Source organism: Streptomyces hundungensis (assembly GCF_003627815.1).
Classification (GTDB): Bacteria; Actinomycetota; Actinomycetes; order Streptomycetales; family Streptomycetaceae; genus Streptomyces; species Streptomyces hundungensis_A.
The window spans coordinates 2,924,353-3,151,331 of sequence record NZ_CP032698.1 but is presented as its reverse complement, the minus strand read 5'-3'; the positions used below and the strand labels follow the sequence as shown (position 1 = coordinate 3,151,331).

Genomic DNA, 226,979 nt, shown 5'->3' with positions numbered 1-226,979 from the left:
CGCGAGCCCAAGCAGGTCGTCCTTTACAAGCTCAACCAGAAGGCGGTGTGGAGCGACGGCCGCGAGATCGGCGCCCCCGACTTCGTCGCCCAGTGGCGCGCGCTCAGCGGCAAGGACGCGGCCTACTGGACCGCCCGCAACGCCGGGTACGAGCGGATCGAAAAGATCGAGAAGGGCGCCAACGACCTGGAGGTCAAGGTCACCTTCGCCAAGCGGTACGCCGACTGGCGCTCCCTGTTCAGCCCGCTCTACCCCAAGGACGTCACCGCCGCCCCCGACGCCTTCAACGACGGCGCCCGTACGCGCCTGAAGGCGACCGCGGGACCCTTCCGGGTCAAGGAGACCGACCGCGCCAAGGGCACCATCACCCTGGAGCGCAACCCCCGCTGGTGGGGCCGGCCCGCCAAGCTCGACACCCTCGTCCTGCAAGCCGTACCGCGCGACAAGCGGGCCGAGGCGCTCGCCGGGGGCAGCGTCGACATCGCCGAGATCGACCGCGCCGACGCCGACCGCATCAAGCTCGCCGAACGCGACCGGGGCCAGGCCGTCACCCACGGCCCCGCCGCCGCCATCACGCCCGCATCCGCGCTGCGCTCCTGGGCGATCGCCCACGGCGCCGAGGACGACAAGGCCGAGGCCGAGCGGGAGGCCCGCAGGGCGAGCCGGGCCGCCGTCGAGAAGTACGCCGCGGAACAGGCCGGGCTGCGCGGCTTCGCCATCCGCAAGACCCTGGAGCCCGCCTACACCCAGCTCGCCCTCAACGGCGCCTCCGGGCCGCTCTCGGACGAGCGGGTCCGGCGCGCGGTGGCCCGCGCCCTCGACCGCCAAGAGATCGCCGAGACCGTCCTCAAGCCGCTCGACCTGCCCGCCCAGCCGCCCGGCAGCCATCTGGCGCTGGCCGGCCAGGACGCATACGCCGACAGCAGCGACGCCCTGGGCAGCCACGACGAGAAGGAGGCCCGCGCGCTGCTCGCCGACGCCGGCTGGACGTCCGGCGGGGCCCGGCAGAAGCCCCGGCAGGAGGCCGCCAAGGCGGGCAGCAGAGCCGACTCCGAGCACGACGTCGAGGACGGCAAGCGTCAGGCGTCCGGCAACCACCCCAACGACGAGGGCACCTACATCGTCGGCGACGACAAGCCCGCGGGACCGGGCTCCGGCTCCGGCGCCGGGACCGGGACGCATGTGCTCGCCCCGGCCCGCACCGCCGCCCTCCAGCGGGCCGCGCTCCTCGACCAGGCCCGGGTCTTCGAGGCCGACCCCGCCGACCAGGCCAAGAAGACCGACCGGAACACCAAGACCGAGGCCCGCCTCAAGGGCGGCGCCCCCGGCGCGTACGCCCCCAAGGGCACCGCGGCCCCCGCGCCGCAGGGCGGGCCGCTCGGCAAGGACGGCAAGCCGCTCACCCTGCGCTTCGTCCTGCCCTCGGGCCCCGGCTCCGAGTCGCTGCGCAACGTGGGCGACAGGATCGTCGCCATGCTGAAGGACGTCGGCATCAACACCGAGATCGTCAAGGTCGCCGACGACAGCTACTTCAAGGACCACATCGCCTCGGGCGACTTCGACCTGGCCCTGTACTCCTGGCCCGGCACCGCCTACCCGGCCACCGACGACCGGCCGATCTTCGCCAAGCCGGAGCCCGCGTCCGACGGCTCGCTGCTGGTCGAGCAGAACTACAGCCGGGTCGGCACCGACCACATCGACCAGCTCTTCGAGCAGGCGGTCGGCGAGCTCGACGAGGACGAGGCCCGCGAACTCGTGCAGAAGGCGGACGCCAGGATCTGGGCGGCGGCCGGCTCGATTCCGCTCTACCAGCGTCCGCAGCTGGTCGCGGTGAAACCGAATGTGGCCAATGCCGGAGCCTTCGGCTTCGCCGCCCCGAACTTCCAGGACATCGGGTTCAAGAAGCCGGAAACGGCGCACAACGGATCGGCGAACAACGCGAAGTAGAACGGTAAACCAGCAGGTCAGAGGGGGCCGCCCGGATCGGCCCCAAGCTCAGAACCTGCTCAATTCCCTTGCCCGCCGGCCCCGCCGGCGGGCAAGGTCGTACCTGCCCCTGACCCAGGCTCAATCACTGTGTAGACCCCTGCTCCGGATCGACGGAATCGGCCCGGGAGGCCATCGGCGCGGCGGCCCCGTACCATGGGAGGCAGCCGTGGCCTGTCCGCCCGGCGGGCGGACGAGCACTCGACCGCGTCAGATGCCTGATCCCACGATCGAGAGAAGCGCCAGTCAGTATGCCCACGCGCCACGACATCCGTAACGTCGCCATCGTCGCCCACGTCGACCACGGCAAGACCACCCTGGTCGACGCCATGCTCAAGCAGGCCGGTGCCTTCGCCGCGCACGCCGCCGAGTCGCTCGACGACCGCATGATGGACAGCAACGACCTGGAGCGTGAGAAGGGCATCACGATCCTCGCCAAGAACACGGCCGTCAAGTACCACCCCAAGGATGGCGGCGACGTCATCACCATCAACATCATCGACACCCCGGGCCACGCCGACTTCGGTGGCGAGGTAGAGCGCGGTCTGTCGATGGTGGACGCGGTCGTGCTGCTCGTGGACGCCTCCGAGGGCCCCCTGCCGCAGACCCGCTTCGTGCTGCGCAAGGCCCTTCAGCAGCGCCTGCCCGTCATCCTGTGCATCAACAAGACGGACCGCCCCGACTCCCGGATCGACGAGGTCGTCAACGAGACGTACGACCTCTTCCTCGACCTGGACGCGGACGAGGACCAGATCGAGTTCCCGATCGTCTACGCCTGCGCCCGTGACGGCGTCGCGTCGCTGACCAAGCCGGAGAATGGCACCGTGCCGGCCGACAGCGACAGCCTGGAGCCGTTCTTCACGACGATCCTGTCGTCCGTGCCGGCCCCCGAGTACGACGAGAGCGCCCCCCTCCAGGCGCACGTCACCAACCTCGACGCCGACAACTTCCTCGGCCGCATCGCGCTGCTCCGCGTCGAGCAGGGCGAGCTGCGCAAGGGCCAGACCGTCACGTGGATCAAGCGTGACGGCACGATGTCCAACGTGCGCATCACCGAGCTGCTGATGACCGAGGCGCTCACCCGCAAGCCGGCCGAGGTGGCCGGCCCCGGTGACATCTGCGCGGTCGCCGGTATCCCCGACATCATGATCGGCGAGACCCTGGCCGACCCGGAGAACCCGATCGCGCTGCCGCTGATCACGGTCGACCAGCCCGCCATCTCCATGACCATCGGCACCAACACCTCGCCGCTGGTCGGCCGCGGCGGTGGTACCGGCAAGGGCGCCGACGCCAAGTCCCATGTCAAGGACCGCAAGGTGACGGCCCGTCAGGTCAAGGACCGCCTCGACCGCGAGCTCATCGGTAACGTCTCGCTGCGCGTGCTCGACACCGAGCGCCCGGACGCCTGGGAGGTCCAGGGCCGTGGTGAGCTCGCGCTGGCGATCCTCGTCGAGCAGATGCGCCGCGAGGGCTTCGAGCTGACCATCGGCAAGCCGCAGGTCGTCACCAAGCTCGTCGACGGCAAGGTCCACGAGCCGGTCGAGCGCCTCACGGTGGACGTCCCCGAGGAGCACATGGGCGCGGTCACGCAGCTCATGGGCGTCCGCAAGGGCCGCATGGACAACATGTCCAACCACGGCTCCGGCTGGGTCCGCATGGAGTTCGTCGTTCCCTCCCGCGGCCTCATCGGCTTCCGTACGGAGTTCCTGACGAACACCCGCGGTACCGGTATCGCCCACTCGATCCACGAGGGCCACGAGCCGTGGTTCGGCACCCTGACGACCCGTAACAACGGTTCGCTCGTGGCCGACCGGGCCGGTTCGGTCACCCCCTTCGCCATGATCAACCTCCAGGAGCGCGGTGTGCTGTTCACCGAGCCCGGCACCGAGGTCTACGAGGGCATGATCGTCGGTGAGAACTCGCGTGCCGACGACATGGACGTGAACATCACCAAGGAGAAGAAGCTCACCAACATGCGTGCCGCTTCCGCCGACAACACCGAGAACGTGGTGCCGGCGCGCAAGCTCTCCCTGGAGCAGTCCCTGGAGTTCTGCCGCGACGACGAGTGCGTCGAGGTGACCCCGGAGGCCGTGCGCATCCGCAAGGTCGTCCTGGACGCCAAGGAGCGCGGCCGCACCGCGTCGCGCGCCAAGCGCAACTGACGTACCCCGTACGCCCCGAAGGCCCGGCCCCGCTCATGTGCGGAGCCGGGCCTTCGGCGTGGGCGGCGGGGGTTTGAACTTCGGCGTACACACGCCTGGGCGATCAAGTACAAAGGACTGTCAAAGAGGCCCCTGGATCATGTCCGCGGGGCCCTACGGTCAAGTTGTTTTAAGGTGCACCCTGTTCGGATATCGACCGTCGCTCTCCGGAAGATGTGTTAACGGTCCGTTTCGGGTGTGTCTGTCTGTGCTCATTTTGTCCGGATTTCGGGCCGTTGACCGTTACTGATGTTGTCAAAACGAGACCCTTTAAGTGTGGTTTACAGCCCGGCCGTACTTAATAGTTGGCTCCATTGAGCTCGGGTCAATGGGTCACGCACTGTGGGGAGTGCCGACTCACGAGCACACTCGGGGTACTTGACGTCAAAGCGCTGTCAGGGGTGTCAGCGCGCGTAGAAGTGCCCCCTCTTGTAGTGACAAGTGGACTCATGAGGAGGAAACCCATGCGTGGTGCTACGAGCGCCAAGTGGGTCGCGGGAGCGGCAATCATCGCCCTGGGCGCCACCGCTTGCGGCGGTGGCGACGGCAAGGGATCCGATGCGAAGGCCGCGGTGGACGCCAACGGCGTCTACAGCTACCAGAGCAGCGAACCGCAGCACCCGCTGCAACCGGCCAACGCCATGGAGGTCGGTGGCGGCCGTATCGTCAAGAACCTGTTCCGCGGGCTGACGGACTACGACCCGGCGACGGGCAAGCTGCGGAACCAGATGGCCGAGAAGATCGAGACCACTGACTCCCAGCACTACAAGATCACCATCAAGTCCGGCTGGACCTTCCACGACGGCACTCCGGTGACCGCCGCGTCCTTCGTGGACTCGTGGAACTGGTCGGCCAACACCAAGAACAACCAGGTCAACTCCAACTGGTTCTCGGACATCGCCGGTTACACCGACGTCCACCCCGAGAAGGGCAAGGGCGACCCGACGACCGACAAGATGTCCGGTCTGAAGGCGATCGACGACAAGACGATCCAGATCGACCTGACGGCGCCGGTCTCGTACTTCCCGTACAAGCTCGGTTACACGGCCTTCTCGCCGCTGCCGAAGGCGTTCTTCACCGACCCGAAGAAGTTCGGCGAGGCGCCGGTCGGCAACGGCCCCTACCAGTTCGTCAGCTGGGAGCACAACAAGGCCGTCACGCTGAAGGCGTACGCCGGCTACAAGGGCGAGGACAAGCCGAAGAACGGCGGCATCGTCTTCAAGAACTACACCCAGGCCGAGGCTGCCTACAAGGAGCTCACCTCGGACACCCTGGACGTGCTCGACCAGGTCGACCCGACCGACCTCCCGAAGTACAAGGCGGACCTCGGCAACCGCGCCGTGGACCAGCCGCAGGGTGGCATCACCTCCATCGCCTTCGCCATGTACGACGCGGCCTGGAAGGCCCCGGAGAAGGCCAAGGTCCGCCAGGGTCTGTCGATGGCGATCGACCGCGACACCATCACCAAGACGGTGCTCCAGGGCTCGCGTCAGCCCGCCGACGGCTGGGTCGCCCCGGGTGTCGCCGGCTACAAGCAGGGCACCTGCGGTGAGGCCTGCACGTTCAACCCGGCCAAGGCCAAGGAGCTCATCGCCGCGGGCGGTGGCGTCCCGAACAACAAGGTCACCATCCTCTACAACGCCGACGGCGGTCACAAGGAGTGGGTGGACGCGGTCTGCAACTCCATCCGCCAGGCCACCGGCATCGAGTGCAGCGGCGACCCGAAGCCCGACTTCAAGACCGCCCGTGACCTGATCGACGGTCACAAGGTCCCCAGCATGATGCGGTCGGCGTGGCAGCAGGACTACCCGCTGAACGCCAACTTCCTGCGCGACATCTACGGCACGGGCGCCTCGGCGAACGACTCGCTGTACTCCAGCCCGGAGTTCGACAAGTTCTCGAAGGACGCCGACAAGGCGACCAACGTCGAGCAGACCACCGCGCTGTACCAGCAGGCCGAGGCCGTTCTGGCCAAGGACATGCCGTCCATCCCGCTCTGGTACTACAAGACCAACGCGGGCTGGTCGAACAACGTCCAGAGCGTCAAGTACGACTCCTTCGGCGACCCTGTCTTCACGCAGGTCGAGGTCAAGAAGAAGTAACCAGGTCGGCATCCGGCCCACCCCCAAGCTCCGCAATCGCGGAGCAGGCACAGTGAAGACGCGGCCGGACGCTCCCCCCTACTCTCTGGGGGAGCGGTCCGGCCGCCGTCGCGCCGACCCATCTATGGAGGCACCATGGGGCGTTATGTCGCGAGGCGACTGCTCCAGATGATCCCGGTATTCCTCGGGACGACCCTGCTCATCTTCCTGATGGTGTACGCCCTGCCGGGCGACCCCGTCAGAGCCATGTGGGGCGACAAGGCGGCAGACCCCGCCCAGCTCGCCGCCATCAAGCACCAACTGGGCCTGGACCAGCCGCTGTGGAAGCAGTACTGGGACTACATCTCCAACCTGGCCCACTTCGACTTCGGCATGACCATGTCGGGCCGCAAGGTCACCGATGTGATGAGCGAGGCCCTGCCGGTCACCGTCCGGCTCTCGCTCATGGCGTTCGGCATCGAGGTCGTCCTTGGCATCCTGCTCGGCGTGCTCTCCGGTCTGCGTCGCAACAAGCTCATGGACAAGCTCGTCCTGGTCATCACCCTGCTGGTGATCTCCGTGCCGATCTTCGTCCTGGCCTACGTCTTCCAGGCGGTCTTCGCGGACGGCCTCGGATGGGTCAAGCCGACCGTCCAGGACTCCATGGACCTGGGCCAGTTGATGCTGCCGGCCATCGTCCTCGGCTCGCTGTCGCTCGCGTATGTGGCCCGGCTCTCGCGCACCTCGATCGTCGAGAACCTGCGCGCGGACTACATCCGTACCGCGGTCGCCAAGGGTCTGCCCCGGCGCCGGATCATCGTCCGCCACCTGCTGCGCAACTCGCTCATCCCGGTGGTGACCTTCCTCGGAACCGACCTCGGCACCCTGATGGGCGGCGCGATCGTCACCGAGGGCATCTTCAACGTGCAGGGTGTCGGAAACGCGCTCTACCGCGCCATCAACGGCAAGGAGGGTGCGACGGTGGTCGGTTTCGTGACCGTCCTGGTCGTCGTCTATCTCCTCTCCAGCCTGATCGTCGACCTGCTCTACGCGGTCCTGGACCCGAGGATCCGGTATGCCTGACACCATCGAGAAGACCTCGGTCCCCGGAGCGGCGGCCGTGAACGCCCCGGCCGACCAGGTCGACAAGCCGCGCAGCCTCTGGTCGGACGCGTGGGGCGACCTGCGCCGCCGCCCGGTCTTCGTGCTCTCGGCCCTGCTCATCCTGCTGCTGATCGCCATCTCCATCGCGCCGAGCCTGTTCACCTCAGTGGACCCGCGCGCCGGCGACCTGCGCAACCACTACCTGACCACGCCGAACTGGGGCCACCTCTTCCAGCCGGACTGGTTCGGCTACGACGGCCAGGGCCGCAGCATCTACGCCCGTACGCTCTACGGCGCCCGGGCCTCGATCACCGTCGGCATCTGCGTGACCGGCGCGGTCACCCTGCTCGGCGGAATCACCGGCATGGTCGCCGGTTACTTCGGCGGCTGGGTCGACACGGTGGTCTCCCGCATCACCGACATCTTCTTCGGCATCCCGCTGCTGCTCGGCTCGCTGGTGATCCTCAACGCGTTCACCAACCGCACCGTGTGGACCGTGGTGTTCGCCCTCGGGGTGCTCGGCTGGACCCAGATGACCCGTGTCATGCGCGGCGCCGTGATCACGGCCAAGGCCGCCGACTACGTCACCGCGGCGCGTGCGCTCGGTGCCGGCACCTTCCGGATCATGCTCCGGCACATCCTGCCGAACGCCGTCGCCCCCGTGATCGTGGTCGCCACGATCGCGCTCGGCGGCTACATCGGCGCCGAGGCGACGCTGAGCTACCTCGGTATCGGACTTCAGGACCCGACCATCAGCTGGGGCATCGACATCTCCTCGGCCAAGAACGTGATCCGTACGGCCCCGCACGCGCTGTTCTTCCCGGCGGCGATGCTGAGCCTCACCGTGCTCGCGTTCATCATGCTCGGCGACGCGGTCCGCGACGCCCTCGACCCCAAGCTGCGCTGAGGAGGGCGTACGTGACCACTATCGACAAGACCCTCGACGTCCCGGCACAGCGTCCCTCCGGGGACGGCCCCGGTGCGCTGCTCGAAGTCCGTGACCTGCACGTGGAGTTCCACACCCGTGAGGGTGTGGCCAAGGCGGTCAACGGTGTCAACTACTCGGTGAACGCGGGCGAGACCCTCGCCGTGCTCGGCGAGTCCGGCTCCGGCAAGTCCGTGACCGCCCAGGCGATCATGGGCATCCTCGACATGCCGCCGGGGAGGATCCCGCAGGGCCAGATCCTCTTCCACGGCCAGGACATGCTCACCATGTCCAACGAGGAGCGCCGCAAGATCCGTGGCCAGAAGATCGCGATGATCTTCCAGGACGCGCTCTCCGCCCTCAACCCGGTGCTCAACGTCGGCTACCAGCTCGGCGAGATGTTCCGGGTGCACCAGGGCCTGTCCCGCAAGGACGCCAAGCTCAAGGCCATCGAGCTGATGGACAGGGTCAAGATCCCGGCCGCCAAGGCCCGGGTCAACGACTACCCCCACCAGTTCTCCGGCGGCATGCGCCAGCGCATCATGATCGCGATGGCCCTCGCCCTGGAGCCGGACCTGATCATCGCGGACGAGCCGACCACCGCGCTCGACGTGACCGTCCAGGCCCAGGTCATGGACCTGCTCGCGGAGTTGCAGCGCGAGTACAACATGGGCCTGATCCTGATCACCCACGACCTCGGCGTGGTCGCCGACGTCGCGGACAAGATCGCGGTCATGTACGCGGGCCGCATCGTCGAGCAGGCCCCCGTGCACGAGATCTACAAGCGCCCCGCGCACCCGTACACCAAGGGCCTCCTGGAGTCGATCCCGCGCCTGGACCAGAAGGGCCAGGAGCTGTACGCGATCAAGGGGCTCCCGCCCAACCTCCTGAAGATTCCGTCGGGTTGCGCCTTCAACCCGCGCTGCCCGATGGCGCAGGACATCTGCCGCGAGGAGGTCCCGGCGCTGCTGTCGGTGACCGAGCGGGACGGCACCGATCTGGTCGGCCGCGGCAGCGCCTGCCACTTCTGGAAGGAGACGATCCATGGCTGAGCTCGACAAGAAGGACGAGGCCGTGGACGCCACCCCCAACGTCACCGACGTCATCAAGACGGATGCCTCCACGACCACCGAGGTCGAGGCCATCCTCGACGCTCCGGTCGACCGGGGTGAGCCGATCCTCCAGGTCCGCAACCTGGTCAAGCACTTCCCGCTGACCAGCGGCATCCTGTTCCGCAAGCAGGTCGGTGCGGTCAAGGCCGTCGACGGCGTCTCCTTCGACCTGTACCAGGGCGAGACGCTGGGCATCGTCGGCGAGTCCGGCTGTGGCAAGTCCACCGTCGCCCGGCTCCTGATGACGCTGGAGCGGGCGACCGCCGGCGAGGTCTTCTACAAGGGCCAGGACATCACCAAGCTGTCCGGGCGCGCGCTGAAGGCGGTCCGCCGCAACATCCAGATGGTGTTCCAGGACCCGTACACCTCGCTGAATCCGCGCATGACGGTCGGCGACATCATCGGGGAGCCCTTCGACATCCACCCCGAGGTGGCCCCGAAGGGCGACCGGCGCCGCAAGGTCCAGGAGCTCCTGGACGTCGTGGGCCTCAACCCGGAGTACATCAACCGCTATCCGCACCAGTTCTCCGGCGGTCAGCGCCAGCGCATCGGCATCGCCCGCGGCCTGGCCCTGAACCCCGAGATCATCATCTGCGACGAGCCGGTCTCCGCCCTGGACGTCTCCGTCCAGGCCCAGGTCATCAACCTGATGGAGAAGCTCCAGGACGAGTTCAACCTGTCGTACGTCTTCATCGCGCACGACCTGTCGATCGTCCGGCACATCTCCGACCGGGTCGGCGTGATGTACCTCGGCAAGATGGCCGAGATCGGCACCGACCAGCAGATCTACGAGCACCCGACGCACCCCTACACCCAGGCGCTGCTCTCCGCCGTCCCGGTCCCCGACCCGGACGCGCGCGAGCACCGCGAGCGGATCATCCTCACCGGTGACGTCCCCTCGCCCGCCAACCCGCCGTCGGGCTGCCGCTTCCGCACCCGGTGCTGGAAGGCGCAGGAGCGCTGCTCCACCGAGGTCCCGCTGCTCGCGATCCCGGAGCGCTACCAGGGCGTGGACAGCCCCGTCGCACACGAATCGGCGTGCCACTTCGCCGAGGAGAAGGACGTGGTCGGCGCCGCCTGACGCCGACACCCCACGGGTGGGCCCGCGGTTCCTCCACGGAACCGCGGGCCCACCCGTTTGCGCGCACGTACGGCGCTGGTAAAGGTGCGGCCCGTCCGCTCCTGGGGTGATATTTGGGCCTAAGTGAGACTTGGGACTCGAATGGGACTCTGGGAGGACTCCATGCGCGGAGCCACGCACGCCAAGTGGGCCGCAGGTGCGGTGGTCGTCGCCCTCGCGGCGACGGCCTGCGGTGGAGGGGGGAGCGGCGGCGGTGGCGCGGACGGCATCGTGAGCTCCTCGTGGGGCGACCCGCAGAACCCGCTGGAGCCCGCCAACACCAACGAGGTCCAGGGCGGCAAGGTCCTCGACATGCTGATGCGCGGCCTCAAGCGGTACGACCCCAAGACCGGCGAGGCCAAGAACATGCTCGCCGAGAAGATCGACACCTCGGACTCGCAGAACTTCACGGTCACCCTGAAGGACGGCTGGACGTTCTCCAACGGCGAGAAGGTCACCGCCAAGTCCTTCGTGGACGCCTGGAACTACGGCGCCAACCTGAAGAACAACCAGAAGAACGCCTCGATGTTCTCCTACATCGAGGGCTACGACCAGATCCACCCCAAGAACGGGACGCCGAGCGGCGAGACGATGTCCGGCCTCAAGGTCGTCGACGACAAGACCTTCACGGTCAAGCTCAACCAGAAGTTCTCCACCTGGCCCGACACCCTCGGCTACCCCGCCTTCGCACCGCTGCCGCGGGCGTTCTTCGACAACCACGCGGCCTGGGTGTCCAAGCCCATCGGCAACGGCCCGTACCTGGTGGACTCGTACACCAAGGGCTCCAAGCTGGCGATGCGCAAGTGGGCCAAGTACATGGGCGAGGACAAGGCGCAGAACGGCGGGATCGACCTCAAGGTCTACACCGACAACAACACCGCCTACACCGATCTGACGGCCGGCAACCTCGACCTCGTCGACGACGTGCCCGCCTCCCAGCTCAAGAACGTGAAGGCCGACCTCGGCGACCGGTACATCAACACCCCGGCCGGCATCATCCAGACGCTCGCCTTCCCGTACTACGACGCCGCCTGGAACACCCCGGACGCGGCCAAGGTCCGCAAAGGCATCTCGCGGGCGATCAACCGCAAGCAGATCACCGAGACCATCTTCCAGAAGACCCGCACCCCCGCCACCGACTGGACCTCCCCGGTGCTCGGCGAGGCCGGCGGCTACAAGGCCGGGCTGTGCGGGGACGCCTGCGACTACAACCCGGCCGAGGCGAAGAAGCTCATCACCGAGGGCGGCGGCATCCCCGGCGGGCAGCTGAAGATCTCGTACAACGGTGACACCGGCTCGCACAAGGAGTGGGTGGACGCCGTCTGCAACAGCATCAACAACGCGCTCGGCAACGACAAGGCGTGCGTCGGCGGCCCGGTCGGCACCTTCGCCGACTTCCGCAGCCAGATCACCCAGTCCAAGATGAGCGGCCCCTTCCGGGCCGGCTGGCAGATGGACTACCCGCTGATCCAGAACTTCCTCCAGCCGCTCTACTACACCGGCGCCTCCTCCAACGACGGCAAGTGGAGCAACCCCGAGTTCGACAAGCTGGTCGACCGGGCCAACGCCGACACCGACAAGGCCAAGGCGGTCGCCGACTTCCAGGAGGCCGAGGGCGTCGTCCGCGATCAGATGGCGGCCATCCCGCTCTGGTACCAGAACGGCAGCGCCGGCTACTCGGACCGCATCTCCAACGTCTCGCTGAACCCGTTCAGCGTCCCGGTGTACGAGCAGATCAAGGTCGGCTGACGCCGTCGGGGCACGGCCCGGCACGCCCCCGCCGACGGGGGCCGGGCCGTTCCCCTCGCGAGTTCCTTACGACCCCCGGAGGGCCTCATGGGACGGTATGTGATCCGGCGTCTGCTCCAGATGATCCCGGTCTTCTTCGGGGCCACGCTGCTGATCTTCCTGATGGTCAATGTGATGGGGGACCCCATCGCCGGCCTCTGTGGCGACAAGGCCTGCGACCCCGCCACCGCCGCGCAGCTCGAGAAGGAGTTCGGCCTCGACAAGCCGGTGTGGCAGCAATACCTGACGTACATGGGGAACGTGTTCACCGGCGACTTCGGCACCGCGTTCAACGGGCAGAAGGTCACTGAGCTGATGTCGACCGCCTTCCCCGTCACCATCCGGCTGACCATCGTGGCGGTCCTCTTCGAGATCGTCATCGGCATCAGCCTCGGTGTGGTCACCGGGCTGCGGCGGGGCCGCCCGGTCGACACCGTCGTCCTGATGCTGACCCTCATCGTCATCGCCATCCCGGTCTTCGTGACGGGTCTGCTGCTCCAACTGCTGGTCGGCGTCGAATGGGGGGTCATCAAACCCACCGTCTCGCCCGAGGCCCCGTTCAACGAACTCCTCATCCCGGGGCTGGTGTTGGCGTCGGTCTCGCTGGCGTACGTCACCCGGCTCACCCGTACCTCGATCGCCGAGAACTCCCGCGCCGACTATGTCCGCACCGCCGTCGCCAAGGGTCTGCCCAGACGCCGGGTGATCGTCAAGCATCTGCTGCGCAACTCGCTGATCCCCGTCGTCACCTTCATCGGCACCGATGTCGGCGCCCTGATGGGCGGCGCGATCGTCACCGAGCGCATCTTCAACATCCACGGCGTCGGCTACCAGCTCTACCAGGGGATCCTGCGCCAGAGCACCCAGACCGTGGTCGGCTTCGTGACCGTGCTCGTCCTGGTCTTCCTGCTCGCCAACCTCATCGTCGACCTTCTGTACGCCGTACTCGACCCGAGGATCCGCTATGCCTGAGCCTTACGACGACGGAGCGATCGCCGGTACGGGGGCCGGCGGGGCGATGGACCTCGCGGCGAGCGAGGCGACGACCCTGGAGCGCACGCCGGGCGGCCCGCAGGGCACCGGCCCCTCCGAGAAGGCCCGCTCGCTCTGGTCGGACGCCTGGCGCGACCTGCGGCGCAACCCGGTCTTCATCATCTCGGCCCTGGTCATCCTCTTCCTGGTCGTCATCTCACTGTGGCCCTCGCTGATCGCGAGCGGCAACCCGCTCCAGTGCGAGCTGTCCAAGGCGCAGGAGGGCTCCCAGCCGGGCCACCCCTTCGGATACAACGGGCAGGGCTGCGACGTCTACACGCGGACCGTCTACGGCGCCCGTACCTCGGTCACCGTCGGCGTGTGCACCACCGTCGGCGTCGCCCTGTTCGGCTCGTTCGTCGGCGGGCTCGCCGGGTTCTTCGGCGGCGGCTGGGACGCGCTGCTCTCCCGCGTCACCGACATCTTCTTCGGCATCCCCGTCGTCCTCGGCGGCCTCGTCTTCCTCTCCGTGGTCACCTCCTCCACCGTCTGGCCCGTCATCGGCTTCATGATCCTGCTGGGCTGGCCGCAGATCGCCCGCATCGCCCGCGGCTCCGTCATCACCGCCAAGCAGAACGACTACGTCCAGGCGGCCCGCGCGCTCGGCGCCTCCAACTCCCGGATGCTGCTGCGCCACATCGCGCCCAACGCGGTCGCCCCGGTGATCGTCGTGGCGACCATCGCGCTCGGCACGTACATCGCCCTGGAGGCGACGCTGTCCTACCTCGGTGTCGGGCTCAAGCCGCCCACGGTCTCCTGGGGCATCGACATCTCGTCCGCCTCGCAGTACATCCGCAACGCCCCGCACATGCTGCTCTGGCCGGCCGGCGCGCTGGCGATCACCGTGCTCGCGTTCATCATGCTCGGCGACGCGGTGCGCGACGCCCTCGACCCCAAGCTGCGTTGAGGAGACCCGCCATGCTGCTCGAAGTACGTGATCTCCAGGTGGAGTTCAGGACGCGGGACGGGGTCGCCAAGGCGGTCAACGGGGTCGACTACGCGGTGGACGCGGGCGAGACGCTGGCCGTGCTCGGCGAGTCCGGCTCCGGCAAGTCCGTCACCGCGCAGGCCGTGATGGGCATCCTCGACATGCCGCCCGGACGGATCGGCGGCGGCGAGATCCTCTTCCGGGGCCAGGACCTCCTGAAGCTCAAGGAGGACGAGCGGCGCAAGATCCGCGGCTCCGAGATGGCGATGATCTTCCAGGACGCGCTCTCCTCCCTGAACCCGGTGCTCAGCGTGGGCGACCAGCTCTCGGAGATGTTCACCGTCCACCGCGGCATGTCCCGCAAGGACGCGCGGGCCAGGGCCGTCGAGCTGATGGACCGGGTGCGCATCCCGGCCGCCAAGGAACGCGTGGGCCAGTACCCCCACCAGTTCTCCGGCGGCATGCGCCAGCGCATCATGATCGCGATGGCGATGGCCCTGGAGCCGTCCCTGATCATCGCGGACGAGCCGACCACCGCGCTCGACGTGACCGTGCAGGCCCAAGTCATGGATTTGCTGGCGGAGTTGAGGCGCGAACTCGACATGGGTCTGATCCTGATCACCCATGACCTCGGTGTGGTCGCCGACGTCGCGGACAAGATCGCGGTGATGTACGCCGGGCGTATCGTCGAGCGGGCCCCGGTCCACGAGATCTACCGGCGGCCCGCGCACCCGTACACCAAGGGCCTGCTCGCCTCGATCCCGCGCCTGGACCAGAAGGGCCGGGAGCTGTACGCGATCAAGGGCCTGCCGCCCAACCTGATGCACATCCCGCCGGGCTGCGCCTTCAACCCGCGCTGCCCGATGGCCCAGGACATCTGCCGCACCGAGGTGCCGCCGCTGTTCGACGTGGCCCCCGACCGGCAGAGCGCGTGCTTCTTCTGGAAGGAGACCCTCGATGGCTGAGGCCATTTTGGAGGTCCGGGACCTGGTCAAGCACTATCCGCTGACGCAGGGCGTCCTCCTCAAGAAGCAGGTCGGCGCGGTACGGGCCGTCGACGGGGTCTCCTTCGACCTCGCGGCCGGCGAGACGCTGGGCATCGTGGGGGAGTCCGGCTGCGGCAAGTCCACGGTCGCCAGGATGCTGGTCAACCTGGAACGCCCCACCGCCGGGCGGATCTCGTACAAGGGCGAGGACATCACCCGGATGTCGGGCCGGGCCCTCAAGGCCGTGCGCCGCAACATCCAGATGGTGTTCCAGGACCCGTACACCTCGCTGAACCCGCGCATGACGGTCGGTGACATCATCGGGGAGCCCTACGAGATCCACCCCGAGGTGGCCCCGAAGGGCGACCGGCGCCGCAAGGTGCAGGACCTCCTCGATGTCGTCGGGCTCAACCCCGAGTACATCAACCGCTATCCGCACCAGTTCTCCGGCGGTCAGCGCCAGCGCATCGGCATCGCGCGGGGGCTCGCGCTGCGGCCCGAGATCATCGTGGCGGACGAACCGGTCTCCGCGCTCGACGTGTCCGTGCAGGCCCAGGTGGTGAACCTGCTCGACCGGTTGCAGAGCGAGTTCGCCCTCTCGTACGTCTTCATCGCGCACGACCTGTCCATCGTGCGGCACATCTCCGACCGGGTCGGCGTGATGTACCTGGGCCGGGTCGTCGAGATCGGCCGGGACGAGGAGATCTATGAGCACCCCACCCATCCCTACACCCAGGCGCTGCTGTCCGCGGTGCCGCTGCCGGACCCCTCGGCGCGCGAGCGCCGCGAGCGCATCATCCTGACCGGGGACGTGCCCTCGCCCGCCAACCCGCCCTCGGGGTGCCGGTTTCGCACCCGGTGCTGGAAGGCGCGGGAGCGGTGTGCGCAGGAGGTGCCGCTGCTGGCCGTACCGGCGGAGTTCCGCCACGCGGAGGGGCCGGCGCGGCATCCCTCGGCGTGCCACTTCGCGGAGGAGCGCCGCGTGGTCCCCCCGGCGGCCTGATCTCCCACCCGGCCGCCCGCGCCCCCATCGAGCTCGGCTCCGCCATCGCCCCCGGTGGCGTTCGCCTTCGCCCGCAGACCGTGCTGGGCCGCCCGCGCAGTTCCCCGCGCCCCTAAACGGCTCGGCTTCGCCGTCGCCCTCCTCCCCCCAGCCCTGCCAGGGGCGCGGGGAACTGCGCGAGCAACCACGTGCGGGCCGCACCAGGGCGGGAGGTCAGGGTGGTGAGGCCCGCGGCCGCGGCGTGCGCGGGGTGTGCGGGCGCGGGCCTCGTTCCGAGCGGAGGCGGTACGAACTCGGGTCAACGGGCGGTGTCCGTAGCCTCCTCGATCGCGGCGAGCGCGGGGTCGAGGACCACGTCCTCGTCCCGCGCCGCGACCGTCGGTTCCTCGGGGAAGTGGCAGGCCGTCAGATGCCCCTCCCGGTTCCCCTCGATCCGCACCAACGCCGGCGTCTCCACCGCGCACTTGTCCCGCGCCTTCCAGCACCGGGTGCGGAAGCGGCAGCCGGACGGCGGGTTCACGGGCGAGGGCACGTCCCCGGCGAGCCGGATGCGCTCGCGCCGCTCGCCCTCCTCGTCCACCACCGCCTCCGGCACCGCGGAGAGCAGCGCGTGGGTGTACGGGTGGCGCGGCCGCTGGTAGATCGAGTCGCGGTCGCCGACCTCGACGATCCGGCCCAGGTACATGACGGCGACCCGCTGCGAGAAGTGCCGCACGATCGCCAGGTCGTGGGCGATGAAGAGGAAGGCGATGTCCAGCTCCCGCTGGAGCTGCTGGAGCAGGTTGACGACCTGCGCCTGGATCGACACGTCCAGCGCCGAGACCGGCTCGTCGGCCACGATCAGCTTGGGCTCCATGCCCAACGCCCGCGCCACGCCGATGCGTTGGCGCTGTCCGCCGGAGAACTCGTGCGGGAAGCGGTTGTAGTGCTCCGGGTTGAGGCCCACGATCTCCAGGAGCTCGCGGACCCGCCGCTCCACGCCGCCGGCCGGCTTGATGCCGTTGACCACCATCGGGTTGGCGACGATGTCGCCCACGGTCTGGCGCGGGTTGAGCGAGGCGTACGGGTCCTGGAAGATCATCTGGATCTCGGACCTGATCGGGGCGAGGGCCCGGCGCGAGGCGTGGGTGATGTCCTGGCCGGCGTAGACGACCTTGCCGCCGGTCGGTTCGAGCAGCCGGGTGACCAGACGGCCGGTGGTCGACTTGCCGCAGCCGGACTCGCCGACCAGCCCGAGCGTCTCGCCCCGCCCGATGCGGAAGTCGATGCCGTCCACGGCGCGTACGTCGCCGACGTGCCGCTTGAAGAGGAAGCCCATGCTGATGGGGAAGTACTTGACGAGGCCGGTCACTTCGAGCAGGGCTTCCGTACCGCCGGGTCCGGACTGGGGCGTGGAGTCCGGCTGCTTGACGAGACTGGTGGCGTTCTCACTCATGACGATGTCCCGCATCCTTGTCAGCGCAGCCGGGGGCGGATCTGCTCGGTGAAGACGGATTCCTTCTGAGTCTCTGTCAAGTGGCAGGCAGAGCCGCGCTGTTGGGCGTCCGGCAGCTCAGGTCGTACAGTGTGGCAGGCCCCGCCCGGCACCCGGTCGCTGAAGCCGCACCGGGGGTGGAAGGGGCAGCCCGGTGGCGGTGCGAGCAGACTGGGCGGGGCGCCGGGGATGGGCACCAGGGGGATCTCCACCGAGGAGTCCAGACGCGGCACCGAGCTGAGCAGACCCCAGCTGTAGGGGTGCTGGGGATGGTGCATGACCTCCTTGACGGTGCCGCGCTCCACGCACCGGCCCGCGTACATCACCATCACCTGGTCGGCGGTCTTGGCGATCACCCCGAGGTCGTGGGTGATGATGATGATCGCCGCGCCGGTCTCCTGTTGAAGGCTCTTGAGGAGGTCCAGGATCTGCGCCTGCACCGTCACGTCGAGCGCGGTGGTGGGCTCGTCGGCGATCACCAGGTCCGGGTCGCAGACCAGTGCCATCGCGATCATCGCGCGCTGGCGCATGCCGCCGGAGAACTGGTGCGGGTAGTCGTCGACGCGCAGTTCGGGCTGGGGGATGCCGACCTTGCGCAGCATGTCGACGGCGCGCGCCCGCGCTTCGCGGCGGGATGCGCCGGTGTGCTTCATGAAGGGCTCGGCGATCTGGCGGCCCACCGTGTAGAACGGCGAGAGCGCGGCCAGCGAGTCCTGGAAGATCATCGCCATCTTCTTGCCGCGCAGCCGGTTGAGCTGCCGTTCGCTCGCGCCGGTCAGCTCCTGCCCGTCGAGCACTATCTCGCCCCGGATGGTGGTGTTGCGCGGGTTGTGCAGCCCGAGCACCGCGAGGTTGGTCACCGACTTGCCGGACCCCGACTCGCCGACGATGCCGAGGGTGGAGCCGCGTTCCAGGTCGAAGGAGAGGCCGTCGACGGCCTTGACGGTGCCGTCCTCGGTGGCGAAGTGGACGTAGAGGTCGGTGACCGACAGGAAGGAGGACGCAGGCGCGGCCGACGGCTCGGCGGCGCTCTGGCTCAGGGTGGACACGGATGGTTCTCCTGGAGGTCTGCGGGCGTCAGGCGAGCCTGATCCGGGGGTCGATGAAGGCATAGGCCAGGTCCACGACGATGTTGCAGACGACGATGAGGGTGGCGCCGATGAGCATGACGGCCATCTCCAGCGGCAGGTCGCTGCGGAGCACCGCCTGCACCGAGAGCAGGCCGAGGCCGTGCAGGCCGAAGGTGACCTCGGTGATGATCGCGCCGCCGAGCACCGCGCTCAGGTCCACGCCGAAGATGGTGATGATGGTGGCCATCGCGCCCCGCAGCGCGTACCGCAGGAAGACGTAGCGGGACGACATGCCCTTGGCGCGGGCCGCCCTGATGTGGTCCTCGGAGAGCTGCTCGACCATCAACGACCGTGTCTGGCGGCTGTAGTTGGACCAGAAGATCACCGACAGGACCAGACAGGGCAGGATCATCCCGGAGACCGAACCCACCGCGTCATGGGCCCAGTCCACGTCATGACCCCGGTCGAGCCAGCCCAGTTGGGTGGAGAAGAAGAGGATCGCGAGCGGTCCGATGAAGTAGATCTGCACCGACTGCCCAAGCAGCGAGGTGGCGCTCGCCACCCGGTCGAAGACGGTGCCCTGACGCCAGGCCGAGATGAGTCCGAGCGAGACGCCCACGGTGAGGAAGACCGCCGCGCCGCCGACCGCGAGGGTCAGCGTCGTCGGATAGCTGTCGGCAATCGTTCCCCACACCGGTTGTTGATTGGCGAAGGAATAGCCGAAACACGGCGCGGGACACTCGCCGATCGGCAGATGGCGGCCGGCGAATATGCCGACCATGTAATCCCAGTACTGCGTCCAGATCGGCAGGTCGAGTCCGAGGTTCTTACGGATGAGGGCGACATTCTGCGGATCGCATTGTTTTCCGCAGGAAAGCAGCGCCGGGTCGGAGGGCAGGGCGAAGAAGAGAAAATAGGTGATCATGCTGATCAGCAGCAGGATGACCATGGCACCGAGCACGCGGCGCACGAGGAACCGGAACATGGGATGGCTCTTCCGTCGCTATGCGGTCCCCCCGGCCCGCTCGGGGCCGGGGAGACCGAGCCGTACGTGCTACTGCTTCACGAAGACCGAGTTCGGGTTGATCGTTCCGTACACCTGGTTGTAGGTGACGCCACCGAGTCCGGAGCCGTGCAGGTTGAAGTACTTGTCGAAGATGAACGGGAGCTGCGAGGTGTCCGTCTGCAACACGTACTCGGAGAGCTGCTCCCACGCGGCCGCCTGCTGCGGCAGGTCCGTGATCTGGTTGATGCGGTCGATCTCGGAGTTGACCTTCGGGTCGTTCAGGAACGCGTAGTTGTTAGTGCCGTCCGCCAGGTTGCGCCCGTCCATGGTGGGCGGCACGACGGTGGAGCCGTTGGGCCAGTCGGCGCCCCAGCCGGTGCGGTACATGTCGTACGGGGTGTCCACCTTGCCCACCACCGTGTAGTACGACGTCGGGTCGATGGCCTTGCGCTCGACCTTGAAGCCGGCCTTCTCCAGCGCCTTCTGGATGGTCAGCGTGACGGTGTCCCAGCGCGGGGTGTTGGCGTACGCCAGCGAGATCTTGTAGGGGGTGCTCACCCCGGCGTCCTTGAGGAGCTGGAGCGACTTCTCCGGGTCACCCATGGGCTTGGCGAGCTTGCCGAACGGGTCGAACTTCTTCCAGCCGGCCACGGTCGGGCTCAGCAGCGTGGTGCCGAGATCGCCCTGCGCGGCGCCGCCGAAGGCCTGCTGGACCTGGGTCATCGGGAAGGCGTAGACCAGCGCCTGGCGGACCTTGGGGTCCTTGATCCGCTTGGTGTTGAGGTTGTACACCTCGACATAGGGCTGGTACTCGTTGACCGTGCGGCCCTTGTACTGCGGGTCCGAGGTCAGCGTCTGCATCTTGGAGGGGTCCGCCGAACCCGACATGTTGATGGCGAACTTGTCGGTGCCGGTGTCGGCGGCGAGCCGGTTGGTCAGACCCGGCTCCTGGATGCCGAGCTGGAACTCCCACTTGTCGGGGTAGGCGTTGCGGATCGGGTCGGTCTTCGGGTCCCAGTTGGGGTTGCGCTCGAAGGACAGCGACTTGCCGGGCTGATAGCTCGCGATCTTGTACGGGCCGCTGGAGAACGGGTGGTTGTTGTACTTCTGCTTGTCGTCCTTGGCCTTGGGCACCGGCGAGATGTTGGGCATCGCCATCGCGTACGGGGTGTCCGCGTGCGGGGCGAGGAAGTGGAAGACGATCGTCTTGTCGTCGGGGGTGGAGATCTGCGCGTCCGGGATCTCCTTGCCGTCGTAGGGGCCCGCGTACTTCTTGCGGTAGTCGGTCCCGTACAGCCACTTCTGGACGTACTGCGGTCCTTGCGTCTGGTAGTCCGCGAAGAGCCGCTCGATGCCGTACTTGACGTCCTTGGTGGTGATCGGCGTGCCGTCCTCGAACTTGACCCCGTCCTTGAGGGTGTACGTCCAGGTCTTGGAGCCGTCGGAGGGGGTGCCCGCGTCGGTGGCGAGGTCACCGACGACGATCGTCTTGCCGGACTTCGGGTCGATCTTGTAGCCGGTCAGCGAGCGGTTGTAGAGCAGCTGCACCGAGAGCTGGTCGCTCACGTACTGCTGGCCCGGGTCGAGATAGTCGAAGCCTGCCTGGTCGAGGCTGTAGGCGGTGCCGCCGGCCTTGGCGCCGTCGACCGCGACGGCGGGCCCGGTGGAGTCGGCCTTGGTGCCCACGCCGAAGTTCTGGACCGCGGCCTTCTTGCCCGAGTCCGGGCCGTTGCCGCCGTCACTCGATCCGCCGCTGCTGCATGCGGCGGTCAGCGCCAGTGCCCCGACCGCGAGGACCGCGGAAACCTGGCGCGCCTTGTTTATTCTCATGTGTTCCTGCCTGTCAGGATGATCGGGCTTCAGCGCACGGTCTTGGGGTCGAGAGCGTCCCGGACCGAATCCCCGAGCAGGTTGAACGCGACGACGAAGACGACCATCGCGATGCCGGGGAAGAACATGAAGGTGAGATCGGAGTCGTAGTACGTGGCTCCGGACTGGAAGAGCAGGCCCCAGTCCGGAGTGGGGCTGTGGACCCCGACGCCCAGGTAGGAGAGGCCCGCCTCGGCGGTGACGTTGACCGGGAGCAGCAGGGTCGACTGCACGAGGACGGTCGACCAGATGTTGGGCAGCAGCTCCTTGCGGATGATCCGCCAGCCCGAGGCGCCGCTGAGCCGGGCGGCCTCGATGAACTCGCGCTCGCGCAGCGAGAGCACCTGGGCCCTGATGAGCCGGCCGATCGTCATCCAGCCGAGGATCAGCTGCACCAGGATCAGCGCCACCACCCGGACGTACGCCGGCTCCTCCTCGGTGGGCGAGACGAACAGCGCCACGATCACCGGGGTGAAGGCGATGAAGAACAACTGCTGGGGGAAGGAGAGCATCAGGTCCGAGAACCGGCCGACGAAGTAGTCGGCCCTGCCCCCCAGGTACCCCTGCACCAGGCCCACCAGGACCCCGATGACCACCGCGATCACGGTGACCGTCAACGCGATGAGCAGGGAGGTCCTGATGCCGTAGATCAACAGCGTGAACACGTCGCGGCCGAGCTTGGGTTCGAGGCCGAACCAGAAGTCGCCGTCGATTCCGCCGTTGGCCTTGAGCGGAATGCCGTAGCTGTTCAGCAGTCCGCGGTCCTGCCCGTAGAGCTGGTAAGGATCTTTGCCGTACAGCTTGGAGATGAGCGGGGCGGTCAGGGCGACGAAGATGAATCCGAGGACCGTAAAGGCACACAGGATTCCGACCTTGTCGCGTCTGAACCGGATCCACGCGAGACGTCCCGGGGAACGTCCGACGAGTTCACCCGTCTTTACTTCGAGACCGTCGGCCGGTTCGGGGGTGTCACCCCCTCCGGGAAGTGGATCGGTGGGCTCCATGGCAGCTCTTGTGGAACTCGTCATTTCGCATTGCCCTCCGCGCAGGAAGGATTCCGCAGCGCCGTCGTGTCTTTTGTTGACCGGAACATTCACGGGTGCGGCGGTTCTGCGTCAAGGGGTGTGCGCGGGCCGAGGGGAACTCGGCTTTATCTTGGCCCAACATTTCATTCTTCGGTGCGGCAGCGTGCTTGACGAGGCGTCAGAGGTCGGCCGGGGCGCTCGGAGGCTGCCCCGGCCGACTGGCGTATCAGGGAAGGGAGTTACGGCCGGGTGAGGCCCAACGAGCGTCGCAGGAAGTCGACTTGGAGCAGCAGCAGGTTCTCGGCCACCTGTTCCTGGGGCGTCATGTGTGTCACGCCCGTCAGCGGCAGCACCTCATGGGGGTGGCCCGCTGCCAGGAGGGCGGAGGACAGCCGCAGGGTGTGGGCGACCACCACGTTGTCGTCCGCCATGCCGTGGATGACCATCAGGGGGCGGTCCGGCCCGGTGGCGTCCCCGCGCACCAACTGGCCTGCGTCCACAAGGGAGTTGGAGGCGTAGACCTGGGCGTTCTCGGCGGGGGTCCCGAGATAGCGCTCCGTGTAGTGCGTGTCGTACAGCTCCCAGTCCGTCACCGGCGCCCCCGCGATCCCGGCGTGGAAGACATCGGGCCGCCGCAGCACCGCGAGCGCGGAGAGATAGCCGCCGAAGGACCAGCCCCGCATCGCCACCCGGTCGAGGTCAAGGGGATGGGTGCCCGCCAGGCCGTGCAGCGCCTCGATCTGGTCGTCCAGGGCGAGCGTGAAGTCGTTCCTGATCGCCTTCTCCCAGCCGGGGGAGCGGCCCGGGGTGCCGCGTCCGTCGGCGACGACCACCGCGAAACCCTGGTCGGCGAACCACTGGGAGGTCAGATGCGCGTTGTGTGCGGCCACCACCCGCTGTCCGTGGGGGCCGCCGTACGGATCCATCAGTACCGGCAGTGGACCGTCCGCCTCCCGGTAGTGGGACGGGAGCAGCACGGCGCACGGGATGCGCTGTGCGCCCCCTTCGGTCAGCCGGAGCCGCACCGAGAGGCCCGGCGTGGCGGCATATGACGCGATCTTGGCCAGTTCCTTGCCGTCGCGCACCACCCGGACCTCGGCGCCGGGCCGGTCGGGCCGGGCGGAGCTGAGCACGGTCACCGCCCCACAGCGCACGGCCGAGTGGACTCCCGCGCCGTCCGAGACGCGTTCCGTACCCAGCTCATTGACGCGGTACACATGGATCTCGCCAATCTCGGAAGCACCCGCCCCGCCGGAGGGTGCCTTCGCCCCCGAGGACGCGGAGATCAGCACATCGTCGCCGCCGATGTCGAGCACCGCTCTGACGTGCAGCCGGGGCCCGGTCAGGGTCCGGTCGCCGACGGCGAGCACCCGTGCCCCGCCCTCGTCGGCGATCCGCACCAGACGCCCGTCCGGGGCCCACGCCGGGACGCCCGGCAGGAGTTCGAGCCAGTCGGCGTCCTCGTCGACGTGCACGGTACGGGTGGTGCCCGACGCGGGGTCCACCACGAGGTGCAGTTGGGTGCGCTGGTCCCGGGACTGGACGAGCAGCAGCGGCGACCCGTCGGGGGACCAGTGCACCCGGGCCAGATAGGGGTGGCGGACCCGGTCCCAGACGACCTCGGTGCGGGCGCCGTCCAGGGCGTACAGAAAGAGCCGCACCTCGGCGTTGGGCGTGCCGGCCGCCGGATAGGCGACCCTGGCCGGCTCCTGCGCGGGGTTGGCCGGGTCCGCGATCCACCAGCGCCGCACCGGCGTCTCGTCCGCCCGCGCCACCAGGAGGCGGTCGGAGTCGGGGCTCCACCAGTGGCCGCGCGAGCGGGACATCTCCTCCGCGGCGATGAACTCCGCGAGGCCGTACGTCACTTCGGCCGACTCCGGCTCGGCGAGCGCCCGGTCGTCGTCGCCCTCGGCCCCCACCACCCGCAGCGCGCCCCGCGTCACATAGGCCACATGGCGCCCGTCGGGAGAGGGGCGGGGGTCCAACACCGGCCCCGGAACGGGCAGTTCACGCGCGGTCCCGGCGCGCAGCTCCGCGGTGAACAGCCGTCCCGACAGGGCGAAGGCGGCCACTTCCACGGCCGCGTCGGTGGCGTAGCCGACGATTCCGGCCGAACCCTCCCGGCTCCGCTCGCGCCGCGCCCGCTCCTGCTGCGAGAGCCGCTCCTCGCCGCCGCCGAGCAGGGCGCCGGGGTCCGCCGCGATCCGCTCCGTACCCCGCGCACCAGGTCGAGTACCCAGAGCTGGTTGCTGCGTTCGGTGCCCGAGGGCGAGCGCAGGAAGACGATCCGTTCGCCGTCCGGCGACACGGTGAACGCGCGGGGCGCACCGAGGGTGAAGCGCTGGGTGCGTGCCGAGTGCCGGGGAAACGAGAGCTGTTCGGGGTCCTCTGGGTGCCTGGAGGCGGTGGTCGTCATGAGGGGAACCTAGTCGCCCACCCCGCGGCCCGCTCGGGCGCGAGTCACGTGCGCCCCTTGTGCGCCCGTGCCCCGATCAATGCGGTCCCACGGATAGTTATGATCCGTAGCGCTCGGTGGGTATGAACCCGCTGGCTGTACGCACGCTGCTGGGTCCGTCCGACCACCGGAACAGATGGAGGTGAACCGCCGTGGCACTCTCGATTTCGGCGGTGGTGCTGCTGGCGATCGTCGTCTTCCTGCTGGTCCGGAAATCCGGGCTGAAGGGCGGACATGCGGCGATCTGCATCCTGCTCGGCTTCTACCTGGCGAGCTCGTCCATCGCCCCCACCATCAGCCAAGTGACCAGCAATGTGGCGGGAATGATCGGCGGCATCAAGTTCTAGGGCCTGTCCGGCGGATCTTGTCTGGGACGCGGGGGGCTGCCACGCCCATCTGCGGCGTTGTCGTCGGTTGCCGACGCTCCGCGTCGCCGCCCTCCTCCGCCTTGCAGTTGGACGCACCAGCCCCCCGCTCACCAGCACCACAAGGCCAAGGCACCCCGACGGCGACCAGATCCGCCGGACAGGCCCTAGCGGGCGGGCGCGGTCAGGCCCCGCCCCGGCGGGGCGCCCGGTGGCGGCGGCGCGGGCCGGTCCGGGCCGCCTCGTAGGCTGGCCCCATGTCGGAACTCCCCGCCCGCCGTCTGCTCCTGGTGCACGCGCACCCGGACGACGAGTCGATCAACAACGGCGCCACCATGGCCAAGTACGCGGCCGAGGGCGCGCACGTGGCCCTGGTCACCTGCACCCTCGGCGAGGAGGGCGAGGTCATCCCGCCCGGCCTCGCCCATCTCGCGCCCGACCGGGAGGGCGGCCTCGGCGCCCACCGGATCGGTGAACTGGCCGCCGCGATGAGCGAACTGGGCGTCACCGACCACCGCTTCCTCGGCGGCCCGGGGCGCTTTCGCGACTCCGGGATGATGGGCGTCGAGCAGAACCGCCGCGAAGGCGCCTTCTGGAACACGGACGTGGACGAAGCGGCCGGGTACCTCGTAGAGGTGATCCGCTCGCTGCGCCCCCAGGTCCTGATCACCTACGACCCCGACGGCGGCTACGGCCACCCCGACCACATCCAGGCGCACCGGGTCGCGATGCGCGCCGCCGAACTGGCCGCCGAGCCGGGCTACCGCGCCGACCTGGGCGCACCGCACGCCGTGGCGAAGATCTACTGGAACCGGGTGCCCCGCCCCGTCGTCGAGCGCGCCTTCGACGCGCTGCGCGCCACGGAGACGGACTTCCCCGGCATCGCCGCCATCGACGACGTACCGGGCGTCGTGGACGAGTCGGACATCACGGCCGAGATCGACGGCGCCGCCCACGCCGCAGCCAAGAGCGCCGCGATGCGCGCGCACGCGACCCAGATCACCGTCCAGGGGCCCTACTTCGCGCTCTCCAACGGGCTGGGCCAGCCGATCTTCACCACCGAGTACTACCAACGGGCGGGCGGCCGCGCGCCCGTTGCGGCCGGGCGGCGCGAGCACGACCTGTTTGAGGGCGTGGGCGAGTGAGTACACGTACGGCCATGGAGGACGCAAGGACGGGCGGGGGAGCCGCCCGTATCGCGCTGTACGCGCTGCTCGTCGTCCTCGGCGCGCTCGTCGCCGTCGCGGGGGCGCTCGTGCAGACCGCCTGGTTCCCCGGCGGTCTCGTGCTGGCCCTGGCAGGCGCCGTCGGTCTGTTCTACGGCGGCACGCAACTGGTGGGCGGCCGGGGCGGAGTGGGCGCGCCCGCGGCCGGCTGGCTGGTCGCCGTCGTCCTGTTGACCGCCCCGCGCCCCGAGGGCGACTTCGTGTTCGGCGCCGGAGCGGGCTCGTACGTCTTCCTCATCGGCGGCATGCTCGCCGCTGTGATCTGCGCCACGATCGGCGGATTCGCCCGTCCCGGCGCTCCGGTCGCCCGACGTGGCGAGTGACGTGCGCGGGCGCCGCGACGCAGTAGGGGAGGACGGGGCGCGCCTCCTCCGGGCCGCCCCGTACGCGAAGACGGCGGCCAGTATGGTGGTGCGCGCCGCCGAGCCGCCCGTACAGAGGCACCACAAGAACGAGACCGGGTGGCGGAGCCAAACGGGAGAGAACCAGCCTTGAGTCGTGAAACTGACAGTTCGTCCTCCGGTCCCCAGGGCCGAGGTGCAGCCGGGTACCCGTCGGGTACCCCGCCGTACGGAACCCCGTCGTCCGCGGGGCAGGACACTCCTGAGGTCGCCGCCGCACCGGACGAGCCGAAGACGGAGACCACGCTGACGACGCGGATCCGGATCAACATCCCGGGCTCGCGCCCCATCCCGCCGGTCGTGATGCGTACGCCGATGAGCGAGGCCGCCAAGACGGCGGAGGCGGACGACACGGGCGAGCGCACCGGTTCGGTGCCCCGGCCCGAGGCTCCGGAGGCGGAGCCCGAGGAGGAGGCCGCCGACGGCCGGCCCACCAGCGACTGGTTCGCCCCGCGCAAGTCCCCGGCGGCGCCGACCTCTTCGACCCCGCCGTCCGGCACCCCCCGGCCCGATCTGCCGTACTTCTCGGACGGTCCGGGCGCCGGTCCTTCCGGTGCCGACGGGCCGGGCCGCGCGGAAGGTTCCGGCGACCGGGACGGGGCGCGCCCCGCGCCGCCGTCCGGCCCGACCACGGGACCCGTCACCGGAAACGCCGCGCTGCCCGTGCGGCCGGTCGGCAACCGGCCGGGCCCGGGTCCGGGCCCCCGGCCCGACGAGGGCTCGCTGTTCGGCGCGGCCCCCGACCAACACCCGCGCCAGGGGCCCGACCTGGGGCGCGGAGCGGACGAAGGCCCGCGCCAGGGCGCCGACATGGGCCACGGCCGCAACCCGCTCCAGACTCCCGGCACCGTCCACCCCTTCGCACCCGGTGGCCAGGGTCCCGGCCCCGCGCTCTTCGACGACACCGCGATCCTCACCCCGCAGCCCCCGGCGCCGAGCCCGCTCACGAACCCCGTGGGCAACCCGCTCGCGAACCCCGCGGTCAACCCGGCGGCGCCCGGCGGCCATGTCTCCGGCGACACGCTCACCAGCGGCATCCCCGTCGTCCCCCCGGAGCACCGCGGCGCGTCCTTCCCGCCCGGCGGCCCGACGCTCACGCCGCCCCCGGGGCCGGGGGGAGACGAGGCCGAGCCCGCGCCGGCCCCGCACCGCACCACGCCGGCCGCGGCGCCCGCCAAGAAGAAGGGCCGCTCCAAGGTGGCGCTGCTCGGCGGTGGTCTCGTCGCGCTGGTCGGCATCGCGTACGGCGCCGGTCTCGTCCTGAACCACTCCGAGGTCCCCAAGGGCACCACCGTCCTCGGTGTCGACATCGGCGGCGGCACCAAGGAGGCGGCCGTCTCCAAGCTCGACCAGACGCTCGGCAAGCGCGCCAACCAGCCGCTGCGGCTCACGGTCGACGGCAAGCAGGAGGAGCTGAAGCCCGAGATCGCGGGTCTCTCCCTGGACAGCCAGGCCACCGTGCGGGCCGCCGCGGGCAGCGACTACAACCCGGTGTCCGTCATCGGCTCGCTGTTCGGCGGCAAGCGCGTCGCCGAGCCGGTGATCCCGGTCGACGAGGAGAAGCTCGGGGTGGCGCTGACCGACCTCGCGGGCGCCTCGGGCTCGGCCACCGAGGGCACCATCAAGTTCGTGCCGGGCAAGGCGGTGGCCGTGCCGGGCAAGGCGGGCAAGTCGCTCGACGTGAACCGTTCGATGATCGCGGTGAAGGACGCCTACCGGACGCTGGTGCAGACCGGCAAGGCGAACGCCGTGGCGCTGCCGGTGGCGGTCCGCCAGCCCACCATCAGCGAGGCCGAGATCGACCGGGCGATGAACGACTTCGCCAAGCCCGCGATGTCCGCGAACGTCACGATCAAGGCGGGCGGCAAGCCGATCGCCTTCGGCCCGCTGAAGTCGCTGCCCAAGATCCTCTCGATGAAGGCGGACGGCGGGAAGCTGGTCGAGGTCTACGACAAGAAGGCGATCACCGAGCTGATCGGCAACACCTTCAAGGGCGTGATGATCACCAAGGCCGGCGAGAAGCACGAGGTGTCGGCCGACGACGTCGCCCTCGCGATGCAGACCGCGCTGCGGGCCAAGGGCGCCCAGCGGACCGTCACCATCGAGCTGAACCAGGGCTGAGTCCGCCCGGTTCGGGTCCTTGCCGCCCCCGCGTCCCCGTGACGCGGGGGCGGTGTCATGCCCCCACCCATGACATCCGTCATGTCGCAGTCACGACGGCTGCCACTGCCGCGCGCGGGGTGCCACGGGCGAGTCTTGACCCATGACGCAGACAGCCCCTCCCGCCGAACGGACCGCACCGTCCGTGGTGAGCTTCGAGAACGTGAACAAGAGCTACGGCAGCGTCCGTGCCGTGGCCGATCTGTCGCTGCGGCTGCACCCCGGCGAGACGGTGGCGCTGCTCGGTCCCAACGGCGCCGGCAAGTCCTCCACGCTCGACCTGCTGCTCGGGTTGCGCAAGCCCGACTCCGGCACGGTCAGCCTCTTCGGCATGACCCCCGCGCAGGCCATCGACGCCGGCAAGGTCGGCGCGATGCTCCAGAGCGGCGGCCTGATGGAGGACGTGACCGTACGCGAACTGGTCGGCCTTGGCTGCTCGCTGCATCCCCGCCCGCACCCGGTGAACGAGGTCATGGACCGCGCGGGGGTCACCCAGATCGCCGACCGCAAGGTCAACAAGCTCTCCGGCGGCCAGGAGCAGCGGGTCCGCTTCGCGCTCGCCACGGCCGGCGCCAACGACCTGATCGTCCTCGACGAGCCGACCACCGGGATGGACGTCACCGCCCGCCAGGCGTTCTGGGCGACCATGCGCGAGCAGGCGGCGCAGGGCCGTACGGTCCTGTTCGCCACGCACTACCTCGAAGAGGCCGACGCGATCGCCGACCGGGTGCTCGTCCTGCACAAGGGCCGCCTCCTCGCGGACGGCACGGCCGCCGAGATCAAGGCCAAGGCGGGCGCCCGCCGGGTCAGCTTCGACCTCGAAGGCACCATCGACGAGCCCGCCCTGCGCGAGCTGCCCTTCCTCTCCACCATCGACATCTCGGGCCGCACCGTCCGCATCCAGTCGCACGACGCCGACGCCACGATGCACGCGGTGTACGGACTCGGCCTCTACCCGCGCAACCTCGAAGTCGCCGGGCTCGGCCTGGAGCAGGCCTTCGTCGCCATCACCTCGGCCGAGGAGGCCAACGCGTGAACACCCTGATCAAGCTCGAAATCACCCGCACCCTGCGGAACAAGAAGTTCATGTTCTTCTCGGTGATCTACCCCTCGGCGCTGTACCTGCTCTTCGCGGCGTCGCAGAACGGCACCGACAAGGTGAAGGGCACCGACCTCACCTTCCCCGCCCTGTACATGGTCTCGATGGCCTCCTTCGGCGCGATCACCGCCGTCCTCATGGGCAACAGCGAGAAGATCGCCAAGGAGCGCGAGAAGGGCTGGACGCGCCAACTGCGCCTGACCGCCCTGCCGGGCCGTGGCTACGTCCTGGCGAAGATCGCCAGCGCCGCCGTGGTGACGCTGCCCTGCATCGTGGTGGTGTTCGTCGTCGCCGCGCTCACCAAGGGCGTCCGCTTCGAGGCCTGGCAGTGGGGCGCGCTGACCGCCGCGATCTGGGGCGGCTCCCTGTGCTTCGCCGCGCTGGGCGTCGCGATCGGCTACGTGGCCAGCGGTGACGCGGTCCGCCCGATCACGATGATCATCTACTTCGGGATGTCGATCCTGGGCGGCCTGTGGATGCCCAGCACCGTCTTCCCGCAGTGGCTCCAGAACATCGCGGAGTGGCTGCCCACCCACGCGTACGCTGCCCTCGGACAGGCCATCGAGCTGGGCGACGCCCCGCACGGCAAGGACCTCGCCATCCTCGCCTTCTACTTCCTGCTCTTCGCGGGCGGCGCGGCATGGCTGTACCGGAAGGACACGTTGAAGGCGTGAGTTCCCTGAACGAGGGCGACAGCCGGGCGCCGGCGGTGCGGATCGGGCTGAGCCCCGAGACGCGCCGCCAGATGTGGCAGAAGCTGATGTGGGTCGGCGTCTGGCTCGCCTTCATGGGCGCCCCGATCGGCGATCTGCTCGACGGCGACCACGCCATGGTGGCCACCGTGCTCGGCTGGCTCGGCCTCGCCGGCTTCGTGAGCGTCTATCTCGGCCTGGTGATGCGGCACACCGCCCGCGCGCCGGGCCGCGTGACGCTCTGCGGCCTCCTGGGCTTCCTCGCGGCCCTGGCCCTCGCCCTCTCGCTGTGCCTCGGCTCCCCGTGGCTGGTGCTCTTCGTCTACGTGTCCGTCTCCTGCGGGGCGACGCTGCCGCTGGCCCTCGCGACCTGGGCGATCCTCGTGACGACCGCCACGATGACCCTGATCGGGGCCCATGTCACCCACGTCGGCGACATCGTGCCCGGCCTCGCCATCCCGGCGCTCCTCGGCGGCTTCGCCATGACGGGCGTACGCCATCTGATCCGCACCTCGGTGGAGCTGCGCGAGGCCAGGGCGACCGTGGCCCAACTGGCCGCGAACGAGGAGCGGTTGAGGATGGCGCGCGATCTGCACGACCTGCTCGGCCACTCGCTCTCCCTCATCACGCTCAAGAGCGAACTGGCCGGGCGGATGCTGCCGGCCCACCCCGAACAGGCGGCGCGGCAGGTCGCCGACATCGAGCAGGTGAGCCGGCAGGCCCTCGTGGACGTACGGGCCGCCGTGTCCGGCTACCGCAGGGCGACCCTGCCCGCCGAACTCGCGGGCGCCCGCACCATGTTGAGCGCGGCGGGCATCGAGGCGAAGGTGCCGAACGAGGCACCCGTCGCGCTGCCCGCGGCGGAGGAGGAGGCGCTCGCCTGGGTGGTGCGCGAGGCGGCCACCAATGTCGTACGCCACAGCGGCGCCCGGCACTGCACGGTCGCCCTCATCGAACTCCAGACCCTGGACGGGCTCTTCCTCGAACTGCGCGTCCAGGACGACGGCCCCGGCCGGCCCGGCTCTTCGGCGCCGGTCGCGGGCAACGGCCTGACGGGGATCGCCGAGCGCCTGGAGAAGGTGTCCGGCGTCCTGGAGACCGAAGCCGGACGCAAGGGGTTCACGCTGACCGCCCGGATCCGGCTGATTCCGGACCCGCCCGAGATCCCTCTAGTATCCGGATCATGATCCGACTTCTCCTGGCCGAAGACCAGTCCATGGTGCGCGAGGCCCTGGCCGCGCTGCTCGGCCTGGAGCCCGACATGGAGGTGGTGGCGCAGGTGGCCCGCGGCGACGAGGTCCTGCCGGCCGCCCGCGCCCACCCCGTCGACGTCGCCCTGCTCGACATCGAGATGCCGGGCCTCACCGGTATAGAGGCGGCAGCCCTGCTGCACCGCGAGCTGCCCGCGGTGAAGATCGTCGTCCTCACCACCTTCGGGCGGCCCGGCTATCTGCGCAGCGCCATGGAGTCGGGCGCGGACGCGTTCCTGGTGAAGGACGCCCCGGCGGCCCAACTGGCCACGGCGGTGCGCAAGGTGCTCGCCGGGGAGCGGGTCATCGACCCCACGCTCGCGGCGGCCGCCCTCGCCGAGGGAGCCAACCCCCTGACCGACCGCGAACGTGACGTGCTGCGCGCGGCCGAGGACGGCGCGACCAACGCGGAGCTGGCCGCGGCCCTCTGCCTCTCGCAGGGCACGGTCCGCAACTACCTCTCCATGGCCATCCAGAAGCTGGCGGCCCGCAACAGGGCGGAGGCGGTCCGCATCGCCCGCGAGAAGGGCTGGCTGTAGGCGCGGCGCCTCAGCAGCTCACCAGGAGCAGGGTGAAGGCCGAACAGACGTGGACCGCCGCGTTGTTGCCCGGCTCCGGGTCGACGGGCGTCAGGTCGACCAGGGCGGCCGTGACGGGAAGGTTGCCGCTCATCGTCAGAAGTCCGGCGTGCAGCGTCAGCTTCCGGGTGGCGGTGGCCCCGGACGGGATCGCGCCGAGCGCGCACACGGCGGTCCGGTTCGCCTTGTCGATCGTGCAGCCGGACGCGGAGGGCGCCGTGAACCCGGCCGGGTAGCTGAACCACACCCGCGCGGAACTCACGTCCGAGGGGCCGGTGTTGGTGACGGCGGCGGTGAACGTGACCGCGTTGATGGCGAGCCCCTTGGGTGAGGCGTCGAGCACCACGGAGAGATCGGCGCCCGGCGTCTCGGCCGCGGCGGCCGCCCCCGCCGGCCCGAGGGCGAGCAGGGGGAGCAGTAGGACGGGGGCGAGTCGGGGGGCTAAGGATCTGAGGCGTGACAAGGCGACTCCCGGCAACGTCGAAGTGGCATGGCTGCGCCCCGCCGAGGGTCGGAAGGAAACCCCCTGTCGAGGACACGCCAACAGATTGTGACCGTTCCCCCCGCCCCCGTCAGCCGTTTCCCCCTTTGTCCAGTTCCCGCCACCCACCGGCCCGGGCGTTCGGCAACCCCCTGAGGGGCGCGGGGAACTGCGCGCCCAGCCACAACGGACCCGCACCCGAACCAAAAGCTGATGCAGCCGCACCCGAACCAAAACCTGACGCAGCCGCACCCGAACCGAAAGCTAATTCAGCCGCGCCCGAGCCGCCCCCGCCCGCCGGCGGATCGAGGCGGCCCCGGCCGGATCCACCGGCTCCACCACCGACGCGTAGTCGTCCAGCTCCGCCGCCCCCGCGAGGAACTCCCCACGCTGGACGAGGAGTTCGGCCCGCTCCAGGCGCAGCCGGGCCGGATGGGCGGGCAGGAGCAGACAGAGGTCCACGGCCCACAGGGCCACGTCGCTGCGCTCCGGCCTCGCCGCGGCCCAGGCACGGATGTTGTTCAGGATGCGTACGACCGTGTCCAGCGGCGCGGCCGGGGCCAGCATCGACTCCTCCAGGGGCGCACCCGTGGCGCCCACCACCAGGAGCTCCGCGTCCGCCCCGGTCAGCAGTCGGCCCCCGTCGAACGGATCGGCCAGGACCCGCTCCTCAGGGGGGCCGTCAGGGGCGCCGAAGCCGACGACGAAGTGGCCGGGCAGCGCCACGCCGTACACCGGCGCCCCGGCCCGCCGCGCCACCTCGATCCACACCACCGAGAGCAGGATGGGCAGCCCGCGTCGGCGCCGCAGCACCTCGGGCAGCAGGGACGACTCCAGGCGCTGGTAGTCCAAGGGGCCGCCCCGGAACCCGCAGGAGTCCCCGAGGAGCTCGGCCAGCGCCACGGCCCAGGGGCGCGGGCCCGCGAGTCCGTAGGGAAGCAGCCCGGCGAGCCGGTCCAGTTCGATGTGCGCGGCGTCGATGCCACGACGGCCGAGCGCGGGGTCGGCGACCGCACCGAGCAGGAGGCAGAGCGTCACCACGTCGGGTCGCTCCGAGCGGGCCTCCTCGGCGAACTCCCGCCGCCAGTCGGTGACGTCCGGATCCATGTCGGCCTCGTGCTCGGTCAGTGGGAGCGGAAGTGGTGGTAGCCGTGGTGGGTCGCGAAACCCAGGCCGTCGTAGAGCGTGCGGGCGCCTTCGTTGTCGGACTCCACCTGGAGCCAGGCCGCCGAGGCGCCCTCATCCAGGGCCCGGCGGGCCAGGGCCCCCATCACGGCCGTCGCCAGACCCCGTCGGCGGTGCGCCGGGTCCACCTCGACCGCCATGAAGCCCGCCCAGCGCCCGTCCACCACGCACCGCCCGATCGCCGCGGGCGCGGCCCCCTCGCCGGGGACGGACGCGAACCACACCGAGGGGCCCGAGCGCAGCACCTTCAGGACGTGCTCGCCGGGCGTGCCGAAGCGCTGGTAGCGGCTGAGCCAGGCCTCGTCCACGTCGCGCTCCAGGCGCACCCGGGACACGTCCGCGGCCACGTCGGCGATGGGCGCGAGCGCCGCGATCCTCACCTCCGCGCTCACCTCCCGCTCCCAGCCCGCCTGTTCGAGCTCCGCGCAGAGCGACTCCTGGGTGCCCTCGGCGCCGGTGGCGGTCTGGACGTAGGCGGGAAGGTCCCGGGTCGCGTACCAGTCGCGTACGTGGACGAGGGCGTCGGCGAGGGGCAGGCCCGGGTCGCCCAGCGGGAGGGCCGAGTTGGCCCGGCGGGTGAAGCCGGAGGCCGCCCGCAGCGTCCACTCGCCGAGCCGTTCGCTCTCCACCGGCTGCCAGGCGCGGGCCGTGACGAGCGCGAGCTCGGCGAAGGAGGCGGCCGGACCGCGCCGACGGGCGGGAGCGGCCGGGACGACCTTGCCCGCCACCAGGCTCGACTCCTCGACGCGTACCGTCTCGCCGCCCTTTCGTGTGATCGACAACACACCGTTGTCCCACGATGTGAGCACGCCGACCGTGTCGGTGAACAAGGAGCCTGGAGTTCCGCTGGAGCTCAGACGCCGGACTGATACGCGTTTGCCCGTATCGGCGGCCGTGATTCGGACCTCAAGCCGTCCGCCGGTGGTGAATTCCACAGGTCTCTCCGCCCCTCCTGTTCGGATCGTGCCCCGAACCGGAGATACTAGGTGCGGGCATCGACGACGCCGCGCTCCCGCGCGCCACGTGGACGGAGCCGCAGATCGGCCCGCCGCGCCCTATCGAGGAGGAACGACAGCGTGACCTACGTCATCGCGCAGCCTTGTGTAGACGTCAAGGACAAGGCGTGTATCGAAGAGTGCCCGGTCGACTGCATCTACGAGGGCTCCCGGTCCTTGTACATCCACCCGGATGAATGCGTCGACTGTGGCGCCTGCGAGCCGGTGTGCCCGGTCGAGGCGATCTTCTACGAGGACGACACCCCGGACGAGTGGAAGGACTACTACAAGGCGAACGTGGAGTTCTTCGACGAGCTCGGCTCGCCCGGTGGCGCCTCCAAGCTCGGCCTCATCGAGCGGGACCACCCCTTCATCGCAGCGCTGCCGCCGCAGAACGGCTGACAGCGTCTCCCCGGTCCCCGTACGGCACGTCTGCCGTACGGGGCCGCGGTGTTTCCCGGCGCGGCCGCCCGCGGCACCGTACGTACGAGAAAGTGAGCACCTTTCGTGAGCGCAGTCTCCTCACGTCTTCCCGTCTTTCCGTGGGACAAGCTGGAGCCGTACAAGGCGACGGCCGCGGCCCACCCGGACGGCATCGTGGACCTCTCCGTCGGCACGCCCGTCGACCCGGTCCCGGCGCTGGTGCGGGAGGCCCTGGCCGGGGCCGCGAACTCGCCGGGCTATCCCACGGTATGGGGCACGCCCGCGCTGCGGGACGCGATCAAGGGCTGGCTGGAGAAGCGCCTGGGGGCCCGCTCCGTCGAGCACACCCACATCCTGCCGGTGGTCGGCTCCAAGGAGCTGGTGGCCTGGCTGCCGACCCAGCTGGGTCTGGGCGCCGGCGACCAGGTGGCCTACCCGCGGCTCGCGTACCCGACCTACGAGGTCGGCGCGCGGCTGTGCGGCGCGGAGCCGGTCGTCTACGACGACCCCACCGAGCTCGACCCCACCCGTCTGAAGCTCCTCTGGCTCAACTCGCCGTCCAACCCCACGGGTCGGGTCCTGCCCAAGGACGAGCTCGTCCGCATCGTGGCGTGGGCGCGCGAGCACGGCGTGCTGGTCTTCTCCGACGAGTGCTACCTGGAGCTGGGCTGGGAGGCCGAGCCCGTCTCGGTGCTCCACCCGGACGTGTGCGGCGGCAGCTTCGAGGGCGTCGTGGCCGTCCACTCGCTGTCCAAGCGCTCCAACCTGGCGGGCTACCGGGCCGCGTTCGTCGCCGGTGACGCCGAGGTGCTCGGCGAGCTGCTCCAGATCCGCAAGCACGGCGGCATGATGACCGCCGCGCCCGTCCAGGCCGCCACCATCGCGGCGCTCGGCGACGACGTGCATGTGCACGAGCAGCGCGAGCGGTACGCGGCGCGACGGGCCGCGCTGCGCGAGGCCCTGGAGCGGCACGGCTTCCGCATCGAGCACAGCGAGGCGAGCCTGTACCTGTGGGCGACCCGCGACGAGGGCTGCTGGCAGACGGTGGCCCATCTCGCCGAGCTCGGCATCCTGGTGGCGCCGGGCGACTTCTACGGCGAGGCGGGCGAGCGGTTCGTGCGGGTCGCGTTCACGGCGACCGACGAGCGCGTCGAGGCGGCCGTGAAGCGCCTCGCGCCGTAACGCGGCGCGCTGACGCGCAAGGGGCCCGGGGAGTGGGTACTCCCCGGGCCCCTTCGCGTCACCTGCGACCGGGTCAGCCCAGCGGCAGGCTCTTCAGGGGGAGCTGGTCGGTGCTCGGCAGGCCCTGGGTGGGCAGGCCGCCGGTGGGCAGGCCGCTCTGGGTGGCGGTCTTGGCGGTCGAGCCGAGGATGTCGCCCGCGCTGCTCGCCGCGTCACCGGCCGCCTTCTGCGCGGCCGGGGTCGCCACCTTGCCCGTCTGTCCGACCGTCTTGCCCGCCGCCGGTACGGCCTTCTTGACGGTGTCGGCGCCGGTGGTGCCGGCCATGCCGGTGGCCTTCTGGGTCGCTCCGTCGACGGCGTTGCTGACCGAGCTGGGGTCCATCTGGGTCAGGCCGCTGAGGTTCGGGGCGGCCTGGGGAAGTTCCACGGCGCTTGCGGAGCCGGCCGCACCGACCACGGGCGCTGCACCTGCCGCGATGAGCAGCGCGGCGCGGGCGATCCGACGGGTCAGGGGGAGGGACATGATGCTCCTTCAGACGGGTTGGAAATGTGTCGCTGTCCGGCGTTCGGACGCAGTGACAACCGCCGTGAGGGGAGGAGAGGTTGCGGTGAGCCCCGGTAAAGAGTTCGTAATGCGTCGCATAATCCACTATGGATAAAAACGGGCAAATGATTCGCCGGACGTCAGCCTGATGCAACGTCAGATCCCGGTCCCGGCAAGGGAATTGACGATTCGTCGGGTGGGCACCCGGACGGGGGTGCGAAACCTGGAACCGGGTGGGCGGCCGTACTTCGGTCGAGTGCTCGCCCGAACGGACGGCCGGTTGTGGCGGCGGGCGATCTAGGACGCCACGGTGATCCGGACCTCCGGGGAACCGGCGCCCGAACCCCCCGCGGCGCCCCCCGGCCCCGGCGAGGCGGCCCCCGACGCGGCCCCGGACCCGGCCGTCCAGCCGTCCGCCGAGTCCTCCGCGCTCCAGACCCGGCCCGCGTACGCGACCCGCGCGATGTGCAGGGTCTCGGCGTGGGCCACCGCCCAGTTCGCCAGGGCCCAGCCGCGCTGCTCCCGGCCGGCGCCGGGGGTGGCCGTGCCCTCGGTGGCCCGTACCGGCACCACCACATCGGAGCCGGCCGGGCGCTCGGCCGGTACCACGCCCCGGCCGAAGGCCCGCGTCAGGTCCTCGCGCACCCGCGCGGGGTCACCGGGCTGCGCGTTCTTGGCCACCGTGCAGGTCAGCGACGCGGACTCACGGCCGGTCAGCGCGCTCATCAGCACCGTGGCGTCCGGCTCGTGCTTCGCGTACGCCTCCGGGAAACCGCTGCGCTGGACCCGCTGGGCGGCCACCGTCAGCGGAAGGGTCGAGTAGTCGGGCACCTCGGCCAGGTGCTGGTAGAACTTCCCCGCCGAGTACACCGGATCCATGATCTGCTCGGCGCTGCCCCAGCCCATCGAGGGCCGCTGCTGGAACAGGCCCAGCGAGTCCCGGTCGCCGTGGTCCAGGTTGCGCAGGCCCGACTCCTGGAGGGCGGTGGCCAGCGCGATCGTCACGGCCCGCTCCGGCATCTTGTGCGCGAGGCCGACGGCCGTGATCGTCGCCGCGTTCTCGGCCTGCTCGGGGCTCATGCCGAACGTCGCGCCGTCGCCGCCGCCCGACCCCGCCACACAGCGCGGAGCGCCGGGTCCGCCGCTCACGTACTGCACCACCAGATAACCGGCGAGCGCGAACAGCACGGCCAGGGCCGCCCCTACACGCAGGAGGCGGCCGCGTCGGGAGGGGCGCGGGAGAGTGGTGGGCTCGGACACGGTGCCCACCGTACTGGAGCGCGAAGGGACCCCCGGTGGTGGAGTTAGGGTCAAACGCATGGCCCCAAGCACTCTGGATCTCACCGCGGACGCGCCCACGCTGACCGCCCGGCTCGTCGACTTCGCCTCCGTGAGCGGCGACGAGAAGCCGCTGGCGGACGCCATCGAGCGCGAGCTGCGCAAGCTGGCGCACCTCACCGTCGACCGCCACGGCAACAACATCGTGGCGCGCACCCATCTCGACCGGGCCGAACGGATCATCCTGGCCGGGCACATCGACACCGTGCCGATCGCCGACAACGTGCCTTCCCGCCTCGACGAGGACGGCGTGCTGTGGGGCTGCGGGACGAGCGACATGAAGTCGGGCGTGGCGGTGCAGCTGCGCATCGCACAGACGGTGACCGAGCCCAACCGGAACCTGACCTTCGTGTTCTACGACAACGAGGAGGTCGCGGCCGACCTCAACGGCCTCGGCAAGATCGCCGAGGCCCACCCGGAGTGGCTGGCGGGCGACTTCGCGGTGCTCCTCGAACCCTCCGACACCGAGGTCGAGGGCGGCTGCCAGGGAACCCTGCGGGTCCTGCTGAGGACCAGCGGCGAGCGGGCCCACTCCGCCCGCAGCTGGATGGGGTCCAACGCCGTCCACACGGCCGCCCCCATCCTCGCCAAGCTGGCCGCCTACGAGCCGCGCCGCCCGGTGATCGACGGCCTGGAGTACCACGAGGGCCTCAACGCGGTACGCATCGAAGGGGGCGTCGCGGGCAATGTGATCCCGGACGTCTGCACGGTCGTCGTCAACTACCGCTACGCGCCCGACCTCACCGGCGAGCAGGCCCTCGACCACGTCCGCGAGGTCTTCGCGGATTGTGACATCGCCGAGTTCGTCGTCGACGACCACTCGGGGGCCGCGCTGCCCGGCCTCTCGCACCCGGCCGCGGCCGCCTTCATGGCCGCCGTCGGCGGCACCGCACGGCCCAAGTTCGGCTGGACCGACGTCTCGCGCTTCGGCGACCTCGGCATCCCGGCCGTCAACTACGGGCCCGGCGACGCGCTTCTGGCCCACAAGCGCGACGAGCACGTCCAGGTCGAGCGGATCACCCGGTGCGAGCGGCGGCTGCGGGCCTGGCTCACCGGCTGAGACCCCGCGACGGCCCGCCCGCCCGGGCCGTCCCCGCGCTCAAGGCGCCGGTAGCGGTGTGGCCCGCCCAAATTCCGCCATTCGTCACGTTCACCGACCTACCCTGGCTGAGCACGCGCAACATCGTCAGCGGAGGGAGCACGGCATGGCCAACCCCGAGGGAAACCCGTTTCCGGCGGAGCAGCGGCTGGAACAGCGGCTCGGACCGGTGCTGCGCCGCCGCGACCAGGTCCAGGCCGGCACCACCGACCAGCGTCTGCTCGACACCGAGGGCGACTCGCAGTGGGTGCACACCGACCCCTGGCGGGTCATGCGCATCCAGTCGGAGTTCGTCGAGGGCTTCGGCGCGCTCGCCGAACTGCCCAGCGCCATCAGCGTGTTCGGCTCGGCCCGCACCCCGGCCGGCACGCCCGAGTACGAGGCCGGCGTCCGGATCGGCCGGGCCCTGGTCGACGCGGGCTTCGCTGTGATCACCGGTGGCGGTCCCGGCGCGATGGAGGCCGCGAACAGGGGTGCCCGTGAGGGCAACGGCGTCTCCGTGGGCCTCGGCATCGAGCTCCCCTTCGAGCAGGGGCTCAACCCGCACGTCGACATCGGGATCAACTTCCGTTACTTCTTCGTGCGCAAGACCATGTTCGTCAAGTACGCCCAGGGCTTCGTGGTGCTGCCGGGCGGACTCGGCACCCTGGACGAGCTGTTCGAGGCGCTCACCCTGGTGCAGACCGGCAAGGTCACCCGCTTCCCGATCGTGCTGTTCGGCACCGAGTACTGGGGCGGTCTCGTGAACTGGCTGCGCGACACGGTGATCGCCCAGGGCAAGGCCTCCGAGAAGGACCTTCTGCTCTTCCACGTCACCGACGACGTGGACGAGGCGATCGCGCTGGTCACCAAGGAGGCCGGGCGGTAGGCGCCCAGGGCCTGTCCGTGGGGGCCGGGTCCTAGGCGAGCCCCCGGCGGGCCACCGCCGGGGCGCGGTGGCCCGCGATGGACGCCACCATGTCGAGGACCTGGCGGGTCTCCGCAACCTCGTGGACGCGGTAGACCCGGGCGCCCAGCCACGCGGACACCGCCGTCGTCGCCAGCGTCCCGATCACCCGTTCCTTCACCGGCCGGTCCAGCGTCTCGCCCACGAAGTCCTTGTTGGAGAGCGAGACCAGGACCGGCCACCCCGTGTCGCTCATCTCCGCCAGGCGCCGCGTCGCCTCCAGGCTGTGCCGGGTGTTCTTCCCGAAGTCGTGGCCCGGGTCGATCATGATCCCGTCCGGCCGCACGCCCAGCGCCACGGCCCGCTCCGCGAGGCCCACGGTGACCCGCAGGATGTCCGCCATGACGTCGTCGTACGCGATCCGGTGCGGCCGGGTGCGCGGCTCCACACCGCCCGCGTGGGTGCACACCAGGCCGGCCCCGTAACGCGCCGCGACCTCGGCCAGCTTCGGATCGACGCCGCCCCAGGCGTCGTTGAGGACGTCCGCGCCGGCCTCGCAGACCGCCGCGCCCACGTCATGGCGCCAGGTGTCCACGCTGATGACGACGTCCGGGAAGCGCCTGCGCACCTCGGCCACGAACCCGACCGTGCGCCGGGCCTCCTCCTCGGCGGTGACCTCCTCGCCGGGGCCCGCCTTCACCCCGCCGATGTCGATGATGGCCGCGCCCTCGGCCACCGCCTGCTCGACGCGGGCCAGCGCGGGCTCATCGTGGAAGGTCGCGCCTTGGTCGTAGAAGGAGTCGGGGGTCCGGTTGACGATGGCCATGATCACCGGTTCGTACGCGGTGAATTCGCGTCGGCCAAGCCGCAGCGTGCCGCGGTCCGTTCCGCTGTGCATACCCCTGTTGTCCTTTGCTGTGGTCCGGCCGTTGTCCGCCTGCGACCCTAACTGTCAGTGCCGCATGGCACGATCGGACCCGACAGATTCCGGCGTCGGAAGAGGCTCGCACGTGTTCTGGTTCTTGCTGATCGCGATGGTCGTCGTGGTCACCGCCGTGACCCTGGCCGTGGTGGGCGGCGGCGGTGACGACGCCGCGGTGCTGCCGGACGCCGGGCCGGAGCACCTCGTGGACCCGCTGCCCGAGCACCGCCCGGTCGCCAGGGCCGACGTGGAGGCCCTGCGCATCCCGGTGGTGCTGCGCGGCTACCGCATGGCGGACGTCGACGACGTGCTGAGCAGGCTGGGCGCCGAGCTCGCCGAGCGGGACGCGCGGATCGCCGAGCTCCAGAGCGCCGCGAGCCCGGCCGGAGGCGGCCGCCCGGCACCCTCGCCGGCCACCATCGAGACCGAGTCGCCGTCCGAGTCGCCGACCGAGCCGTCGTCCGACGAGGAGCCCCGGCGATGAGCGGGACGATCCCCGGCCCCGACGGCCGGCCGCGCTGCCCCTGGGGCCTGTCCACCGAGGACTACGTGGCGTACCACGACACCGAGTGGGGCCGCCCGGTGCACGGCGACGACGCGCTGTACGAACGGCTCTGCCTTGAGGCCTTCCAGTCGGGTCTCTCCTGGATCACGATCCTGCGCCGCCGCGATGGCTTCCGGCGGGCCTTCGCCGACTTCGAGATCGCGGCGGTCGCGGAGTTCACCGACGCCGACAAGGAGCGCCTGCTCGGCGACACGGGCATCATCCGCAACCGCCTCAAGATCGAGGCGACGGTCGCCAACGCCCAGGCCCTGGCCGGCTGGGCCCCCGGCGAGCTCGACGCCCTCATCTGGTCGTACGCGCCGGACGCGGCCACCCGCCCGGCCCCGCGCACCCTCGCCGACGTCCCGGCCGTCACGGACGAGTCGACGGCCCTGTCCAAGGCCCTGAAGAAGCGCGGACTGCGCTTCATCGGCCCGACCACGGCGTACGCCCTGATGCAGGCCTGCGGTCTGGTCGACGACCACCTGGCGGACTGTGTGGCACGGGGCGGCGCCTGAGCACCGCCCCCACCCCGGCGCCCCGAAGGCCGCCCGCTCAGCGGCCGACGTACTTCGGCTTCTCCTTGGCGAGGAACGCGGCCACCGCGATGGCGTGGTCCTCGGAGGCGCCGGCCTTCGCCTGGAGCTCGTCCTCCTTCTCCAGCGCCTGCATCAGCGTGTGCCCCGCGCCATAGGTCAGGGACGTCTTCAGGGCGCCGTACGCCACGGTCGGGCCGTCGGCCAGCGTCCGGGCCACCGCGAGGGCCGCCGCGGCCAGCTCGTCGGCCGGTACGACCTTGTTGACCAGGCCGATCTCGTACGCCTCCGACGCCGAGACGGAGCGCGGGAACAGCAGCAGATCCGCCGCGCGGGACTGGCCGATCAGCCGCGGCAGGGTCCAGGAGACGCCCGAGTCCGCCGTCAGGGCCACCCCGGCGAACGAGGTGTTGAACGCCGCCGTGTCCGCGACCACCCGGTAGTCCGCCGCCAGCGCGAACCCGAGACCGGCGCCCGCCGCCACCCCGTTGACGCCCGCCACCACGGGCTTGGGCATCTCGGTGAGCGCGGTGAGGATCGGGTTGTAGTGCTCGCGCACCGTGCTCATGGTCTGCCCGGTGCCCGCCTCGCGGTCCGCCGTCAGCGACGCGACGTGTTCCTTCAGGTCCTGCCCGACGCAGAACGCCCGCCCGGTCGCGGTCAGCAGCACCGCCCGTACGGCGGGGTCCGCGGCGGCGGCCCGCACGGCCTCGCGGAGCGCGACCTTCGCCTCCGTGTTCATGGCGTTCATGGCCTCGGGCCGGTTGATCGTGATCGTCGCGAGCCCGTCGCTCACCTCGTACAGCACGGTGTCGGCCATGTGGAATCCCCTCCGTCGCGGATGCTGCTCGGTCCTCGTATCCGCTCAGCATGGCGGAGATCACGACCGGTGGGCATGTGACCTGCGTCAAACAATCGGGACGCCGGAGCCGACCGGCGGCGGCGAAGTATCGCAGGCGGATCGCCGAATTGAGTGGTTTTGATAGAGCGCGTTGCCCAAGCGATGCGGACCGATGTTGGTCATCGGGTCCTGCCATGCGGGATAATGACCTGGAAGCAATGTGTTCGATGCCGTGACGCGTGCCCAATCCCGGGGGCCGTCGGCTGACGATGAGCTGGTTTCAGGAAGGGGAACGAGCATGGCGGCCATGAAGCCGCGGACGGGCGACGGCCCGCTCGAGGTGACCAAGGAGGGGCGGGGCATTGTCATGCGCGTTCCGCTCGAAGGCGGCGGTCGGCTTGTCGTCGAGCTGACTCCGGACGAGGCCGATGCCCTCGGCGATGCCCTCAAGAAGGTCGTCGGCTGAGTTAGCGGGTACGACCCAGACTCTTCACCGCCCCGTTCCGGCACGCACGACAGTGCGTGCCGGAACGGGGCGGTGTTGTGTTTCCGGGGGCGCGGGTCGTGGTCGCGCGCGTGCGGCGGTTCAGCCGCGGCGCACCGCGCAGAGCAGTCCGTCGCCGACCGGCAGCAGCGAGGCGACCAGCTCCGTGCTCTCGCGCACCGCGCGCAGCAGTTCGCGCAGCCGCAGCACCTCGGCCGGCTGGGCCGCCGAGTCGACGGTGCGGCCGTCCGCGAAGACGCCCTCGAAGCAGACGATTCCGCCGGGGCGCAACAGGCGCAACGATTCAGCGAGCACATCGAGCGACTCCAGCCGGTCGCCGTCGCAGAACACCAGGTCGTATCCGCCGTCCGCGAGCCGGGGCAGTACGTCCAGGGCCCGGCCGGGGATGAAGCGCGCCCGGTTGGCCGCGAAGCCGGCCGCGCGGAACGCCTGCTTGGCGAAGGCCTGGCGGTCCGGCTCGGGGTCGACGGTGGTCAGCACGCCATCGGGGCGCAGCCCTTGCAGCAGGTAGATGCCGGAGACGCCGGTGCCGGTGCCGATCTCCGCGACCGCCTTGGCGTCCGCCGTGGCGGCGAGCAACCGCAGCGCGGCGCCGGTCCCCGGGGACACCGAACGCAGGCTTGCCTCCCGGGCCCGGTCACGGGCCCAGCGCAGCGCGTCGTCCTCGGCGACAAAGGCGTCGGCGAACGCCCAGCTCGTCTGCCGGTTGGCGGTAATGGCCCTCTCCTGTCCCCTTGGTTGGCGCAACGGTGACTGTATCCGCTGGAGTCGGGAACCCGCAGATGGGACCGCGCGTTATGAAGGAGAGGGGAACGCGGGGGACGTATGGACGAGTTCGGGCACTCCGGCGGCAAGCCGGTCCCAAATGCACGTAAAGATTCTTATCCGGAGCTAACGGGCGAGGTGGCTATGGTAGGGGCTCCACTGGACACCACCAGAGCCGACAGGGGAGGTGCGGCTGCGCCTGTGGATCGGGGAGGGGTGCTGCGGCGCCTTCTCAGGTCGGCAGGTGAGCCGAAATCCGTGACCGACATCGCTGACCGTTCCCGCGCTACCAGCTCCGCTACCACCGCGACCTTCGCCGACGCGGATTCCCAGGCGTGGACTCCCCCTACGTGGGAGGAGATCGTCAGCACGCACAGCGGTCGGGTCTATCGCCTCGCCTACCGTCTGACGGGCAATCAGCACGATGCGGAGGACCTCACCCAGGAGGTCTTCGTCCGCGTCTTCCGCTCCCTGTCGACGTATACGCCGGGCACCTTCGAGGGCTGGCTGCACCGCATCACCACCAACCTCTTCCTGGACATGGTCCGCCGCCGTCAGCGCATCCGCTTCGACGCGCTCGGCGACGACGCCGCGGAGCGGCTGCCCAGCCGTGAGCCCAACCCCCAACAGGCCTTCAACGACGCCCACTTCGACGCCGACGTCCAGCAGGCGCTCGACACGCTGGCGCCCGAGTTCCGTGCGGCCGTCGTCCTCTGCGACATCGAGGGCCTCTCCTACGAGGAGATCGCGGCCACCCTCGGAGTGAAGCTCGGCACCGTCCGCAGCCGGATCCACCGCGGCCGCTCCCAGCTGCGCAAGGCCCTCCAGCACCGTTCGCCCGAAGCCCGCGCCGAGCAGCAGCGCGCGCTGGCCGGGGTGGCGCCGGGGGCTCTCGGGGTGGCCGGAGAGGGGATGGCGTGAGTGGCACGAGTCCCACCCCGGCGGAGCAGCACCTCGGGGACCGGCTCGCGGCTCTGGTCGACGGCGAGCTGAACCACGACGCCCGCGAACGCGTCCTGTCCCACCTGGCGACCTGCGCCAAGTGCAAGGCGGAGGCGGACGCCCAGCGCAGCGTGAAGAACGTCTTCGCCCGGGCGGCGCCCCCGCCGCCCTCGGAAGGCTTCCTCGCCCGGCTCCAGGGCCTGCCCGGCGGACCCACCGGCCTCGAGGGCGACGACGGCTCGGGACCGCTCGGTGGAGGGCGCCGAGCCGAGGGGTACTTCGGAGGGTTCGGGGTGCTCAGCCATGCCCCGGGCGGCCCCGGCGGACCGCACGTATCCCGCTCGGACGGCTTCGGCTACGCCCCGGTCGGCTCCCATGCGCCCGTCGTGCCCGACGGCCCGGGCGGCGGCTTTCGCATACATGAGGTGGGCAGGCCGGAGCAGGACCGCCCGGGCTCGGCATGGCGCGGCCGAAGATTCGCGTTCGCCGCGGCGAGTGCCGTGTCCCTCGCTGCCATCGCGCTCGGCGGCACCCTTCCGCTGGGTTCAACATCCGGGGCCCGGGCCGCGGGTGGGGGCACCAATGTCGTGCCGCTGCGGTCCAACACCCCATCGCCGAGCGGCAGTTCGGCCGAGGACCGTCGGCGCGGGGGCGTCGCGGCCGGGTTCCTCTCGACGATGGCCGCCCAGCCCACGGCGCCGACCGTGCCGGGCATACGCACCCTGAACGGCATGCCCGCGCAGAACGGCCCCGTCCGGCCGCTGGGCGGCGCGTTCCCCGCGGCCCGCCTGGACGGCTCGTCACTGCCGCCGCTGATACGGCCGGCCGTGGCCACACTGCCGCTGACCACGACGGACCTGATGACCGGCCCGCTCGGCGTCACGCCCTCCGCGCCCCCGGCGGCGCCGCAACACCTGGCGGCTCCGATCGCCCCCGGCCTCCCGCTGGTCGCCCGGCGCTGACCGCGCCCTGCCGTCGCCCCGGGCGACCTGGTTGAATCCGGGGAGGGGTGCTCGTCGGAGCACGCAGGAGAGCCAGTTGCGGGGAGAGCATGAACGAGCAGACGCCCACCGGGCCGAAGCCGAAGTGGTGGAGCCGTCCGCAGACGGCCCGCCCCCACCCCGCCGAACCCGCGCCCGAGACCTACGACTTGGCCCCGCCGACGGCTCCGGAACGCGAGACGGGCGAGCACCCGGTGGACCCCGCGAAGCCCGCGCCCGCCGACCTCGCCGTGGAACTCGGGCCGGCGCCCAACCCCACTCAGCCGCCCGTAGAACTCGCGTCCGCGCCCGACCCTGCGCCCGCGTCCACCGACCCCGCCGTGGAACTCGGGCCCACGCCCACCCCCGCCGACCCCGCCGTGGAACTCGGGCCGGCGCCCAACCCCATTCAGCCGCCCGTGGAGCCCGGGCCCGCGCCCGATCCCGACCCGTCGCAGGACCTCCCCGGCGAGCCCCTCAGGGAGTCCGCTCCCCTCAAGCCCCGGCACGCGCCCGATCCCTATGGCACGCCGCCCTACGGTGGGCCCGGGCCGTGGGCGCCCGCGCCGCCCGTGCAGCGGCCGGTACCGACGCCGCCCGCCGGTACCGCGCTCCCGCAGCAGGCCCCGTACGCCGCACCCGGCGTCCCCCGGGCCCCGTACGCCGAACCGCAGAACGCCGCACCCCTGGCCCCCCACACCGCGCCCGTGGCGCCGCCCGCGCCCGTCACGCAGTGGTTGCGGTACGACCCCTGGACCGCACCGGGCACGCCGGGCGCACCGGGCGCGCTCGCGGCGGGGGAGCCGTTCACTCGGGAGGGGCGGGCCGGGGACAGGAAGGGGCGGCGGGGGACGCTGCTCGTGGGGGGTGTGCTGCTCGCCCTGGTCGCCGGAGGCATCGGTGGGGGCGTGGGCGCGTATGTGGAGCGCACCGGCGGCATCACCTCCGTCAAGCTGCCGCAGTCCGGCAAGGAGGCGCAGGGCAGGGCGCCCGACAGCGTCGCCGGGATCGCCGCGAGCGCGCTGCCGAGCGTGGTCACCATCCATGTCACCGGCTCCGGAGAGTCCGGCACCGGTACCGGCTTCGTGCTCGACAACGCGGGGCACCTCCTGACCAACAACCACGTCGTCAAGTCCGCCGGGAACGCGGGCAAGATCTCGGTGACCTTCAGCGGCGGGGAGAGCGTGCCCGCCGAGGTGGTCGGCCGCGATGCCGGGTACGACCTCGCGGTCGTCAAGGTCACCGGCGTATCGGGCATGAAGCCGCTGCCGCTCGGCAACTCCGACAACGTCCTCGTCGGCGATCCGGTGGTGGCCATCGGCGCCCCCTTCGACCTCTCCAACACGGTGACGTCCGGCATCATCAGCGCCAAGGAGCGTCCGATCACGGCGGGCGGCGAGAGCGGTGACGGCACCGATGTCAGCTATGTCGACGCGCTCCAGACCGACGCCCCGATAAACCCGGGCAACTCCGGCGGCCCGCTCGTCGACTCCAAGGCGCGCGTCATCGGCATCAACAGCGCGATCAGGTCGGCGGGCAACGGCGGTTCGGAGAGCGGCGGTGGTCAGGCCGGCTCGATCGGGCTCGGTTTCGCCATACCGATCAACCAGGCCAAGCGGGTCGCGGAGGAGCTGATCAACACCGGGAAGGCCACCCACCCGGTGATCGGCGTCACGCTCGACATGAAGTTCACCGGCGACGGCGCCCGCGTCGCGGAGCAGGCCACCGACGGCAAGGGGTCCGTCGTCGCCGACGGCCCCGGCGCCAAGGCGGGCATCCATCCGCAGGACGTGATCACCAAGGTGGACGGCCAGCGGGTGCACGGCGGCGAGGAGTTGATAGTCAAGATCCGCGCGCACCGCCCCGGCGACCGGCTCAGGCTGACCCTCCAGCGGGACGGCAAGGAGCAGGAGCTCACGCTGACGCTCGGCTCCTCGTCCTGACGGGGGCGCGCCTGGCCTGCGCGGGCCAGGCGCGCCGCGGGCCCGTACCGACGTCCAAAGGTCACCCCGCGGGTACCGCGGCGACAGATTCGCCGGGTACCGTGGAACGGTCCATGACCGGACGCGGGGCCGGGCACACCGAGTGCCGGGCGCCGTGATCGCGAGCAGTGAGAACACGAGGAGCAGCGGGTGTTCAACGACATCGGGCCCATGGAACTGGGCACACTCGTGGTCCTCGCCGTGCTCATCTTCGGTCCGGACAAGCTGCCCAAGCTGATCCAGGACGTGTCGAACATCATCCGCAAGGTGCGCAGCTTCTCCGAGAGCGCCAAGCAGGACATCCGGGCCGAGCTGGGCCCCGAGTTCAAGGACTTCGAGTTCGAGGACCTGAACCCCAAGACGTTCGTCCGCAAGCAGTTGATGGACAACGACGACCTGGGCCTCAAGGAGATCCGCAACAGCTTCGACCTGCGCAAGGACATGGAAGAGGTCGCGGACGCCGTGCACGGCCGCGAAACCGCCCCCGCGACCACCGCGGCCAACGGCTCCGGCACCGGTTCGGGCACCCCCGACCTGCTGAAGAAGCGCGAGAAGCTGGACCCGGGCGAGCGCCCGCCCTTCGACGCCGACGCCACCTGATCGCGCCCCTTTCGCGCCCCGACCGCGACCCGGTACACGCCAATCCCACATGGGCTTTTCCGGCGAGCCGTGCCGAGGTGGCTATCCTCCATCTGTCCGGCAGCCAGGACGCCCGAGGGGGGCGGGCCGCTCCGGACGCTACTGATCTAGGAGGCGGCCGGGCAGATGGAGACGACAAGCCGGGTAACGGGGCAGTCCCCCCAAGGGGCGCCCGAGGGTGCCAAGGCCACAGCGGAGGGAGTGCCGGCGGCCCGGCGAACCGTCGACGGCTTTCTGCGCGCGCCCTTCCCCTGGTACGGCCTCGACGAGGCGTTCACCGGGCCGCGCTGGCTGATGCAGGTGGCGCTCGCCGCCGACGGCACGGTCCAGCACGGTTCGATCGGGCACGGCGACGAGCCGTCGATACGGCCCGAGGCGGCCGGCGCCACGGCCGACCGGGAGCGGTTCGCGGTGGTCGTGAGCATCCCCGCGAATCCGGTGCGCCGCAGCGGCGACGGCACGGGCGTCCTGGAGGCCACCTCGGTCTCCTCGGCGGCCTGGCTGGCCGGTTCGGGGCTGCTGTCCTTCACCTGGCCCGCGCAGATGGACCACGTCCTGCGCGGTGACTGGCTGGACCAGCAGACCGAGACGGCCTGGGAGCTCGCCGACGACCTCGACGGCTCCGACTGGTCCACGCTCTCGCTGCCCGTCGACGGCGTGCCCACCGACTTCCACTACCGCGAGTCCGCATTCGGCTGGGTCCTTGCGGGCTCGGCGCAGAGCGGGGTGCACCTGGGCGCGTACGGGCGTGGCCTGAGCGCTTACGGGCTCGGCTTCTCGGTGGTCAAGGACATCGCCTCGTACGAGTGAGCGCGGTGCGTGCGACCGGGCCCCCCACCAAGGGCCCGCACGGCACGCGTAAGGGGCGCCCGCAATGGCGAGGCGCCCCTTACCGCTTGGTGCGTACAGCCGCGCTGCGCGGACTAGAACTTGTTGCGCGGCGTGATCCCGAGGGACATGCCCGACAGGCCGCGGGCGCGGCCGCCCAGCTTGCCCGCGATGGCGCGCAGGGCGGCGCCGGCGGGGGAGTCCGGGTGGGACAGGACGACGGGGCGGCCGTCGTCGCCGCCCTCGCGCAGGCGGACGTCGATCGGGATGGAGCCGAGCACCGGCACCGTGGCGCCGGTCGTCTTGGTGAGGCCGTCGGCGACCTTCTGGCCGCCGCCGGTGCCGAACACGTCGACCATCTCATCGCAGTGCGGGCAGGGCAGCCCCGCCATGTTCTCGACGACGCCGACGATCTTCTGGTGGGTCTGCACGGCGATGGAGCCGGCCCGCTCGGCTACCTCGGCGGCGGCCTGCTGCGGGGTGGTCACGACGAGGATCTCCGCGTTCGGGACCAGCTGGGCCACCGAGATCGCGATGTCGCCGGTGCCCGGCGGCAGGTCGAGGAGCAGCACGTCCAGGTCGCCCCAGTAGACGTCCGCGAGGAACTGCTGGAGGGCGCGGTGCAGCATCGGGCCGCGCCACACCACGGGCGCGTTGCCCGGCGTGAACATGCCGATGGAGATGACCTTCACGCCGTTCGCGGACGGCGGCATGATCATGTTCTCGACCTGGGTGGGCTTGCCGTCGGCGCCCAGCATGCGGGGCACGGAGTGGCCGTAGATGTCGGCGTCCACGACGCCCACCTTCAGGCCGTCCGCCGCCATCGCGGCCGCCAGGTTGACCGTCACCGAGGACTTGCCGACGCCGCCCTTGCCGGAGGCGACCGCGTACACCCGGGTCAGCGAGCCGGGCTGGGCGAAGGGCACCTCGCGCTCGGCGGTGCCGCCGCGCAGCGCGGACGCCAGGTCCTTGCGCTGCTCGTCGCTCATCACGTCGAGCGTCACGTCGACGCGGCTGACGCCTTCGACGCGCTCGACCGCCTCCGTCACGTTCTTCGTGATCGTCTCGCGCATCGGGCAGCCGGACACGGTCAGGTACACCGTGACAGCGACCGCCCCGTCCGTACCGATCTCTACCGATTTGACCATGCCGAGCTCAGTGATCGGTCGGTGGATCTCGGGGTCGTTCACCGTCGCCAGTGCCTCAAGCACCGCGTCTTCCGTAGCCATACGGTCGATGGTACGGCGCTTACCGCACGGTACGGAAAGCCCCGTCAGCGGTCGCCTTCGTCACGTCCGTGAGCGCGCTCCGGCGGGAATACGTTCCTGCGCTCCTCCATCTCCTTGACCAGGTCCTGGAGTTCGGAGCGGATCCAGTCCCGGGTGGCCACCTCGCCGAGGCCCATCCGCAGCGCCGCGATCTCCCGCGTGAGGTATTCCGTGTCGGCGATGGACCGCTCGTTCTGCTTGCGGTCCTGCTCGTGGGTGACCCGGTCGCGGTCGTCCTGCCTGTTCTGCGCGAGCAGGATCAGCGGCGCCGCGTACGAGGCCTGGAGGGAGAGGGCGAGCGTGAGGAAGATGAACGGATAGTTGTCGAAGCGCAGACTGCTCGGCGCGAAGATGTTCCAGGCGACCCACAGGATGATGATCAGGGTCATCCAGACGATGAACCGTCCGGTGCCGAGGAAGCGCGCGATCCGCTCGCTGAACCGCCCGAACGCCTCGGGGTCCCACTCCGGCAGCAGCCGCACCCGCCCCGAGCGCGGCTGGTCGAGCCGGCTGCGGCCGCGCGGCACGGCGCTCGACCCGCCCGCCCGCGTGCGCTCCTCGGCCCGGTCAGTGCCGCCCATCGGGCACCCCCTCGGGACCGTGGAACTCCGTCTCGCGCCAGTCCTCCGGCAGCAGGTGGTCCAGTACGTCGTCGACGGTCACCGCGCCGAGCAGCGACCCGCTCTCGTCCACCACGGGCGCGGCCACCATGTTGTACGCGGCGAGGAAGCTGGTCACCGACGGCAGCGAGGCGTTGGGCGGAAGCGGCTTCAGATCGCTGTCCACCACCGAACTGACCAGGGTGAACGGCGGCTCGCGCAGCAGCCGCTGGAAGTGCACCATGCCGAGGTACTTGCCGGTCGGCGTCTCGTCCGGCGGTCGGCACACATAGACCTGCGCGGCGAGCGCCGGGGAGAGGTCCTGCTGGCGGACGCGGGCCAGGGCGTCGGCGACCGTGGCATCGGGGCGCAGCACGATCGGCTCGGTCGTCATCAGACCGCCCGCCGTGCGCTCCTCGTAGGACAGCAGCCGGCGCACATCGGCCGCGTCGTCGGGCTGCATCAGGGTCAGGAGGCGCTCCTTGTCCTCCTCCGGCAGCTCGGAGAGCAGGTCGGCCGCGTCGTCCGGGTCCATCGCCTCCAGGACGTCCGCGGCGCGCTCGTCCTTCAACTTGCCGAGGATCTCCACCTGGTCGTCGTCGGGCAGCTCCTCCAGGACGTCCGCGAGGCGGTCGTCGTCGAGGGCGGCGGCCACCTCGGCGCGGCGCTTGGGGGAGAGGTGGTGCATGACGTTGGCGAGGTCGGCCGGGCGCAACTGCTCGAAGGTGGCGACCAGGTTCTCGGCGCCCTGCCCGTGCTCCTCCAGGGAGAAGCCGGTGACGGCCGACCACTCCACGGTCAGCGTCTCGCCCTTGCGCCGCAGCGCGCCCGCCTTGCCCCGGCGTACGAAGACCTTGTCGATCTCCCAGTCGCGGCGGGCCGGAAGCTGCTGGATCGCCACGTCCAGGACGGTCACCTCCTCGCCGCTCTCCGCCAGGGTGACCCGGCGGTCCAGCAGCTCACCGAGGACCAGGCGTTCGGTCGGGCGCTGCTCGAAGCGGCGGAGGTTGACCACCCCGGTGGTGATGACCTGGCCCGACTCCACACCGGTGACCCGGGTCATGGGCAGGAAGATGAGCCGGCGGCTCGCCACTTCGACGACGATGCCGAGCAGCCGGGGAGGCCTGCGGCCGACCCGGAGCATGGCCACCAGGTCGCGCACCCGGCCGACCTGGTCCCCGTTGGGGTCGAAGACGGCGACGCCGGAGAGATGCGAGACGAAGACCCGGGGGGCGCCTGCCGCCATTCGAGCGCCTCCTTAACTGTTCAGGGTTGCTCCGCACCACCGCGATCGCTGCGGGACAAGGGCTTCAGGCTAGCCGGTGGCGGCGCGGTACGCCCTTGCGGGTCGTCCGTCCGGCGCTCCGCGAGGCGGCGCGGGCGGTGCGGGTAGGGTGCGGTCTGCCGACCCCCTACATCCATGTGAGAGGCAGTGCGCAGGTGACCTCATCCCCCTGGTTCGTACGGGTACGGGTCCGCGCCCGCAGGGCGGCGCTGCCCGTCGCGCTCTGCGCGGGGCTCGCCGCGACGCTCACGGCGTGCGGCTCGGACCCGGACGAGGGAACCAACGGCGTCGGCAAGCTGTCCGCGCCCGAGATCGAGAGCAAGGCGCGGGCGGCGGCGGACGGCGCGGACGCGGTGCACCTCTCGGGGACGCTGGTCAGCAAGGGCGGCTCGTTCAAGATCGACATGCGGCTCAAGAGCAGCGGCGGGACCGGCACGGTCACCTCGCAGAAGAACACCTTCGGGCTGCTGCGGGTGGGGGACGACCTGTTCCTCAAGGCCGGCGCGGGATTCTGGTCGCACAGCGGGTCCGGCGATGCGGCCGCGGCGGCGGGCAAGCTCGACGACAAGTACGTCAAGGTGCCCTCGGGCGACCCCGCCTACCAGCAACTGCGCGGCTTCACCGAGAAGGCGGTGCTCCTGAAGGGGATGCTGGGCCTCCAGGGCGCGCTTTCCAAGGGGGACCACGCGGAGGTCGGCGCGTTCCGTACGGTACGGATCGAGGCGGGCAAGGACGGCGAGGGCGGCACCCTCGACGTCTCCCTCCAGGGCACGCCCTACCCGCTGCGTTTCGAGCGGGCCGGCGGGGCCGGTGTCCTCGAACTCGCCGACTGGGACAAGGACTTCCCGCTCGCCGCGCCCGCCAAGGGCGAGACCGTCGACTACGGCCGGCAGCTCCCGACGACCTAGCCCGCCCTTCGCTCAGCGGCGCTTGCGCTTGAGGAGCAGCCGCGGCAACGCGGCCGGTACCGGCTGCCGGGTGGTGGCGGTCGTGGGCAGGGGCGCGGCCGCCAAGGACGTCTCGGGGGAGGGCTCCAGGGGGCCGCGCGGCGTCAGACGCAGCAGGCGGCACTCGGCCGCCCAGCGCGCCGGCATCGCCTCGCCGTCGTGGGCGTTCAGGCGCTTGCCCTTCAGCTCGGCGACCGCCGTGTCCCAGGCCTCGGAACCGGCCGGGACCTCGGACACCGACGCCGTCCAGGTCACCAGGCGACCGCCCTTGTCCTTGGAGCGGACGGTCACGGTCGCCGTGCCGCCGTCCGACAGGCCCTCCAGCGGCTGCTCGCCCGGGCCGCCGCCGACGACGTAAGCCGCGCCGTCGAGCCACCCGTGCCACAGCGCCCGCTCGGCCACCCCGGCGCCGCGCACCCAGATGAGACCGGACTTCTTCGTGGCCTCCTCGACGAGGGCCTGATCGAGCAACGTCTGCGTCATGACCACCACCCTAGAGGCCCCCGCCGACGGTCAGTTCCGTTATCCGGCGATGCCCCTTACGCTGCGGCCGTGACCACTGCCACCACCCCCGCTCAGAACGTCGCCGCCGTCCCGCGCGTCGACATCGTCCTGCTCGGTGTCGCCCTCGCCAGCGTCTCGCTGTCCGCGCCGCTGATCGCCGCGACCGCGGCGCCCGCGCTCGCCATCGCCTTCTGGCGCAACGCCCTCGCGGTGGGCGTGCTGACCCCGGTGGCCTGGTTCAAGCACCGCGCCCGGCTGCGCGCGCTGACCCGGCGCGAGGTGGGCCTGACCGTCGGCGCGGGCGCCCTGCTCGCGCTGCACTTCGGGCTGTGGCTGCCGAGCCTGAGCATGACGAGCGTCGCCTCCTCGACCGCGCTGTGCACCACCACCCCGATCTGGACGACCCTCGCGCTGCGGCTGCGCGGCCACCGCCCCCCGGCCCTGGTGTGGAGCGGCACCCTGGCCGCGTGCGTCGGCGTCGTACTGCTCACCGGCGTCGACCTCACCCTGTCGCCGCGCGCCCTTGCCGGCGACGCGCTCGCCCTCGGCGGCGGCATCGCGGCCGCCGGTTACGTCCTGCTCGGCGCCGAGGTCCGCAAGAGCGTGGCCACGGTGCCCTACACCTACCTCTGCTACGGCACGGCCGCCGCCGGACTCCTCGCGGCCACCCTCGTCAGCGGGGCCGACCTCACCTCGTACGACGCGGGGACCTGGGCGAAGCTCGGGCTGCTCACGCTCGCCGCCCAGCTTCTGGGGCACTCGCTGCTCAACCGGGTGGTGGCGAGCCTCGGCCCGTCGGTCACCTCCACCGCGATCCTGCTGGAGACCCCCGGCGCCGCCCTGATCGCCGCGCTCTGGCTCGGACAGGAGCCTCCGGTGCTCGCCTACCCGGCCCTCGCGGTGATCCTGGCCGGGCTCGCCCTGGTCGTACGGGCGGGCCGCGGCGCCTGAGCGGGGCGCGCCCCGGGCCGCCGCCCCCTCAACTGGCGTGTCAGAGCCAGCCGTTGCGCTTGAGCGTGCGGTGGATGGCGAAGCACGCCACGGCCACCAGGCCCATCGAGATCGGGTAGCCGTACTTCCAGTGCAGCTCCGGCATGTGGTCGAAGTTCATGCCGTACACCCCGCACACCATCGTCGGTACGGCGATGATCGCCGCCCAGGACGTGATCTTGCGCATGTCCTCGTTCTGGGCGACGGACGCCTGCGCGAGGTTGGCCTGGAGGATGGAGTTGAGCAGTTCGTCGAAGCCGACGACCTGCTCCTGGACGCGGGCGAGGTGGTCGGCCACATCACGGAAGTACTTCTGGATGTCCGGGTCGACCAGACGCATCGGCCGCTCGCTCAGGAGCTGCATGGGACGCAGCAGCGGCGAGACGGCCCGCTTGAACTCCAGTACCTCGCGCTTGAGTTGGTAGATCCGGCCGGCGTCCACCCCGCGCGGGCTGCCCTTGGCCGGGGCCGAGAACACCTCGATCTCGACCTCGTCGATGTCGTCCTGCACCGCGTCCACCACGGCCAGATAGCCGTCGACGACCTGGTCGGCGATGGCGTGCAGGACGGCCGAGGGGCCCTTGGACAGGAGTTCCGGGTCGTCCTGGAGGCGCTTGCGCAGGGCGCGCAGCGAGCCCTGGCCGCCGTGCCGGACCGTGATCACGAAGTCCGGCCCGGTGAAGCACATCACCTCGCCGGTCTCCACGACCTCGCTGGTCGCGGTGAGCTCGGCGTGCTCCACGTAGTGGATCGTCTTGAAGACGGTGAACAGGGTGTCGTCGTAACGTTCCAGCTTCGGCCGCTGGTGGGCGTGGACCGCGTCCTCCACGGCCAGCGGGTGCAGCCCGAACTCGGCCGCGATACCGGCGAATTCGGCCTCCGTCGGCTCGTGCAGACCGATCCACACGAAGCCGCCGCCCTCGCGCACCCGGCGCATCGCCTCACGCGGTGTCAGACAGGACGTCTCCTCGACGGACTGGACGCGCCGCCCGTCCCGGTAGACCGCGCAGTCCACGACGGCGCTGCTCGCCGAGGGGTCGCGGGTGGTGTCGTAGCCGTTGTACGGGGTGCTGGTCTTGCGCAGCGCGGGGCGGACCACGGCGCGCAGGTCACGAATCATCGACATGGCAGAACTCCTTCACGGAGGGGCCGTCGGGGCGTGACGCTCTGGAACTGCCCGGAATGGGGACGTCCTGCGACGAGGGGGGCCAAGGGGTCGACTCGACCCCGCGAGGCATTCATCGCACACGTTCGCAAAAGCGGGCGGCACCACAGGGGCACGCGGTGACGGCGTTCGCTACTGAAACGGACAACGCGAGGCGAGATGCTCTTCCGTTGGGCGAAACGCCATGAGGTTCAGGTGTTTCCGGGCGCGGGGGCCGGGTATGCAGGCTCTCGAATCGGGGAGAGCTCAGATCACCGGGAACAACGCGGCCGTGCGGAAGAGCGGTTGGTACTGCCAGGCCGACTTCGATCCATCGCAGCCCCACCTCCTCCAGCCGGTCCCCCGTGGGGAACTTTTTGCTGTCCCGAACAGCGGCCAAGACTATCAGCCCACTGTCGCGTCAAGCCCCTTCTTTGCCGCTTGCATACGCCTTCTATGCTCGCCTCATGGTTGATGTTCTTGCTCTGGTCGAGGCCCGTTTGCGCACCGCGCTGGGCGAACCGGACGCGCGCGCGGCGGTCACCTTCCTCGGTACGGACCGCATCGAGGTGCTGCGGTTCACCGACGGCGACATCGTCCGGTACGCCACGCTCGGCATGTCAGCCCAGCCGATGGCCGACCCCACCGCCGCGCTCGCCGACCCGGTGAAGGGGCCGCGGGCCGAGCTGGTCCTCTCGGTACGCGCCGGGCTCGCCGACACCGACAAGGTGCTGCGCCCGCTCGCCGTGCTGGCCGCGTCCCCGCAGGTCGAGGGCGTGGTGGTGGCGCCGGGGGCCTCGCTCGACCTCGGCGAACCGCTCTGGCCGGGGGCCGCGTTCGGCTCGGTGCTGGTCGCCGAGCCGGGCGGCCTGATCGAGGACCTGGAGCTCGACGCTCCTATGGACCCGGTGCGCTTCTTGCCGCTGCTTCCCATGACGGCGAATGAGGCGGCGTGGAAGCGGGTTCGGGGGGCGGCGGAGTTGGAGGGGCGGTGGTTGGCGCGGGGCACGGACCTCCGCGACCCGCTCCGCCCCTCCGTCCCCCTGGACTGAGGGGCCCCGGGGCCCCGCCCCCAGCCCCCGGGGGTTTGCCCACCCACCCGCCCGTAGGCGCGGGGTTGGACGGCCCGGCCCTTCCTGGGGCTCCGCCCCAGCCCCCGGGCACCTCGCCCACCCACCCGCCCGTGCGGCGGGTTGGTTGGTTCCGGGCCCCTGGGGCTCCGCCCCAGACCCCGTTCGCGCCTTAAGGGCGCTCGTCCTCAATCGCCGGACGGGCTGAGGTGGCCGATGCGGGCCAGCACCAAGTAGCTAGGGGCGCGGGGAACTGCGCGAGAAGCGACCACGGTCCGCACGTGAAAGACGGGCTCGGGCGGGTCAGCTATCCGGCGCCGGCCCCGCACCGACGCCGCTAAGGGGCGCGGGGAACTGCGCGAGAAGCGACCACGACCCGCACGTGAAAGACGGGCTCGGTGCGGGTCAGCTATCCGGCGCCGACCCGCACCGACGCCGCCAAGGGGCGCGGGGAACTGCGCGAGAAGCGACCACGACCCGCACGTGAAAGACGGGCTCGGTGCGGGTCAGCTATCCGGCGCCGACCCGCACCGACGCCGCCAAGGGGCGCGGGGAACTGCGCGACCAGCCACGCACGGTCCGCAGACGAGAGCGGGGTTGAGGGGCGCGGGGAACTGCGCGATCAGCCACGCACGGTCCGCAGACGAGAGCGGGTTGAGGGGCGCGGGGAACTGCGCGATCAGCCACGCACGGTCCGCAGACGAGAGCGGGTTGAGGGGCGCGGGGAACTGCGCGAGACGCCCCGCACGGCCCGCGAAGGCCGCCCCCCAGCCCCCGCCCCAACTCAATTCGCAAAAACAGAAACCCCGTCCTCCACCGCATGCCCCGGCCGAAGCCCCGCCACCTCCCGCGTGAGCACCCCCCGCCGCACCCAGACGATCCCCGCACCCACGACCGCCGCCCCGGCCGCCACCACGAACGGGATGTGGAGGTCGCTCCACTCCTCGATCTTCGGCGCGAAGTACGGCGCCGCGGCCGCCGCGAACCAGCGGACGAAGTTGTAGCCCGCGCTCGCCACCGGCCGGGGCGCGTCCGAGACGCCGAGCGCCAGTTCCGTGTACACCGTGTTGTTGAGGCCGATGAAGGCGCCGGAGGCGACCGTCGCGGCGACCGCCGTGGTGTGGTTGCCGTAGCCGAGCACGATCAGGTCCGCGGCGAGCAGCACCAGCGATCCGCCGAGCACCTTCAGGGAGCCGAACCGTTCCTGGAGCCGCGGCGCGACGAGCACCGAGAACACCGCGAGCAGCACACCCCAGGCGAAGAAGACGCCGCCCGACTTGTACGGCGACATGTTCAGGACGAACGGGGTGAAGGCGAGCACCGTGAAGAACGCGTAGTTGTAGAAGAAGGCGGACGCCGCGGCCGAGGCCAGCCCGCCGTGGCCCAACGCCTTGAGCGGATCGAGCAGTGACGTCTTGCGCGCGGGCTTCGGCTGCTCCTTCAGGAACACCGTGATCGCGAGGAAGCCGATCGCCATGAGGGCGGCCGTGCCGAAGAACGGGTAGCGCCACTTCATGTCGCCGAGGACCGCGCCGAGCAGCGGCCCGCACGCCATGCCGAGCCCGAGCGCGGACTCGTACAGCAGGATCGCCGCCGCGCTGCCGCCCGCCGCGGCGCCCACGATGACGGCGAGCGCGGTGGAGACGAACAGCGCGTTGCCGAGCCCCCAGCCGGCCCGGAAGCCGACGAGTTCGCCGACCGAGTTCGAGGTGCCCGCGAGGGCCGCGAAGACGACCACCAGGGCGAGCCCCGCCAGCAGCGTCTTCTTGCCGCCGATCCGGCTCGACACGAATCCGGTGACCAGCATGGCGACCGCGGTGATCAGGAAGTACGAGGTGAAGAGCAGGGACACCTGGCTGGGCGTGGCGTCCAGGCCCTTGGCGATGGAGGGCAGGATCGGGTCGACCAGGCCGATGCCCATGAAGGCGACGACCGAGGCGCCCGCGGTCGCCCAGACCGCCTTGGGCTGACGCAGGAGGCCGCCGGTCCCGGCGCCGTCGTCGAGAGGGTCCGTTCCTTGCCGCATGGCTGCTCCCGTTTCACGTTCGGGGGGTGGACATCGGGTGTCGACACAAGATCGTTGCGCAGTGCACACAATAACTTAGCCAGGCTAATGAATGCAAGATGAAACTACTTTGTGGGAGGCCGGATCCGACAGGCGGACGGCACTCCGGACGGGTGATCGTCCTTGACGGGGCGCTGGCCGGAGAGGACCGTGGGGCCTTATGAGGGGCGAACCCAGTTGCCCGAAGTGCGGAGGCCGGGTCAGGGCGCCCGGTCTCTTTGCCGACACCTGGCAGTGCGACGCGCACGGGCCGGTGTATCCGCTGCAACCCGTGGTGCCGCCCAGTGTCGAGGCCCTGGAGGTCGTCGTGCGCCGGGCGCAGGTCCCGGTGTGGATGCCCTGGCCGCTGCCGGTCGGCTGGCTCTTCACGGGCGTCGCCTACGCGGGAGACGACCGCAGCGGCGGTCGCGCGACCGCCGTCGCCTGCTCGGGCCCCGGCCCGCTGGGCGGTCTCGGTGAGCTCATCCTGGTCGCCGAGGAGTTGGGCGTCGGGCTCGGCGCGCGGTACGCGGGCATCGAGGGGCCCGACCCCGGCCCGTTCATGAGCGTCGACAAACCTCCGCACACCAAGGTCCTCGCGGCCGGCCGGCCCACCCCGTTGTGGCACGTCACCCGCACCCCGGACGACCGCGCGGTCTTCGCGGGCGAGGCGCGCGGCCTGTGGCTGTGGGCGATCGTGTGGCCCGAGCAGTCCGGGCTGCTCATGTACGACGAACTCGTCCTGACCGATCTGCGCGACGCGGGCGCCGAGGTCGAACTGCTGCCGTGCGGGGCCCTCACCCCGCGCATCCTGTCCTGACCACACAGGCGACCGCCTCGGCAGCGAGCCGGTAACGCCCCCCCGGGTCCCCTCCATGGCAGGTCCATGGCAGGCAGGGCCGACAGGCAGACGGGCAGGCGGGTACCGGCACACCCCTCGCGGGGCCTGGCCCGCACGTGGGCGGACGGCGGTGTGCGGACGGGCGGTTATCCTTGACTGTCCCCTTGATCCGCCCCTTATGCCCTGGAGTACGCGTCGTGCGCATCGATCTGCACACCCACTCCACGGCTTCGGACGGCACGGACACCCCCGCCGAACTGGTCCGCAACGCGGCCGCCGCCGGGCTCGACGTCATCGCGCTGACCGACCACGACACCACCCGCGGTTACGCGGAGGCCATCGCCGCGCTCCCGGGACTCGACCGCGACCTCACCCTGGTGACCGGCGCCGAACTCTCCTGCCGCCTCGACGGCGTGGGCCTGCACATGCTGGCCTACCTCTTCGACCCCGAGGAGCCCGAGCTCGCCCGCGAGCGCGAACTCGTGCGGGACGACCGGGTGCCGCGCGCCCAGGGCATGGTCACCAAGCTCCAGGAACTCGGCGTGCCCGTCACCTGGGAACAGGTCGCGCGCATCGCGGGCGACGGTTCCATCGGCCGCCCGCACGTCGCCGAGGCGCTCGTCGAACTCGGCGTCGTGGACAGCGTGTCCGACGCCTTCGTGCCGGAGTGGCTCGCCGACGGCGGCCGTGCCTACGTCGGCAAGCACGAGCTCGACCCGTTCGAGGCGATCCGGCTCGTCAAGGCCGCGGGCGGCGTCACCGTCTTCGCCCACCCGCTCGCCGTCAAGCGCGGCCAGGTCGTGCCGGAGTCGGCGATAGCCGAACTGGCCGCCGCCGGACTCGACGGCATCGAGGTCGACCACACCGACCACGACGCCCCCACCCGGGACCGGCTGCGCGCCCTCGCCCGCGACCTCGGGCTCCTTGCCACCGGCTCCAGCGACTACCACGGCAGCCGCAAGACCGTACGGCTCGGGGAGTGGACCACCGACCCCGAGATCTACGGCGAGATCACCCGCCGCGCCACGGGGGCCTTCCCCGTGCCGGGCGCGGGCGGAACCACCTGCCCGTAGCCCGGTAGGGAGAGCCCGCCTCTCCGGACTCCCGGGACCCCGTCCCCGTATCCCCGCTCCTCGCACCCCGCCCGGACCACCTTCCGCGCGCGGCCCGGGGGACGGGCCCGGCCGGCCCGCGCCACAGCGTCCCGGCCTCCCCTCATGTACGCCCCTCACTTGCAAGGCTCACCGTGTTCGACGCTGCCGTCTTCGGCTCTCTCTTCCTCACTCTGTTCGTCATCATGGATCCCCCCGGGATCACGCCGATCTTCCTCGCGCTGACGGCCGGCCGGGCCGCGAAGGTCCAGCGCAGGATGGCCTGGCAGGCCGCCGCCGTCGCGCTCGGAGTGATCACGCTCTTCGGCCTCGTGGGCCACCAGATCCTGACGTATCTGCACATCGACGTTCCCGCGCTGATGATCGCGGGCGGTCTGCTGCTGCTCCTGATCGCGCTCGACCTGCTCACCGGGAAGACCGACGAACCCCAGCAGACCAAGGACGTCAACGTCGCGCTCGTGCCGCTCGGCATGCCGCTGCTCGCCGGGCCGGGCGCCATCGTCCAGGTGATCCTGGCGGTCCAGAACCACGACTCGGTCGCCGGGCAGGTCTCGGTCTGGGCGGCGATCATCGCGATCCATGTCGTGCTGTACGTGACCATGCGGTACTCGCTGCTGATCATCCGCGTCATCAAGGACGGCGGCGTCGTCCTGGTGACCCGGCTCGCCGGCATGATGCTCTCCGCCCTCGCGGTGCAGCAGATCATCAACGGCATCACCCAGGTCATCCACGCCTACTGAGGTCCCCCACACGTTCTGCGCCAAGCCAAAGCGCCCCCGTACGCATCGGTACGGGGGCGCTCTCTACGTACGGCGCCCGCGGCCTTCAGCGGCTCGCGGGGCACTGCCTCAACGCGTTACGAGGCTGCGGATTCGGTCGGGCGGATGTAGATGCGCTGACCCATGGCGGCGGCCTGCTGCACAATCCGGTTGACGGAGGCGGCGTCCACGACGGTGCTGTCAACGGCGATACCGTCGACGTCGTCCAGGCGCATGATTTCGAAGCGCATTGGCTTCTCCCTTCGTCTGATCCTCCTGCTAGGAGAACTACTGGTGCGGGGGGCTGCTAACAGCCTGCTCCCACGAAACGTCAGGGCGGTTGCCCGCCCGTTACATGTGGATTGCGTGACTCATGTGCAACGCGTTCCGTAGGGTTCAACGGGTTGCCTCCAGCAAACATTCCCTACGCTAAGGAAATTTTTCGATTTGCTAAGCACCCGGGGGGAAGCGGTCACCACGTGTGCCCGGTTGTGCCCCTTGTGTCACGCGGCCGACAATGGAAAGCGTATGGACGACTCCCAGGAACCTCAACCGGCACGGGCGCCCCACGACCCCGTCGCGCAGCTGGACCGCAAGCTGGACGCCACCAACGAGCTGCTCCAGCGCATGCTCGCCGAGGTCGCGAAGACGCCCTCCACGCACGCGATCTTCGTCGACGCGGGTTATGTCTACGCGGCCGCCGGCCTCCTCGTCACCGGCACCGAGGACCGCCGCTCCTTCGACCTCGACGCGGAAGGCCTAATCGACGCGTTCATCGACAAGGCGCGGACGATCTTCGCGGACAGCCGGCTGCTGCGCGTCTACTGGTACGACGGCGCGCGCCGCCGCATCCACACCCCCGAGCAGCAGTCGATCGCCGAGCTTCCCGACGTCAAGGTGCGGCTGGGCAACCTCAACGCCAACAACCAGCAGAAGGGTGTCGACTCCCTGATCCGCTCCGACCTGGAGTCCCTGGCCCGCCACCGCGCGATCAGTGACGCGGCGCTGATCGGCGGCGACGAGGACCTCGTCTCGGCGGTCGAAGCGGCGCAGGGGTACGGGGCGCGCGTCCACCTCTGGGGCATCGAGGCGGCGGAGGGGCGCAACCAGGCGGAGCCGCTGCTGTGGGAGGTCGACAGCCAGCGCACCTTCGACCTCGACTTCTGCAAGCCGTACGTCACGCGGCGGCCGGTCACGCTCTACGAGGACGGGCCCGCGCCGAGCCGGGAGGACGTGCGGTTCGTGGGGGCGCGGATCGCCGCGACGTGGCTCTCCGAGCGGGGGCGGGCCGCGCTGGCCGACCTGCTGCCCGGCCACCCCTACCTGCCCGGTCCGGTCGACCAGGACCTCCTCATCGAGGCGGAACGTCTGCTTCAGCGGTCTCTGCGGGGGCATGCGGATTTGCGGCGGGCGCTGCGGGACGGGTTCTGGCAGCACCTCCAATCCCAGTACTGACCGACCCGGCCCGGCCGGCCCTGGCTCGCGCAGTTCCCCGCGCCCCTTGGGGGGTGCGTGCCGGTTGTTCGGGTGCGGGCCGTCGGTGCTTGCTCGCGCAGTTCCCCGCGCCCCTTGGGGTGGTGGCGGTGTGTGGTTGTCCGCGGGCTGCCGACGGCTGGTCGCGCCGTTCCCCGCGCCCCTGGGGTGGTGCCTGTCGGTTGGTCGGGTGCGGGCTGTCGGGGCTTGCTCGCGCAGTTCCTCGCGCCCCTTGGGGGGTTCTGGTGGGGGGGGCTGGCTTGCGTGTAGGCGGGGGCGCATTCGGTGCTGGGTTGTGCAGCCCGCTGGGGGCGCGGGGAACTGCGCGACCAGCCACGCACGGTCCGCAGGCGAGAACGGGTTGTGGGGGCGCGGGGAACTGCGCAAAAAGCGACCACGGCCCGCAGACCTTAGGGCTATTAGGCGTTAGGGGTGGGGCGGGGTGGGGGTGGTGGACCAGAAGGCGGAGAGGGCGGACGCCAGCTCCGCCGGGTGCGACACGTTGGGGGAGTGCTCCGCACCGGCAATCACCGTATGCCGCGCCCCAACACTCCGCGCCATATGCGCCAACTCCCCAACCGTCCACACCATTTCCCCCTCCCCGTACGCCACGTGCAACGGCAACGGCAACCGCGCGAGCCCCTCCGTGCGATCCGGCTCGACCCTCAACTGCCGCCCCGTGGCGATGAGTTGAGCAGGCTGCGTACTGAACCAGCGCCGCTGGAGGAACTCCACGATCTCGGGCGGGTCGGACACGTACGCCGGGTCCCTGCCGTCCAGCCACACCGTCGCGGCCCACACCCACGACGGCGGAAGGACCGGCAGCGCCGCCCGGAGCAGCCGGATCTTGGTGCGCTGGTCGGGGCCGACCCGGCCGGGCCCGGACGAGAGCAGGGTCAGCGAGCGGAACGCCGACGGGTCGAGCCGCGCGGCGGAGCGGGCGACGAAGCCGCCGAAGGAGTGCCCCACGAGGTGCACCGGCCCGTCGCCGAGGGCCGCGACCTGGGCGAGTACGTCACCGCCGAGCTGACGCGGGGTGTACGCGGACGTCCGGCGCGGCCCCGGGCTCTCGAACTGCCCGCGCCCGTCGACCGCCACGGCCCGGTACCCGGCGTCCGCGAGCGGATCCAGGAGCGCGAGGAAGTCCTCCTTGCTCCCGGTGTACCCCGGCACGAGCAGCACCGTGCCGAGCGCCCGCCCCTCGGGCCGCGAGTCGAGCACGGCGAACTCCTGGCGCGCGGTGCGGAGTCGGTACGCACGGGTACGGGCCGGGAGGTCGAGGGAGCGGGGCTTACTCATGAGTAGAGCGTAGCCGCCCCACCCGGCCGCCCCCCGGCCCGGGAACGCGAACGGCCCGGCACCCCCGCGGGGGGACCGGGCCGTTTCGGGTGGTGCGGGTTACGCCTCGGGCGCGACCGCCGCCTTCTTCGCGCGGGTGCGGCGCGGCTTCGCCGGAGCCTCGGCCTCGACGGCCTCGGGGGCGACCGCGGCCTTCTTGGCCCGCGTGCGACGCGGCTTGGCCGGCGCCTCGGCCTCGGCGGCGGCCTCGACGACCGTCTCGGGCGCGGCCTCGGCGACCTTCTTGGCCCGGGTCCGACGCGGCGCGGCCGGAGCCTCGGTCGCCTCGGGGGCGGCCTCGGCGGCCTTCTTGGCGCGGGTGCGGCGGGGCTTGGCGGGTGCCTCGGTCTCGACGGTGGCGGGTGCCTCGACCGTCTCGACCACGGCTTCCGCGGCCTTCTTGGCTCGCGTGCGACGCGGCTTCGCCGGCGCCTCGGCCTCGGCGGCGGCCTCGACGACCGTCTCGGGGGCGGCCTCGGCGACCTTCTTGGCGCGGGTGCGGCGGGGCTTCGCGGGGGCCTCGGTCTCGACGGCGGCGGGTGCCTCGACCGTCTCGACCACGGCTTCCGCGGCCTTCTTCGCCCGCGTACGGCGCGGCTTCTCCGGAGCGGCCGTGACCGGGGCGGCCGTGACCGCGGCGGCCGGAGCCGACGCGACCTCGGTCATCGCCGCGGTGGTCTTGGCCTTCGCGGCCCTCGCCAGTTCGAGCGCCGCCGACTCCGGCGTCATGAAGCCGACCTCGGAGGACGTGTCGACCACCTTGCGCACCCGGCGCCGACGCGGCTCGGCCTTGGCCGGCTCGGGTACGGCGACCGTGGCGGCCGGAGCGGGACGACGGCGCGGCTCGGCCTTGACGGGTTCGGGCGTGACGGCCGGGGCGGCCGACGCGGTACGACGGCGCGGCTCGGCCTTGGTGACCGGCTCGGCCACCGGGGCGGCCGACGCGGCCTCGATCACCGGCGCGGCGGCGGCCTGCGGGGCGTTCGACGGCGCACCCACGCGGGTACGGCGGCGACGACGCGGCGTGCGCGCCTCGGTCACCTGCTCGGTGGCCTCGGTGACGGGCGCCTCAGCGACAGGGGCCGGGGCCGGAGCGGCGGCCGGGGTCTCGACGCCGTCCTGCGAGCCACCACGGGTGCGGCGACGCTGACGCGGCGTACGCGTACGGGGCGGACGCTCCTCGGTGACGACCGGCGCGGCGGCGGCGGACTTGCGCCCGCGCCCACCGGTCTCGCCGAGGTCCTCGACCTCTTCGGCGGCGAGGCCGGCCCGGGTGCGCTCACCCCGGGGCAGCACGCCCTTCGTGCCCTTCGGGATGCGCAGCTCCTCGAAGAGGTGCGGGGACGTGGAGTACGTCTCCGGCGGGTCCGGGAACTTCAGGTCGAGCGCCTTGTTGATCAGCTGCCAGCGCGGGATGTCGTCCCAGTCGACCAGCGTGATCGCGATGCCCTTCTTGCCCGCGCGGCCGGTGCGGCCGATGCGGTGGAGGTAGGTCTTCTCCTCCTCGGGCGACTGGTAGTTGATGACGTGCGTGACGCCGTCGACGTCGATGCCGCGGGCGGCGACGTCGGTGCAGACCAGCACGTCGACCTTGCCGTTGCGGAAGGCGCGCAGCGCCTGCTCGCGGGCGCCCTGGCCCAGGTCGCCGTGGACGGCGCCGGAGGCGAAGCCGCGCTTGGCGAGCTGCTCGGCGATGTCGGCGGCGGTCCGCTTCGTACGGCAGAAGATCATCGCGAGACCGCGGCCCTCGGCCTGGAGGATGCGCGCGACCATCTCCGGCTTGTCCATGGAGTGGGCGCGGTAGACGAACTGCTCGGTGTTGGCGACGGTCGTGCCCTCGCCGTCCGGCGACGTGGCGCGGATGTGCGTGGGCTGCGACATGTAGCGGCGGGCGAGGCCGATGACGGCGCCCGGCATGGTCGCGGAGAACAGCATCGTCTGGCGCTTCGGCGGAAGCAGCTGGATGATCTTCTCGACGTCCGGCAGGAAGCCGAGGTCGAGCATCTCGTCGGCCTCGTCGAGGACGAGCACCTTGACGTGGGAGAGGTCGACCTTCTTCTGGCCGGCGAGGTCGAGCAGACGCCCCGGGGTGCCGACGATCACGTCGACGCCCTTCTTGAGGGCCTCGACCTGGGGCTCGTAGGCACGGCCGCCGTAGATGGCGAGCACGCGCACATTGCGCACCTTGCCGGCGGTGAGGAGGTCGTTGGTGACCTGCTGGCACAGCTCGCGCGTCGGCACGACGACGAGGGCCTGCGGGGTGTTGGTGAGCTGGTCGGAGGTGGCCCGGCCCGCCTCGACATCGGCGGGGACGATGACCCGCTCCAGGATCGGCAGACCGAAGCCGAGCGTCTTGCCGGTGCCGGTCTTGGCCTGCCCGATGATGTCGCTGCCGGAGAGCGCGACGGGAAGCGTCATCTCCTGGATGGGGAACGGGGACACGATGCCGACGGCTTCAAGGGCTTCGGCGGTCTCGGAAAGGATCCCGAGCTCTCGGAACGTAGTCAGGGTGCTGCCTCTTCTGTGAGACGCGGTACGGAGGCGAACGCGGCGGGTCGTACCGTGCCCTTGTCGTCCTGGCGGGATCAGATTTCGATCGGGTTGCCGGGGGCGCGGGACCACTGCCGTCGCTCAAGCGCTCGTGCCGCTGAGGGATCCCTCTTGGGTGGCACGTACTGAACGTGTCCCCGTGGAGGGCTGTCGGGTCGGAGCCGACCGGAGCAACCGACCGGGCATCCTCATTCGTGCAGCCCGTCAACATACTCGGCGGGCGCATTACCACTGTACCCCGGATTCGCGCATGTGTGTCGGGAGAATTCGCGGGACCGGTGATTCGGGTGTGAGGAAGCAGGCCCTTACGGCTCACCCCGGGCGGGCTATTGTGCGGCTTATGGAGACGTCTGACAACGCCACTGCCGCCGAAGGAACCACCCCGGAGCCCGAGCGCACCGGCATCGCCGCCCAGGACTGGGCGACGGCCTCCGCGGTGCCCCAGTACCGTGCCGCCGTCGTGGACCTGCTCGGCGCCCTCGCCTACGGAGAGCTCGCCGCCTTCGAGCGGCTCGCCGACGACGCGAAGCTCGCGCCGACCCTGGCGGACAAGGCGGAGCTGGCGAAGATGGCTTCCGCCGAGTTCCACCACTTCGAGCGGCTGCGGGACCGCCTCGCCCAGGTCGACGCGGAACCGACCGCCGCGATGGAGCCGTTCGCCAAGGCGCTCGACGACTTCCACCAGCAGACCGCTCCCTCGGACTGGCTGGAGGGCCTGGTCAAGGCGTACGTCGGTGACTCGATCGCCAGCGACTTCTACCGCGAGGTCGCCAACCACCTCGACACCGACACCCGCTCGCTCGTCCTCGCGGTGCTCGACGACACCGGGCACGGCAACTTCGCCGTGGAGAAGGTGCGGGCGGCGATCGAGGCGGACCCGAGGGTGGGCGGCCGGCTCGCCCTCTGGGCCCGGCGCCTGATGGGCGAGGCGCTGTCGCAGGCCCAGCGGGTGGTCGCCGAGCGCGACGCGCTCTCGACGATGCTGGTCGGCGGCGTCGACGGGGTGGCCGCGGGCTTCGACCTCGCGGCGGTCGGCGAGATGTTCACGCGGATCACCAAGGCGCACACCAAGCGCATGGCGGCGCTGGGCCTGGCCGCCTAGGGCCTGTCCGGCGGATCTTGTCTGGGACGCGGGGGGCCGGCACGCCCATCTGCGGCGTTGTCGTCGGTTGCCGACGCTCCGCGTCGCCGCCCTCCTCCGCCTTGCAGCTGGACGCACCAGCCCCCCGCTCACCAGCACCACAAGGCCACGGCACGCCGACGGCGACCAGATCCGCCGGACAGGCCCTAGCCGTCCGACGCCCCGTCAGCGCGCGGGCCGCGCACGGCGGGTGAGGACGGCTCAGCGGGGTGAGGACGGCTCGGCGGGCGGCGTTCGCGTACGGGAGCGCCGCCTACGCCGCCCATCGGCGCAGGCGGCGCGTCGGCCGCAGCAGCAGCGAGAGCGTGACGGAGGCGACGAACGCGGCGCCGAGCACCGTGGTCACCCCGTGGCCGGGGCCGATCGCCGAGTGGGTCAAGAAGGCGCCGAACAGCCCGGCGAGCGGGCCGACTCCGAGCACGGTGCGGCGGTCGGGGAGCCGGTGGGCCAGCCGGGCGGCGGCGGCCCACGCGAGGGCGAATCCCAGCAGTACGGAGCCAATGGCTTCCAGCAGCATGTGCGTCCCTCCCAGGGGTGTGGCCAGGGCGGATCCGGTCACAGCCGTCCTACCCGACCCTCGCGGAACGCAACCCTCCCCTCACCCGGGACGAAGCAACACGGCGGGGGTGGAACGGGGGCATGCCGCCCGGGTGTTCGGGGCGGACACGATCATGCGGAAGGGGTGCCACCGGCGTGAACCGGTGGCACCCCTTCCGTACTGTGCCGTGTACTACAGCGCGCCGAAGCCCACGCGGCGGACCGCCGGCTCGCCGATTTCCACGTATGCGATCTTGTCGGCCGGCACCAGGACCTTGCGGCCCTTGTCGTCCGTGAGACTGAGCAGCTGCGCCTTGCCGGCGAGGGCGTCGGCTACCGCGCTCTCGACCTCTTCGGCGGACTGCCCGCTCTCCAGAACGATCTCCCGGGGCGCGTGCTGCACGCCGATCTTGACCTCCACGGCTAAGTCCCTCCGACCTCGTGCGGTGCGCGGTCAGCCGCGCCGTACGCTGCACACACTAGCCCGGCCACCGGACCCGAAATGGCCGGTGGCTGAACGCCAGGAGCGAACAGAATCCGGGAATGACCGGCGAAAAGCCGCTCAGTGGCCCTCGGTGGCGTGCAGCGGGAAGCCCGCGATGCCGCGCCAGGCCAGCGAGGTCAGCAGCTGGACGGCCTTGTCGCGGGGGATGGTCGACTCGCTGGAGAGCCAGTAGCGGGCCACCACCTGGGAGACCCCGCCCAGGCCCACGGCGAGCAGCATCGACTCGTCCTTGGACAGGCCGGTGTCCTCGGCGATGACGTCCGAGATGGCCTCGGCGCACTGGAGGCTGACCCGGTCCACGCGCTCGCGCACGGCCGGCTCGTTGGTCAGGTCCGACTCGAAGACCAGCCGGAAGGCGCCGCCCTCGTCCTCGACGTACGCGAAGTAGGCGTCCATCGTTGCGGCGACGCGGAGCTTGTTGTCCGAGGTCGAGGCGAGCGCGGTGCGGACCGCGTGCAGCAGTGACTCGCAGTGCTGGTCCAGGAGGGCCAGATACAGGTCGAGCTTGCCGGGGAAGTGCTGGTAGAGCACCGGCTTGGAGACGCCCGCCCGCTCCGCGATGTCGTCCATGGCGGCCGCGTGGTAACCCTGCGCGACGAAAACCTCCTGGGCCGCGCCCAGAAGCTGATTGCGGCGGGCCCGGCGCGGCAGGCGCGTGCCCCGCGGGCGCGCTGCCTCGGTCTGCTCGATGGCTGTCACGCCGCCTCCCAAAGTTGTTCCGGTGCGCGAGTACGCGCGCCGCCATCGTACTTTTGGGTAACCCGGCTGTGCGCGGTGCGAACGCAGAATTTCACGGACCGGACGCGCTGGGTAGCCGGAGATACCCGGGGTAAACCGAACAAATCACCGGTAGTCGTCCTCGTCGAGGGAGACCACCCGCGTCTGCTCGACGGCGTCGGCCTCGTTGGCGGTCCCGGGGTCGACATGGCTCAGCGGCTCGTCGCGATCCTGTCGTACGTCGGTGTGCTGCTCGGCGGCGTCCGCCTCGTTGGTCTCGTCGGGCACGCGCGGGGTGCCCTCCTCCGCTTCCTGGAAGGTTTCCGGATCGCTGGGATCGACGGACATCTCTGCACCCTTTTCGTCGGCTTCGAGTGATTCGGGGGCTTCCTTACGAGCCTAGAAGTTCCCCGGGCCGACCGCTATATGGCCTGTGACGGCGAACACATGAACCACGGTGTGATCGTCTCGTAACATTGCCCGCATGTCTTCGACCGAGCTGCCGGAAACCCCCGCCGCCGCCGCGCTGGCGCCGCGGGTGAGCCCGGTCGGCGCCGCCGAGGGCGAGGAGCTGCGCCGGGTGAGCCTGCCCGGCCTCACGCTCGCCGTCCGGTCCCGGCCCGGCACCCGGGCCGGCCTCGACCCCGCCCTGTACGTCCACGGGTTCGGCGGTTCCTCGCGGAACTGGTCGGCCCTGATGGCGCTGCTCGCCGACCGGGTGGACGGCGAGGCGCTCGATCTGCCCGGCTTCGGGGACTCCCCGCCGCCGGACGACGGCGCCTACACGGTCACCGCCCAGGCCCGCGCCGTGATCCGCCTGCTCGACTCGACGGGCCGCGGCCCGGTCCACCTCATCGCCAACTCGCTGGGCGGCGCCGTCTGCACCCGCGTCGCGGCCGTCCGCCCCGACCTGGTGCGCACCCTGACCCTCGTCTCGCCCGCGCTGCCCGAGATCCGCGTCCAGCGCGGCGCCTGGCCGACCGCGCTGATCGCGGTGCCCGGCGTCGCCTCCCTGTTCGCGAAAATGACTCGGGACTGGACCGCCGAGGACCGCACCCGCAGCGCGCTGGCGCTCAGCTACGGCGACCCCGCCCGGATCACCCCCGAGGGGCTCGAGTCCGCGGTGCGCGAGTTGGAGCGGCGCCTGCAACTGCCGTACTTCTGGGACGCGATGGTGCGCTCGGCGCGTGGCATCGTGGACGCGTACACCCTGGGCGGCCAGCACGGGCTGTGGCGGCAGGCGGAGCGGGTGCTCGCGCCGACGCTGCTCGTGTACGGGACCCGCGACCGGCTCGTCTCGTACCGGATGGCCCGCCGGGCGGCGGCCGCCTACCGCGACTCGCGGCTCCTGACGCTGCCGGACGCCGGTCACGTGGCGATGATGGAGTACCCCGACACGGTCGCCCGCGCCGTGCGGGAGCTGATCGACGACACCAGCGGCGGCCGACACCGCGGCGACGACCGAGAAAACAGGAGCTGATCCGGGGCGTGGGACGACACAGCCGACCCAAGGCAACCGGCGCCGAGGGGCCGATACCCCAGGCGCGGGCGCCCCGGGCACCCGAGGCCGGGCAGGCCGCCACCCCCGGCGGCGGCCGGCGCAGACGACCGGCCCAGGGCGACGGCCCCGAGACCCACCACGGCGCCGGCACCCCCGCCTTCGGCACCCCCCAGGTGCGCGGCGGCCACCCCCAGCACCGCGAGGACGGCCCCGGCGCCGGATACGTGGGCCGTCACGGCGCCGGGTACGGCACGCCGCGTCCGGCCCAGCAGTCCCCGAACGGCACGGCGCCCCGGATCCCGGGCCCGCGACGCTCCTCCATCGAGGCCTTCGACGGGCCGGGGCCCGCCCGCACCGACACGCCGCGCACCGTCGCCGTACCGGCACCGGCCCGACCGGAGCCGGCGGCGCCCGCGCCCGAGACGAAGCCCAAGGCCTCCAAGGGGCGGACCTTCACCGGGATCGCGGCCGCCGCGGTGACCACCGTGCTGGCGGTCGTCGTCGCCGGGCAGGTCACCTCCGACGGCGACAAGCACGACGTGGCCGGCCGGACGGCGGGCGACAAGCACCGGGACGACGACGGTTCGGCCTCCCGGGGCAGCGGCCGCTCCACCCCCCAGGCCGCCCCCGCGGTCCTCACGTACGACCAGAAGATGGCCCAGCAGTTCCCGCTGGACGCCGGGCTCACCGCCTCGGGCACCTTCGAGACCGTGCCCGGGGCCGCGGGCGCGCCCGGCAAGGGGACCAAGTACCGCTACCGGGTGGACGTCGAGAAGGGGCTCGCCCTGGACGGCGGTCTGTTCGCCGACGCCGTGCAGAAGACCCTCAACGACGACCGCAGCTGGGCCCATGCCGGAAAGATGACCTTCGAGCGGATCTCGTCGGGCAAGCCGGACTTCGTGATCACGCTCGCCAGCCCCGGGACCACGGGAGCCTGGTGCGCCAAGTCGGGGCTCGACACCACCGAGGACAACGTCTCCTGCGACTCGGCGGCCACCGACCGCGTGATGATCAACGCCTACCGCTGGGCCCAGGGCTCGGTGACCTTCGGCCCCAAGGCGATGCTCGCCTACCGGCAGATGCTCATCAACCACGAGGTCGGCCACCGGCTCGGCCACGACCACGAGTCCTGCCGCACGCCGGGCGCGCCCGCGCCGGTGATGCAGCAGCAGACCAAGTCGCTGGACCTGAAGGGCATCAAGTGTCTGCCCAACCCCTGGGTGTATCCCGGGAGTTGACGCCACACCGGTGCGACATGTCCAACATGTGGGACGGCTGTCTCATTCTCGATTGACAGTGAACAGCGAGTCGTCCATATTTCTCGGCATGTCGCACCGTCACGCCGCCTCCGAACGCGCCGCCATCGAGCTGGCGCTCATCGGCGTGACCTCGCACAGCGTGGCCGACATTCTCTGTAGCTGACGCCTCCCCGAGCGCGTTCGGCTTCTTCTTTTCCCTTTTCTGCGCCGGGGCATGTCCGTGCTTTCGCACGGCTTCCGAATGCGGGCGCAGCCACTCCTGTCTTTACCTCGTGGTGCTGCGGGCGCCCGCGTTTCCCGTCCTGCCCAGTAGTCACCGAGAGGTCTTCTTCCGATGCGTCACACGTCCATTTCGTCTGGGAATGTCGCAAGAGCGGCCGCGATAGCCGTGGTTCTCGCCATGGGCGCCGTCGCCTGCGGCCCCGAGGGCGGCGACGCCGAGAACGCCGGGGCCGGCGCGTCCGGTACGCCCCATGAGGGCGGCACGCTCAGCGTCCTCAACAACGAGGCACAGACCACCTTCGACCCGGCGCGGCTCTACACCTCCGGCGGCGGAAACGTCCCCTCGCTCGTCTTCCGCACCCTCACCACCCGCAAGCGCGCGAACGGCGCCGAGGGCACCAAGGTGGTCCCCGACCTCGCGACCGACACCGGCCGGCCCAACGCGGACGCGACCGTGTGGACGTACACGCTCAAGGACGGGCTGAAGTACGAGGACGGCAGCCCCATCACCACCGCCGACATCAAGTACGGCATCGAGCGCTCGTTCGCGGCCGAACTCTCCGGCGGCGCACCGTACTTGAGGGACTGGCTGGTCGGCGGAGCCCAGTACCAGGGCCCCTACAAGGACGGCGGCAAGCAGCTCGCCTCCATCGAGACCCCCGACGCGAAGACCATCGTGTTCCACCTGAACAAGCCCGAGGGCGAGTTCCCCTTCCTCGCGACCCAGACGCAGTTCGCGCCGGTCCCCAAGGCCAGGGACAACGGCACGAAGTACGCGGAGCACCCCGTCTCGTCCGGCCCGTACAAGGTCGTCAAGAACGAGAACGACGGCGAGCACCTGGTCCTGGAGCGCAACCCCAACTGGTCCGAGGCGACCGACCCCGAGCGCAAGGCCTACCCCGACAGCATCGACGTGCGCTCCGGGCTCGACCAGGCCGTCATCAACCAGCGGCTCTCCGCATCCCAGGGTCCGGACGCGGCCGCCGTCACCACCGACACCAACCTGGGACCCGCCGAACTCGCCAAGGTCGGCAGCGACAAGCGGCTCGCCGCACGGGTCGGCACCGGGCACTTCGGCTACACCAACTACATCGCGTTCAACCCGAACGTGAAGCCGTTCGACGACCCCAAGGTCCGCCAGGCCATCGCCTACGCCGTCGACCGGACCTCGGTCGTCAACGCCGTCGGCGGCTCCTCGCTCGCCGAGCCCGCCACCACCTTCCTGCCCAACCAGAAGGCATTCGGGTACACCCCGTACGACCTCTTCCCGGCGGGCGAGTCCGGCAACGCCGCCAAGGCCAAGGAGCTCCTGAAGGAGGCGGGCCACGCCGACGGGCTCACCGTCACGCTCACCCACTCCAACGCCAAGGGCGGCCCCAAGGGGCCCGAGGTCGCCACCGCCCTCCAGGACGCCCTGAAGAAGGCGGGCATCACCGTCAAGCTCCAGGGCCTCGAAGGCAACGACTACAACGACACCGTCGCCAGTGCGAAGAAGGAGCCCGGGTTCTTCCTGCGCGGCTGGGGCGCCGACTGGCCCTCCGGCGGCCCGTTCCTCGCGCCGATCTTCGACGGCCGGCAGATCGTGCGGGACGGCGCCAACTTCAACACCGGCTTCCTGAACGACGCCTCCGTCAACAGCGAGATCGACGAGATCAACAAGCTGACCGATCTGACCGCGGCGGCGCCGCGCTGGGGCGCGCTCGACAAGAGGATCGGCGAGCAGGCCGTGGTGGTGCCGCTGTTCCACCCCGTCTACAAGCGGCTGGTCGGCAAGGACGTCAAGAACGTCGTCATCAGTGACTGGACCGGCGTGCTCGACATCTCCCAGGTGGCGGTCAAGTAGCCATGTCCGAAGCCCTGTTGACCCCCGGGGCGGGCGTCGTCGCGCCCGCCCCGGGCGGCGGCCTCTTCTGGCGGCGCCTACGCGCCCAGCGCGCGGTCACCGCCGCCGCGGCCGTCTTCGCCCTGCTCGTCCTGGTCGCGCTCGCTGCCCCGCTGCTCGCCGCGCTCGAAGGCCAGGACCCCGACGCCTACCACCCCGCGCTCGTCGACTCGGCCCGCGGCGGCGTGCCGCTCGGCTCGTTCGGCGGGATCAGCGGGGAGCACTGGCTCGGCGTCGAACCGGGGACCGGCCGCGACCTGTTCGCCCGGATCGTCTACGGCGCCCGCGTCTCGCTGGGCGTCGCCTTCGTCGCCACCCTGATCCAGGTCGCGCTCGGCGTCGCCCTCGGCCTCTTCGCCGCGCTCGGCGGACGCTGGGCCGACCAGCTCGTCAGCCGCGTCACCGACGTCGCGGCCGCCCTTCCGATGCTGGTCATCACCCTCGGCCTGCTCGCCGTGGCGCCCACCTCGATCCCGCGGCCGGTCCTGATCACCCTGATCATCGCCGGGCTCGGCTGGTTCGGCACCTCGAAGATCGTGCGGGCGGGCGCCCTCGCGCTCAAGACGGTGGACCACGTCTCGGCGGCGCGGCTCAGCGGCTGGGGCACCTGGGCGATCGCCCGCCGCGAACTGCTGCCCGCGCTCGCCGCACCCGTCATCACCTACGCCGTGCTCCTGGTCCCCACCAATGTGGTGGCCGAGGCGGCTCTGTCCTTCCTCGGCGTCGGCATCAAGCCGCCCACGCCGTCCTGGGGCCAGATGCTCACGGACGCCAACACCTGGTACCAGGCGGCCCCGACCTACCTTCTGCTACCGGCGGGCCTGCTCTTCGTCACGGTCCTCTCGCTGACGATGATCGGCGAGGGAGTGCGCACGGCTCTCGACCCGAGGGCGGCCTCCAGGCTGGGCATCGGCACCGGCAAGTCCCTTGAGGAGAAGGCGCGTTGAACGGCCTGACAGGTTATCTGCTGCGACGGATCGCCGGAGCCGCCCTCGTGCTCCTCGCCCTCTCCGTCATCGTGTACGCCGTCTTCTACGTGGCCCCCGGCAATGTCGCCCAGATCGTCTGCGGCGAACGATGCTCCCCGCAGCAGGTGGCCCTGGTCCACGACAGGCTGGGCCTCGGCGACCCGCTGTACCTCCAGTACGCGCACTTCCTCCAGGGCCTCTTCGCCGGCCGCGACTTCTCCTCCGGCACGGGAGTGGTGCACTGCTCCGCGCCCTGCCTCGGCCAGTCCTACCGCACCGACGAGCAGGTCACCGACCTCATCCTCGGCAAGCTCCCGGTCACCGGATCGCTGGTCGTCGGCGCGTTCGCGCTGTGGCTCCTCATCGGCGTCGGCACGGGTGTGCTCTCCGCGTGGAAGCGCGGCGGGATGATCGAGCGGGCGCTGACCTGGCTGACCCTGGCCGGCACCTCCACCCCGGTCTTCGTCATCGGGCTGCTGCTGATCATCGTCCTGTGCTCCACCCTCCAGTGGCTGCCGTTCCCGCAGTACGTACCGTTCACGGACGACCCGCAGCAGTGGTTCTGGGGGCTGCTCCTGCCCTGGTTCTCGCTGGCCCTGATCGAATCGGCCAAGTACGCGCGGTTGACCCGCAGTTCGATGCTGGAGACGCTCGCCGAGGACCATGTGCGCACGTTCCGGGCGTACGGGCTGACCGAGCGGGCCATCGTCGGGCGGCACGCCCTGCGCGGCGCGGTCGCCCCGGTGATCGCGCTCAGCGCGCTCGACGCGGGCACCATGTTCGGCGGCGCGGTGCTGACCGAGACGCTCTTCGGCATCCCGGGCATCGGCCGGCAGCTCGTCCAGTCGGTGCGCACGGTCGACCTGCCGGTGGTGGTCGGCGTGGTCCTGACCACCGGATTCTTCGTGGTGCTTGCCAATGCGGTCGCGGACGTCCTGTACGCGATGGCGGATCGACGGGTGGTGCTGTCATGACCGAGCCCCTGGTCGAGGTCACCGACCTCGGCATCTCCTTCGGCACGGTACGGGCCGTCGACGGCCTCTCCTTCACGCTCCGGCCCGGCGCGGCGCTGGGCGTCGTCGGCGAGTCCGGCTCCGGCAAGAGCGCGTCCGCGTACGCGTTGCTGGGCCTGCACCGGGGGACCGGGGCGCGGGTCACCGGCTCCGTCCGGGTCGCGGGAGTGGATGTCGCATCCGCCTCCGACGCCGAACTCCGCTCCCTCCGTGGCGGGTTGGCGGCGATGGTCTTCCAGGACCCGCTCTCCTCGCTCGACCCGTACTACGGCATCGGCGACCAGATCGCCGAGGTGTACCGCGTGCACAACGGAGGCTCGCGCCGGGCCGCCCGGGCCCGCGCGGTCTCGGTCCTCGACCGGGTCGGCATCCCGGACGCGGCCCGCAAGTCCCGCTCCCGCCCACACGAGTTCAGCGGGGGGATGCGGCAGCGGGCCCTCATCGCGATGGCGCTGGCCTGTGAGCCGCGCCTACTGATCGCGGACGAGCCCACGACGGCGCTCGACGTGACCGTCCAGGCCCAGATCCTGGACCTGCTCCACGATCTGCGCCACTCGACGGGCCTCGGGCTGCTCCTCGTCACCCATGACGTGGGGGTCGCGGCGGAGAGCGTGGACGAGGTGCTGGTGATGCGGGAGGGGAGGGTGGTGGAGCGGGGGCCCGTGGGCGCGGTCCTGGGCGCCCCCACGAACCCGTACACCCGCGCCCTGCTGGCCTCGGTCCCACGCATCCCCTCCACCCCGGCACCGCCGGACCCCGCCGGGGCTCCGCCCGAGGCCCCAATGCCAGCACGGCCTAAGGGCGTTGACCCCGCTGGGCCGGATGCTGCCAGGGGCGCGGGGAACTGCGCGAGCGGCCCCGCACGGTCCGCAGTCGATCCTGGGGCTTCGCCCCAGACCCCGTTCGCGCCTGAAGGGCGCTCGTCCTCAATCGCCGGACGGGCTGAGGGTGTTGGTCCCGCCGGGTCGGATGCCGATGGGGCTGCGCCACAGACCCCCATCGCCGGGCGGGCTGAGGGCGTCGGCCCGGCCGGGCCGGATGCTGTCAGGGGCGCGGGGAACTGCGCGAGCGACCCCGCGCGGTCCGCGGACGAAACCGCGACCGGCCCAGGGCGCGCGCACCCCGCCCAGGCGGGAGACCTCGTGCTCCAAGCGCGCGGGCTGCGAAAGGTGTTCGGGCGGGGGCGAAAAACCTTCACCGCCGTCGACGCCGTGGACCTCACCGTGCGCCGAGGCGAAACCCTGGGCATCGTCGGCGAGAGCGGAAGCGGGAAGACCACCTTGGGCCGCATGCTGGTGGGCCTGTTGGAGCCCAGCGCCGGGCACGTCACCCGTACCGGCTCCGTGCAGATGGTGTTCCAGGACCCCGTCTCCTCCCTCAACCCCCGCCGCTCGATCGGCGAATCCGTGGCGGACCCGCTGCGGGCCGCGGGCCGGCGGGACGAGGCGAAAATCAGGGCCCGCGTCGGGGAACTGCTCGCCCAGGTCGGGCTCGACCCGGACCGGTACGACAGCTACCCGCACGAGTTCAGCGGGGGCCAGCGCCAGCGCGTGGGGATCGCCCGCGCGCTGGCCGCCGAGCCCGCACTCATCGTGTGCGATGAACCCGTATCGGCCCTGGACGTCACCACCCAGGCCCAAGTCACCGCGCTGCTGGCCCGGTTGCAGCGGGAGCTAGGTCTCGCGCTGGTCTTCGTCGCGCACGACCTCGCCGTGGTACGGCAGGTCAGCGACCGGGTCGCCGTCATGCGGCAGGGCCGGATCGTGGAGGAGGGCGAGGTGCGCGTGGTGTACGGGGCGCCGCGGGACCCGTACACGCGACAGCTCCTCGCGGCCGTGCCCGTGCTGGACCCCGCGCTGGCCGCGGCCCGCCGCGCGGCCCGCCGGGAGCTGCGCGGGGACGATTCCCCCGAGACCCGTCACGATCGCGAAGAAGTGGCCGTGGCGTAGCCCTGCGTCACCGGGCCGTCCCGTAGCGCGACCGAACGCCCTCGGGTCGCGAAAGTTACGTGCATTCACCCCTTCCGGTGGCGCGACGGACAACCGTCCGTCGCGCCACCGGCATATCCGCATACGTTCTTCCCGCTGCGAGTCGCCGTTGCCAACGGTGGCCGCCCACAAGGGAGATCGGGGGTGCGCACATGCGGATCGGACTGCTGACGGATGGCGGTTATCCGTACACGACCGGCGAGTCCAGGCTGTGGTGCGACCGGCTCGTGCGCGGGCTCGCGCGGCACGAGTTCGACATATTCGCGCTGAGCCGCAGCCGTGAGCAGGAGGAGCGCGGCCTCGTCGCGCTGCCCCCGCAGGTGCGCCGGGTGCGCACCGCCCCGCTCTGGGCCGCGCCCGAGAGCCGCCACGGCGCGAACAAGCGCGCCGAGCGCGGCTACGGGCGCCGTGAACGCCGGGAGTTCGCCGCCCGGTTCGAGCGCCTGGCCTCCGCGATCTGCACCGGAGGCGCCGCAAGCGCCGAGAGCCCCGAGGCGTCCGACGGCTTCGCGGACGGGCTGTACGGGCTCGCCGCCCTCGCCCGTGAGTACGGCGGGCTCGGCGCCGAGCTGCGGTCCGAGACGGCCGTGCGCATTCTGGAGACGGCCTGTCGCACGCCCGGCGCGAACCGCGCCGTCCAGGCCGCCCGCGTCCCCGACCACCTCGCCTTCGCGGGCCTGCTCGAACGCGCCCTGCGCCCCCTCTCCCTCGACTGGTACGGCGATGACGCGCTCGGCGCGGTCGACCTGAGCCACGCCGCCTCCGGCGGTCGCGCCGCCCTGCCCGGGCTCCTGGCCAAACGCTTCTGCGGGGTCCCCCTCCTGGTCACCGAGTACGGCGTCCAGCTGCGCACCCAGTACCTGGCCAACGCCCAACTCGCGGCGCCTGTAAGGGCGTTGGAGGCCGGCTTCCAGCTCCGCCTCGCCGCCGAGGTCTACGCGCGGGCCGAGCTCATCACGCCCGGCAACACCCACGCCCGGCGCTGGCAGGAGCGCTGCGGAGCCGACCGCGCCAAGCTGCGCACCGTCTACCCCGGGATGGCCGCCGACTGCTTCCACGCGGTGGGTGAGGGGGCGTACGGCGGGGACCCCCACACCCTCGTCTGGGTCGGCCGGGTCGAGCCCGCCAAGGACCTCATCGCCCTGCTGCACGCCTTCGCCGAGGTCCGCAGGGCCGAACCCGAGGCACGCCTGCGGCTGATCTCCGCCCCCGTGCGGGGCGCCGAGGCCCACGGCTATCTCGCGCACTGCCGGGCCCTTGCCGCCCAGCTCTTCCCCGACGAGGCGGCCGACGCCCACGCCGTCGGCGACAACCCCGTGTCGTTCGAGGAGATCGGCGGCCCCGAGGCCCCCGAACTCGCCGACGCCTACGCCGCCGGAAGCGTCGTCGTGCTGTCCAGCGTCGTGGAGGGCTTCCCCCTCAGCCTCGTCGAGGCCATGTTCTGCGGCCGGGCCACCGTCTCCACCGACACCGGCGCCGTGGTCGAAGTCATCGGCGGTACGGGCCTGGTGGTGCCGCCGCGCAACCCGCGCGCCCTCGCCGACGCCTGCCTCGCGCTGCTGCGCGACCCCGAACGCCGCTCGCGCCTGGGCGCCGCCGCCCGCGCCCGCGCGCTCGAACTGTTCACCGTCGAGCAGAACGTCACGGCATTTCGCGGCATTTACCTGGAGCTCATGTCGCACAACCCGGTCCACCGCGAGAACGCGGACGACGCCGCCGCGCCTCAGCCCTTCGCGCGCCCCGCCGAGTCCCATGTGCCCGGCCGCTGGGCCGCCCCCACCGCCGCCCGGGTGGGTTCCGGCGCCGCGCCGAGCCGGGTGCCGGGACCGCTCGCGGTCCTGATGCGGGACCACCTGGACATCGCCGAGGAAGGGGCGGGCGCATGACCGACCTCCCCTCCGCCCCCGCCCGGGACGGCCGCGCGCAGGGCACCCCCACCCCGAGCGGTACGGGCCGCACCGCCGTCCGGCGGGGACCCGCCGACCCCGTCAAAGCCCTCATGCACCGCCACCGCGAACTCTGCGAGCGCGCCGTCGACCCGCTGGAGATCGCGGCCGGTCTCGAAGCGCACGGCGTCACCGACCGGACCGCCGCGCGCTTTCGCCACCGCGACGTCTTCTCGCTCGCCGAGGAGCTCTATGCCCGAGTGCCTCGGGATACCCAACATCCCCTGATTCCAAGGGAGTTGACCGCTCCATCCGTCGGCTGGGCGTTGAGGGCGCTGCTGCCCGGGACCGTCTGCGCCGTCGCCGTGGAAGGCGTACGGCTCACCGACGGCGGGGCCCGCCCCGTGGTGGGCACGCTCGGCGCGATCGCCTTCACGGTGACCCTCACCCTGGTTCTGCGGCGCGGACCCCTGCGCGCCGGCCCGGGCACCCGGCCCGTCGCCGTCCTCGGCGCCGTCTGGCTCATGGCGTACGCGGCAGGCGGTGACGGGCTGCTCGACGAGGCCCTGCGCGGCGGCCCCGACGGAGCCTGGCCCCTCGATCCGGCCACCGTCACCGGACTCGCCCTCGCGGTCGCCCCGGCGCTGTGGTGCGCCCACCTCTTCTCCGCCCGGGCGCGCAGGAAGCTCGACTCCAGCCGGGGACTCGCCGAGTTCACGGGCCGCTCCCGGCCCCTGCTCCTGGCGACCGTGGCCCTGTACATCGGCGGCCTCGCCCTCTGCCTGACGGCAACTCAACTGGCGTACGGAACAAGGGGGTTCGCCGGGGCGCTGGCGCTCGGCGTGCTGCTCTGGCTCGCCCGGCTGCTCGCCGCGCACGGGTTCTCCGCCGCCGCCACCAAGGTGCTCACCGCCGCCGCCGGTACGGAACTGCTCGCCCTCGCCACGGTGTTCGCCGGGCGGCTGCCGGGGTGCGCCCCCCTCGCCCGCCCGGTCGACGCCCTCGTCAGGACCTGGGGCCCCGGGGCACTGCCCGCCCTCGTGTGCGGCGCCGCCGCCCTCGCCCTGCTCGCCCGAGCCGTCGCCGTCCTGGCCCGCGCCTCGGCCCACGTTGACCAGTAGGCGCCCGACGATCGACGCGCCCACCCCACCGAAGCGCCGACACCGTCCACCCACCTCGTGGAGCGGGCGGGACGGCCATTGAAGGAGAACGACACATGACCGCCCTGCCACCGGCCTGCCGCCGCCCGCACGGAAGGACCGCGCGATGAGGGTGCTGCTGCTCGGAGCCAACGGATACCTCGGCCGGTTCGTCGCCGACCGCCTGCTCGCCGACCCCGCCGTGCAGCTCACCGCCCTCGGGCGCGGCGACGACGCCGACGTACGGTTCGACCTCGCCACCGGCAGCCCCGGAGCCCTGACCCGCTTCCTGGACGCCGTGCACCCCGGAGTCGTCGTCAACTGCGCCGGAGCCACCCGGGGCGGCGCCCGCGAGCTGGCCCGGCACAACACCGTGGCCGTCGCGACCGTCTGCGAGGCGCTGCGGCGCAGCGGCTGCGGCGCCCGGCTCGTGCAGATCGGCTGCGCGTCGGAGTACGGGCCCTCGCAGCCCGGCTCCTCCACCGCGGAGGACGCGGTGCCGCGTCCCGGCGGACCGTACGGCGTCTCCAAACTCGCCGCGACCGAGCTCGTCCTCGGCTCCGGGCTCGACGCGATCGTGCTGCGCGTGTTCTCGCCCGTCGGCCCCGGCACCCCCGCGGGCTCGCCGCTCGGACGGCTCGCGGAGGCGATGCGCCGCGCCATGCAGTCCGGCGACGGCGAACTCAAGCTGGGCGGGCTCGGTGTGCAGCGGGACTTCGTCGACGTACGCGACGTGGCGCGAGCCGTACACGCCGCCTCGCTCTCGGCCGCCCAGGGCGTGGTCAACATCGGCACCGGACGCTCGGTGAAACTCCGGGACGCCGCCGCCGTGCTCGCCAGGGTCGCGGGCTACGCGGGCGCCCTCCACGAGCTCGACGGGCCGCCCGTCCTGCGCCCCGGCCTCATCGGCTCCCCGCGCTCGGGCGAGGCCGCCATGGAGCACCTCGCCACGCCGTCCCCCTACCCCGACGGCTGCGGAAGCTGGCAGCAGGCCGATGTGCGGACCGCGCGCGACCGGCTCGGCTGGCGCCCCCGGATCAATCTGGAGGAGTCGCTCGCCGACATCTGGATGGAGGCGGCATGCCGCATCTGACCCACCCCCGCACAGGACAGCGCGCGACACCCGGCGCCGACCGGCTGGGCCTGGGGGTGCCCGGCTATGCGCACCCCCTGGTGGCCCCCGTCGAATGGGCCGAACTCACCCGCCCCGGAACGCCGTTGCACTGGGCCGTCCTCAATGTGTCCGGCGGCACCCCGGGCGGCCCCGGCGGCCGGCCCGACCCCCACTGCCTCGAAGCGGTCGGCAGGCTCCGCAACGCGGGGATCCGGGTGCTCGGCCATCTCGACACGGCGTACGGCACGCGCGCCTTCGGCGAGCGGATCTCCGAGGCGCAGCGCTACCTCGACTGGTACCGCGTCGACGGCTTCCTCCTGGACCGCTGTCCCACGGAGCGAGACGCACTTCCCGACATGCGGCGCACCGCCGACACCCTGCGGGCGCTGCGGGACGGCGCGCACCTCGTGTTCGGGCACGGTACGCACCCCCACCCCGGCTATGCCGAGACGGCCGACCAGCTCATCACGTACGCCGGGCCCTGGCGCGACTACCGCTGGTCGCAGGTGGCCGAATGGACCGCCGACCACCCGGCCGAGCGCTTCTGCCATCTGGTGCACGGGGTGCCGAGGACACATCTGGAGGAGGCGCTGCGGATCGCCCGCTGGCAGGGCGCGGGCACGATCTTCTTCACGGACCGGGCGGACCGGGCCCCTCAACGAAAAGGAACAATCGACCCATTCGAGACACTGCCCGGTTACTGGGACGAAATCGTCTCGCGGATCGGACCGGGTATCTCGGAATGAGAAGGGCCGTGGCAGTGTTACGGGGAGGAACAACCGTACTGACTTACCGACCGACTGGTAATTGAGGTTCTCGTGTCGCTGCCACCCCTGGTCGAGCCAGCAGCTGAGCTCACCGTAGACGAGGTCCGCAGGTATTCGCGCCACCTGATCATCCCCGACGTCGGGATGGACGGGCAGAAGCGGCTGAAGAATGCCAAGGTGCTCGCCGTGGGCGCCGGCGGCCTCGGCTCGCCTGCCCTGATGTATCTGGCCGCCGCCGGTGTCGGCACGCTCGGCATCGTGGAGTTCGACGAGGTCGACGAGTCGAACCTCCAGCGCCAGATCATCCACAGCCAGGCCGACATCGGCCGCTCCAAGGCGGAGTCCGCGCGTGACTCCGTCCTCGGCATCAACCCGTACGTGAACGTGGTCCTGCACGAAGAGCGGCTCGAAGCCGAGAACGTGATGGACATCTTCAGCCAGTACGACCTGATCGTCGACGGCACGGACAACTTCGCGACCCGCTACCTGGTCAACGACGCCTGTGTGCTGCTCAACAAGCCGTACGTCTGGGGCTCGATCTACCGCTTCGACGGCCAGGCCTCGGTCTTCTGGTCCGAGCACGGCCCCTGCTACCGCTGCCTCTACCCGGAGCCCCCGCCGCCGGGCATGGTCCCCAGCTGCGCCGAGGGCGGCGTGCTCGGCGTGCTGTGCGCGTCGATCGGTTCCATCCAGGTCAACGAGGCCATCAAGCTCCTCGCGGGCATCGGCGAGCCGCTGGTCGGCCGGCTGATGATCTACGACGCCCTGGAGATGCAGTACCGCCAGGTCAAGGTCCGCAAGGACCCCGACTGCGCGGTCTGCGGCGAGAACCCGACCGTCACCGAGCTCATCGACTACGAGGCCTTCTGCGGCGTCGTCTCCGAGGAGGCCCAGGAAGCGGCCATGGGCTCGACGATCACTCCCCGGCAGCTCAAGGAGTGGATCGACGGGGACGAGAAGATCGAGATCATCGACGTCCGCGAGCCGAACGAGTTCGAGATCGTCTCCATCCCGGGCGCCCGGCTGATCCCGAAGAACGAGTTCCTGATGGGCACGGCCCTGGAGTCGATGCCCCAGGACAAGCGGATCGTCCTGAACTGCAAGACCGGCGTCCGCTCGGCCGAGGTCCTCGCGGTCCTCAAGTCGGCGGGGTTCGCGGACGCGGTGCATGTGGGCGGCGGCGTGATCGGCTGGGTCAACCAGATCGAACCGGAGAAGCCGATTTACTGAGGCGCGGTTGTCGACTGCGGGCCGTCGGTGGCCGGTCGCGCAGTTCCCCGCGCCCCCAAAGGCCGAAGGGGCCGACCTGTACGAGCAGTGCGGGTCGGCCCGCATACCTGAGGGGCGCGGGGAACTGCGCGACCAGCCCACGACGGCCCGCAGTCGAACGCACCACGACGTGCCCCGAAACCGCACCGGCTCACTGGCACACCGTCCCCGCCGAGGGAACCTTTCCTTCCAGCAGGTACGCGTTCACCGCGCCCTGCACACACTTGTCGCCGCTGTTGTACGCCCCGTGCCCCTGCCCCTTGTACGTGAGCTCCACGCCGACCCCGGGCCCGAGCTTGTCCACCATGTTCTTGGCGCCCTGGTACGGGGTCGCCGGGTCGCCCGTGTTGCCGACGACCACGATCGGGGCCGAGCCCGGCGCGCTCACGTCGGGCGTGGTCCACGCTCCGGCGACCGGCCACGCGGAGCACCCCATCAGGCCCCAGGCCATGAAGTCGCCGAAGACGGGCGAGGCCCGACGGAACTCGGGCAGCTTGGCCTTGGTCTGCTCCAGCGAGTAACGCTGTTTGAAATCGGCGCAGTTGATCGCCGCGTTGGCGGCCTGGATGTTGCTGTACGTGCCGTCCTTGCCGCGCCCGTTCATGGCGTCCGAGAGGGCGAGCAGCAGCGCGCCGTTGCCGCCCTCGGCCTCGTCGACGCCCTGCTCCAGGAGCGGCCAGTACTCCTTGGAGTACAGGGCCTGGGCGATGCCGTTGGTGGCCTGGGTCGCGGTGAGCCGCCGCCCGCTGTTGCCCGCCGGGATCGGCTTGTCGCCGAGCTGGGCGATCAGCTTCACGACGACGTCCTCGACCTCCTTGACGTTCGCGCCGCGCAGCAGACACTTGTCGCCCCGGTCCACGCAGTCCTTGGCGAAGTTGTCGAGGGCGAGCTGGAACCCCTTGGCCTGGCCGATCGCGCCCTGTTCGACATCGCTGGTGGGGTCGACGACGGCGTCGAAGACGGCCCGCCCGACGTTGTGCGGGAACAAGTGGGCGTAGACGCCGCCGAGTTCGGTGCCGTACGAGATCCCCATGTAGTTCAGCTTCCGGTCCCCGAGCACCTGGCGCAGCAGATCCATGTCGCGGGCCGCGCTGGTGGTGCCCACATGGGGAAGCACCGCGCCGGAGTTGTCCTGGCAGGCGGTGGCGAACGACTTGAGGCCGTCCAGATACGTCTTCTCCTCGGCGGCGTCGTCAGGGGTGGCGTCCTGGGAGAAGTAGGTGTCGAGCTGGGAGTCGTTCTCGCAGCGCACGGGCGCGCTGGCGCCGACGCCGCGCGGGTCGAAGCTGACCAGGTCGTAGCGGGCGCGCAGGGCCGCGTAGTCGCTCGCCGCCGCGGGCAGGGTGGTGACGCCGGAGCCGCCGGGGCCACCGAAGTTGAAGACGAGCGAGCCGATGCGGTGGTCCTTGTCGGTGGCCTCGGCGCGGATGAGGGCGAGGTCGAGGGTGCCGGCCTTGGGGGCGGCGTAGTCGAGCGGCACCTTCAAGGTGGCGCACTTCCACTCGCCGCCGCCGGGCGGCGCGGAGGGCGTCGAGCCCGTGCCCTGGGCCGCGGTGGGTGCCGGGCACGCCTTCCAGTTCAGCTTCTGGGTGGCGAGCTCGGCCGCGTTCGCGGTGCCGGAGGTGAGGCCGTCGTCGTCCTTCGCCCCGCCGGAACATCCGACGGCGGCGAGCAGTACGGCGGCGGCGCTGAACGCGGCGGCCCGGTTCCGCTTGCGCGGGGCACGGTGGTGTTCCATCCCCCCATCCTGCGGCGGAGGGCCGGGGGGCGCGCGAGCGGGGCGGCCCATCAGGGTGGTGGGCGCGGCTCAGCCCGGAACGGCCGCCCGCGCTCCCTCCAGCACCCGCCGGGCCGCGGCCGACCCCGTCGCCACACAGGCCGCGATGCCGACGCCCTCGTACGCCGCGCCGCACACCTCCAGGCCGGCAAGGGCCGCGACGCCCTCGGCGATCCGGGCCAGGCGTGCGGCGTGGCCCACCGTGTACTGGGGCAGGCCCCGGTCCCAGCGGGTGACCCGGGCCGCGAGCGGTTCGCCTATCGGGCCGACCGCGTGGTGCAGGTCGTGCAGGGCGGCCCGCAGGAGGTGGCGGTCGGGGCGGTCCAGGAGGTGCTCCTCGCCGGCCCGGCCCACCGAGGCGCGCAGCAGGAAGAGGTGCGGGGCCGCGGCGGCCTGCCAGCCCCACTTGGTGGAGAGGAAGGTGGCCGCCTTGACCGTGCGGCCGTCGACGGGCGGCACCAGGAAGCCGTTGCCGTCGGGCAGCGCGCCGAGCCCGGCCCGGTCGCGGGGGAACGCCATCGTCAGGACGGCCGTGCTCGCGTACGGGATGGCGGCGAGCTCGCGGTGGACGGCGGGCGCGTGCGGGCGCAGCAGGGCCGCCGCCGCGAACGCGGGCACCGCGAGGATCACCGCGTCGGCGGTGAGCAGCAGCGGCCCGTCCGCGGTCGCCGCGTGAACGCGCCAGGCACCGGAGGCGGTGGGTTCCAGGGCCCGTGCGGTCGTGCCCGTCAGGACGCGGGCGCCGCTCGCCCGGGCGACGGCGAGCGGCAGCCGTCCGGTGCCGCCCTCGATGCCGCGCACGAAGGACCCCCGGGGACGCGGCCGGCCGCGCAACGAGGCGAGGAGTGGCTCGCCGCGCTCGGCGATGCCCGCCACGCCCGGCATCGCCGAGCGCAGGGACAGCTCGTCGGTGCGGCCCGCGTACACGCCGCCGAGCAGCGGCTCCACCAGGCGGTCCACCGCCTCCCGGCCGATCCGTTCGCTGAGGTAGGCGGCGATGGCGACGTCCTCGGTGAGGGGGGTCGGCGGCCGGTCCGGCTCGGCGCACAGACGGGCCAGGCCCGCGTCGGAGAGCAGGCCCGTCCCGGCGAGCGCCGCCGGGTCGGACGGGATGCCGAGCACATGACCGGCGGGCATCGGGCGCAGCGCGTCCCGCGTCCACACGGTGACCGGGGCGGGCGCCGGGTCGGTCAGGGTCCGGCCGAGGCCCACCGCCTCGGCCAGCTCGACCGCCTCGGGCCGCAGCGCCATCACGGACTCGGCGCCTTCGTCCACGGCGACCCCGGCGAGCGTGCCGGTGCGGAGCTTGCCGCCGACCTTCGCGTCGCTCTCCAGGACCGTGACCTCGGCGCGGTCGCGCAACTCCCAGGCGGCGGCGAGGCCGCTGACGCCTCCGCCGATGACGATGACCGATCGTGTCGATGTCATGGAACCAGCTCTCGGAGGTCGTCCTGATGGGGGAAACTGCCGGGCTCGTACGCACACCACGGGTCGGCGGCGAGCACATCCCCGGTCACCCCGTACGCCCGTGAACGGGAGCCCCCGCACACGGAGTTGAACTCGCAGCGCCCGCACGCACCGCGCAGCAGGGCCGGGTCGCGCAGGGTGGTGAAGAGGGCCGAGCCGCGGTAGATCTCGGCCAGCGGATGGTGCTTCACATTGCCGGCCGTGACGGGCAGGAAGCCGCTGGGGTGGACCTCGCCGGTGTGCGAGACGAAGACGAAGCCCCGGCCCGAGGACACGTCCATCGGAGGCCTGCGCACGGCACGCCCCTCGCCCTCGAAGAAGCCCAACTCATGTGCCCTGTCGGCGAGTTGACGATAAAGTGGTCCCAGCTGGGGGGTCTGGCAGTGCCGGGTCAGGATCGCCCGCTGGAGCGCGACCCGCCGGAAGTGGTGGCCCTCCGTCGTCTTGGTGGCGATGACCGAACCGCAGTCGTACAAGAAGTGCAGCACGTCCTCGATCTCGTGCGGGGTCGGCGCGTCGAGGTCGGCGCCGCGGCCGGTGGGCACCAGCACGAAGCCGGACCAGAGCATCGCGCCCTCGCGCTTGACCAGGGCCGCGATGTCGGCGAGGTCCGGCAGTGCCGCGCGGGTGACGGTGGTGTTGATCTGCACCTTGAGACCGAGCGCGCGGGCCGTGCGCCAGCCGTCCAGGGTCCAGTCGAAGACCCCGTCGACACCCCGGAAGGCGTCGTGCCGCTCGGCCGTCGACCCGTCGAGCGAGAGGGAGAGGGCCACCGCGCCCGCGTCCCGCACCGCCGTCAGGTTGGCGCGGGTCAGGGTCGGCGTGCCGGACGGCGACACCGCGACCCGCAGCCCGAGTGAACTGCCGTACGCCACAAGGTCGTTGAGGTCGGGCCGCTGGAACGGGTCGCCGCCGGTGATCACGAAGAGCGGGCTCGGCCTCCCGAACGCGGCGATCTGGTCCATCAGATGCCGGGCGTCCATCCCGTCGAGTTCGCCCGCGTCGCGCTCCGGCTGTGCCTCGGCGCGGCAGTGCAGGCAGGCGAGCGGGCAGGCGCGGGTGGCCTCCCAGATGACGATGAAGGGCCGCTCCGCCAGGGCGTGCCGGGGCCTGCGGACGAGAGTGGGCCCGCCCTTGTGCCCGCTCATCGCACCCTCTCCCAGCCGCGCCGGTCCTCGCGGACGCCGGCCAGCTTCGGATCGCGGCGCCGGTAGACGACGTACGGGCGGAACAGGTACCGCACCGGGGCGCTGAACATGTGCACCAGGCGCGAGTACGGGATCAGGGCGAACAGGATGAAGCCGAACAGGATGTGCAGCTGGAAGGCGAGCGGAGCCGCGCCCATCAGGTGGTGGTCCGGCCGGAAGGTGAACAGGGAGCGGAACCAGATCGAGATGCCCTCGCGGTAGTTGTAATCCCCGGTCGCACCGGTCGAGTTGAGGATCGTCGCGGCGAGGCCGAGCGTCATCGCGCCGAGCAGGAACGCATACATCAGGCGGTCGCCGCGCAGGGTCGCCCGGCGCACCGCCGGGACCGTGAACCGGCGCCAGACCAGCAGCCCGACACCGGCCGCCGCCGCAAGGCCGGCGACGGCGCCCGTCGACACGGCGACCAGATGGTAGGTGTGGTCACCGACCCCGACCGCGTCCGTCCAGCTCCGTGGGATCAGCAGACCGACCACATGGCCGAGCACCACGAAGGCCATCCCGAAGTGGAAGAGCGGCGAGCCGATGCGCAGCAGCTTCGACTCGTGGACCTGGCTGGAGTGGGTGGTCCAGCCGAACCGGTCGAAGCGGGCCCGCCAGCAGACGCCCGCGATCAGCAGGGCGATCGACACATAGGGCAGCACGCCCCACAGCAGCAGCTCCATCAGGAGTCCTTCCTCTCGCGGAAGCCGGGCCAGGGGAGTTCGACGCCGGGCCCGAACGGTTCGACGCCCGGTCCGCGCGGTTCGAGGCCCACGGACTCCTGCGGCGGCCCGGCCTTGGCCAGCGCCTTCGCCTCGGCCTTCGTGGTGGGCGAGGCCCCCGGCAGGGTGGCGCACACCGCTTCGAGGACATCGGCGTAGGGCGTGCCGGCCTCGATCAGGGCGAGCCGCAGCAGTTCGAGGCCGGCCCGGTGCTCCTGGAGCAGCTCGGTGCCGGGCTCCTCGTGGCGCCCGGCGAACTCCAGGACGGCCGGAAGGAAGTCGGGAAGCTCCTCGTGGCTGAACTCCAGGCCGTGGTCGCGGTAGATCCGCTTGAGCCGCACGAGCGAGAGGCCCCGGCGCCGGGTGTCGCCGTCGGCCCACCACGTCAGATACAGGCAGCGCCGGTTGCGGGTGTCGAACGTGGCCGTGTAGTGCGCGGCCAGGTCCAGCGGTTCGGTGGCGGCCACCGTGTCCACGAAGTCCCTGAGCCGCGCGGCGCCCGGGGCCGCGTGCTCGCTCAAGGCCGTGCGCAGCAGCGGGAGTTGGGCGTATAGAAGCTCGTCGGGGTAGCGCAGACAGCGGGCCGCGACCAGCCGCGGGACGGCTGAGTTCTGGGGGCTCTCGGCGTTCGCGGCATTCTCGGGGTTCTCGGCGTTCTCGGCGTTCACGCGCTTCTCCGGGTGGGGGAGAGGTTCAGCAGGACACGGCCCGGCGCCGCTTCGCCGACCGGGCAGGCGTCGTCGAGCGGATGGGCCTCCGCCAGGGCGTCGGCGTCGGCGCGGGCCGCGCTCGGCACGACGTAGCGGTCCTCGTACTTGGCGATGGCGAGCAGCCGGAACAGGTCCTCCAACTCGGGGCCGGTCAGCCCCACGGCGGCGGCGATCGACTCGTCCCGCTCCTCGCCGAGGTTGACGCGCCGCATGTAAGCGCGCATCGCGGCCATCCGGTGCAGGACCGCCTCCACCGGGACGGTGTCGCCCGCGGTCAGGAGCTCGGCCAGATACTCCACCGGGATCCGCAGGGCGTCGATCGCGCCGAACAGGTTCCCGGCGTCCTCGCCGTCGTGCCCGCTCGCGGCGACCGCCTCGACGACCGGCGAGAGCGGCGGCACGTACCAGACCATGGGCATGGTGCGGTATTCGGGATGGAGCGGAAGGGCGACCTGGTAGGTGGCGATGAGGTCGTACACGGGGGAGCGGCGGGCCGCCTCGATCCATTCGTGGGTGATGCCCGACGCCTTCGCCGCGGCGACCACCGCCGGGTCATGCGGGTCGAGGAAGCACCCCAACTGGCTTGGATACAGGTCGTGTTCGTCCTCGACGGAGGCCGCCTCGGTCACCTTGTCGGCGTCGTACAGCATGACGCCGAGATAACGCATCCGCCCCACGCACGTCTCCGAGCAGACGGTGGGCAGGCCCACCTCGATGCGCGGGAAGCAGAAGGTGCACTTCTCGGCCTTGCCGGTGGAGTGGTTGAAGTAGACCTTCTTGTACGGGCAGCCCGTCACACACATCCGCCAGCCGCGGCAGTCGTCCTGGTCGACCAGGACGATGCCGTCCTCCTCGCGCTTGTACATCGCCCCCGACGGGCACGACGAGACGCACGCGGGGTTCAGACAGTGCTCGCACACCCGGGGCAGATAGAACATGAAGCTCTGCTCGAACTCGAAGCGGATCCGCTCGCCGACCTCGTCGCGGATCTTCTCCACGATGGGGTCGCGCGGGGCGTTGCGCGGCGCGCCGCCCAGGTTGTCGTCCCAGTTCGGGCCCCACTCGATGGTGTCGAGGGGCTCGCCGGTCAGGCTGGACACGGGCCGCGCGACCGGCAGGTCGTCGCCCGCCGGGGCATCGATCAGATTCTTGTACTCGTACGTCCACGGCTGGTAGTAGTCGTCGATCCCGGGCAGTTCGGGGTTGGCGAAGATGTTTCCGAGCCGCTTGAGCCGGCTGCCCGCGCGCAGCCGCAGGGTGCCGGAGCGGGTGCGCTCCCAGCCGCCCCGCCACTTCTCCTGGTCCTCCCAGCGGCGCGGATAGCCCTGGCCGGGGAGGGTCTCGACGTTGTTGAACCAGACGTACTCGGTGCCCTGCCGGTTGGTCCACGCCTGCTTGCAGGTGACCGAGCAGGTGTGGCAGCCGATGCACTTGTCGAGGTTCATGACCATGGCGATCTGGGCCATCACGCGCATCAGTACTGGACCTCCTGGTCGCGGCGGCGGATGACGGTGACCTCGTCGCGCTGGTTGCCGGTCGGGCCGAGATAGTTGAACGCCCACGTCAACTGGGCGTATCCGCCCACGAGATGGGTGGGCTTGAGCATGATCCGGGTGAGCGAGTTGTGGATCCCGCCGCGCCTGCCGGTCTTCTCCGTCTTCGGCACGCCGACCGTGCGCTCCTGCGCGTGGTTCATGTAGACGGTCCCCGCGGGCATCTTGTGCGAGACGATGGCGCGGGCGGTGACCACGCCGTTGCGGTTGACCGCCTCGATCCAGTCGTTGTCCGCCACCCCGATCGCGTCGGCGTCCCGCGGCGACATCCAGATGGTCTGGCCGCCCCGGCCGAGCGTCATCATGTACAGGTTGTCCTGGTACTGGCTGTGGATCGCCCACTTGTTGTGCGGGGTGAGATAGCGGACCGCGACCTGCTTGCCGTCCGTGGCGCCGAGCTCCGGCTCCCCGTACAGGCGGTGCATGTCCAGCGGCGGCTTGTAGACGGGCAGCGCCTCGCCGACCTCGTGGATCCAGTCGTGGTCGAGGAAGAAGTGCTGGCGTCCGGTGAGGGTGTGCCAGGGCTTGAGGTGTTCGGTGTTGACGGTGAACGCGGTGTAGCGCCGCCCGCCCGACTCGCTGCCCGACCACTCCGGCGAGGTGATCACCGGCACCGGCCGGGCCTGGGTGTCCGCGAAGGTGATCCGCTTGCCCTCCGCCTCGGCGGCGAGGTGCGCCATGGGCTGCCCGGTCCGCCGCTCCAGGGTCTCGAAACCCTGCGTCGCCAGCCGCCCGTTGGAGGTGCCGGAGAGCGAGAGGATCGCCTCGCAGGCGTGCTGGGCGGTGTCCAGACGCGGCCGCCCCGCGGCGACTCCCGCGCGCACGCGACCGTTCTTCTCACCCAGATACGCGACCTCCTCGGCCACGTCGTAGGTGACCGCCTTGGTGGTGACGCCCAACTCGTCCACCAGGGGCCCGAGCGCCGCGAACTTCTCGCCGACCGCGCCGTAGTCCCGCTCGACGACCGTCAGGTTGTACATCGTCCGGCCCGGCACCGGCTCGCACTCGCCCTTGGACCAGTCGAGCGCGATCCCGCCGGGCTGGGCCATCTCGCCGCCCGGGGTGTCGTGCTGGAGCGCGGTGGCGACCACGTCCCTGCGCACCCCGAGGTGTTCGCCGGCCAGCTCGCCGAAGCGTTCGGCCAGCGCCCGGAAGGCGTCGTAGTCGGAGCGGGCCTGCCACGGCGGGTCCACGGCCGGGGTGAAGGCGTGCAGGAACGGATGCATGTCGGTGGAGGACAGATCGTGCTTCTCGTACCAGGTGGCGGCGGGCAGCACGACATCGCTGAGCAGCGTCGTCGACGTCATCCGGAAGTCCATCGAGAGCAGCAGATCGAGCTTGCCCTCGACGTCCTCGGGGCGCCAGGCCACATCGCGCGGGGCGCACCGGGGCCCGTCGTCGGGCAGGTTGGAGTGGGTGCCGAGCAGATGCTTGAGGAAGTACTCGTTGCCCTTGGAGGACGAGCCGAGCAGATTGGCGCGCCAGACGTTCAGGACGCGCGGCCAGTTGCGGGGTGCGTCCGGGTCCTCGCCCGCGAAGCCGAGCCGCCCCGCCTTCAGCTCGTCCACCACGTACCGGACGGGATCCTCGGCCTCGCCGAGCTCCAGCGGATTGCGGTCGAAGGTCGGATAGGACGGCATCCAGCCCATACGGGCCGAGGCGGCCAGGCAGTCGGCGCCCGTCATGCCCTCGAAGCGGCCGTCGCCGAGCGGGGAGGCCAGCGCCTCGGTGGGCAGCGTGTCATAACGCCACTGGTCGGTGTGGAGATAGAACCAGCCCGCGCCGATCATGTGCCGGGGCGGCCGGGTCCAGTCGGAGGCGCTCGCCAGGGTGGCCCAGCCGGTGACCGGGCGGCACTTCTCCTGCCCGACGTAGTGCCCCCAGCCGCCGCCGTTGCGGCCCTGGCAGCCGGTCAGGGTGAGCAGCGCGAGGAAGGCCCGGTAGATCGTCTCGGAGTGGAACCAGTGGTTGGTGCCGGCGCCCATGAGGATCATGCAGCGCCCCCCGGACTTCTCCGCCGTCTCGGCGAACTCCCGTGCCACGCGGGCGACTTGGGCGGCCGGTACGGAGGTGATGCTCTCCTGCCAGCCGGGTGTTCCCGGGCTCGCCGCGTCCTCGTACGACGTGGGCCAGTCGCCCGGCAGCCCCGCGCGGCCCACGCCGTACTGGGCCAGCATCAGGTCGTACACGGTGGTGACGGGCCGGCCGCCGATCCGGCGCACGGGGACGCCACGGCGCATGACGCCCGGGGCGTCCTCGGAGGTTCCCTCGAAGCGCGGCAGCACGACCTCGGCGCTCTCGCCCGAGCCGAGCAGGGTGAGGCGCGGCACGACCTCCCCGAGGTCCAGGTTCCACTCGGGCGTACTGCCCCAGCGGTGGCCCAACGTGCCGTTCGGGACGGTCGGTTCACCGGTGACGTCGTCGATGAGGACGGTCTTCCACCGCGCGTTCTCGGTGTCCTCGCCGAGATCGGCCGCCGTGACGAACTTGTGCGGGACGAGCCCCTCGTCGGTTTCCTTCAGGGAGACCAGGAACGGCAGATCCGTATAGGTGCGGACGTAATCCGTGAAGAACGGCGTCTGCCGCTCCACGAAGAATTCCTTGAGGATGACATGGCCCATGGCGAGGGCGAGCGCGCCGTCCGTTCCCGGATGCGGATGCATCCACTCGTCCGCGAACTTGGTGTTGTCCGCGAAATCCGGGGAAACGGTGACCACCTTCTGGCCGCGATAACGGGCCTCGGTCATCCAGTGCGCGTCGGGCGTACGCGTCACCGGGACGTTGGAGCCCCACATCATCAAATAGGCCGCGTCCCACCAGTCGCCCGACTCCGGCACATCGGTCTGGTCCCCGAAGACCTGCGGGGATGCCACGGGCAGATCCGCGTACCAGTCGTAGAAGGACAGCATCGGCGCGCCGATGAGGGAGTGGAAGCGGGCGCCGGCCGCGTGCGAGGCCATCGACATCGCGGGAATGGGCGAGAAGCCCGCGACCCGGTCCGGGCCGTGCTCCTTGATGGTGTGCACATGGGCGGCCGCGACGATCTCGACGGCCTCCTCCCAACTCGCCCGCACCAGACCGCCCTTGCCGCGCGCCTTCTGGTACGCCCGGCGCCGCTCCGGGTCGCCCTGGATGTCGGCCCAGGCCAGCACCGGATCGTTCAGGCGCGCCTTGGCCTCGCGGTACATCGTCAGGAGCTCGCCGCGTACGTGCGGGTACCGGACCCGGGTCGGCGAGTAGCTGTACCAGGAGAAGGAGGCGCCGCGCGGGCAGCCGCGCGGCTCGTACTCGGGGCGGTCGGGGCCGACGGAGGGGTAGTCGGTCGCCTGGGTCTCCCAGGTGATGATCCCGTCCTTGACGTACACCTTCCACCGGCACGAGCCGGTGCAGTTCACGCCGTGCGTCGAGTACACGACCTTGTCGTGGCTCCAGCGGTCCCGGTAGAACGCCTCCGCGCCCCGGCCGCCCGTACGGTGCACGGTGCGCAGATCGTCGGAGACCTCGGCGCGGGTGAAGAAGCTGCCCGCCCGCACCAGGGCGTCGGCGGTGCGGGTGCCGCTTTCGCGCGGTGCCTTCGGTTGCGGCCTCGTCCTCTTGTGCACGGGAAACTCCTCGGGCCCGGAAAAAGAATGTGAGCGGGCCTTTCCGGACGGACTGTCGGGAAATGCGGACGCCTCCGGACGGCCTTCAACGACCCTACGCCCGCCGTCTCTTGAAACCCCGGGGCTTTGGTCCCGTCGGGCGGTGACCTAATCCCGCAACTGCCCCCGGGCGGGGCTGCGAAAATGAAAAGGGCGCCGGGTTTACGGGGCGTCTCGTACTTTCGGTCATTCTTCGCGGAATGAGGAAATGGGGCGGGTGTGAGCGGGAGCCGGAGTGTGGGGCGGCGCCGGAGTGCGGGCCGGCGCCGGAGTCGCCGGGTGAGCCGCTGGGTGCCGAACCAGCACGGGGCGTGGGCGATGCTGGCCGTTCCCTTCCTCGCCGGAACCCTCCTCGGCCGGCCGCGCTGGGCGCACGTTCCGCTCCTGGCGGCCTGGCTGCTCGGCTACCTCGCCGTGTACCACGCCCAGCAGTGGCTGCGGCTGACCCGGATCGGCCGCAACCCGAGGGCGCCGCGCCGCCATGTCCGGCCCGCGGTGTGCTGCGGCGCCGGCGCGGCGGCCTTCGGGCTCCCGCTCGCCGTCGGGCGCCCCTGGCTGCTGTGGGCGGCGGCGTGCGCGGTGCCGTTCATCGCGGTCAACTTCCTTTACGCGTACGCCAATCGGGAGCGGGCGCTGGCGAACGGCCTGGCGGCGGTGGTCCCGGCCTGTGCGATGGCGCTGGTGACGTTGCGGGTGGGGGTGGGGGTGGGCGGGTCGTGGGGTGCGGGTGTCGCGCCTGCGGTGGCCTGTCTGCTGTATTTCGCGGGGACGGTTCCGTATGTGAAGACGATGATTCGGGAGCGGGGTTCGCGTGCGTACTACCGGGGTTCGGTCGCCTACCACTGCGCGGCGCTGCCCCTGGCGGCCGCCCTGTCCCCCTGGCTGGCCGTCCCCTTCGCGCTCTTCCTCGCGCGGGCGGTGGTGCTGCCGGGGCGGGGGGTGAGGGTGGGGGTTGTGGGGGTGGGGGAGGTGGCTTGCGGGGTGGGCTTGTTGGGGGTGCTGGTTGCTGTGCTGTGACCCCGCGCCCCCTGTAACTTTGTTTTCGCCCGCAGGCCGTGCGTGGCTGGTCGCGCAGTTCCCCGCGCCCCTAAACCCGCCTTCGGGTGCAGGCCGTGCGTGGCCGCTCGCGCAGTTCCCCGCGCCCCTGAACCCCGTTCTCGTCCGCGGGCCGTGCGGGGCTGGTCGCGCAGTTCCCCGCGCCCCTTCAGGGCGCTGGGGTGGCGGGTTTGCCGTGTGCTTCAGGGAGTTGCGTCACTGCTCAGCGTGGCCGAGGTACGCCCCGCCAGGGGCGCGGGGAACTGCGCGGGAAGCGGGCACGGTCCGCGGACCAAAGCGGGTTTAGGGGCGCGGGGAACTGCGCGGGAAGCGGGCACGGTCCGCGGACCAAAGCGGGTTTAGGGGCGCGGGGAACTGCGCGGGAAGCGGGCACGGTCCGCAGATCCAAGGGGGTTTGGGGGCGCGGGAAGCGGGCACGGTCCGCAGATCCAAGGGGGTTTGGGGGCGCGGGGAACTGCGCGAGACGCGGGCACGGTCCGCAGGTGGAAGGGGGTTGGGGGCCGGGGCTACAACTGGCCCTTGCGGGTTAGGTAGTTGAAGCACAGCCAGCCCGGCAGTACGGGGAGCCAGAACGTCAGCAGGCGGTACAGGAGAACCGCCGAGGTCGCCGTCTCCGCCGTCATGCCGGCGATCGTCAACGCCGTGGACAGCGCCAGCTCAACCGCCCCCACACCCCCCGGCGTCGGCGCCGCGGAGCCGAGCGCGTTGGCGGTCAGGAAGACCACCGCCACGCTCGCGTAGCTCAGCGTGTGGTCACTGCCCGTACCGAACGCCCGGATCGACGCGTCGAGGCACATCACGAACACACCCGTCAGGAGCAGCATCCCCCCGATCCCGGTGATCAGCTTCTGCGGCCGCTGGAGCACGTCCAGCATGCGCGGCACCACACCCGCGAACAGCGACCGCACCCGGCTGACCACGAACTTCCGCAGGAAGGGGACCGCGGTGACGACCAGGATCAGCACGGCCGCCGTGAGCAGCCCCGCGATCACCGTGCGGGACGGCGACAGTTCCGAGGTCTGCTCGGTGCCGGTCACATAGCCGAAGATCAGCAGCAGCGAGATGTGCGAGGCGAGCCCGAAGAGCTGGGAGGCGCCCACGCTCGCCACCGCGAGCCCCGGCCGTACCCCCGCGCGCTGGAGGAAACGGGTGTTGAGGGCGACGCCACCGACCGCCGCCGGCGCCACCAGCTTCACGAAGGAGCCCGCGACCTGCGCGACCACCGCCCGCCAGAACGGCACCCGCTCGGGCACGAAGCCGAGCAGGCTGGCCGCGGCCGCCGGGTAGGACAGCGCGGAGAACAGCACGGCCGTCGCGACCCAGCCCCACTGCGCGTTGGCGACCAGATCGCCGAACTTGATGTTGGTGAGCTGCACCAGCAGGAAGTACGCGGCGAAGGCCCCCGCGACAAAGCTGATCAGCGTCTTGACCTTGATGCGTTCGAGGCGTACCGGCTCCACCGGGGCCTGCGGCCGGATCAGGAGCACCTGGTGACGGATCTGGGTGAGCAGATCGTCCTCGTGCGCCTCGTCCAGGGCCTCGTCGATGGCCAGCTTCTCGGCCTTCTTCTCGGCCTTGACCGCCTTGCGGCCGTCCGGCGCGGCCACGGCTTCGGGATGCGCCGCCGCCTCCTTCGCCGCGGCGGCCTCCGCCGCCTTCGCCTCCCGCGTCGCGTCGGAGGCCTCCAGGACCGCCTCGCGCTCGCGCTGCGCCTGCTCGCGCCCGAGCTTGCGCAGCGTCGCGCGGGTGGAGCGGCTCAGCGCGATGGGCTGGAGCAGCGGAAGGCTGTCGGCGACCGCGTCCGGGCCGAGCACGTCGAGCGCGGAGGCCACCGCACGCTCGGCGCCGACGCGCAGGCCGAGGGTGGTGAGCAGTTGGGCCACGTCCATGCGGAGCACGATGTCGCCGGCCGCGATCTCGCCACCGCGCAGATCGGTCACGATCACCCTGCCGGAACGATCCACCAGGATCGCGTCGCCGGCCAGCCTGCGATGCGCGATCCGGCGCGACTGGAGGGCCTCCACCTGTCGCCAGGTCTCGCGCATCAGCGCGTCGGTGATCTCCTCGTCGTCCAGCGAGTCCAGGGAGCGGCCGCCGGTGTGCTCGTAGACCAGCATCACCGCGTCGGGGCCGAGTTCGGAGGTGGCGATCAGCTTGGGCGCGTTCGCCCCGGCCGCGATCGCCGCGTACGCGAGGAGCGCCTCCTGCTCCAGTGCCTGTCGCAGCGACTGAATCGAGCGGCGGGTGGTGATGGAGCGCAGCGTCAGACGCCGCCACACCCGGTAGAAGAAGCCCTGCGCCTGCTGCTCGCGGTCGACCACCGTGACGTCCAGGGGCGGCCCGTCCTCCAGGGTGACCAGATAGCGCCGGCCCCGCTCGCCCTGCTCCATCGAGTCCGGTACGTCCTCGGCGCGCAGCGCGGTCACCGGGTTGAAGCCGACGTGGCGCAGGCCCGCGAGCAGGGTCTGCCCGGTGGGCCGCACATTGGGCGAGCCGACGGCGTAGAGCGTGCCGTACGCGACGGTCCAGCCGATCAGGATCGTCACGACGATCGAGAACGGGGTGGTCTGCCTGCCGACCAGCACCGCGAAGGAGTTGAGCAGCAGAACGGCCCACAGCGCGACCCGCCAGCGGGGTCTGCGGGCCATTCCGACGGCCGTCATATAGGCGATGACGGGGGCGAGATAGCCGTGCACGGGGTCGGTGAGGCCCCCCGAGGAGGACGGCCGGGTCAGCGCCTCGGTGATCGAGCCGGGCGCGGACTTGGCGACCCACAGGTCGGTGGCGAGGGCGACGCCGTGCGCGAGCACCGCGGCGAGCACGCCGTCGGCGATCCGCAGCCCGTCCCGTTTGATCAGCCGCTCGATGGCGAAGGCGACGGGCAGCACGAGGACGGCGATGCTGGAGGTGAGCCCGGCGAGCCGGATCAGGACGTCCGGGGTGCCGGTGGTGCCCTTGGTGATGTCGTCTTCCAGGCCGGACGTGGTGCCGTGGGCGAACGCGGCGACGGCCAGGACGACGGCGATGGCGAGCACGCCGGTGAGCAGCCGGAGCAGGTCCGAGGGGCGGTGCACGCGGGCGGGCAGCAGCGGTTCGTCCACGGAGACGCGTTCGATGGACCCCGGGGTGTCGTCGCACAGGGCGTCGCCGCGCGGTCCGCACTCCGTGGGGCCGGTTCCTTCGGGGGCTCGGGATCCGTCGGCGCCGGCGGGGCGGTCGTGGTGCGCGGAGGCTTCGGATCCGGTCGTGCGGCCGGGTTCCGCTCCGGGTGTCCCGCCCTCGCCCGTCGGCTCGGGGGCCTTGGACGGGTCGGCCTGCCGCCCCGTTCCAGGGGTGCTGTCCGCCGCCGCCTCGGGTGGCTGCACGCCCCGCTCCTTCGCTGACTGGTCCGACTTGTCTCTGTCTCGTATCACCGCTCACCGCCCGCATGATGGTGGCATGTCCAGAGATCCCAGGGGGGCAGCAGGGTGCATTGCCAGGGCGTGCGCTGTGTGAGTTGCGCCCCTTTGTCGCTCCGCGACCGCGCTGCGTCCGGAAATGACCCGACCCGGGGCGACTGTCGGTGGCGTGCGGCAGGATGGAGCGGATGAGCCAGCAGCAGAGGGACCGGGCGGACCGGGCGGGCGAGGCGCCGCCCGAGCTTCCCGAGTACGCGGAACGGGTCCTCGACGTCGCCGACCGGATCCCGCCCGGACGGGTGATGACCTACGGGGACGTGGCGGAATGGCTCGGCGAGGGCGGCCCCCGCCAGGTCGGCCGGGTCATGGCGCTGTACGGCGGGGCGGCGCCCTGGTGGCGCGTGGTGCGCTCCGACGGCGTGCTGCTCGCGGGCCATGAACTGCGCGCCCTGGAGCGCTACCGGGACGAGGCCACACCGCTGCGCGAGGCCGGCCGCTCCGCCGAGGGCCATCTGCCCCGGCTCGACATGCGGCGGGCGCGCTGGGACGGCTCCGAGGGCGCAGACATCGCCGACGGCTCCGGCGGCGCGGCGGGCGGGCTCGGCGGCGGGGCGGCTCATACCTGACAGCTTCCGCCATCCGGCGCCGCCGGGGGCGGCCACAGGACCGTACGGATGACCCGCTGCGGTTCGGGCACGGTTCGGCGTACCGTCGAGGGTCCGCGCCGACCGCGCGAGCCCCGTCACCACCATCACGACCAGCACACCCACCAGGACCGGCGAACCACGTGAGCTCCTCCTCCTCCACCGGGCGTACGGCGTACCAGCAGGTACGCCGGGCGTCCCCCGGCGCGTACCGGCTGGTGCGAACCCCGCCGGTCCCGGTGGACCCCCCTCTCCTTGACGCACCCCAGCGCAGGGTGGTTGACCACCGCTCGGGTCCGCTTCTCGTGCTCGCGGGGCCCGGCACCGGCAAGACCACCACCCTGGTCGAGGCGGTCGCGGCGCGGGTCGCGGCCGGCACGGACCCCGAGCGCGTCCTGGTGCTCACCTTCAGCCGCAAGGCCGCCGTGGAACTGCGCGACCGCATGGCCCTGCGCCTCGGCGCGGGCGCCAAGAGCCCGCAGGCCACCACGTTCCACTCCTACTGCTACGCCCTGGTCCGCGCGCACCAGGATGCCGAGCTGTTCCGTGAGCCGCTGCGGCTGCTGTCCGGACCCGAGCAGGACGTGGCCGTACGCGACCTCCTGGCCGGGCAGATCGACCTCCAGCGGACCGGGCTCGCCCATGTGAGCTGGCCCGACGAACTGCGCGCCTGCCTGACCACCCGGGGCTTCGCCGACGAGGTCCGCGCGGTGCTCGCCCGCAGCCGCGAACTGGGCCTCGGCCCGGCCTCCCTGGCCCGCTTCGCCGAACGCGCGGGCCGCCCGGACTGGAAGGCGGCCTCCGCCTTCCTCGCCGAATACCTCGACGTGCTCGACCTCCAGGGCGTCCTGGACTACGCCGAACTCGTCCACCGCGCGGTGCTGCTCGCCGAACACGTCGAGCTGCCCTCCTACGACGCGGTCTTCGTCGACGAGTACCAGGACACCGACCCGGCGCAGGTACGGCTCCTTCGGGCGCTCGCGGGCGGCGGGCGCACCCTGGTCGCGTTCGGCGACCCGGACCAGTCGATCTACACCTTCCGGGGCGCCGACATCAACGGCATCCTCGACTTCCCCGCCGCCTTCCCGCGTACGGACAAGAGCCCGGCCCCCGTCGAGGTCCTCACCACCTCGCGCCGCTCGGGCACCGCCCTCCTGGGCGCGACCCGGCTGCTCACCCGCCGCATGCCGCTGCCGCGGCTCCCCGTCGAGCAGGTCCGCGCCCACCGCGAGCTGCGGCCCACCCGCACCGGCGGCCGGGTGGAGGCCTACACGTATCCCACCGCCTCCACGGAACAGGACAACATCGCGGACCTGCTGCGCCGCGCCCATCTCGAAGAGGGCGTCCCCTGGCGGGAGATGGCGGTCCTGGTCCGCGCCGGCACCCGCACCATCCCCGCGCTGCGCCGCGCCCTGACCGCCGCCGGCATCCCCGTGGACACCTCGGGAGCCGACACCCCGCTGCGCGACGAACCCGCGGTGGCGCCGCTCCTGACGGCGCTGCGGGTGGTGGCGCAGGCGGCCCTCAAGGGCGCGGCCGTGCCGCCCACACCGGTCAGCCTCGTCCACCCCGGTAGGGGCCCCGCGGCGGACCCGGCGAGGGAGACCGCCGACAACGACTCCGAGCACGACACCGACACCGAGGTGCCGCCCGCCCGGCTCGACCCCGAGAGCGACCCGGAGACGTCCTCCGCCCGGCTCGACTCCGAGCACGACACCGACACCGAGGTGCCGCCCGCCCGGCTCGACCCCGAGAGCGACCCGGAGACGTCCTCCGCCCGGCTCGACTCCGAGCACGACACCGACACCGAGGTGCCGCCCGCCCGGCTCGACCCCGAGAGCGACCCGGAGACGTCCTCCGCCCGGCTCGACTCCGAGCACGACACCGACACCGAGGTGCCGCCCGCCCGGCTCGACCCCCAGAGCGACACGGAGACGTCCCCCGCCTGGCTCGACCCCGAGACGGCCCACACCCTCCTCGCCTCGCCGCTCGGTGGCATGGACACCGCCGACCTGCGGCGCCTGGGCCGGGCCCTGCGCGACGAGGAGCGGGCCGCCGGCAAGCGCGTCCCGGCCCCCTCCGACGTGCTGCTCGCCCGGGCCCTGGCCGAACCCGAACGGCTCGTCGCCCACGACCCCTCCTACGCCCGGGGCGCCCAGCGCCTCGCCACCCTGCTGCGCAAGGCCCGCGAACTCCTGGCCGGCGGCGGCACCGCGGCCGAGGCGCTCTGGGAGCTGTGGAACGGCACGCCCTGGCCGCAGCGCCTGGAGCGGGCCGCGCTGCGCGGCGGCGCGGGCGGCCGGGCCGCCGACCGCGACCTCGACGCGGTCTGTGCCCTGTTCGACGCCGCGGCCCGCGCCGAGGAGCGCACGGGCGGGCGGGGCGCGCTCAACTTCCTCGAAGAGGTCGACGCCCAGGACATAGCCGCCGACACCCTGACCCGCCGGGCCGCCCGCCCGGACGCGGTACGGCTCATGACCGCCCACCGCTCCAAGGGCCTGGAGTGGAGCCTGGTCGTGGTCGCCGGGGTCCAGGAGGGGCTCTGGCCCGACCTGCGCCGCCGCGGCTCGCTCCTGGAGGCCGACCGGATCGGGCGCGACGGCCTGGCCGAACCGCTGCCCCCGGGCGCCCTCCTGGCCGAGGAACGACGCCTCTTCTACGTCGCGGCCACCCGCGCCCGCGACCGGCTGGTCGTGACCGCCGTCAAGGCCGCGGCCGACGACGGCGACCAGCCGTCCCGCTTCCTCACCGAGCTGGGCGTCGAGCCCCGCGACACCACCGGCCGCCCGCGCCGGCCGCTCGCGGTCGCGGCGCTCGTCGCCGAACTGCGCGCCACCACCATCGACCCGGAGGCCTCCGAGACGCTGCGCGAGGCCGCCGCCGAACGCCTGGGACGGCTGGCCGCGCTCACCGACGACGAGGGCCGGCCGCTGGTCCCCGCCGCGCATCCGCACCGCTGGTGGGGCCTGTACGAGCCGACCCGCTCCGAGGTTCCGCTGCGCGACCGCGACCTGCCCCTGGCCCTGTCGGGCAGCGCCCTCGACCAGCTCGCCAACACCTGCTCCCTGCAATGGTTCCTGGGCCGCGAGGTCAAGGCGGACGCGCCCGCGACGGCCGCCCAGGGCTTCGGCAACGTGGTCCACGTCCTGGCCGACGAGGTCGCCTCCGGCCGTACGCCCGCGGACCTCGCGGTCCTGATGGAACGCCTCGACTCGGTCTGGGACGCGCTCGCCTTCGACGCGCCCTGGAAGTCGGTCCAGGAGAAGCAGAACGCGCGGGCCGCCCTGGAGCGCTTCCTCCAGTGGCACACCCTGGACCGCGGGGGCCGCACCCCGGTCGCCACGGAACACGGCTTCGACGTGACCCTGGAGGCGGGCGAGTACGAGGTCCGCATCCGGGGCTCCATGGACCGCGTCGAGCGGGACGTCGAGGGCCGCGCGTACGTGGTCGACTTCAAAACCGGCAAGCAGGCGCCCACGGCAGCCGAGGTGGCCGCCCACCCGCAGCTCGCCGTCTACCAGCTGGCCGTGCGCGAGGGCGCCCTGGACGAGGCCTTCGAGGGCCACCGCCCCGAGCCCGGCGGCGCCGAACTGGTCCACCTGCGCCAGAGCGCCCCCAAGCGCGAGGGCGGCGACACCCACCCCAAGGTCCAGTCGCAGCCCCCCCTGGAGGGAGCCTGGGTGGGCGACCTCCTGGCCACGGCGGCAGGCAAGGTCCTGGACGAACACTTCACCCCGACCCCGGGAACGCACTGCACCCACTGCACGTTCCGATCCGCGTGCACGGCCCAGCCGGAGGGCCGCCAGGTGGTGGAATAACCCCGACGACCGGGTGCGCGCGACCCCGGGGCCCCACCCACCCGCCCACCCGCTTCTACCCCCTCCCGGGGTCCGGGGCGGCCCGGATCCCCGCGCTCCCGCACCCACTTCCGGGATCGGCAGCGGCCCCCCGCCCCCCACCCCCTCCCGGGGCCCGGAGCGGCCCACACCCCCTCCCGGGGTCCGGGGCGGAGCCCCGAAGGGGGTGCGGGGGGCGAAGCCCCCGCGGCGTCCGGCGACGCCGTCCCGGGGCCCACCCGCCCTCTTCCCCCTCCCGGGGTCCGGGGCGGAGCCCCGAAGGGGGTGCAGGGGGCGAAGCCCCCGCGGGGGGCCCGGGGGCGCAGCCCCCGGCAACAAACAACCTCCCCTCCACCCCCGGAGGGTTTAGGGAAGGGGCGGGGTGGGGGCAAACCCCCACGAACCCCCCACTGTCAGCACCCCCCACTACCCTTTCCGACGTGCCCCCCCACCTCAACGACCCCGAGCAGCTCAAAGAGCTCCTCGGCATCCCCTTCACCCCGGAGCAGACGGCCTGCATCACCGCCCCGCCCGCCCCGCAGGTCATCGTCGCCGGAGCCGGCTCCGGGAAGACGACCGTCATGGCCGCCCGCGTCGTGTGGCTGGTGGGGACCGGACAGGTCGCCGCCGAGCAGGTCCTGGGGCTCACCTTCACCAACAAGGCCGCGGGAGAGCTCGCCGAGCGGGTGCGTACCGCGTTGATCCGCGCCGGCATCACCGACCCCGACGCCCCCGAGCCCGAGCAGGGCGAGCCCGGCATCTCGACGTACCACGCCTTCGCCGGCCGCCTGCTCACCGACCACGGCCTGCGCATAGGGCTCGAGCCGACCTCCCGTCTGCTCGCCGACGCCACCCGGTACCAGCTCGCCGCCCGGGTGCTGCGCGAGGCCCCGGGCCCCTACCCGACGCTGACGAAGTCGTTCGCCTCCCTGGTCAGCGATCTGCTCGCGCTCGACGCCGAGCTCGCCGAACACCTCGTGGCGCCCGAGCGGCTGGCCGCGTACGACCAGGAACTGCTGCGCGCCCTGGACGGCGTGAAGCTCAGCAACGCCGAGCTGCGCAAGGTGCCCGAGGTCGCCGCCGCCCGGCTCGAACTGCTCGACCTCACCACCCGCTACCGGGCCGCCAAGAAGAGCCGGGACCTGCTCGACTTCGGCGACCAGATCGCGCTCTCCGCGGAGCTCGCCCTCACCCACCCCGAGGTCGGCCGGATCCTGCGCGAGCAGTACCGGGTGGTGCTCCTCGACGAGTACCAGGACACCTCCGTCGCCCAGCGCCGCCTGCTCGCCGCGCTCTTCGGCGGCGGCACCGGGCACGCCGTGACCGCCGTCGGCGACCCCTGCCAGGCCATCTACGGCTGGCGCGGCGCCTCCGTCGCCAACCTCGACGACTTCCCCCGCCACTTCCCGTACGCCGACGGCACGCCCGCCACCCGTTACGCGCTCTCCGAGAACCGCCGCAGCGGCGGCCGCCTGCTCGACCTCGCCAACTCCCTTGCCGCGCCGCTGCGTTCGATGCACGAAGGGGTGGAGGCGCTGCGCCCCGCGCCCGGCGCCGAGCGCGACGGCGGCGTCCGCATCGCGCTGCTCGACACCCATCGGGAGGAGATCGAGTGGCTCGCCGACTCGATCGCCCATCTGGTGCGCACCGGAAAGGCGCCCGGCGAGATCGCCGTCCTGTGCCGCACCGCCGGTGATTTCCCGGCGATCCAGGGCGCGTTGGTGGACCGCGACGTCCCCGTCGAGGTCGTCGGCCTGTCCGGGCTGCTCCACCTGCCGGAGGTCGCCGATCTCGTGGCGGTCTGCGAAGTCCTCCAGGACCCGGGAGCCAACGCCCCGCTGGTACGGATCCTGACCGGCCCGCGCTGGCGCATCGGCCCCCGCGACCTGGCGCTGCTCGGCCGGCGCGCCCGCGATCTGGTGCGCCGCGCCCCCGCCGGTTCCGACGACCCCGACCAGCGCCTGGCGGACGCCGTCGAGGGGGTGGACCCGGCCGAGGTGATCTCGCTCGCCGACGCCTTGGACACCTTCCTCGAAGGCGCCGAGGACGACGGCCTGCCCTTCTCCGCCGAGGCCCGGATCCGCTTCGCCCGTCTCGCCGCCGAACTGCGCGACCTGCGCCGCTCCCTCGCCGACCCGCTCATGGACGTCCTGCACCGCGTCCTGAACGTCACGGGCCTCGAAGTCGAACTCTCCGCCTCCCCGCACGCGTTGGCGGCCCGCCGCCGCGAGACGCTCTCCGGCTTCCTCGACACGGCGGCCGGCTTCGCCGCGCTCGACGGCGAGGCCTCCCTGCTCGCCTTCCTCGGCTTCCTGCGCACCGCCGCCCAGTACGAGAAGGGCCTGGACAACGCGCTGCCCGGCGGTGAGAACACGGTGAAGGTCCTCACCGCGCACAAGTCCAAGGGCCTGGAGTGGGATGTCGTCGCGGTCCCCGGCCTGGTCACCGGAACATTCCCCTCCACTCAGGCCAGAGAGGCCTGGACGTCGCAGGCGAAGGTCCTGCCGCACGCGCTGCGCGGCGACGCGCCGACCCTGCCGGTCGTCCCGGAGTGGGACGCGAAGGGCCTCAAGGCGTTCAAGGAAGCGATGAAGGACCACCAGCACACCGAGGAACTGCGCCTGGGATACGTCACGTTCACGCGCCCCCGCTCCCTGCTGCTCGGCTCGGGCCACTGGTGGGGCCCGAGCCAGAAGAAGCCGCGCGGCCCCTCCGACTTCCTGCACGCCCTGTACGAGCACTGCGCGGCCGGCCACGGCGAGATCGAGGCCTGGGCGGACGCGCCGGCCGAGGACGCCGAGAACCCCGCCCTCCACGAGGCAGCGGCCGGCCACGCCTGGCCGCTGCCGCTCGACCCGGAGTCCCTGGCCCGCCGCCGCGCGGCCGCCGAGCGAGTCCTGGCCCACCTGGCGGCCACCCCGGGCCCCGCCTTCTCCACCGCGCCGGACGAGGACGCGCCCGAAGAGGCGGAGCCGTTCCCCCTGGACGGGGGGTTCCCTCCGGACGAGGAGTTCCCTCCGTATGAGGAGGGAGAGTGGGACGACGCCGTCAACTCCCCTTACGAAGAAGGCGAGTTGGCCGACCCGGCCGCCTTCGCCGACGACTGGGACCTGCTCCCGACGGAACGCCCGGCCCCCGTGCTTCCACCCGCCGCAGAGCCCGCCGCAGGGCCCGACGCGGGCGAGCCCGAGCACACCCGTAGCGAGCCCCCCGCCGACCCCGGCGGCCGCGACCACTCCCCGGCCACGGCCCGGACCGCCCGGACCGCCCGCGTCCCCGCCCCCCGCCCGACCCCCGAGGACCGCCGCACCCTGCACTCCTGGGACCGCGACCTGGAGGCGCTCACCACCGAGCTGCGCCGGGCCCGGGCCACCACCCGCGAGGTGGAGCTGCCCGCCGCGCTCACCGCCTCCGAGCTGCTGAGGCTGGCCGCCGACCCGGACGGTTTCGCCAGGGACCTGGCCCGTCCCATGCCGCGCCGCCCGCAGCCGGCCGCCCGCCGGGGCACCCGCTTCCACGCCTGGGTGGAGTCCCGCTTCGAGGAGCTCCCGCTGCCCATGCTCGGCCCCGACGAACTGCCCGGCGCCGACGACAGCGAGGCCGACATCGTGGACGAGCGCGACCTGGCGGCCCTCAAGGAAGCCTTCGAGCGCACCCCGTACGCGTCCCGCACCCCGTACCGCACCGAGGCCCCGATCCAGCTCACGCTGGCCGGCCGGGTGATCAGGGGGCGGGTCGACGCCGTCTACAAGCAGGGCGAGGGCGCCCTCGCCACGTACGAGATCGTCGACTGGAAGACCGGCCGCCAAGCCACCGCCGACCCCCTCCAGCTGGCCGTCTACCGGGTCGCCTGGGCCGAGCAGCTGGGCATTCCGCTGGAGTCGGTCGAGGCCGCGTTCGTCTACGTACGCACAGGTGAGACGGTGCGTCCGAGCCGTCTGCCGGACCGGGCCGAGCTGGAGGCCATCCTGCTCGGCCGCGGTCCGCGGAGCGGACCGGGGGACCGGCCACCACACCCGGCCGGATAGGCTCAAGGGCATGAGCGAGACCCCGGACAGCGCCGTCCAGACCGCCACCGCGGCGGTGCGCACGTACATCGAGCAGCATCGCGCCGCGTTCCTCGACGACCTCGCACAGTGGCTGCGCATCCCGTCCGTGTCGGCCCAGCCCGAGCACGACGCCGATGTGCGCCGCAGCGCCGACTGGCTGGCCGCGGCACTGCGCGAGACCGGGTTCCCGGAGGTCGAGATCCTCCAGACACCCGGGGCCCCCGCCGTCTTCGCCGAGTGGCCCTCGGGCGAGCCGGGCGCACCCACCGTCCTGGTCTACGGCCACCACGACGTCCAGCCCGCGGCCCGCGAGGACGGCTGGCACAGCGACCCGTTCGAGCCGGTGATCACCGACGGCCGGATGTACGCGCGGGGCGCCGCCGACGACAAGGGCCAGGTGTTCTTCCACACCCTCGGCGTGCGCGCCCACCTCGCCGCCACCGGCCGCACCGCTCCCGCCGTCAACCTGAAGCTCCTGATCGAGGGGGAGGAGGAGTCCGGTTCGCCGCACTTCCGCGCCCTGGTCGAGGAGCACGCCGAGCGCCTCGCGGCCGACGCCGTGATCGTGTCCGACACCGGCATGTGGTCCGAGGACACCCCGACCGTGTGCACCGGCATGCGCGGCCTCGCCGAGTGCGAGATCCAGCTGTACGGTCCCGGCCAGGACATCCACTCCGGCTCCTTCGGCGGCGCCGTCCCCAACCCGGCGACGGCCGCGGCCCGCCTGGTCGCGGCCCTGCACGACGCCGACCAGCACGTCACCGTCCCCGGCTTCTACGACGGCATCGCCGAGCTGACCGACGCCGAGCGCGAACTCTTCGCCGAGCTGCCCTTCGACGAGACCGAGTGGCTGCGCACGGCCCGCTCGGGGGCGACTTACGGCGAGGCCGGATTCTCCACCCTGGAACGGATCTGGGCCCGCCCGACCGCCGAGGTCAACGGCATCGGCGGCGGCTACCAGGGCCCCGGCGGCAAGACGATCATCCCCGCGTCGGCGATGGTGAAGCTGTCCTTCCGCCTGGTGGCGGGCCAGGACCCCCAGCACATCGAGAAGCGCGTCACCGACTGGGTCGGGGAGCAGCTCCCGGCCGGGATCCGGCACGAGATCACCTGGAGCGCGGCCACCAGGCCGTGTCTCACCCCGCTCGGCCACCCCGCCCTCCAGTCCGTCGTGCGGGCCATGAGCCAGGCCTTCGGCACCAAGGTCCGCTTCACCCGCGAGGGCGGCTCGGGCCCCGCGGCGGACCTCCAGGACGTGCTGGCCGCACCCGTCCTCTTCCTGGGGATCTCGGTGCCCTCCGACGGCTGGCACGCGCCCAACGAGAAGGTCGAGCTCGACCTCCTGTTCAAGGGCGTCGAGACCGCGGCCCTCCTGTGGAGCGACCTCGCCGCCACCGCAGTCTGAGCCGCCGGCCCGAGCCGCCGGTCGACGGAAAACGCCGAACACACCATCCACCCGGGGGAGTTGGAAGCACCTGTGAGCACCACCAGCAGTGAACCGTTCACGGACCGACCGATCGGCCTCACGTCGCCCATCGGCCTGACCGAGCCCAGCGGCATCGACCGGGCGGCCCACCACCGCCTGGACGAGGCCTGGCTGGCCGCCGCCTGGAGCCACCCGACGACCCGGGTCTTCGTGGTCTCCGGCGGCCAGGTCCTCATCGACGAGCCCACCGACGGCACGGACGGCGAGGAGGCGCGCACCGAACTCGTCATGACCCCGGCGTTCGAAGCCCCGGTCACCGAGACCCACCGCTACTTCCTGGGCACCGACGAGGACGGCGTCAGCTACTTCGCCCTCCAGAAGGACGCGCTGCCCGGCCGCATGGACCAGTCGGCGCGCCCCGCCGGGCTGCGCGAGGCCGGGCTGCTCCTGTCACCCCGCGAGGCGAGCCTGGTGACGCATGCCGTCGCCCTGGAGAACTGGCAGCGCCTGCACCGCTTCTGCTCCCGCTGCGGCGAACGCACCGTGATCGCCGCGGCCGGTCACATCCGCCGCTGCCCGGCCTGCGGCGCCGAGCACTACCCGCGCACCGACCCCGCCGTGATCATGCTGGTCACCGACGAGCACGACCGGGCCCTGCTCGGCCGCCAGGTGCACTGGCCCGAGGGCCGCTTCTCCACCCTGGCGGGGTTCGTGGAGCCCGGCGAGTCCATCGAGCAGTCGGTACGCCGCGAGGTCTTCGAGGAGGCCGGTGTGACGGTCGGCCCGGTCGAGTACGTCGCGAGCCAGCCCTGGCCCTTCCCGTCCAGCCTGATGCTCGGCTTCATGGCGAAGGCCATCTCGTCCGAGATCAACGTGGACGGCGAGGAGATCCACGAGGCCCGCTGGTTCTCCCGCGAGGACCTGGCCGCCGCCTTCGAGTCCGGCGAGGTCCTGCCCCCGTACGGCATCTCGATCGCGGCCCGCCTCATCGAGCTCTGGTACGGCAAGCCCCTGCCGAAGCCCAGCCACTGAGGGCCGGGCTCCGCGTAGGGCTTCCGGCCTCGGCCGGGCATGAGCAGGGCCCCCGTCCGACCGTGGACGGGGGCCCTGTTCGTGGTCCGGTCTCAGACGCCGATCTTCTGCTTGACCTGCGCGAGCGACGGGTTGGTGAGCGTGGAGCCGTCGTCGAAGAGCACCGTGGGCACCGTCTGGTTGCCGCCGTTGGCCTTCTCCACGAACGCCGCGGACGCCGGGTCGTGCTCGATGTTGACCTCGGTGTACGCGATGCCCTCGCGGTCCATCTGCTTCTTCAGCCGCTGGCAGTAGCCGCACCAGGTGGTGCTGTACATCGTCACAGTGCCCGGCATGTGTCTCGCGCTCCTCTGTATCGCTCGTATCGCTTCACTGGCGTGCGCGCCCCGCCGAATGCGGTTCCGCAGGCAGTGGAACGTACGGGGGGCGAGCGCCATTCCCGCACGGGCGGCGCATGTGACCAAATCGGCGGGTGCGGACGGGTGCGGACGGGTGCGGACGGGTGCGGCCGGGTGCGGCCCGCGGGACCGGGGGACGGCGGGCGCGACGGCCGTATTAGTACGACCGCGGCCGTCGCCTGTGGACAACGCGGCGCGGCCGCCCCGGGCGACCTGGCAGCATGGCGGGGTGACATCAGCAACGCACTCCACTCTCTTCCCACCGGTCCCCGACACGGCCGACGCGGTGCTCGACGGGCTCGACCCCGAGCAGCGCGAGGTCGCGACGGCGATGCGGGGCCCGGTGTGCGTGCTGGCGGGCGCCGGCACGGGCAAGACCCGCGCGATCACCCACCGGATCGCGTACGGGGTGCGTTCGGGCATCTTCCCGCCGGCCGGCGTGCTGGCCCTCACGTTCACCAACCGGGCGGCCGCCGAGATGCGCGGACGCTTGCGTGACCTGGGCGTCGGCGGCGTCCAGGCGCGCACCTTCCACTCGGCGGCGCTGCGCCAGCTCCAGTTCTTCTGGCCGGCTGCGGTCGGCGGCCAGCCGCCCCGGCTCGTCGAGCGCAAGGTCCAGCTCGTCGCCGAGGCGGCCGCCCGCAGCGGACTGCGCCTGGACCGCAACGAGCTGCGGGACGTGACCGGCGAGATCGAGTGGGCCAAGGTCACCCAGACCGTCCCCGACGACTACCCGGGCGTCGTCGCCAAGTCCCACCGCGAACCGCCCCGCGGCCCCGCCGAGATCGCCCAGATCTACCGGACGTACGAGCAGCTCAAGCAGGACCGGGTGGTGATCGACTTCGAGGACGTGCTGCTGCTCATGGTCGGCATCCTCCAGTACCGGGACGACCTCGCGCAGAAGGTCCGCAGCCAGTACCAGCACTTCGTGGTGGACGAGTACCAGGACGTCAGCCCCCTCCAACAGCGGCTGCTCGACCTGTGGCTCGGCGGCCGCGACACCCTGTGCGTGGTGGGCGACGCCAGCCAGACCATCTACTCCTTCACCGGCGCCACCCCCGACTACCTGCTCGACTTCCGCACCCGTCACGCCAACGCGACCGTGGTCAAGCTGGTCCGCGACTACCGCTCCACCCCCCAGGTCGTGCACCTCGCCAACGGACTGCTCAGCCAGGCCAAGGGCCGCGCCGCCGAGCACCGTCTGGAGCTGGTCTCCCAGCGCCCGGCGGGCCCCGAGCCCCTCTATACGGAGTACGCCGACGAGCCCGCCGAGGCCGAGGGAGTCGCGCGGCGCATCCGCGACCTCATCCGCTCCGGGGTCCCGGCCGGCGAGATCGCCGTGCTGTACCGGATCAACGCCCAGTCCGAGATCTACGAACAGGCCCTCGCCGATCTGGACGTGCCCTACCAGCTGCGCGGCGCCGAGCGCTTCTTCGAGCGCCCCGAGGTCCGCGAGGCGATGACCGCGCTCGCCGGCGCTTCCGTGGCCGGCCGCAACGACGCACTGCTCGACGAGGCGGTGGACGTGCCGACACAGGTGCGGGCCGTGCTCGGCACCAAGGGCTGGACGGCCGTGCCCCCCAAGGGCTCCGGCGCGGTGCGCGACAAGTGGGAGTCACTGGCCGCGTTCGTCCGCCTCGCCGAGGACTATGTGAAGGCCAGGCCCGACGCGACGCTCTCCGACCTGGTCGCCGAGTTGCGCGCCCGGCAGGAGGTCCAGCACGCGCCGACCGTGCAGGGCGTCACCCTCGCCTCGCTGCACGCGGCCAAGGGCCTGGAGTGGGACGCCGTGTTCCTGGTGGGCCTCACCGAGGGCATGTTGCCGATCACCTACGCCAAGACGGACGAGCAGATCGAGGAGGAGCGGCGGCTCCTGTACGTCGGCGTCACCCGGGCCCGGGCCCACCTCGGGCTCTCGTGGTCGCTCTCGCGCTCTCCCGGCGGCCGCCCCAGCCGTCGCCCCAGCCACTTCCTGGACGGCCTGCGCCCGGGCTCCGGCTCCCGCGCCCGCGCGGCGGCGGGCGGGGCGGGCGGCGTGGAGCGCGGCCCCGCTCCCCGCAAGCGCACCCGCCGGGGCCCGGTGCTGTGCCGGGTGTGCGGTGCGACGCTCACCGAGGCCGGCGAGATGAAGCTGATGCGCTGCGAGGACTGCCCGTCCGACATGGACGAGGCGCTGTACGAGCGGCTCCGGGACTGGCGCGCCCACCAGGCGCGGGAGCTGGGCATGCCCCCGTACGTCGTCTTCACGGACAAGACGCTGATGGCGATCGCGGAGGCCGTGCCGGCCAGCGGTCCGGAGCTCGCCGTGATCTCCGGCGTCGGCGCCCGCAAGCTGGACCGGTTCGGCACCGATGTGTTGGCCATCTGCGCAGGTGAGGAGCCGGAGGGAGCCGATGAAGAAGGTTCCTGAAAACTCGTCGAAAAAATAGTTTGCGCCCGCCAGGGGAATCCCCATAGGTTCTTAACCACGGAAACAAGAGCTTCTCCGAAGCCTGGTCTCCGTGCTGTACTTAGCTGTACTTATCCGCATACGCATGGGATCACGCCGCGAGGCCGAAGTCCCCGAGACGCCGAGAGGAGGCGAGACCAGTGGCCAGCTTCATTCAGATCGACACCAGCTTCATCAGCACCAAAGTGACGGACCGCTCGGTCGCCGCCACCTGCACGCTCGGCTCTTCCTTCCAGGGCACCGGTCTGTCCACCGGCGTCTTCGGTCTGCTCGGCCTCTCCGCCGTCATGCCGGCCTCCCTGGCGAGCTTCCCCGTGCGTGATGAGCGTAATGAGCGACCGATCCAGGCGCCGGGAGCAGCAGTAGCGAAGGGACGGGCCCAGGCCCACGCCCTCGCCGCGACCGGTGCGGGAGCCGAGAAGCAGACGAAGAAGTACCAGCACCACACGATGTGGGCCTTCCGTGGGCTCGAACCCTGGAGCGATCCAGCCTGATCAGGATCAGGCAGGAGCCTTCAGGGCCGCGGAACCCCACCAGGGATCCGCGGCCCTTCTGTTTGTCCCGAACCGGGACGGGCGGAGCGAAGGGGGCCTCGGTACCAGCCGACACCCGGCCGACCGGCCGGACCGACACAGCCGACAAGACGAGGAAGAAAACACCGTGCAACTCGAAGCGCACGCCCCGTCCGTACCGCCCGCCCCGACTCTCCCCCCGTCCGGTCTCACGGAGGACCCCGCCTTGACTCCCCTCACCGCGCTCACCGCGCTCGACGACGCCATCGAGAACCTCGGCGTACCCGTCCCCTGCCGTTCCTTCGACCCGGAGGTCTTCTTCGCCGAGTCCCCGGCGGACGTCGAGTACGCCAAGTCGCTCTGCCAGACCTGCCCCCTGATGGCCGCCTGCCTCGCGGGTGCCAAGGAGCGGCGCGAGCCGTGGGGCGTCTGGGGCGGGGAGCTCTTCGTCCAGGGTGTGGTCGTGGCCCGCAAGCGGCCGCGTGGTCGCCCGCGCAAGAACCCGGTCGCCGCATGAACCGCCCGGGAACCATCGACCAGCCCCGAACGAACGACCCCCAGAAGCAGGCCCCGATGACGACGTCCGCAAGTGAGCCCACCGGCTCCGCGACCCCAGACTTCACCACCACCGGCGCGAACGAGTCGCGTCAGAACAGGACCCTCGAAATGCAACTCATGCCAGAAGCCATGGCGCGTGCCCATATGCATCAGCGCCTGCGGGAAGCCGAGGTGGAGCGCCAGGCGGTACGCCTGGTCGCCGCCCGGCGCATGCAGCGGCGCGCCGAGCGCGCGTCGATGCGTGCCCGCCGTGCCCTCGCCATGGCCGTCATGCACTGACGTCCACTTAGCAACAGAACGTACGCGGCAAGAAGGGGGGCCGGTCCGAACGGACCGGCCCCCGCGGTGCGTTGTGGCCCCGAAGGGCCGAGCGCGGCGGTATCGTCGCGAGGTGGACGACCAGAATCGGCCGGTGGCCGAAACCATCGTGTGCTCCCACTGCGGAACCCCGGCCCCGGGCGAGGGCCCACCGCCGACCTGGACCTACTCGGTCGAGAACGGCACCGGACGCTACTACTGCGACGACTGCGCCCGCGCCAACATCAGAGCCATCGAAGGCCGGCTCGACGCCACCTGGTGGTAGCGCCGTCCCGCCCCTGAGCCCCCGGCCCCAGCCCCGGGCTCAGCCCTTCTCGACCGCCACCGGCTCCGACGCACCCTGCGGCTCGGCCAGGAAGCCGGGCATCCAGGCCTCCAACTCGTCCCGCATGCGCACCGTCGCCTCCAGTTGGCACAGCACCCCGATGGTGGACAGCGTCACCCGGTGTATCAGCAGATACGACGGCGGCAGATTGAGCTGCTTGCCCAACTGGTGCGCGGGGGAGCGGGGATCGGCGATCCGGGCAGCCTGCCCGCGCATCCAGCCCCGGCTGAACGTGAACGCGTCGGCCTGGGCCGGCTCGATGATCGGCAGCAGATAGTCGAGGACCGCGTCCGGGTCGAGCTCGATCGAGTCCTTGACGAAGCCCTCGCCGCGCAGCAGCTCGTAGACCGCCTCGGCCTCGCCCTCCAGCGTCATCCGCAGGGACTCGCCGATGGTCGCGGGCAGCCCGCCGGGCAGCCGGTCCACCGTGCCGAAGTCCATGACGCCCAGCCGCCACGGGCCGCCCTCCTTCTCGGGGGGCAGCAGCCGGAAGTTGCCCGGGTGGGGATCGGCGTGCAGCAGCCCGGTCCTGGCCGGCCCCGAGAACAGGAACCGGGTCAGCAACTGCCCGGCCCGGTCGCGCTGCTCGGGCGTGCCGTCCCTGATCACGTCCGAGAGCGGTATCCCCTCGATCCACTCGGTCACCAGGACCTGGTCGCACTGGTGCACCACATCGGGGACCAGCACATCGGCGTCGCCAGCGAACTCCTCGGCATGCTCCCGCTGGGCCCGCGCCTCCAACGCGTAGTCCAGCTCCTCCGAGACGCGGTCGCGCAGCTCGGCGATGAGCGGCTTGATGTCCATCCCCGGAATCAGCGGGCCGAGCAGCCGCGCGAACCGGCTCAGCTGGGTCAGATCCGACAGCAGCGCCTGGCCGGCCCCCGGATACTGCACCTTGACGGCCACCTCCCGCCCGTCGTGCCACACCGCCCGGTGCACCTGCCCGATCGATGCGGCCGCGGCCGGCTTCTCGTCGAACTCCAGGAACAGCTCCCGCCACTTTGCACCGATGCGCTCCTCCAGCACGGCGTGGACCGTACGGGTGGGCATCGGGGGCGCCGCCTCCTGGAGCTTGGTCAGGGCGGCCCGGTAGGGACCCGCGACCTCCTCCGGCAGGGCCGACTCGAAGACGGACAGCGCCTGCCCGAACTTCATCGCCCCGCCCTTGAGCTCGCCAAGGACCTTGAAGAGCTGTTCGGCGGTGCGCTGCTGGAGCTCCCGGGCGACCAGCTCCGCGGACTTCCCGCCGATCCGCTTGCCCAGGCCCCACGTCGCCCGGCCGGCGAAGCCAAGGGGCAGCGCGGCCAGCTTGGCGGTCCGGGTGACCGCCTTCCGGGGAAGATCAGACATGAGCCCCTCCAAATCCCAGACAGCAGCGCCCTCGCAGGCGTTACCGGGCCATTGTGTCGTGTGGCCCCACGGCCGCGGAGGCCCGCTCCCCCCGAGTGTTCCCGACCGCCCCGCAGAAGCAGTCCCGATGGGGCTCGATCGGGGTGGATCGCCAGTCGAGCCGGGGAAGCGAGACCTCCCAGCGGCTCCCGGTGGTCTCCGGAAGATCACCGTCGAGGAACGCCAGCGCGTGTGCCGCCGCGAGCCCCGCCACCGCCGTGGCCAGCGCCAGATCGCAGGCGGGTGTCGCGGCGCGCCTCTGGCGCCCGGAGCGCCACTGGGCCAGCAGCCGCGGCCAGCCCGGGTCGCGCTCGGTGCGGCCGAGCGAGAGACATCCCGCACACCCGGTGCCGCCGGGCAGCACCAGCGGCCCGACCACACCCGTCGCCTCCACAACTCCCGCGTACAGATGGGGAATTCCGGCCCCGACCCACTCCTCGGCATCCGCTTCGTTCGGCGCGTACACATCGAGGGCCTCGCGCGGGGCGGCCACGATCAGGCGGAGCGCGTCCGGCTCGGCGCCCCGGCCCTGGCGCGGCGGCCCGCCCGGCGCCGCGTCCCGCACCAGCCGGCCCGCCGCCGTCGACCGCCGCTCGCCGACGGCCCGCTCGGGCAGTCCACCCGGCGCCACATCGCCCGGCCGGGCCACACCCCCGTCCAGGACGTCGACCCGGCCCACCCCGGCGCCCGACAGCACGGCAGCGATGGTGGCGCCCACCCGCCCGGCTCCCCGCACCTGGACCCGTATGGCTCTGCGGGCCCCGAGCGTGCGCGCCGCGTCGCCCGGCTCCGGGTGGATGAGGGAGAGCGACGCCAGATCCGGCCGTAGTCGCTCCGCCGTGTCCGCCCGGCCGCGTAAGACATCGGCCGCCGGGCCCGAGGCCGTCGGATCGTCCACCACGCCGGCCGCCGTCAGCCGTGCCAGCAGTTCGTCCACCCGCTCCGGCGTCATGTCCAGGGCGCGCGCCCGCTCGTACAGGATCGGCAGGCCCTGTGTGCCGTCGAGCAGCTCCAGGAAGTGGCCCGTCGCCGGATCCACCGGCGACACGACCACCGCCTGCGCGGGTGTGATCCCGAACTGCACGGTCGCCCGGTCCCGCCAGGCCCTGCGCAGTGCCGGCTTCAGCATCGGATGCATGGTCGAACCCCCGTCGTCGTACCACCCGCACATCCCTGGAACCCGCCCGGTCGCGGGCCGTCGTGCGGCATGAGGTCAGAGTGCCCGGCCGCGTCGCGAGGCGTGAAAAGTTGTCCACAGGCGGGGGGTATTAGTCATTCGAATGCCGCACCCCGGCGGATGGGTCATGGCTCAACCGTCCCGGAGGCGGGACTTCCCCCACTGACAGCGGGTAACGTCGGGGCGTGCCCGCCGACCCACTGAAGAGTGCCGGAAGCCCGCCGCGCAGCCCGTCCCGGCTGCCTCCCCGCGGCGCGGCGACGAGCGCGGTCGAGGTCCGCCGCAGCGCCCGGCGCAGCAGGACGGTCTCCGCCTACCGCGAGGGCGATCGCACCATCGTGCTGATCCCGGCCCGGATGTCCGAGGCCGAGGAGCAGCGCTGGGTCACCGTCATGCTCGACAAACTGGCCGCGCAGGAGAGCAAGCGCATGCTGGGCGACGCGGAACTGACCGAGCGCGCCGAGCGGCTGTCCGAGCAGTACTTCGAGGGCCGGGCCCGTCCCGCATCGGTGCGCTGGGTCACCAACCAGAACACGCGCTGGGGTTCGTGCACCCCCGCCGAGGGCAGCATCCGCCTCTCGCACCGCTTGCAGGGGATGCCCGAATACGTCGTCGACTATGTGCTCCTGCACGAGCTGGCCCACCTCCTCGTGCCCGGCCACGGGCCGCGCTTCTGGCAGCTCCTGGACGCCTATCCGCGCACCGAGCGGGCCCGCGGCTATCTGGAGGGCGTGGTCGCCGCCGACCGCCTTCCCCACCTGCCCGCGGCCCGTGGGGAGTGAGGGTCGGCGGTTGTGTACCGAATGTGTAGCGGCTTCGTCGATTGTCCGAGGCAGCCGTTAGCCTGGCGCGACGCAATCACCTCGGGATGGGGGACGGTCGGTACGCATGGCCAGGGAATTCCAGCGCGGCCACAAGGCCAAGGTCAGTGATCTCACGGCGGGGACGGATCTGTACGTGGGCGTGCAGATCGGCGGTCCGGGGCTGACCTTCGACATCAGCTGCTTCGGGCTCGACGCCAACGAGCAGCTGTCCGACGACCGTTACTTCGTCTTCTTCAACCAGCCCAAATCCCCCGAGGAGTCCATCCAGCTCCTGGGCCCCCAGTCCGGCGACACCGAGTCGTTCCGCGTCACCCTCGACCGCGTCCCGTCCACCATCCACCGGCTCTCCTTCACCGCGACCCTCGACGGCGCCGGCCAGATGTCGCAGGTGGGCCCCGGTTACATCCGGGTCGTCGCCGGCGGCGAGGAAGTGGTGCGGTACGCGTTCACGGGCGCGGAATTCAGCACCGAACGGGCCGTCATGCTCGGCGACTTCTACCTGAAGGACGTCTGGCGCTTCGCCGCGGTGGGCCAGGGCTTCGACGGCGGCCTCGAAGCCCTCCTGAAGAACTTCGGCGGCGAGGTCCTGGAGGAGGAGCCCGAGGTCGTGCAGCAGCCCGGGCCGGGGACCGCCTCCCCGGGCTTCGCCCCGCCGCCCCAACTCGGCGCGCCCGCCCCGCAGTTCGGGGCCCCCGCGCAGGCGCCGCAGCCCGCGCCCTCGTTCGGCGCGCCCGCCCCGGCCGCCACGCAGCACTACGCGCCGCCGCCCCCGGGATCCACCCCGCCGCCGGCTCCCGCGCCCAGCCCGCAGATCCACGCGGCGCCGACCATCGCCGCGCCGATGCACCTCGTGCCCGGCCTCGTGCCGCCGCCCGCCCCGGCGCCCTACGGGCAGCCGCAGCAGCCGCCCTATGGACAGCCTCCCCAGCAGCCGCAGTACGGGCAGGGCCCCGGACACGTCCCGGGTCAGACACCGCCGCCGGGCGCGCCCGCCCCTTACGGTCAGCGGGCGCCCTACGGCCAGCCCGCCCCCTATGGTCAGCCGCAAGGAGTCCCCCAAGGGGGCGGCCTGCACGCCGCGATGCAGATGTACAAGGAGCTGCCCACAGGCCAGCGCTGGACCGCGCAGAACAAGCAGCTGGTCCGGGTCGACCTCGGAGCCGGAGGCCAGCCCGTCCTGGCCCGCCAGGGCAGCATGGTCATGTACCAGGGCAAGGTCGACTTCGGCTACAAGGGAGCCGGGTTCGCCGGCCGGATCGTCGGCAACGCGACCGGCCAGGAAATGCAATTGATGCGCTGTACCGGCCGCGGCCAGGTCTTCCTCGCGGAGAACAGCGCCTATCTGCACCCCATCGAGCTCCAGGGCGACGGCATCTGCGTCTCCGCGGAGCACGTCCTCGCCTTCGACGAGTCGCTCCAGTACGAGGTCCGCCGCATCGAGGGGCACGGCATCCCGGGCGGCGCGCTGTTCACCATGCTCTTCCAGGGCAGCGGCACCGTCGTCGTGATGACGCAGGGCACCCCGGTGGTCCTGCCGGTCACCCCGACCACGTTCGCCGACAGCGACGCGATCGTCGCCTGGTCCGCCGCGTCCCAGGTGATCGTCTCCAGCCAGGTCCGGCTGCGCCGCAACGCCTATCCCGGGCACAGCGGCGAGTCCGTCAACCTCCAGTTCCGGGGCGCTCCCGGCAACTTCATCGTCGTCCAGCCGTACGAGGTCTGAGGGAGCCCGAAGAATGAACCAGCAGCTCGCGGGCTATGCCCCCACCCCCGTCGCGGCCCGTATGGAGAACCACGGCAGCGCCATGCTCAAGGTGGCCATGGCCACCGGCCAGGACCTGTTCGCGCGGGTCGGCTCGATGGTCGCCTACGAAGGCTTCATCCAGTACGAGCCCAACCCGCCCGCCGTGCGCCAGATGGCCCGGGACTGGATCACCGGCGAGGGCACGCCCCTCATGAAGTGCACCGGCGACGGCCTGCTCTACCTCGCCGACTACGGCGCCAACGTCGTGATCGTCCACCTCGACAACGACGCGCTCTCCGTCAACGGCACCAATGTGCTGGCCTTCGACGCGAGCCTCCAGTGGGGCGTGGAACGGGTCAAGGGCCTCGCCAAGTTCGCCGGTCAGGGCCTGTTCAACGTGAAGATCTCCGGCTCCGGCTGGGTCGCCCTGACCTCGCGCGGCACGCCGGTCGTCGTCGACTGCGGCAGCGGCGAGGACGAGACGTATGTCGACCCGGACGCCCTGGTCGCCTGGTCCCCGAACCTGAAGGTGAAGGGCAAGCGCAGCTTCAAGGCGTCCTCGCTGATCGGCCGGGGCAGCGGAGAGGCGTACCAGATGGCCTTCTCGGGCCAGGGCATCGTCGTCGTACAGCCGAGTGAGGACAGCACGGACCGCCTGCGGGCCCGGGGCTGAGGGGGAGAGACACCATGCAGAGCCCGCTTTTCAGCTACACCGAGCAGCAGTCCCAGGAGCGGTACACGGCGCAGAACCCGCAGTTGCTGCGGGCCGTGCTCACCGGCCACGACGACCTGTTGGCCCGCAAGGGCTCGATGGTCGCCTACCAGGGGCTGATGGAATTCGACGGCGAGTACCAGTCGCGCGGCCAGCAGAGCGCCCGGGCCCGCACCGGCGAGGGGCTCGACCTGATGCGCGTGTCGGGCCAGGGCACGGTCTATCTGGCCAATCTGGCCCAGCACGTCCACGTGGTGGACGTCGACCGGGACGGGCTGACCGTCGACAGCGGCTATGTCCTCGCGATGGACTCCTCGCTGCATTACGAGGTCATCGCCGTGGACAGCCAGTACGGGGTGGCCGGCACCGGCAAGTACCAGCTCAACATCACCGGCACCGGCAAGGTCGTCCTGATGACCTCGGGCCAGCCGCTGATGCTCCAGGTCACGCCCGACAAGTACGTCAACGCCGACGCGGACGCGATCGTCGCCTGGTCGACCTCGCTGCGCGTCCAGATGCAGGCGCAGACGCACTCCACCGGTGTGTGGCGGCGCCGCGGCAACACCGGCGAGGGCTGGGAGCTGAGCTTCCTGGGTCAGGGCTTCGCCCTCGTCCAGCCCAGCGAGGTGCTGCCGCCGCAGAACGCGGTGATCGGCCAGGGCCTGCGCGCCCAGTACGGCATGGGCCAGCAGGGCGCTCACGCCCAGAACCAGGGCAACGCCTGGAGCTAGCCGACCGCCCGGTGGGCCGGCCTCAGGGACACGGGTAAGGGGCGCTCGCCATGGCGAACGCCCCTTACTTCTACGGCAGTTGAGGCCCGGCCCCGCCCTCGGCTACAGCCGCGCCCGGGTCTCTTCGAGCAGCCGGACCACCGATGTGTCGGCCACCTCGGCCACCTCGTCATAGGCGAACCAGCGCAGATCCAGGGACTCGTCGCTGATCGCCTCGACCGCGCCGGACGGCGCGAGCGCCGCGTACTGGACGTCCAGGTGCCAGTGGCAGGGCGCCGGGATCGGATGCCGGTCCAGACGGACGGGCCCGCCGGGCAGCAGTGTGAGACCGGACACCCCGGACTCCTCCTCGGCCTCGCGCAGCGCGGCGGCCGCCACCGTGGCGTCACCCGGCTCGCAGTGGCCGCCCATCTGGAGCCACATGTTGAGCTTCCTGTGCAGCGTGAGCAGCACCCGGCCCCGGTCGGGGTCGATGACCAGGGCGCTCGCCGTCAGATGGCCCGCCTCGCAGGCCTTCCACATGCCGTCGGGGTGCGCCGCGAGGTGGTCCAGATAGGTCCGGCGCAGCTCGGGCTGGCCCTCGTACGTCGTCAGTACGCGGACCGCGTCGTCGTGCAGGCTCACTTGTCGGAGTCGTCCTTGCCGTCGTTCTCGTCGGCGGAGCCGCTCTCGCCGTCCGCCTTCCGCTCGCCCTTGTCCTTCTTCAGGGAGGGGCCGTTCTGCTCGGCGGCCTCGCCCAGCATCTTGTCGAGCTCCGAGAAGTCCAGGTGCTCGCGGTGCACGAAGCCGTCGGGGTCGTCCAGGTCGGAGGCGGTCGGCAGCATGTCCGGGTGCTCCCACAGGTCGTCCCGGCCGTCCACACCCCGCGCGTCGGTGAGCGAGGCCCAAAGGCGCGAGGCGTCCCGCAGTCGGCGCGGCCGCAGCTCGAGACCGATCAGCGTCGCGAAGGTCTGCTCCGCCGGGCCACCGGTCGCCCGGCGCCTGCGCAGCGTCTCGCGCAGCGCGTCCGCCGAGGTGAGCCGCGGCTTGGCGGCGGCGTGGACCACCGCGTCCACCCAGCCCTCGACGAGCGCGAGAGCCGTCTCCAGGCGGGCCAGGGCGGCCTTCTGCTCCGGGGTGTCCTCCGGCTGGAACATGCCCTGCTGAAGCGCTTCCTGAAGCTGCTCCGGGTTGGAGACGTCGAGCTGCCCGACGGCGTCCTCCAGCTTCGCGGTGTCGACCTTGATCCCGCGGGCGTATCCCTCGACCGCGCCGAACAGATGCGAGCGCAGCCACGGCACATGGGCGAAGAGACGCTGGTGAGCGGCCTCGCGCAGCGCCAGATAGAGACGGACCTCGTCCTTGGGGACGCCCAGGTCCTTGCCGAAGGCCTCGATGTTCAGCGGCAGCAGCGCGGCCTTTCCGGCCGGGCCCAGCGGCAACCCGATGTCGCTGGAGCCGACCACCTCGCCCGCGAGCACGCCCACGGCCTGCCCGATCTGCTGGCCGAACATGGCGCCGCCCATGGAGCGCATCATGCCGATCAGCGGGCCCGCCATGGCCTGCATCTCCTCGGGCAGCACGCCGCCCATGGCCGCGCCGACGCGCTCGGCGACCGGGTCGACCAGCTCCTTCCAGGCGGGCTGGGTGGCCTCGACCCACTCCGCGCGGCTCCACGCCACGGCGGTCGTGGAGCCGGAGGGCAGCGACGTCGCGTCGTCCAGCCACAGGTCGGCCAGGCGCACGGCCTCCTGGACGGCGACGCGCTCGGCGGGGCCGACGCTCGCGTCCTTGGTGCCGTCCGCGGTGCCCTGGGCGACCGTCTGGCGGGCGATCTGCTTGGCCATGTCCCAGTTCACGGGACCGCCCTCATAGCTGAGCATCTGGCCGAGCTGCTGGAAGGCGGCGCCCAGATCGTTCGGGTTCATCGATCCGAACATCGCGGCGAACGGGTTGTCCCCGCCGCCCGCTCCCGGGAAGCCGAAGGGGTTGGGGCCCTGCCCGCCTGCACCCTGACCACCTCCGGCAGGGTCCTTCTTCTTGCCGTCGCCGTTGTCCGGCTCCTCCGGCGGAAGGCCAAATCCGAATGGGGTGTCACTCACGGGTTTCCTCGGCTCGTTAGGCCGTCGGCTCCTGCCGACGGCGGCTTCCCCACAACACCACCAGCGTAGACATCCGAGCCGGATAAGGGCTCGGTGCTCCGCCGCCTCGCGGCCTGCGGCAGGATGGACGCCACCTGGTACGTACGCGTCATTAACGTACGTACTGAAGACAACCGCTGGAGACGCCCGGTGAGTTCCCCAGATCCGCAGGTTCGCGCAGCGCGAAACCTCTCCACCTCAACATCGCGCGGTCCCGTCGTCGCCGTTACCGGCGCCGCGTCCGGGATCGGCGCCCTGCTGACCGCGCGGCTCGCCGCGTCCGACGAGGTCAAGCAGGTCGTCGCCCTCGACGAACGGCGGGGCGAGGTCTCCGAGGCGACCTGGCACATCCTGGACGTGCGCGACCCGGCGATCGCCGAGAAGCTGCGCGGCGTCGACGTCGTCGTGCACCTGGCGCTCGACCTCGACCTGGAGACGGACACGGCCGCCCGCACCGCCTACAACGTGCGCGGCACCCAGACCGTGCTGACCGCCGCGGCCGCCGCCGGCGTCCACCGGGTGGTCCTGTGCACCTCGGCCATGGTCTACGGGGCGCTGCCCGACAACGACATCCCGCTCTCCGAGGACGCCGAGCTGCGGGCCACCGCCGAGGCGACCGGCGTCGGCGACCTCCTGGAGATCGAGCGCCTGGGACGGCGGGCCCCGCGCGCCCACCCCGGCCTGAACGTGACCGTGGTGCGGCCCGCCGTCCTCGTCGGCGGCACCGACACCGCGCTCACCCGGTACTTCGAGTCGCCCCGCCTGCTGGTCGTCGCCGGATCCCGTCCGACCTGGCAGTTCTGCCACGTCGACGACTTGTGCAGCGCCCTGGAGTACGCGGCTCTTGAGAAGGTCGAGGGGGAGTTCGCGGTCGGCTGCGACGGCTGGCTCGAACAGGAGGAGGTCGAGGAGCTCAGCGGCATCCGCCGCATGGAGCTGCCCTCGGCGGTCGCCCTGGGCGCGGCGGCCCGGCTGCACCGGATCGGGCTGACCCCCTCGCCCGCCGGCGACCTGGCGTACACGATGCACCCGTGGGTGGTCAGCGTCGGGCGGCTGCACGACGCCGGCTGGCGGCCGCGGTGGACCAACGAGGAGGTGCTGGCCGAGCTCCTCGAAGAGGTCGCGGGCCGGCACACCGTCGCGGGCCGCAGGCTCGGCCGCAAGGACGCCACCGCCGCCGGGGCCGCCGGCGCCACCGTCGCCCTGCTCGGCGCCGCCGCCGTGGTGCGCAGGGCCCGCAAACGCCGGGGGCTGTAGGACCCTCCTACGGAGCGGCGCGGCGCCCGGTCGAAAGAGCTATTCCGGGATGTCGGTCCCGTACGGCACGATGGGAACCATGGCACGCACCTACCCCGACCACCCCGGCGAGCAGGCGGCGCACGAACCGATCCGCCTCCTCGCGATCCGTGACACCCCGCTCTCGCTCGACGAGGTCTTCGCGGCCTCGGGCGACTTCGCGGCGGGGGGCACCACGCTCTTCGTCGGCACGGTGCGCAACCACGACGCCGGCTCGGACGTCGACACGCTGGGGTACTCCTGCCATCCGAGCGCCGAGGAGCAGCTGCGCCGCGTGGCCGAGAAGGTCGTCGCCGACTATCCGGTCCGCGCGCTGGCCGCCGTCCACCGTGTGGGCGATCTGGCCGTGGGGGATATCGCGGTCGTCGTCGCGGTCTCCTGCCCGCACCGCGCGGAGGCCTTCGAGGCCTGCCGCAAGCTGATCGACGACCTGAAGCACGAGGTCCCGATCTGGAAGCACCAGAAGTTCTCCGACGGCACGGAGGAGTGGGTGGGGGCCTGCTGAGCGGGGTCGTCCCGGCGAAACCCCGGTGGGCGCCATGCGCCCCGATTTGCGTAACCGCACCCCTGGCGTGAGCGTTGAACCGGCGGATGGCTAATCTGCTGATCTGTCAGTTGCGGTCGCTCATTGGGGACGGGAGGTCGGAATGGCTGTACTCATCTGGCTGCTGATTCCGCTTTTCGCTTGCGTCGGCGCGGCGATATGGGCGAGCTGGACCGCCCGTGATCGCACCACCGGCGACGTGGCTGAACTCGCCGGATACAGCCGGTTCCGAGAAGCGATGGAGAAGACCCACTCCGAAGCCGACGTCCTGTAGGACCTCCCCCCTTCGGCACGCCAGGCCCTTTGCCGTACGCGGTCGCCAACTGCGCCCGTACGGACCGGCCCCACGGGTGGGCGTGCGCAACGGTCCCGTACTGTCGTGCCATGCCACGCCGCACCGCGACGATGCTCGCCTCCACCCTCGTCCTGATCGCGCTGCTCTGCGCCGGGGTGCTCATCAAAGTGCCGTACGCCGAGATGTCTCCCGGGCCCACCGTGAACACGCTCGGCGACTCCGGCGGCGAGCCGGTGCTCCAGATCGCCGGACACAAGACGTACCCGACGACCGGGCACCTCAACATGACGACGGTGCGGGTCACCGGGGCCGACTACCGGATGAACCTCGTCGAGGCCGTCTACGGCTGGCTGGCGCACGACAGCGTGGTCGTCCCGCACGACACGCTCTACCCGGACGGCAAGACCGACGAGCAGTCCAACCAGGAGAACGCCGAGGAGTTCAGCCAGTCGCAGGAGAGCGCCAAGGTGGCGGCCCTGAACGAGCTGAACATCCCGGTGAAGAGCTGGGTCATCGTCTCCTCGGTCGTCAAGGGCAGCCCTGCCGAGGGCAAGCTCCACGCCGGGGACGCGATCAAGGCCGTCGACGGCACCGCGGTCACCAAGCCCGCCGACGTCGCGACGCTCGTCACCAAGCACAAGCCCGGCCAGAACGTGGTCTTCACGATCGTCCCCGCCAAGGAGGCCGGCGACGCCAAGAAGACCGGCAAGGCGCCCGAGGGCGGCCAGAAGGTGACCATCACCACGGAGAAGGCGCCGGACAGCGACCGGGCCATCGTCGGCATCCAGGCCGGGACCGACCACGCCTTCCCGTTCACCGTCGACATCAAGCTCGCCGACGTCGGCGGCCCCAGCGCGGGCCTGATGTTCTCGCTCGGCATCGTCGACAAGCTGACGCCCGAGGATCTGACCGGAGGCAAGTTCATCGCCGGCACCGGCACGATCGACGACAACGGCAAGGTCGGCCCGATCGGCGGCATCGAGATGAAGCTGATCGGCGCGCGACAGGCGGGCGCCCGCTACTTCCTGACGCCCAAGGACAACTGCGCGGCGGCCGCGGCCGACATCCCCGCGGGGCTCACCCTGGTGAAGGTCGACACCATCCACGACGCCCGGCAGTCGCTGGACAAGCTCCGCGCGGGGAACACGGCCGGGCTGCCGAGCTGCTCGGCCAAGTAGCGCCCGGCGCGCCCCCGTTCACGGCCTAGGCGAAGGTCGCCGCCAGTGCCTCGGCGAGGCCCGGCACCAGGTCGGGGCCGGTCAGGACCTCGGTGGCCGAGTCCTTCTCGCGCAGCCGGATGGCGGACTCGCGGGCGCCGCCGCGCAGCACCGCGACCGTGAGGCGCACCTCCTGGCGGTCGGGGTGGGAGGCCACCCACTTGGCGAGCTCCTTGTCGCCGAGCCCTTCGGGCACGGAGGCCTCGGCGGACGGCGGCAGCATCAGGCGCTCCACCGTGAGCGCGCAGCCGGCCACCGAGTCGGGCCACTCGATGGTGCCGAGGAACTTGTCCAGCGGCTTGTTCCGCGGGATCTCCTCCTGGTCGATCGGGGTCAGCCCGGAGACCGCCGCGTCATCGGCTGCCGAGACCACGCCCGGCGCCTTGGCGCGGAGCTTCGCGGTGTCGACGAGGGCGAAGAGGCGGGCCGGCTTGTCCCAGCCGAAGCCGGACGCGTACTCGTCGATTTCGAGCACCGCTCGGGTGAGGGGGCTCGCTGCCATCGGGGGGCCTGAGGGGGAAACGTTGGACATGGACAACATCCTGCCCTCTTTCACCCCCCGATCGGGAACTGAGTAAAGCCTCAGTAAGTTGCATGAGTGGGCTCTACGATCGCGGGGCCCGCCCATACGACAGCGAACTTCGAGGTGCGCACGTTGGCTTTCCAGATGCCGGACCGCGGCTCAGGCCCGTCCGGGCCACGGATCAGAGTCGGCCGGCCGTCCCGCCGGGTCCGGACCCTGCTCATGACACTGGGCATCCTGGCCGTGCTTGCCATGGTCTTCGTCATGTTCGCGGGGTTCTGGACGGACTGGCTCTGGTACCGCTCGGTCCATTACTCGTCGGTCTTCACCACCCAGCTGTGGACCAAGATCGGACTCTTCTGCGTCTTCGGACTCCTGATGGCCCTGGCCGTCGGCCTGAACATCTGGCTGGCACACCGGCTGCGGCCGCCGCTCAGCGCGATGTCCCTGGAACAGCAGAGCCTCGACCGCTACCGGATGGGCATCGCCCCGTACAAGAAGTGGATGCTGCTCGGGGTCACCGCGCTGATCGGTCTGATCGCCGGCGCGTCCGCCTCCGGGCAGTGGCGCACCTGGCTGATGTGGGTCAACGGGGTGCCGTTCGGCCAGAAGGACCCCCAGTTCAAGCTGGACGTGTCGTTCTACGCCTTCGACCTGCCCTGGTACCGCTTCCTGCTCGGCTTCGGCTTCGCGGCGGCCGTCCTGTCGCTCATCGCCGCCGCCCTCACGCACTACCTGTACGGCGGCCTGCGCATCACCAGCCCCGGCGCGCGCGCCACGGGGGCCGCAACCGGCCACCTCTCGGTGCTGCTCGGTGTCTTCGTGCTCCTCAAGGCCGTGGCGTACTGGCTGGACCGGTACGGCCTCGCGGTCAAGTCCAGTGACTTCAAGGCGACCAACAACTGGACGGGCCTGCGTTACGTCGACGCCAACGCCTACCTCCCGGCGAAGACCATCCTGTTCTGCATCGCGGTCATCTGTGCCGTGCTGTTCTTCGCGACCCTGTGGCGCCGCACCTGGCAGCTGCCGGTCATCGGCTTCGGTCTGATGGTGCTCTCGGCGATCCTGATCGGCGGGCTCTACCCGGCGATCGTGCAGAAGTTCCAGGTCCAGCCCAACGAGCAGGCCAAGGAAGCGCCGTACATCCAGAAGAACATCGATGCCACCCGCAAGGCGTACGGCATCGACAGCGCGGATGTGACGCCCTACAAGGGCACGACGGACGCCAAGGACAACGCGAAGCTGCGCTCGGACGCCGACGCGGCGGCCAGCTACCGGCTGATCGACCCCAACGTCGTCTCGCCCGCCTTCCAGCAGCTCCAGCAGGAGCGCAAGTACTACCAGTTCCCCTCGACCCTGGACGTGGACCGCTACAACGACAAGGACGGCAAGGAGCAGGACACCGTCATCGGTCTGCGTGAGCTCGACCTCAAGGGCATCGACAAGCGCAACTGGATCAACGACCACTTCACCTACACCCATGGCTACGGCGCGATCGCGGCCAAGGGCACGAGCGTGGACGTCAACGGCGCGCCGGACTTCACCGAGTCGGGGCTGCCCACCAGCGGCCAGCTCCCCTCGGACTACCAGCAGCGCGTCTACTACGGCGAGAAGACCGACCAGTACTCGATCGTCGGCGGGCCCCAGAAGGAGCTCGACTACGAGAGCGAGGGCAAGGGCCAGGTCACCACGAACTTCGCGGGCCAGGGCGGCGTGAGCCTCTCCAACCCCTTCAGCCGGGCCGCGTACGCGGTCACCTTCAACGAGCCGCAGATCCTGTACTCAGGGGCCATCGGCAAGGGATCGAAGATCCTCTACAACCGCACCCCGAAGGAGCGCGTGGAGGCCGTCGCCCCCTGGCTGACCATTGACGGCGACGCCTATCCGGCGGTGGTCGGCAAGCGCATCCAGTGGGTGGTCGACGCGTACACGACGACCAACGGCTACCCCTACGCCTCGCGCACCACGCTCGGCGAGACCACCACGGACTCGCTGACCGACAACCAGCGCGCGGTGGTCGCCCAGCAGAACCAGGTCAACTACATCCGCAACTCGGTGAAGGCGACCGTCGACGCGTACGACGGCACGGTCACGCTGTACCAGTGGGACGACAAGGACCCGGTCCTCAAGACCTGGATGAAGGCGTTCCCCGGCACCGTGAAGGCCAAGACCGCGATTCCCGCGGAGCTCCTTGCGCACCTGCGCTACCCCCAGGACATGTTCAAGGTCCAGCGCGAGCTGCTGACCCGCTACCACGTCACCAACCCCGCGCAGTTCTACAGCGGCAGTGACGCCTGGCAGGTTCCGGACGACCCGACCAACAAGGACAACAGCGCGGTTCCGCCGTACTACCTGTCCATGAAGATGCCGGGGGCCGAGTCGGAGGGGAAGAAGTTCTCGCTCACGACGACGTTCACGCCCAACGGCCGGCCCAACCTGGGCGGGTTCATGGCGATCGACGCCGATGCCGCGAGCAAGGACTACGGCAAGATCAGACTGCTCAGGGTCACCGACAACGTGCAGGGCCCCCAGCAGGTGCAGAGCAAGCTGAACGGGCTGCCCGAAGTCGCCGAGTTCGTCAGGAACTTGAGAGGCACCGACTCTGAGATCGACTACGGGAACCTGCTGACCGTGCCGCTCGGCGGGGGCTTCCTCTACATCGAGCCGGTGTACGCCCGCGGTGGCAGCGCCAACTATCCGCTCCTGAAGAAGGTCGGCGTCTCCTACGGAGACAAGACCGTCTTCCGGGACAACCTGGCCGACGCGCTGAGCGCCGCGTTCGAATCGGGCGGGACCACACCACCGCCCACGACGAACCCGCCGACCACGCCTCCCACCACCACCCCGCCGGACTCCGGCAACGCCACGGTGGACCAGGCCATCAAGGACGCCCAGAAGGCGTACGACGACGGCCAGAAGGCGCTCGCCAAGGGCGACTGGAAGACCTACGGCGAGGCCCAGACGGCGCTGCAACAGGCCCTCCAGCGGGCGGCCGACGCGCAGGCCAAGGCGGCCAAGCCGAAGAGCTGACCCCGGTGGACCGGAGCTGACCTGGGAGGACCGGGCCGGCTCCGGTCCGGGGGCCACCCCGCGCCGTGGTAGCGTTGTGTTTACCGACGCGGGGTGGAGCAGCTCGGTAGCTCGCTGGGCTCATAACCCAGAGGTCGCAGGTTCAAATCCTGTCCCCGCTACTCAACTACGAGGGCCCGGATCCTTTAAGGATCCGGGCCCTCGTCGCGTTCGCGCCGGTCGGGGCCACCTCCGACCAGCGATGGCTGGAACCCTTCCATCCGAAAACCGCTCTTACACACGGGAGTTGAGCCCAAAAGGGTTTGGCGTGTCTCCCTGTGGGCATGTCGACAAAACGCTGAAGTGACCTCACTGGCTGCGGTATACCAGGTGTACGCGGGTTGCGGGTGGTGCGACGATGGTATTTATGGGGGACAGGGCAACTCTGTTGGAGACAGGGCGGTTTGTGCAGACACGCTCCGATGAGGACGCCGACACCGCCGACGCCGAGACCGAGGCGCGGCACCGGCACGCCGCCGACCGTGGAGACGCCGAGTCGATGAGCGTGCTCGGCGCGCTGCTGCTGCGCCGTGGCGACCTCGACGGCGCCGAGCCCTATCTGCGCGGCGCCACCGCCGAGGGCGACCGGGCCGCCGCCAACAACCTCGGCGTCCTGCTCCACCAGCGCGGTTACGCGGACGAGGCGGCCGGCTGGTGGCGCATCGCCGCCGTCGCGGGATCCGCCGCCGCGGCGCACGCCCTGGGCCGTCACTACCGTGAGCGCGGCGACGAGCCCGCCGCCGAGTACTGGCTGCGCCAGTCCGCCGAGCAGGGCCACGCGCTCGGCGCCTACGCCCTCGCCGACCTCCTGGAGCACCGCAGCGACGTCGGCGCCGAGCGCTGGCTGCGGGCCGCCGCCGAGCAGGGCCACCGCGAGGCCGCGTACCGGCTCGCCCGCCTCCTCGACGGGCGCACCGACGACGAGACGGCCGGCGACGGCCCGGGTGACATCGCTGTCGCGGAGACCCCCGAGGCCGAGGGGGCCACCGACGAGGCCGAGCCCTGGTACCGGCAGGCCGCCGCCCGGGGCCACCGCAGGGCCGCCCTGCACCTGGGGGCGATCCTGGAGAAGAGGGGCGAGCTCAAGGAAGCGGGCCGCTGGTATCTGACCTCCGCCAAGGACGGCGAGGCCAAGGCCGCCTGCGCGCTCGGCTTCCTGCTGCGCGACGCCGGCGACGAGGAGAGCGCCGCCGTGTGGTGGCTGCGGGCCGCCCAGGACGGCGACGGCAACGCCGCCAACGCGCTGGGCGCGCTGCACGCGGCACGCGGCGAACAGCAGACCGCCGAGCGCTGGTACCGGGCCGCGATGACCGCAGGGGACGTGAACGGGGCGTACAACCTGGGGCTGCTCTGTGCCGCGCAGAACCGCACCGCGCAGGCCGAGCAGTGGTATCGCAGGGCCGCCTACTCCGGGCACCGCGAGGCCGCCAACGCGCTCGCCATCCTGCTGCTCCAGGCCGGCGACCCGACGGGCGCGGAGCCATGGTTCTCCAAGGCCGCCGAGGCCGGCAGCGTGGACGCCGCCTTCAACCTGGGCATCCTGTACGCGGGCCGGGACGACGACCGCACCGCCCTGAAGTGGTACGAGCGGGCCGCGGCCGCCGGGCACACCGATGCCGCCCTCCAGGTCGGCATCGCGCTGCTGCGGGACGGTGAGGAGCAGGCCGCCGAGCGCCACCTGCGGTGCGCGGCGGGCGGCGGCAGCGCGGAGGCCGCCTTCCGTCTCGCCACCGTCCTCGACGCGCGCCAGCCCCCGCCGGGCCCGCCCGCGCTCGGCGAGCCGATGGGCGAGAAGACCGAGTGCGAGGAGTGGTACGAGCGGGCCGCGCAGCAGGGCCACCGCCGGGCCCAGGTGCGGGTCGGCATGCTGGCCGCGGCCAGGGGCGACCTGGAGGCGGCCGCGCGCTGGTACGGCGAGGCCGCCGAGGCGGGCAGCCGCAACGGCGCGTTCAACCTCGGCCTGCTGCTGGCCCGGGAGGGCCGTGAGCGCGAGGCCGCGCTGTGGTGGAGCCGGGCCGCGCACGCCGGGCACGGCCGGGCCGCGCTACGCCTGGCGCTGCTCGCGGCCCGGCACGGCGAGCTGAGCGAGGGACAGCGCTGGTGCGCCAGGGCGGTCGAGCTGGGCCCCGCCGAGGTCGCGGAGCGGGCGGCCCGGCTGCGCGAGGCGCTCCACCAGGAGCTCACGGCGTAGGCCTGGTGCCTGTGAGGGCCCCGGGGCCCTTGTGGGTGCGGATGCTTCGGCTTCCCCGCGCCCTTCGGGGTCTCCGGGGTCTTCGGCTCCTCCGGTTTCCCGGGCTCCTATGGCTACCCCGGGTCTTCGGCTTCTCCGGGGGCTCCGGGTGCTCCGGGCCCTTCGGGGAACAGATTTGCGCTGGTCCACCCCGTCCCGTAGGGTTGTGTTCACCGACGCGGGGTGGAGCAGCTCGGTAGCTCGCTGGGCTCATAACCCAGAGGTCGCAGGTTCAAATCCTGTCCCCGCTACTTGCAGGCTGAGGCCCGAATCCTTTGGGGGATTCGGGCCTCAGCCGTTTTCGTGTGGCGGCGCACCAGCATGAAGAGAAAGCCCTCCGGCCATCGGCCGGAGGGCTTACGTCGTATGGGGGCGCCGGACGGTCAGGCCGCCGCGCAGTTGGGGCAGGTGCCCCGATAGGTGACCTCGACGGCGGCGATCGTGAAGCCGAAGCGCTCGGTGTCGGGGAGGTCGGCCAGCGGGTTGCCCTGCGGGTGGACATCGCGGATCGCACCGCACTGGGCGCAGACCAGGTGCTGGTGGGGCCGGTGCGCGTTCGGGTCGTAGCGCTTGGCGCGGCGGTCCGTGGAGACTTCCAGGATCTCGCCGAGGGTCACCAGCTCGCCCAGGGTGTTGTACACCGTGGCCCGGGAGATCTCGGGCAGCCGTTCCACCGCACGGGCGTGGACCTCGTCCGCCGTGAGGTGGACGTGGTCGCCGTCGAGGACCTCGGCCACGACGCGCCGCTGTGCGGTCATGCGCCAGCCGCGGCCGCGCAGTCGTTCCAACAGGTCGCTCATGCACACCAGCCTAACAGGGGACGGGGCCAGTCCCGAATCGGTGTGGGATTGGACTACCCTTTGACTTAGACAATGTCCATTGTAGGATCGAACCCAGTTGGGCCGAGGGACAGGACTCGCAGGAATGACGCTGGAGGCGCACGTGACACAGGGACCGCTTACGACGGAGGCCGGCGCGCCGGTCGCCGACAACCAGAACAGCGCGACCGCGGGCGCCGGCGGCCCGGTTCTCATCCAGGACCAATCGCTCCTGGAGAAGCTCGCCCACTTCAACCGCGAGCGCATCCCGGAGCGCATCGTGCACGCCCGCGGCGCCGGTGCGTACGGCACCTTCACGCTCACCCGTGACGTCTCGCAGTGGACGCGTGCCGCGTTCCTCTCCGAGGTCGGCAAGGAGACCGAGACCTTCCTGCGCTTCTCCACGGTGGCCGGCAACCTCGGCTCCGCCGACGCCGTGCGCGACCCCCGCGGCTTCGCGCTGAAGTTCTACACGGAGGAGGGGAACTACGACCTGGTCGGCAACAACACGCCCGTCTTCTTCATCAAGGACGCCATCAAGTTCCCCGACTTCATCCACACCCAGAAGCGCGACCCGTACACGGGCAGCCAGGAAGCCGACAACGTCTGGGACTTCTGGGGTCTGAGCCCCGAGAGCACCCACCAGGTGACCTGGCTCTTCGGTGACCGCGGCATCCCGGCCACCCTGCGCCACATGAACGGCTACGGCTCGCACACCTACCAGTGGAACAACGAGGCCGGCGAGGTCTTCTGGGTCAAGTACCACTTCAAGACCGACCAGGGGATCAAGAACCTCACCCAGGACGAGGCCAACAAGCTCGCCGGTGAGGACCCGGACAGCCACCAGCGCGACCTGCGCGAGGCCATAGAGCGCGGTGACTTCCCGTCCTGGACCGTGCAGGTGCAGATCATGCCGGAGGCGGACGCGGCGACGTACCGCTTCAACCCGTTCGACCTCACCAAGGTGTGGCCGCACGCGGACTACCCGCCGATCGAGATCGGCAAGCTGGAGCTCAACCGCAACCCGGAGAACATCTTCGCGGAGGTCGAGCAGTCCATCTTCAGCCCCGCCCACTTCGTCCCCGGCATCGGTCCCTCCCCGGACAAGATGCTCCAGGGCCGCCTCTTCGCGTACGGCGACGCGCACCGCTACCGCGTCGGCATCAACGCCGACCACCTGCCGGTCAACCGCCCGCACGCCACCGAGGCGCGCACCAACTCCCGTGACGGCTACCTGTACGACGGCCGGCACAAGGGCGCGAAGAACTACGAGCCCAACAGCTTCGGCGGTCCCTCTCAGACCGACCGCCCGCTGTGGCAGGGCACTTCCGTCACCGGGGTCACGGGCAGCACGACGGCGCCCGTGCACGCCGAGGACAACGACTTCGTGCAGGCCGGAAACCTCTACCGGCTGTACTCGGAGGACGAGAAGAGCCGTCTGATCGACAACCTGGCGGGCTTCATCGCCAAGGTGTCCCGCGAGGACATCGCGGACCGGGCGATCAACAACTTCCGCCAGGCGGATGACGACTTCGGCAAGCGGCTCGAAGCCGCGGTCCAGGCCCTTCGCGGCTGATACGGGCCCGCCTGTCGAGCGACGGAAGGCCGGACTTCCCTTCGGGAGGTCCGGCCTTCCGTCGTTCGGTGTGCGCCCGTTCAGCCGGTCAGGGCGGCCTCGGCGCGCGCCGGGGACCAGCAGCGGATGATGTCGCGGACCGAGACGATACCGACCGGACCGTGGTCGTCGAGGACGATCAGATGCCGGAACCCGCCGTGCGTCATGGCCTCGGCGGCCTCGACCAGGGTCCAGGACGGCGCCGCGAACACGACGTCGGTGGTGGTGTGTTTGCTCGCCGTCTCGCGGTCGGGGTCGAGGCCCCGGCCGACGGCGTTGAGGATGTCGCGCTCGGTGAGGATGCCGAGGCCGCTGGTGTCGGGGTCGAGGACCACGGCCGCGCCGATCCGTCGTGCGGACATCAGCCGGGCCGCCTGGCGGAGGGTGTGGTCGGGTCCGATGGTGAGGACCATCGTGCTCATGGCGTCACGGACGAGCATGAAGAGGGCCACCTCCTGGTGGTTCCGCTTCCGGCAGGGCGTAAAAAGCCCGCTCCGGAAGGGATTCACAAGTTCACAAGTGGGGGGACTCCTAGAGTCGCATCCCGACCGCCCGTCAACAAGGGGTGGGTAGAGGCCGGTTGAGGGGCGCGCAAAACCTTGGCACACGCCCCTCGGGCGCCCCAGTGATGACATGTGCGCGGCCCGGCCGTGACGGCCCCGGGCGGCCTCGCCGACCAAGGGCCCCACGCGCCGAGCCGCCGCCAGGGGGTGCGGAGTGGCTGGGGCTGCGAGTGTCGAGGGTGCGGAGTGGCTGGGGCTGCGAGTGTCCAGGGTGCGGAGTGGCCGGGGCTGCGGAGTGTCCAGGGGTGCGCAGTGGCTAGGGCTGCGGAGTGTCTCCGAGGTAGCCGAGCAGCTCCTCGTGGAGCAGGCCGTTGGAGGCCGCCGCGTTGCCGCTGTGCGGGCCCGTCCTGCCGTCGAGTCCGGTGAAGACGCCCCCGGCCTCCTGCACCACGATCACGTTCGCCGCCATGTCCCACATGGACAGCTCCGGCTCCGCGCAGAAGTCCACCGAGCCCTCGGCGACCATCATGTACGGCCAGAAGTCGCCGTAGGCGCGGGTCCGCCAGCACTCCCGCGTCAGATCCAGGAAGTCGTCGAGCTTGCCCCGCTCCTCCCAGCCGCTCAGCGAGGAGTACGAGAACGAGGCGTCGGCCAGCTCCGAGACGCTGGAGACGTGCAGGCGGGTCGCCGAGGTGAGGCTGCGGCCGGTGAACGCGCCATGCCCCTTCGCCGCCCACCAGCGCCGGTTGAGAGCCGGCGCCGAGACCACGCCCACCACCGGCTGGAACCCGTTCTCGCCCGCCTCCATGAGCGAGATCAGCGTCGCCCACACCGGCACGCCCCGGACGTAGTTCTTGGTGCCGTCGATCGGGTCGACCACCCAGCGCCGGGGGCCCGTGCCCTCCAGGCCGTACTCCTCGCCGAGGATCGCGTCGCGCGGCCGTGCCCGATGCAGATGCCCCCGGATGACCTCCTCGGCCGCCTTGTCGGCCTCGCTCACCGGCGTCATGTCCGGCTTGGTCTCGACCTTCAGGTCGAGGGCCTTGAACCGGTCCATGGTGGCCGCGTCCGCGGCGTCCGCGAGGACGTGGGCGAGACGCAGATCATCGTGATAGTCGGGCATGGTCACCACCGTAGCGATCGCCCGCCGCACGAGCCACGGCGCCCGCACTCCGGGACGCCCCCGCGCCCGCCCCCGGCGCCCCTTGACACTCCCCGCGGCCGCGTCAACCCTGAACCAGGAGCCGCTCGCCAGGCCTCGGGGGCTCTGGAGGCGGCCATGCCCATGGCGCGGGAATCCCTACTGGACGCGGCTCTCTCGGCGCTCGCGGAACTGCCCTGGTCGGGCGTGCGGATGGTGGACGTGGCGGCCGCGGCGGGGGTCTCGCGACAGACCCTCTACAACGAGTTCGGCAGCAAGGACGGCCTCGCCCGGGCTCTCGTACGCCGGGAGGCCGATGTTTATCTGCGGGGCGTCGACCAAGCGCTCGCCGAGCACGCCGGGCCCGCCGACCGCATGGTCCACGTCGCGGAGTGGACGCTCGGCTCGGCCCGCTCCAGTGTCCTGGTGCGCGCGCTGCTCACCGGCTGCTGGAGCGAACGCCTTCCGGCGCCGTCCCCTCCGCGCGCCCCCCGGGCCCCGACGGTGCCCGCCCAGCGCCGGGCCGACGCCGGGGTGCCGGGCCCCGCCGAACTCGTGGCCACCGTCAGGGACCGGGCGCTCGCGGCCCTACAGGCGCAGGTGCCCGGCGCCGATCCGGTGCACCTCGGCCGGTACTGCGAGACGGCGGTGCGGCTCGGCCTGTCCTGTCTCGTCGCGCCCCCGGGCCGGGGCGAGGGCCAGGCCGGGTATCTGCGCGCGGTGCTCACCCGGCTCCCGATGCGGGCCCCGGAACAGCCGCCCCGCGCCTGACGCACCGTCAACTGGCGCCGGGGCGCGGGTCAGTGGGCCGAACCCGAGATCTGGAGGCCGATCACGCCGACGATGACCAGGGAGATCGACACCAGCTTGAGCGTGGAGACCACGTCGCCGAGGAAGACCATGCCGTAGATGGCGGTACCGGCGGCCCCGATGCCCGTCCACACCGCGTACGCCGGGCCCACGTCCAGCTTCCGCAGGGACAGCGTCAGCAGGCCGAACGAGCCGAGGGCGAACGTGGCGAAGGCGATCGTCGGCCACAGCCGGGTGAAACCGTGCGACAGCTTCAGACAGACGGCGAAGCCCGTCTCCAGGATTCCCGCCACCACGACCAGCAGCCACGCCATGTCCAGGGCCTCCCACAACGCCTCGTCGTCACTGACTGCATGGTCAACACTTGGTGCGATTATGCAACGCGGGGTCCGCGCACGCCCCGGGAAACGGGTCAGTCGCCCTCGCGTCGCTCCCTGGTCGCGAGGAGTCGGCGCAGCGAATAGAGCCGGGCCGGGTCGGCGTGGCCGTCCGCCACCCACTGGTCGAGCGCGCACTCGGCCTCGTCGTGGCTGCACGCGCGCGGACAGTTCTCGGTGCCCGGTACGAGATCGGGGAAGGCCAGGATCACCCGTGAAGGGTCGACGTGGTGCAGCCCGAAGGACCGTACGCCCGGGGTGTCGACGACCCAGCCGCCGTCCGCGCTGTCCAGAGGCAGCGCGAGCGCGGAGGTGGTCGTGTGACGGCCGCGCCCGGTGACCGCGTTGACATGCCCGGTGATGCGCCGTCTGGCCTCCGGGACCAGCGCGTTGACCAGGGTCGTCTTGCCGACGCCGGAGTGGCCCACGAACGCGGTGACCCGGCCGTGCAGCTGCTCCCGCACCCGGTCTGCCGCGTCGCCCTCGTACAGCTCCTCGCGCGAGGTGACGACGTACGGGACGCCCAACGCGCCGTACAGCTCCAGGAGTTGGTCGGCCGACGCCAGGTCCGACTTGGTCAGGACGAGCAGCGGCTCCAGGCCGCCGTCGTACGCCGCCACCAGACAGCGGTCGATGAGGCGGGGGCGCGGCTCGGGATCGGCGAGCGCGGTGACGATGGCGAGCTGGTCGGCGTTGGCGACCACCACGCGCTCGTAGGGGTCGTCGTCGTCGGCCGTGCGCCGCAGGACCGAGCTGCGCTTGCCGATCCGTACGATCCGCGCGAGCGTGTCCTTCTTGCCGGACAGATCGCCCACGATGTCCACCCGGTCGCCCACCACCGCGGCCTTGCGGCCCAGCTCGCGGGCCTTCATGGCGTGGATGGTGCGGTCGCCGACCAGACAGGTCAGCCGGCCGCGGTCGACCGTGAGGACCATGCCCTCGGCGGCGTCCTCGTGCTTGGGGCGGATCGTGGTGCGGGGGCGGTTGCCCTTGGGGTTGGGGCGGACGCGGATGTCGTCCTCGTCCGGGTTCTTGCCGTAGCGGCGCATGGTCCTAGGCCCCGCTCAGCTTCCGGACCCCGTCAGCATGGCGTCCCACATCTCGGGGAAGTCGGGCAGCGTCTTGGCCGTCGTCGCCACGTTCTCCACCTGGACGCCCTCGACGGCGAGGCCGATGATCGCGCCGGCCGTCGCCATCCGGTGGTCGTCGTAGGTGTGGAAGACACCGCCGTGCAGCGGGCGCGGCCGGATGTGCAGGCCGTCCTCGGTCTCCGTCACATCGCCGCCCAGCTCGTTGATCTCCTTGGTGAGGGCGGCGAGCCGGTCCGTCTCGTGCAGGCGCAGGTGTGCGACGCCGCGCAGCGTGGAGGGGGAGTCGGCGAGGGCCGCGACGGCCGCGATGCCGGGGGTCAGTTCGCCGACCTCGCTCAGGTCCACGTCGATGCCGTGGATGCGGCCGGAACCCTTGAACACCAGGCCGCGGTCGGTCAGTTGGCAGGTGCCGCCCATCTCGGTGAAGATCCGGCGCAGTTGGTCGCCGGGCTGGGTGGTGCGGGACGGCCAGTCGGGGATGACGACCGTGCCGCCCGTGATGAGGGCCGCGGCCAGGAACGGCTGGGCGTTGGAAAGGTCGGGCTCGACCGTCAGATCGCGGCCGAGCAGCGCCGAGTGCGAGACCCGCCACACGTTCGGCTCGCCGCCCGTCTCCGGCTCGTCCACCTGGGCGCCGACGCAGCGCAGCATGTCCACGGTCATCCGGATGTGCGGAAGCGAGGGCAGCTTGGCGCCCACGTGCCGCACCTCGACGCCCTGGTTGAAGCGGGGCGCGGACAGGAGCAGGGCCGAGACGAACTGGGAGCTGGAGGAGGCGTCGATCTCCACCCGGCCGCCTTCGAGGGCGCCCGCGCCGTGCACGGTCATCGGGAGCGCGCCGCGGTTGTCGTCGTCGACGCGGGCACCGAGCGCGCGCAGTCCGTCGATGACGCCGCCCAGCGGGCGCTCGTAGGAACGGGGGTCACCATCGAAGCGGATGGGGCCGTCGGCGAGGGTCGCCACCGGCGGCAGGAAGCGCATGACCGTACCGGCGTTGCCGACGTCGACGGTGGCCGGGCCGTGCAGGCCGGCCGGGATCACCCGCCAGGCCTCGCCCGTACCGTCGGGGCCCACGGTCTCCTCGATGCCGACGCCCAGGGCGCGCAGCGCCTCCGCCATCAGCAGGGTGTCGCGCGAGCGCAGGGGGCGGCGCAGCCAGCCGGGCTCGGCGGCGAGCGCCGCCAGGACGAGTCCGCGATTGGTGACCGATTTCGATCCGGGCACGGTGATCGTCGCGTCGACGGCTCCGCTCGCTAGGGGGGCGGGCCAGAGGGCGGGGTGCACGGGTGTTTCGGTCATGGTCCTCACTTTAGTGGGGCCACCGCCTAGAGGCCGAGCAGCCAGCGTCCGCCGCCGATCAGCGAGCAGACCGAAACGGCGTGGAAGAGGAAGAGCCAGAGCGCCGGTGGTACGTGGGTGAGCCGTGCCAGCTGGTCCGCGTCGGAGTCGCCGTCGTTGTGCCGCCGGCGCTTGCGCTGGAGCTCGAAGGCCGGGCGCACCCCGCCGAGCAGCAGGAACCACACGGCCGTGTACGCGAACGCGGACTGCACATCGGGGCCGGTCAGCCAGGACACCAGCAGGAACGCGGCGCCGGTGATCACCACGGTCAGCACGCCGTACGCGTTGCGGATCATCACCAGCATGGCGAGCAGCAGGGCGGTGGCCAGCCACAGCAGCAGGGTGATGTGGTGCGCGGCGAGCAGCGCGGCGCCGCCGAGGCCGAGCAGCGGGGGCGCGGTGTATCCGGCCGCCGCGGTCAGAATCATCCCGAGGCCGTACGGCTTGCCCCGGCTCACGGTGAGGCCGCTGGTGTCGGAGTGCAGCCGGATGCCGTCGAGGCGGCGCCCGGTGAGCAGCGCGACCAGGCCGTGGCCGCCCTCGTGGGCGATGGTGACGGCGTTGCGGGACAGGCGCCACAGGCCGTGCGGGACGACGGAGACGAGCGCGACCACGCCGGTGGCCACGACCAGCCAGGAGGCCGGCGGGCTCTGGGTGCCGAACAGCTCGAAGTCTTGCAGCGCGGTCATTTCTGGGACGGCTCCTCACGGGGTACGGGCGCCGTGGCAGTCTGGCACCCATGTGCGGTAGGTATGCAGCGAGTCGCAGGCCCGAGGATCTCGCGGGCGTCTTCGAGGTGGAGAAGTGGGACCCGGCGCAGGCGCTGGAGCCCGACTGGAACGTGGCCCCCACCAAAGAGGTCCTCGTCGTCCTGGAGCGCCCCCTCAAAGACGCCGACGACCCCCGTCCGGTTCGCCAGCTGCGCAAGCTGAAGTGGGGACTCGTCCCCTCGTGGGCCAAGTCGCCCGACGGCGCGGCCCGGATGATCAACGCGCGGGCGGAGACGATCCACGACAAGCCGTCCTTCAAGAAGGCGTTCTCCTCCCGGCGCTGCATCGTCCCGGCGGACGGGTACTACGAATGGGTCACCGGGGTGGGGGAGCGGGAGCTGGAAGTCGAGGGGAAGAAGAAGCGGCCGCGCAAGCAGCCGTACTTCGTCACCCCGGCGGACGGCTCGGTCTTCGCCATGGCGGGCCTGTACGAGTTCTGGCGCGACCGCACCCTGCCCGACGACCACCCCCTGGCCTGGTGGGCGACGTGTTCCGTGGTCACCACCGAGGCCGAGACCGGCCCGCTGGCCGTCGCCCCCGCCGAAGGCCCGGGCTCGCTCGCCGAGATCCACCCCCGGATGCCGCTGATGCTCACGCCGGACCGGTGGGGCGCCTGGCTCGACCCGTCCCGGACGGACACCGAGACGCTGCGAGGCCTGCTCGAACCGCCGCCGCAGGGGCGGATGCGGGCCTATCCCGTCTCGACGGCCGTGAGCAACGTCCGCAACAACGGACCGGAACTCCTGAAGGAACTGGAGGGCCCGGAGGAGGGCACCCTGTTCTGACCCTGTGCCGACCCGCCCGCTCCGGCCCGCCCCCGATGTGACCCGCCTCATGTCGTACGCGAGCCCGGCCCGGCTCGGCGGCAGGATGGGCCCGTGAGCGACAGCGAGATCGTGGAGACCGGCGCCGGAGCGGCGCGCATCACCTGGCACCCCGCCGACGAGCCCCGCCTGGTGCTGGCCGTCAGCCACGGCGCGGGCGGCGGCATCGAGGCCCGCGACCTGCGGGCCCTGGCCGGTGCGCTGCCGCCGCTCGGGGTGAGCGTGGCCCTGGTGGAGCAGCCCTGGCGGGTGGCCGGCAAGAAGCTCGCCCCCGCGCCCAGGACGCTGGACACGGGGTGGCGGGACCTGTGGCCGGCCGTGGCGAAGCGGGGCCTTCCCGTCGTCGCGGGCGGCCGCAGCGCCGGGGCGCGGGTCGCCTGCCGCACGGCGGCGGAGCTCGGCGCGGCCGCCGTCCTCGCCCTGAGCTTCCCGCTGCACCCCCCTGGCAGGCCGGAGAAGTCCCGGGCGCCGGAACTGCTCGGCGCGGGCGCGCCCACCCTCGTGGTGCAGGGCGGCAACGACCCCTTCGGCAGGCCCGCCGAGTTCCCCGGGCCGCAGGCGTTCCCCGAAGGGGCGTACGAGCTGGTGGAAGTACCGTTCGCCGACCACGGGTTCGCCGTGCCCAAACGCGCCGACCTCACCCAGCAGGAGGCGCTGGACGTCCTCACCGGCGCGGTCGGCGCGTGGCTCGGCGCGCTGGCCCTCTGAACGCGCCCGGCCCCGGGGAATGCGGGGTCACGGAGCGCTGTTATGGCCGTCGTAAGGGATACGCAGACCAGTCGTGGAGAGGGAGTCCGTCGCATGGGTTCGACCATCTGCCCGAGCCGCAAGGCCGCCTCTGACCTGGAGTGGACGGTGCTTTCCGCGGCCAGGACCGCTCCTATTCGAGCGGCGGGCGGAGTGGATCGTCGTCTATCCTCCGATTCGAGTGGGTCCGCATTCGGACTCAGCACACCGTTCGAGGAGGTGGGTCCGGTCACAGGGACCGACGACGGCCACGTGGAAGAGACCACCGCCGAGCGCAACGCGCGCTTCGAGCGGGATGCCCTCGGCTACCTCGACCAGATGTACTCGGCCGCCCTGCGCATGACGCGCAACCCGGCCGATGCGGAAGACCTGGTCCAGGAGACGTATGCCAAGGCGTACGGGTCCTTCCACCAGTTCCGCGAGGGCACCAACCTGAAGGCTTGGCTCTACCGGATCCTCACCAACACGTTCATCAACTCCTACCGGAAGAAGCAGCGGGAGCCCCAGCGCAGCGCCGCCGAGGAGATCGAGGACTGGCAGCTCGCGCGCGCCGAGTCCCACATGTCCACGGGTCTGCGTTCCGCCGAGTCGCAGGCGCTGGACCACCTGCCCGACTCGGACGTGAAGGCGGCCTTGCAGGCCATCCCCGAGGAGTTCCGCATCGCCGTGTATCTCGCGGACGTAGAGGGCTTTGCGTACAAGGAGATCGCGGACATCATGGGTACACCCATCGGTACGGTGATGTCCCGACTGCACCGGGGCCGCCGCCAACTGCGCGGAATGCTGGAGGACTACGCCCGTGACCGCGGGCTCGTCCCGGCCGGCGCCGGTGAGTCGGACGAAGCGAAAGGCTCGGGCTCATGAGCTGCGGAGAGCCGCACGAGACGGACTGCTCTGAGGTCCTGGACCATCTCTACGAGTTCCTCGACCACGAGATGCCCCCCACGGACTGCGACAAGTTCGAGGTGCACTTCGAGGAGTGCTCGCCGTGCCTGGAGAAGTACGGTCTGGAGCAGGCCGTGAAGAAGCTGGTGAAGCGCTGCTGCGGCTCGGACGACGTGCCCAGCGATCTGCGCTCCAAGGTGATGGGCCGCATCGACCTGATCCGCTCCGGCCAGGCCGTGCCCGAACAGGACGTCGTCACCGGAGAGGTGCCGACGCTCCGCCCCGAGTGACCCCCACCGTCCGCCGCTGGGACGCGGACCGGGAAAACCGGTGAACTGCCGCCCGCGGCAGAGCAGTTGAGGGCGGTCGCGACCCCAGGTCGTGGCCGCCCTCCCGCATGTTCCGGCCGGCCGCCCCACATCACCCGAAGGTGCTAATCCAGGCGGCCCGAACCGCCCTATTCCGACCATGCGCCTGACCGCCGCCGCACACGGGCCTATCCTCGCGAAGCTGTACGCGCGGGGCCGACCGGGCGCATGGGGAGGTGGGGTCGTGGCGGAGCCGCAGGGGCTGAGGGACATTCCGGCGGGTGCGCGCGTCGCCGTCCTCGGCGCCGTCACGGGCGCGGTCCTCTGCGCGCTGCCCGTCCTGCGCCAGGACGTGCCCTGGGCCGCCGTGGCGCTGCTCGCGGGCCTGTACGCGCTGTGTGAATGGCCGGCCCGCTGTCCGGTGCTGGCCGGCCGGGTGAGCGTGCCGGTCGCCTCCGGCTCCTTCTTCCCGGTGCTGCTCGCCGCCGCCTTCCTCCTGCCGCCCGCAGCCGCCGCCCTCGTCGCGGTGCCGGGCGCGCTCATCGCGTACGTCGAGGACGAGCCGCGCCGGGTGCGCCGGGCCTGGCGGGCCGCCCAACTCGCCCTCGCCGCCTGGGCGGCGGCCGGCGCCCATGTGCTGCTCGACGGGCGCGCGGCGCTGGGCGGCCGCTCCACCGCGACCGCCCCCGACTTCCCCTACGCGCTGGTTCCCGCCGGGATCGCGGCGCTCGTCTTCTGCCTGGTCCTGACCGCCCTCGACGGCCTGATCCTGGCCACCGCCGAGCGCCGACCGGCCCGCACCGCCTGGCGCGGGCTGCTGCTGCGCTCGCTCGCCCCGCACTGTGTGCACGGGCTCGCCGGGCTGATGATGGCGGTGCTGTGGCGCAGCCGGTTCGGGCCGCCCGCGGCGCTGTTCGTGCTCCTGCCGATGTACATCTCCTGCTGGGTCTTCGCCCAGTACCACCGCGAGCGCGCCGCCCACCAGGCCACCATCCGCGCCCTCGTCCAGGCCGTCGACATCAAGGACCGGTACACCCGCGGCCACAGCGAGCGCGTCGGCCGGGCCTCGGAGCTGATCGCTCGTGAACTCGGCATGGAGGAAGGGCGGTTGGAGGTCATCCGGTTCGCCGGGATCCTGCACGACGTCGGCAAGCTCGGGGTGCCCACCCGGGTGCTGAGGAAGGACGGCCCGCTCACTCCGCAGGAGCGGGCGGTGATCGAACTGCACCCCGAGTACGGGCACGAGATGGTGCGGGGCATCGGCTTCCTCGGCGAGGCCCGGGCCGCGATCCTGCACCACCACGAGCGGCTCGACGGCAGTGGCTACCCGTACGGCCTGGCCGGCGGCCAGATCCCCGAGGCCGCGCGCGTGGTGGCGGTGGCCGACGCCTTCGACGCGATGACCTCCACCCGCTCCTACCGGCGGGCCAGGCCCGTCGCCGCGGCCGTGACGGAGTTGGAGCGGTGCGCGGGCGCGCAGTTCGACCCGCGGATGGTGGCGGGGCTCGTACGGGCGCTGTCCCGGTACGGGTGGCACGTGGAGGTCACCGCGGACGAGCCGGGAGCCGCCGGGGCGCGCGGAAACGTGCCTCCACCCCGGCCGAGCGCCGCCCCCGAGGGACCCGGTCCGGCCTCCGCGGCCCGTCCGAGCGCCGCCTCCGAAGGGCCCCCGCCGACCACCCTCCCCGAGGCACCCCCGCCGGCCCCCGCCCTCCACGAGGACCGTCCTCCCGCCGGTTCCGCACCGCGTCCCGGGCCGCGCTCCTCCAACGCCCCGGGGGCCTGAGATGGCCGCCCGCCCGACCGCGCCCGCGCTCGCCGTCCACGCCCTGGCCCGGGCGGTCACCCTCTGGGCGCTCGGCGCGACCTGGCGCGACGGGCTGGTCGAGCCCGCCACCGCCGTCGCCTTCGGCGCCCTCATCGTCGTGGGCGAGCTGGCCCGCTGGGGCGCCCGGGACGGCGAGCGGGATCCGGCGCCGCTCGCCTCGGCCGGCGCGCTCGCCTACGCGCTGCTCGGCCAGAACGCCGGGCGGCCCAGCGAACACGGGGTGCTCCAGGTGATCGCCGTGGTCGTCGCCTCCGGGCTGCTCGGCTCCGTGCCGCACGTCGCCGTCGGACGCGGCCCGAGCCCGGACCAGGTGGCCCGGCGGGTGCTCACCGTCGCCTTCGCCGCCGTCTGTTTCCAGCCGCTCTACAACTCCGGGCTCCTCGACGCATGGTTCGGCCACGGACCGTACGTCGCGCTCGTCCTGCTGCTGCTGCTCGTGCTGACCGCGCTGTGCGACGCGGTGGTGGCGGCCCTGCTGCTGCGCGCCCGCACCCGCTACCCCTTCGGACCACTGCTGCGCGACGAGTTGCGCGGGCTGCTGGGCATCGGGTCCGCCGTGTGCGCCACCGGCACCGTGATCGCCCTCGCGGTCGCCGTCGCCGGGCTCTGGGCGCTGCCCGTGTTCTGTGTGCCGCTGCTCCTCACCCAGCTGGCCTTCCGGCGGTACGCGGCCGTGCGCACCACCTACCGCCAGACCATCACCTCCCTGGCCCGTGCCACCGAGATCGCCGGATACACCCAGCCGGGCCACGCCCGCCGGGTCGCCGAGCTCAGCCGGGCCGTGGGGCGCGAGCTGGGGCTCCGGGAGAGCGAGCTGACCGTGCTCGAGTACGCGGCGCTCATGCACGACATCGGGCAGCTCTCCCTGCTCGACCCGGTCCCCGCCGGGGCCACCGCCCGGCTGCCCGCGGCCGAGCAGCGCCGCATCGCCCTGCTGGGCGGCGCCGTGGTGCGCCAGACCGGGGTGCCGGCGGGGGTGGCCCTCGTCGTCGAGCGGCAGGCGGACCCGTACCGGGAGCAGCCGCTGCCCGCCCGGATCGTGCGCGTGGTCAACGCCTACGACGACCTCGCGGAGGGCGCCGAAGGGCCCGGCGGGTCGCTGAACGCACTCGAACAGCTGCGCCTGGGCACGGGGCGTGACTACCATCCCCAGGTCGTCGAATCACTGGCACGCGTGCTGGCCCGGGGCTGTCTGACCCGGGTGTCTCCTGGGTAACCCAGGAGTAATGAGCGGCCTTCCGGCTGGGCATGGTTGGATGCGAAAAGAACCCAGAAAACTGGGAGACCGTAAGACCGACCCGGTAGCCGGGGCCGGTCTGGGCAGGCGGGAATCGTGAGGATCTTCGGCAAGGGACGGCACCGGCCCTCCGCCTCGTGGCGGCAGGCCACAGACCGTGCGTTCACGCTGATCGGCGACGGCAGGTACGAGGACGCCGGCGCGCTCCTGACGCGCGCCGCGGACCTGGAGCCCTGGCTGTCGGAGTCCTGGTTCAACCTGGCGCTCCTGCACAAGTTCCGGCACGACTGGGAGCAGGCGCGGGCGGCCGGGCTGCGCGCCGTCGCGCTCCTCGACAAGGAGTCCGGCGCCCCCGACTGGTGGAACGTCGGCATCGCGGCCACCGCGCTCCAGGACTGGCCGCTGGCCCGCCGCGCCTGGCAGGCGTACGGCCTGAAGGTGCCGGGCGAGGCCACCGGCAGTGGCGAACCCGTCGGCATGGAGCTGGGCAGCGCCGCGGTACGGCTCTCGCCCGAGGGCGAGGCCGAGGTGGTGTGGGGCCGCAGGCTGGATCCGGCGCGCATGGAAGTGCTCTCCATTCCGCTGCCGTCCTCGGGACGGCGCTGGGGCGAGGTCGTGCTGCACGACGGCGTCCCGCACGGCGAGCGCACCACGGCCGCGGGCCCCTCGTTCCCGGTGTTCGACGAGATCGAGCTGTGGGCACCCTCGCCCGTGCCGACCTGGGTGGTCCTCCTGGAGGCGGCCACCGAGGCGGACCGGGACGCCCTGGAGCGGCTGGCGGCGGAGGCCGGCTTCGCCGCCGAGGACTGGTCCTCCTCCGTCCGTCTGCTGTGCCGGGCCTGCTCCGAGTCGCAGATGCCCAGCGACGAGGGCGACGGCGAGCACCTCGACCCGCACGACCACAGCGAGCCGGGCCACCCGGGCCCGCTCGGTCACCGCACCTCCGGCGACCTGTGGGTCCCGGAGCGCGAATGCGGCATCGCGGCCCCCGCGGGCCTGGTGCGCGGGCTCCTCGACGGCTGGGTGGCCGACAATCCGGACAGCCGGGAGTGGCGCGATCTGGAAGAGGTCTGCTGAGGTCCGTCGCGCATCCAGGAGATCTCCGGCCGACCGGGCCTTAGGCTGTACGGGATCGGAATCGGGTTTTCAGGAAGGCTTACGGCGGACATGGCGCAGCAGGAGACGGACCAGCAGGTCGAGAACGACGGGTTCGTCGTGGACACGGAGGACTGCGAGGCGCGTGAGCTGGCCCACCGCGAGCGCGGCACGGCCCGCCCCATCACGGTGGTCGGCAACCCGGTGCTCCACAAGGAGTGCAAGGACGTCACCTCGTTCGACGACGACCTCGCCCGGCTGATCGACGACATGTTCGCCAGCCAGAAGGCGGCCGAGGGCGTGGGCCTCGCGGCCAACCAGATCGGCGTGGACCAGAAGGTCTTCGTGTACGACTGCCCGGACGACGAGGGCGTGCGCCACGTCGGGGTCGTCTGCAACCCGGTCCTGGAGGAGCTCCCGGCCGAGCTGCGCGTCCTGGACGAGTCCAACGAGGGCTGCCTCTCCGTGCCGACCGCCTACGCCGAACTCGCACGCCCCGACTACGCGGTGGTCACCGGCCAGGACGCCGAAGGCAACCCGATCAAGGTGCGCGGCACCGGCTACTTCGCGCGCTGCCTCCAGCACGAGACGGACCACCTGTACGGGCGGCTGTACATCGACCGCCTCTCCAAGCGGGACCGCAAGGACGCGCTGAAGCAGATGGAGGAGGGTACGGCTCGCTACGAGACCGTGCCCAACGCCTGACCGGCACAGGTCATACGCAAAAGGGGCCCGGCACCGTGGTGGTGCCGGGCCCCTTCGCGTTCTTCGGCTGCGGCCCGTCGGTGGCTGGTCGCGCAGTTCCCCGCGCCCCTTTCGGGGCGCTCAGAAGTCCTCGTCGAAGCCGACCGAGCCCTCGACGGCCACCTGGTAGGCGGACGGGCGGCGCTCGAAGAAGTTCGTCAGCTCCTGGACGCCCTGGAGCTCCATGAACGAGAACGGGTTCGACGAGCCGTACACCGCCGGGAAGCCGAGCCGGGTCAGGCGCTGGTCGGCGACGCACTCCAGGTATTCGCGCATCGACTCGGTGTTCATGCCGGGCAGGCCGTCACCGCACAGATCGCGGCCGAACTGGAGCTCCGCCTCGACCGCCTCCTTGATCATGTCGGTGACCTGCTCCTGGAGCCGGTCGTCGAAGAGGTCCGGCTCCTCCTTGCGGACGGTGTCCACGACCTCGAAGGCGAAGTTCATGTGCATCGTCTCGTCGCGGAACACCCAGTTGGTGCCGGTGGCCAGGCCGTGCAGCAGGCCCCGGCTGCGGAACCAGTAGACGTAGGCGAAGGCGCCGTAGAAGAAGAGGCCCTCGATGCACGCCGCGAAGCAGATCAGGTTGAGCAGGAAACGGCGGCGGTCGGCCTTGGTCTCCAGGCGCTCGATCTTCTCCACCGAGTCCATCCACCGGAAGCAGAACTGCGCCTTCTCGCGGATCGAGGGGATCTCCTCGACCGCGTCGAACGCGGCGGCGCGGTCCTGGGGGTCGGGGAGGTAGGTGTCGAGCAGCGTCAGATAGAACTGGACGTGCACGGCCTCCTCGAAGAGCTGGCGGCTCAAGTAGAGCCGCGCTTCAGGGGAGTTGATGTGCTTGTAGAGGGTGAGCACCAGGTTGTTGGAGACGATCGAGTCGCCCGTCGCGAAGAACGCGACGAGCCGGCCGATCATGTGCTGCTCGCCCGGCGTCAGCTTCGCGAGGTCGGCGACGTCGGAGTGGAGGTCGACCTCCTCGACGGTCCAGGTGTTCTTGATCGCGTCCCGGTAGCGCTCGTAGAAGTCCGGGTAACGCATGGGACGCAGGGTCAGCTCGAAGCCCGGGTCCAGCAGGTTCTTGTGTTCGGTCGTACTCATTACTGGCAGGCCTCGCAGGACTCGGGGTTTTCCAGGGAGCAGGCGATCGCGTCGGCGTCGGGGGCCGCCTGCTGGACTGGGACGGTGGTGGCCTGGGCGGCGCGGGCGATGCGGGTCGCCGGGCGCGAGCGCAGGTAGTACGTCGTCTTGAGGCCCTGCTTCCAGGCGTACGCGTACATCGACGACAGCTTGCCGATGGTGGGCGTCTCCAGGAACAGGTTCAGCGACTGCGACTGGTCGAGGAACGCGGTGCGGGCGGCGGCCATGTCGATCAGGGCGCGCTGCGGGATCTCCCACGCCGTGCGGTACAGGGCGCGCACCTCGGCCGGGATCCAGTTGAAGCCCTGCACCGAGCCGCTGGCCTCGCGCAGCGCCTCGCGGGACTGCGCGTCCCATACGCCCAGGCGCTTGAGGTCCTCCACCAAGTAGCCGTTCACCTGGAGGAATTCACCGCTCAGGGTCTCGCGCTTGAAGAGGTTGGAGACCTGCGGCTCGATGCACTCGTACACGCCCGCGATGGAGGCGATGGTGGCGGTCGGCGCGATCGCGAGGAGCAGCGAGTTGCGCATCCCGACCTCCGCGATACGTGCCCGCAGGGCCGCCCAGCGCTCCGGCCAGTGCAGCTCGACGTCGTAGTGGTCGGGGTGCAGCACCCCGCGCGCGGTGCGGGTCTTGTCCCAGGCGGGCAGGGGACCCGACCGCTCGGCGAGGTCGGCGGAGGCCTCGTACGCGGTCAGCATGATCCGCTCGGCGAGCTTCGTGGACAGGGCCTTCGCCTCGGGGGAGTCGAAGGGCAGCCGCAGCTTGAAGAAGACGTCCTGGAGGCCCATCGCGCCCAGGCCCACCGGGCGCCACCGGGCGTTGGAGCGGCCGGCCTGCTCGGTCGGGTAGAAGTTGATGTCGACGACCCGGTCGAGGAAGGTCACCGCGGTGCGGACGGTCTCGTCGAGCCGCTCCCAGTCGATGTCGTGGGAGGCGGTGTCGACGAACGCGCCGAGGTTGACCGAGCCGAGGTTGCACACGGCCGTCTCCCCGTCGTCGGTCACCTCCAGGATCTCGGTGCACAGGTTGGAGGAGTGGACCGTGTGGCCGGGCTCCGCCGTCTGGTTGGCGGTGCGGTTGGAGGCGTCCTTGAACGTCATCCAGCCGTTGCCGGTCTGCGCCAGGGTGCGCATCATGCGGCCGTACAGGTCCCGGGCGGGCATGGTCTTGAGGGCGAGCCCCGCGGCCTCGGCCCTGCGGTAGGCGGCGTCGAACTCCTCGCCCCACAGGTCCACGAGCTCGGGCACGTCGGCCGGGGAGAACAGCGACCACGAGGCGTCGGCGTCGACCCGGCGCATGAACTCGTCGGGGATCCAGTGCGCGAGGTTCAGGTTGTGCGTACGCCGCTGGTCCTCGCCGGTGTTGTCGCGCAGCTCCAGGAACTCCTCGATGTCGGAGTGCCAGGTCTCCAGGTACACCGCGGCCGCACCCTTGCGCCGGCCGCCCTGGTTGACCGCGGCCACCGAGGCGTCCAGCGTCTTCAGGAACGGGACGATGCCGTTGGAGTGGCCGTTGGTGCCCCGGATCAGCGAACCGCGGCCGCGGATACGGGAGTACGAGAGGCCGATGCCGCCCGCGTGCTTGGAGAGCCGGGCCACCTGGTGGTAGCGGTCGTAGATCGAGTCGAGCTCGTCCAGCGGAGAGTCGAGCAGATAGCACGACGACATCTGGGGGTGGCGGGTGCCGGAGTTGAAGAGCGTGGGGGAGGACGGCAGATAGTCCAGGCGGCTCATCAGGCCGTACAGGGACGCCACTTCGTCCACGGCGGTGACCGAATCGTCCTCGGCGAGGCCGGACGCCACGCGCAGCATGAAGTGCTGGGGGGTCTCGATGACCTTGCGGGTGATCGGGTGGCGCAGCAGATAGCGGGAGTAGAGGGTGCGCAGGCCGAAGTAGCCGAAGCGGTCGTCGGCGCCGTCGGCGAGGGCCGCGTCCACCAGGGTGTCGAGGCGGGCGGCGTGGGCATCGACGAAGTCGGCCGTGCGGTCGGCGATCAGCCCCTCGCGGTGGCCGACCGCGACGGAGGCGGAGAACGACACCGCGCCCTGCGAGGCGGCCTCCTCGGCGGCGGTGAGCGTCAGGAGCCTGGCGGCGAGGCGGGAATACGCCGGGTCCTCCGAGATGAGCCCCGCTGCCGCCTCGGTGGCCAGTTCGCGCAACTCGGCGGCGTCGGAGCGGGAGTTGCGGCCCCGCAGCGCGGCCGCGGCGACCCGGCCGGGGTCGGTGTCCGCGAGGTCCGCGGTGAGCTCCGTCAGGGTCCGCAGCAGCGCGGTGCCCGGGGCATCCGCGAGCTCGTCGGTGATCGCTGAAGCGGGATCCGCTGGGGCGATGGTCACGGTGGGGGCACTCCCTCGCTCGGCACGGGGCGCTGCGGGGGAGGCGTCGGCGCGCCTCGGGGCAGCCCTCGGCGCGTCGTCCACCGGCCCAACCGCGAGGCCCGGACGTCTGGCACCCGGCTCGGTCGAACCGGGTACGCCGTCGGCAGGTGCTCGGACTCGACCCGTACGTATCCATACAGGTCATACCGTTGCGGGACAGTTCCGGATTCACACCGGATTCCCCTGCGGCGACAGCGAGCATGAGCATACATGTGGGGGGCGCCGCGGACCGCACCCCCCACATGTTGTGTCACCGGTCGTTTCGCCCCCGGCTGTCCTAGAGCTCCGCTATCGTCGGTGGCAGAGCGCTGAAGGAGGCGAGCCGCGATGACCGCGACTACAGACCGGCCCCACATGCTGACGGAGGATTTCGAGGCCGTCGCGCGCATAGCGGCGCGTGAGAGGGAGGGGACGCGGCTCGAATTCATCTACGGGGTCATCAGGAGCAAGGCCATGCCGGACGGCGATCACGGGCGCATCACCCAGTGGCTCACGCGCATCTGCCTACAGCATCGGCCGGAACTCTGGTTGCACCCCGGGCAGGGGATCAAGGCTCAGCAGAATCGGGCGGGGCGGGCGATCCCGGACGCAGCGCTCGCGCCATCCGACGCCTTCGTCGGCCAGGGCGACTGGGTGGACCCGGAACCGATCCTCATGGTGGTCGAGGTGACCTCGTGGGACTCCGACACCCACCGGCGGGACCACGTCGAGAAGCCACGCGCCTACGCGGAGACCGGCATCCCGGTGTACCTGTTGATCGACCGGGCCAAGTGCGAGGTCTCGGTCTACAGCGAGCCCGAAGGCCACCGGTACGCGTTGGTACGCACCCTTCCCTTCGGCCGGGACGTCGAACTCCCCGACCCCGTCGGCATCACGCTCCAGACCGAGCAGCTCAAGGACTGGGTGCGCTGATCGGTGCACACGAAAGGGCCGCCGCATCCTCCTGGGATGCGGCGGCCCTCTCCGTGCCGACAGCCGAACTCAGTGCGCCGCCCCCGCCGTCGCCGGCGGCAGCTCGGTGGTGACGCCCGGGTCGCCCGCGTCGGCCGTGTAGTCCTCCGGCGAGGTCTCGTCGATGCCGTCGGGGGCCTTGACGGCGCGCAGGACGACGGTGAGGACCACCGTCACCAGGATGTTCAGGACGAACGCCGTCAGGCCGATGTAGCCGATCTCGCCGATGCCGGGGATCTCCTTGGAGGAGCCGCCGAAGTGCTTCTGGGTGGGCGAGGCCACCCCGTACGCGGCGAGCGTGCCGTAGACCATGCCGACCGCCCAGCCCGCGAGCAGCGCCCAGCGGTGGAACCAGCGGGTGAACAGGCCGCCGACCAGGGCCGGGAAGGTCTGAAGGATCCAGATGCCGCCCAGGAGCTGGAAGTTGATGGCGACCGTCTTGTCCATGGTCAGGACGAAGACCAGCGCGCCGACCTTCACCACCAGCGAGACCAGCTTGGAGACCTTGGCCTCCTGGGAGGGGGTCGCGTCCCGCTTGATGAAGTCCTTGTAGATGTTGCGGGTGAAGAGGTTCGCCGCCGCGATGGACATGATGGCCGCCGGGACGAGCGCGCCGATGCCGATGGCCGCGAAGGCGACGCCCGCGAACCAGTCCGGGAACATGTCCTCGAAGAGCTGCGGAATGGCCAGCTGGCCGTTCTTGACCTTGACGCCCGCCGCGATCGCCATGAAGCCGAGCAGCGCCAGCAGGCCCAGCATCAGCGAGTACAGCGGCAGGATCGTGGTGTTGCGGCGGATCACGTTGCGGCTGCGCGAGGAGAGCGTCGCGGTGATCGAGTGCGGGTACATGAAGAGCGCCAGCGCCGAGCCGAGCGCGAGCGTGGCGTACGTCCACTGGCTCTTCTCGCCGGGCACGAGCGCCCCGGTCGGCTTGCCCCCGGGCGGCCCCGCGAACTTGTGCTGCGCGGCGCTGAAGATGGCGTCGAAGCCGCCCAGCTTGATCGGGATGTAGATGATCGCCACCGCGATGACGAGATAGATCAGACCGTCCTTCACGAACGCGATCAGCGCGGGCGCGCGCAGGCCCGAGGAGTAGGTGTACGCCGCGAGCACGGCGAACGCGATGAGCAGCGGCAGGTCCTTCACGAACCAGTTGCTGGACTCGCCGCCCACGCCCATGACGTCCAACACGGCCTGGATGCCGACCAGTTGGAGCGCGATGTAGGGCATCGTGGCGAGGATGCCGGTGATCGCGACGGCGAGGGAGAGGCCCTTCGAGCCGAACCGGCCACGGACGAAGTCCGAGGTGGTGACGTAGCCGTGCTTGTGCGAGACCGACCACAGCCGCGGCAGGAAGGTGAAGATCAGCGGGTACACGAGGATCGTGTAGGGCACGGCGAAGAAGCCGGCCGCGCCCGCCGCGTAGATCGCCGCGGGCACCGCGACGAAGGTGTACGCGGTGTAGAGGTCGCCGCCGAGCAGGAACCAGGTGACCCAGGTGCCGAACGACCGTCCGCCCAGGCCCCATTCGTCGAGGCTCGCCTCGTTCTCGGCCTTGCGCCAGCGGGCGGCCATGAAGCCGATGACCGTGACGGCCAGGAAGAAGAAGATGAAGACGCCGAGTGCGACGCCGTTCACGCCGTCCTTCACTTGGACGCACCCCCCTTGGCGGTGTCAGAGGTGGTGCGCGAGCGCTGGTCGTGCTGCCACAGCTTGTACGCGAGCATCGTCAGCGCGGTCGAGATCAGCACCCACAGCATCTGGTACCAGTAGAAGAACGGGATGCCGCCGAGCGCCGGGTCCGCCTTGGCGTACGAGCTCACCCACAGCATCGCCACGAAGGGCGCGATCAGGCAGAGCGCGATGACCACGCGCAAGGGCGTGATCACCGGTCTCTTCACTTCCGTCGATTCCGGCATTGGGTGGCTCCGTCCCCTCACGATCACCTGTGCGTTGGATCACTTGGTAATGCGCAGGAAATCTAGGGGAGAGATTCGGTCAAGGGAACCCCCGTCCGGATTCCGGACGGGCCGGAACCGGACGGCCTCCGTGCCGGAGGGTCAGAGCCAGCCCTCCTTGGCCGCGCGGACGCCCGCCTCGAACCGACTGCGGGCCCCCAGGCGGGACATGAGCTCCGAGCTCATCCGGCGCACCGTGCGCAGGGACACCCCCAGCCTTCGCGCGGCGATGTCGTCCGTGCAGCCGATGCCGAGGAGCAGCACCAACTCCCTTTCCTGGGGCGAGAGGGCGTGCTCGTTGCGGCGCGGGGCCTCCCCGAACGGGGTGCCCGACTCCCACAGATGGTCGAAGAGGACCACCAGCGCGTTGACGAGTCCCCGGCTGCGCACCTCAAGGGCGCCGGCCCGGGCGTCCTCGGGGTCCACCGGGACCAGCGCCGCGCTGCGGTCGACGATCACCATCAGCATGGGCACGATCGGCACGGTGCGGGCCTCGCCGCCCAAGTCGCAGTACCAGCGCACGTATTCGAGGGTGGGGGCGTCGTTGCGGAAGCTCTCCTGATAGATGCTGCGGATCTTCACGCCGCGCTCCAGGGCCAGCTCGTCCAGGGGCTGGCTGGCGTCCATGGTGTCGGGCAGCTGGGCGCCGCCGGGCAGCAGGGAGAGGCACTCGGCGCGGGCGCTCGCGGCCAGGTCCTCCAGGCGCTCGCGTACCGCGTCCACGCCGTGGATGCGGTCGACCACGTCGTGCCGGAAGGTGGTGCCCTCGCTGAACTTGGCCAGGATCGCCGCCACCGTCTGCTCGGCCCGCTCGACCTGGCGTCTGCGCTTGGTCAGTTCGGCCTCGGCCCGCGAGAGCAGGAACGCGAACCCGACGTCCGGGCTGAACGGGGCGATGCCGTCCGAGGCGTCGTCCATGAGCACGAGTTTGAGGTCGGCGAGATGGCTGAGCGCCGCCCGTACCTCGGTCTCCGTCCAGTGCAGATGGTCCGCCAACTCGGTTACGCCGTAATCGGGTTGGGACAGCAGGAGTCGATAGACGGTCTCTGTGGACTGCTGGATTCCGAGTGCCTCGAGCATGCGGTTCCCCCAGGTGCGCGAATGCCGTGGTGTCACTGTGCGTGGTCCGGTGGTTCGACCAGGGGGATCGTATGGCCGAGACGCAATCCAGGTCTAGACCAATAAGATGACAGTGGTGTGGCCGGAAGCGCGCTTGCGGGGGGTTGTGTGGCCGTTTCGTGAACGACCCGTCGAGACGGCCCCGACAGCACCGCGACCGCACGGAGCAGCACGGACCCCAGCAGGGCCGCGCCGCCAACTCCCGTGACCAGAAGGGCCAGTTCCACTTGGGGACCGAGCCCGATGGCCAAAAGCGGCAGGGCGACCACGGGCCCGACGCGGTACCGGGCACGGGGCATCGCGTCGTACGCCACGGCGCGGTCGAGGGCGTTCAGTGCGTCGTACGCCACCGCGTGGTCGAGCGCGTTCAGGAACGCGAAGGCGCCCGCCACCAGGGGCACCCAGCCCGTGACCGCCCCCGTCGCGCCCTCTCCGCCCAGTAGCCGGGACCCGAAGCCGTACTGCCAGACCAGTACCAGAAGCCCGGTCACCGCGATCGCCGCGACCAGCGCGGACAGCACGGCCCGCCCGGCCGGGGCGAGTGTCCCTGCGGTTCGGGGCCGGACGAGCGCGAGGAGGCCGAGCAGCGCCATGGCCGCGAGCGCCCCCGGAAGGGCCCGGTAGGCGCCCCGCACCAGGTCGAGTTCAGGCACGCCCGACCCGCCGACCCGCACCCCAGTGCCGGCCAGCGCGGATCGCACATCGGCCATGGCTCGGCGGCCGGACGGGGTCATCGGCTCGGCGGACGGGATCACGACGGCCAGCGCGGAGCCGTCGCGGCGCCAGGCGGCGTCACGCGGGGCGGCGGCCGTCAGGACGCCGGGGATCTTCGCGGCCCGCGCTGCCACGCGTTCGGCATCCATGCCCGAAGGGGCAAGCACCTCAAGGGGGTTGAGGACGCCCGACGCGATCCCGGCGGCCGTCAGCTGATCGAGTCCGTCCCGGGCCGGACCGCTGTCCACCAGGGCCTCGGCCCGGGGGTTCCCGGCCGTCAGCAGCCCGCTCGCGCCGATGAGCACCCCGAGGGCCACCAGGGCGCCGATGGCGAGCAGTCGATGAGCGGGCCGGGTGCGGTGAAGAGCCAACGTCCTTACTGGCGAGGCGAGTTGAGGCCGTGGTCGTCGATCCCTCCGGGGCAGCAGTGCCGGGCCCAGTGTCACGGCCGCCAGGGTGCTGGCCAGACAGAGCGCGGCCCCCGCGATGCCGATCGCCCGCAGGAACGGCGCGGGGAACAGGGCGAGCGCCGCGAAGGCCGCCGTCCCAGCCAGGGCGCCCGCGGTCGCCGGACCCGCGACGGCGCACCCGGCCCGGCCCGGGGCGAGCCGGGGGTCGGTGCCGCGCGCCAGCTCCGCCCACCAGGCGTCCACCAGAAGAGCCGAACGCCGCATCGAGAGGGCCAGGGACGCGACCGGGATCAGATACACCACGACGAAGCTGATCTCCATGACCCCCGCGAGTGCGAGCACCACCAGGAGAGCCACCACCGAGGACACCGCCGTGAGCAGGAGCGGCAGCAGCAGGCGCCGTGGCCCGAACGCCCGCCAGAGCAGCGCGAGCGCCCCCAACGCGCAAGCGCTCTTGAGGAGTTGGAGGCCCACGCCCGGGCGGACGGCGGCGCTGTCCTGCTGGAGCGGCAGCACACCCGTCACCGTCACCCGGGCGTCGGGCAGCGCCGCGCGCAGCCCGGTCCGCAGCCGTTCGGTGGCGTCCCGCACGGCGGTGAGGCCGGCCAGATCCGGCTTCCCGGCCAGCGGATACACCAGCGCGAACGTGGTGCGGCCGTCGTGCGACAGGAACGCCGGGTCGCCGGTGTCGGCGTACGACACGACCCGGGTGCCGGGCGCCGTGGCGGCCGCGAGGCCGGACCTCAGCCGGGCCGCCGCGCGGGGCGCGTGCCCGTCGGTGCCGTCCGGCCAGGTGACCACGGCGACCAGCGGGGCGACAGCGGCGCCGGCCCCGTACCGCTCGGCGATCGCCGCGTTGGCCCGGGCGCCGTCCTGGCCGGACGCGGTGAAGCTCTGGTCCAGGCGGCCCAGATGCGTGGCCGCCGCGACCCCGCCCGCCAGCAGCACCGCCAGCCACAGCAGACACACCAGCCCCCGGTGACCGTCGGCCAGGCGGCCGAGCCCGGTCGCGTACCGTTCAGCTCTCCGCATCGAGGCCCGCCGCGTCCAGCCGGGCCCTGACCTCGTCGTCCAGGACCAGCTCGACCGCGTCGAGCGACTCGTCGAGCTGGGCCACCGAGCTCGCCCCGATCACCGGCAGGATCGGCAGCTCGCCGCCCAGCGCCCAGGCGAGCACGACCTGTCCGGGCGCGACCCCGAGCTCCTTGGCGACCTCCCCCAGCACCGCGAGCCGCTGGGTGGAGCCGGCGTGCCGGTACTGCTCGGGGATCTCCTTGGCCGGGTTGTTGTAGGCGCCGGTGAGCTGGGTGGTGTAGGCGACGAAGGCCAGTTCGGGGTGGGTGCGCAGATAGTCGAGCAGCTCCTCGCTCGCGTGCGGGTTCACCCCGAAGTCCGCGCCCGGGCGCGGCTGGAGATAGGTGTAGCGCTGCTGCACCGCCGCGTACGCCGGGCCGCCCGCGCGCTCGGCGGCGCCGCGCGACTCCTCGACGCGCCAGGCCGCGAAGTTGCTGCACCCGGAAAGCGTGATCTTCCCGGCGTCGGCGAGCTCGGCGAACGCTCCCATCGTCTCCTCGACGGGCGTCTCACGGTCGTCGATGTGCGCGTAGTACAGGTCGATCCGGTCCGTGCCCAGGTTGCGCAGACTGGCCTCCACCTGGCGGCGCAGCACCGGCGCGGACAGGCCCTCGGCGGCCTCCGGCCACGGCGCGTCCAGCGGCTCGGGCAGCGCCCCGACCTTGGTGGCGAGCACCATCTCGTCCCGTACGCCCCGGCTGCGCAGCCACTTGCCGATGACGAGCTCGCTCTCCGCGCCGGTGGCGTTCGGCTCCCAGAAGGCGTAGGTGTTCGCCGTGTCCAGGAACGTGCCGCCCGCCTCGTAGAAGCGGTCCAGGACGGCGAAGGCGGTCGCCTCGTCGATCCGGGTGCCGAAGGGGAGCGTGCCCAGGCACAGGGTGCTCACCCGCAGGCCGTCCTTGCCGCCCAGCTCTCGGTACTGCATCAACGGTTCATCTCCTCGGAATCGGTGGTGGTAGTGGTGGTGGTGGTGATCGTGACGTCCTGCGCCAGGTGGTCGGAGAGACCACCCGGGTCGCGGAACGCGTAACTCCGCGCGCAGAGCCCGGCGCTGGTGAACACCCAGTCGATGCGCCACAGTCGCGGCTTCCACCGGGCGTTCCAACTGGACGGCAACAACGCACGGTTGGCGCCGATGGCGTCGTGCGCTGACCTCGGCATCCGGCGGATGTCACCGATGGCCGCGCTGGTGTTGAAGTCCCCGGAGACCAGGAACGGATGGGGGTTGGCGAGCAGATCGGCGACGAGCGCGTCGTACTCCCGGCGCCGCGCCTCGTGTCGGCGGCGCATGTCCCGGAAGAACGCCCGGCACAGCGGGTTCATCACCGTGAGCTGGACCGGGATGTGCACGTTGTACGTCGACAGCACGCCGGCCGGGGTGCGCACGTCGACCCGCAGCGAGCAGGCGCCGACGGGCACCGGGGGCCCGGTCGGCGGGAAGCGGGACAAGGTCACCGCGTTGTTGTCGATCACCAGTCGGTGTCCGGGGAACTCACGCCGTAGCCGCTCCTCGTCGTCGATGTCCCACACCTCGCCGCCCTCGTACCCGTTGAGGTACTCCTGGAGCAGATAGATGTCGGCGGGCAGGGTGTGCAGAAAGGCGTAGAAGTCATCGGGGTCGCGGCCCTGGTTCCAGTGCTGGGTGTTCCACGACACCACCCGGATGCCCTCGACCTCGGCGTCGCGGACCGAACTGCCGCTCAGCGCACGGTGGTTGAGGCCGTTCTGCGTCCAGCCCGCGATCAGGCACCCGGCCGCGAGGGCCGCACCGAGCGCGCTGCCCGTGGCCGCCGACGCCACGAGCAGTGCGAGCGGCACGGCGGCGAAGAGCGGCGGCGGCAGCAGCGACACCGCGAGCCAGGGCCACCAGCGGCCGTTCAGGGCGAGGTGCGCGCCGAGGAAGGCGGCCCAGACGAGCGCGCAGACGGCTACGGCGGAAGCGGGGGACACGGACGGCTCACCTTTCGTTCGCGGGCTCGGACGCGGCCGGCACACTCACCCAGAGGTCCTGCACCGCGTGGTCGGAGAGCTTCTCCGGGGCGTCGAAGCGGTACTTGTCGGCGGTGACCCCGTGCCCGGTGAACGCCCAGTCCGTGCGCCAGAACGGCTTCCAGCCGCCCTCCTCCCAGCTCGTCGGATACAGGTCGTCGCTCGCGCGCACCGCGTCGTCGAGCCGCGAGCGCATCCCGTCGAGTTCGGACATGGCCGCCGTGGTGTTGAAGTCGCCCGCCACGACAACGGGGTTGGGGTTGTGCGCCACATCGTTTTCGAGGCCCGCGTACTGGGCCTGGCGTGGCCCGAAGCTCTCGCGCACATGGCGGTAGAAGGCGCCCGAGAGCGGACCGTCGGTCATGCTGTTCCAGACCGGCATGTGCAGGTTGTAGAACGACACCGTCCGCCCCTTGATCAACAGGTCGGTGCGCAGCAACTTGGCCTCCCGGTAGCGCGTGTTCCAGTCCGCGTCCGGCGCGAGGGCGCGGGCCGGGCCGACGGCAGGGCGGGCGACGACGGGGAAGCGGGAGAGGGTGACCAGCTCGCCGTCGGCGGTGACCTCGTACCCGGGGAACTCCGCGCGCAGCCGTGCCAGATCGTCGATCGGCAGCCGGCCCTTACGGTCCGGGGTCACGTGCTGGTACTCGTGCAGCAGATACACATCGGCCTTCTTGGACTTCAGGAACGCGTAGAAGTGGTCCTGGGTGCCCAGGAGTTGGTTCCAGGAGTTGGTGTTCCAGGCGATGACGCGGACCGAGTCGGGACCCGGTCGGTGGTCCGCCGTCCACAGCGCCCGTACGTTGATCCCCGACTGGCCCGCGCCCAGGGCGAGCGCCACGGCCACCGCGGCCCCGATGCGCCACCGGTCCCGGCCCGTCGCCGGCGGGATCAGCGCCGCGAGCACCAGCGGGACGACGACGTAGGCGAACGGCGGTACGGCCCCGGCCAGTTCACCCGGCCAGTACCGGCCGTCGACCACCCACTCCACGGCCAGGCACACCAGCCAGCCGAGCGCCGCCCACCACACCAGGCGCCCCGCCCGGCGCCGGGCGCCCCGCACCGGCGGGGTGTCCGGCGCCGGGGGCCCGGGGGCTTCGGCGGGTGCGGTCCGCAGCAGATCAGACACCGGGGGCACCCACCGCCGAGCCGAGCGCCGCGCTCTGCGAGGGACGGGGCTGGGGATCGTAGAGCCGGCGGAAGCGGGAGGAGAACAGCCACTGGACGCCCGCCACCCCGATGGCCGCGAACACCGTCAGATTCACCAGGAAGTTGACGGCCACGAAGTATCCGAGGAACAGGCGCCCCCGATGCCCCCGCACCACCCGGTACATGTCGAGGTCGCCGAGGACGGACAGGACGAACAGGACGGCCGGGAGCAGGAACCACACCGGGCCCCAGAGAGCCGGCGCGGCCAGGGCCGCCACCGAGAGCGGGGCCGCGAGGCTGGCGCCCGCGCGGGGGCCGGTCACGAATCCGCCCTGGAGTGCGCGTCGGCTCAGGATCAGCGGCACCGCGAGCCGGGCCCGGCTGAACACCTTGTCCAGGACGATCCGTACCGTGTCGTCGTGGTCGTGCCGGCCCCGCACCTCCAGGGAGCTGAGCACCTTGTACCGCTCCGAGATGCGCCGCCCGTAGTCCTGGTCCTCGGTGTGGCGAAGCAGCGGGTTGAACGGGCCGACCTCCTCGAAGACCGTGCGGGGCATCGCCAGGATCGCGGTGTGCACGGTGTCGATGACCCCCTCGGACCTCAGCAGCAGGTAGTACTGCTGGAGCGAGCGGTACTCCTCGATCAGACTGTCCCGGATGAGCGGCTCCGGCTCGTAAGTGCCGCACACCGCCCCGTACTTGACACCGTCGACGCCCTCGGCGAGCAGCGCGACCGAGCGCTCCACGGCGTCGGGGTGCATCGCCACGTCGGAGTCGAGGAAGACGAGCACCTCGCCGCGCGCGAGCTGTGCCCCGAGGTTGCGCGCCACCGCGACACCGCTGTTGGTGCCGGTGCTCACCACCCGGGCGCCGAGGGCCGCCGCGGTCGCCGCGGAGTCGTCGGTGGAGCAGTCGTCGATGACGATGATCTCGGTGTGGGGGTACGTCTGGTTCTGCGCGGCTTCCACGCACAGGCCGATCGAGCGGCCGTAGTTGTAGTTGGGGATGATGACGGAGACCAAGGGCTGCTGGTCGCTGGGCACGGTGTTCACTCCTCGGATCTCTTAGAACAGCACCTTGGCGAGGGAGAGGGCTCCCTGGCGCCACGGCTCGACACTGGTGACGCCCTGCCCCCGGGCGGGGGCGGCCTGCGTGCGCCGGTGCTCGCGCCACCAGGCGTAGGTGCGCAGGATCGCGTCCTGGTTGGAGTGGCGCGGGTTGAAGCCGAGCTGCTCGCGGGCCCGGTCGGTGCTGACGTAGGAGTCGTCGAGCAGCTTGTGCAGCAGGCGTCCGTAGACCGGCGAGAGGCCGGTGCGCTGGAGGGCGCTGAGCGCGGCGAGCGCGGGCTTCGCGGGCAGCGAGCGCACCCTCCTGCCGTGCCCGGCCGCGTCCAGGACCGCCTGGAAGTCCTCGCGCAGGGTGCCGAACGCGGTGGCCCCGAGATTGAACGTGCCGTCCGCGCGCTCGGCCGGGGCCTGCATCGCGGTGACGACCGCGTCCACCAGATCGTCCACGTCGAACATCTGGATGCGGACGTCACCCTTGCCGAGGACCGGGAAGTGCCGGCCCTCCTCGGCCCATTCGAAGAGCATCGCGAACAGGCCCATGCGGCCCGGGCCCAGAAACGTCTTGGGCCGCAGGATCGGCAGACACATCTCCCTGCCCCGGAACCGCTCGGCCACCACCTCCGCCTCCGCCTTGGCGGCGCTGTAGGTGTCGACCGGCTCGCGCGGATACTCCTCGGGGGTCGGTACCACCTTGGGCAGCCCGTACACGGCGGTCGACGATATGTGCACGAAGCGCGGCACGCCGTTGGCCTCGGCCGCGCCGAGCACCGCCTCCGTACCGCCGACGATCACCGAGCGGATCTGGTCGGCCGGATAGCTGGGCAGCGCCGCCGCACAGTGCACCACCACGTCCGCGTCGGCGGTGGCCCGCTTCATGGTGACGGCGTCCCGGACGTCCGAGACGGTGTGGGTGAGGCGTTCGTGCGTGGTGCGCGGCGCCCGCAGATCCACGCAGTGCACGTCGTGGCCGTCGGCGAGCAGCCGCTCCACGAGGGTCGAACCGAGCATCCCGGCACCGCCGGTCACGACTGTCCTGGTCACCACAGCGACGACACCTTCTCCTTGACGAAACGGGTGAGGAGACGCGGCAGGCCCTGGGCGAGCGTCGCGTCGAGGGCGTCCAGGAAGTACTCGACCTCGTGGTCCTCGGTGATCAGCGAGGGGGCGGCCATCAGCGGGTTGTCGCCGTTGAGGGTGTAGTAGGCGTAGACGCCGTGGTCCCGGTAGAGGGCGTTGACCACCGAGGAGGTGATGAGCTTGGTGCGAAAGCGCGGGTCCTTGGTCATCGCGCCCGGCACCAGCTTGGTCGCCAGCTCCAGGAGCTTGGGGCCCTTGTGCAGGAACACCCCGTGCAGCGCGCCCACGCCCCGCACCTCGGACACCACGTCCGGGTGTTCCTTGGCGATCCGTTCGAGACCGGGGCCCAGAATCCGCTCGATGGCGCGGGCCCGGGCCGGGTAGTCGTCCTCCACCGCGACGTTGACGGCCTCGATGGCGGTGATCGCCTCCTCGCCGAACCCGTAGTAGGTGGTGCTGGTCGACTGGAGCAGCGCGTCGGTGAGGTTGTCGTACGCCTTGCGGAAGACCGGCTCGCGGGCGATGAACGCCGAGATGGAGGACTTGCCGCCGCCGAACGACTTGGAGGTGGTGAGGATGTCCGGGACCAGACCCTCGTACCGCATGAAGTGGAAGAGGCTGCCGGTCTTGCCCCAGCCGGTGTAGATCTCGTCGAAGAGCAGCACGATGTCCTCGCGGGTGCAGAGCTCCCGAAGGCCGCGCAGGAATTCCTCCGAGCACACGTTCATCGTGGACGCGCTGAGCGGTTCGATCAGAATGCAGTAGACGTCCGAATCGCCTTTCGCTGTACGGGAGTTGGCGACCTCGCGCTCGACGGCCGCCAGGTCCCCGTACGGGAAGACGCCGACACCGGGGATGCCGGGGAACTGGAAGGTCGACTGGTTCTGCCCGGTCAGGCTGCCCGAGCCGAGCAGCTTGCCGTGGAAGCTGATGTCGGCCCGCAGCACCTTCGAGCGCCGCCCGCCGTGGTACTTGTACGCCAGCTTCACCGCGCCCTCGACCGCCTCCGCACCGGAGTTGGGGAAGAACGACATGTTCAGATCGCCGGGGAGCAGCTCGGCCAGGTTGTGGCCGAGGGCCGCGATGTAGGGCGAGAAGTAGGTCTTGTGGACCTCCATGCGGCGCTCCTCCTGGAAGCGCCGGCGGGCGGCCAGGATGCGCGGGTGGTTGTGGCCGTGGTTGAGGACCCCGACCCCGCCGGTGAAGTCCAGGACGCGCCGGCCGTCGCGCTGGTGGATGTAGGCGCCCTCGGCGCGCTCCACGAGCTCCTGGCCGAAGCCGAAGGAGGTCATGAGCGAGACCTGGCTGCGGTTGACGTGGTCCTTGTAGAGGCCGTGGACCTGCTTGGTGGTCAGCGACTCGCAGTCGTCGACGGAGTACAGCTGTGGCATGGGATCCCTCTTCGGGGGGGGGCGGACGGTCAGGACGTGGCGGCGGTGGGCCTGCCGGAGGAGCGGGTCAGGAGCAGCGCGGCCCCGCCCACCAGGACTTCGCTCAGGGTGCAGACGACCCGGCTGGCGACGGCGGCGGCCGCCGCGGCCTGCCAGGGCAGCACCGCGGACAGCGCGAGCATCAGGATCGCCTCGCGGGCGCCCCACCCGTCGGGCAGGACGACCACCAGGCTCGCCGCGGCGGTGGCGAGCGCGAACCCGCCGACACACACGGGGAGCGCCTTGAGGGCCGGGGCGCCGAGCATCACGGCCAGCGCCCACAGATGGAGCCCGGACACCATCCAGGACGCGGCGGCCGAGGCCATCGCCCGGCGCATCCCGGTGTCGCCGGCGGTGGCGGTGGGCGGGGGCCGGCGGGCGAGCCTGGCGCCCAGCGCGGCAAGGGAGTTGATGAGCCCGGGGCGGGCGGCGCAGACCACCGTGACCGCGACCGGGAGCAGCAGCCACCAGGCGTCGCCGCCCAGCGTCCAGGGCGCCGCGATCGGGCCGATGGTGAGGCCGGTGAGGACGGCCGCCATCAGATTGAGCAGGAACACGGCGACCATCACGGGCCCCGGCACCCCCACCGCGCGGCCCATCTTCACCTGGGCGAGCACCCCCCACACCGCGCCGGGCAGATATTTGCTGAGGAACGACGTGAAGAAGATCCGGGTGGCGGCGGCGCCGGGCACCTTCGGGCCGAGATCGGCGAGCAGGGTGCGCCAGGTGACCATGGACAGGAGCACGGCGCCCGCATTGGCGGCGAGCGCGCCGAGCAGATAGGGCACGGCTCCGGGCCGCACCACCAGATCGGCCAGATCGCCGATCCGGTCGTGCAGGGCGAAGCCGATGCCGGTGGCGACGGCGAGCGGGAACAGGACGGGCGCGGCCCGGCGGGCCAGGCCCCGCGGGGCGGTGGGGGCGAGGTCGGCGGCGGTCATGACGCGGCGTGGACGAAGAGCGCGGAGCCGCCGACCAGGCAGGACCACACCAGCGCGTTGGAGACGGTCACGCGGTCCTTGAACAGGGCGCGCGACGGGTTGCCGCCACCGGAGTCGACCACGAGCAGCTGGAGGTAGCGGGCCAGGCCGAAGAGCGCGAACGGCGCGGTGAGCATCGCGACCGCCGTGCCGTGGGCGCCGAACACGGCACTGTTCTGCACCTGGAGTACGTAGGCGATCGCGGTCAACACCGCCGCGAACACCAGGAGTTGGTCGAGGAAGGCGACGGTGTAGCCGCGCAGGGCGGGCCGGTGCAGCACACCGCCCACGCTCATCTCGTGGCGCCGCTTGCCGAGGATCAGCATCAGGCACAGCGAAAACACGCAGAGCGCCAGCCAGTCGGGTACGGGCGAGGACGCGGCGAGCGCGCCCTGCACGAGTCTGAGGACGAAGCCGAGGGCGACGATGAAGACGTCGAGCAGCGGTACGTGCTTGAGGCCTCTGCTGTACGCCACGTTGAGGGCGAGGTAGGCGAGGACCGGCCACCAGGCGCCGGCCGGGGCGACGCCGAGCAGCGCGCACCCGGTGACGGCCGCCGCGAGGAGCACGACGAGCACCGCGGCGAACGCCACGGCGGCGGCCACCTTGACCCGGCCGGCGGCGATGGGACGGTTGCGTTTCTGCGGGTGGCTGCGGTCCCGGTCACGGTCGCTGATGTCGTTGACGAGGTAGACCAGCGCGGAGGCCAGGGTGAAGGCGATGACGGCGGCGACCGCGCCGCCGAGCAGCCGGCCCGCCGGGCGTTCGGCGCCGAGCAGCCCGAGCGGCACCACGACCAGGTTCTTGGACCACTGGCCGGGCCGGACGAGGGAGGTGAGGTCGCGAAGGAGGCTGGGGGGCCGGGCCTGCTGGGTGCGGGCCGGCTGCTGGGCGAGCGTGGGGCCGTAAGTGGCCATGGACAGGCTCCAGTTGCTGACGGGCGGTGGCGGGGAACACCGGGCGGGGAGGCGAGCGTGGCGGGTGGGGCCGGGGGTCACCGCCGGCCGGCGGCGGGCACCGGCGTGCGGCGGCGGACGGTGGGCCCGAACTCCGGCTCGGTGAGCCAGCGCACGACCCCGCGCGCCGCGCCGAGCACCAGCGCCAGGTGCAGCACGAAGTGGACGCAGGTGAACCACAGCAGGAAGCCGGGCCCCTTGGCGCGCAGGACGAAGGAGCTGAGCCCCGGGTCGGCGCAGGCGAAGACCAGGACGCACAGGGCGGGCACGAGCAGCAGCCACGGCGACAGGGGGCCGAGGAGCAGCGCGGGCGGGGCGAGCGCCGCGGCGAGCACGCCGAGCGGCCGGTTGGCGCTGAGTCCGCCCGCCCGCATCTGGCCCACCGCCGCGATCAGGAGCTGGGAGCGCCGGTACTGCTCGCGCAGCATCGGCAGCAGCCGGTCCACGTCGTCGTGGCGTCCGGTGACCGTCTCGGACATGCGGATGCGGTACTTCTCGACGAGCCGCCCGCTGTACTCGACGTCCTCGGAATCCCGCAGGTTCTCGTCGAAGGGGCCGATCTCCTCGAAGACGTGCTTCCAGATGGCGCCGAGCGCGAAGAACGCGGTCCGCACCTCTCCGGCGCCGCGCCGCCGCCAGAAGTGCGCGTGCAGCGCGTGATAGCGCTCGACGGGCCCGTCGTCATAGAGCGGCTCGGGGTCGAGCACCCCGTGCACACAGCCGAGGCCCGGGTCGTCCAGGAGCTGGTCGACGGCGTTGGCCAGGGCGTCCGGGGAGAGCGCGGTGTCCGAGTCGAGGAAGAAGAGGATCTCGCCCCGGGCCGCGGCGGCGCCGAGGTTGCGGGCCGCGGACACCCCCCTGTTGCGCGGACTCGCGATGAGGACGCAGGGGAATTCCCGGGCGATGTCCCGTGAACGGTCGGTGCTCGCGTCGTCGACGACGATGACGTCGAGGGGAGCGTGGGTCTGCGCGAACACCGATTCCAGACAGGCCCGCAGGGTCTTCTCGTAATTGAAATTGGGGATGATGACGGACACGCTCGGGCGGGCCCTGGGCATGGCGAATTCCGTTTCTGGAGTGCGGGGTATTACGGCGGTCTCACAGGAGTTGGAAGTCCGTGATGTGGAAGCGGGCGAACTCCGGCGACGCGGCCAGCAGCCGTCCGCAGATGTCCAGGGCGCGTGCGACGGCCTCGGTCTCGTCCGGACTCCGGAGGTAGAGGGCCAGCCGGATCGACTGGCCGAGGACCAGCGCACGGGCCGGCTCCTCATGGCCGCAGTGCGCGTCGATGCGCCGGAGCGTTTCGATCACCTGCGTCTTCGTCGGGGGTTCGGCACGGTCCCCGTCCGAGGCGGTCATCGAGATGCCGACGAGGTAGATGGGTCAGCCCCAGGAGAATCCGTCGCCGGGGTTCGGGGACGGGACGGGGACGACGACGGTGGCGGAGTCGGCGACACCGGCGACGGGACGGGCCGGCGCGCCGGTGTTTCCCGTGGTGGTCAGTACGCAGGCGAACAAGGCGGCGGCCGGAAGGAGAAGAACCGCGATCGGACGGAATCTGGAACGCATCGAGAACCACCTTTTCGTAAGGAGCGGGAATTGCTTTGGCGGGATCAACCCTGGCAAACGGCGGCCGGGGTGTCACCGGAATCCGGGTGGCCACAACCGCCCGGCAGGACGGTGCCACCGCGGCCGGCCCCGCGTAGCGGCCCGATGACCCGGCTCAGCAGGGACTCCGTCGCCGGGGGCACTTTGCTGCCAGGCACAAGGTGCCTGTGTGCCACTGGAGTTGGAGGCCAAGCGCCGGGAACGCGAAACGGCCACGCCCTGGGAGGCGTGGCCGTTTCTGTGCGGTGTACGTACGGGGGAGGTGCGGGGGAACTCAGTCGGTGGGGCGCTTGAGGCGGGCCACGAACTTGTACCGGTCGCCCCGGTACACCGAGCGCACCCACTCCACCGGCTCGCCCTGGCCGTCCAGGGAGTGCCGCGACAGCATCAGCATCGGCAGACCCACATCGGTGCCGAGCAGCCCCGCCTCGCGCGGGGTGGCGAGCGAGGTCTCGATGGTCTCCTCGGCCTCCGCCAGATGCACCCCGTACACCTCGGCGAGCGCGGTGTAGAGGGAGGTGTACTTCACCAGGGAGCGGCGCAGCGCCGGGAAGCGCTTGGCGGAGAGATGGGTGGTCTCGATGGCCATGGGCTCGCCGCTGGCCAGGCGCAGGCGCTCGATGCGCAGCACCCTGCCGCCCGCGCCGATGTCGAGCAGTCCCGCGAGGGTGTCGTCGGCGGTGACGTACCCGATGTCGAGGAGCTGCGAGGTGGGCTCCAGGCCCTGCGCCCTCATGTCCTCGGTGTAGGAGGACAGTTGCAGCGGCTGGGAGACCTTCGGCTTGGCGACGAAGGTGCCCTTGCCCTGGATGCGTTCGAGGCGGCCCTCGACGACCAGTTCCTGCAAGGCCTGGCGCACGGTGGTGCGGGAGGTGTCGAACTCGGCGGCCAGGGTCCGCTCGGGCGGCACCGGGGTGCCGGGCGGAAGGGTTTCCGTCATCTCCAGCAAGTGGCGCTTGAGGCGGTAGTACTTGGGGACGCGCGCGGTGCGGGTGCCCGCGGCCGTCTCCGTCTCGCTCCCGCTCCCGTCGGCGGTCATGGTCTGCCTTCCCGAGTGGTGCGCTGCTGCCGTCACCGGCTCCTCCGTCTGTCGCGGCTCACATGGTGGCACGGACCGGTCACGGGTCGTCGCCCTCCGTCAGGGTGTCGGTCCGGGAACGCGATCGACAAGCCCTTCTTATACACCGCCGTGCGGCGGACGTGCGGAGAAGTGCCCAAGTTGGTCTAAACCATTAAAGCCCAGGGGGTCGCGCGCGGCAGCTCGGCGGGGGGCGGGACGGGCGCGTGGGGGAGGAGTTGGGGGGTGTGTCGGACGGTGAGGTGTCGGTCCGATAACGGACGGTCTCAGCGTTCTTATCGACCCTTGACACCCCAATAGGTCTAGGCCAAGCTCCCGGTACTGGTCTAAACCATTAAAGACCAGAACCCAGCCCCACGGGCAGTACTCGTCGTATGTGGCATCGCGGTGGGCGGGGCCACGAAAAGGGCTACGGGGTCAGTCATCCCTGAGGAGAGTGGCGTGAAGCGCAAGCTCATCGCGGCGATCGGCGTCGCGGGCATCATGATCGGTGCCGCGGCATGCGGCGGCAGTGACAAGAAGGACGGCGCCGCGGGGGGCGACGCCAAGGAACTGACCGTCTGGCTGACGGTCGACGCCCAGAAGAACTGGCCCGAGCTGGTGAAGGCCGCGGACGACGCGATCGTCGCCAAGCACCCCGGCCTGAAGATCAACCACGAGTACTACGGCTGGCCGGACAAGAACGCCAAGCTCGACGCCGTCCTCGCCACCGACAAGGCACCGGACGTCGTCGAGATGGGCAACTCGGAGATGCTGCCCTACACGGTCAAGGGCGCCTTCGCCGAGGTCGACCCGTCGAAGTTCGACAACTCGGCCGGCTGGCTCGACGCGCTCAAGGCGTCCGTCACGTACAACGGCAAGATCTACGGCGTCCCTTACTACGCCGGTGGCCGCACGGCGACCTGGCGCAAGGACATCGCCGCGGATTCGGGGATCACCGCGACCCCCAAGACGTACGCCGAGCTGACCGCCGACCTGGACAAGATCCAGGCCAAGCAGGGCGACAAGTTCAGCGCCTGGTACCAGCCCACCCGTGACTGGTACGCGGCCATGTCCTTCGTCTACGACGCCGGCGGCTCCATCGCCAAGCAGGACGGCGACAAGTTCAAGGCGAACCTGTCCTCGCCGGAGTCCATCAAGGGCCTCACCGAGTTCAAGAACGTCGTCGACAAGTACATGAAGAACGACAAGACCAAGGACGAGGCGGACCGCCCGATCGTCTACGGCCAGGGCAAGTCGGCCCTCGTCTTCAGCCCGGCCTGGGAAGGCGCCAACGCCGCCCTGCCGGAGAACGACAAGGTGGGCAAGCTCGCCGAGAAGATCGAGAGCTTCGTCATGCCGGCGCCGTCCGGCAAGGCCATGCCGGTCTTCCTCGGCGGCTCGGACCTCGCGGTCCCGGTCAAGTCCAAGGCGCAGGCCCTCGCGGCCGAGTGGATCAACGCCTTCACCGGCACCCAGGGCCAGAAGGGCCTGGTCGCCAAGGGCAACCTGCCCAACAACAAGGCGGACCTCGCGCCCCTGAAGGCGGACCCGAAGACGGCCGTGCCGGCCACCGCCGCGGAGTCCAGCTGGTTCGTCCCGATGGCGCCGGGCTGGGGCCAGGTCGAGAAGGCCAAGACCCTCCAGGACATGCTCCAGGCCATCGGCACCGGTAAGAAGACGGTCGAGGCCGCCGCGAAGGACGCGGACGCCGCGATCGACAAGGTCATCAACACCAAGTGACCTTTGGGCAGGGCCCCGTCACTGTGACGCCGTGACGGGGCCCTGCCTGCCCAGTTCCAGAGAGGGATCACCAGGAGCGCGCGATGAGTGCCGCAGAGACAACCACCGCCAAGGTGCCGCCGGCGCGGCGCGACCCACTACCGGGTGCTGGATCCGGTCATCCCGGCAAGCCGGGGAAGAAGCGCGGCACGGGCGGGGGAGCGGCGGTGCCCTGGGCACTGCTCGCGCCCTGTCTGATCGTCCTCGCGCTCGTCCTCGGCTATCCGCTGGTACGGCTCGTCACCCTGTCCTTCCAGAAGTTCGGACAGCCCCAGCTGTGGGGCTTCCAGGCCGCCGAGTCGGTCGGCCTCGACAACTTCACCGACGTCCTCGGTGACGCCGAGTTCTGGCACGTCGTCGTACGCACCGTCGTCTTCGCCGCCACCGCGGTCGTGCTGACCATGGTCCTCGGCATGGTCATAGCCCTGCTGCTCCAGCGGGTCTCGGGCTGGGTCAAGACGCTCATCAACATCGCCCTGGTGGCGAGTTGGGGCATGCCGATCGTCGTCGCCATCACCATCTTCAAGTGGATGTTCGACAGCGACTACGGCGTACTGAACTGGCTGCTCAGCCAGTTGCCCGGGGTCGACGTCACCGGACACAACTGGTTCATCGACAGCACCCAGGGCCTCGCCGTCATCATGCTGCTGGTGGTCTGGGGCGCGGTGCCCTTCGTGGTCATCACCCTCAGCGCCGGCCTGACCCAGGTCCCCAAGGAGCTGGAAGAGGCCGCCCGCCTCGACGGCGCCGGATCCTGGGGCGTGTTCCGCCACGTCACCCTGCCGATCCTCAAGCCCATCATCGTGATGCTCGCGACGCTCTCGGTGATCTGGGACATGGGCGTCTTCCCGCAGGTCTTCGTGATGCGCGGCGGCCACCCCGAGCCGGAGTACCAACTCCTCACCACGTACTCGTACGACAAGGCCTTCGTCGTCAACGACTACTCCCAGGGCTCCGCGATCGCCCTGCTCACCGTGCTCCTGCTGCTCGGTGTGATCGCGGTGTACATGCGCCAGATGCTCAAGATCGGGGACGTCGAGTGAGCTCCGCGATCGCAAAGGACGGAGTGACGATGGCCGCCTCCACCGCCGCCACGCGTACCAGGCCCACCCGCAAGAAGACCAAGCTGGGCTGGAACCTGCTCGGCCTGCTGGTCTTCGTCACCGCGGGCTTCCCGGTCTACTGGATGCTGAACACCGCGTTCAAGCCCTCCACGGAGGCGATCGACCCCGATCCGCACCTCTTCCCCAGGCACTTCACGCTCGACAACTTCAAGCGGGCGCTCCAGATCGGCGACTTCTGGGGTTCGATCGGCCGGTCCCTGACCGTCTCGCTCGTCGTCGTCCTCATCGGCATCGCGGTCGGTCTGCTCGCGGCCCTGGCCATCTCCCGGTTCGCCTTCCGCGGCCGCAAGATCGTCATCATCGGCATCCTCGCGGTCCAGATGGTCCCGCTCGTCGCCATGATCATCCCGGTCTTCCTGCTCCTCAACGACCTCGGTCAGTACGACAAGCTCTCGGGCCTGATCATCACGTACCTGACCTTCATCCTCCCCTTCACGGTGTGGACGCTGCGCGGTTTCATCGTCAACGTCCCCAAGGAGCTGGAGGAGGCGGCCATGGTCGACGGGTGCACCCGCACCGGCGCCTTCCTGCGCGTGGTCTTCCCGCTGCTCGCCCCCGGCATGGTGGCCACCTCGGTCTACGGTTTCATCCAGGCGTGGAACGAGTACCTCTACGCCCTGATGCTGATGAGCCAGAACCACCAGACGGCCACCGTGTGGCTGTCCAACTTCACCACCCAGCACGGCACCGAGTACGCCCCGATGATGGCCGGATCGACCATGATGGCCGTGCCCATCGTGATTCTCTTCCTCCTCGTCCAGCGCAAGATGGCCGCGGGTCTGACGGCCGGCGCAGTGAAGGGATAACCCCGCCCCATGACGACAATGACCACGGGTTCCGACACACTGACCCGCGACGCCCTCGCCGTCCTCCAGCCCGGGTTCGTCGGCACCACCGCCCCCGACTGGCTGCTGCGCCGCATCGGCGAAGGCCTGGCCTCCGTCGGCCTGTTCGGCCGCAACATCGTCTCCGCGCCCCAAGTCGCCGCGCTGACCGCCCAGTTGAGGGCCGAGCGGGACGACCTCCTGGTGGCGATCGACGAGGAGGGCGGTGACGTCACCCGGATAGAGGTCCGTACCGGCTCGTCCTTCCCCGGCAACCTGGCACTCGGTGCGGTCGACGACCTGGACCTGACCCGCGCGGTCGCCCGCGAACTGGGCCGACGGCTCGCCGAGTGCGGGGTCAACCTCAACTGGGCGCCGTCCGCCGACGTCAACTCCAACCCGGACAACCCAATCATCGGCGTACGGGCCTTCGGGGCCGACACCGAGCTGGTGGCCCGGCACACCGCCGCCTACATCGAGGGACTCCAGGCGGCCGGGGTCGCCGCCTGCACCAAGCACTTCCCCGGCCACGGCGACACCAACGTCGACTCGCACCACGCGATGCCCCGCATCGACGTCGATCTCGACACGCTGCACCGGCGTGAGCTGGTGCCTTTCCGTGCCGCCATCGCCGCGGGCTCCAAGTCGGTCATGAGCGCGCATATCCTGCTTCCCGCGCTCGACCCCGCCCGTCCCGCCACGCTCAGCCCCCGCATCCTCACCGGACTGCTGCGCGAGGAGCTCGGCTACGACGGGCTGATCGTCTCGGACGCGGTGGAGATGCAGGCCATCGCGGGGACGGTCGGCATCGAACGAGGCTCCGTCCTCGCGATCGCGGCGGGCGCCGACGCGCTGTGCGTCGGCGGCGGCCTGGCCGACGAGGGCACCGTACTGCGGCTGCGCGACGCGCTGGTCCAAGCGGTACGGGACGGCGAGCTGGCCGAGGAACGCCTGGCCGACGCCGCCGCACGGGTCCGGGCGCTGGCGGCGTGGGCCCAGCGGGCCAGGGCCGAGGCGGCGACGGGCGCGGCGGTGCAGGAGGGGACCGCGCCCGGCGCCACCACCGGCATCGGCGCCACCACCGGCATCGGCGCCACCACTGGTGTCGGCGCCGACATCGGCCTGGTGGCCGCGCGCCGGGCCGCCCGGGTCACCGCGTCACCGTCGTGGCGCCCGCTGGAGACGGCCCCGTACGTGGCGACGTTCACGCCGGTCATGAACATCGCCGTGAGCAGCGAGACCCCCTGGAGCATCGGCGCCGAACTCGCCGAGCTGCTGCACGGGACCGAGGGCGGCACCTTCGGCACGGACAGCGGCGCGGCCGAGGTGCTGGCGGCCGCCGGGGAGCGCCGGATCGTGGCGGTCGTCCGCGACGAGCACCGCCACCCGTGGATGGCGGCGGCCCTCGACGCCCTCCTCGCGGCCCGGCCGGACACGGTCGTGGTCGAGATGGGCGTGCCGCGGGCGGCCGCGCGCGGGGCGCTGCACATCGCCACCCACGGTGCGGCCCGGGTGTGCGGGCGCGCGGCGGCGGAGGCCATCGCCGGGGTCTGACCCGGCGCGAAGAACGCGGGGCGGGGTGACGGTCGGCGGACCGTGACCCCGCCCCGTTTGCATGTGCGGGTCCGGGAAGGGACACGTGGAGAAGATGTACGAAGGGGCCGAGTTTTGATGTCCGGGAGGGCCGACTTGCGCTCGCCACTCGGAGCGCACACCTCCGCTTCCCCCTCCGGGCGGGCTTCAACTCGGCTGTGCCCGGCTCTACTTGACAGTACGTATCACCCGCGTGTCCGGTGCGTGAACCCATCCCATTTGTGCCGTGCGAGGCCTCAACTTCGGGCTTGACACCGGAAGTTGGTCTAGTCCACCTTGGAGGTACGCAAGATCGGTGGAGGTGCCCTCGGCCCGCGAGCGGCACCGTGCGCAAGGAGGTGGCAACCCCGGCCCAGTCTTCGTGGAGACCCGCACTCTCCACCTGGTGACCGGCCGGCGCGACGAGGCGCCGAGCTCACCATGACCGGTTGCCCCGCGCCTCTTTGCTCTCGCAATGCTCGACTGTGAACCGGTCGGCGCGCGGCTCCGCCAAGGGCGCCCCGCATCGCCCGGCCCCGCACCTCCCCGGCCCCGGACGGCCGCGGCGCGGACCGGACGCGGGCCCGACCCCACGCCGACCCCTGGTGCCGCAGCGCTTCGCCGCCGTCCGTGACCTCATCCGGCCGGCCGCGCGATCCGCTCCGGACGCCGCACCCCGCCCGATCCCCGCCCGTCAGGAAGCCCGCGCCACGGGCCGTTTCCCCGTGCCGACCCGGGGATCCGCACAGCCACCGACCCTTTGACCCTGGAGCGATCACATGCCGGCCCCCGACCGATATCTCTACCGAGCCGCCTCCGACGTCCCCTACTTCAGCTCCGACGGCGGCGAGACCTACCTGGCCCGCACCCCCCTGCGCGACCTGGAGAAGTCACGTCCGCTGCGCGTCCTGTCCGAGGACGACTTCGCGTTCTGGCAGACGTACGGCTATGTCGTGGTGAAGGAGGCCGTCCCGGCCGACCACGCGCGGCGGCTGCTCGACTTCGCCTGGGACTTCCAGGGCCTGGACCCCGAGCGGCCCGAGACCTGGTACTCCGAGGACCGCACCTTCGCCACCGAGCTCGAACAGCACCTGCACGTCTACGGATTCGTCGAGGCGTACCACCACCAGCTCCTGTGGGACAGCCGCCAGACGCGGCGGGTCTACGACGCCTTCGCCGACGTGTGGGACTGTGAGGAGCTCTGGGTCACCCTCGACCGGCTCAATCTGAACCCGCCCAACGTCAAGGACCGCGACCGCGCGCTGATCGAGCCCACCGACAAGGGCTTCGACATCGAGCTGCACTGGGACGTCGACACCACGCTCGGGGTGCTGCCGCAGCGCGTCCAGGGGATCATCGCGCTCAACGACACCCAGGACGACCACGGCGGGTTCCAGTGTTCGCCCGAGCTGTTCCGCCGCTTCGAGGAGTGGAAGGTCGCCCAGCCCGCCGACCGCGACCCCATCCGGCCGGGCGCCGACCGCACCGAGTTCCCCGTCGTGCGGCCCGAGCTCAAGGCCGGCGACCTGCTGATCTGGAACGGGCTCCTCGCGCACGGCGTGGCCGCCAACATCTCTGACAACGGTGTCCGCGCGGTCCAGTACCTCTCGATGATGCCCGCCCTGGAAGCGGACCAGGAGGTGCGCAAGTCCCGCGTCGAGTCCTGGCGAAGCCTGAGCACCCCGGACTGGAACAAGACGCTGGTCGGCGACGCCCGACGGCACGAGTCCCTCAGGTATCCCACCGCCACCCTGAACGAGCTCGGCGCGAAGCTGCTCGGCCTCGAATCCTGGCACGGCCAGGACACGGGCGGACAGCACACCGAGCGGCCGAGCGGAGATCCGTCATGCGCGCCATCTGCCTGACCCTGCCCACCAACCGGCCCTGCGCCGCCACCATCGCGGCGCTCGCCGAGGAGGCGGCGTACGCCGCCGACCACTTCGACGTCGAGGTGCATCTGCTGGTCCTCGACTCCTGCGACGAGCCGACCTACGCCGAACACGCCGCAGTACTACGGCAGTTGACGCCACGGCCTGACATCGTCGTGCACCATCTGGACGAGGCGCGCCAGCGCGACTTCCTCCAGCGGGTCATCGAGCGCTCCGGCGCCGCCAAGCCCGATCTGCTGCTCGACCTCATGCTGCCCACCGACGTCAGTTACGGGGCGTGCACCAACCGCGCCTTCCTGATCGCGAGCGCGCTGGGCTGCACCTCGGTGCACCGCAGGGACTCCGACAGCAGCTATCAGAGGCTGGACGGCGAGCCCGTGTACCCCATCCACCACGAGCTGTTGTCGCTGGGTAAGCGGGCCGTGGACGCCCTGCCCGACGTCACCCGCACCCGGCTCGACCCCGCCGACGTGTACAAGCCGGTCGCGATGGTGGGCGCCTCGTTCGTGGGCGAACTGTCCGTGGACATCGGCGAGATCCGCGAGCTGGACCCCGAGATCTACTACGAGGTGGTCGGCCTCTGGGCCGAAGCCGGGACCCCGGCCGAGGAGCGCCGCGAACTGGTCGACGACTCGTTCGTCGGCGCCGGGACCGATCCCTTCACCCACGACGAGTCGACGCTTGGCACTCCCGACATCTGGCGGGTCGACATGTGCAACATCGGCCTCGACCACCAGGTCTACGAACGCGTACCGCTGCCGCCCGCGACCAGCACCATCGGCAGCGACTACTTCCTGCTGCACCTGGTGCGCGACGCGACGCTGCCCGGCGTGGTGCACAACCGGCACATCGTGAACTACTACACCCCGAGCGCCGGACGGGCCCCGGCTTCACCGCCTACCAGCTGCGGTTCACCAAGTTCCTCCTGTCGATGCTCTACCTCTACCCCGTCTACACCGCGATGGAGCAGGCCCGCGGAGCGCTGCTCGACGAACAGCACCACATACGCGTCGACGAGATCGCCCGGTTCGCCGGGCGCAGCGTGGGCGCGGACCGCGCCGAGAACGTCCGCAGGCTCGACGTCCTGGACCGCTGTTACCGCCAACTGGGCGGCAGATACGCCGAGTTCGCCGACCACATCGCCCCCCTGCGTGAGCGGCTGCTCGACGAGGCCCAGGCCGACATGGAGGACTTCGCCCTGCTCATAGAGGCGTGGGGTCCGCTGGTGGCGGCCAGCAGATCCGAGAGCCCGGCCCGGGGTGTCGACGATGCGTGAGAGCGCGGCGCTCAGGGCGGCCCTGGCGGCCGCCACCGACGACCGGATCTTCTTCGACCTCACCGGCATCGAGGCCCAGTACGCCGCCCTGATGCGTGAACTGCCGGGCGTCGCGGTGCGGTTCGCCATGAAGGCGTGCCCGGTGGACGAGGTCCTCGCGTGCCTGGCCGGCCAGGGGGCGGGCTTCGACGCGGCCAGCCCCCGCGAGATCGAGCGGGCCCTGCGGACGGGCGTGCCGGCCGACCGGATCCACTACGGCAACACGATCAAGTCGGACGAGAACATCGCCGACGCCCACCGCCTGGGCATCCGGGACTTCGCGACCGACAGCGTCGAAGACGTCGCGGCGATCGCCCGATTCGCCCCCGGATCACGGGTGTTCTGCCGCCTGGCCACCAGCGGCGAAGGCGCGCTGTGGGGCCTCAGCCAGAAGTTCGGCTGCTCCGCCGACGACGCCGTCCGCGTCCTCCAAGCGGCGCGCGACGCGGGACTGACCCCGTCGGGGCTCTCCGTGCACGTCGGCTCGCAGCAGATGACGGCGGAGGCCTGGCGCGCGGCGCTCGACGACCTGACGGACCTGGTGGGGCTCCTCAACGCGCGCGGCATCCTCCTGGACACGATCAACCTCGGCGGCGGACTGCCCGCCCTCGGCTGCCTCGACAAGCGGGGCCGTCCACTGGACCCGCCGCTGGACAAGATGTTCGCGGTCCTGCGCGAGGGCATGCAGCGCCTGCGCGAGGAATCGGCGTCACCGCTGGCGTTCCTCATGGAACCCGGCCGCCATCTGGTCGCCGACCACGGCGCCATCCGGGCCCGGGTCTCCCGCCTCACCACCCGGTGTCGCCCGGACGGCGGGCCCGGCCACTGGCTGTATCTGAGCTGCGGCAAGTTCAACGGGCTCTACGAGATGGACGCGTTGCAGTACCGCCTGGAGTTCCCCGGCCACGCGGCGGGCCGCCGGGTTCCCGCCGTGATCGCGGGGCCCACCTGCGACAGCGACGACGCGTACGACCACGCGTCGGGTCACGTCCAGGTCCCCGCCGAGGCGGCCTCCGGCGATCCGGTCTGGGTGCACTCCTGCGGTGCGTACGCCGTCGGCTACACCACCCGGGGCTTCAACGGCTTCGATCCCCTGCCGTACACCTGCATAGGAGGCGCGCGGTAGATGCCCCCGCCGAAGACCGAACTCGAAATTCCGCCGGACACGGACGTCCTGATCCGCCCGCTCGCCGAACGCGACTGGGACGCGGTGGTGGCCCTCGAAGCGGGCGCCTACACCCAGGACGGCCTCTCCGAAGGCCCCGAAGCCCTCAAGTCCCGCTACCACGCGGGCACTTGCTTCGTCCTGGAACACGAAGGACGCGTCGGCGGCTACCTCCTGGCGCTGCCCTACCCGCCCTTCACCAGCCCGGACCTGACCCGGGCCGAGCAGGCCGGCCACCCCTCGCGCAACCTCCACGCCCACGACCTCGTCATCGCCGAGCACCTGCGCCGCCGGGGCCTCGGCCCCCGTCTCCTGACCCATCTCCGGTCCACCGCACGACAGTTGGGCTATGAGCGCATCTCCCTGGCGGCGGTCAGGGGCGCCCATGTGCTGTGGGCCCAACTGGGCTACCGCGCCCACCCCGAGGTCGAACTGCCCGCGAGCTACGGCACGAACGCGATGTACATGTCCATGGAAGTAGGTTGACCACGCATGTATCGCGTGCGCGATGACTATCGGCGATCCCAAGTGGCGATCGCGGCGCTGTTCTGCTGCCTCGGGTTCCAGTACGCCACCTGGGTCTCGCGGATCCCCGCCCTGAAGACCAGGCTCGACCTGTCCGAGGCGCAGCTCGGGCTGCTCCTCATGGTCTGCGGCGCGGGCGCGGCCGTCTCCTTCCCGCTGGTGGCGGTCCTGACCAGACGGCTCGGCTCGCGCCGGCTCGCCATCATCTCCGCCCTCGGGCTCGGAGCGGTCCTGCTCGCCCTCTCCGCCACGCCGAACTACCCGGTCACGCTGCTCGTCGTGGGCTGCGACGGAATCGCGGTGGGCTGCCTCAACGTCGCGATGAACGCGCAGGCGGCGGCGCTGGAGGTGAAGTACGAGCGCACCACGATGGCCAAGATGCACGCCACGTTCAGCGCGGGTTCGCTCTTCGCCGCGCTGCTGGCCTCCGGCGTGACCTCGCTGTCCACGGCCCTCCCGACCCACTTCGTCACGGCGACGGCGCTGCTCGCGGCGCTGGTGCTCGGCGCGAGCGGAGGCCTCCTGACGGACGACCCGCCTCCGGGTGCGCCGGCCGACTCCCCGGCGGAACCGGTCACCGCGAAGAAGTCCCGGGGCCTGACCCTGCCGACCAGGGGCACGATCTGGATGGGGCTCGCGATGGCGTTCGGCACGGTGACCGAGGGAGCCATGAACGACTGGTCGGCGCTCTATCTGAAGGACGTGGCTGGAGCGGCCGCGCAGCTGGCGCCGCTGGGCATCGCCGTCGTCTCGGTGATGATGGTGCTGGCCCGCCTCTTCGCCGACGGCTGGCGCACCAAGTGGGGGGACGACCGGATCGTACGGATCGGCAGCGCGCTGGCGGGCGCGGGGCTCGCGCTGGCGCTGCTGGTCGGGGGAGTGGTGCCGGCGCTGCTCGGCTTCGCGTGCGTGGGGCTCGGCATCGCGGCGGTGACGCCCTGCGTGTACGTGGCCGCGGCCCGCCAGGGCTCCGAGGCGCTGGCCCTGGTCGCGGCCATGGGCACGACGGGGTTGCTGGCCGGGCCCGCGGTGATCGGCTTCGTCGCGGAGGGCACGGGTCTGGCCTGGGGCATGGGCGCGGTGGCGGCCTCGGCCCTGCTCGTCTCGGCATGCAGCACCCGAATCCGCTTTCCGACGCTGGCGGAGGTGTAGGGGGCCGCGCGTTTTTCCTTTGCCTGCGGGCGGTGGGTGGCTGGCCGCGCAGTTCCCCGCGCGCGGCCCTGGGGGGTTGGGGGGCCCGCCCGTTTCGTTTTGCCTGCGGGCGGTGGGTGGCTGGTCGCGCAGTTCCCCGCGCCCCTGGGGGGTTGGGGGGCCCGCGTGTTCGTTGTGTCTGCGGGCCGCAGGTGGCTGGTCGCGCAGTTCCCCGCGCCCCTGGGGGGTCGGGGGTGGGGGCCCCGCACGTTTCGTTGTGTCTGCGGGCCGCAGGTGGCTGGTCGCGCAGTTCCCCGCGCCCCTGGGGGTTGGGGTGAGGGCCTCCCGCAAGGGTGATGCCCTGGGGCGCACGGCCATCCAGGGGCGCGGGGGCCTTGCGCGGCCGGTGGCCGTCGCGGGCGTTTGGCTGGGGGCGCGGGGAACTGCGCGAGAACCACGCACGGTCCGCGGTCGGCCGACGGCCGATGTTTTTCAGGACGAGTCGCACGGTCCGCAGTCGGCGGACGGCGGGCGTTTGTTTGGGGGCGCGGGGAACTGCGCGAGAACCACGCACGGTCCGCAGTCGGCGGACGGCCGGTGTTTTTCAGGGGCGCGGGGAACTGCGCGAACGAGCCCCACGGTCCGCGGCCAACGGACGGCCGAGTTTTGGGGGCGCGGGAAACCGCGCGAAGGTGGGCGCACCCTTGGGGGCGTGGCGGGGGCTCGGGCCGAGGTGGGCGGGGCCGGGCCCCCAGGGGGTTAGAGGCCCTGCCACACCGGCTTGTTGACGAACGTGTGCCGGAAGTACGGCGCCAACTTCAACTTCGACGCCGCCGCTTCGTCGACAACAACCGTCGCGTGCTGATGCAACTGAAGCGCGGACGCCGGCACCACCGCAGCCACCGGCCCCTCCACCGTCTGCGCGACCGCCTCCGCCTTGCCCTCACCCGTCGCGAGCAGCACCAGGTGACGGGCCTCCAGAATCGTGCCGATGCCCTGCGTGATCACGTGGTGCGGCACCTGGTCGATGTCGTCGTCGAAGAAGCGCGCGTTGTCGACGCGGGTCTGCTCGGTCAGCGTCTTGATCCGGGTGCGCGAGGCGAGCGAGGAGCAGGGCTCGTTGAACCCGATGTGCCCGTCCGTGCCGATCCCCAAGATCTGGAGGTCCACCCCACCCGCCGAGGCGAGCGCCAGGTCGTACGCCTCGCACGCCGCCTGGACGTCCTCGGCCGAACCGTCCGGCCCGATGAAGGAGTCCGCACCGAGCCCGAGCGGCTCGACGACCTGGCGGATGACGGTGGCGCGGTAGGACTCGGGGTGCCCGGCGGGCAGTCCCACGTACTCGTCGAGCTGGCACACACGGGCCCGCGAGACGTCCACGTCACCGGCGGCGACCTTCGCGGTCAGCGCGTCGTAGATCGGGATCGGCGTCGAGCCGGTGGCCACGCCGAGCAGCGCGTCGGGCTTGCGGCGCCACAGGGCGGCGATCGACTCGGCGATGAGCTCGCCGCCTGCCTTGGCGTCCGGGACGATGACAACTTCCACGTGGGCCTGCCGATCTGGAGACGTGAAACGGGTGTGGTATAGACCAATCTAGCAGAGCGACGGCCCTCGCGACCGGTGGTCCCACCCACTGCCATGGTCGACCGAACGGGTTGCCGGAACCTATACGGGGGCGGCCATTCGGAGGCATGCATCATGTCGCCGCCCGCCATGTCGTCGCCCACCATGGCGCTGCCCAACATGTCGGTGCCCACCATGGCCGCGCCCGACCCCACGCATGCCCGCGCTCCAGGCAAGAACCCGCGAGCGGGTCCTACGCGAGCGAGCCCCCGGTCGCGTCCAGCCACTGGCCGGTGATCCAGCGCCCGTCCTCCGAGGCGAGGAACGCCACGACGTCCGCGATGTCCGACCCCTCGCCGACCCGGCCGAACACCGAGTAGGCGGCCGCCTCCGCCCAGGCCGCGTCGTCGGTGCGCAGCCAGTCCGCGTTGATGTCCGTGTCGATGATGCCGGGTGCCACCGCGTTGACCGTGATCCCGCGGGCGCCGACGACCTTGGACAGGTAGCGCGTGAACACGTCGAGCGCGCCCTTGGTCATGGCGTAGGTGATCTGGTCCGGCATCATCGCGGCACGGGAGAGCCCGCTGGAGATGTTGACGATCCGCCCGCGGTCGCGCATCCGGGCCAGGCCGAGCTGGGCCACGAAGAACGGCGCCTTGGCGTTGACGCCGAAGTGGCGGTCGTACGCCTCCTCGGTGACCTCGCCGAACGGTACGGGCTGCCCGATCCCGGCGTTGTTCACCAGGATGTCGACCCCGTCGGCCTGCCGGTCGAAGGCCTCCCACAGGGCGGCCGCGTCCCCCGGCACCCCCAGTTCCTGGCCGATCGCGAAGGCCGAGCCACCCGCCGCCTCGATGGCCGCGACCGTCTCCTTGGCCGCCACCTCGTTGGTGCCGTAGTGCACGGCCACCCGCGCCCCGTCCCGGCCGAGGCGCTCGGCGATCGCTCGCCCTATGCCCCTGCTACCGCCCGTGACCAGCGCCGTCTTTCCTTCGAGCGAGCCCATGGCCGCGCCCCTTCCGCCTCGACAATTTCTGTAGCGGTCGCTACGGAAAGGAACGTAACACATTCTTTAGTGGGCGCTACAGAAGCGCGATAGGATCGGGCCATGGCGACGAAACAACGCGGCCGCCCCCGCTCCTTCGACCGGGGCAAGGCCCTGGAGCAGGCGACGATGGAGTTCTGGCGACACGGCTACGAGGCGACCTCCGTCGCCGATCTCACCCGCGCCATGGGGATCGGCGCGCCCAGCCTCTACGCCGCCTTCGGCGACAAGCGCGCCCTCTTCGAAGAGGTCCTGAGCGTCTACGGAGCGACCCACGGCGCCTTCATGACGCGGGCCTTCGCCGAGGAGCCGACGGCACGCCGGGCCGTCGCCCGGCTGCTGCGCGAGGCGGCGGCCGAGTTCACCGACCCCGCCCACCCCTACGGCTGCCTGGTCATCAGTGCCGCGGCCAACTGCACCACCGAGGCGATCAAGGTCGACCTGCGCGAGCGGCGCAACGCCAATCTCGCCGCGTTCGAGAGCCGGATCGCCGCGGACATCGCAGCCGGACACCTGCCCGAGGGCACCGATGCCCGTGTGCTGGCCCGCTTCAGCGGAGCCGTCTTCCAGGGCATGTCCCAGCAGGCCCGCGACGGGGCCGGCCGTGCCGAGCTCGAAGCCGTCGCCGAGGCCGCCATGCTGGCCTGGCCCGAGGAGCGGACACGAGGGCGCTGAGGGTTGCGGGAGCCCGGTCGGCAGGGAATATTGCGGGGTGCAGATGGATGGACAGGGCAGAATGGTCTAGTCCACAATGAGCAAGGAACGAGCCAAGAGGCGAGCCCAAGAGACGAGCCCAAGAAACGGGCTCAAGGAACGAGCTCAAGAGACGGGCTCAGCTAACGAGCTCAACGAAGACCGAAACACCACCGCACTTCCGCCCACCCCGCACAGGCGGGCGGAACCGAGGCCCCGGCGCTCTCTGCCCTGACTGCGCCGTGACCTCCCTTTGAAGGCCGGGGGGACCGCACACCCGCCGGCCGGCAACCGGGCTGCGGTGCCCGGACGGGCCGAGGGTCCCGTCCAGGCGCCGCGGCCCGCAGTCATATGAGTGCTCCAGCGCAGGTACGCTCACCCCGTGCCCTCCATGAACGACCTCGTACGCCAGCACACCGCTCTGAGTGAGTCCGACCTCGAGTGGCTGCACCTGCTGGTCTCGGAGTGGCAACTGCTCTCCGACCTGTCCTTCGCCGACCTCGTCCTGTGGGTTCCGACCCTGGACGGCACCCGCTATGTCTCGGTCGCGCAGATGCGGCCCAACACCGGCCCCACCTCCTACCAGGACGACATGGTCGGCCACCTGGTGCCGCGGGGCCGGCGCCCGCTCCTGGACGCCGCGCTCGACGAGGGCCGCATCGTGCGCGAGGGCGACCCGGAGTGGCGCGAAGAGGTGCCGGTCCGCGTCGAGTCGATTCCGGTGCGCCGGGAGGGCCGAGTGCTCGGCGTCATCGCCCGGAACACCAATCTGCTCACTGTCCGTACACCCTCGCGGCTGGAACTCACCTATCTCCAGTCCGCGTCCGACCTCGCCCAGATGATCGCCGCGGGATCCTTCCCGTTCCCCGGCCAGCAGGTCGACATGGACGCCTCCCCCCGGGCCGGTGACGGTCTGATCAGGCTGGACGCGGACGGCATCGTCCAGTACGCCTCGCCCAACGCGCTCTCCGCCTACCACCGCCTGGGCCTCGCCTCCGACCTCGTCGGGCAGCACCTGGGCCAGCTCACCGCCGACCTCGCGCCGGCCCGCGGCCCGGTCGACGAGGCCATCGTGAAGCTCGCCAGCGGCTATGCGCCGAGGGAGGCCGAGGTCGAGGGCAACGGCGGAGTGATCCAGTTGCGCGCCATCCCGCTGAAGCCGAAGGGCGCGCGCATCGGCTCGCTCGTGCTACTGCGCGATGTGACCGAACTGCGCCGCCGCGAGCGGGAGTTGATCACCAAGGACGCCACCATCCGGGAGATCCACCACCGGGTGAAGAACAACCTCCAGACGGTCGCCGCGCTGCTCCGCCTCCAGTCCCGCCGGATGGACTCCGACCAGGGCCGCGAGGCGCTCAACGAGGCTGTCCGGCGCGTGGGTTCGATCGCCATTGTGCACGAGACGCTGTCCCAGAACCTGGACGAGCGCGTCGAGTTCGACGAGATCGCCGACCGGGTCCTGGCCATGGTCGCCGAGATCTCGCCCGGCAAGGTCAACTGCCGCCGCACCGGCCGCTTCGGCATACTCGACGCCGAGGTGGCCACCCCGCTCTCCATGGTTCTGACCGAGGTGTTGCAGAACGCGCTGGAGCACGCCTTCGCGCCGGGCGAGCAGGGTTCGGTGGAGGTCTCGGCGCTGCGCGGCGGCACCCGCGAGGAGGCCCGGCTGCTGATCACCGTGCGGGACGACGGCCGGGGACTGCCCGAGGGCTTCGACGCCCAGCGCACCGGAAACCTGGGTCTACAGATCGTACGGACGCTGGTGGAGGGCGAGTTGGGCGGAACCTTCGACATGGTGCCGGCCGCCGGACGGGGCACGAAGGTCGTGCTCGACGTTCCGGTGGGACCCGACAAGTAGCCAACGCCTCCGCCCCGGTACGGCAGGCGAGTACCCCCGGCCCGGCGACGTACACACAGCCCGGCCGACCACCCGCACACAGCAGCGAGCCCCGAACCATGAGACAGGTTCGGGGCTCGAATGCTGTGGGTTGTTCCTGCTGCGCGCTGCGGCTCGGGGGGCGGTGACTGCGTACGCTCTGTACGCGCCGCGCGGGGCTAAGGCGGGAAGTGGGGGCTCAGGCGGTCGCGTTGCGCGCCCGGTTGCGAGCGGCACGGCGCTTCATCGCGCGGCGCTCGTCCTCGCTGAGGCCACCCCAGACGCCGGAGTCCTGGCCGGACTCGAGCGCCCACTGCAAGCACTGCTCCATGACGGGGCAGCGGCGGCAGACGGCCTTGGCTTCCTCGATCTGCAACAGCGCAGGACCGGTGTTGCCGATGGGGAAGAACAGCTCGGGGTCTTCCTCACGACAAACGGCGTTGTGACGCCAGTCCATGGCTGCTACCTCTCTCGGTGTTACATGCGGGTGCTTGTGAATGTGAACGCTTTCACGAATCCCTCAACAAGGGAAGGGCCATCTTCCAGTTGGACTGGTTGTGGTCCGAGTTTTGAGGAGGGGTTCTGGCTTTCAGTGGAGGCCGGTGTTGCGGGCCGTCCCGATCGCCATGTAGAGATTCGCAAACCTCGGCGGCGGATACAACCCCTTCCGGAAAGTTTTTTTGGATTCCTCGGTGTCGACTGGGTCACAGTCGTACTTCCATGGGGTGGATGCCAGCCTAAACGTTCGAGTGAAAGGACTTTGGGCCCTTCCACTCACACAATCACACGCAGTGCACGGCGTACGCCTGTGAACGCGACGCTAGTACGCAGGCCCAGGTGGTCGCCGTCCATCTGGAAGGGGAGGGGGGCCTTGGAATGCAAGGTGAAGTCCGTCAAGTCGTGCAGTGATACGGCGTGCTTGCCGTGCGGACCCCGCGCCGGGGTCGAAGTCAGCAGCTGGGTGGCGTAACGGGTCGCCGAGGGCGTGGTCATCTTCGTCAGGGCGAGGACGTCCAGGGCCGCCTCGAAGGAGGCCTCCGGAGACGCGTACAGCGGACGATTGCCCAGGTAGGTGTAGGGAGAGGTGTTGCAGACTATCGACAGGACAAGATCCTCGACCGGGTCCGAGCCCGGGCGCTCCAGGGTGATCTGGCCGTGTCTGCGGTGGGGCTCTCCGAAGAACTGGCGGGCCACCTGGCGCAAATAGAGCGCGTGCGTCGAACGCTTTCCGCGCTCCCTCTGCTGTTCGACCCGGCCGACGACACCCGCGTCGAATCCGAACCCCGCACAGAAAGTGAACCAGCGTTCCGGGACGCCTTCGTCGGGGGTTCCCGCGACTCCCGAGGCGAGACCGAGGCTCACCGTGCGGCTCCGCTTCTCGCGCAGCGCGTCGAGAATGACACCGGTCGACTCCACAGCGTCATTGGGCAGACCGAGCGCCCGTGCGAACACATTGGTGGAACCGCCGGGAACCACCGCGAATTCCGGGAGTTCGGGGCTCGGCCCGTTGTGCAGCAGTCCGTTCACGACCTCGTTGACCGTGCCGTCGCCGCCGAGCGCCACCACCAGGTCGATGTCGTTGCTCTCGGCCGCCCGGCGCCCGAGGTCCCGGGCATGGCCGCGGTACTCGGTGGTCACCGCCTCCAGCTTCATCTCGCTGGCGAGGGCGTGGAGCAGGACGTCACGCGTGCGCGCACTGGTGGTGGTAGCCGCCGGATTGACCACGAGAAGTGCACGCATGGTCGCCAGACTACCTACCGGGGGGTACCGGGGCGCACCCTGGCCCCGGGCCGCCCGCCCCGGGGCGGGTCCCGCCGAGCGGGCTACCCTGGCCGGGTGAGTACTGAGCAGACCCCCGAAGCCCCCGCCGCGCGCCCCGGCCGGCTGACCGCCGCGGCGGCGCTTTCCGCGCTGGAGGGCCTCGCCCTGGTCGCCGGTGGCCTCTTCATGCTCGTGATGGGTCTCACCGGCAAGCCCGACCGGCCCACCCAGGCCGAGACGGGCGGTCTGACCCTGATGGTGCTCGGCCTGATCCCGCTGATCGCCGCGCGCGGACTGCTGCGCCGCCGCAGCTGGAGCCGGGGGCCCGCCATGATCACGCAGATCATGGCGCTGCCGGTGGCCTGGATGTTCCTCAACTCCGACGGGGCGCCCTGGATCCCGGCCGGCATCGCGCTCGCGGCGGTGGCCGTCACGGGTCTGGTCCTGCTGGTGAACCGGGCCACCACCGAGGCCCTCGGGATCCGCGGGCCGATGCGCGACGCGTGAGTGCCCGGCTACTCCTCGACGAGCAGCCTCTCCCGCAGCTGGGCCAGCGTGCGGGCCAGCAGCCGCGACACATGCATCTGCGAGATGCCGACCTCCTGCGCGATCTGCGACTGGGTCATGTTGCCGAAGAACCGAAGCAGCAGGATCCGCTTCTCCCTCGGCGGCAGGTCCTCCAGGAGCGGCTTGAGGGACTCGCGGTACTCGACCCCCTCCAGCGCCTCGTCCTCCGCACCCAGCGTGTCCGCCACCGCGGGCGACTCGTCGTCGGTGTCGGGCACGTCCAGGGAGAGCGTGGAGTAGGCGTTGGCCGACTCCAGGCCCTCCAGGACCTCCTCCTCCGAAATGCCGAGCCGCTCGGCCAGTTCGTGCACCGTCGGTGAGCGCCCGTGCTGCTGGGACAGCTCCGCCGTCGCCGTGGTGAGCGCGAGCCGCAGCTCCTGGAGCCGGCGCGGCACCCGCACCGCCCAGCCCTTGTCGCGGAAGTGCCGCTTGATCTCGCCGACGACGGTGGGCGTCGCGTACGTCGAGAACTCCACACCCCGCTCGGGGTCGAAGCGGTCCACCGACTTGATCAGGCCGATCGTGGCGACCTGGGTCAGGTCGTCCAGGGGCTCACCGCGGTTGCGGAAGCGCCGGGCCAGGTGCTCGACCAGCGGCAGGTGCATCCGTACCAGCTGATTGCGCAGCTCGGCCTTCTCGGACGAGCCGTCGGACATTTTGCGCAGCTCGATGAACATCGCCCGCGCCCCGCTGCGATCGTGTGGATCGTGGTGCCTGTGCTCGCTGTGCTCGCTCATAAGGGCCGCCCGCTCTGCCTGCTCCGCCGCGTACAAAACGCCATTTGGGCCATCCACAGGGCTGTCCTCCGGGTGCGGCCGGGCCTGCTGCTCCGGGATGCCCGCGGGGCGCGCCGCTTCCGGGATGCGCTCGCCGTCCCGCACCGGACCCTCCCCGCTCACGCCGGTCCGGGTCCCGCGCCGCGCTGTTTGTACAGGCTGATGGAGACCGTGCGGTCCTCGGCCACGGTGGAGTCGACCTTGCCGGCCAGCGCGGAGAGCACCGTCCACGCGAAGGTGTCGCGCTCCGGGGCCCGCCCGTCGGTGGTGGGCGCCGCGACGGTGACCTCCAGGGAGTCGTCGACGAGGCGGAACACACAGCTCAACACGGAACCTGGGACGGCCTGCTGGAGCAGGATCGCGCAGGCCTCGTCGACCGCGATGCGCAGGTCCTCGATCTCGTCGAGGGTGAAGTCCAAACGTGCCGCGAGTCCGGCCGTGGCCGTACGCAGCACCGACAGGTAGGCACCCGCGGCCGGCAGCCGGACTTCCACGAAGTCCTGATTCCCGGGCTCGCCTGCGATCTGGGACACCCTCACCTCCAAGGTGGCACAAGCTCTGTCAAGGCCCGGGGAGGGGGGAGGTCCCGGGGCCGGGGGTACGGGGTCCGTACCTGGACTGGCGACGCTATCGCGATCCATGGTGCCCTGTCGCCGGAAGCTCTCCCGGCGGCCGTCACTCATGGTAAGCCCATGCGTACGGACAGTGGCTAGAGGTTTGCAGTGCCCAATTGCTGTGAACCGGGACCGGGTTGACGTACCCAGGCACCACGGGCTTCGAACCTCTCCGTCCGCTCCGGACGGAAGATCGGGGAGGCCGTTCTCACACCAGCACGCCGTCCACGAAACACCAACGCCAGCTCTCGCCGGGCTCGAAGGTCCGCATCACCGCGTGACCGGTCTCCTTGAAGTGGCCCGTGGCGTGCTGATGCGGCGAGGAGTCGCAGCACCCCACATGGCCACAGACCAGACACAGGCGCAGCTGGACGGGGTGCGTACCCTCTTTCAGACACTCCGGGCAGGTGTCGCTCAGCGGGGCCGGCTCGGGGCGCGGCAGTTCTGCAACGTGCGGGCACTCGCTCATGATGGCCAGGTTACGACGGAGCGCGGGGCACTGGTGAGTGGGGACGGACGGTTGTGATGGATGCATTGCCGCTGGTGGCGCTGATCGCGGCGAGCGCCGCGGTCGCGGGGGCCGCCCGCCGGACGCCGGTGCCCGCGCCGCTGCTCCTGGTGGCGGTGGGGCTGGTGGGGGCGTACGTGCCCGGCGTCCCCGCATACACCCTCGACCCGCACATCGTGCTGCCTCTGGTGCTGCCGCCGCTGCTGCACACGGCGGCCCTGGAGAGCTCGTACCTCGATCTGCGGGCCAACCTGCGGCCGGTGGCGCTGCTTTCCGTCGGTTACACCCTGTTCGCGACCGTCGTGGTCGGCTATCTCGCCTACCTGCTCGTCCCCGATCTTCCGTTGACCGCGGCCCTGGTGCTGGGGGCGGTGATCGCGCCGCCGGACGCGGTCGCGGCCACCGCCATCGCCCGGCGGCTGCGGTTGCCCAGCCGCATCACCACGATCCTCCAGGGCGAGTCCCTGGTGAACGACGCGACCGCGATCACCGCGTACAAGGTGGCGCTCGCGGCGGCGGTCGGGGCCGGGGCGACCTGGGGCGACGGCGTCAAGGAGTTCGCGCTCGCCGCGATCGGCGGGATCGGGGTGGGCCTCGTCCTGATGCTGCCCATCCACTGGCTGCGCCGCCACCTCCACGAGGCGCTGTTGCAGAACACGCTGTCGCTGCTCATCCCGTTCGTCGCCTATGCGGCGGCGGAACAGGTGGGGGCGTCGGGCGTGCTCGCGGTGGTGGTCGTGGCGCTCTACCTCGGACACCGCTCCTGGCAGGTGGACTTCGCGACCCGGCTCCAGGAGGAGGCGGTGTGGAAGGTGGTCGCCTTCCTCCTGGAATCGGCGGTGTTCGCGCTGATCGGACTGCAAATGCCGGTGGTCCTCAAGGGACTTGGGGAGTACGGGGTCGCCGAGGCGGTCTGGTACGCGGTGGGGGTGTTCGCCCTCGTGGTGGCCGCCCGCTTCGTCTGGGTCTTCCCGGCGACGTTCCTGCCGCGCGCGGTCTCCGAGCGGATCCGGCGGCGGGAGCCGGAGACCGACTGGACGGCGCCGGTCATCGTGGGGTGGGCCGGCATGCGCGGGGTGGTCTCGCTCGCCATCGCCTTCTCCATCCCGCTGACGATGGAGGACGGCCAGGGCTTCCCGGCCCGCAACCTGGTCCTGTTCCTCACCTTCACCACGGTCATCGGCACCCTTGTCGTACAGGGTCTGACGCTGCCCCCGCTGATCCGGCTGCTCAAACTGCCCGGACGGGACACCCAGGCCGAGACGCTGGCCGAGGCCCAGGCCCAGAGCGAGGCCTCCCGGGCGGCCGAGGCCCGCCTGGAGGAGCTGCTCGCCGACGAGCGCAACACCCTGCCGCCGCCGCTCGCCGCCCGGCTGCGGACGGTCCTGGAACGGCGGCGCAATGCCGTGTGGGAGCGGCTCGGGGCGGTCAACGAGACGACCGGGGAGTCCGCGGACGACACCTATCGGCGGCTGTCGCGCGAAATGATCGACGCGGAGCGCAAGGTGTTCGTGTCCCTGCGCGACGAGCGCCGCATCGACGACGAGATGATGCGGACCCTGCTGCGCAGACTGGACCTGGAGGAGGCGGCCGCGTACCGGGAGGGCGAGGAGTAGCCGTTGAGTGACCGGCGCGGGCCGGGCGCCCGGTTCACGGCCGCCCGGTGATCACCGCCGCCACCCTGGTGCCCGCCGGGAACGCCCCCTCGTCGGCCAGGGCCACCAGCGCGTACAGCAGCTTCGCCACGTACAGCCGCTCCACTCCCAGCCCGTGCCGCTCCTCGAAGTCCCGGGCGAAGGCGTCCAGTTCGGCGGGCAGGCGGGCGTAGCCGCCGAAGTGGAAGCGCTCCTCCAGCGTCCAGGCGCCCCGCACCTCGCCGAACGCCGCCCGCTGGAGGCCCCGTATCTCCTCGCCGAGGAAGCCGCCCTTCAGGACCGGCACTCCGAGCGCCCGTTGGCCCGAGCCGAGGCCGGCGGCGAGCCCGGCCAGGGTGCCTCCGGTGCCGCAGGCCACCGCGACCACGTCCGCGTGCCCGCGCAGCTCCGCGCCCAGCTCCGTACAGCCGCGCACCGCAAGGGAGTTGCTGCCGCCCTCGGGCACGACGTACGCCTCGGGATCCAGCAGGTCCAGGAGGGCCGCCAGGACCTCGGGGGCGGATGCGCGACGGTAGGTCGCGCGGTCGACGAAGTGGAGCCGCATCCCGTCCGCCGCGCATCGCGCGAGGGACGGGTTGAGGGGGCGGCCGGCCAGTTCGTCGCCCCGGACGACTCCGATGGTGGGGAAGCCCAGGAGGCGGCCGGCGGCGGCCGTCGCGCGCAGATGGTTGGAGTAGGCGCCGCCGAAGGTGAGGACGGGCCGGCCGGCGGCGGCGCGCAGGTTCGGCGCGAGTTTGCGCCACTTGTTGCCCACCAGGTCCGGGTGGATCAGATCGTCCCGCTTGAGCAGCAGCCGCACCCCGTGCCGCGCGAACCGCTCGTCCGCCACGTCCTCCAAGGGGGAGGGGAGGCGGGGGACGAGCGCTTCGGGGGTCATGGCCCCATTGTCGCGTCCGTGGTCACGGGAGGCATCGCGGGCCGCCCCGCCGTTCACTTCAGGCGCTCGTGCACCCGCTCCCGCAGCCAGTCCATCGTGAAGCCGCGCGGGTCCACCTTGCCGACCTGCCACTCCTTGTGCCCGATGACCGAGCGCTCCGTCCAGCCGTAGTGGCGGCACACGGCGGTGGCCGCCTTCACGATGGCGTCGAGCTGGGCGGCGGGCCAGGGGTCCTCGCCGTCTCCGAGGTTCTCGCACTCGAAACCGTAGAAGTGGGTGTTGCCGTCGGTGTTGTTCGTCACCGGCGGTGGCAGCCGCTTCTCGGCGATCACGGCCCGCAGGACGTCGCCGTCGCCCGCGCCCGCGTGGTTGGCGCGGCCGTTGCCGACGAGGTGCACCGCGCCGTCCTTGGTGATCACCCCGTGGCAGAGCGGTCCCGGCAGCGAGTCGTAGCCGTCGTAGCAGAGACGGACCGTGGCATCGGCGCCGTGGCTGGCCGTGTGGTGGATGACGACGCCGTTGATCGGACCCCAGCCGCCGTGGCCGGCCCGGTTGTGGGTGCGCCAGTGGCCGACCTCGACGACGGTGAGGCCCTCGGCGCGCAGGGCGGCGAGGAATTGGTCTGCGGACAGGGGAGGGGCCATGGCCGCCTCCTTCCAGAGCGGTGCGGACTATCTCGTACCGCTTGTACCGCAACTCCCGCTATAGGGCGATCTGTTCGGTTTGGTGAGCGAGCCGATCCGGACAGGGGTGGCCGACGGGGGACGGATCAGCCCTGGGCGAGCCACAGATCGGGGCCGAACACCTCGTAGTGGATGTCGGCCGCCGGTACGCCCCGGGCGAGGAGCTGGCCGCGCACCGCGCGCATGAAGGGGAGCGGGCCGCAGAGATAGGCGCGGGTGCCCGGCAGAACCGGGAGGGCGGTGAGGTCCATCAGACCGGTGCGGTCGGCGGGGTGCCCGGGGCCGGGAGCCTCGTACCAGAAGTGGGCCGCCGCGTCCGGGAGTCGGCCGGTGAGCGCCGTGTGCTCCTCGCGCAGCGCGTGCGCGGCGGGGGAGCGGTCGGCGTGCGCCACGGTCACCGGCGCGCGGTACCCGTCGGCCGCCAGCCCCTGAAGCATCGACACCATCGGCGTGCAGCCGATGCCCGCCGACACGAGCAGCAGCGGCACCTCGTCACCGGCGAGCACGAGATCGCCGTACGGGGCCGAGACGCGCAGCCGGTCGCCCTCGCGGACCCGGGCGTGCAGGTGGCCGGAAACCTCTCCGTCCGGATCGCCCTGGACGCGCTTGACGGTGAGGGAACGCAGCTCGCCCCCGGGCGCCGAGCGCAGGCTGTACTGGCGTATCTGGCGGGCGCCGTCGGGGAGTTCGACCTGGACGGAGACGTACTGGCCCGGCCTGAAGGCGGGCGCGGGGGCGCCGTCGGCGGGGCGCAGCCGGAAGGTGGCGCAGTCGGGGGTCTCCTCGACCCGGGCGGCCACGGTCCACTCGCGCCAGACGTCCCCGGCGAGCACGCCCCGCTCCTCGTACAGCCGGGTCTCGGCGGCGATCAGGCCGTTCGCCATCAGCCAGTACACCTCGGCCCACGCGTCGGCGACCTCGGGCGTGACGGCCTCGCCGAGCACCTCGCCGATCGCGGCGAACAGGTGCTGGTGGACGACCTTGTACTGGTCGGCTGTGACGCCGAGCGAGGCGTGTTTGTGGGCGATCCGGCTCAGCATCACGTGGGGGCGGTCCTCGGGGTGGTCCACCAGATGCGTGGCGAAGGCGGCGATGGAACCGGCGAGCGCCCGCGTCTGGAGGCCGGCCGCCTGGTTGCCCCGGTTGAACAGATCGCGCAGCAGCTCGGGGTGGGCCGCGAAGAGACGTCCGTAGAAGCGCTCGGTGATGGTGTCGATGGCCGCGGCGACGGCGGGCAGGGTGGCGCGTACGGTCGCGGTCGACTTTTCGGACAGCATCGACGGACTCCTTCGGTTAAATTGGCATGAGCGATGCATATTCAAGGGCGTGCGGAGGGTCGCGCCGGGCCGATGGGCGGTCGGTGCGGAGTCAGCGGCTGGTGATGCCGATCAGGAGGGGGCCGGTCGGCGAGGCCACGAGGTCGTCCACCGTGAGCTCGTCGAGGGAGTCGTAGAACGCCTCCCGCGCGCGGTGCAGCGCCCGGCGCAGCCGGCAGGCCGCGACCAGCGGGCAGGGCGACGCCCCTTCGCAGTCCACGACTTCGCCGGGCCCTTCGAGCTCACGCACCAGGCCCCCCACGGAGGCGAGTCGGCCCGCCGTGGTCAGCACGAGCCCGCCGCCCCGGCCGCGCCGCGCCTCGATGAGCGAGAGGTGCTGGAGCCGGGCGACGACCTTCGCGGTGTGCGTGTACGGGATCCGCATCGCGTCCGCCACCTCGCGCGTGGTGGGCGGGGCCTGGTCGTCGGCGTGCTCGATGACCGCGAGGCGCATCAGCACCCGCAGCGCAAGATCGGTGAATCTCGTCAACCGCATGCGAGCACCGTAGATAACTTGCATCACCGCTGCAAATTAGCGGCCGGTCCCGGCGTCGGTTGTCGGCCGCGCGGTTCGCGGCCGGCAACCGGAAGCCGTGCGGGGCCTGTTCGAGGGCTCGGCGGCATTGCCCCTCCCGCCGGTTCCCTAACCCCACTCATTCGAGTAATGGCGCGGGGACTCTCCGTGATGGAAGTGTTCTCAGGGCAGTCCGGCTTGAAGATCGTGAACGCTCAGAAGGAGTCACATGTCCGTCGAGGCAGGCCCCGAGAACCGCGCCCAACAGAGTCTCGGCACAGCTGCCGCGCGAAACTTGGCGACCACCACCAAGTCCGCGCCGCAGATGCAGGAGATCACCTCCCGCTGGCTGCTGCGGATGCTGCCGTGGGTCCAGGTGCAGGGCGGTACGTACCGGGTCAACCGACGCCTCAGCTACTCGGTGGGAGACGGGCGGATCACCTTCGTCCAGACCGGCGAGCGGGTCGCCGTCATCCCCGCCGAACTGGGTGAGTTGCCCGCGCTGCGGGACTTCGACGACGAGACGGTGCTCGGCGAGCTCGCCAACCGCTGTGAACAGCGCGACTTCGCCGCGGGCGAGGTCATCGCCACCGCGGGCGACGTCGCCGACCGGGTGTACCTGCTCGCGCACGGCCGCGTCGAGAAGGTCGGCACCGGCCCCTACGGCGACGAGACGGCCCTGGGATTCCTCGCGGACGGGGCACACTTCGGCGAGCGGGCGCTCGTCTCCGGCGAGGCCGCCTGGGAGTGCACCTACCGCGCCACCACCGGCTGCACCGTGCTCATCCTCAGCCGGGCCGACGTGCTCAACCTCGCCGAGCGCTCCGAGACGCTGCGCGACCACCTCGCGGCGGTCTCGGCCCTGCCGGAACAGCGCACCAACAACTACGGCGAAGCGGCCATCGACCTCTCCGCCGGACACGTCGGCGAAGCGGTCATCCCGCACACCTACGTCGACTACGAGGGCGCGCCCCGCGAGTACGAACTCTCGGTGGCACAGACCGTGCTGAAGGTCCACAGCCGCGTCGCCGACCTCTACAACCAGCCGATGAACCAGACCGAGCAGCAGCTCAGGCTCACGGTCGAGGCGCTGCGCGAGCGCCAGGAGCACGAGCTCATCAACAACCGGGAGTTCGGCCTCCTGACCAACTGCGACTACGGCCAGCGCCTCCAGCCGCACGACGGCGTGCCGAGCCCCGACGACATGGACGAGCTGCTCTCGCGCCGCCGCGGCAACAAGCTCTTCCTCGCCCACCCGCGGGCGATCGCCGCCTTCGGGCGCGAGTGCAACAAGCGCGGCCTGGTGCCCGAGTCGGTGGAGGTCGCCGGCAACCACGTACCGGCCTGGCGCGGAGTGCCGATCTTCCCCTGCAACAAGATCCCGGTCAGCGACGCCCGTACGACCTCGATCATCTGTATGCGTACCGGCGAGGCCGAGCAGGGCGTGATCGGGCTCCAGCAGTCGGGCATCCCGGACGAGATCGAGCCGAGCCTCTCGGTCCGCTTCATGGGCATCGACGAGCAGGCGATCATCTCCTACCTCGTCACCGCCTACTACTCGGCCGCGATCCTGGTCCCCGACGCGCTCGGTGTCCTGGAGAACGTCGAGGTCAGCCGCTGGCGGTGAGCTTCCGGTCCGGGCGCGCCACCGACGGCGCGCCCGTGCCGCCGTCAACCCCGAGGAAGGGCACACCCGTTGGCAACGCCGGAAGCCATGGAGGGCCGTGAGGCCCGGGACCTGCTCGAACGCACCCGGACCGCCGTCACCCCCGCGCTGCGCTCGACCGTGGAGTCGCTGCCGGGCTCCCTTCGGCGGGTGGCGATGTACCACTTCGGCTGGGAGCACGCGGGCGGCACCCCGGCGGGCGCCCGGGCCGACGACGCGATCCGCCCGGCCCTCGTCCTGGCCACCGCCTCCGCGCTCGGCGGACGCCCGGAAGCGGCCCTCAGGGCGGCCGCCGCCGTCGAACTCGTCCACCACTGCACGCTGCTCCACGACGGCGCCATCGCCGAGGAGGCGACGCCGCGCGACCGGCCCACCGCCTGGAGCGTCTTCGGCACCCCGGCCGCGGTCCTCGTCGGCGACGCGCTGCTCGCCCTCGGGCTGCGGCTGATCGCCGACGACGGCCACCGTGTCTCCGGCGCCGCCTCGGCCCGCCTCGCGGCCTGCGTCGTCGAACTCTGCGCGGGCCGGCAGGCCGACCGCGCCTTCGAGCACCGCGGCCCGCGGGACGTCTCGCTCGACGCATGCCTCACCACGGCGATGGCGAAGACCGGGGCGCTGCTCGGCTGCGCGTGCGCGCTCGGCGCGCTCTACGCGGGAGCGCGCGACGAGGAGGTCGCCGCGATGGACGCGTTCGGCCGCGAAGCAGGGCTCGCCTTCCAGCTCATCGACGACCTCATCGGGATCTGGGGCGACGCCGGGCACCCCGGGAAGCCCGCGGGCGCCGACCTCGCCTTACACCGGAAGTCGCTGCCCGTCATCGCCGCGCTGGGCTCGGGCACCCCGGCGGCGGCCGAACTCGCCGAGCTGTACCGGGGCCCGATGGGGGCCGACGCGGTCGCCAGGGCCGCCGACGCGGTGGACCGCGCGGGCGGCCGCGACTGGGCCCAGATCCATGCCGCCGACCGGATGGCCCGTGCCATCGACCACCTCTCGCGCGCCGTTCCCGACCTGGCGGCGGCGGGCGAACTGCTCGCCCTGGCCGAGTTCGTGACCCGCCGCAGCCCGTGATCCGCCGCAGCCCGTGACCCGCCGCGGCCCGTGGCTCCCGTCCGGCTTACGCAATGGCCCAGTGACCCAGCGCTCAATTGGCCCCAACACCGGGCCATTCCACTTGATTTGATGAGGGCATGCCCTCTCGACTCCTGCCGCCGGCCGGTCCCGCCCGCGGCCTCGCCGCCGCTCAGCTCGTCAACTCCCTCGGCGACGGCGCCTTCCTGGTCACCTCGGCGCTGTACTTCAGCCGCATAGTCGGCCTCTCGCCCACCCGCATCGGGGTCGGCCTCACCCTCGCCTGGGCCGTCGGCGCGCTCGCCGGGGTGCCGCTCGGGCAGCTCGCGGACCGGCGCGGCCCGCGCACCGTCGCGGTCCTGCTCGCCACCGCCACCGGCGCCTCCGTCGCGGCCTTCCTCTTCGTCCGGGGCTTCCTCCCCTTCGTGCTGGCCGCCTGCTGCTACGCGACCGCCCAGACCGGCCTCGCCGCCGCCCGCCAGGCGCTCCTGGGCGCCCTCGTGGACCGCAAGGACCGTACCCACGTCCTCGCGCACCTCCAGTCCACGCTGAACGCCGGGCTCGCCGTCGGCGCCGCGTTCGGCGGGGTCGCGCTGCACTACGGCACCCGCACCGCCTACCTCACGGTGTTCGCCATGGACGCGGCCGCGTTCCTGCTCTGCGCGCTCGTCCTGCTCCGGCTGCCCGCGGTGGCGCCCCTGACGACGACCCCGGGCCGGGGCCCGCGGTTCGCGGTGCTGCGCGACCGGCCCTACGCCCTGGTCACCGTCCTCAACGCGCTGCTCCTGCTCCGGATGCCGCTGATCAGCCTCGCCATCCCGCTGTGGACCGTCACCCGCACCGACGCGCCGGGCTGGCTGGTGTCCGCCCTGCTGGTGCTCAACACCGGCGCGGTGATGCTCTTCCAGGTCCGTACCGCGTCCGCCGTACGCGACCTGCCCAGCGCGGCGCGGACCGTGGCGCGCGGCGGAGTCCTGATGCTCGCCTCCTGCGCGGTGTTCGCGCTCAGCGCGGTCGGGGTGCCGGGCTGGGCCGCCGTCCTGGTGCTGCTCGTCGCGGGCGGGCTCCAGGTGGTGGGCGAGATGATGCAGTCCGCGGGGGCCTGGCAGATCGGCTTCGACCTGGCCCCGGCCGACCAACAGGGCCAGTACCAGGGCTTCTTCGGCATGGGCGTGCCGCTGGCCAGAATGCTCGGCCCGCTGCTCCTCGCCGCGCTGATCGTCGACTGGGGCGTCCCCGGCTGGCTCCTGCTGGGCGCCCTGTTCCTCGGCGCGGGCCTGGCACTCGGACCAGCGGTCCGGTGGGCCGAGCGCAGCAACTCACTTGTATCGGCGGCCTGTTGAACGTCAAAGTCCCGCTCGGGGGTGTGGCCGGATCGGGCCCGGCTCAGGTGGGCACGATGCGGTCGACGATGAGACGTACGAGTCGGGCAATCCCGGGATCGGGCGACCCGGAACCCGCCAACTCGCCCTCTGTCGAGCTCTGTTCGGCCGTCTCCTCCTCGCCGAACATCCCCGGCAGGGTGAAGGCCTCCACGAGCAGCCCGTTCACGGCGAGGTACAGCAGTCGGACGGTGTCGGCGTCGCCCGGCAGGCCGGAGTCCACATGGAACCGGATGTTGGCCTCCAGGTCCGCGCGCAGGGCGCGGGTCAGCTCCGCCCGTAGCGCGGGCCGGCGAGTGGCCTCCAGGCGCAGCTCCAGCATGGCCAGATAGCCGGTGCGCTCGGCGGTCATGCGCCGCACCACCCAGTGCGTCAGCGAGGCGACCAGTTCGCGCGAGGGGCCCGGCCGCATCGCCTCGGCCACCTCGGCCGGGTCCGGGGCCATGCGGACGTGGATGTGCCGACCGGCCTGGGTGAACAGATCGTCCCGGCTGCTGAAGTAGTTGGACGAGGTGCCCGCGGGGACGCCCGCCTCCGCGTCGACGGCGCGAAAGGTGAGGCCACGTGCCCCTTCGCGTGCGAGCACTTCGATCGCTGAGTCCACGAGGGCGGTTCGCCGTTCGGGGTTTCTGACCACGTTGGAACTCCTGGGGTGCGAAAGGGGGGTTGCGTAACCACTACACCTGAAGCACTATAGCTGTCGTGGTCAACGCTGAAGGCCACGTCGGCTCCCCAACCAAAGAGGTCGGTTTGCGCAAGCTCTCGTATTTCATCGGTATGTCCCTCGACGGGTACATCGCAGGCCCCGATGGCGAGATCCAGTTCCTGTTGGACCAGGTCTCCCCGGCGTACCTCGAGTATCTGAAGACCGAATGGCCGGAAACGCTCGCGACCCCCGGCCGGCAGTACTTCGGCTGCGACGACGCGGAGAACACCCGCTACGACACCGTCCTAATGGGCCGGGCCACCTACGCCCTGGGGCTCAAGGACGGCGTGGTCGACCCGTACGCCCACCTCTCGACGTACGTTTTCTCCCGCAGCCTCACCCAACCCCCGCACGCGAGCGTCCAGTTGGTTACGGGCGACCCCGTGGCCAAGGTGCGCGAGCTGAAGCGCCGGGACGGCCTCGGCATCTGGCTCTGCGGCGGGGGCGACCTCGCCGGTCAGCTGGCCGAGGAGATCGACGAGCTGGTCATCAAGACCTATCCGGTGCTGGCGGGCGCCGGAATCCGGATGGTGTCGGGTGAATTCGCCGCCCGCCAGTTCGAGTTGATCGAGTCAAGATCGTTCGACAACGGGGCGGTCGTGGCGAAGTACGCAAGGAAGCGGTAACACCCATTTCGGTCACCCCCTGTGACGAACGGCAGGGTACGCCGCTAATCTCCGCCCATGACACCACAGTCATGGGCGGGTTGGTACCGGGACCGCCTAGGATCAGAAGCGCTGACGATCACCACTGACGGGACGCAACTGCGGACCCGGATCAGGGGGGTCGACTTCGCCGGAGCGAGCTTCGACTCGCTCGGCCCGGTGCCGGGGATACCGGCGGAGAGCGGCGCGTTCGCGCTCGACGGCGGGAACCTCCGTGACTTCGTACTCGAATGGGACATGCCCGTGCCCATCGCCTCCGACGACGGGGCGGTCCAGCAGGCCACCCTCAGCTGTCTGCTCTCCCTGAAGCCGCCGGAGCCCGACCTCGGGGTCGCCCTGCACTTCGGGGGAGCGGTGTACGCCAGCGGACGGGCCGAGCTCGACTTCGGCTCGGTACTCGACGACATCCGGCGCCAACTGCCCTCCGGCGCAAGCCTCCAGCCGTCCCTCCTGGACGCGATCTGACCCTCGCCCGCCCCCACCCGTCCTCCCGCGGCCGCCGCGCACGGAAAGTCCCCACGGACTGCCGTGCACGGCGGCCGCTCGCGTCAACGGCCCACGCCTAACGCCTTGTTCTACTATTATGCGAACAAGGGGGTCTTCGTGAACCGTTTCCGATACCGCACGACGGCGTTGGCCGTGCTGCCGTTCCTGCTCGCCCTGGCCGTCGACCTGGTGGCCTACGCGCTTCTGCGCGACCGGTTGCCGGACCGGCTGGCCAGTCACTTCACGGGCAACGGCCAGTCCGACGACACGCAGAGCCGCGGCTCCTACCTGATCGCCGCCCTCGCGCTGCACCTCGGCCTCGGCGCGGTGTGGGGCCTGTTGGCGTACGCCGCGAAACCCGCGGCGCGCGGACTGCGGGCAACACTCGCCGGCGGATACGCGACGGCGGGGCTCGTCGGCTATCTGCTCGTCGCGGTGCTGGTCGCCAACGCGGACGCCACCGACCCCGCGCGGGTGCGGTTGCCCTGGTGGCAGATCGCCGTCGGGGCGGGCGTCGGCGCGCTGGCGACAGCCCTCGGCCTGCTGCTCATGACCCTGCTCGGGCCCGCCCCGGCGGCGCCCGAACCGTCTCCCGTACCGGGGGAGCCGCCGCGGCTCGACCTCGCCGAGGGGGAGACCGCCGGATGGATGCGCAGGGCGCCGTCCCGTGTACTGCTCGTCGTCGGGGCGGCGCTGATCGCCGCGGGAGTGGCCCTGCTGTCCACGGTGGGCGCGTCCCCGGCGATCGGCGTCCTGGTGGGCGGCCTGGCGTGCCTCGCCTTCTCCTGCCCGTACGTCACCGTCGACCGGCACGGCCTGACCGCACGGCCGACCGCGCTGCCCTGGCCCCGGATCCGGGTGCCGGTGTCCGACGTGGACAGCGCGGTGAGCCGGGACGTCAAGATCCTGGCCGAATACGGCGGTTGGGGCTATCGCGTACGACCCGGCGGCTCGGGGCTCATGCTGCGCTCCGGTGAGGCGATCGTCGTACGACGCAGAAACGGCCGGGAGTTCGCCGTGACGGTGGACGACTCGGTGACGGGCGCCGCGCTCCTGAACACCCTGGCCGGCCGCGAAGGAGCCAAGCGCCGATGAGCTGTGCCGCGATCCGCCGAAGGGCGGTGGGGCGCTGATGCTCTTCCGTGTGGACCCCGCCTCGCCCCAGCCGCTCGGCGACCAGATCGCGGCCTCGGTGCGCCGGGCGCTGGCCGAGGGCACGGTGACCCCGGGCGAACGCCTCCCGTCCGCCCGCTCGCTCGCCGACTCCCTCGGCGTCAACCTCCATACGGTGCTGCGGGGTTACCAGCGCCTGCGCGAGGAGGGGCTGATCGAACTCCGCCGGGGCCGCGGCGCGGTCGTCGTGGACGACCCCGGCACACGCGGCCGGGCGGCCCTGCTGCTGAAGGTGCGCGAACTGGTCGAACGCGCACGGGAGTTGGGGCTCACGGAGGACGAGGTCGTGGGGCTGGTGCGGGAGGGCCTGGCCTGAGTGTGGTGCTCCGCAGGGTTGTTGACGCGGATGAGCGGAGGCTTCCGGCCAACCTCCGCGCTCGCGTACGGCGGCCCCGGGAACGACGAAGAGGCCCGGCCGGGAATCCCCGGACGGGCCTCTTCGTCGCAGGCGCCGGCCCCCGCGCCCGAGGACGCGACAGGACGGTGCCGACTCGGCCGTGTCAGGCCTTCTTGGTCTCCCAGAAAATGCGGTCGATCTCGGCGATGAGGTCGAGCGCCTTCTGGCCCGTCGCCGGGTCGGTCGACGCCTTGGCGGCCGAGAGGGCCTTCAGGGTGTCGTTGACCAGCTGGTGCAGCTCCGGGTACTTCTCGAAGTGCGGCGGCTTGAAGTAGTCGCTCCACAGCACCGAGACGTGGTGCTTGGCGAGCTCGGCACGCTGCTCCTTGATGACCACGGCACGGGCACGGAAGTGCGCGTCCTCGTTGGCCTGGAACTTCTCCTGCACGGCCTTGACCGACTCCGCCTCGATGCGGGCCTGGGCCGGGTCGTACACGCCGCAGGGCAGGTCGCAGTGCGCGCTGACCTTCACCTTGGGGGCAAACAGGCGGGAAAGCATTGAGCTGTCCTTCCTCGTGATCGTCTTCTCAGGTGGGACATTACTCGGTGAGAGACGGGTTTTCGCGGGTGCCCCCATGGGCTTAGGTCAAAAGTCCAGGGTGACCCCGGGACGCGTGGCGGAACGTACCGTGGGAGTGGCGGCGGGGTGCCGGTGGCCGGGAGGTGGGTGACGTATGACGGATGAGGGGCGGGAGCCGAGCGCGCTGTTGGGGATCGCCGAGGTCCTGGGGACCTCGATGGTTCCCACGCTGCTGCACGGGGACCAGCTGCTGGTGCACTACGGGGCCGAGTTGCGGGCCGGGGACGTGGCGGTGCTGCGCCACCCCCTGCAACAGGACCTGCTCATCGTCAAGCGCCTGATGGAGCTGCGCGAGGGCGGCTGGTGGGTGCTCGGCGACAACACCGACGACGAGGCCGTGGACAGCAGGGCGTTCGGCGCGGTGCCGGTCGACCTGGTGCTGGGCCGGGTGCGCGGGCGGTTCCGGCCGATGACGGCCGGGCGCCGGCGCACCCTCGGCTATGTGGCGTCCTGGGCGCTCGCCTCGGTGCGGCCGGTGCTCTCCGACCGGTCGGTCTCCAGGCGCTTGCGGGCCCGGTAGGCGGCCACGTTGGCCCGGGTCGCGCAGCGGTCCGAGCAGTAGCGGCGCGAGCGGTTGGTCGAGGTGTCGAGATAGGCGTTGCGGCAGGGTGCGGCCTGGCACAGGCCGAGCCGGTCCACGCCGTACTCGGTGAGGTGGAAGGCGAGCCCCATGGAGGCGATCGCCGCGTAGCCCGCCGTCGCGTTCGACGGGTGGTCGGCGAGGTGCATGTGCCACAGCGGACGGTCGTCCTCGTCCCGGTGCTCATGGCCCGAGACCTGGGGGCTGACGGGGAATTCCAGGAGCAGCGAGTTGAGCAGGTCCACCGCCTGGACCTCCTCGCCGCGGTCGGCCGCCTCGAAGACCGCCCGCAGCCGGGCCCGTACCGAACGGAAACGCGTCACATCCGCGTCCGTGGCCCGCCGGGCCGCCGACTTGTTTCCGCCGAACAGTTCGCGCACCGCGTCGACCGAGGTCAGCGCGTCCTTGTTGCGGGCCGGCTCCTCGGTGTTGACCAGACGCACGGCATAGTCCGAGTAATAGGCCAGTTCCACTTGTAGTCCTTACGGCGGCGGTCTAGGGTCGGCAGTGTTCGCAGGTAACGGTTGTATACCCTTTGAGGGTATTACAGAAGGCTTTCTTGGGAGGGATCGCAGTGGCGGAGACTGTGGCGGGAGCCGGGACGAGCACCGACTGGCGGGGCTGGCAGGACAGCTGGGACCGCCAGCAGGAGTGGTACATGCCGGACCGGGAGGAGCGCTTCCGGGTCATGCTCGACATGGTCGAGGCCTGCGTCGGTCCCGCGCCGCGCGTGCTCGACCTCGCGTGCGGTACGGGGAGTATTACGGACCGGCTCCTCAAGAGGTTCCCGGAGGCCGTCAGCACCGGGGTGGATCTGGACCCGGCGCTCCTCGCCATCGCCGAGGGCACCTTCGCCGGGGACGACCGGGTCACCTTCGTGACCGCCGACCTGAAGGACCCGCACTGGGTCCGGTCGCTTCCGTACGACTCCTACGACGCCGTGCTCACCGCGACCGCCCTGCACTGGCTGCACAGCGAGCCGCTCGCCGCGCTCTACGGGCAGATCGCCCAACTCGTCCGGGACGGCGGCGTGTTCATGAACGCCGACCACATGATCGACCCGACGACCCCGCGCATCAACGCCGCCGAACGCGCCCACCGGCACGCCCAGATGGACCGTGCCAAGGCCGGCGGCGCCCTCGACTGGGCCGAGTGGTGGGCGCTGGCCGCCAAGGACCCGGCCCTCGCCGCCCCCACCGCCAAGCGGTACGAGATCTACGGCGAGCACGCCGACGGCGACATGCCCGCGGCCGCCTGGCACGCCGAGACGCTGCGCGCGGCCGGCTTCGCCGAGGCCCGCCCGGTGTGGGCCTCGCCCTCGGACACCCTGCTCCTCGCCCTCAAGTAGCGCATGAGAAAGGGGGGTTACGGGCCAGAGCCCGTAACCCCCCTTCTGCTGCGCCGAGTTACCCGGCCGCGCCGGGCTACAGCACCTTCGACAGGAACGACTTCGTCCGGTCGTGCTGAGGGTTGGTCAGAACGTCACGCGGGTTGCCGGCTTCGACCACCACGCCGTCGTCCATGAAGACCAGCGAGTCGCCGACCTCGCGCGCGAAGCCCATCTCGTGGGTGACCACGATCATCGTCATGCCGTCCTCGGCGAGGCCCCGCATGACGTCCAGGACGTCACCCACCAGCTCGGGGTCGAGCGCGGACGTCGGCTCGTCGAAGAGCATCAGCTTCGGCTGCATCGCGAGCGCACGGGCGATCGCCACGCGCTGCTGCTGGCCGCCGGAGAGCTGCGAGGGGTAGTTGCCCGCCTTGTCGGCGAGGCCGACGCGGTCGAGCAGCTTCAGCGCCCGCTCGCGGGCCACCGCCTTGGACTCCCGCTTGACCTGGACCGGCGCCTCCATGACGTTCTCGACGGCCGTCATGTGCGGGAACAGGTTGAAGCGCTGGAAGACCATGCCGATGTCCCGCCGCTTCAGGGCGACTTCGCTGTCCTTGAGCTCGTACAGCTTGTCTCCCTTCTGGCGGTACCCGACCAGATCGCCGTCGACGTAAAGACGCCCGGCGTTGATCTGCTCCAGGTGGTTGATGCACCGCAGGAAGGTCGACTTGCCGGAGCCGGACGGGCCGATCAGGCAGAACACCTCGCCCTCGGCCACCTCCAGGTCGATGCCCTTGAGGATGTGGGCGGGGCCGAACGACTTGTGGACGCCCTCCGCCTTGACCATCGGTTGTGCAGTCATGGGGTCACCGCCGCCACTGGGAGAGGGAGAGCAGGTTCGACTTGATGCGCTCCAGCGGCGTGGGCGGCAGGGCGCGCAGCGAACCACGGGCGAATCGGCGCTCCAGGTAGTACTGGCCGACGCTGAACACGCTGGTCAGGGCCAGGTACCAGATCGATGCCACGAAGAGCATCTCCATCACCGCGAACGAGGTCGCGGCGACGTCCTGGGCACTGCGCAGCAGATCCTGGTACTGGACGGCGACCACCAGCGACGACGTCTTCAGCATGTTGATGAACTCGTTGCCCGTCGGCGGGATGATCACCCGCATCGACTGGGGGAGCACGACGCGGCGCATGGTCTGCATCTGCGTCATGCCGAGCGCGTGCGAAGCCTCGGTCTGGCCCTCGTCCACCGACTGGATGCCGGCCCGGACGATCTCCGCCATGTACGCGCCCTCGTTGAGACCGAGGCCGAGCAGGGCGGCGAGGAAGGGCGTCATGACCGCGGTCATGTAGTCCTTGTAGAACCCGAGGTTGAGGATCGGGAAGATCAGCGCCAGGTTGAACCAGATCAGCAGCTGTACGTAGACCGGGGTGCCGCGGAAGAACCAGATGTACAGCCAGGCGACCGAGCTGGTCACCGGGTTCTTCGAGAGCCGCATCACGGCGAACAGCACGCCGAGGATCAGACCCACGGCCATCGAGACGACGCTGATGAGCACGGTGTGCCACAGGCCGGTCAGGATGCTGGGGTCGAACAGCTTGTCCGTCACGGTCGCCCAGCGCACATTGCCCTGGGCGAACGCGTACCCGAGCGCGCCGAGCACGGCGACGACGACCACGGCGCTGATCCAGCGGCCGTAGTGACGCACCGGGATGGCCCGGATGACGTCCGGGGGGACCTGCTCCGGCGCGGCGTCCGCCGGGCCGGAGGGGGTCTTGTCGAGCTTGTCAGTCACAGCGACTGCCCTTCAGTGGTGCGCGGGTCAGGAGCCGCCGTTGATGGCTGCCTTGGTGACGGCGCCCTGTGCGCCGCCCCACTTGTCGATGGCCGTCTTGTAGGTGCCGTCCGCGATGATCGCGTCCAGCGCGGCCGAGAGGGCGTCCCGCAGCTGGGTGTTCTTTTTGTCCACCGCGATGCCGAAGGGGCCCGCGTCCGACTTGTTGGCGACCGCCTCGAAGTCGGCGCCGCCGCCCGCGGTCTTCGCGATGTACGCGGCCACCGGGGAGTCGTTCAGGTCGGCCACCGCGCCGCCGGCCTTGACGCGGGTCTGCGCCTCGGCGTCGGTGGCGTAGGGCTCGAAGGCCAGCTCGCCCTTGCCGTCCGTCTTGCACTTGGCGGCGAGGTCCTTGGCGGCCTGCTCGTACGTGGTGCCGCGTTGCACGGCGATCTTCTTGCCGCACAGGTCCTCGGTGGACTTGATGCCCTCCGGGTTGCCCTTCTTGACCAGGATGCCGGTGCTCGCGGTGTAGTAGTCGACGAAGTCGACACCCGTACCGGTCTTCTTGCCGTCCTTGTCAAGGCCTTCCTGGCGGGCCTTGGTGTCGCTCACCGACGACATGACCGCGTCGTAGCGGCCGGTCGGCAGCGCGCCGAGCAGGGTGTCGAAGGTGCCGCTGGTGAACTCGAACTTCACGCCGAGCTGCTTGCCGAGGGCCGCGGCGATGTCGGGGTCGATGCCGACGATCTTCTCGCCCTCCTTGAACTCCATGGGGGCGTACGTGGCGTCCGTACCGATCTTGATGACGCCGGCCTTCTGGATGTTCGCGGGGAGCTTGGAGAAGAGCGGGGCGGACTTCGAGGCGCCGCCCGAGGACTCGGGGGCGGAGCCCTTCTTGGTCTGGTCACCGCAGCCGGTGACCAGCAGCGCGCCCGCGACCGCGATCGCGCCGACCGCGGCAATCCGGGACTTGGAGGCGGTCGTGCGGCGGGTGGTGCTTGCGGTCATGGTCGGGTTCCTCCGGCAGATGTTGAGTGGAGTGGCCATGGAGTGCGTACGGCGACGAACGCACAGGTCCTGGGCGGTGTCGGGCACGCATCCTCGGGTGTCTCGACCGCGGTGTGAACCGCGTGTGAAGTCGCATCTTGCCATTCGGACCTCGAAAATCAGGGTCGCAGCCATGTCAAAATCGGATAACGGGTCACCCCCCGAATCCCGAAGGGCCGATATGCCAAGGCCCAGTGGGCCGGACCATGTGCGGGAACCACCCCCGGCGGCCGGAGAATCTCCGGTTCATCTCGCGTTGTGGACGTGTTTCACACCGCGTATCGGAAGTGTCGTGACATCACGCCAAGAGTCGTGTCACGGTACGGAGGCCGCTTGCGACGGAGCGTCGGCGCTGGGCCAATATGGACTCGTCGGCGGACGTCACTGTCCGGTAAGAAGGATCCTTACACCCCTCATCCGGGGCTCAGGGCGCGTGTGCGGCGCGCCCGCGCGTACGTACCTCCTCCCCGCGGGGCGGGCCAACCGCCCTCAGCGGGGCACGTACGCGGGTCCGCCCACCCCTCCTCAACAAGGAGTGGCCACCCTCAACTGATGAAGACTTAAGGGGTACAACAACATGGCAGCGGAGATCGTCAATCCTCGCAGCGACAGCAGCCCGGAGGCTTACGGAGATTCCGTCGACGCCTTCGACCCGGCCTTCGCGCTCCACCGCGGCGGCAAGATGGCCGTGCAGGCCACCGTGCCGATCCGCGACAAGGACGACCTGTCCCTCGCCTACACGCCGGGCGTCGCCAAGGTGTGCAGCGCGATCGCGGAGAACCCGGAGCTGGTCCACGACTACACCTGGAAGTCGCAGGTCGTCGCCGTCGTGACGGACGGCACCGCGGTGCTCGGGCTCGGCGACATCGGCCCGGAGGCGTCCCTCCCGGTCATGGAGGGCAAGGCGATCCTCTTCAAGCAGTTCGGCGGCGTCGACGCGGTTCCGATCGCGCTCGCGACCACGGACACGGACGAGATCATCGAGACCGTGGTCCGGCTCGCCCCGTCCTTCGGTGGGGTGAACCTGGAGGACATCTCCGCCCCCCGCTGCTTCGAGATCGAGCGCCGGCTCCAGGAGGCCCTGGACATCCCGGTCTTCCACGACGACCAGCACGGCACGGCCGTCGTCACCCTGGCCGCCCTGCGCAACGCCGCGAAGCTCACCGGACGCACCCTCGGCGACCTGCGCGCGGTGATCTCCGGAGCCGGCGCGGCCGGTGTCGCCATCGCCAAGTTCCTGCTCGAAGCGGGCCTCGGCGACGTGGCGGTCGCGGACCGCAAGGGCATCGTCAGCAGCGACCGCACCGACCTCACGGACGTCAAGCGCGAACTCGCCGAGCTCACCAACAAGGCGGGCCTGAGCGGCTCCCTGGAGACCGCGCTGGCCGGCGCCGACGTCTTCATCGGCGTCTCCGGCGGTACGGTCCCCGAGCCCGCGGTCGCCTCCATGGCGCCGGGCGCCTTCGTCTTCGCGATGGCCAACCCGAACCCCGAGGTGCACCCCGACATCGCGCACAAGTACGCGTCCGTCGTGGCCACCGGCCGCTCGGACTACCCGAACCAGATCAACAACGTCCTCGCCTTCCCCGGCATCTTCGCGGGCGCCCTCCAGGTCCGGGCCTCCCGGATCACCGAAGGCATGAAGATCGCCGCGGCGAACGCGCTGGCCGACGTCGTGGGCGACCAGCTCGCCGCGGACTACGTCATCCCGTCCCCGTTCGACGAGCGGGTCGCCCCCGCGGTCACGGCGGCGGTGGCGGCCGCGGCCCGCGCCGAGGGCGTGGCCCGCCGGTAGTCACCGGGAGCCGCCGTTCGTACGGAGCCGTGCCGGGCCCTCCTCGAGGGGCCGGGCACGGCTTTCGCCGTTCGTCCCGGCGTGCGGGGCGTCACAGCCGTGGGAGGTTCCGGCGGCCGGGCCGCGCACCCTAAGGTCAGGGCCATGTTCGCCGCATACGCCGCCCGCATCGACCGTGACCAGCCGCTCAGCGGCCTTGAGTTGGGGGAGCGCCCGGCCCCCGAGGTACGCCCCGGCTGGAGCCTGATCGACGTACGGGCCGCCTCCCTCAACCACCACGACGTGTGGTCGCTGCGCGGGGTCGGGATCACCGAGGACAAGCTGCCGATGATCCTCGGCTGCGACGCGGCCGGCGTCGACCAGGACGGCAACGAGGTCGTCCTGCACTCGGTGATCGGCCAGAGCGGACACGGGGTCGGCCCCACCGAGGGCCGCTCGATCCTCACCGAGAAGTACCAGGGCACCTTCGCCGAGCAGGTCGCCGTGCCCACCTGGAACGTCCTGCCCAAGCCGAAGGGGATGAGCTTCGCGGAGGCCGCCTGTCTGCCCACGGCGTGGCTGACGGCGTACCGGATGCTGTTCACCAACGCCGGGGTGCGGCCCGGGGATTCGGTCCTGGTGCAGGGGGCCGGCGGCGGTGTCGCCACGGCCGCGATCGTGCTGGGCAAGGCCGCGGGCCTACGGGTCTTCGCCACCAGCCGCGACGAGCACAAGCGCCGGCGGGCCGTGGAGCTGGGCGCGGTCGAGGCGTACGAGTCCGGGGCGCGGCTGCCGGAGCGTGTCGACGCGGTGATCGAGACGGTGGGGGCCGCGACGTGGTCGCACTCGGTCAAGTCGCTGCGTCCCGGCGGCACCCTGGTCATCTCGGGCGCCACCAGCGGCGACCGCCCCGCGCACGCCGAACTGACCCGCATCTTCTTCCTGGAGCTCAAGGTCGTCGGCTCGACGATGGGCACCAAGGACGAGCTGGAGGATCTGCTGGCGTTCTGCTCGGCGACGGGCGTACGTCCCGTGATCGACGAGGTGCTGCCGCTGGACCGGGCGCGGGAGGGCTTCGAGAAGGTGGCGGCGGGGGATGTGTTCGGGAAGGTGGTTCTCACCACGGGGTGAGACGGGTGAGACCCGCCTGACGGCCCTTGGTCGCGGTTCCGTGTGTACGTCGACGCGGGGCCGCGGCCTTTCGTTTGCGCACCCCCGCCCCGCCCTTGTCAACGTTGGTTGACGGATCGGGTCTGTCAACGTAAATTGACATGCATGACCGAGGCCACCGATCTCGCCGCACGGGCCGGCGACCGCGACCCGAGGATCGGACTGCGAGCCGTCGCCGCGCTGCGCCGGCTCCTGGAGCAGCTCGAATCCGTCCAGGTGCGAAGCGCCCGTAACCAGGGCTGGTCATGGCAGGAGATCGCCACCGAGCTGGGGATCAGCCGTCAGGCCGTCCACAAGAAGCACGGGAGGAATTGATGTTCGAGCGGTTTACGGTGCATGCGCGCGGGGTGGTGACGGGTGCGGTCGAGCACGCGTCGCGGGCCGGGTCCCCGGTGGTGACCGAGGAACACCTGCTCCTGGCCCTGCTCGATCGCGAGGGCACCAAGGCGGCCTTCGCGCTCGCGTCCCTCGGGGTCACCGACCGCCGCGCAGAGCTCATCGAGGCGCTGGCCGCCGCGCGGCGACGGGGCGGCCTGTCCAAGGCGGACACGGCGGCCCTGTCCGAACTCGGCATCTCCGTCGAGGAGATCGTCGCGAGGGTGGAACAGACCCACGGCCCCGGCGCGCTGGCCGACGCCCCCCGGGGCAAGGCGTGGCCCTCGGGTCGGCCCTCCTTCACGAAGGAGTCGAAGAAGGTCCTGGAGAGGGCGCTGCGGATCGCGCTGGCGCGCAAGCAGAAGCACATCGGGGATGAGCATCTGCTGCTCGCGGTTGCGGCGGGGGTGGGGGTGGTGGGGGAGGTGCTTGCGGAGTTCGGGGGGACGTATGGGGGTGTGGAGGGGGTGCTGTCCCTGCGGGCCGCCTGAGCGGCGGGCCTTTCTGCGCAGTTCCCCGCGCCCCTTGACCCCCTCGATCCTGCGGGCCGCCTGAGCGGCGGGCCTTTCTGCGCAGTTCCCCGCGCCCCTTGACCCCCTCGATCCTGCGGGCCGCTGATGCCTGGCCGCGCAGTTCCTCGCGCCCCTGAACCCCCTCTCGACCCTGCGGGCCGTGCCCCCTTCTCGCGCAGTTCCCCGCGCCCCTGAAAACCCGCTTTCGCCTGCGGGCCGTGCGGGGCTGGTCGCGCAGTTCCCCGCGCCCCTGAAACCCGCCGTCGTGTGCGGGTCGGGGTCGCTTCTCGCGCAGTTCCCCGCGCCCCTGAAAAACCCGTTTTCGTCTGCGGGCCGCGCGGGGCTGGTCGCGCAGTTCCTCGCGCCCCTCAAAACCCGCCGTCGTGTGCGGACCGTGGTCGCTTCTCGCGCAGTTCCTCGCGCCCCCAAAGCCCGTTTCGTCTGCGGGTCGCGGGTGGCTGGTCGCGCAGTTCCCCGCGCCCCTAAGTGCTCGGTGCTGGCCCGCACACGCCACCTCAGCTTGTAACTGCTCGGTGCTGGCCAGCGCAGGCATCTTCAGCCTGTCCGGCGATTGAGGACGAGCGCCGTTCAGGCGCGATCGGGGTCTGGGGCGGAGCCCCAGGAGGCCCGGGCCATCCAACCCTGCGCCTACGGGCGGGTGGGTGGGCGAGGTGCCCCAGGGGGCCGGTACCGACCAACCCGCTGCACGGGCGGGTGGGTGGGTGGGCAGCGCCGGGGGGCACCCCCAAAGCCCTACGCGCGCGGGGGCCGCAACGCCGACCCGATGCGGACCGCCGCCTCGGCCAAGTGCCCGCGCGCCTCCGCGAGCTGCGCCGACGTCACCCCGTGATCCCGGGCCGCATCCCGAATGTCGTCCCGGAACCGGTCGAGCAGCCGGTCGAGATCCCGCGCCGGGTCCCCGGACGGCTCCTCCCGCGCCCACTCCGGCCCGGTCCCACCCCCGGCATCCGGCTTGCCGAGATCCACCCGCTCGACGGTGACGTCCGCTGCGGCGGCACCGCCCTCGGAGGCCGGACCCGAACCCGGGGCCGTGCTCGGCCCGAACCCGAACCGCCCCAACTCCTTGGTGATCTCCGCGAGCCCCTCGCGCACCCCCGTCGGCCAATCGCCCCGCGCGAAGTGCTCCTGCACCTGCCGCTGTACGTCCCGGGCGACCCGCTGCATCTCCTCGCGCGCCTTCTCCTGGGCCTCCTTGGCCTGCCGACGCGCTTGCTGGGCCTCGTCGCGGGCCCGCCGGGACTCGTCCTTCGCCCGGCGCGCCTGCTCCTTCCACTCCTGCTTCGCCCGCTTGAACTCCTCCTTCGCCTGCTGCCAGGCCTCCCCGTCGCCCCACGCGTTGTCGAAGAAGTCGGACGCCTCGGGGAACCCCTTCCGGGCACCTCGGCCGGCGCCGGCCGAGGCCTGCCCCGTACGGGCTTCGCGCGCCGCGCGGCGCATGTCCTCGCGCAGGCTGCCCGCCGCACCCCGTACGTCGTCGCGGATCTCGGCGGCGAGTTCGGAGACGGAATCGCGGATCTCCAGCTCCAGGTCGGCGAGTTCACCGCCCCGGCCCGCCAATTCGGCGCGGCCGGCGTCGGTGATCGAGTAGACCTTGCGGCCGCCCTCGGTGGTGTGCGTGACGAGCCCCTCGGCCTCCAGTTTGGCGAGCCGCGGGTAGACCGTGCCGGCGCTGGGCGCGTACAGCCCCTGGAAGCGTTCTTCGAGCAGACGGATCACCTCGTACCCGTGGCGCGGGGCCTCGTCGAGCAGATTGAGGAGGTAGAGGCGGAGGCGGCCGTGGGCGAAGACGGGGGGCATGTCAGAGCACCTTCTTGGTCGGATCGGCCGAACTGGCAGAACTGTCCGGCCCGGCCGAACCGTCCGGACCGGTCGAGTCGGTCGCGCTCGCCCAACTGTCAGGGCCCGGCCAACTGTCAGGGGCCCCCGCACCGTCAGGGCCCGCCGAGCTGTCAGGGCCGGCCGAACCTCCCGAGCCGGCCGAACCTCCCGAGCCCGCCGAACCTCCCGGGCCCCCCGCCCCGGCAGGCGGCTCCTCCTGCGTCGGCCGTCGCAACAGCGCGATGGACCCGGAAACCGTCGTCGCCCTGAGCGTCCCGTTGCCCGCCCCCAACGTGCCGGTGATCTTCTTCGTGCCCCACTGCCCGCTGACCCGCAGGTCCTCGAACGCGCTGGAGACGGTCCCGCTCGCGGTGTTCGCCTCGACCTGCGCGTCGGCCGGGTGCGGCAGCCGGATGGCGACCTCGCCGGAGACCGTGGTCAGCCGGATGTCGGTGGCCTGCGCGCCGGGGTCGAGGTCGAGCAGCATGTCGCCGCTCACCGACTCCGCCGCCACGCAGCGCCCGGCCCCCTCGACGACCGTCAGATCGCCGGAGACCGACTTGAAGCGGAGGTCACCGGTGACGGCCTGGGCCTCCAGGTTGCCGGTGACGCTCTCGGCCCGGACCGGGCCCGCGAGCTTGACGAGAGTCGTGTCGCCGCTGACGCCGCGTACCTCCGTACGCCCCCGGATCCCGGAGACCACGGAGCCCGCGCCGACCGTGCCGACCTCGACGTCCGCGTCGGCGGGCACGGCGAGCGAGACCACCGCGCTGCGGTTCCAGCCCTTGCGGTCGAGCCATTTGAGGAAGCCGCGCCAGGGCAGATCCTCGTAGCCGACGGTGAGCGTGGAGCCGTCGCGCGTCACGATCAGCGGCGGTCCTTCGACCGAGGAGACCTCCAGGCGGGCGGAACTTTCCTCGGTACCGACGACGTTCACCGTTCCGTTGACGATGCGCACCTGGAGCTTCGTCACCGGCCCGCCGTGCCCGCCGTGCTCGTCGAAGGTGAGCTTCCGCGGCTCTGGGACGGCCCACGTGGACTCGGACATGTGCTGACCTCCTGGCACTGCGACCGGATACTCCAAGACGCAACATATCGCGTCTCTCGCTAGACACGATATATCGCGCTTGGGGAAAGTCAAGGCGGCGTCGGACGGCCGGTCGGCGCGGGCTCCCTTCGAGCCGTCCCTCCCCCAATCGCCTACGAACATGGGCAAATGGGGCTCATTATGACCTAGCGTAGGGATCATGTCCGTCCCCGATGCCGCCGCCGGAGCACTGCTCCTCTGCCGCGCCGAACCCCCGATGGTCCGCCCGGTCGCCCATCTGCTGCGCGAACGGATGCTGCTGGCGTCGGCCGGCACCGGCTGGAGCGTGATCGTCCCCGCGGACAAGCCCTGGCAGGCCGGTGCGGGGCCCGTCGACGAGGTGCTCGCGGGCTGGGCGGGCGCGCTCGCGATCGGGGTCGGCTCGCCCGCCATCGCCCTGTGGTGGGACGACTCCCAGGCCGGCTACACCCTGGCCTCGGGCTTCCGTCGTACGGTCGGCTACGTCTGGCTGGCCGACGGCACTCCGGTCGGCGAGGGCGAGGCGATGCGTACGTTCGCGGCCCGGCTCGGCCTCGATCCCGTACACGACAGGGAGGCGCTGGACGCCCTGACCCTCCCCGACCCCGCCGCCGACGCCCGCGCCCGGCTCCTCGGCCTGCTCGCGGTCCTGGCCCGCACGGGAGTCGCCCTGCCCGCCGGGCTCACCCCGGGCGAACCCACCGACCGGCTGCGTTCGGTGGCCGCCGCGCTCGGCGCCGAGCCGATCGAATGGTCCGGCTGGCGCGACGCCGTGCGCGCCGAACTCGACGCGGTGGAGGACAGCCCCCTCGGCCCCTGGGTGCGCGGCCCCAAGGCCCGCCTGCTCGGCACCGCCCAACTGGCCGCGGGCCTCCCGCTCACCGCCTGGGGCCTCGCCCGCCGCAGCGGCGGCTGGACCACAGCGGGCGCGATCCTGGTCGCCCACGGCGTCCTGGGCCTCGTCTACGACCGGATGCGGGCCCGCCCGACCGTCTGACGCGTATTACGTGTTCCCGCCCGGCCCCGGACCGGGTCCCGGGTCACTCCTCGTCGTCGTCCTCGTCATCGAGCCGCGCCAGCCACGTGGCGAGCCGCTCGACCGGCACCTCGAAGTCCGGGTTGAGGTCGACGAAGGTACGCAGCTGCTCGGCGAGCCACTCGAAGGTGACCTCCTCCTCGCCGCGCCGCTTCTCCAGTTCCTCGATGCCGCGGTCGGTGAAGTACACAACTTGCTCCTGGGACGTACCGGATGTTCGGCCCCAGCGTATCCGGGCTCCGAAGCGCGTTACGTTGGACGGACGGGCCATACGGACGGCACGGCATGGCACGGCACGGCTGACGGAGGTGGCTTCGATGTTCGGTGGGCTCGACGAGCTCTTCGCGCCCGCGCGGCGGCACACGGAAGAGGAGCGCCGGCGTCAGGAGATCACCCTCGACGAGGTCGGCGACTCCGACCCCGGGCGCGGCCCCATAGACCTGGCCGGCGGCAGTGTCGTCATACGCGTGCCCCCGCCGCCCCAGCACCCCGACAGAGACGCCGACGACAGCGACGGCTGACGGCCGATACGCCGAAGGGCCCGGCATCCCCATGGTGCGGGGATGCCGGGCCCTTCGTGTGCGTACCTACTTCGTGTGCGTACCTGCGCCTCGCGGAGCGCTTACGCCTCGAAGACCTCGTTCACCAGCTGCTCCTGCTCCTGCTCGTGACGCTTCTTCGAGCCCACCGCCGGGGACGAGCCGTGCGGGCGCGAGATGCGGCGCAGGCGCTCGCCGTGCGGCACGTCCGCGCCGACGGCCAGGTCCAGGTGGTCGATCAGGTTGAGCGCGATGAACGGCCAGGCACCCTGGTTCGCCGGCTCCTCCTGGGCCCACAGGTACTTCTCGGCGTTCGGGAACTTGGCGATCTCCGCCTGGAGCTCGGCACCCGGCAGCGGGTACAGGCGCTCGATGCGGATGATCGCCGTGTCCTTCGCGCCGCGCTTGTCGCGCTCCGCGGCCAGGTCGTAGTAGACCTTGCCCGCGCAGAAGACGACCTTGCGGACCGCGTTCGCGTCCACGTGCTCGTCGCCGATCACCGGGCGGAAGCCTCCGCTGGTGAACTCCTCGGCCTTCGACGCCGCCGCCTTCAGACGCAGCATCGACTTCGGGGTGAAGACGATGAGCGGCTTGTGGTGCGGGTTGTGGACCTGCCAGCGCAGCAGGTGGAAGTAGTTCGACGGCAGCGTCGGCATGGCGACCGTCATGTTGTTCTGCGCGCACATCTGGAGGAAGCGCTCCGGGCGGGCGGACGAGTGGTCCGGGCCCTGGCCCTCGTAGCCGTGCGGGAGCAGCAGGGTGACGCCGGAGGTCTGGCCCCACTTCTGCTCGGCCGAGGAGATGAACTCGTCCACGACCGTCTGGGCGCCGTTGACGAAGTCGCCGAACTGCGCCTCCCACATCACCAGGGACTCGGGACGGGCCAGCGAGTAGCCGTACTCGAAGCCCATCGCCGCGTACTCGGAGAGCAGCGAGTCGTAGACGTTGTACCGCGCCTGGTCCTCGGACAGGTACATCAGCGGGGTGTAGTCCTCGCCCGTCACCTGGTCGACCAGGACCGCGTGGCGCTGGCCGAAGGTGCCGCGGCGGGTGTCCTGGCCGGAGAGCCGGACCGGGACGCCCTCCATGAGCAGCGAACCGATGGCCAGGGTCTCGCCCATGCCCCAGTCGATCGTGCCGTCGTCGACGGAGGAGGCGCGGCGCTGCATCTGCGGCATCAGACGCGGGTGAACGGTGATCCGCTCCGGGATGTTCACCTGCGACTCGGCGATGCGCTTCACGGCCTCCTGGGAGACCGCCGTGTTGACCGCGACCGGGAACTCCGCCTGGTGGTCGGACGAGTGGATCTCGCCCGGCGCCGAGGTGGCCTCGCGGACCTCCGCGAACACCTTCTCCAGCTGGCCCTGGAAGTCCTGGAGCGCCTGCTCGGCCTCTTCCAGGGTGATGTCGCCGCGACCGATGAGCGACTCGGTGTACAGCTTGCGCACCGAGCGCTTCTTGTCGATCAGGTTGTACATCTGCGGGTTGGTGAACTGCGGGTTGTCGCCCTCGTTGTGACCGCGGCGGCGGTAGCAGATGAGGTCGATCACGACGTCCTTGTTGAACGTCTGGCGGAACTCGAAGGCGAGCCGCGCGACGCGGACCACGGCCTCCGGGTCGTCACCGTTCACGTGGATGATCGGCGCCTCGATCATGCGGGCCACGTCGGTGGCGTACATGGAGGAGCGCGACGACTCCGGGGCGGCGGTGAAGCCGACCTGGTTGTTGATGACGATGTGCACCGTGCCACCGGTGCGGTAGCCGCGCAGCTGCGACATGTTGAGGGTCTCGGCGACGACACCCTGTCCCGCGAAGGCCGCGTCACCGTGCAGGGCGACCGGCAGGACGGTGAAGTCCGTGCCGCCCTTGTTGATGACGTCCTGCTTGGCGCGGGCGACACCCTCCAGGACCGGGTCGACCGCCTCCAGGTGCGAGGGGTTGGCGACGAGCGAGACCTTGATCTGCTCGCCGTCCAGACCGGTGAAGGTGCCCGACGCGCCCAGGTGGTACTTCACGTCGCCGGAGCCGTGCATCGACTTCGGGTCGAGGTTGCCCTCGAACTCGCGGAAGATCTGCGCGTACGACTTGCCGACGATGTTGGCGAGCACGTTCAGGCGGCCGCGGTGGGCCATGCCGATGACGACCTCGTCCAGACGCGACTCGGCGGCGCTGTCGATGACCGCGTCGAGCAGCGGGATGACCGACTCGCCGCCCTCGAGCGAGAAGCGCTTCTGGCCGACGTACTTGGTCTGGAGGAACGTCTCGAACGCCTCCGCGGCGTTGAGGCGGCGCAGGATGCGCAGCTGCTCCTCGCGCTCCGGCTTGGAGTGCGAGCGCTCGACGCGGTCCTGGATCCACTTGCGCTGCTTGGGGTCCTGGATGTGCATGAACTCGATGCCGGTGGTGCGGCAGTACGAGTCGCGCAGCACGCCGAGGACGTCGCGCAGCTTCATCAGGGTCTTGCCGGCGAAGCCGCCGACCGCGAACTCCCGCTCCAGGTCCCACAGGGTGAGGCCGTGCTCGGTGATGTCCAGGTCGGGGTGCTTGCGCTGGCGGTACTCCAGCGGGTCGGTGTCGGCCATGACGTGGCCGCGGACCCGGTAGGAGTGGATCAGCTCGAAGACGCGGGCGGCCTTGGTGACGTCGTCGTCGTGCGAGGCGTCGATGTCCTTGAGCCAGCGGACCGGCTCGTAGGGGATGCGCAGCGCCTCGAAGATGTCGTCGTAGAAGCCGTCGTCACCGAGGAGCAGGTTGGCCACGATGCGCAGGAACTCGCCCGACGCGGCGCCCTGGATGACGCGGTGGTCGTACGTCGAGGTGAGGGTCATCACCTTCGAGATGCCCAGCTTGTTCAGGGTGTCCTGCGAGGTGCCCTGGAACTCGGCCGGGTAGTCCATCGAGCCGACGCCCATGATGACCGACTGACCGGGCATCAGACGCGGCACGGAGTGGACGGTGCCGAGGCCGCCGGGGTTGGTCAGCGAGACGGTGACGCCCGTGAAGTCGTCCATCGTCAGCTTGTTGTTCCGGGCCCGGCGCACGATGTCCTCGTACGCCTGCCAGAACTCGAAGAAGTTGAGCGTCTCGGCCTTCTTGATGCCGGCGACGACGAGCTGGCGGTCGCCGTTGGGCTTCACCAGGTCGATGGCGAGGCCGAAGTTGACGTGCTCCGGCTTGACCAGGGTCGGCTTGCCGTCCTTCTCGACGAACGCGTAGTTCATCGACGGCATGGCCTTGATCGCCTGCACCATCGCGTACCCGATGAGGTGGGTGAAGGAGACCTTCCCGCCCCGGGCGCGCTTGAGGTGGTTGTTGATGACGATGCGGTTGTCGAACAGGAGCTTCACCGGGACGGCGCGCACGGACGTGGCCGTGGGCATCTCCAGCGAGGCGTTCATGTTCTTGGCGACCGCGGCGGCGGGGCCGCGCAGCGTCACGTACTCCGGGCCGGCCGGAGCCTCGGTCGCCCCAGCGGGCTGCGCGGCGGCAGCCGCTCCGGTGGAGCCGGTGCTCGCACCGGGCTTTGCGGCGGGAGCGGCGGCGGCCGCGGGCTTCGCCGGAGCCGGGGCCTTCGCCGGGGCGGCGGCCTGGGCCGGAGCCTTGGCCGGTGCCGGGGTGGTGGCCGCGGCGGCGGGGGCCGGGACGGCCTGGGCCGGGGCGGCGGGCGCGGCCGGAGCGGCGGCGGCAGGCGCAGCCCCCGCGGCTGCGGCTGCGGTGGGAGCACCCTGAACAGGGTTGTCCGCCGTGCCGGTGGCTCCCGGCTTGTAGTCGGCGAAGAAGTCCCACCAGGCACGGTCGACCGAATTGGGGTCCTGGAGGTACTGCTGATAGATCTCGTCGACGAGCCACTCATTGGCACCAAAGCCGGCCGCAGGGTTCTTGCCCTGCCCGTCTTGGTCGGTCGAGACGCTCGAATTACTGGGGGACTGAGACGACACGGCGGTAACCGCCCTCTTCCGCTTCACAAGGTGATGGACAGCGGAAATAAAGGCTACGCCTCCCTGGCCTGGACGTGCAGGCCGGGCATGCCACAGTCGCGTAAGTCACATCGCAACCCTGGTTTCAGGGCGCGAAATGGCGGGAAACAAGCGTGGTTCCGCTGCTGCGCGACCCGCTCCGGGTACGCGGCAGTGCGAGTACGGCCCTCTGGCCCGTACCCCTGAACGACCGCTTCCACCGAAGACCACGCAGAACGGCCGCTTCCGGTTCGAACTTTACGTCAACTTTGCTGGCGGGGAATCCCCGGGAGGGTGACCTGGATCCGGCAGCCGCGGGCGGATTCAGCCACTCCGATCCGGCCACCGTGCAGATCCACCGCCCAGCGCGCGATGGCCAGGCCGAGCCCGGTGCCACCGTCGCTGCCCGGGCCGTGCGGGGAGGGCGCGGTGCCGCGGTTGAACCGCTCGAACACCCGGTGCCACTCCGACTGCGGGATGCCCGGCCCCTCGTCCAGGACCTCCAGGTCCAGCGACTCGGGCTGCGGGCCGCGCCTCGCCCGTACGGTGACGCGGCCGTGCGGCGGGGAGTGCTTGACGGCGTTGTCGATGAGGTTCGCCACGACCTGGTGCAGCCGCTCCGCGTCCGCGTGCGCGGTCAGCTCCGGCGGCGACACGTCCAGGTGCAGATGGACGTCGGTCCGCTGGTGGTTGCCCGAACCGGAGGAGAGCCCCCGCTGCGCGGCCGCCAGGTTGGCCTCCTTCAGGACGCCCGACAGATACGGCCACACCTCGAAGCGCTGGGCGCGCAGGGTCACGACGCCGTTGTCGAGGCGGGACAGGTCCAGGAGCGTTTCCACGAGCCGGCCCAGGCGCTCGGTCTGCTTGAGGGCCGTACGCATCGTCTCGGGGTCGGCGGCTGAGACGCCGTCCACGACGTTCTCCAGGACCGCCCGCAGCGCCGCGATGGGCGTGCGCAGCTCGTGCGAGACATTCGCCACGAGTTCCTTGCGGTGGCGGTCCACGGCCTCCAGGTCGTCGGCCATGCGGTTGATGGTGCCCGCCAGGTCGCCCAGCTCGTCCCTGCGGTCGGCGCCGCGCACCCGGCGGGTGTAGTCGCCGTGCGAGATGGCGCGGGCCACGGTGTTCATCTCGTCCAGCGGGGCGGTGAGCCCGTGCGCCACGAACTGGGTGATCAGCAGGGTCGCTATCACCGAGAAGACCGTGATGAAGCGGAGCTCGGTGCGGGTCTGGAGGGCGACCATGAGCAGCCCTGTGGTGATGAACACGGAGACCACGACGAGCGTGCCGAGCTTGGTCTTGATCGATATCGAGACCGACCGCAGCCCGGCCGCTATCCGGCCGCGCAGCCCCCGGGTGGCCCGGGCCCAGTCGCCGCGGCGGCCCGGTTCGTCCCAGCCGGGCCGCTCACCGCTGCCGCGCAGCTGCCGGGCCCGGTCTCCGGCCCGGCTCATGGCGCCGGGGTCTCCAGCGCGTATCCCACGCCGTGGACCGTGCGGATGCGCTCCGCGCCGATCTTGCGGCGCAGCGCCTTGATGTGGCTGTCCACGGTGCGGGTGCCCGAGGCGTCGGCCCAGTCCCACACCTCGGCGAGGAGCTGTTCGCGCGAGAGCACGGCGCGCGGCGTGTTCGCCAGGCAGCTCAGCAGGTCGAACTCGGTCGGCGTCAGGTGGACGTCCTCGCCGCGCACCCGGACCCGGCGCTGCGCGTGGTCGATCTCCAGCTCGCCGAGGCGGAGTATGCCCGTGCGCGGCGTGGTGGCGGCCAGCGCGGCCCGCTCCACCCGGCGCAGCAGGACGTGCACCCGGGCCGCGAGCTCGCGCATCGAGAACGGCTTGGTCATGTAGTCGTCGGCGCCGACGCCGAGGCCGACCAGCATGTCGGTCTCGTCGTCGCGGGCCGTCAGCATGAGGACCGGCACGGGCCTGCGGGCCTGGACCCGGCGGCAGACCTCCAGGCCGTCGAAGCCCGGCAGCATGATGTCGAGGACCATCAGGTCCGGCTGCCAGGCCTCGGCCGTGTCGACGGCAGCGGGGCCGTCGAGAGCCGTCTGCACCTGGAAGCCCTCGGCCCGCAGGCGCGCCGCGATGGCATCCACGATCGTCGTGTCGTCCTCGACGACCAGCACCCTGCGCTGGGCGCCGGGGGTCGCCGCGACGCCGTTGTGGCCGGTGTGTGTCTGCTCCATCGGTCTGCCCCGCCCTGACTGTGCTCGCCCGGGGATCAGTGGGGTGATCCCCTGTGTCGCTCAGAGACTAGAGCCACTTTCCGTATCTCGGCTACGCAGGGCGAACGCCGAGATGGACCACGTCAGGGACGCCCCGGGCAACTCGGATCTCTTCGGTATGTACCCCGGTGAATCCGGCATTCCGCAGGGCCTGCTCGAAGGCGGGGGAGGGCTGCGCCGACCAGACGGCCAGCACCCCGCCGGGCCTCAACCGCCGTGCGCAGTGGGCGAGTCCGGCCGGTGAGTACAGTCCGCCGTTGCCCTCGGTGACGGTCCATTCGGGCCCGTTGTCGATGTCGAGGCAGAGCGCGTCGTAGGTCTCTTGGGCGGTACGTACGTAATCGACCAGATCGGCCTGGATGATCCGGGTGCGGGAATCGGACAGGGCCGGGCCCGAAATGGCGCCAAGTGGACCCGTGCCGTGCCAGTCGATGATGGCCTGTTCCCTCTCCACCACGGCGATTTGGCCCCAGCGCGGGTCCTGCGCCGCGTGGACGAGGGAGAAGCCGACGCCCAGTCCGCCGATGAGGAGGGAGGGCCGGGTGGTGCCCGGCGAAAGTGTGGCGTACGCCGCATCGACGAGCAGGCGTTCCGAGCGGCCGTCCGAAGTGTCCATGAGGAAGCACCCGTTGGCGATGATCTCGTAGTGCGCGCCGCGCTGCCGCAGCACGACTTCCCCGTGCGGCCCCTGCCGCCGGTCGAGGGTGGCGATGTCGTTCATGACCGTGAGGATGCCGTCTCCGGCGGCGCCACGCACGCGAGTTGTGGGTGCGGGTCGTTCGGTCGCGGGAGCAGGGCGCCCCTGACGCGCGGAGCGGCTCAAAGGTTGTCCCGTGTGGCGCACGTCATAGACGGGGGCGGAGTCGATCACGGAAGGTGAGCCGTTGTAGGGCACGTAAGCGAGAACGGAACACGGCCGAAGAACGCGGGCGTGGCTTGATTCGGGGAGCGCCCGCGCTGCCCGGGGAAGGGGCCTCTCCCGGTGCACCCGCTCGAAACCCACCCGCCCGCGGGTCCCGCCCCCACCCCGCCCCTCGACGTGATCCCGCCCCGGCGCCCGGGGGTGATCCCGTCGGACGGCCCCGCCCCCGGGGCGCCACAGCCCGGGCGCCCGGGGCCGGCCCCGACGGGCGGCTCCGCACCCGGGGCGCCGCCCGGGCCCGGCGCGCCGGACGCTCTCGGTTCCGCCCCGCCGGCCGGCCCGGACTCCGGCCCCGCGAGGGCGCCGGCGCCCGTGCCGGTGAGCGTCCCCGGGGGCGCCGCGGCCGCGCCGGCCCTGCTGCCCGAGAGCGTTCCCGGCGTACGGGCCGCGCTGCTCGGCGCCGGACGGCTGCTGCCCTCGCCG

At 71.4% G+C, this 226,979-nt stretch carries 201 protein-coding genes, 2 tRNA genes, 2 pseudogenes and 1 riboswitch (2 of these 206 only partly in view); of the genes and pseudogenes, 115 read left to right on the top strand and 90 right to left on the bottom strand.

The annotated features are described in order from the left end of the window. The 12 genes from DWB77_RS13950 to DWB77_RS13895 form a co-directional block, all read left to right on the top strand. Positions 1–1,947, top strand: partial view of an ABC transporter family substrate-binding protein gene (locus DWB77_RS13950; protein WP_120721582.1) — the 3' portion only. 393 nt of this gene lie to the left of the window's left edge; 1,947 of the gene's 2,340 nt are visible here — the last part of the coding sequence; the start codon falls outside the window, past its left edge; the stop codon is at positions 1,945–1,947. A 290-nt stretch (positions 1,948–2,237) separates the two neighbouring features. After that, positions 2,238–4,148, top strand: a complete 1,911-nt coding sequence (typA, locus tag DWB77_RS13945) for a translational GTPase TypA (protein WP_120721581.1) — start codon at positions 2,238–2,240, stop codon at positions 4,146–4,148. 503 nt (positions 4,149–4,651) lie between these two features. Next, a complete protein-coding gene (locus DWB77_RS13940) occupies positions 4,652–6,289 on the top strand; it encodes a peptide ABC transporter substrate-binding protein (RefSeq protein ID WP_120721580.1) in 1,638 nt (545 codons plus the stop codon). Positions 6,290–6,424: 135 nt separating this feature from the next. Then, positions 6,425–7,351, top strand: a complete 927-nt coding sequence (locus DWB77_RS13935; protein ID WP_120721579.1) for an ABC transporter permease — start codon at positions 6,425–6,427, stop codon at positions 7,349–7,351. Then, positions 7,344–8,279, top strand: coding sequence for an ABC transporter permease (locus DWB77_RS13930; protein ID WP_120721578.1), 936 nt, complete (start codon positions 7,344–7,346; stop codon positions 8,277–8,279). The genes DWB77_RS13935 and DWB77_RS13930 overlap by 8 nt, the downstream gene beginning before the upstream one ends. Positions 8,280–8,290: 11 nt before the next feature. Next, positions 8,291–9,349, top strand: a complete 1,059-nt coding sequence (locus DWB77_RS13925) for an ABC transporter ATP-binding protein (protein ID WP_120721577.1) — start codon at positions 8,291–8,293, stop codon at positions 9,347–9,349. Further along, positions 9,342–10,490: an ABC transporter ATP-binding protein gene (locus tag DWB77_RS13920; RefSeq protein WP_120721576.1), complete on the top strand. Its 1,149-nt coding sequence runs from the start codon at positions 9,342–9,344 to the stop codon at positions 10,488–10,490. Before DWB77_RS13925 ends, DWB77_RS13920 begins: the two co-directional genes overlap by 8 nt. 162 nt (positions 10,491–10,652) lie before the next feature. Further along, on the top strand, positions 10,653–12,278 hold the full coding sequence (locus DWB77_RS13915; protein ID WP_120727759.1) for a peptide ABC transporter substrate-binding protein: 1,626 nt from the start codon (positions 10,653–10,655) through the stop codon (positions 12,276–12,278). 87 nt (positions 12,279–12,365) lie between these two features. Beyond that, complete coding sequence (locus DWB77_RS13910) at positions 12,366–13,289, top strand: ABC transporter permease (RefSeq protein WP_120721575.1); 924 nt, start codon at positions 12,366–12,368, stop codon at positions 13,287–13,289. After that, on the top strand, positions 13,282–14,256 hold the full coding sequence (locus tag DWB77_RS13905; protein WP_120721574.1) for an ABC transporter permease: 975 nt from the start codon (positions 13,282–13,284) through the stop codon (positions 14,254–14,256). Before DWB77_RS13910 ends, DWB77_RS13905 begins: the two co-directional genes overlap by 8 nt. Positions 14,257–14,267: 11 nt before the next feature. Next, the gene (locus DWB77_RS13900) at positions 14,268–15,242 is read left to right on the top strand and encodes an ABC transporter ATP-binding protein (RefSeq protein ID WP_120721573.1); all 975 of its coding nucleotides are present in this window, start codon (positions 14,268–14,270) and stop codon (positions 15,240–15,242) included. Then, a complete protein-coding gene (locus DWB77_RS13895) occupies positions 15,235–16,266 on the top strand; it encodes an ABC transporter ATP-binding protein (protein ID WP_120721572.1) in 1,032 nt (343 codons plus the stop codon). The genes DWB77_RS13900 and DWB77_RS13895 overlap by 8 nt, the downstream gene beginning before the upstream one ends. Positions 16,267–16,564: 298 nt before the next feature. On the opposite strand, the gene DWB77_RS13890 is transcribed toward DWB77_RS13895, so the two are convergent. From DWB77_RS13890 to DWB77_RS13865, 6 genes and pseudogenes are all read right to left on the bottom strand, one after another. Beyond that, a complete protein-coding gene (locus tag DWB77_RS13890; RefSeq protein WP_120721571.1) occupies positions 16,565–17,701 on the bottom strand; it encodes an ABC transporter ATP-binding protein in 1,137 nt (378 codons plus the stop codon). Positions 17,702–17,721: 20 nt separating this feature from the next. Then, positions 17,722–18,789 (bottom strand): ABC transporter ATP-binding protein, encoded by a 1,068-nt coding sequence (locus DWB77_RS13885; RefSeq protein WP_120721570.1) that lies wholly within the window; start codon positions 18,787–18,789, stop codon positions 17,722–17,724. A gap of 28 nt (positions 18,790–18,817) precedes the next feature. After that, a complete protein-coding gene (locus DWB77_RS13880) occupies positions 18,818–19,795 on the bottom strand; it encodes an ABC transporter permease (protein ID WP_120721569.1) in 978 nt (325 codons plus the stop codon). 69 nt (positions 19,796–19,864) lie between these two features. Then, positions 19,865–21,646: an ABC transporter substrate-binding protein gene (locus DWB77_RS13875; protein WP_120721568.1), complete on the bottom strand. Its 1,782-nt coding sequence runs from the start codon at positions 21,644–21,646 to the stop codon at positions 19,865–19,867. Between the two features lie 29 nt (positions 21,647–21,675). Beyond that, positions 21,676–22,713, bottom strand: coding sequence for an ABC transporter permease (locus DWB77_RS13870; protein ID WP_120721567.1), 1,038 nt, complete (start codon positions 22,711–22,713; stop codon positions 21,676–21,678). A gap of 236 nt (positions 22,714–22,949) precedes the next feature. Continuing rightward, positions 22,950–25,126 (bottom strand): annotated as a pseudogene (locus DWB77_RS13865) (prolyl oligopeptidase family serine peptidase). 191 nt (positions 25,127–25,317) lie between these two features. On the opposite strand from DWB77_RS13865, the gene DWB77_RS13860 reads away from it, so the two are divergent. From DWB77_RS13860 to DWB77_RS13825, 8 genes are all read left to right on the top strand, one after another. Next, the gene (locus tag DWB77_RS13860) at positions 25,318–25,512 is read left to right on the top strand and encodes a hypothetical protein (protein ID WP_120721566.1); all 195 of its coding nucleotides are present in this window, start codon (positions 25,318–25,320) and stop codon (positions 25,510–25,512) included. 275 nt (positions 25,513–25,787) lie between these two features. Then, a complete protein-coding gene (gene mshB / locus DWB77_RS13855) occupies positions 25,788–26,675 on the top strand; it encodes an N-acetyl-1-D-myo-inositol-2-amino-2-deoxy-alpha-D-glucopyranoside deacetylase (protein WP_120721565.1) in 888 nt (295 codons plus the stop codon). 14 nt (positions 26,676–26,689) lie between these two features. Further along, on the top strand, positions 26,690–27,079 hold the full coding sequence (locus tag DWB77_RS13850; RefSeq protein ID WP_120721564.1) for a DUF6113 family protein: 390 nt from the start codon (positions 26,690–26,692) through the stop codon (positions 27,077–27,079). A gap of 168 nt (positions 27,080–27,247) precedes the next feature. Then, positions 27,248–29,278, top strand: coding sequence for a hypothetical protein (locus DWB77_RS13845; protein WP_174248553.1), 2,031 nt, complete (start codon positions 27,248–27,250; stop codon positions 29,276–29,278). 142 nt (positions 29,279–29,420) lie between these two features. Continuing rightward, positions 29,421–30,353, top strand: a complete 933-nt coding sequence (locus tag DWB77_RS13840; protein ID WP_120721562.1) for an ABC transporter ATP-binding protein — start codon at positions 29,421–29,423, stop codon at positions 30,351–30,353. Beyond that, positions 30,350–31,090 (top strand): ABC transporter permease, encoded by a 741-nt coding sequence (locus DWB77_RS13835; protein ID WP_120721561.1) that lies wholly within the window; start codon positions 30,350–30,352, stop codon positions 31,088–31,090. Before DWB77_RS13840 ends, DWB77_RS13835 begins: the two co-directional genes overlap by 4 nt. Positions 31,091–31,095: 5 nt before the next feature. Next, on the top strand, positions 31,096–32,295 hold the full coding sequence (locus tag DWB77_RS13830; RefSeq protein ID WP_428985191.1) for a sensor histidine kinase: 1,200 nt from the start codon (positions 31,096–31,098) through the stop codon (positions 32,293–32,295). Further along, positions 32,292–32,897, top strand: a complete 606-nt coding sequence (locus DWB77_RS13825; RefSeq protein ID WP_428985120.1) for a response regulator transcription factor — start codon at positions 32,292–32,294, stop codon at positions 32,895–32,897. Before DWB77_RS13830 ends, DWB77_RS13825 begins: the two co-directional genes overlap by 4 nt. A gap of 10 nt (positions 32,898–32,907) precedes the next feature. On the opposite strand, the gene DWB77_RS13820 is transcribed toward DWB77_RS13825, so the two are convergent. The 3 genes from DWB77_RS13820 to DWB77_RS13810 form a co-directional block, all read right to left on the bottom strand. Next, positions 32,908–33,399 carry a DUF11 domain-containing protein gene (locus DWB77_RS13820; protein WP_120721559.1) on the bottom strand — a complete coding sequence of 164 codons (492 nt, stop codon included), beginning with the start codon at positions 33,397–33,399 and terminating at the stop codon, positions 32,908–32,910. Positions 33,400–33,681: 282 nt separating this feature from the next. After that, entirely contained in the window at positions 33,682–34,524 is an 843-nt protein-coding gene (locus DWB77_RS13815) for a transglutaminase-like domain-containing protein (RefSeq protein ID WP_120721558.1), read from the bottom strand. A gap of 17 nt (positions 34,525–34,541) precedes the next feature. Further along, positions 34,542–35,537 (bottom strand): GNAT family N-acetyltransferase, encoded by a 996-nt coding sequence (locus tag DWB77_RS13810; RefSeq protein ID WP_120721557.1) that lies wholly within the window; start codon positions 35,535–35,537, stop codon positions 34,542–34,544. A gap of 141 nt (positions 35,538–35,678) precedes the next feature. Here DWB77_RS13810 and fdxA point away from each other — a divergent pair, with 141 nt between their 5' ends. Together fdxA and dapC are read left to right on the top strand one after the other, a co-directional pair. Further along, entirely contained in the window at positions 35,679–35,999 is a 321-nt protein-coding gene (gene fdxA, locus DWB77_RS13805) for a ferredoxin (protein WP_018845645.1), read from the top strand. A gap of 105 nt (positions 36,000–36,104) precedes the next feature. After that, on the top strand, positions 36,105–37,202 hold the full coding sequence (dapC, locus tag DWB77_RS13800) for a succinyldiaminopimelate transaminase (protein ID WP_120721556.1): 1,098 nt from the start codon (positions 36,105–36,107) through the stop codon (positions 37,200–37,202). 73 nt (positions 37,203–37,275) lie between these two features. On the opposite strand, the gene DWB77_RS13795 is transcribed toward dapC, so the two are convergent. After that, the gene (locus tag DWB77_RS13795; RefSeq protein ID WP_120721555.1) at positions 37,276–37,725 is read right to left on the bottom strand and encodes an ATP-binding protein; all 450 of its coding nucleotides are present in this window, start codon (positions 37,723–37,725) and stop codon (positions 37,276–37,278) included. A gap of 318 nt (positions 37,726–38,043) precedes the next feature. Continuing rightward, entirely contained in the window at positions 38,044–39,015 is a 972-nt protein-coding gene (locus DWB77_RS13790) for a hypothetical protein (protein ID WP_120721554.1), read from the bottom strand. A gap of 49 nt (positions 39,016–39,064) precedes the next feature. Here DWB77_RS13790 and dapE point away from each other — a divergent pair, with 49 nt between their 5' ends. Together dapE and DWB77_RS13780 are read left to right on the top strand one after the other, a co-directional pair. Further along, a complete protein-coding gene (gene dapE, locus DWB77_RS13785) occupies positions 39,065–40,144 on the top strand; it encodes a succinyl-diaminopimelate desuccinylase (RefSeq protein WP_120721553.1) in 1,080 nt (359 codons plus the stop codon). A gap of 145 nt (positions 40,145–40,289) precedes the next feature. Then, on the top strand, positions 40,290–41,051 hold the full coding sequence (locus tag DWB77_RS13780) for a TIGR00730 family Rossman fold protein (RefSeq protein ID WP_120721552.1): 762 nt from the start codon (positions 40,290–40,292) through the stop codon (positions 41,049–41,051). Positions 41,052–41,082: 31 nt separating this feature from the next. On the opposite strand, the gene folP is transcribed toward DWB77_RS13780, so the two are convergent. Next, positions 41,083–41,967 carry a dihydropteroate synthase gene (gene folP / locus DWB77_RS13775; protein WP_120721551.1) on the bottom strand — a complete coding sequence of 295 codons (885 nt, stop codon included), beginning with the start codon at positions 41,965–41,967 and terminating at the stop codon, positions 41,083–41,085. Positions 41,968–42,079: 112 nt separating this feature from the next. Between folP and DWB77_RS13770 the strand changes: the two genes are divergently transcribed. Together DWB77_RS13770 and DWB77_RS13765 are read left to right on the top strand one after the other, a co-directional pair. Further along, on the top strand, positions 42,080–42,475 hold the full coding sequence (locus DWB77_RS13770) for a DivIVA domain-containing protein (RefSeq protein WP_246033520.1): 396 nt from the start codon (positions 42,080–42,082) through the stop codon (positions 42,473–42,475). Further along, positions 42,472–43,053 (top strand): DNA-3-methyladenine glycosylase I, encoded by a 582-nt coding sequence (locus DWB77_RS13765; protein WP_120721550.1) that lies wholly within the window; start codon positions 42,472–42,474, stop codon positions 43,051–43,053. The genes DWB77_RS13770 and DWB77_RS13765 overlap by 4 nt, the downstream gene beginning before the upstream one ends. Positions 43,054–43,090: 37 nt before the next feature. Here DWB77_RS13765 and DWB77_RS13760 read toward each other — a convergent pair whose 3' ends face one another. Further along, positions 43,091–43,891, bottom strand: coding sequence for an enoyl-CoA hydratase/isomerase family protein (locus DWB77_RS13760; protein WP_120721549.1), 801 nt, complete (start codon positions 43,889–43,891; stop codon positions 43,091–43,093). Positions 43,892–44,210: 319 nt separating this feature from the next. Here DWB77_RS13760 and DWB77_RS13755 point away from each other — a divergent pair, with 319 nt between their 5' ends. Continuing rightward, entirely contained in the window at positions 44,211–44,378 is a 168-nt protein-coding gene (locus DWB77_RS13755) for a DUF3117 domain-containing protein (protein WP_003966491.1), read from the top strand. Positions 44,379–44,498: 120 nt separating this feature from the next. On the opposite strand, the gene DWB77_RS13750 is transcribed toward DWB77_RS13755, so the two are convergent. Then, positions 44,499–45,164, bottom strand: a complete 666-nt coding sequence (locus DWB77_RS13750) for an O-methyltransferase (protein WP_120721548.1) — start codon at positions 45,162–45,164, stop codon at positions 44,499–44,501. A gap of 162 nt (positions 45,165–45,326) precedes the next feature. Between DWB77_RS13750 and sigE the strand changes: the two genes are divergently transcribed. From sigE to DWB77_RS13725, 5 genes are all read left to right on the top strand, one after another. After that, on the top strand, positions 45,327–46,103 hold the full coding sequence (gene sigE, locus DWB77_RS13745) for an RNA polymerase sigma factor SigE (RefSeq protein ID WP_174248552.1): 777 nt from the start codon (positions 45,327–45,329) through the stop codon (positions 46,101–46,103). Then, the gene (locus tag DWB77_RS13740; protein WP_120721546.1) at positions 46,100–47,086 is read left to right on the top strand and encodes an anti-sigma factor family protein; all 987 of its coding nucleotides are present in this window, start codon (positions 46,100–46,102) and stop codon (positions 47,084–47,086) included. Before sigE ends, DWB77_RS13740 begins: the two co-directional genes overlap by 4 nt. A gap of 89 nt (positions 47,087–47,175) precedes the next feature. Then, complete coding sequence (locus DWB77_RS13735) at positions 47,176–49,047, top strand: S1C family serine protease (RefSeq protein WP_120721545.1); 1,872 nt, start codon at positions 47,176–47,178, stop codon at positions 49,045–49,047. Between the two features lie 189 nt (positions 49,048–49,236). Then, positions 49,237–49,686 carry a sec-independent translocase gene (locus tag DWB77_RS13730; RefSeq protein WP_120721544.1) on the top strand — a complete coding sequence of 150 codons (450 nt, stop codon included), beginning with the start codon at positions 49,237–49,239 and terminating at the stop codon, positions 49,684–49,686. A gap of 165 nt (positions 49,687–49,851) precedes the next feature. Continuing rightward, the gene (locus tag DWB77_RS13725) at positions 49,852–50,535 is read left to right on the top strand and encodes a hypothetical protein (protein ID WP_120721543.1); all 684 of its coding nucleotides are present in this window, start codon (positions 49,852–49,854) and stop codon (positions 50,533–50,535) included. A gap of 113 nt (positions 50,536–50,648) precedes the next feature. Here the strand turns inward: DWB77_RS13725 and DWB77_RS13720 are convergent, their stop codons facing one another. Genes DWB77_RS13720 through DWB77_RS13710 form a run of 3 tightly spaced genes read right to left on the bottom strand, consistent with a single transcriptional unit; the run spans position 50,649 to position 53,666 of the window. Next, on the bottom strand, positions 50,649–51,782 hold the full coding sequence (locus DWB77_RS13720) for an Mrp/NBP35 family ATP-binding protein (RefSeq protein WP_120721542.1): 1,134 nt from the start codon (positions 51,780–51,782) through the stop codon (positions 50,649–50,651). A gap of 44 nt (positions 51,783–51,826) precedes the next feature. Continuing rightward, a complete protein-coding gene (locus tag DWB77_RS13715; RefSeq protein WP_120721541.1) occupies positions 51,827–52,402 on the bottom strand; it encodes a DUF1003 domain-containing protein in 576 nt (191 codons plus the stop codon). Then, entirely contained in the window at positions 52,389–53,666 is a 1,278-nt protein-coding gene (locus tag DWB77_RS13710) for a magnesium transporter MgtE N-terminal domain-containing protein (RefSeq protein WP_120721540.1), read from the bottom strand. The genes DWB77_RS13715 and DWB77_RS13710 overlap by 14 nt, the downstream gene beginning before the upstream one ends. Before the next feature lie 194 nt (positions 53,667–53,860). Here DWB77_RS13710 and DWB77_RS13705 point away from each other — a divergent pair, with 194 nt between their 5' ends. Next, positions 53,861–54,613, top strand: a complete 753-nt coding sequence (locus DWB77_RS13705; protein ID WP_120721539.1) for a hypothetical protein — start codon at positions 53,861–53,863, stop codon at positions 54,611–54,613. 12 nt (positions 54,614–54,625) lie between these two features. Here DWB77_RS13705 and DWB77_RS13700 read toward each other — a convergent pair whose 3' ends face one another. Further along, positions 54,626–55,135, bottom strand: coding sequence for a hypothetical protein (locus tag DWB77_RS13700; RefSeq protein WP_120727755.1), 510 nt, complete (start codon positions 55,133–55,135; stop codon positions 54,626–54,628). Positions 55,136–55,204: 69 nt separating this feature from the next. Between DWB77_RS13700 and DWB77_RS13695 the strand changes: the two genes are divergently transcribed. Next, a complete protein-coding gene (locus DWB77_RS13695; RefSeq protein ID WP_120721538.1) occupies positions 55,205–56,107 on the top strand; it encodes a DMT family transporter in 903 nt (300 codons plus the stop codon). 40 nt (positions 56,108–56,147) lie between these two features. On the opposite strand, the gene DWB77_RS13690 is transcribed toward DWB77_RS13695, so the two are convergent. Further along, complete coding sequence (locus DWB77_RS13690) at positions 56,148–57,272, bottom strand: magnesium and cobalt transport protein CorA (RefSeq protein WP_120721537.1); 1,125 nt, start codon at positions 57,270–57,272, stop codon at positions 56,148–56,150. A 485-nt stretch (positions 57,273–57,757) separates the two neighbouring features. On the opposite strand from DWB77_RS13690, the gene DWB77_RS13685 reads away from it, so the two are divergent. Next, the gene (locus tag DWB77_RS13685; protein ID WP_120721536.1) at positions 57,758–58,342 is read left to right on the top strand and encodes a suppressor of fused domain protein; all 585 of its coding nucleotides are present in this window, start codon (positions 57,758–57,760) and stop codon (positions 58,340–58,342) included. An 802-nt stretch (positions 58,343–59,144) separates the two neighbouring features. Here DWB77_RS13685 and DWB77_RS13680 read toward each other — a convergent pair. Further along, entirely contained in the window at positions 59,145–60,386 is a 1,242-nt protein-coding gene (locus DWB77_RS13680; protein ID WP_120721535.1) for an MFS transporter, read from the bottom strand. 199 nt (positions 60,387–60,585) lie between these two features. Here DWB77_RS13680 and DWB77_RS13675 point away from each other — a divergent pair, with 199 nt between their 5' ends. From DWB77_RS13675 to DWB77_RS13665, 3 genes are all read left to right on the top strand, one after another. Beyond that, positions 60,586–61,224 (top strand): DUF6758 family protein, encoded by a 639-nt coding sequence (locus tag DWB77_RS13675; protein WP_120721534.1) that lies wholly within the window; start codon positions 60,586–60,588, stop codon positions 61,222–61,224. A gap of 218 nt (positions 61,225–61,442) precedes the next feature. Beyond that, positions 61,443–62,318: a PHP domain-containing protein gene (locus DWB77_RS13670; protein ID WP_120721533.1), complete on the top strand. Its 876-nt coding sequence runs from the start codon at positions 61,443–61,445 to the stop codon at positions 62,316–62,318. A gap of 173 nt (positions 62,319–62,491) precedes the next feature. Further along, the gene (locus tag DWB77_RS13665) at positions 62,492–63,097 is read left to right on the top strand and encodes a MarC family protein (RefSeq protein WP_120721532.1); all 606 of its coding nucleotides are present in this window, start codon (positions 62,492–62,494) and stop codon (positions 63,095–63,097) included. Between the two features lie 116 nt (positions 63,098–63,213). Here DWB77_RS13665 and DWB77_RS37785 read toward each other — a convergent pair whose 3' ends face one another. Next, positions 63,214–63,366, bottom strand: coding sequence for a hypothetical protein (locus DWB77_RS37785; RefSeq protein WP_162952527.1), 153 nt, complete (start codon positions 63,364–63,366; stop codon positions 63,214–63,216). A 277-nt stretch (positions 63,367–63,643) separates the two neighbouring features. Between DWB77_RS37785 and DWB77_RS13660 the strand changes: the two genes are divergently transcribed. After that, entirely contained in the window at positions 63,644–64,570 is a 927-nt protein-coding gene (locus DWB77_RS13660) for an NYN domain-containing protein (RefSeq protein ID WP_246033519.1), read from the top strand. Positions 64,571–65,014: 444 nt separating this feature from the next. Here DWB77_RS13660 and DWB77_RS13655 read toward each other — a convergent pair whose 3' ends face one another. Together DWB77_RS13655 and DWB77_RS13650 are read right to left on the bottom strand one after the other, a co-directional pair. After that, the gene (locus DWB77_RS13655) at positions 65,015–65,887 is read right to left on the bottom strand and encodes an alpha/beta fold hydrolase (RefSeq protein ID WP_120721531.1); all 873 of its coding nucleotides are present in this window, start codon (positions 65,885–65,887) and stop codon (positions 65,015–65,017) included. A gap of 99 nt (positions 65,888–65,986) precedes the next feature. Beyond that, on the bottom strand, positions 65,987–68,344 hold the full coding sequence (locus DWB77_RS13650; RefSeq protein WP_246033857.1) for a DEAD/DEAH box helicase: 2,358 nt from the start codon (positions 68,342–68,344) through the stop codon (positions 65,987–65,989). Positions 68,345–68,816: 472 nt separating this feature from the next. Between DWB77_RS13650 and DWB77_RS13645 the strand changes: the two genes are divergently transcribed. Further along, positions 68,817–69,578, top strand: a complete 762-nt coding sequence (locus tag DWB77_RS13645; RefSeq protein WP_120721530.1) for a ferritin-like fold-containing protein — start codon at positions 68,817–68,819, stop codon at positions 69,576–69,578. A gap of 292 nt (positions 69,579–69,870) precedes the next feature. Here DWB77_RS13645 and DWB77_RS13640 read toward each other — a convergent pair whose 3' ends face one another. From DWB77_RS13640 to DWB77_RS13625, 4 genes are all read right to left on the bottom strand, one after another. Beyond that, the gene (locus DWB77_RS13640; protein ID WP_120721529.1) at positions 69,871–70,134 is read right to left on the bottom strand and encodes a hypothetical protein; all 264 of its coding nucleotides are present in this window, start codon (positions 70,132–70,134) and stop codon (positions 69,871–69,873) included. A gap of 213 nt (positions 70,135–70,347) precedes the next feature. Then, positions 70,348–70,575 (bottom strand): DUF3107 domain-containing protein, encoded by a 228-nt coding sequence (locus DWB77_RS13635; protein WP_120721528.1) that lies wholly within the window; start codon positions 70,573–70,575, stop codon positions 70,348–70,350. A gap of 141 nt (positions 70,576–70,716) precedes the next feature. Then, positions 70,717–71,358, bottom strand: a complete 642-nt coding sequence (locus DWB77_RS13630; protein ID WP_120721527.1) for a TetR/AcrR family transcriptional regulator — start codon at positions 71,356–71,358, stop codon at positions 70,717–70,719. A 144-nt stretch (positions 71,359–71,502) separates the two neighbouring features. Further along, on the bottom strand, positions 71,503–71,724 hold the full coding sequence (locus tag DWB77_RS13625) for a hypothetical protein (RefSeq protein ID WP_120721526.1): 222 nt from the start codon (positions 71,722–71,724) through the stop codon (positions 71,503–71,505). A gap of 136 nt (positions 71,725–71,860) precedes the next feature. Here DWB77_RS13625 and DWB77_RS13620 point away from each other — a divergent pair, with 136 nt between their 5' ends. The 12 genes from DWB77_RS13620 (at position 71,861) to moeZ (ending at position 86,345) form a co-directional block, all read left to right on the top strand. Continuing rightward, positions 71,861–72,856, top strand: a complete 996-nt coding sequence (locus DWB77_RS13620) for an alpha/beta fold hydrolase (protein WP_120721525.1) — start codon at positions 71,861–71,863, stop codon at positions 72,854–72,856. An 8-nt stretch (positions 72,857–72,864) separates the two neighbouring features. Beyond that, on the top strand, positions 72,865–74,115 hold the full coding sequence (locus DWB77_RS13615) for a DUF3152 domain-containing protein (RefSeq protein WP_120721524.1): 1,251 nt from the start codon (positions 72,865–72,867) through the stop codon (positions 74,113–74,115). An 88-nt stretch (positions 74,116–74,203) separates the two neighbouring features. Further along, entirely contained in the window at positions 74,204–74,299 is a 96-nt protein-coding gene (locus DWB77_RS39460; protein ID WP_342777954.1) for an Ms4533A family Cys-rich leader peptide, read from the top strand. A 171-nt stretch (positions 74,300–74,470) separates the two neighbouring features. Continuing rightward, entirely contained in the window at positions 74,471–76,201 is a 1,731-nt protein-coding gene (locus DWB77_RS13610; protein ID WP_120721523.1) for an ABC transporter substrate-binding protein, read from the top strand. A gap of 2 nt (positions 76,202–76,203) precedes the next feature. Then, positions 76,204–77,187, top strand: coding sequence for an ABC transporter permease (locus DWB77_RS13605; RefSeq protein WP_120721522.1), 984 nt, complete (start codon positions 76,204–76,206; stop codon positions 77,185–77,187). 5 nt (positions 77,188–77,192) lie between these two features. Next, a complete protein-coding gene (locus DWB77_RS13600) occupies positions 77,193–78,182 on the top strand; it encodes an ABC transporter permease (protein WP_120727749.1) in 990 nt (329 codons plus the stop codon). Further along, positions 78,179–80,170, top strand: coding sequence for a dipeptide ABC transporter ATP-binding protein (locus tag DWB77_RS39265; RefSeq protein ID WP_174248551.1), 1,992 nt, complete (start codon positions 78,179–78,181; stop codon positions 80,168–80,170). Before DWB77_RS13600 ends, DWB77_RS39265 begins: the two co-directional genes overlap by 4 nt. A gap of 191 nt (positions 80,171–80,361) precedes the next feature. Continuing rightward, on the top strand, positions 80,362–82,095 hold the full coding sequence (locus tag DWB77_RS13585; RefSeq protein WP_120721521.1) for a DUF3492 domain-containing protein: 1,734 nt from the start codon (positions 80,362–80,364) through the stop codon (positions 82,093–82,095). Beyond that, positions 82,092–83,216, top strand: coding sequence for a hypothetical protein (locus tag DWB77_RS13580; protein ID WP_120721520.1), 1,125 nt, complete (start codon positions 82,092–82,094; stop codon positions 83,214–83,216). Before DWB77_RS13585 ends, DWB77_RS13580 begins: the two co-directional genes overlap by 4 nt. Positions 83,217–83,361: 145 nt before the next feature. Then, entirely contained in the window at positions 83,362–84,327 is a 966-nt protein-coding gene (locus DWB77_RS13575) for an NAD-dependent epimerase/dehydratase family protein (protein ID WP_120721519.1), read from the top strand. Further along, the gene (locus DWB77_RS13570; RefSeq protein ID WP_120721518.1) at positions 84,315–85,094 is read left to right on the top strand and encodes a spherulation-specific family 4 protein; all 780 of its coding nucleotides are present in this window, start codon (positions 84,315–84,317) and stop codon (positions 85,092–85,094) included. The genes DWB77_RS13575 and DWB77_RS13570 overlap by 13 nt, the downstream gene beginning before the upstream one ends. 72 nt (positions 85,095–85,166) lie before the next feature. Continuing rightward, positions 85,167–86,345, top strand: coding sequence for an adenylyltransferase/sulfurtransferase MoeZ (gene moeZ / locus DWB77_RS13565; protein ID WP_120721517.1), 1,179 nt, complete (start codon positions 85,167–85,169; stop codon positions 86,343–86,345). A gap of 190 nt (positions 86,346–86,535) precedes the next feature. Here moeZ and DWB77_RS13560 read toward each other — a convergent pair whose 3' ends face one another. From DWB77_RS13560 to DWB77_RS13530, 7 genes are all read right to left on the bottom strand, one after another. After that, a complete protein-coding gene (locus DWB77_RS13560; protein ID WP_120721516.1) occupies positions 86,536–88,122 on the bottom strand; it encodes an alpha/beta hydrolase in 1,587 nt (528 codons plus the stop codon). 69 nt (positions 88,123–88,191) lie between these two features. Then, positions 88,192–89,589 carry a protoporphyrinogen oxidase gene (hemG, locus tag DWB77_RS13555; RefSeq protein WP_120721515.1) on the bottom strand — a complete coding sequence of 466 codons (1,398 nt, stop codon included), beginning with the start codon at positions 89,587–89,589 and terminating at the stop codon, positions 88,192–88,194. Next, the gene (locus DWB77_RS13550) at positions 89,586–90,776 is read right to left on the bottom strand and encodes a TIGR04053 family radical SAM/SPASM domain-containing protein (RefSeq protein ID WP_120721514.1); all 1,191 of its coding nucleotides are present in this window, start codon (positions 90,774–90,776) and stop codon (positions 89,586–89,588) included. The genes hemG and DWB77_RS13550 overlap by 4 nt, the downstream gene beginning before the upstream one ends. Beyond that, complete coding sequence (gene narI / locus DWB77_RS13545; RefSeq protein WP_120721513.1) at positions 90,773–91,498, bottom strand: respiratory nitrate reductase subunit gamma; 726 nt, start codon at positions 91,496–91,498, stop codon at positions 90,773–90,775. Before narI ends, DWB77_RS13550 begins: the two co-directional genes overlap by 4 nt. After that, positions 91,498–92,205, bottom strand: coding sequence for a nitrate reductase molybdenum cofactor assembly chaperone (gene narJ / locus DWB77_RS13540; RefSeq protein ID WP_120721512.1), 708 nt, complete (start codon positions 92,203–92,205; stop codon positions 91,498–91,500). The genes narI and narJ overlap by 1 nt, the downstream gene beginning before the upstream one ends. Further along, positions 92,202–93,722, bottom strand: a complete 1,521-nt coding sequence (narH, locus tag DWB77_RS13535; RefSeq protein WP_120721511.1) for a nitrate reductase subunit beta — start codon at positions 93,720–93,722, stop codon at positions 92,202–92,204. The genes narJ and narH overlap by 4 nt, the downstream gene beginning before the upstream one ends. Continuing rightward, positions 93,722–97,333, bottom strand: coding sequence for a nitrate reductase subunit alpha (locus DWB77_RS13530; RefSeq protein ID WP_246033856.1), 3,612 nt, complete (start codon positions 97,331–97,333; stop codon positions 93,722–93,724). The genes narH and DWB77_RS13530 overlap by 1 nt, the downstream gene beginning before the upstream one ends. 387 nt (positions 97,334–97,720) lie before the next feature. Between DWB77_RS13530 and DWB77_RS13525 the strand changes: the two genes are divergently transcribed. Next, on the top strand, positions 97,721–98,458 hold the full coding sequence (locus DWB77_RS13525) for a YwiC-like family protein (RefSeq protein ID WP_246033518.1): 738 nt from the start codon (positions 97,721–97,723) through the stop codon (positions 98,456–98,458). A gap of 545 nt (positions 98,459–99,003) precedes the next feature. Here the strand turns inward: DWB77_RS13525 and DWB77_RS13520 are convergent. Beyond that, positions 99,004–101,862, bottom strand: coding sequence for a lysylphosphatidylglycerol synthase transmembrane domain-containing protein (locus DWB77_RS13520; RefSeq protein ID WP_246033517.1), 2,859 nt, complete (start codon positions 101,860–101,862; stop codon positions 99,004–99,006). A gap of 221 nt (positions 101,863–102,083) precedes the next feature. Between DWB77_RS13520 and DWB77_RS13515 the strand changes: the two genes are divergently transcribed. The 5 genes from DWB77_RS13515 to nudC all read left to right on the top strand — a co-directional run bounded on the left by DWB77_RS13515 (position 102,084) and on the right by nudC (position 112,882). Next, positions 102,084–102,521, top strand: a complete 438-nt coding sequence (locus DWB77_RS13515) for an MGMT family protein (protein ID WP_120721509.1) — start codon at positions 102,084–102,086, stop codon at positions 102,519–102,521. A 161-nt stretch (positions 102,522–102,682) separates the two neighbouring features. Further along, complete coding sequence (locus DWB77_RS13510) at positions 102,683–106,357, top strand: ATP-dependent DNA helicase (RefSeq protein WP_120721508.1); 3,675 nt, start codon at positions 102,683–102,685, stop codon at positions 106,355–106,357. Between the two features lie 458 nt (positions 106,358–106,815). Further along, positions 106,816–110,403 carry a UvrD-helicase domain-containing protein gene (locus DWB77_RS13505; RefSeq protein WP_120721507.1) on the top strand — a complete coding sequence of 1,196 codons (3,588 nt, stop codon included), beginning with the start codon at positions 106,816–106,818 and terminating at the stop codon, positions 110,401–110,403. 10 nt (positions 110,404–110,413) lie between these two features. Further along, positions 110,414–111,829 carry a dipeptidase gene (locus tag DWB77_RS13500; RefSeq protein ID WP_120721506.1) on the top strand — a complete coding sequence of 472 codons (1,416 nt, stop codon included), beginning with the start codon at positions 110,414–110,416 and terminating at the stop codon, positions 111,827–111,829. A 72-nt stretch (positions 111,830–111,901) separates the two neighbouring features. Beyond that, positions 111,902–112,882 (top strand): NAD(+) diphosphatase, encoded by a 981-nt coding sequence (gene nudC / locus DWB77_RS13495; RefSeq protein ID WP_120721505.1) that lies wholly within the window; start codon positions 111,902–111,904, stop codon positions 112,880–112,882. A 92-nt stretch (positions 112,883–112,974) separates the two neighbouring features. Here the strand turns inward: nudC and DWB77_RS13490 are convergent, their stop codons facing one another. Next, positions 112,975–113,217: a mycoredoxin gene (locus tag DWB77_RS13490; protein WP_120721504.1), complete on the bottom strand. Its 243-nt coding sequence runs from the start codon at positions 113,215–113,217 to the stop codon at positions 112,975–112,977. Positions 113,218–113,509: 292 nt separating this feature from the next. On the opposite strand from DWB77_RS13490, the gene DWB77_RS13485 reads away from it, so the two are divergent. The 5 genes from DWB77_RS13485 to DWB77_RS13465 all read left to right on the top strand — a co-directional run bounded on the left by DWB77_RS13485 (position 113,510) and on the right by DWB77_RS13465 (position 117,382). Further along, a complete protein-coding gene (locus tag DWB77_RS13485) occupies positions 113,510–115,690 on the top strand; it encodes an ATP-dependent DNA helicase UvrD2 (protein WP_162952526.1) in 2,181 nt (726 codons plus the stop codon). Positions 115,691–115,869: 179 nt separating this feature from the next. Beyond that, positions 115,870–116,223 (top strand): hypothetical protein, encoded by a 354-nt coding sequence (locus tag DWB77_RS13480; RefSeq protein ID WP_174248547.1) that lies wholly within the window; start codon positions 115,870–115,872, stop codon positions 116,221–116,223. Between the two features lie 166 nt (positions 116,224–116,389). Continuing rightward, complete coding sequence (locus DWB77_RS13475) at positions 116,390–116,758, top strand: WhiB family transcriptional regulator (protein ID WP_120721502.1); 369 nt, start codon at positions 116,390–116,392, stop codon at positions 116,756–116,758. Then, positions 116,755–117,078 (top strand): hypothetical protein, encoded by a 324-nt coding sequence (locus DWB77_RS13470; protein WP_120721501.1) that lies wholly within the window; start codon positions 116,755–116,757, stop codon positions 117,076–117,078. Before DWB77_RS13475 ends, DWB77_RS13470 begins: the two co-directional genes overlap by 4 nt. Positions 117,079–117,190: 112 nt before the next feature. After that, positions 117,191–117,382: a hypothetical protein gene (locus DWB77_RS13465; protein WP_120721500.1), complete on the top strand. Its 192-nt coding sequence runs from the start codon at positions 117,191–117,193 to the stop codon at positions 117,380–117,382. A 39-nt stretch (positions 117,383–117,421) separates the two neighbouring features. Here the strand turns inward: DWB77_RS13465 and DWB77_RS13460 are convergent, their stop codons facing one another. Next, positions 117,422–118,792: an ABC1 kinase family protein gene (locus tag DWB77_RS13460; protein ID WP_120721499.1), complete on the bottom strand. Its 1,371-nt coding sequence runs from the start codon at positions 118,790–118,792 to the stop codon at positions 117,422–117,424. Positions 118,793–118,832: 40 nt separating this feature from the next. Then, positions 118,833–119,969: a ThiF family adenylyltransferase gene (locus tag DWB77_RS13455; RefSeq protein WP_120727738.1), complete on the bottom strand. Its 1,137-nt coding sequence runs from the start codon at positions 119,967–119,969 to the stop codon at positions 118,833–118,835. Positions 119,970–120,193: 224 nt separating this feature from the next. Here DWB77_RS13455 and DWB77_RS13450 point away from each other — a divergent pair, with 224 nt between their 5' ends. The 4 genes from DWB77_RS13450 (at position 120,194) to DWB77_RS13435 (ending at position 124,019) form a co-directional block, all read left to right on the top strand. After that, on the top strand, positions 120,194–120,790 hold the full coding sequence (locus DWB77_RS13450; RefSeq protein ID WP_120721498.1) for a M48 metallopeptidase family protein: 597 nt from the start codon (positions 120,194–120,196) through the stop codon (positions 120,788–120,790). Positions 120,791–120,896: 106 nt separating this feature from the next. After that, entirely contained in the window at positions 120,897–122,555 is a 1,659-nt protein-coding gene (locus DWB77_RS13445; RefSeq protein WP_120721497.1) for a TerD family protein, read from the top strand. 13 nt (positions 122,556–122,568) lie between these two features. Next, positions 122,569–123,249: an AIM24 family protein gene (locus DWB77_RS13440; RefSeq protein ID WP_120721496.1), complete on the top strand. Its 681-nt coding sequence runs from the start codon at positions 122,569–122,571 to the stop codon at positions 123,247–123,249. Between the two features lie 14 nt (positions 123,250–123,263). Further along, on the top strand, positions 123,264–124,019 hold the full coding sequence (locus DWB77_RS13435; protein WP_120721495.1) for an AIM24 family protein: 756 nt from the start codon (positions 123,264–123,266) through the stop codon (positions 124,017–124,019). Positions 124,020–124,121: 102 nt separating this feature from the next. Here DWB77_RS13435 and DWB77_RS13430 read toward each other — a convergent pair whose 3' ends face one another. Then, the gene (locus tag DWB77_RS13430; RefSeq protein ID WP_120721494.1) at positions 124,122–124,643 is read right to left on the bottom strand and encodes an NUDIX hydrolase; all 522 of its coding nucleotides are present in this window, start codon (positions 124,641–124,643) and stop codon (positions 124,122–124,124) included. After that, on the bottom strand, positions 124,640–126,100 hold the full coding sequence (locus tag DWB77_RS13425; RefSeq protein WP_120721493.1) for a zinc-dependent metalloprotease: 1,461 nt from the start codon (positions 126,098–126,100) through the stop codon (positions 124,640–124,642). The genes DWB77_RS13430 and DWB77_RS13425 overlap by 4 nt, the downstream gene beginning before the upstream one ends. A 189-nt stretch (positions 126,101–126,289) precedes the next feature. Between DWB77_RS13425 and DWB77_RS13420 the strand changes: the two genes are divergently transcribed. The 4 genes from DWB77_RS13420 (at position 126,290) to DWB77_RS13410 (ending at position 129,452) form a co-directional block, all read left to right on the top strand. Further along, positions 126,290–127,396 (top strand): SDR family oxidoreductase, encoded by a 1,107-nt coding sequence (locus tag DWB77_RS13420; protein ID WP_120721492.1) that lies wholly within the window; start codon positions 126,290–126,292, stop codon positions 127,394–127,396. Positions 127,397–127,475: 79 nt separating this feature from the next. Further along, complete coding sequence (locus DWB77_RS13415; protein ID WP_216826848.1) at positions 127,476–127,940, top strand: molybdenum cofactor biosynthesis protein MoaE; 465 nt, start codon at positions 127,476–127,478, stop codon at positions 127,938–127,940. 142 nt (positions 127,941–128,082) lie between these two features. After that, positions 128,083–128,253 (top strand): hypothetical protein, encoded by a 171-nt coding sequence (locus tag DWB77_RS37780; protein WP_162952525.1) that lies wholly within the window; start codon positions 128,083–128,085, stop codon positions 128,251–128,253. 110 nt (positions 128,254–128,363) lie between these two features. Further along, the gene (locus DWB77_RS13410) at positions 128,364–129,452 is read left to right on the top strand and encodes a YlbL family protein (RefSeq protein ID WP_120721491.1); all 1,089 of its coding nucleotides are present in this window, start codon (positions 128,364–128,366) and stop codon (positions 129,450–129,452) included. 25 nt (positions 129,453–129,477) lie between these two features. Here DWB77_RS13410 and DWB77_RS13405 read toward each other — a convergent pair whose 3' ends face one another. Beyond that, positions 129,478–130,023 (bottom strand): PPA1309 family protein, encoded by a 546-nt coding sequence (locus DWB77_RS13405; RefSeq protein WP_120721490.1) that lies wholly within the window; start codon positions 130,021–130,023, stop codon positions 129,478–129,480. Positions 130,024–130,158: 135 nt separating this feature from the next. Here DWB77_RS13405 and DWB77_RS13400 point away from each other — a divergent pair, with 135 nt between their 5' ends. The 4 genes from DWB77_RS13400 (at position 130,159) to DWB77_RS13380 (ending at position 135,564) form a co-directional block, all read left to right on the top strand. After that, positions 130,159–133,044 carry a UPF0182 family protein gene (locus DWB77_RS13400; RefSeq protein WP_120721489.1) on the top strand — a complete coding sequence of 962 codons (2,886 nt, stop codon included), beginning with the start codon at positions 130,159–130,161 and terminating at the stop codon, positions 133,042–133,044. An 87-nt stretch (positions 133,045–133,131) separates the two neighbouring features. Further along, a tRNA-Met gene (locus DWB77_RS13395) sits at positions 133,132–133,205 on the top strand. A 236-nt stretch (positions 133,206–133,441) separates the two neighbouring features. Beyond that, positions 133,442–135,274 (top strand): tetratricopeptide repeat protein, encoded by a 1,833-nt coding sequence (locus DWB77_RS13390; protein WP_120721488.1) that lies wholly within the window; start codon positions 133,442–133,444, stop codon positions 135,272–135,274. A gap of 216 nt (positions 135,275–135,490) precedes the next feature. Continuing rightward, positions 135,491–135,564 (top strand) — tRNA-Met (locus tag DWB77_RS13380). Between the two features lie 132 nt (positions 135,565–135,696). On the opposite strand, the gene DWB77_RS13375 is transcribed toward DWB77_RS13380, so the two are convergent. Further along, complete coding sequence (locus DWB77_RS13375) at positions 135,697–136,113, bottom strand: Fur family transcriptional regulator (RefSeq protein WP_053729883.1); 417 nt, start codon at positions 136,111–136,113, stop codon at positions 135,697–135,699. A gap of 142 nt (positions 136,114–136,255) precedes the next feature. On the opposite strand from DWB77_RS13375, the gene DWB77_RS13370 reads away from it, so the two are divergent. Further along, positions 136,256–137,707, top strand: a complete 1,452-nt coding sequence (locus DWB77_RS13370) for a catalase (RefSeq protein WP_174248545.1) — start codon at positions 136,256–136,258, stop codon at positions 137,705–137,707. 80 nt (positions 137,708–137,787) lie between these two features. Here the strand turns inward: DWB77_RS13370 and DWB77_RS13365 are convergent, their stop codons facing one another. Next, positions 137,788–138,186 (bottom strand): CBS domain-containing protein, encoded by a 399-nt coding sequence (locus DWB77_RS13365; protein ID WP_120727734.1) that lies wholly within the window; start codon positions 138,184–138,186, stop codon positions 137,788–137,790. 379 nt (positions 138,187–138,565) lie between these two features. Next, positions 138,566–139,372: a histidinol-phosphatase gene (hisN, locus tag DWB77_RS13360; protein ID WP_120727732.1), complete on the bottom strand. Its 807-nt coding sequence runs from the start codon at positions 139,370–139,372 to the stop codon at positions 138,566–138,568. Positions 139,373–139,528: 156 nt separating this feature from the next. On the opposite strand from hisN, the gene DWB77_RS13355 reads away from it, so the two are divergent. After that, entirely contained in the window at positions 139,529–140,161 is a 633-nt protein-coding gene (locus DWB77_RS13355; RefSeq protein WP_120721486.1) for a TetR/AcrR family transcriptional regulator, read from the top strand. 29 nt (positions 140,162–140,190) lie between these two features. Here the strand turns inward: DWB77_RS13355 and DWB77_RS13350 are convergent, their stop codons facing one another. The 4 genes from DWB77_RS13350 to DWB77_RS13335 form a co-directional block, all read right to left on the bottom strand. Beyond that, a complete protein-coding gene (locus DWB77_RS13350; RefSeq protein WP_120727730.1) occupies positions 140,191–140,514 on the bottom strand; it encodes a DMT family transporter in 324 nt (107 codons plus the stop codon). A gap of 98 nt (positions 140,515–140,612) precedes the next feature. Beyond that, positions 140,613–141,626 carry a ribosome small subunit-dependent GTPase A gene (gene rsgA / locus DWB77_RS13345; RefSeq protein ID WP_120721485.1) on the bottom strand — a complete coding sequence of 338 codons (1,014 nt, stop codon included), beginning with the start codon at positions 141,624–141,626 and terminating at the stop codon, positions 140,613–140,615. 15 nt (positions 141,627–141,641) lie between these two features. After that, a complete protein-coding gene (aroA, locus tag DWB77_RS13340) occupies positions 141,642–142,967 on the bottom strand; it encodes a 3-phosphoshikimate 1-carboxyvinyltransferase (protein WP_120721484.1) in 1,326 nt (441 codons plus the stop codon). Positions 142,968–142,993: 26 nt separating this feature from the next. Then, complete coding sequence (locus DWB77_RS13335) at positions 142,994–143,695, bottom strand: M50 family metallopeptidase (RefSeq protein WP_120721483.1); 702 nt, start codon at positions 143,693–143,695, stop codon at positions 142,994–142,996. Between the two features lie 50 nt (positions 143,696–143,745). Between DWB77_RS13335 and DWB77_RS13330 the strand changes: the two genes are divergently transcribed. From DWB77_RS13330 to def, 8 genes are all read left to right on the top strand, one after another. Continuing rightward, entirely contained in the window at positions 143,746–144,561 is an 816-nt protein-coding gene (locus tag DWB77_RS13330; protein ID WP_120721482.1) for an SOS response-associated peptidase, read from the top strand. Between the two features lie 93 nt (positions 144,562–144,654). Next, on the top strand, positions 144,655–145,308 hold the full coding sequence (locus DWB77_RS13325; protein WP_120721481.1) for an alpha/beta hydrolase family protein: 654 nt from the start codon (positions 144,655–144,657) through the stop codon (positions 145,306–145,308). A gap of 258 nt (positions 145,309–145,566) precedes the next feature. Next, positions 145,567–146,211 carry a sigma-70 family RNA polymerase sigma factor gene (locus DWB77_RS13320; protein ID WP_167157084.1) on the top strand — a complete coding sequence of 215 codons (645 nt, stop codon included), beginning with the start codon at positions 145,567–145,569 and terminating at the stop codon, positions 146,209–146,211. After that, positions 146,208–146,522 carry a mycothiol system anti-sigma-R factor gene (gene rsrA, locus DWB77_RS13315; protein WP_100575009.1) on the top strand — a complete coding sequence of 105 codons (315 nt, stop codon included), beginning with the start codon at positions 146,208–146,210 and terminating at the stop codon, positions 146,520–146,522. Before DWB77_RS13320 ends, rsrA begins: the two co-directional genes overlap by 4 nt. Positions 146,523–146,802: 280 nt before the next feature. After that, positions 146,803–148,326 carry an HD-GYP domain-containing protein gene (locus DWB77_RS13310; protein WP_120727728.1) on the top strand — a complete coding sequence of 508 codons (1,524 nt, stop codon included), beginning with the start codon at positions 146,803–146,805 and terminating at the stop codon, positions 148,324–148,326. Position 148,327: 1 nt separating this feature from the next. Beyond that, positions 148,328–149,584: an HD-GYP domain-containing protein gene (locus tag DWB77_RS13305; RefSeq protein WP_120721479.1), complete on the top strand. Its 1,257-nt coding sequence runs from the start codon at positions 148,328–148,330 to the stop codon at positions 149,582–149,584. A gap of 117 nt (positions 149,585–149,701) precedes the next feature. Further along, positions 149,702–150,682, top strand: a complete 981-nt coding sequence (locus tag DWB77_RS13300) for a tetratricopeptide repeat protein (RefSeq protein WP_120721478.1) — start codon at positions 149,702–149,704, stop codon at positions 150,680–150,682. 90 nt (positions 150,683–150,772) lie between these two features. Next, positions 150,773–151,405 carry a peptide deformylase gene (gene def, locus DWB77_RS13295; protein ID WP_120721477.1) on the top strand — a complete coding sequence of 211 codons (633 nt, stop codon included), beginning with the start codon at positions 150,773–150,775 and terminating at the stop codon, positions 151,403–151,405. A gap of 120 nt (positions 151,406–151,525) precedes the next feature. On the opposite strand, the gene DWB77_RS13290 is transcribed toward def, so the two are convergent. Then, positions 151,526–152,542, bottom strand: coding sequence for a ribonucleotide-diphosphate reductase subunit beta (locus DWB77_RS13290; protein WP_120721476.1), 1,017 nt, complete (start codon positions 152,540–152,542; stop codon positions 151,526–151,528). Then, entirely contained in the window at positions 152,542–154,920 is a 2,379-nt protein-coding gene (locus DWB77_RS13285) for a ribonucleoside-diphosphate reductase subunit alpha (protein WP_120721475.1), read from the bottom strand. The genes DWB77_RS13290 and DWB77_RS13285 overlap by 1 nt, the downstream gene beginning before the upstream one ends. Positions 154,921–155,048: 128 nt before the next feature. Further along, positions 155,049–155,211: riboswitch (cobalamin riboswitch) on the bottom strand. A gap of 78 nt (positions 155,212–155,289) precedes the next feature. On the opposite strand from DWB77_RS13285, the gene DWB77_RS13280 reads away from it, so the two are divergent. Then, positions 155,290–155,874 carry a Uma2 family endonuclease gene (locus tag DWB77_RS13280; RefSeq protein ID WP_120721474.1) on the top strand — a complete coding sequence of 195 codons (585 nt, stop codon included), beginning with the start codon at positions 155,290–155,292 and terminating at the stop codon, positions 155,872–155,874. Positions 155,875–155,943: 69 nt separating this feature from the next. On the opposite strand, the gene mctP is transcribed toward DWB77_RS13280, so the two are convergent. The 16 genes from mctP to DWB77_RS13200 form a co-directional block, all read right to left on the bottom strand. Beyond that, positions 155,944–157,563, bottom strand: a complete 1,620-nt coding sequence (gene mctP, locus DWB77_RS13275; protein ID WP_120721473.1) for a monocarboxylate uptake permease MctP — start codon at positions 157,561–157,563, stop codon at positions 155,944–155,946. After that, positions 157,560–157,832 (bottom strand): DUF3311 domain-containing protein, encoded by a 273-nt coding sequence (locus tag DWB77_RS13270; RefSeq protein ID WP_120721472.1) that lies wholly within the window; start codon positions 157,830–157,832, stop codon positions 157,560–157,562. The genes mctP and DWB77_RS13270 overlap by 4 nt, the downstream gene beginning before the upstream one ends. Positions 157,833–157,973: 141 nt before the next feature. Beyond that, complete coding sequence (locus DWB77_RS13265) at positions 157,974–158,951, bottom strand: helix-turn-helix domain-containing protein (RefSeq protein WP_120721471.1); 978 nt, start codon at positions 158,949–158,951, stop codon at positions 157,974–157,976. Between the two features lie 32 nt (positions 158,952–158,983). After that, positions 158,984–161,146 (bottom strand): MMPL family transporter, encoded by a 2,163-nt coding sequence (locus tag DWB77_RS13260; RefSeq protein WP_120721470.1) that lies wholly within the window; start codon positions 161,144–161,146, stop codon positions 158,984–158,986. Next, entirely contained in the window at positions 161,133–162,113 is a 981-nt protein-coding gene (locus DWB77_RS13255) for an aldo/keto reductase (protein ID WP_120721469.1), read from the bottom strand. Before DWB77_RS13255 ends, DWB77_RS13260 begins: the two co-directional genes overlap by 14 nt. Further along, on the bottom strand, positions 162,113–163,138 hold the full coding sequence (locus DWB77_RS13250) for an endonuclease/exonuclease/phosphatase family protein (RefSeq protein ID WP_120721468.1): 1,026 nt from the start codon (positions 163,136–163,138) through the stop codon (positions 162,113–162,115). Before DWB77_RS13250 ends, DWB77_RS13255 begins: the two co-directional genes overlap by 1 nt. Positions 163,139–163,145: 7 nt before the next feature. After that, positions 163,146–164,306, bottom strand: a complete 1,161-nt coding sequence (locus DWB77_RS13245) for an endonuclease/exonuclease/phosphatase family protein (protein WP_162952524.1) — start codon at positions 164,304–164,306, stop codon at positions 163,146–163,148. Then, positions 164,299–165,369 (bottom strand): glycosyltransferase family 2 protein, encoded by a 1,071-nt coding sequence (locus DWB77_RS13240; RefSeq protein ID WP_120727726.1) that lies wholly within the window; start codon positions 165,367–165,369, stop codon positions 164,299–164,301. The genes DWB77_RS13245 and DWB77_RS13240 overlap by 8 nt, the downstream gene beginning before the upstream one ends. 21 nt (positions 165,370–165,390) lie before the next feature. Continuing rightward, a complete protein-coding gene (locus DWB77_RS13235) occupies positions 165,391–166,437 on the bottom strand; it encodes an NAD-dependent epimerase/dehydratase family protein (protein WP_120721466.1) in 1,047 nt (348 codons plus the stop codon). Then, complete coding sequence (locus tag DWB77_RS13230; RefSeq protein ID WP_120721465.1) at positions 166,431–167,861, bottom strand: aspartate aminotransferase family protein; 1,431 nt, start codon at positions 167,859–167,861, stop codon at positions 166,431–166,433. The genes DWB77_RS13235 and DWB77_RS13230 overlap by 7 nt, the downstream gene beginning before the upstream one ends. Positions 167,862–167,890: 29 nt before the next feature. Then, positions 167,891–168,841, bottom strand: a complete 951-nt coding sequence (locus DWB77_RS13225; RefSeq protein WP_120721464.1) for a lysylphosphatidylglycerol synthase domain-containing protein — start codon at positions 168,839–168,841, stop codon at positions 167,891–167,893. Beyond that, entirely contained in the window at positions 168,838–169,797 is a 960-nt protein-coding gene (locus DWB77_RS13220; protein ID WP_120721463.1) for a UbiA prenyltransferase family protein, read from the bottom strand. Before DWB77_RS13220 ends, DWB77_RS13225 begins: the two co-directional genes overlap by 4 nt. A gap of 77 nt (positions 169,798–169,874) precedes the next feature. Continuing rightward, positions 169,875–170,894, bottom strand: coding sequence for a glycosyltransferase family 2 protein (locus tag DWB77_RS13215; RefSeq protein ID WP_120721462.1), 1,020 nt, complete (start codon positions 170,892–170,894; stop codon positions 169,875–169,877). A 40-nt stretch (positions 170,895–170,934) separates the two neighbouring features. Further along, positions 170,935–171,147 (bottom strand): hypothetical protein, encoded by a 213-nt coding sequence (locus DWB77_RS13210; RefSeq protein WP_120727724.1) that lies wholly within the window; start codon positions 171,145–171,147, stop codon positions 170,935–170,937. A gap of 72 nt (positions 171,148–171,219) precedes the next feature. Further along, positions 171,220–171,405 carry a hypothetical protein gene (locus tag DWB77_RS13205; RefSeq protein ID WP_120721461.1) on the bottom strand — a complete coding sequence of 62 codons (186 nt, stop codon included), beginning with the start codon at positions 171,403–171,405 and terminating at the stop codon, positions 171,220–171,222. A gap of 313 nt (positions 171,406–171,718) precedes the next feature. Next, complete coding sequence (locus tag DWB77_RS13200; protein ID WP_120721460.1) at positions 171,719–172,483, bottom strand: GntR family transcriptional regulator; 765 nt, start codon at positions 172,481–172,483, stop codon at positions 171,719–171,721. Positions 172,484–172,963: 480 nt separating this feature from the next. On the opposite strand from DWB77_RS13200, the gene DWB77_RS13195 reads away from it, so the two are divergent. The 9 genes and pseudogenes from DWB77_RS13195 to DWB77_RS13155 all read left to right on the top strand — a co-directional run bounded on the left by DWB77_RS13195 (position 172,964) and on the right by DWB77_RS13155 (position 183,849). After that, positions 172,964–174,244 carry an extracellular solute-binding protein gene (locus DWB77_RS13195; protein WP_120721459.1) on the top strand — a complete coding sequence of 427 codons (1,281 nt, stop codon included), beginning with the start codon at positions 172,964–172,966 and terminating at the stop codon, positions 174,242–174,244. Positions 174,245–174,327: 83 nt separating this feature from the next. Beyond that, positions 174,328–175,326, top strand: a complete 999-nt coding sequence (locus DWB77_RS13190) for a carbohydrate ABC transporter permease (protein ID WP_120721458.1) — start codon at positions 174,328–174,330, stop codon at positions 175,324–175,326. Between the two features lie 29 nt (positions 175,327–175,355). Continuing rightward, positions 175,356–176,213: a carbohydrate ABC transporter permease gene (locus tag DWB77_RS13185; RefSeq protein ID WP_120721457.1), complete on the top strand. Its 858-nt coding sequence runs from the start codon at positions 175,356–175,358 to the stop codon at positions 176,211–176,213. A gap of 9 nt (positions 176,214–176,222) precedes the next feature. After that, entirely contained in the window at positions 176,223–177,785 is a 1,563-nt protein-coding gene (locus tag DWB77_RS13180) for a glycoside hydrolase family 3 protein (RefSeq protein ID WP_120721456.1), read from the top strand. Between the two features lie 797 nt (positions 177,786–178,582). Next, a complete protein-coding gene (locus DWB77_RS13175; RefSeq protein ID WP_120721455.1) occupies positions 178,583–179,668 on the top strand; it encodes a phytanoyl-CoA dioxygenase family protein in 1,086 nt (361 codons plus the stop codon). Then, positions 179,650–180,968 (top strand): annotated as a pseudogene (locus DWB77_RS13170) (DUF6271 family protein). The gene DWB77_RS13175 and the pseudogene DWB77_RS13170 overlap by 19 nt, the downstream one beginning before the upstream one ends. Next, entirely contained in the window at positions 180,961–182,133 is a 1,173-nt protein-coding gene (locus tag DWB77_RS13165; protein ID WP_120721454.1) for a type III PLP-dependent enzyme, read from the top strand. The pseudogene DWB77_RS13170 and the gene DWB77_RS13165 overlap by 8 nt, the downstream one beginning before the upstream one ends. After that, positions 182,134–182,658 (top strand): GNAT family N-acetyltransferase, encoded by a 525-nt coding sequence (locus tag DWB77_RS13160; protein WP_120721453.1) that lies wholly within the window; start codon positions 182,134–182,136, stop codon positions 182,656–182,658. A 6-nt stretch (positions 182,659–182,664) separates the two neighbouring features. Continuing rightward, positions 182,665–183,849: an MFS transporter gene (locus tag DWB77_RS13155; RefSeq protein WP_120721452.1), complete on the top strand. Its 1,185-nt coding sequence runs from the start codon at positions 182,665–182,667 to the stop codon at positions 183,847–183,849. 738 nt (positions 183,850–184,587) lie between these two features. On the opposite strand, the gene nagB is transcribed toward DWB77_RS13155, so the two are convergent. Both nagB and DWB77_RS13145 read right to left on the bottom strand, forming a co-directional pair. Further along, on the bottom strand, positions 184,588–185,373 hold the full coding sequence (gene nagB / locus DWB77_RS13150) for a glucosamine-6-phosphate deaminase (protein ID WP_120721451.1): 786 nt from the start codon (positions 185,371–185,373) through the stop codon (positions 184,588–184,590). Between the two features lie 271 nt (positions 185,374–185,644). Beyond that, the gene (locus tag DWB77_RS13145; protein WP_120721450.1) at positions 185,645–186,397 is read right to left on the bottom strand and encodes an SDR family oxidoreductase; all 753 of its coding nucleotides are present in this window, start codon (positions 186,395–186,397) and stop codon (positions 185,645–185,647) included. 102 nt (positions 186,398–186,499) lie between these two features. Between DWB77_RS13145 and DWB77_RS13140 the strand changes: the two genes are divergently transcribed. Both DWB77_RS13140 and DWB77_RS13135 read left to right on the top strand, forming a co-directional pair. Further along, positions 186,500–187,111, top strand: coding sequence for a TetR/AcrR family transcriptional regulator (locus DWB77_RS13140; protein WP_120721449.1), 612 nt, complete (start codon positions 186,500–186,502; stop codon positions 187,109–187,111). Between the two features lie 409 nt (positions 187,112–187,520). After that, on the top strand, positions 187,521–188,987 hold the full coding sequence (locus DWB77_RS13135; RefSeq protein ID WP_120721448.1) for a sensor histidine kinase: 1,467 nt from the start codon (positions 187,521–187,523) through the stop codon (positions 188,985–188,987). A 217-nt stretch (positions 188,988–189,204) separates the two neighbouring features. Here the strand turns inward: DWB77_RS13135 and DWB77_RS13130 are convergent, their stop codons facing one another. Together DWB77_RS13130 and DWB77_RS13125 are read right to left on the bottom strand one after the other, a co-directional pair. Next, entirely contained in the window at positions 189,205–189,462 is a 258-nt protein-coding gene (locus tag DWB77_RS13130) for a WhiB family transcriptional regulator (RefSeq protein ID WP_004937597.1), read from the bottom strand. Positions 189,463–189,779: 317 nt separating this feature from the next. Next, on the bottom strand, positions 189,780–190,745 hold the full coding sequence (locus DWB77_RS13125; protein WP_120721447.1) for a diacylglycerol/lipid kinase family protein: 966 nt from the start codon (positions 190,743–190,745) through the stop codon (positions 189,780–189,782). 96 nt (positions 190,746–190,841) lie between these two features. Here DWB77_RS13125 and DWB77_RS13120 point away from each other — a divergent pair, with 96 nt between their 5' ends. Continuing rightward, positions 190,842–191,273, top strand: a complete 432-nt coding sequence (locus tag DWB77_RS13120; protein ID WP_120721446.1) for a hypothetical protein — start codon at positions 190,842–190,844, stop codon at positions 191,271–191,273. An 8-nt stretch (positions 191,274–191,281) separates the two neighbouring features. Here DWB77_RS13120 and DWB77_RS13115 read toward each other — a convergent pair whose 3' ends face one another. The 3 genes from DWB77_RS13115 to DWB77_RS13105 all read right to left on the bottom strand — a co-directional run bounded on the left by DWB77_RS13115 (position 191,282) and on the right by DWB77_RS13105 (position 193,192). Then, the gene (locus DWB77_RS13115) at positions 191,282–192,232 is read right to left on the bottom strand and encodes an RNA polymerase sigma factor SigF (RefSeq protein WP_120721445.1); all 951 of its coding nucleotides are present in this window, start codon (positions 192,230–192,232) and stop codon (positions 191,282–191,284) included. Beyond that, positions 192,229–192,642 (bottom strand): anti-sigma regulatory factor, encoded by a 414-nt coding sequence (locus tag DWB77_RS13110; protein ID WP_120721444.1) that lies wholly within the window; start codon positions 192,640–192,642, stop codon positions 192,229–192,231. Before DWB77_RS13110 ends, DWB77_RS13115 begins: the two co-directional genes overlap by 4 nt. A gap of 289 nt (positions 192,643–192,931) precedes the next feature. Continuing rightward, a complete protein-coding gene (locus DWB77_RS13105; RefSeq protein WP_120721443.1) occupies positions 192,932–193,192 on the bottom strand; it encodes a UBP-type zinc finger domain-containing protein in 261 nt (86 codons plus the stop codon). Positions 193,193–193,248: 56 nt separating this feature from the next. Between DWB77_RS13105 and DWB77_RS13100 the strand changes: the two genes are divergently transcribed. Then, on the top strand, positions 193,249–194,847 hold the full coding sequence (locus tag DWB77_RS13100; RefSeq protein ID WP_120721442.1) for a Na+/H+ antiporter: 1,599 nt from the start codon (positions 193,249–193,251) through the stop codon (positions 194,845–194,847). 34 nt (positions 194,848–194,881) lie between these two features. Here the strand turns inward: DWB77_RS13100 and DWB77_RS13095 are convergent, their stop codons facing one another. From DWB77_RS13095 to DWB77_RS13080, 4 genes are all read right to left on the bottom strand, one after another. Beyond that, complete coding sequence (locus DWB77_RS13095) at positions 194,882–195,763, bottom strand: 1-aminocyclopropane-1-carboxylate deaminase/D-cysteine desulfhydrase (protein ID WP_120727722.1); 882 nt, start codon at positions 195,761–195,763, stop codon at positions 194,882–194,884. Between the two features lie 53 nt (positions 195,764–195,816). Further along, complete coding sequence (locus tag DWB77_RS13090) at positions 195,817–196,407, bottom strand: N-acetylmuramoyl-L-alanine amidase (RefSeq protein ID WP_120721441.1); 591 nt, start codon at positions 196,405–196,407, stop codon at positions 195,817–195,819. Between the two features lie 125 nt (positions 196,408–196,532). Beyond that, positions 196,533–197,723, bottom strand: a complete 1,191-nt coding sequence (locus tag DWB77_RS13085; RefSeq protein ID WP_120721440.1) for a globin domain-containing protein — start codon at positions 197,721–197,723, stop codon at positions 196,533–196,535. A 91-nt stretch (positions 197,724–197,814) separates the two neighbouring features. After that, positions 197,815–198,258 carry an RrF2 family transcriptional regulator gene (locus DWB77_RS13080; RefSeq protein WP_120721439.1) on the bottom strand — a complete coding sequence of 148 codons (444 nt, stop codon included), beginning with the start codon at positions 198,256–198,258 and terminating at the stop codon, positions 197,815–197,817. 247 nt (positions 198,259–198,505) lie between these two features. On the opposite strand from DWB77_RS13080, the gene DWB77_RS13075 reads away from it, so the two are divergent. From DWB77_RS13075 to DWB77_RS13065, 3 genes are all read left to right on the top strand, one after another. Continuing rightward, positions 198,506–199,903, top strand: a complete 1,398-nt coding sequence (locus DWB77_RS13075) for a family 2B encapsulin nanocompartment shell protein (protein ID WP_120721438.1) — start codon at positions 198,506–198,508, stop codon at positions 199,901–199,903. 87 nt (positions 199,904–199,990) lie between these two features. Next, entirely contained in the window at positions 199,991–201,010 is a 1,020-nt protein-coding gene (locus tag DWB77_RS13070) for a polyprenyl synthetase family protein (protein WP_120721437.1), read from the top strand. Positions 201,011–201,129: 119 nt separating this feature from the next. Next, a complete protein-coding gene (locus DWB77_RS13065) occupies positions 201,130–202,353 on the top strand; it encodes an MFS transporter (RefSeq protein WP_120721436.1) in 1,224 nt (407 codons plus the stop codon). Positions 202,354–202,396: 43 nt separating this feature from the next. Here the strand turns inward: DWB77_RS13065 and DWB77_RS13060 are convergent, their stop codons facing one another. Next, positions 202,397–203,029, bottom strand: coding sequence for a TetR/AcrR family transcriptional regulator (locus DWB77_RS13060; protein WP_120721435.1), 633 nt, complete (start codon positions 203,027–203,029; stop codon positions 202,397–202,399). 113 nt (positions 203,030–203,142) lie between these two features. On the opposite strand from DWB77_RS13060, the gene DWB77_RS13055 reads away from it, so the two are divergent. The 4 genes from DWB77_RS13055 to DWB77_RS13040 all read left to right on the top strand — a co-directional run bounded on the left by DWB77_RS13055 (position 203,143) and on the right by DWB77_RS13040 (position 205,738). After that, positions 203,143–203,724: a dihydrofolate reductase family protein gene (locus DWB77_RS13055; RefSeq protein WP_120721434.1), complete on the top strand. Its 582-nt coding sequence runs from the start codon at positions 203,143–203,145 to the stop codon at positions 203,722–203,724. Between the two features lie 57 nt (positions 203,725–203,781). After that, positions 203,782–204,228 (top strand): DUF6304 family protein, encoded by a 447-nt coding sequence (locus DWB77_RS13050; protein WP_120721433.1) that lies wholly within the window; start codon positions 203,782–203,784, stop codon positions 204,226–204,228. A 138-nt stretch (positions 204,229–204,366) separates the two neighbouring features. Further along, entirely contained in the window at positions 204,367–205,344 is a 978-nt protein-coding gene (locus tag DWB77_RS13045; protein ID WP_120721432.1) for a DUF1648 domain-containing protein, read from the top strand. Positions 205,345–205,381: 37 nt separating this feature from the next. Next, on the top strand, positions 205,382–205,738 hold the full coding sequence (locus DWB77_RS13040) for a GntR family transcriptional regulator (RefSeq protein ID WP_120721431.1): 357 nt from the start codon (positions 205,382–205,384) through the stop codon (positions 205,736–205,738). A gap of 184 nt (positions 205,739–205,922) precedes the next feature. On the opposite strand, the gene sodN is transcribed toward DWB77_RS13040, so the two are convergent. Continuing rightward, complete coding sequence (sodN, locus tag DWB77_RS13035; RefSeq protein ID WP_053730656.1) at positions 205,923–206,318, bottom strand: superoxide dismutase, Ni; 396 nt, start codon at positions 206,316–206,318, stop codon at positions 205,923–205,925. Positions 206,319–206,493: 175 nt separating this feature from the next. Between sodN and sodX the strand changes: the two genes are divergently transcribed. Beyond that, positions 206,494–206,919 carry a nickel-type superoxide dismutase maturation protease gene (gene sodX / locus DWB77_RS13030; protein ID WP_120721430.1) on the top strand — a complete coding sequence of 142 codons (426 nt, stop codon included), beginning with the start codon at positions 206,494–206,496 and terminating at the stop codon, positions 206,917–206,919. Here sodX and DWB77_RS13025 read toward each other — a convergent pair. Further along, positions 206,838–207,452 (bottom strand): CGNR zinc finger domain-containing protein, encoded by a 615-nt coding sequence (locus DWB77_RS13025; protein WP_120721429.1) that lies wholly within the window; start codon positions 207,450–207,452, stop codon positions 206,838–206,840. The genes sodX and DWB77_RS13025 overlap by 82 nt on opposite strands. Before the next feature lie 113 nt (positions 207,453–207,565). On the opposite strand from DWB77_RS13025, the gene DWB77_RS13020 reads away from it, so the two are divergent. Further along, the gene (locus DWB77_RS13020; RefSeq protein ID WP_174248700.1) at positions 207,566–208,327 is read left to right on the top strand and encodes a class I SAM-dependent methyltransferase; all 762 of its coding nucleotides are present in this window, start codon (positions 207,566–207,568) and stop codon (positions 208,325–208,327) included. A gap of 76 nt (positions 208,328–208,403) precedes the next feature. Here the strand turns inward: DWB77_RS13020 and DWB77_RS13015 are convergent, their stop codons facing one another. The 3 genes from DWB77_RS13015 to DWB77_RS13005 are packed head-to-tail and all read right to left on the bottom strand — an operon-like array spanning position 208,404 to position 211,101. Beyond that, entirely contained in the window at positions 208,404–209,171 is a 768-nt protein-coding gene (locus tag DWB77_RS13015) for an amino acid ABC transporter ATP-binding protein (RefSeq protein WP_053730660.1), read from the bottom strand. 4 nt (positions 209,172–209,175) lie between these two features. Continuing rightward, complete coding sequence (locus tag DWB77_RS13010; RefSeq protein WP_120721428.1) at positions 209,176–210,111, bottom strand: amino acid ABC transporter permease; 936 nt, start codon at positions 210,109–210,111, stop codon at positions 209,176–209,178. A gap of 27 nt (positions 210,112–210,138) precedes the next feature. Beyond that, positions 210,139–211,101 carry an ABC transporter substrate-binding protein gene (locus DWB77_RS13005; protein WP_120721427.1) on the bottom strand — a complete coding sequence of 321 codons (963 nt, stop codon included), beginning with the start codon at positions 211,099–211,101 and terminating at the stop codon, positions 210,139–210,141. A 616-nt stretch (positions 211,102–211,717) separates the two neighbouring features. Between DWB77_RS13005 and DWB77_RS13000 the strand changes: the two genes are divergently transcribed. The 4 genes from DWB77_RS13000 to DWB77_RS12985 all read left to right on the top strand — a co-directional run bounded on the left by DWB77_RS13000 (position 211,718) and on the right by DWB77_RS12985 (position 214,950). Further along, on the top strand, positions 211,718–212,935 hold the full coding sequence (locus tag DWB77_RS13000) for an NAD(P)-dependent malic enzyme (protein WP_120721426.1): 1,218 nt from the start codon (positions 211,718–211,720) through the stop codon (positions 212,933–212,935). 144 nt (positions 212,936–213,079) lie between these two features. After that, positions 213,080–214,045 carry a zinc-binding dehydrogenase gene (locus DWB77_RS12995; protein ID WP_120721425.1) on the top strand — a complete coding sequence of 322 codons (966 nt, stop codon included), beginning with the start codon at positions 213,080–213,082 and terminating at the stop codon, positions 214,043–214,045. Positions 214,046–214,189: 144 nt separating this feature from the next. Beyond that, positions 214,190–214,399 (top strand): HTH domain-containing protein, encoded by a 210-nt coding sequence (locus DWB77_RS12990; RefSeq protein ID WP_120721424.1) that lies wholly within the window; start codon positions 214,190–214,192, stop codon positions 214,397–214,399. Beyond that, a complete protein-coding gene (locus DWB77_RS12985) occupies positions 214,399–214,950 on the top strand; it encodes a Clp protease N-terminal domain-containing protein (RefSeq protein ID WP_120721423.1) in 552 nt (183 codons plus the stop codon). The genes DWB77_RS12990 and DWB77_RS12985 overlap by 1 nt, the downstream gene beginning before the upstream one ends. 774 nt (positions 214,951–215,724) lie before the next feature. On the opposite strand, the gene DWB77_RS12980 is transcribed toward DWB77_RS12985, so the two are convergent. Together DWB77_RS12980 and DWB77_RS12975 are read right to left on the bottom strand one after the other, a co-directional pair. After that, complete coding sequence (locus DWB77_RS12980; protein ID WP_120721422.1) at positions 215,725–216,789, bottom strand: PadR family transcriptional regulator; 1,065 nt, start codon at positions 216,787–216,789, stop codon at positions 215,725–215,727. Position 216,790: 1 nt separating this feature from the next. Then, the gene (locus tag DWB77_RS12975) at positions 216,791–217,858 is read right to left on the bottom strand and encodes a DUF4097 family beta strand repeat-containing protein (protein WP_120721421.1); all 1,068 of its coding nucleotides are present in this window, start codon (positions 217,856–217,858) and stop codon (positions 216,791–216,793) included. A gap of 199 nt (positions 217,859–218,057) precedes the next feature. Between DWB77_RS12975 and DWB77_RS12970 the strand changes: the two genes are divergently transcribed. Next, a complete protein-coding gene (locus DWB77_RS12970) occupies positions 218,058–218,873 on the top strand; it encodes a hypothetical protein (RefSeq protein WP_120721420.1) in 816 nt (271 codons plus the stop codon). A 43-nt stretch (positions 218,874–218,916) separates the two neighbouring features. Here the strand turns inward: DWB77_RS12970 and DWB77_RS12965 are convergent, their stop codons facing one another. Next, on the bottom strand, positions 218,917–219,102 hold the full coding sequence (locus tag DWB77_RS12965) for a DUF6104 family protein (RefSeq protein ID WP_037674049.1): 186 nt from the start codon (positions 219,100–219,102) through the stop codon (positions 218,917–218,919). 127 nt (positions 219,103–219,229) lie between these two features. Here DWB77_RS12965 and DWB77_RS12960 point away from each other — a divergent pair, with 127 nt between their 5' ends. Continuing rightward, positions 219,230–219,433 carry a DUF6191 domain-containing protein gene (locus tag DWB77_RS12960; RefSeq protein ID WP_120721419.1) on the top strand — a complete coding sequence of 68 codons (204 nt, stop codon included), beginning with the start codon at positions 219,230–219,232 and terminating at the stop codon, positions 219,431–219,433. A gap of 101 nt (positions 219,434–219,534) precedes the next feature. Here the strand turns inward: DWB77_RS12960 and DWB77_RS12955 are convergent, their stop codons facing one another. From DWB77_RS12955 to DWB77_RS12940, 4 genes are all read right to left on the bottom strand, one after another. Beyond that, on the bottom strand, positions 219,535–223,389 hold the full coding sequence (locus tag DWB77_RS12955; protein ID WP_120721418.1) for a multifunctional oxoglutarate decarboxylase/oxoglutarate dehydrogenase thiamine pyrophosphate-binding subunit/dihydrolipoyllysine-residue succinyltransferase subunit: 3,855 nt from the start codon (positions 223,387–223,389) through the stop codon (positions 219,535–219,537). Positions 223,390–223,670: 281 nt separating this feature from the next. Continuing rightward, on the bottom strand, positions 223,671–224,861 hold the full coding sequence (locus tag DWB77_RS12950) for a HAMP domain-containing sensor histidine kinase (RefSeq protein WP_246033516.1): 1,191 nt from the start codon (positions 224,859–224,861) through the stop codon (positions 223,671–223,673). Continuing rightward, a complete protein-coding gene (locus DWB77_RS12945) occupies positions 224,858–225,595 on the bottom strand; it encodes a response regulator transcription factor (RefSeq protein ID WP_120721417.1) in 738 nt (245 codons plus the stop codon). The genes DWB77_RS12950 and DWB77_RS12945 overlap by 4 nt, the downstream gene beginning before the upstream one ends. A 91-nt stretch (positions 225,596–225,686) precedes the next feature. Next, positions 225,687–226,355, bottom strand: a complete 669-nt coding sequence (locus DWB77_RS12940; protein WP_120727716.1) for a spermidine synthase — start codon at positions 226,353–226,355, stop codon at positions 225,687–225,689. Positions 226,356–226,868: 513 nt separating this feature from the next. On the opposite strand from DWB77_RS12940, the gene DWB77_RS12935 reads away from it, so the two are divergent. Beyond that, positions 226,869–226,979: the start of a rhomboid-like protein gene (locus DWB77_RS12935; RefSeq protein WP_120721416.1), read on the top strand. It continues 588 nt past the right edge of the window; only the first 111 of its 699 coding nucleotides appear in the window; it begins with the start codon at positions 226,869–226,871; its stop codon lies off the right edge, out of view.

What these genes read in the sequence shown, in the direction of transcription:
- typA (WP_120721581.1), top strand. Translation starts at nt 2,238, where the DNA reads ATGCCCACGCGCCACGACATCCGTAACGTCGCCATCGTCGCCCACGTC.
- DWB77_RS13940 (WP_120721580.1), top strand. Translation starts at nt 4,652, where the DNA reads ATGCGTGGTGCTACGAGCGCCAAGTGGGTCGCGGGAGCGGCAATCATC.
- DWB77_RS13935 (WP_120721579.1), top strand. Translation starts at nt 6,425, where the DNA reads ATGGGGCGTTATGTCGCGAGGCGACTGCTCCAGATGATCCCGGTATTC.
- DWB77_RS13930 (WP_120721578.1), top strand. Translation starts at nt 7,344, where the DNA reads ATGCCTGACACCATCGAGAAGACCTCGGTCCCCGGAGCGGCGGCCGTG.
- DWB77_RS13920 (WP_120721576.1), top strand. Translation starts at nt 9,342, where the DNA reads ATGGCTGAGCTCGACAAGAAGGACGAGGCCGTGGACGCCACCCCCAAC.
- DWB77_RS13915 (WP_120727759.1), top strand. Translation starts at nt 10,653, where the DNA reads ATGCGCGGAGCCACGCACGCCAAGTGGGCCGCAGGTGCGGTGGTCGTC.
- DWB77_RS13910 (WP_120721575.1), top strand. Translation starts at nt 12,366, where the DNA reads ATGGGACGGTATGTGATCCGGCGTCTGCTCCAGATGATCCCGGTCTTC.
- DWB77_RS13905 (WP_120721574.1), top strand. Translation starts at nt 13,282, where the DNA reads ATGCCTGAGCCTTACGACGACGGAGCGATCGCCGGTACGGGGGCCGGC.
- DWB77_RS13900 (WP_120721573.1), top strand. Translation starts at nt 14,268, where the DNA reads ATGCTGCTCGAAGTACGTGATCTCCAGGTGGAGTTCAGGACGCGGGAC.
- DWB77_RS13895 (WP_120721572.1), top strand. Translation starts at nt 15,235, where the DNA reads ATGGCTGAGGCCATTTTGGAGGTCCGGGACCTGGTCAAGCACTATCCG.
- DWB77_RS13890 (WP_120721571.1), bottom strand. Translation starts at nt 17,701, where the DNA reads ATGAGTGAGAACGCCACCAGTCTCGTCAAGCAGCCGGACTCCACGCCC.
- DWB77_RS13880 (WP_120721569.1), bottom strand. Translation starts at nt 19,795, where the DNA reads ATGTTCCGGTTCCTCGTGCGCCGCGTGCTCGGTGCCATGGTCATCCTG.
- DWB77_RS13875 (WP_120721568.1), bottom strand. Translation starts at nt 21,646, where the DNA reads ATGAGAATAAACAAGGCGCGCCAGGTTTCCGCGGTCCTCGCGGTCGGG.
- DWB77_RS13870 (WP_120721567.1), bottom strand. Translation starts at nt 22,713, where the DNA reads ATGACGAGTTCCACAAGAGCTGCCATGGAGCCCACCGATCCACTTCCC.
- mshB (WP_120721565.1), top strand. Translation starts at nt 25,788, where the DNA reads ATGTCGGAACTCCCCGCCCGCCGTCTGCTCCTGGTGCACGCGCACCCG.
- DWB77_RS13850 (WP_120721564.1), top strand. Translation starts at nt 26,690, where the DNA reads ATGGAGGACGCAAGGACGGGCGGGGGAGCCGCCCGTATCGCGCTGTAC.
- DWB77_RS13840 (WP_120721562.1), top strand. Translation starts at nt 29,421, where the DNA reads ATGACGCAGACAGCCCCTCCCGCCGAACGGACCGCACCGTCCGTGGTG.
- DWB77_RS13825 (WP_428985120.1), top strand. Translation starts at nt 32,292, where the DNA reads ATGATCCGACTTCTCCTGGCCGAAGACCAGTCCATGGTGCGCGAGGCC.
- DWB77_RS13815 (WP_120721558.1), bottom strand. Translation starts at nt 34,524, where the DNA reads ATGGATCCGGACGTCACCGACTGGCGGCGGGAGTTCGCCGAGGAGGCC.
- DWB77_RS13795 (WP_120721555.1), bottom strand. Translation starts at nt 37,725, where the DNA reads ATGTCCCTCCCCCTGACCCGTCGGATCGCCCGCGCCGCGCTGCTCATC.
- dapE (WP_120721553.1), top strand. Translation starts at nt 39,065, where the DNA reads ATGGCCCCAAGCACTCTGGATCTCACCGCGGACGCGCCCACGCTGACC.
- DWB77_RS13780 (WP_120721552.1), top strand. Translation starts at nt 40,290, where the DNA reads ATGGCCAACCCCGAGGGAAACCCGTTTCCGGCGGAGCAGCGGCTGGAA.
- folP (WP_120721551.1), bottom strand. Translation starts at nt 41,967, where the DNA reads ATGCACAGCGGAACGGACCGCGGCACGCTGCGGCTTGGCCGACGCGAA.
- DWB77_RS13765 (WP_120721550.1), top strand. Translation starts at nt 42,472, where the DNA reads ATGAGCGGGACGATCCCCGGCCCCGACGGCCGGCCGCGCTGCCCCTGG.
- DWB77_RS13760 (WP_120721549.1), bottom strand. Translation starts at nt 43,891, where the DNA reads ATGGCCGACACCGTGCTGTACGAGGTGAGCGACGGGCTCGCGACGATC.
- DWB77_RS13755 (WP_003966491.1), top strand. Translation starts at nt 44,211, where the DNA reads ATGGCGGCCATGAAGCCGCGGACGGGCGACGGCCCGCTCGAGGTGACC.
- sigE (WP_174248552.1), top strand. Translation starts at nt 45,327, where the DNA reads ATGGTAGGGGCTCCACTGGACACCACCAGAGCCGACAGGGGAGGTGCG.
- DWB77_RS13735 (WP_120721545.1), top strand. Translation starts at nt 47,176, where the DNA reads ATGAACGAGCAGACGCCCACCGGGCCGAAGCCGAAGTGGTGGAGCCGT.
- DWB77_RS13725 (WP_120721543.1), top strand. Translation starts at nt 49,852, where the DNA reads ATGGAGACGACAAGCCGGGTAACGGGGCAGTCCCCCCAAGGGGCGCCC.
- DWB77_RS13720 (WP_120721542.1), bottom strand. Translation starts at nt 51,782, where the DNA reads ATGGCTACGGAAGACGCGGTGCTTGAGGCACTGGCGACGGTGAACGAC.
- DWB77_RS13715 (WP_120721541.1), bottom strand. Translation starts at nt 52,402, where the DNA reads ATGGGCGGCACTGACCGGGCCGAGGAGCGCACGCGGGCGGGCGGGTCG.
- DWB77_RS13710 (WP_120721540.1), bottom strand. Translation starts at nt 53,666, where the DNA reads ATGGCGGCAGGCGCCCCCCGGGTCTTCGTCTCGCATCTCTCCGGCGTC.
- DWB77_RS13700 (WP_120727755.1), bottom strand. Translation starts at nt 55,135, where the DNA reads ATGACGCAGACGTTGCTCGATCAGGCCCTCGTCGAGGAGGCCACGAAG.
- DWB77_RS13690 (WP_120721537.1), bottom strand. Translation starts at nt 57,272, where the DNA reads ATGTCGATGATTCGTGACCTGCGCGCCGTGGTCCGCCCCGCGCTGCGC.
- DWB77_RS13685 (WP_120721536.1), top strand. Translation starts at nt 57,758, where the DNA reads ATGGTTGATGTTCTTGCTCTGGTCGAGGCCCGTTTGCGCACCGCGCTG.
- DWB77_RS13680 (WP_120721535.1), bottom strand. Translation starts at nt 60,386, where the DNA reads ATGCGGCAAGGAACGGACCCTCTCGACGACGGCGCCGGGACCGGCGGC.
- DWB77_RS13675 (WP_120721534.1), top strand. Translation starts at nt 60,586, where the DNA reads ATGAGGGGCGAACCCAGTTGCCCGAAGTGCGGAGGCCGGGTCAGGGCG.
- DWB77_RS37785 (WP_162952527.1), bottom strand. Translation starts at nt 63,366, where the DNA reads ATGCGCTTCGAAATCATGCGCCTGGACGACGTCGACGGTATCGCCGTT.
- DWB77_RS13660 (WP_246033519.1), top strand. Translation starts at nt 63,644, where the DNA reads ATGGACGACTCCCAGGAACCTCAACCGGCACGGGCGCCCCACGACCCC.
- DWB77_RS13655 (WP_120721531.1), bottom strand. Translation starts at nt 65,887, where the DNA reads ATGAGTAAGCCCCGCTCCCTCGACCTCCCGGCCCGTACCCGTGCGTAC.
- DWB77_RS13650 (WP_246033857.1), bottom strand. Translation starts at nt 68,344, where the DNA reads ATGACGCTTCCCGTCGCGCTCTCCGGCAGCGACATCATCGGGCAGGCC.
- DWB77_RS13645 (WP_120721530.1), top strand. Translation starts at nt 68,817, where the DNA reads ATGGAGACGTCTGACAACGCCACTGCCGCCGAAGGAACCACCCCGGAG.
- DWB77_RS13640 (WP_120721529.1), bottom strand. Translation starts at nt 70,134, where the DNA reads ATGCTGCTGGAAGCCATTGGCTCCGTACTGCTGGGATTCGCCCTCGCG.
- DWB77_RS13625 (WP_120721526.1), bottom strand. Translation starts at nt 71,724, where the DNA reads ATGTCCGTCGATCCCAGCGATCCGGAAACCTTCCAGGAAGCGGAGGAG.
- DWB77_RS13620 (WP_120721525.1), top strand. Translation starts at nt 71,861, where the DNA reads ATGTCTTCGACCGAGCTGCCGGAAACCCCCGCCGCCGCCGCGCTGGCG.
- DWB77_RS39460 (WP_342777954.1), top strand. Translation starts at nt 74,204, where the DNA reads ATGTCGCACCGTCACGCCGCCTCCGAACGCGCCGCCATCGAGCTGGCG.
- DWB77_RS13610 (WP_120721523.1), top strand. Translation starts at nt 74,471, where the DNA reads ATGCGTCACACGTCCATTTCGTCTGGGAATGTCGCAAGAGCGGCCGCG.
- DWB77_RS13605 (WP_120721522.1), top strand. Translation starts at nt 76,204, where the DNA reads ATGTCCGAAGCCCTGTTGACCCCCGGGGCGGGCGTCGTCGCGCCCGCC.
- DWB77_RS39265 (WP_174248551.1), top strand. Translation starts at nt 78,179, where the DNA reads ATGACCGAGCCCCTGGTCGAGGTCACCGACCTCGGCATCTCCTTCGGC.
- DWB77_RS13585 (WP_120721521.1), top strand. Translation starts at nt 80,362, where the DNA reads ATGCGGATCGGACTGCTGACGGATGGCGGTTATCCGTACACGACCGGC.
- DWB77_RS13580 (WP_120721520.1), top strand. Translation starts at nt 82,092, where the DNA reads ATGACCGACCTCCCCTCCGCCCCCGCCCGGGACGGCCGCGCGCAGGGC.
- DWB77_RS13575 (WP_120721519.1), top strand. Translation starts at nt 83,362, where the DNA reads ATGAGGGTGCTGCTGCTCGGAGCCAACGGATACCTCGGCCGGTTCGTC.
- DWB77_RS13570 (WP_120721518.1), top strand. Translation starts at nt 84,315, where the DNA reads ATGCCGCATCTGACCCACCCCCGCACAGGACAGCGCGCGACACCCGGC.
- DWB77_RS13560 (WP_120721516.1), bottom strand. Translation starts at nt 88,122, where the DNA reads ATGGAACACCACCGTGCCCCGCGCAAGCGGAACCGGGCCGCCGCGTTC.
- hemG (WP_120721515.1), bottom strand. Translation starts at nt 89,589, where the DNA reads ATGACATCGACACGATCGGTCATCGTCATCGGCGGAGGCGTCAGCGGC.
- DWB77_RS13550 (WP_120721514.1), bottom strand. Translation starts at nt 90,776, where the DNA reads ATGAGCGGGCACAAGGGCGGGCCCACTCTCGTCCGCAGGCCCCGGCAC.
- narI (WP_120721513.1), bottom strand. Translation starts at nt 91,498, where the DNA reads ATGGAGCTGCTGCTGTGGGGCGTGCTGCCCTATGTGTCGATCGCCCTG.
- narH (WP_120721511.1), bottom strand. Translation starts at nt 93,722, where the DNA reads ATGCGCGTGATGGCCCAGATCGCCATGGTCATGAACCTCGACAAGTGC.
- DWB77_RS13515 (WP_120721509.1), top strand. Translation starts at nt 102,084, where the DNA reads ATGAGCCAGCAGCAGAGGGACCGGGCGGACCGGGCGGGCGAGGCGCCG.
- DWB77_RS13500 (WP_120721506.1), top strand. Translation starts at nt 110,414, where the DNA reads ATGAGCGAGACCCCGGACAGCGCCGTCCAGACCGCCACCGCGGCGGTG.
- DWB77_RS13490 (WP_120721504.1), bottom strand. Translation starts at nt 113,217, where the DNA reads ATGCCGGGCACTGTGACGATGTACAGCACCACCTGGTGCGGCTACTGC.
- DWB77_RS13470 (WP_120721501.1), top strand. Translation starts at nt 116,755, where the DNA reads ATGAACCGCCCGGGAACCATCGACCAGCCCCGAACGAACGACCCCCAG.
- DWB77_RS13460 (WP_120721499.1), bottom strand. Translation starts at nt 118,792, where the DNA reads ATGTCTGATCTTCCCCGGAAGGCGGTCACCCGGACCGCCAAGCTGGCC.
- DWB77_RS13455 (WP_120727738.1), bottom strand. Translation starts at nt 119,969, where the DNA reads ATGCATCCGATGCTGAAGCCGGCACTGCGCAGGGCCTGGCGGGACCGG.
- DWB77_RS13445 (WP_120721497.1), top strand. Translation starts at nt 120,897, where the DNA reads ATGGCCAGGGAATTCCAGCGCGGCCACAAGGCCAAGGTCAGTGATCTC.
- DWB77_RS13440 (WP_120721496.1), top strand. Translation starts at nt 122,569, where the DNA reads ATGAACCAGCAGCTCGCGGGCTATGCCCCCACCCCCGTCGCGGCCCGT.
- DWB77_RS13435 (WP_120721495.1), top strand. Translation starts at nt 123,264, where the DNA reads ATGCAGAGCCCGCTTTTCAGCTACACCGAGCAGCAGTCCCAGGAGCGG.
- DWB77_RS13415 (WP_216826848.1), top strand. Translation starts at nt 127,476, where the DNA reads ATGGCACGCACCTACCCCGACCACCCCGGCGAGCAGGCGGCGCACGAA.
- DWB77_RS37780 (WP_162952525.1), top strand. Translation starts at nt 128,083, where the DNA reads ATGGCTGTACTCATCTGGCTGCTGATTCCGCTTTTCGCTTGCGTCGGC.
- DWB77_RS13410 (WP_120721491.1), top strand. Translation starts at nt 128,364, where the DNA reads ATGCCACGCCGCACCGCGACGATGCTCGCCTCCACCCTCGTCCTGATC.
- DWB77_RS13405 (WP_120721490.1), bottom strand. Translation starts at nt 130,023, where the DNA reads ATGTCCAACGTTTCCCCCTCAGGCCCCCCGATGGCAGCGAGCCCCCTC.
- DWB77_RS13400 (WP_120721489.1), top strand. Translation starts at nt 130,159, where the DNA reads ATGCCGGACCGCGGCTCAGGCCCGTCCGGGCCACGGATCAGAGTCGGC.
- DWB77_RS13390 (WP_120721488.1), top strand. Translation starts at nt 133,442, where the DNA reads ATGGTATTTATGGGGGACAGGGCAACTCTGTTGGAGACAGGGCGGTTT.
- DWB77_RS13375 (WP_053729883.1), bottom strand. Translation starts at nt 136,113, where the DNA reads ATGAGCGACCTGTTGGAACGACTGCGCGGCCGCGGCTGGCGCATGACC.
- DWB77_RS13365 (WP_120727734.1), bottom strand. Translation starts at nt 138,186, where the DNA reads ATGCTCGTCCGTGACGCCATGAGCACGATGGTCCTCACCATCGGACCC.
- hisN (WP_120727732.1), bottom strand. Translation starts at nt 139,372, where the DNA reads ATGCCCGACTATCACGATGATCTGCGTCTCGCCCACGTCCTCGCGGAC.
- DWB77_RS13355 (WP_120721486.1), top strand. Translation starts at nt 139,529, where the DNA reads ATGCCCATGGCGCGGGAATCCCTACTGGACGCGGCTCTCTCGGCGCTC.
- DWB77_RS13350 (WP_120727730.1), bottom strand. Translation starts at nt 140,514, where the DNA reads ATGGCGTGGCTGCTGGTCGTGGTGGCGGGAATCCTGGAGACGGGCTTC.
- rsgA (WP_120721485.1), bottom strand. Translation starts at nt 141,626, where the DNA reads ATGCGCCGCTACGGCAAGAACCCGGACGAGGACGACATCCGCGTCCGC.
- aroA (WP_120721484.1), bottom strand. Translation starts at nt 142,967, where the DNA reads ATGACCGAAACACCCGTGCACCCCGCCCTCTGGCCCGCCCCCCTAGCG.
- DWB77_RS13335 (WP_120721483.1), bottom strand. Translation starts at nt 143,695, where the DNA reads ATGACCGCGCTGCAAGACTTCGAGCTGTTCGGCACCCAGAGCCCGCCG.
- DWB77_RS13330 (WP_120721482.1), top strand. Translation starts at nt 143,746, where the DNA reads ATGTGCGGTAGGTATGCAGCGAGTCGCAGGCCCGAGGATCTCGCGGGC.
- rsrA (WP_100575009.1), top strand. Translation starts at nt 146,208, where the DNA reads ATGAGCTGCGGAGAGCCGCACGAGACGGACTGCTCTGAGGTCCTGGAC.
- DWB77_RS13305 (WP_120721479.1), top strand. Translation starts at nt 148,328, where the DNA reads ATGGCCGCCCGCCCGACCGCGCCCGCGCTCGCCGTCCACGCCCTGGCC.
- def (WP_120721477.1), top strand. Translation starts at nt 150,773, where the DNA reads ATGGCGCAGCAGGAGACGGACCAGCAGGTCGAGAACGACGGGTTCGTC.
- DWB77_RS13290 (WP_120721476.1), bottom strand. Translation starts at nt 152,542, where the DNA reads ATGAGTACGACCGAACACAAGAACCTGCTGGACCCGGGCTTCGAGCTG.
- DWB77_RS13280 (WP_120721474.1), top strand. Translation starts at nt 155,290, where the DNA reads ATGACCGCGACTACAGACCGGCCCCACATGCTGACGGAGGATTTCGAG.
- DWB77_RS13270 (WP_120721472.1), bottom strand. Translation starts at nt 157,832, where the DNA reads ATGCCGGAATCGACGGAAGTGAAGAGACCGGTGATCACGCCCTTGCGC.
- DWB77_RS13265 (WP_120721471.1), bottom strand. Translation starts at nt 158,951, where the DNA reads ATGCTCGAGGCACTCGGAATCCAGCAGTCCACAGAGACCGTCTATCGA.
- DWB77_RS13260 (WP_120721470.1), bottom strand. Translation starts at nt 161,146, where the DNA reads ATGCGGAGAGCTGAACGGTACGCGACCGGGCTCGGCCGCCTGGCCGAC.
- DWB77_RS13255 (WP_120721469.1), bottom strand. Translation starts at nt 162,113, where the DNA reads ATGCAGTACCGAGAGCTGGGCGGCAAGGACGGCCTGCGGGTGAGCACC.
- DWB77_RS13230 (WP_120721465.1), bottom strand. Translation starts at nt 167,861, where the DNA reads ATGCCACAGCTGTACTCCGTCGACGACTGCGAGTCGCTGACCACCAAG.
- DWB77_RS13225 (WP_120721464.1), bottom strand. Translation starts at nt 168,841, where the DNA reads ATGACCGCCGCCGACCTCGCCCCCACCGCCCCGCGGGGCCTGGCCCGC.
- DWB77_RS13220 (WP_120721463.1), bottom strand. Translation starts at nt 169,797, where the DNA reads ATGGCCACTTACGGCCCCACGCTCGCCCAGCAGCCGGCCCGCACCCAG.
- DWB77_RS13215 (WP_120721462.1), bottom strand. Translation starts at nt 170,894, where the DNA reads ATGCCCAGGGCCCGCCCGAGCGTGTCCGTCATCATCCCCAATTTCAAT.
- DWB77_RS13205 (WP_120721461.1), bottom strand. Translation starts at nt 171,405, where the DNA reads ATGCGTTCCAGATTCCGTCCGATCGCGGTTCTTCTCCTTCCGGCCGCC.
- DWB77_RS13200 (WP_120721460.1), bottom strand. Translation starts at nt 172,483, where the DNA reads ATGACCGCCGACGGGAGCGGGAGCGAGACGGAGACGGCCGCGGGCACC.
- DWB77_RS13190 (WP_120721458.1), top strand. Translation starts at nt 174,328, where the DNA reads ATGAGTGCCGCAGAGACAACCACCGCCAAGGTGCCGCCGGCGCGGCGC.
- DWB77_RS13185 (WP_120721457.1), top strand. Translation starts at nt 175,356, where the DNA reads ATGGCCGCCTCCACCGCCGCCACGCGTACCAGGCCCACCCGCAAGAAG.
- DWB77_RS13180 (WP_120721456.1), top strand. Translation starts at nt 176,223, where the DNA reads ATGACGACAATGACCACGGGTTCCGACACACTGACCCGCGACGCCCTC.
- DWB77_RS13175 (WP_120721455.1), top strand. Translation starts at nt 178,583, where the DNA reads ATGCCGGCCCCCGACCGATATCTCTACCGAGCCGCCTCCGACGTCCCC.
- DWB77_RS13165 (WP_120721454.1), top strand. Translation starts at nt 180,961, where the DNA reads ATGCGTGAGAGCGCGGCGCTCAGGGCGGCCCTGGCGGCCGCCACCGAC.
- DWB77_RS13160 (WP_120721453.1), top strand. Translation starts at nt 182,134, where the DNA reads ATGCCCCCGCCGAAGACCGAACTCGAAATTCCGCCGGACACGGACGTC.
- DWB77_RS13155 (WP_120721452.1), top strand. Translation starts at nt 182,665, where the DNA reads ATGTATCGCGTGCGCGATGACTATCGGCGATCCCAAGTGGCGATCGCG.
- DWB77_RS13145 (WP_120721450.1), bottom strand. Translation starts at nt 186,397, where the DNA reads ATGGGCTCGCTCGAAGGAAAGACGGCGCTGGTCACGGGCGGTAGCAGG.
- DWB77_RS13140 (WP_120721449.1), top strand. Translation starts at nt 186,500, where the DNA reads ATGGCGACGAAACAACGCGGCCGCCCCCGCTCCTTCGACCGGGGCAAG.
- DWB77_RS13135 (WP_120721448.1), top strand. Translation starts at nt 187,521, where the DNA reads ATGAACGACCTCGTACGCCAGCACACCGCTCTGAGTGAGTCCGACCTC.
- DWB77_RS13130 (WP_004937597.1), bottom strand. Translation starts at nt 189,462, where the DNA reads ATGGACTGGCGTCACAACGCCGTTTGTCGTGAGGAAGACCCCGAGCTG.
- DWB77_RS13125 (WP_120721447.1), bottom strand. Translation starts at nt 190,745, where the DNA reads ATGCGTGCACTTCTCGTGGTCAATCCGGCGGCTACCACCACCAGTGCG.
- DWB77_RS13105 (WP_120721443.1), bottom strand. Translation starts at nt 193,192, where the DNA reads ATGAGCGAGTGCCCGCACGTTGCAGAACTGCCGCGCCCCGAGCCGGCC.
- DWB77_RS13100 (WP_120721442.1), top strand. Translation starts at nt 193,249, where the DNA reads ATGGATGCATTGCCGCTGGTGGCGCTGATCGCGGCGAGCGCCGCGGTC.
- DWB77_RS13095 (WP_120727722.1), bottom strand. Translation starts at nt 195,763, where the DNA reads ATGACCCCCGAAGCGCTCGTCCCCCGCCTCCCCTCCCCCTTGGAGGAC.
- DWB77_RS13090 (WP_120721441.1), bottom strand. Translation starts at nt 196,407, where the DNA reads ATGGCCCCTCCCCTGTCCGCAGACCAATTCCTCGCCGCCCTGCGCGCC.
- DWB77_RS13085 (WP_120721440.1), bottom strand. Translation starts at nt 197,723, where the DNA reads ATGCTGTCCGAAAAGTCGACCGCGACCGTACGCGCCACCCTGCCCGCC.
- DWB77_RS13080 (WP_120721439.1), bottom strand. Translation starts at nt 198,258, where the DNA reads ATGCGGTTGACGAGATTCACCGATCTTGCGCTGCGGGTGCTGATGCGC.
- DWB77_RS13075 (WP_120721438.1), top strand. Translation starts at nt 198,506, where the DNA reads ATGTCCGTCGAGGCAGGCCCCGAGAACCGCGCCCAACAGAGTCTCGGC.
- DWB77_RS13070 (WP_120721437.1), top strand. Translation starts at nt 199,991, where the DNA reads ATGGAGGGCCGTGAGGCCCGGGACCTGCTCGAACGCACCCGGACCGCC.
- DWB77_RS13065 (WP_120721436.1), top strand. Translation starts at nt 201,130, where the DNA reads ATGCCCTCTCGACTCCTGCCGCCGGCCGGTCCCGCCCGCGGCCTCGCC.
- DWB77_RS13050 (WP_120721433.1), top strand. Translation starts at nt 203,782, where the DNA reads ATGACACCACAGTCATGGGCGGGTTGGTACCGGGACCGCCTAGGATCA.
- DWB77_RS13040 (WP_120721431.1), top strand. Translation starts at nt 205,382, where the DNA reads ATGCTCTTCCGTGTGGACCCCGCCTCGCCCCAGCCGCTCGGCGACCAG.
- sodN (WP_053730656.1), bottom strand. Translation starts at nt 206,318, where the DNA reads ATGCTTTCCCGCCTGTTTGCCCCCAAGGTGAAGGTCAGCGCGCACTGC.
- sodX (WP_120721430.1), top strand. Translation starts at nt 206,494, where the DNA reads ATGACGGATGAGGGGCGGGAGCCGAGCGCGCTGTTGGGGATCGCCGAG.
- DWB77_RS13015 (WP_053730660.1), bottom strand. Translation starts at nt 209,171, where the DNA reads ATGACTGCACAACCGATGGTCAAGGCGGAGGGCGTCCACAAGTCGTTC.
- DWB77_RS13005 (WP_120721427.1), bottom strand. Translation starts at nt 211,101, where the DNA reads ATGACCGCAAGCACCACCCGCCGCACGACCGCCTCCAAGTCCCGGATT.
- DWB77_RS13000 (WP_120721426.1), top strand. Translation starts at nt 211,718, where the DNA reads ATGGCAGCGGAGATCGTCAATCCTCGCAGCGACAGCAGCCCGGAGGCT.
- DWB77_RS12995 (WP_120721425.1), top strand. Translation starts at nt 213,080, where the DNA reads ATGTTCGCCGCATACGCCGCCCGCATCGACCGTGACCAGCCGCTCAGC.
- DWB77_RS12990 (WP_120721424.1), top strand. Translation starts at nt 214,190, where the DNA reads ATGACCGAGGCCACCGATCTCGCCGCACGGGCCGGCGACCGCGACCCG.
- DWB77_RS12985 (WP_120721423.1), top strand. Translation starts at nt 214,399, where the DNA reads ATGTTCGAGCGGTTTACGGTGCATGCGCGCGGGGTGGTGACGGGTGCG.
- DWB77_RS12980 (WP_120721422.1), bottom strand. Translation starts at nt 216,789, where the DNA reads ATGCCCCCCGTCTTCGCCCACGGCCGCCTCCGCCTCTACCTCCTCAAT.
- DWB77_RS12975 (WP_120721421.1), bottom strand. Translation starts at nt 217,858, where the DNA reads ATGTCCGAGTCCACGTGGGCCGTCCCAGAGCCGCGGAAGCTCACCTTC.
- DWB77_RS12970 (WP_120721420.1), top strand. Translation starts at nt 218,058, where the DNA reads ATGTCCGTCCCCGATGCCGCCGCCGGAGCACTGCTCCTCTGCCGCGCC.
- DWB77_RS12960 (WP_120721419.1), top strand. Translation starts at nt 219,230, where the DNA reads ATGTTCGGTGGGCTCGACGAGCTCTTCGCGCCCGCGCGGCGGCACACG.
- DWB77_RS12950 (WP_246033516.1), bottom strand. Translation starts at nt 224,861, where the DNA reads ATGAGCCGGGCCGGAGACCGGGCCCGGCAGCTGCGCGGCAGCGGTGAG.
- DWB77_RS12945 (WP_120721417.1), bottom strand. Translation starts at nt 225,595, where the DNA reads ATGGAGCAGACACACACCGGCCACAACGGCGTCGCGGCGACCCCCGGC.
- DWB77_RS12940 (WP_120727716.1), bottom strand. Translation starts at nt 226,355, where the DNA reads ATGAACGACATCGCCACCCTCGACCGGCGGCAGGGGCCGCACGGGGAA.